Origin of the sequence: Nonlabens spongiae (assembly GCF_002117125.1) — a bacterium.
In the GTDB taxonomy this organism is placed as follows: Bacteria; Bacteroidota; Bacteroidia; order Flavobacteriales; family Flavobacteriaceae; genus Nonlabens; species Nonlabens spongiae.
Genome location: NZ_CP019344.1, coordinates 1,441,784 through 1,672,469 on the forward strand (window position 1 = coordinate 1,441,784; position 230,686 = coordinate 1,672,469).

205 protein-coding genes and 1 CRISPR repeat array (2 of these 206 cut by a window edge) are annotated in these 230,686 nt (G+C 40.2%); of the genes, 85 read left to right on the forward strand and 120 right to left on the reverse strand.

Features of this window, described 5'->3' with window-relative positions; translation table 11 throughout:
• On the forward strand, positions 1-1,381 hold the 3' portion of the coding sequence (locus BST97_RS06620) for an aldehyde dehydrogenase family protein (protein WP_085766499.1). Its footprint begins 143 nt before the window's first position; 1,381 of the gene's 1,524 nt are visible here — the last part of the coding sequence; its start codon lies off the left edge, out of view; its stop codon occupies positions 1,379-1,381.
• Between the two features lie 7 nt (positions 1,382-1,388).
• Complete coding sequence (locus tag BST97_RS06625) at positions 1,389-1,694, forward strand: DUF779 domain-containing protein (RefSeq protein WP_169711540.1); 306 nt, start codon at positions 1,389-1,391, stop codon at positions 1,692-1,694.
• Between the two features lie 37 nt (positions 1,695-1,731).
• On the opposite strand, the gene BST97_RS06630 is transcribed toward BST97_RS06625, so the two are convergent.
• A complete protein-coding gene (locus BST97_RS06630; RefSeq protein ID WP_211277475.1) occupies positions 1,732-2,259 on the reverse strand; it encodes a CIA30 family protein in 528 nt (175 codons plus the stop codon).
• A gap of 191 nt (positions 2,260-2,450) precedes the next feature.
• Positions 2,451-4,025 (reverse strand): T9SS type A sorting domain-containing protein, encoded by a 1,575-nt coding sequence (locus tag BST97_RS06635; protein ID WP_085766501.1) that lies wholly within the window; start codon positions 4,023-4,025, stop codon positions 2,451-2,453.
• Positions 4,026-4,268: 243 nt separating this feature from the next.
• On the opposite strand from BST97_RS06635, the gene BST97_RS06640 reads away from it, so the two are divergent.
• The 4 genes from BST97_RS06640 (at position 4,269) to BST97_RS06655 (ending at position 7,232) form a co-directional block, all read left to right on the forward strand.
• Positions 4,269-4,730, forward strand: coding sequence for an META domain-containing protein (locus BST97_RS06640; protein ID WP_085766502.1), 462 nt, complete (start codon positions 4,269-4,271; stop codon positions 4,728-4,730).
• Between the two features lie 8 nt (positions 4,731-4,738).
• A complete protein-coding gene (locus BST97_RS06645) occupies positions 4,739-5,608 on the forward strand; it encodes a cation diffusion facilitator family transporter (RefSeq protein WP_085766503.1) in 870 nt (289 codons plus the stop codon).
• Positions 5,609-5,988: 380 nt separating this feature from the next.
• Complete coding sequence (locus tag BST97_RS06650) at positions 5,989-6,351, forward strand: DUF3703 domain-containing protein (RefSeq protein ID WP_085766504.1); 363 nt, start codon at positions 5,989-5,991, stop codon at positions 6,349-6,351.
• Positions 6,352-6,353: 2 nt separating this feature from the next.
• On the forward strand, positions 6,354-7,232 hold the full coding sequence (locus BST97_RS06655) for a cation diffusion facilitator family transporter (protein ID WP_085766505.1): 879 nt from the start codon (positions 6,354-6,356) through the stop codon (positions 7,230-7,232).
• Between the two features lie 67 nt (positions 7,233-7,299).
• On the opposite strand, the gene BST97_RS06660 is transcribed toward BST97_RS06655, so the two are convergent.
• From BST97_RS06660 to cas9, 4 genes are all read right to left on the reverse strand, one after another.
• Entirely contained in the window at positions 7,300-7,695 is a 396-nt protein-coding gene (locus BST97_RS06660) for a T9SS type A sorting domain-containing protein (protein WP_169711541.1), read from the reverse strand.
• 70 nt (positions 7,696-7,765) lie between these two features.
• A CRISPR array of direct repeats spans positions 7,766-13,725; the repeat unit is 46 nt; unit sequence GTTGTGAATTGCTTTCAGAATTCCAAAAGATGTGATCTTTGACAAC.
• Between the two features lie 188 nt (positions 13,726-13,913).
• A complete protein-coding gene (cas2, locus tag BST97_RS06680; RefSeq protein ID WP_085766510.1) occupies positions 13,914-14,255 on the reverse strand; it encodes a CRISPR-associated endonuclease Cas2 in 342 nt (113 codons plus the stop codon).
• A gap of 11 nt (positions 14,256-14,266) precedes the next feature.
• Complete coding sequence (cas1, locus tag BST97_RS06685) at positions 14,267-15,178, reverse strand: type II CRISPR-associated endonuclease Cas1 (protein WP_085766511.1); 912 nt, start codon at positions 15,176-15,178, stop codon at positions 14,267-14,269.
• On the reverse strand, positions 15,178-19,791 hold the full coding sequence (cas9, locus tag BST97_RS06690) for a type II CRISPR RNA-guided endonuclease Cas9 (RefSeq protein ID WP_085766512.1): 4,614 nt from the start codon (positions 19,789-19,791) through the stop codon (positions 15,178-15,180). The genes cas1 and cas9 overlap by 1 nt, the downstream gene beginning before the upstream one ends.
• A 435-nt stretch (positions 19,792-20,226) precedes the next feature.
• Here cas9 and BST97_RS15990 point away from each other — a divergent pair, with 435 nt between their 5' ends.
• Together BST97_RS15990 and BST97_RS06695 are read left to right on the forward strand one after the other, a co-directional pair.
• Positions 20,227-20,448 carry a hypothetical protein gene (locus BST97_RS15990; protein WP_211277476.1) on the forward strand — a complete coding sequence of 74 codons (222 nt, stop codon included), beginning with the start codon at positions 20,227-20,229 and terminating at the stop codon, positions 20,446-20,448.
• Complete coding sequence (locus tag BST97_RS06695) at positions 20,421-20,978, forward strand: DUF1835 domain-containing protein (protein WP_211277477.1); 558 nt, start codon at positions 20,421-20,423, stop codon at positions 20,976-20,978. The genes BST97_RS15990 and BST97_RS06695 overlap by 28 nt, the downstream gene beginning before the upstream one ends.
• A 270-nt stretch (positions 20,979-21,248) precedes the next feature.
• Here BST97_RS06695 and BST97_RS06700 read toward each other — a convergent pair whose 3' ends face one another.
• Positions 21,249-21,959 (reverse strand): LytR/AlgR family response regulator transcription factor, encoded by a 711-nt coding sequence (locus tag BST97_RS06700; protein ID WP_245833672.1) that lies wholly within the window; start codon positions 21,957-21,959, stop codon positions 21,249-21,251.
• A 189-nt stretch (positions 21,960-22,148) separates the two neighbouring features.
• Between BST97_RS06700 and BST97_RS06705 the strand changes: the two genes are divergently transcribed.
• Positions 22,149-22,583, forward strand: coding sequence for an outer membrane beta-barrel family protein (locus tag BST97_RS06705; protein ID WP_262497072.1), 435 nt, complete (start codon positions 22,149-22,151; stop codon positions 22,581-22,583).
• Between the two features lie 45 nt (positions 22,584-22,628).
• Positions 22,629-22,859, forward strand: coding sequence for a hypothetical protein (locus tag BST97_RS06710; RefSeq protein WP_085766515.1), 231 nt, complete (start codon positions 22,629-22,631; stop codon positions 22,857-22,859).
• Positions 22,860-22,865: 6 nt separating this feature from the next.
• Here BST97_RS06710 and BST97_RS06715 read toward each other — a convergent pair whose 3' ends face one another.
• The 4 genes from BST97_RS06715 to BST97_RS06730 form a co-directional block, all read right to left on the reverse strand.
• Positions 22,866-24,242 (reverse strand): hypothetical protein, encoded by a 1,377-nt coding sequence (locus BST97_RS06715; RefSeq protein ID WP_085766516.1) that lies wholly within the window; start codon positions 24,240-24,242, stop codon positions 22,866-22,868.
• Positions 24,243-24,303: 61 nt separating this feature from the next.
• On the reverse strand, positions 24,304-24,807 hold the full coding sequence (locus BST97_RS06720) for a hypothetical protein (RefSeq protein WP_157111510.1): 504 nt from the start codon (positions 24,805-24,807) through the stop codon (positions 24,304-24,306).
• A 121-nt stretch (positions 24,808-24,928) separates the two neighbouring features.
• The gene (locus tag BST97_RS06725; RefSeq protein ID WP_085766518.1) at positions 24,929-25,579 is read right to left on the reverse strand and encodes a response regulator; all 651 of its coding nucleotides are present in this window, start codon (positions 25,577-25,579) and stop codon (positions 24,929-24,931) included.
• Complete coding sequence (locus tag BST97_RS06730) at positions 25,569-27,344, reverse strand: tetratricopeptide repeat-containing sensor histidine kinase (RefSeq protein WP_169711543.1); 1,776 nt, start codon at positions 27,342-27,344, stop codon at positions 25,569-25,571. The genes BST97_RS06725 and BST97_RS06730 overlap by 11 nt, the downstream gene beginning before the upstream one ends.
• Here BST97_RS06730 and BST97_RS15945 point away from each other — a divergent pair.
• Positions 27,343-27,495, forward strand: a complete 153-nt coding sequence (locus BST97_RS15945; protein WP_169711544.1) for a hypothetical protein — start codon at positions 27,343-27,345, stop codon at positions 27,493-27,495. The genes BST97_RS06730 and BST97_RS15945 overlap by 2 nt on opposite strands.
• A gap of 163 nt (positions 27,496-27,658) precedes the next feature.
• Here BST97_RS15945 and BST97_RS06735 read toward each other — a convergent pair whose 3' ends face one another.
• The 5 genes from BST97_RS06735 to BST97_RS06755 form a co-directional block, all read right to left on the reverse strand.
• A complete protein-coding gene (locus tag BST97_RS06735) occupies positions 27,659-28,087 on the reverse strand; it encodes a DUF4268 domain-containing protein (protein WP_085766520.1) in 429 nt (142 codons plus the stop codon).
• 197 nt (positions 28,088-28,284) lie between these two features.
• Positions 28,285-29,847 (reverse strand): PH domain-containing protein, encoded by a 1,563-nt coding sequence (locus tag BST97_RS06740; protein ID WP_085766521.1) that lies wholly within the window; start codon positions 29,845-29,847, stop codon positions 28,285-28,287.
• The gene (locus BST97_RS06745) at positions 29,840-30,349 is read right to left on the reverse strand and encodes a PH domain-containing protein (RefSeq protein WP_085766522.1); all 510 of its coding nucleotides are present in this window, start codon (positions 30,347-30,349) and stop codon (positions 29,840-29,842) included. Before BST97_RS06745 ends, BST97_RS06740 begins: the two co-directional genes overlap by 8 nt.
• Before the next feature lie 39 nt (positions 30,350-30,388).
• Positions 30,389-34,036 (reverse strand): metallophosphoesterase, encoded by a 3,648-nt coding sequence (locus BST97_RS06750; RefSeq protein WP_085766523.1) that lies wholly within the window; start codon positions 34,034-34,036, stop codon positions 30,389-30,391.
• Positions 34,037-34,107: 71 nt separating this feature from the next.
• On the reverse strand, positions 34,108-35,508 hold the full coding sequence (locus BST97_RS06755) for an L-serine ammonia-lyase (RefSeq protein WP_085768179.1): 1,401 nt from the start codon (positions 35,506-35,508) through the stop codon (positions 34,108-34,110).
• A gap of 145 nt (positions 35,509-35,653) precedes the next feature.
• On the opposite strand from BST97_RS06755, the gene BST97_RS06760 reads away from it, so the two are divergent.
• Together BST97_RS06760 and BST97_RS06765 are read left to right on the forward strand one after the other, a co-directional pair.
• Positions 35,654-36,049 carry a Rid family detoxifying hydrolase gene (locus BST97_RS06760; protein WP_085766524.1) on the forward strand — a complete coding sequence of 132 codons (396 nt, stop codon included), beginning with the start codon at positions 35,654-35,656 and terminating at the stop codon, positions 36,047-36,049.
• Positions 36,049-36,918, forward strand: coding sequence for a nucleoside phosphorylase (locus BST97_RS06765; protein WP_085766525.1), 870 nt, complete (start codon positions 36,049-36,051; stop codon positions 36,916-36,918). Before BST97_RS06760 ends, BST97_RS06765 begins: the two co-directional genes overlap by 1 nt.
• Before the next feature lie 72 nt (positions 36,919-36,990).
• Here the strand turns inward: BST97_RS06765 and BST97_RS06770 are convergent, their stop codons facing one another.
• From BST97_RS06770 to BST97_RS06790, 5 genes are all read right to left on the reverse strand, one after another.
• Positions 36,991-37,425, reverse strand: coding sequence for an Hsp20/alpha crystallin family protein (locus BST97_RS06770; protein ID WP_085766526.1), 435 nt, complete (start codon positions 37,423-37,425; stop codon positions 36,991-36,993).
• Positions 37,426-37,531: 106 nt separating this feature from the next.
• On the reverse strand, positions 37,532-37,942 hold the full coding sequence (locus tag BST97_RS06775) for a tellurite resistance TerB family protein (protein ID WP_085766527.1): 411 nt from the start codon (positions 37,940-37,942) through the stop codon (positions 37,532-37,534).
• 16 nt (positions 37,943-37,958) lie between these two features.
• Positions 37,959-38,759, reverse strand: coding sequence for a Brp/Blh family beta-carotene 15,15'-dioxygenase (locus tag BST97_RS06780; protein WP_157111512.1), 801 nt, complete (start codon positions 38,757-38,759; stop codon positions 37,959-37,961).
• A gap of 56 nt (positions 38,760-38,815) precedes the next feature.
• Positions 38,816-39,973, reverse strand: coding sequence for a DUF2254 domain-containing protein (locus BST97_RS06785; protein ID WP_085766529.1), 1,158 nt, complete (start codon positions 39,971-39,973; stop codon positions 38,816-38,818).
• Positions 39,973-40,794 carry a bacteriorhodopsin gene (locus BST97_RS06790; protein WP_085766530.1) on the reverse strand — a complete coding sequence of 274 codons (822 nt, stop codon included), beginning with the start codon at positions 40,792-40,794 and terminating at the stop codon, positions 39,973-39,975. Before BST97_RS06790 ends, BST97_RS06785 begins: the two co-directional genes overlap by 1 nt.
• 182 nt (positions 40,795-40,976) lie before the next feature.
• Here BST97_RS06790 and BST97_RS06795 point away from each other — a divergent pair, with 182 nt between their 5' ends.
• Both BST97_RS06795 and BST97_RS06800 read left to right on the forward strand, forming a co-directional pair.
• Positions 40,977-42,266: a DUF2254 domain-containing protein gene (locus BST97_RS06795; protein WP_085766531.1), complete on the forward strand. Its 1,290-nt coding sequence runs from the start codon at positions 40,977-40,979 to the stop codon at positions 42,264-42,266.
• Entirely contained in the window at positions 42,256-43,047 is a 792-nt protein-coding gene (locus tag BST97_RS06800; protein WP_085766532.1) for an alpha/beta hydrolase, read from the forward strand. The genes BST97_RS06795 and BST97_RS06800 overlap by 11 nt, the downstream gene beginning before the upstream one ends.
• Here BST97_RS06800 and BST97_RS06805 read toward each other — a convergent pair.
• Complete coding sequence (locus BST97_RS06805; protein WP_085766533.1) at positions 43,037-43,471, reverse strand: DUF2147 domain-containing protein; 435 nt, start codon at positions 43,469-43,471, stop codon at positions 43,037-43,039. The two genes, BST97_RS06800 and BST97_RS06805, sit on opposite strands and share 11 nt — an antisense overlap.
• Positions 43,472-43,573: 102 nt before the next feature.
• Positions 43,574-45,469, reverse strand: a complete 1,896-nt coding sequence (locus BST97_RS06810; protein ID WP_085766534.1) for a S8 family serine peptidase — start codon at positions 45,467-45,469, stop codon at positions 43,574-43,576.
• A 148-nt stretch (positions 45,470-45,617) separates the two neighbouring features.
• On the opposite strand from BST97_RS06810, the gene dnaN reads away from it, so the two are divergent.
• The gene (gene dnaN / locus BST97_RS06815; RefSeq protein WP_085766535.1) at positions 45,618-46,736 is read left to right on the forward strand and encodes a DNA polymerase III subunit beta; all 1,119 of its coding nucleotides are present in this window, start codon (positions 45,618-45,620) and stop codon (positions 46,734-46,736) included.
• 75 nt (positions 46,737-46,811) lie between these two features.
• Here the strand turns inward: dnaN and BST97_RS06820 are convergent, their stop codons facing one another.
• Together BST97_RS06820 and BST97_RS06825 are read right to left on the reverse strand one after the other, a co-directional pair.
• Positions 46,812-47,504 carry an OmpA family protein gene (locus BST97_RS06820; protein WP_085766536.1) on the reverse strand — a complete coding sequence of 231 codons (693 nt, stop codon included), beginning with the start codon at positions 47,502-47,504 and terminating at the stop codon, positions 46,812-46,814.
• 3 nt (positions 47,505-47,507) lie between these two features.
• The gene (locus BST97_RS06825) at positions 47,508-47,996 is read right to left on the reverse strand and encodes a hypothetical protein (protein WP_157111514.1); all 489 of its coding nucleotides are present in this window, start codon (positions 47,994-47,996) and stop codon (positions 47,508-47,510) included.
• A gap of 78 nt (positions 47,997-48,074) precedes the next feature.
• On the opposite strand from BST97_RS06825, the gene BST97_RS15995 reads away from it, so the two are divergent.
• Positions 48,075-48,260, forward strand: a complete 186-nt coding sequence (locus BST97_RS15995) for a hypothetical protein (RefSeq protein ID WP_157111516.1) — start codon at positions 48,075-48,077, stop codon at positions 48,258-48,260.
• On the opposite strand, the gene BST97_RS06830 is transcribed toward BST97_RS15995, so the two are convergent.
• The gene (locus tag BST97_RS06830) at positions 48,230-49,762 is read right to left on the reverse strand and encodes a DEAD/DEAH box helicase (RefSeq protein ID WP_085768180.1); all 1,533 of its coding nucleotides are present in this window, start codon (positions 49,760-49,762) and stop codon (positions 48,230-48,232) included. The genes BST97_RS15995 and BST97_RS06830 overlap by 31 nt on opposite strands.
• A 153-nt stretch (positions 49,763-49,915) precedes the next feature.
• Between BST97_RS06830 and BST97_RS06835 the strand changes: the two genes are divergently transcribed.
• Positions 49,916-50,539, forward strand: coding sequence for a YqaA family protein (locus tag BST97_RS06835; protein WP_085766538.1), 624 nt, complete (start codon positions 49,916-49,918; stop codon positions 50,537-50,539).
• 525 nt (positions 50,540-51,064) lie between these two features.
• Here the strand turns inward: BST97_RS06835 and BST97_RS06840 are convergent.
• The 3 genes from BST97_RS06840 to BST97_RS06850 form a co-directional block, all read right to left on the reverse strand.
• A complete protein-coding gene (locus BST97_RS06840) occupies positions 51,065-51,949 on the reverse strand; it encodes an OmpA/MotB family protein (protein ID WP_085768181.1) in 885 nt (294 codons plus the stop codon).
• Between the two features lie 71 nt (positions 51,950-52,020).
• Positions 52,021-53,031, reverse strand: a complete 1,011-nt coding sequence (locus tag BST97_RS06845; protein WP_085766539.1) for a glycosyltransferase family 2 protein — start codon at positions 53,029-53,031, stop codon at positions 52,021-52,023.
• On the reverse strand, positions 53,028-53,474 hold the full coding sequence (locus BST97_RS06850; protein ID WP_085766540.1) for a type I restriction enzyme HsdR N-terminal domain-containing protein: 447 nt from the start codon (positions 53,472-53,474) through the stop codon (positions 53,028-53,030). The genes BST97_RS06845 and BST97_RS06850 overlap by 4 nt, the downstream gene beginning before the upstream one ends.
• Before the next feature lie 31 nt (positions 53,475-53,505).
• On the opposite strand from BST97_RS06850, the gene holA reads away from it, so the two are divergent.
• The 3 genes from holA to BST97_RS16085 all read left to right on the forward strand — a co-directional run bounded on the left by holA (position 53,506) and on the right by BST97_RS16085 (position 55,875).
• Entirely contained in the window at positions 53,506-54,513 is a 1,008-nt protein-coding gene (holA, locus tag BST97_RS06855; RefSeq protein WP_085766541.1) for a DNA polymerase III subunit delta, read from the forward strand.
• The gene (gene menA, locus BST97_RS06860) at positions 54,513-55,502 is read left to right on the forward strand and encodes a 1,4-dihydroxy-2-naphthoate octaprenyltransferase (protein ID WP_085766542.1); all 990 of its coding nucleotides are present in this window, start codon (positions 54,513-54,515) and stop codon (positions 55,500-55,502) included. The genes holA and menA overlap by 1 nt, the downstream gene beginning before the upstream one ends.
• A 175-nt stretch (positions 55,503-55,677) precedes the next feature.
• Positions 55,678-55,875, forward strand: coding sequence for a hypothetical protein (locus BST97_RS16085; protein WP_085766543.1), 198 nt, complete (start codon positions 55,678-55,680; stop codon positions 55,873-55,875).
• A gap of 60 nt (positions 55,876-55,935) precedes the next feature.
• Here BST97_RS16085 and BST97_RS06870 read toward each other — a convergent pair whose 3' ends face one another.
• Positions 55,936-56,874: a hydrogen peroxide-inducible genes activator gene (locus BST97_RS06870; RefSeq protein WP_085766544.1), complete on the reverse strand. Its 939-nt coding sequence runs from the start codon at positions 56,872-56,874 to the stop codon at positions 55,936-55,938.
• 112 nt (positions 56,875-56,986) lie between these two features.
• On the opposite strand from BST97_RS06870, the gene BST97_RS06875 reads away from it, so the two are divergent.
• From BST97_RS06875 to BST97_RS06940, 14 genes are all read left to right on the forward strand, one after another.
• Positions 56,987-58,381 (forward strand): PQQ-dependent sugar dehydrogenase, encoded by a 1,395-nt coding sequence (locus BST97_RS06875; protein WP_085766545.1) that lies wholly within the window; start codon positions 56,987-56,989, stop codon positions 58,379-58,381.
• A gap of 125 nt (positions 58,382-58,506) precedes the next feature.
• Positions 58,507-58,956: a c-type cytochrome gene (locus BST97_RS16310; RefSeq protein ID WP_085766546.1), complete on the forward strand. Its 450-nt coding sequence runs from the start codon at positions 58,507-58,509 to the stop codon at positions 58,954-58,956.
• Positions 58,957-59,091: 135 nt separating this feature from the next.
• Positions 59,092-59,592, forward strand: coding sequence for a thiol peroxidase (gene tpx / locus BST97_RS06885; protein ID WP_085766547.1), 501 nt, complete (start codon positions 59,092-59,094; stop codon positions 59,590-59,592).
• Entirely contained in the window at positions 59,593-59,970 is a 378-nt protein-coding gene (locus tag BST97_RS06890) for a diacylglycerol kinase (protein WP_085766548.1), read from the forward strand.
• Between the two features lie 118 nt (positions 59,971-60,088).
• Complete coding sequence (locus tag BST97_RS06895) at positions 60,089-62,554, forward strand: FtsK/SpoIIIE family DNA translocase (protein WP_085766549.1); 2,466 nt, start codon at positions 60,089-60,091, stop codon at positions 62,552-62,554.
• Between the two features lie 9 nt (positions 62,555-62,563).
• Positions 62,564-63,214 carry a LolA family protein gene (locus BST97_RS06900; RefSeq protein WP_085768182.1) on the forward strand — a complete coding sequence of 217 codons (651 nt, stop codon included), beginning with the start codon at positions 62,564-62,566 and terminating at the stop codon, positions 63,212-63,214.
• A 1-nt stretch (position 63,215) separates the two neighbouring features.
• Positions 63,216-64,670, forward strand: a complete 1,455-nt coding sequence (locus BST97_RS06905) for an LptF/LptG family permease (protein WP_085766550.1) — start codon at positions 63,216-63,218, stop codon at positions 64,668-64,670.
• Between the two features lie 29 nt (positions 64,671-64,699).
• Complete coding sequence (gene ribB / locus BST97_RS06910; RefSeq protein WP_085766551.1) at positions 64,700-65,848, forward strand: 3,4-dihydroxy-2-butanone-4-phosphate synthase; 1,149 nt, start codon at positions 64,700-64,702, stop codon at positions 65,846-65,848.
• Positions 65,849-65,907: 59 nt separating this feature from the next.
• Positions 65,908-66,723, forward strand: coding sequence for an N-acetylmuramic acid 6-phosphate etherase (murQ, locus tag BST97_RS06915; protein ID WP_085766552.1), 816 nt, complete (start codon positions 65,908-65,910; stop codon positions 66,721-66,723).
• The gene (locus tag BST97_RS16390; RefSeq protein ID WP_085766553.1) at positions 66,723-66,956 is read left to right on the forward strand and encodes a DUF6095 family protein; all 234 of its coding nucleotides are present in this window, start codon (positions 66,723-66,725) and stop codon (positions 66,954-66,956) included. Before murQ ends, BST97_RS16390 begins: the two co-directional genes overlap by 1 nt.
• 67 nt (positions 66,957-67,023) lie before the next feature.
• The gene (locus BST97_RS06925; RefSeq protein ID WP_085766554.1) at positions 67,024-68,739 is read left to right on the forward strand and encodes an OstA-like protein; all 1,716 of its coding nucleotides are present in this window, start codon (positions 67,024-67,026) and stop codon (positions 68,737-68,739) included.
• A complete protein-coding gene (locus BST97_RS06930) occupies positions 68,736-69,920 on the forward strand; it encodes an aspartate aminotransferase family protein (protein ID WP_085766555.1) in 1,185 nt (394 codons plus the stop codon). The genes BST97_RS06925 and BST97_RS06930 overlap by 4 nt, the downstream gene beginning before the upstream one ends.
• A 102-nt stretch (positions 69,921-70,022) precedes the next feature.
• Entirely contained in the window at positions 70,023-71,402 is a 1,380-nt protein-coding gene (locus BST97_RS06935) for a tetratricopeptide repeat protein (RefSeq protein WP_085766556.1), read from the forward strand.
• A 1-nt stretch (position 71,403) separates the two neighbouring features.
• A complete protein-coding gene (locus tag BST97_RS06940; protein ID WP_085766557.1) occupies positions 71,404-72,147 on the forward strand; it encodes a tyrosine-protein phosphatase in 744 nt (247 codons plus the stop codon).
• 32 nt (positions 72,148-72,179) lie between these two features.
• Here the strand turns inward: BST97_RS06940 and BST97_RS06945 are convergent, their stop codons facing one another.
• The 26 genes from BST97_RS06945 to BST97_RS07070 all read right to left on the reverse strand — a co-directional run bounded on the left by BST97_RS06945 (position 72,180) and on the right by BST97_RS07070 (position 102,665).
• Positions 72,180-74,564 carry a GumC family protein gene (locus BST97_RS06945; protein WP_085766558.1) on the reverse strand — a complete coding sequence of 795 codons (2,385 nt, stop codon included), beginning with the start codon at positions 74,562-74,564 and terminating at the stop codon, positions 72,180-72,182.
• Positions 74,565-74,566: 2 nt separating this feature from the next.
• Positions 74,567-75,331 (reverse strand): polysaccharide biosynthesis/export family protein, encoded by a 765-nt coding sequence (locus BST97_RS06950; protein ID WP_245833675.1) that lies wholly within the window; start codon positions 75,329-75,331, stop codon positions 74,567-74,569.
• A 46-nt stretch (positions 75,332-75,377) separates the two neighbouring features.
• Positions 75,378-77,327, reverse strand: coding sequence for a polysaccharide biosynthesis protein (locus BST97_RS06955; RefSeq protein ID WP_085766559.1), 1,950 nt, complete (start codon positions 77,325-77,327; stop codon positions 75,378-75,380).
• Between the two features lie 90 nt (positions 77,328-77,417).
• Positions 77,418-77,678, reverse strand: coding sequence for a hypothetical protein (locus BST97_RS06960; RefSeq protein WP_085766560.1), 261 nt, complete (start codon positions 77,676-77,678; stop codon positions 77,418-77,420).
• A 90-nt stretch (positions 77,679-77,768) separates the two neighbouring features.
• The gene (locus BST97_RS06965) at positions 77,769-78,911 is read right to left on the reverse strand and encodes a DegT/DnrJ/EryC1/StrS family aminotransferase (protein WP_157111522.1); all 1,143 of its coding nucleotides are present in this window, start codon (positions 78,909-78,911) and stop codon (positions 77,769-77,771) included.
• A 20-nt stretch (positions 78,912-78,931) separates the two neighbouring features.
• On the reverse strand, positions 78,932-79,498 hold the full coding sequence (locus BST97_RS06970; RefSeq protein ID WP_085766561.1) for a sugar transferase: 567 nt from the start codon (positions 79,496-79,498) through the stop codon (positions 78,932-78,934).
• Positions 79,491-80,093, reverse strand: coding sequence for an acetyltransferase (locus BST97_RS06975; protein WP_085766562.1), 603 nt, complete (start codon positions 80,091-80,093; stop codon positions 79,491-79,493). The genes BST97_RS06970 and BST97_RS06975 overlap by 8 nt, the downstream gene beginning before the upstream one ends.
• Complete coding sequence (locus BST97_RS06980) at positions 80,090-80,695, reverse strand: sugar transferase (protein WP_085766563.1); 606 nt, start codon at positions 80,693-80,695, stop codon at positions 80,090-80,092. The genes BST97_RS06975 and BST97_RS06980 overlap by 4 nt, the downstream gene beginning before the upstream one ends.
• Entirely contained in the window at positions 80,685-81,932 is a 1,248-nt protein-coding gene (locus BST97_RS06985; protein WP_085766564.1) for a glycosyltransferase family 4 protein, read from the reverse strand. Before BST97_RS06985 ends, BST97_RS06980 begins: the two co-directional genes overlap by 11 nt.
• Positions 81,929-83,857: an alginate lyase family protein gene (locus tag BST97_RS06990; protein ID WP_085766565.1), complete on the reverse strand. Its 1,929-nt coding sequence runs from the start codon at positions 83,855-83,857 to the stop codon at positions 81,929-81,931. The genes BST97_RS06985 and BST97_RS06990 overlap by 4 nt, the downstream gene beginning before the upstream one ends.
• The gene (locus tag BST97_RS06995; protein WP_085766566.1) at positions 83,850-85,964 is read right to left on the reverse strand and encodes a bi-domain-containing oxidoreductase; all 2,115 of its coding nucleotides are present in this window, start codon (positions 85,962-85,964) and stop codon (positions 83,850-83,852) included. Before BST97_RS06995 ends, BST97_RS06990 begins: the two co-directional genes overlap by 8 nt.
• A complete protein-coding gene (locus tag BST97_RS07000; RefSeq protein ID WP_085766567.1) occupies positions 85,965-87,305 on the reverse strand; it encodes a phenylacetate--CoA ligase family protein in 1,341 nt (446 codons plus the stop codon).
• Between the two features lie 4 nt (positions 87,306-87,309).
• The gene (locus BST97_RS07005; protein WP_085766568.1) at positions 87,310-88,323 is read right to left on the reverse strand and encodes a glycosyltransferase; all 1,014 of its coding nucleotides are present in this window, start codon (positions 88,321-88,323) and stop codon (positions 87,310-87,312) included.
• A 207-nt stretch (positions 88,324-88,530) separates the two neighbouring features.
• Positions 88,531-89,526 (reverse strand): glycosyltransferase family 4 protein, encoded by a 996-nt coding sequence (locus BST97_RS07010; RefSeq protein ID WP_169711546.1) that lies wholly within the window; start codon positions 89,524-89,526, stop codon positions 88,531-88,533.
• Positions 89,527-89,665: 139 nt separating this feature from the next.
• On the reverse strand, positions 89,666-90,772 hold the full coding sequence (locus BST97_RS07015; protein ID WP_085766570.1) for a glycosyltransferase: 1,107 nt from the start codon (positions 90,770-90,772) through the stop codon (positions 89,666-89,668).
• Positions 90,769-91,617, reverse strand: coding sequence for a hypothetical protein (locus tag BST97_RS15780; protein ID WP_157111524.1), 849 nt, complete (start codon positions 91,615-91,617; stop codon positions 90,769-90,771). The genes BST97_RS07015 and BST97_RS15780 overlap by 4 nt, the downstream gene beginning before the upstream one ends.
• Before the next feature lie 341 nt (positions 91,618-91,958).
• The gene (locus BST97_RS07025; RefSeq protein WP_157111526.1) at positions 91,959-92,657 is read right to left on the reverse strand and encodes a hypothetical protein; all 699 of its coding nucleotides are present in this window, start codon (positions 92,655-92,657) and stop codon (positions 91,959-91,961) included.
• 38 nt (positions 92,658-92,695) lie between these two features.
• Positions 92,696-94,063: a lipopolysaccharide biosynthesis protein gene (locus BST97_RS07030; protein ID WP_085766573.1), complete on the reverse strand. Its 1,368-nt coding sequence runs from the start codon at positions 94,061-94,063 to the stop codon at positions 92,696-92,698.
• A 61-nt stretch (positions 94,064-94,124) separates the two neighbouring features.
• A complete protein-coding gene (wecC, locus tag BST97_RS07035; RefSeq protein ID WP_085766574.1) occupies positions 94,125-95,345 on the reverse strand; it encodes a UDP-N-acetyl-D-mannosamine dehydrogenase in 1,221 nt (406 codons plus the stop codon).
• Complete coding sequence (wecB, locus tag BST97_RS07040) at positions 95,346-96,503, reverse strand: non-hydrolyzing UDP-N-acetylglucosamine 2-epimerase (RefSeq protein ID WP_317043465.1); 1,158 nt, start codon at positions 96,501-96,503, stop codon at positions 95,346-95,348.
• A gap of 10 nt (positions 96,504-96,513) precedes the next feature.
• Positions 96,514-97,383 (reverse strand): glucose-1-phosphate thymidylyltransferase RfbA, encoded by an 870-nt coding sequence (gene rfbA, locus BST97_RS07045; protein ID WP_085766575.1) that lies wholly within the window; start codon positions 97,381-97,383, stop codon positions 96,514-96,516.
• Positions 97,380-97,928 (reverse strand): dTDP-4-dehydrorhamnose 3,5-epimerase, encoded by a 549-nt coding sequence (gene rfbC / locus BST97_RS07050; protein ID WP_085766576.1) that lies wholly within the window; start codon positions 97,926-97,928, stop codon positions 97,380-97,382. Before rfbC ends, rfbA begins: the two co-directional genes overlap by 4 nt.
• Positions 97,929-98,978, reverse strand: a complete 1,050-nt coding sequence (rfbB, locus tag BST97_RS07055; protein WP_085766577.1) for a dTDP-glucose 4,6-dehydratase — start codon at positions 98,976-98,978, stop codon at positions 97,929-97,931.
• A complete protein-coding gene (locus BST97_RS07060; RefSeq protein WP_085766578.1) occupies positions 98,975-100,252 on the reverse strand; it encodes a nucleotide sugar dehydrogenase in 1,278 nt (425 codons plus the stop codon). Before BST97_RS07060 ends, rfbB begins: the two co-directional genes overlap by 4 nt.
• A gap of 37 nt (positions 100,253-100,289) precedes the next feature.
• Entirely contained in the window at positions 100,290-101,264 is a 975-nt protein-coding gene (locus tag BST97_RS07065) for an SDR family oxidoreductase (protein ID WP_085768186.1), read from the reverse strand.
• Between the two features lie 6 nt (positions 101,265-101,270).
• Entirely contained in the window at positions 101,271-102,665 is a 1,395-nt protein-coding gene (locus tag BST97_RS07070) for a UDP-glucose 6-dehydrogenase (protein WP_085766579.1), read from the reverse strand.
• A gap of 215 nt (positions 102,666-102,880) precedes the next feature.
• Between BST97_RS07070 and BST97_RS07075 the strand changes: the two genes are divergently transcribed.
• Positions 102,881-104,191: an OmpA family protein gene (locus BST97_RS07075; protein WP_085766580.1), complete on the forward strand. Its 1,311-nt coding sequence runs from the start codon at positions 102,881-102,883 to the stop codon at positions 104,189-104,191.
• Between the two features lie 376 nt (positions 104,192-104,567).
• On the opposite strand, the gene BST97_RS16095 is transcribed toward BST97_RS07075, so the two are convergent.
• The 5 genes from BST97_RS16095 to BST97_RS07095 form a co-directional block, all read right to left on the reverse strand.
• Positions 104,568-104,921 (reverse strand): hypothetical protein, encoded by a 354-nt coding sequence (locus BST97_RS16095; RefSeq protein WP_245833676.1) that lies wholly within the window; start codon positions 104,919-104,921, stop codon positions 104,568-104,570.
• Positions 104,922-105,229: 308 nt separating this feature from the next.
• Positions 105,230-105,439 (reverse strand): hypothetical protein, encoded by a 210-nt coding sequence (locus BST97_RS16100; RefSeq protein WP_245833677.1) that lies wholly within the window; start codon positions 105,437-105,439, stop codon positions 105,230-105,232.
• Between the two features lie 170 nt (positions 105,440-105,609).
• The gene (locus BST97_RS07085; RefSeq protein WP_085766581.1) at positions 105,610-106,866 is read right to left on the reverse strand and encodes an aminotransferase class I/II-fold pyridoxal phosphate-dependent enzyme; all 1,257 of its coding nucleotides are present in this window, start codon (positions 106,864-106,866) and stop codon (positions 105,610-105,612) included.
• 208 nt (positions 106,867-107,074) lie between these two features.
• Positions 107,075-108,115, reverse strand: a complete 1,041-nt coding sequence (locus BST97_RS07090; protein ID WP_085766582.1) for a PLP-dependent cysteine synthase family protein — start codon at positions 108,113-108,115, stop codon at positions 107,075-107,077.
• Positions 108,116-108,176: 61 nt separating this feature from the next.
• Entirely contained in the window at positions 108,177-110,228 is a 2,052-nt protein-coding gene (locus tag BST97_RS07095; RefSeq protein ID WP_085766583.1) for a S9 family peptidase, read from the reverse strand.
• 197 nt (positions 110,229-110,425) lie between these two features.
• Here BST97_RS07095 and BST97_RS07100 point away from each other — a divergent pair, with 197 nt between their 5' ends.
• Complete coding sequence (locus BST97_RS07100; RefSeq protein ID WP_085766584.1) at positions 110,426-110,749, forward strand: YbaB/EbfC family nucleoid-associated protein; 324 nt, start codon at positions 110,426-110,428, stop codon at positions 110,747-110,749.
• An 8-nt stretch (positions 110,750-110,757) separates the two neighbouring features.
• Here the strand turns inward: BST97_RS07100 and BST97_RS07105 are convergent, their stop codons facing one another.
• Entirely contained in the window at positions 110,758-111,768 is a 1,011-nt protein-coding gene (locus BST97_RS07105) for a threonine aldolase family protein (RefSeq protein ID WP_085766585.1), read from the reverse strand.
• 148 nt (positions 111,769-111,916) lie between these two features.
• Between BST97_RS07105 and prfB the strand changes: the two genes are divergently transcribed.
• The 3 genes from prfB (at position 111,917) to BST97_RS07120 (ending at position 116,166) form a co-directional block, all read left to right on the forward strand.
• Positions 111,917-113,023 (forward strand): peptide chain release factor 2, encoded by a 1,107-nt coding sequence (gene prfB, locus BST97_RS07110; protein ID WP_085766586.1) that lies wholly within the window; start codon positions 111,917-111,919, stop codon positions 113,021-113,023.
• A gap of 108 nt (positions 113,024-113,131) precedes the next feature.
• A complete protein-coding gene (locus BST97_RS07115; RefSeq protein ID WP_085766587.1) occupies positions 113,132-115,591 on the forward strand; it encodes a TonB-dependent receptor domain-containing protein in 2,460 nt (819 codons plus the stop codon).
• An 86-nt stretch (positions 115,592-115,677) separates the two neighbouring features.
• The gene (locus BST97_RS07120; protein ID WP_085766588.1) at positions 115,678-116,166 is read left to right on the forward strand and encodes a hypothetical protein; all 489 of its coding nucleotides are present in this window, start codon (positions 115,678-115,680) and stop codon (positions 116,164-116,166) included.
• 53 nt (positions 116,167-116,219) lie between these two features.
• Here BST97_RS07120 and bshA read toward each other — a convergent pair whose 3' ends face one another.
• Positions 116,220-117,365: an N-acetyl-alpha-D-glucosaminyl L-malate synthase BshA gene (bshA, locus tag BST97_RS07125; protein ID WP_085766589.1), complete on the reverse strand. Its 1,146-nt coding sequence runs from the start codon at positions 117,363-117,365 to the stop codon at positions 116,220-116,222.
• 12 nt (positions 117,366-117,377) lie between these two features.
• Complete coding sequence (locus BST97_RS07130) at positions 117,378-120,308, reverse strand: glycoside hydrolase family 3 N-terminal domain-containing protein (protein ID WP_085766590.1); 2,931 nt, start codon at positions 120,306-120,308, stop codon at positions 117,378-117,380.
• Between the two features lie 140 nt (positions 120,309-120,448).
• Between BST97_RS07130 and rlmH the strand changes: the two genes are divergently transcribed.
• Positions 120,449-120,922 carry a 23S rRNA (pseudouridine(1915)-N(3))-methyltransferase RlmH gene (gene rlmH, locus BST97_RS07135; RefSeq protein WP_085766591.1) on the forward strand — a complete coding sequence of 158 codons (474 nt, stop codon included), beginning with the start codon at positions 120,449-120,451 and terminating at the stop codon, positions 120,920-120,922.
• A 5-nt stretch (positions 120,923-120,927) separates the two neighbouring features.
• Here rlmH and BST97_RS07140 read toward each other — a convergent pair whose 3' ends face one another.
• The 7 genes from BST97_RS07140 to BST97_RS07170 form a co-directional block, all read right to left on the reverse strand.
• A complete protein-coding gene (locus tag BST97_RS07140) occupies positions 120,928-121,890 on the reverse strand; it encodes a hypothetical protein (RefSeq protein ID WP_157111530.1) in 963 nt (320 codons plus the stop codon).
• Positions 121,836-122,477, reverse strand: a complete 642-nt coding sequence (locus tag BST97_RS07145) for a hypothetical protein (protein ID WP_085766593.1) — start codon at positions 122,475-122,477, stop codon at positions 121,836-121,838. Before BST97_RS07145 ends, BST97_RS07140 begins: the two co-directional genes overlap by 55 nt.
• Positions 122,478-122,612: 135 nt before the next feature.
• Positions 122,613-123,524: a ribonuclease Z gene (locus tag BST97_RS07150; protein WP_085766594.1), complete on the reverse strand. Its 912-nt coding sequence runs from the start codon at positions 123,522-123,524 to the stop codon at positions 122,613-122,615.
• Positions 123,525-123,874: 350 nt separating this feature from the next.
• The gene (locus BST97_RS07155; protein ID WP_085766595.1) at positions 123,875-124,207 is read right to left on the reverse strand and encodes a ribonuclease Z; all 333 of its coding nucleotides are present in this window, start codon (positions 124,205-124,207) and stop codon (positions 123,875-123,877) included.
• Positions 124,204-125,142 (reverse strand): aspartate carbamoyltransferase catalytic subunit, encoded by a 939-nt coding sequence (locus BST97_RS07160; RefSeq protein WP_085766596.1) that lies wholly within the window; start codon positions 125,140-125,142, stop codon positions 124,204-124,206. Before BST97_RS07160 ends, BST97_RS07155 begins: the two co-directional genes overlap by 4 nt.
• The gene (gene pyrR, locus BST97_RS07165) at positions 125,139-125,687 is read right to left on the reverse strand and encodes a bifunctional pyr operon transcriptional regulator/uracil phosphoribosyltransferase PyrR (protein WP_085766597.1); all 549 of its coding nucleotides are present in this window, start codon (positions 125,685-125,687) and stop codon (positions 125,139-125,141) included. The genes BST97_RS07160 and pyrR overlap by 4 nt, the downstream gene beginning before the upstream one ends.
• 165 nt (positions 125,688-125,852) lie before the next feature.
• On the reverse strand, positions 125,853-126,137 hold the full coding sequence (locus BST97_RS07170; RefSeq protein WP_085766598.1) for a hypothetical protein: 285 nt from the start codon (positions 126,135-126,137) through the stop codon (positions 125,853-125,855).
• Between the two features lie 186 nt (positions 126,138-126,323).
• On the opposite strand from BST97_RS07170, the gene BST97_RS07175 reads away from it, so the two are divergent.
• The 7 genes from BST97_RS07175 (at position 126,324) to BST97_RS07205 (ending at position 130,522) form a co-directional block, all read left to right on the forward strand.
• A complete protein-coding gene (locus BST97_RS07175; RefSeq protein WP_085766599.1) occupies positions 126,324-126,878 on the forward strand; it encodes an REP-associated tyrosine transposase in 555 nt (184 codons plus the stop codon).
• Between the two features lie 35 nt (positions 126,879-126,913).
• Positions 126,914-128,170 (forward strand): Hint domain-containing protein, encoded by a 1,257-nt coding sequence (locus tag BST97_RS07180; RefSeq protein WP_085766600.1) that lies wholly within the window; start codon positions 126,914-126,916, stop codon positions 128,168-128,170.
• Between the two features lie 11 nt (positions 128,171-128,181).
• Positions 128,182-128,664 (forward strand): hypothetical protein, encoded by a 483-nt coding sequence (locus tag BST97_RS07185; protein WP_085766601.1) that lies wholly within the window; start codon positions 128,182-128,184, stop codon positions 128,662-128,664.
• Positions 128,665-128,783: 119 nt separating this feature from the next.
• The gene (locus tag BST97_RS07190) at positions 128,784-129,338 is read left to right on the forward strand and encodes an REP-associated tyrosine transposase (RefSeq protein ID WP_085766602.1); all 555 of its coding nucleotides are present in this window, start codon (positions 128,784-128,786) and stop codon (positions 129,336-129,338) included.
• Between the two features lie 103 nt (positions 129,339-129,441).
• Complete coding sequence (locus BST97_RS07195; protein WP_169711547.1) at positions 129,442-129,789, forward strand: EndoU domain-containing protein; 348 nt, start codon at positions 129,442-129,444, stop codon at positions 129,787-129,789.
• Positions 129,790-129,836: 47 nt separating this feature from the next.
• On the forward strand, positions 129,837-130,145 hold the full coding sequence (locus tag BST97_RS07200) for a hypothetical protein (protein WP_085766604.1): 309 nt from the start codon (positions 129,837-129,839) through the stop codon (positions 130,143-130,145).
• Positions 130,146-130,180: 35 nt separating this feature from the next.
• Complete coding sequence (locus BST97_RS07205; RefSeq protein WP_085766605.1) at positions 130,181-130,522, forward strand: hypothetical protein; 342 nt, start codon at positions 130,181-130,183, stop codon at positions 130,520-130,522.
• A gap of 242 nt (positions 130,523-130,764) precedes the next feature.
• Here BST97_RS07205 and rpsA read toward each other — a convergent pair whose 3' ends face one another.
• The gene (gene rpsA, locus BST97_RS07210; protein WP_085766606.1) at positions 130,765-132,624 is read right to left on the reverse strand and encodes a 30S ribosomal protein S1; all 1,860 of its coding nucleotides are present in this window, start codon (positions 132,622-132,624) and stop codon (positions 130,765-130,767) included.
• Between the two features lie 341 nt (positions 132,625-132,965).
• On the opposite strand from rpsA, the gene BST97_RS07215 reads away from it, so the two are divergent.
• Complete coding sequence (locus tag BST97_RS07215) at positions 132,966-135,149, forward strand: vWA domain-containing protein (protein ID WP_085766607.1); 2,184 nt, start codon at positions 132,966-132,968, stop codon at positions 135,147-135,149.
• 89 nt (positions 135,150-135,238) lie between these two features.
• The gene (locus tag BST97_RS07220) at positions 135,239-135,697 is read left to right on the forward strand and encodes a DUF1801 domain-containing protein (RefSeq protein WP_085766608.1); all 459 of its coding nucleotides are present in this window, start codon (positions 135,239-135,241) and stop codon (positions 135,695-135,697) included.
• A 1-nt stretch (position 135,698) separates the two neighbouring features.
• Here BST97_RS07220 and carB read toward each other — a convergent pair whose 3' ends face one another.
• Together carB and rpmH are read right to left on the reverse strand one after the other, a co-directional pair.
• On the reverse strand, positions 135,699-138,551 hold the full coding sequence (gene carB, locus BST97_RS07225; RefSeq protein WP_085766609.1) for a carbamoyl-phosphate synthase large subunit: 2,853 nt from the start codon (positions 138,549-138,551) through the stop codon (positions 135,699-135,701).
• Positions 138,552-138,660: 109 nt separating this feature from the next.
• Positions 138,661-138,825: a 50S ribosomal protein L34 gene (gene rpmH, locus BST97_RS07230; RefSeq protein ID WP_082438615.1), complete on the reverse strand. Its 165-nt coding sequence runs from the start codon at positions 138,823-138,825 to the stop codon at positions 138,661-138,663.
• A gap of 245 nt (positions 138,826-139,070) precedes the next feature.
• Between rpmH and BST97_RS07235 the strand changes: the two genes are divergently transcribed.
• The 9 genes from BST97_RS07235 to miaA all read left to right on the forward strand — a co-directional run bounded on the left by BST97_RS07235 (position 139,071) and on the right by miaA (position 150,901).
• On the forward strand, positions 139,071-139,586 hold the full coding sequence (locus tag BST97_RS07235; protein WP_085766610.1) for a hypothetical protein: 516 nt from the start codon (positions 139,071-139,073) through the stop codon (positions 139,584-139,586).
• Between the two features lie 315 nt (positions 139,587-139,901).
• Positions 139,902-142,076 (forward strand): endonuclease MutS2, encoded by a 2,175-nt coding sequence (locus BST97_RS07240; RefSeq protein ID WP_085766611.1) that lies wholly within the window; start codon positions 139,902-139,904, stop codon positions 142,074-142,076.
• Positions 142,073-142,471 (forward strand): thiol-disulfide oxidoreductase DCC family protein, encoded by a 399-nt coding sequence (locus tag BST97_RS07245; protein WP_085766612.1) that lies wholly within the window; start codon positions 142,073-142,075, stop codon positions 142,469-142,471. Before BST97_RS07240 ends, BST97_RS07245 begins: the two co-directional genes overlap by 4 nt.
• Positions 142,472-142,551: 80 nt before the next feature.
• Entirely contained in the window at positions 142,552-142,842 is a 291-nt protein-coding gene (locus tag BST97_RS07250; protein ID WP_085766613.1) for a hypothetical protein, read from the forward strand.
• Positions 142,843-143,038: 196 nt separating this feature from the next.
• Positions 143,039-143,728, forward strand: coding sequence for an LOG family protein (locus BST97_RS07255; protein WP_085766614.1), 690 nt, complete (start codon positions 143,039-143,041; stop codon positions 143,726-143,728).
• A gap of 102 nt (positions 143,729-143,830) precedes the next feature.
• Positions 143,831-146,656 (forward strand): gluzincin family metallopeptidase, encoded by a 2,826-nt coding sequence (locus tag BST97_RS07260; RefSeq protein ID WP_085768187.1) that lies wholly within the window; start codon positions 143,831-143,833, stop codon positions 146,654-146,656.
• Between the two features lie 66 nt (positions 146,657-146,722).
• On the forward strand, positions 146,723-149,146 hold the full coding sequence (locus BST97_RS07265; protein ID WP_085766615.1) for an alpha-ketoacid dehydrogenase subunit alpha/beta: 2,424 nt from the start codon (positions 146,723-146,725) through the stop codon (positions 149,144-149,146).
• Positions 149,146-149,997, forward strand: a complete 852-nt coding sequence (locus BST97_RS07270; protein ID WP_085766616.1) for an ion transporter — start codon at positions 149,146-149,148, stop codon at positions 149,995-149,997. The genes BST97_RS07265 and BST97_RS07270 overlap by 1 nt, the downstream gene beginning before the upstream one ends.
• A complete protein-coding gene (miaA, locus tag BST97_RS07275; RefSeq protein ID WP_085766617.1) occupies positions 149,990-150,901 on the forward strand; it encodes a tRNA (adenosine(37)-N6)-dimethylallyltransferase MiaA in 912 nt (303 codons plus the stop codon). The genes BST97_RS07270 and miaA overlap by 8 nt, the downstream gene beginning before the upstream one ends.
• Positions 150,902-150,918: 17 nt before the next feature.
• Here the strand turns inward: miaA and BST97_RS07280 are convergent, their stop codons facing one another.
• The 14 genes from BST97_RS07280 to BST97_RS07345 form a co-directional block, all read right to left on the reverse strand.
• Positions 150,919-151,635 (reverse strand): response regulator transcription factor, encoded by a 717-nt coding sequence (locus BST97_RS07280; protein WP_085766618.1) that lies wholly within the window; start codon positions 151,633-151,635, stop codon positions 150,919-150,921.
• A 21-nt stretch (positions 151,636-151,656) separates the two neighbouring features.
• Entirely contained in the window at positions 151,657-153,228 is a 1,572-nt protein-coding gene (locus BST97_RS07285) for a sensor histidine kinase (RefSeq protein WP_245833678.1), read from the reverse strand.
• Between the two features lie 79 nt (positions 153,229-153,307).
• Positions 153,308-153,901, reverse strand: coding sequence for a dephospho-CoA kinase (gene coaE / locus BST97_RS07290; protein ID WP_085766620.1), 594 nt, complete (start codon positions 153,899-153,901; stop codon positions 153,308-153,310).
• Positions 153,898-154,821: a YbbR-like domain-containing protein gene (locus tag BST97_RS07295; RefSeq protein WP_085766621.1), complete on the reverse strand. Its 924-nt coding sequence runs from the start codon at positions 154,819-154,821 to the stop codon at positions 153,898-153,900. The genes coaE and BST97_RS07295 overlap by 4 nt, the downstream gene beginning before the upstream one ends.
• A 6-nt stretch (positions 154,822-154,827) precedes the next feature.
• Positions 154,828-155,829: a glycosyltransferase gene (locus tag BST97_RS07300; protein ID WP_085766622.1), complete on the reverse strand. Its 1,002-nt coding sequence runs from the start codon at positions 155,827-155,829 to the stop codon at positions 154,828-154,830.
• A 63-nt stretch (positions 155,830-155,892) separates the two neighbouring features.
• Positions 155,893-158,616 carry a T9SS type A sorting domain-containing protein gene (locus BST97_RS07305; RefSeq protein WP_085766623.1) on the reverse strand — a complete coding sequence of 908 codons (2,724 nt, stop codon included), beginning with the start codon at positions 158,614-158,616 and terminating at the stop codon, positions 155,893-155,895.
• 156 nt (positions 158,617-158,772) lie between these two features.
• Entirely contained in the window at positions 158,773-159,579 is an 807-nt protein-coding gene (locus tag BST97_RS07310; RefSeq protein WP_085766624.1) for an enoyl-ACP reductase FabI, read from the reverse strand.
• Between the two features lie 32 nt (positions 159,580-159,611).
• Positions 159,612-161,291 (reverse strand): DNA repair protein RecN, encoded by a 1,680-nt coding sequence (gene recN / locus BST97_RS07315; RefSeq protein WP_085766625.1) that lies wholly within the window; start codon positions 161,289-161,291, stop codon positions 159,612-159,614.
• A gap of 94 nt (positions 161,292-161,385) precedes the next feature.
• On the reverse strand, positions 161,386-162,285 hold the full coding sequence (gene porD, locus BST97_RS07320; protein ID WP_085766626.1) for a type IX secretion system protein PorD: 900 nt from the start codon (positions 162,283-162,285) through the stop codon (positions 161,386-161,388).
• The gene (gene coaBC / locus BST97_RS07325; RefSeq protein WP_085766627.1) at positions 162,260-163,468 is read right to left on the reverse strand and encodes a bifunctional phosphopantothenoylcysteine decarboxylase/phosphopantothenate--cysteine ligase CoaBC; all 1,209 of its coding nucleotides are present in this window, start codon (positions 163,466-163,468) and stop codon (positions 162,260-162,262) included. Before coaBC ends, porD begins: the two co-directional genes overlap by 26 nt.
• Before the next feature lie 6 nt (positions 163,469-163,474).
• Entirely contained in the window at positions 163,475-163,798 is a 324-nt protein-coding gene (locus tag BST97_RS07330; RefSeq protein WP_085766628.1) for a DNA-directed RNA polymerase subunit omega, read from the reverse strand.
• Between the two features lie 5 nt (positions 163,799-163,803).
• The gene (locus BST97_RS07335) at positions 163,804-164,610 is read right to left on the reverse strand and encodes an outer membrane protein assembly factor BamD (RefSeq protein ID WP_085766629.1); all 807 of its coding nucleotides are present in this window, start codon (positions 164,608-164,610) and stop codon (positions 163,804-163,806) included.
• A gap of 55 nt (positions 164,611-164,665) precedes the next feature.
• Positions 164,666-165,553: a 4-hydroxy-tetrahydrodipicolinate synthase gene (gene dapA, locus BST97_RS07340; protein ID WP_085766630.1), complete on the reverse strand. Its 888-nt coding sequence runs from the start codon at positions 165,551-165,553 to the stop codon at positions 164,666-164,668.
• Positions 165,550-166,050, reverse strand: coding sequence for a DUF6913 domain-containing protein (locus BST97_RS07345; protein WP_085766631.1), 501 nt, complete (start codon positions 166,048-166,050; stop codon positions 165,550-165,552). Before BST97_RS07345 ends, dapA begins: the two co-directional genes overlap by 4 nt.
• Before the next feature lie 53 nt (positions 166,051-166,103).
• Here BST97_RS07345 and BST97_RS07350 point away from each other — a divergent pair, with 53 nt between their 5' ends.
• Complete coding sequence (locus BST97_RS07350) at positions 166,104-166,913, forward strand: 5'-nucleotidase C-terminal domain-containing protein (protein WP_085766632.1); 810 nt, start codon at positions 166,104-166,106, stop codon at positions 166,911-166,913.
• Between the two features lie 9 nt (positions 166,914-166,922).
• Positions 166,923-167,852 carry a bifunctional metallophosphatase/5'-nucleotidase gene (locus BST97_RS07355; RefSeq protein WP_085766633.1) on the forward strand — a complete coding sequence of 310 codons (930 nt, stop codon included), beginning with the start codon at positions 166,923-166,925 and terminating at the stop codon, positions 167,850-167,852.
• A 13-nt stretch (positions 167,853-167,865) separates the two neighbouring features.
• Here the strand turns inward: BST97_RS07355 and BST97_RS07360 are convergent, their stop codons facing one another.
• The 7 genes from BST97_RS07360 to BST97_RS07395 all read right to left on the reverse strand — a co-directional run bounded on the left by BST97_RS07360 (position 167,866) and on the right by BST97_RS07395 (position 176,186).
• Complete coding sequence (locus BST97_RS07360; RefSeq protein ID WP_085766634.1) at positions 167,866-168,729, reverse strand: GIY-YIG nuclease family protein; 864 nt, start codon at positions 168,727-168,729, stop codon at positions 167,866-167,868.
• Between the two features lie 841 nt (positions 168,730-169,570).
• Positions 169,571-171,622 carry an NAD-dependent DNA ligase LigA gene (gene ligA / locus BST97_RS07370; protein ID WP_085766636.1) on the reverse strand — a complete coding sequence of 684 codons (2,052 nt, stop codon included), beginning with the start codon at positions 171,620-171,622 and terminating at the stop codon, positions 169,571-169,573.
• A gap of 85 nt (positions 171,623-171,707) precedes the next feature.
• Positions 171,708-172,553: a peptide chain release factor N(5)-glutamine methyltransferase gene (gene prmC, locus BST97_RS07375; RefSeq protein WP_085766637.1), complete on the reverse strand. Its 846-nt coding sequence runs from the start codon at positions 172,551-172,553 to the stop codon at positions 171,708-171,710.
• Entirely contained in the window at positions 172,550-173,026 is a 477-nt protein-coding gene (locus BST97_RS07380; RefSeq protein ID WP_085766638.1) for a GNAT family N-acetyltransferase, read from the reverse strand. Before BST97_RS07380 ends, prmC begins: the two co-directional genes overlap by 4 nt.
• A 68-nt stretch (positions 173,027-173,094) precedes the next feature.
• On the reverse strand, positions 173,095-174,111 hold the full coding sequence (locus BST97_RS07385) for a PLP-dependent cysteine synthase family protein (protein ID WP_085766639.1): 1,017 nt from the start codon (positions 174,109-174,111) through the stop codon (positions 173,095-173,097).
• A 67-nt stretch (positions 174,112-174,178) separates the two neighbouring features.
• Positions 174,179-175,267, reverse strand: coding sequence for an amidohydrolase family protein (locus tag BST97_RS07390; protein WP_085766640.1), 1,089 nt, complete (start codon positions 175,265-175,267; stop codon positions 174,179-174,181).
• A 109-nt stretch (positions 175,268-175,376) separates the two neighbouring features.
• Positions 175,377-176,186: an SDR family oxidoreductase gene (locus tag BST97_RS07395; protein WP_085768188.1), complete on the reverse strand. Its 810-nt coding sequence runs from the start codon at positions 176,184-176,186 to the stop codon at positions 175,377-175,379.
• 96 nt (positions 176,187-176,282) lie between these two features.
• Between BST97_RS07395 and map the strand changes: the two genes are divergently transcribed.
• Both map and BST97_RS07405 read left to right on the forward strand, forming a co-directional pair.
• Complete coding sequence (gene map / locus BST97_RS07400; protein ID WP_085766641.1) at positions 176,283-177,092, forward strand: type I methionyl aminopeptidase; 810 nt, start codon at positions 176,283-176,285, stop codon at positions 177,090-177,092.
• A 43-nt stretch (positions 177,093-177,135) separates the two neighbouring features.
• Positions 177,136-177,909, forward strand: a complete 774-nt coding sequence (locus BST97_RS07405; RefSeq protein WP_085766642.1) for a class I SAM-dependent methyltransferase — start codon at positions 177,136-177,138, stop codon at positions 177,907-177,909.
• On the opposite strand, the gene BST97_RS07410 is transcribed toward BST97_RS07405, so the two are convergent.
• The 9 genes from BST97_RS07410 to BST97_RS07450 form a co-directional block, all read right to left on the reverse strand.
• Positions 177,893-178,951, reverse strand: a complete 1,059-nt coding sequence (locus BST97_RS07410) for an FAD:protein FMN transferase (protein WP_245833679.1) — start codon at positions 178,949-178,951, stop codon at positions 177,893-177,895. The two genes, BST97_RS07405 and BST97_RS07410, sit on opposite strands and share 17 nt — an antisense overlap.
• Before the next feature lie 2 nt (positions 178,952-178,953).
• Positions 178,954-179,313: a Na(+)-translocating NADH-quinone reductase subunit F gene (locus BST97_RS07415; protein WP_085766643.1), complete on the reverse strand. Its 360-nt coding sequence runs from the start codon at positions 179,311-179,313 to the stop codon at positions 178,954-178,956.
• A 58-nt stretch (positions 179,314-179,371) separates the two neighbouring features.
• Entirely contained in the window at positions 179,372-182,005 is a 2,634-nt protein-coding gene (locus tag BST97_RS07420) for a T9SS type A sorting domain-containing protein (protein WP_085766644.1), read from the reverse strand.
• A 292-nt stretch (positions 182,006-182,297) separates the two neighbouring features.
• On the reverse strand, positions 182,298-183,587 hold the full coding sequence (nqrF, locus tag BST97_RS07425) for an NADH:ubiquinone reductase (Na(+)-transporting) subunit F (protein WP_085768190.1): 1,290 nt from the start codon (positions 183,585-183,587) through the stop codon (positions 182,298-182,300).
• A gap of 25 nt (positions 183,588-183,612) precedes the next feature.
• Positions 183,613-184,227 carry an NADH:ubiquinone reductase (Na(+)-transporting) subunit E gene (gene nqrE / locus BST97_RS07430; protein WP_085766645.1) on the reverse strand — a complete coding sequence of 205 codons (615 nt, stop codon included), beginning with the start codon at positions 184,225-184,227 and terminating at the stop codon, positions 183,613-183,615.
• A 17-nt stretch (positions 184,228-184,244) separates the two neighbouring features.
• The gene (locus BST97_RS07435) at positions 184,245-184,973 is read right to left on the reverse strand and encodes an NADH:ubiquinone reductase (Na(+)-transporting) subunit D (protein WP_085766646.1); all 729 of its coding nucleotides are present in this window, start codon (positions 184,971-184,973) and stop codon (positions 184,245-184,247) included.
• A 38-nt stretch (positions 184,974-185,011) separates the two neighbouring features.
• Positions 185,012-185,737 carry a Na(+)-translocating NADH-quinone reductase subunit C gene (locus tag BST97_RS07440; RefSeq protein ID WP_085766647.1) on the reverse strand — a complete coding sequence of 242 codons (726 nt, stop codon included), beginning with the start codon at positions 185,735-185,737 and terminating at the stop codon, positions 185,012-185,014.
• 2 nt (positions 185,738-185,739) lie between these two features.
• Positions 185,740-187,122, reverse strand: a complete 1,383-nt coding sequence (gene nqrB, locus BST97_RS07445; protein ID WP_085766648.1) for an NADH:ubiquinone reductase (Na(+)-transporting) subunit B — start codon at positions 187,120-187,122, stop codon at positions 185,740-185,742.
• Positions 187,123-187,125: 3 nt separating this feature from the next.
• Positions 187,126-188,469: a Na(+)-translocating NADH-quinone reductase subunit A gene (locus BST97_RS07450; RefSeq protein WP_085766649.1), complete on the reverse strand. Its 1,344-nt coding sequence runs from the start codon at positions 188,467-188,469 to the stop codon at positions 187,126-187,128.
• Between the two features lie 346 nt (positions 188,470-188,815).
• Here BST97_RS07450 and BST97_RS07455 point away from each other — a divergent pair, with 346 nt between their 5' ends.
• The gene (locus BST97_RS07455; protein WP_245833680.1) at positions 188,816-190,072 is read left to right on the forward strand and encodes a type IX secretion system plug protein; all 1,257 of its coding nucleotides are present in this window, start codon (positions 188,816-188,818) and stop codon (positions 190,070-190,072) included.
• Between the two features lie 284 nt (positions 190,073-190,356).
• Here BST97_RS07455 and BST97_RS07465 read toward each other — a convergent pair whose 3' ends face one another.
• Both BST97_RS07465 and BST97_RS07470 read right to left on the reverse strand, forming a co-directional pair.
• On the reverse strand, positions 190,357-190,785 hold the full coding sequence (locus BST97_RS07465) for a TlpA family protein disulfide reductase (protein ID WP_211277478.1): 429 nt from the start codon (positions 190,783-190,785) through the stop codon (positions 190,357-190,359).
• Positions 190,786-190,982: 197 nt separating this feature from the next.
• Positions 190,983-191,576, reverse strand: a complete 594-nt coding sequence (locus BST97_RS07470; RefSeq protein ID WP_085766652.1) for a hypothetical protein — start codon at positions 191,574-191,576, stop codon at positions 190,983-190,985.
• Positions 191,577-191,821: 245 nt separating this feature from the next.
• Here BST97_RS07470 and BST97_RS07475 point away from each other — a divergent pair, with 245 nt between their 5' ends.
• The 3 genes from BST97_RS07475 to pruA all read left to right on the forward strand — a co-directional run bounded on the left by BST97_RS07475 (position 191,822) and on the right by pruA (position 195,248).
• Positions 191,822-193,060, forward strand: a complete 1,239-nt coding sequence (locus tag BST97_RS07475) for a DUF3667 domain-containing protein (RefSeq protein ID WP_157111534.1) — start codon at positions 191,822-191,824, stop codon at positions 193,058-193,060.
• Positions 193,061-193,062: 2 nt separating this feature from the next.
• Positions 193,063-193,449, forward strand: coding sequence for a Co2+/Mg2+ efflux protein ApaG (gene apaG, locus BST97_RS07480; protein ID WP_085766654.1), 387 nt, complete (start codon positions 193,063-193,065; stop codon positions 193,447-193,449).
• Positions 193,450-193,619: 170 nt separating this feature from the next.
• Positions 193,620-195,248 carry an L-glutamate gamma-semialdehyde dehydrogenase gene (pruA, locus tag BST97_RS07485; protein WP_085766655.1) on the forward strand — a complete coding sequence of 543 codons (1,629 nt, stop codon included), beginning with the start codon at positions 193,620-193,622 and terminating at the stop codon, positions 195,246-195,248.
• A 61-nt stretch (positions 195,249-195,309) separates the two neighbouring features.
• On the opposite strand, the gene rsmG is transcribed toward pruA, so the two are convergent.
• Entirely contained in the window at positions 195,310-195,951 is a 642-nt protein-coding gene (rsmG, locus tag BST97_RS07490) for a 16S rRNA (guanine(527)-N(7))-methyltransferase RsmG (RefSeq protein ID WP_085766656.1), read from the reverse strand.
• Between the two features lie 86 nt (positions 195,952-196,037).
• On the opposite strand from rsmG, the gene BST97_RS07495 reads away from it, so the two are divergent.
• Positions 196,038-197,231, forward strand: a complete 1,194-nt coding sequence (locus tag BST97_RS07495) for a pyridoxal phosphate-dependent aminotransferase (RefSeq protein WP_085766657.1) — start codon at positions 196,038-196,040, stop codon at positions 197,229-197,231.
• Positions 197,232-197,401: 170 nt separating this feature from the next.
• Here the strand turns inward: BST97_RS07495 and BST97_RS07500 are convergent, their stop codons facing one another.
• Both BST97_RS07500 and trkA read right to left on the reverse strand, forming a co-directional pair.
• Positions 197,402-198,898 carry a TrkH family potassium uptake protein gene (locus BST97_RS07500; RefSeq protein WP_085768192.1) on the reverse strand — a complete coding sequence of 499 codons (1,497 nt, stop codon included), beginning with the start codon at positions 198,896-198,898 and terminating at the stop codon, positions 197,402-197,404.
• Positions 198,898-200,247, reverse strand: a complete 1,350-nt coding sequence (gene trkA, locus BST97_RS07505) for a Trk system potassium transporter TrkA (protein WP_085766658.1) — start codon at positions 200,245-200,247, stop codon at positions 198,898-198,900. Before trkA ends, BST97_RS07500 begins: the two co-directional genes overlap by 1 nt.
• 238 nt (positions 200,248-200,485) lie before the next feature.
• Here trkA and ubiE point away from each other — a divergent pair, with 238 nt between their 5' ends.
• Entirely contained in the window at positions 200,486-201,217 is a 732-nt protein-coding gene (gene ubiE / locus BST97_RS07510; protein ID WP_085766659.1) for a bifunctional demethylmenaquinone methyltransferase/2-methoxy-6-polyprenyl-1,4-benzoquinol methylase UbiE, read from the forward strand.
• A gap of 19 nt (positions 201,218-201,236) precedes the next feature.
• Positions 201,237-201,923: a type IX secretion/gliding motility protein PorT/SprT gene (porT, locus tag BST97_RS07515; RefSeq protein WP_456152432.1), complete on the forward strand. Its 687-nt coding sequence runs from the start codon at positions 201,237-201,239 to the stop codon at positions 201,921-201,923.
• On the opposite strand, the gene BST97_RS07520 is transcribed toward porT, so the two are convergent.
• The gene (locus BST97_RS07520; protein WP_085766661.1) at positions 201,910-202,644 is read right to left on the reverse strand and encodes a TrmH family RNA methyltransferase; all 735 of its coding nucleotides are present in this window, start codon (positions 202,642-202,644) and stop codon (positions 201,910-201,912) included. The two genes, porT and BST97_RS07520, sit on opposite strands and share 14 nt — an antisense overlap.
• 29 nt (positions 202,645-202,673) lie before the next feature.
• On the opposite strand from BST97_RS07520, the gene tamL reads away from it, so the two are divergent.
• The 3 genes from tamL to accD are packed head-to-tail and all read left to right on the forward strand — an operon-like array spanning position 202,674 to position 207,261.
• Positions 202,674-205,223: a translocation and assembly module lipoprotein TamL gene (gene tamL / locus BST97_RS07525; protein WP_085766662.1), complete on the forward strand. Its 2,550-nt coding sequence runs from the start codon at positions 202,674-202,676 to the stop codon at positions 205,221-205,223.
• 56 nt (positions 205,224-205,279) lie between these two features.
• Positions 205,280-206,347 (forward strand): class II fructose-bisphosphate aldolase, encoded by a 1,068-nt coding sequence (gene fbaA / locus BST97_RS07530; protein ID WP_085766663.1) that lies wholly within the window; start codon positions 205,280-205,282, stop codon positions 206,345-206,347.
• Between the two features lie 53 nt (positions 206,348-206,400).
• Positions 206,401-207,261 carry an acetyl-CoA carboxylase, carboxyltransferase subunit beta gene (gene accD, locus BST97_RS07535; protein ID WP_085766664.1) on the forward strand — a complete coding sequence of 287 codons (861 nt, stop codon included), beginning with the start codon at positions 206,401-206,403 and terminating at the stop codon, positions 207,259-207,261.
• Between the two features lie 188 nt (positions 207,262-207,449).
• On the opposite strand, the gene BST97_RS07540 is transcribed toward accD, so the two are convergent.
• From BST97_RS07540 to BST97_RS07555, 4 genes are all read right to left on the reverse strand, one after another.
• A complete protein-coding gene (locus BST97_RS07540) occupies positions 207,450-210,353 on the reverse strand; it encodes a T9SS type A sorting domain-containing protein (protein WP_085766665.1) in 2,904 nt (967 codons plus the stop codon).
• A gap of 63 nt (positions 210,354-210,416) precedes the next feature.
• Positions 210,417-210,962, reverse strand: a complete 546-nt coding sequence (locus BST97_RS07545) for a hypothetical protein (protein WP_085766666.1) — start codon at positions 210,960-210,962, stop codon at positions 210,417-210,419.
• Positions 210,963-211,282: 320 nt separating this feature from the next.
• Positions 211,283-212,920, reverse strand: a complete 1,638-nt coding sequence (locus BST97_RS07550; protein ID WP_085766667.1) for a M1 family metallopeptidase — start codon at positions 212,918-212,920, stop codon at positions 211,283-211,285.
• The gene (locus BST97_RS07555; RefSeq protein ID WP_085768193.1) at positions 212,917-213,945 is read right to left on the reverse strand and encodes a glycoside hydrolase family 113; all 1,029 of its coding nucleotides are present in this window, start codon (positions 213,943-213,945) and stop codon (positions 212,917-212,919) included. The genes BST97_RS07550 and BST97_RS07555 overlap by 4 nt, the downstream gene beginning before the upstream one ends.
• 233 nt (positions 213,946-214,178) lie before the next feature.
• On the opposite strand from BST97_RS07555, the gene BST97_RS07560 reads away from it, so the two are divergent.
• The 3 genes from BST97_RS07560 to BST97_RS07570 all read left to right on the forward strand — a co-directional run bounded on the left by BST97_RS07560 (position 214,179) and on the right by BST97_RS07570 (position 218,975).
• Entirely contained in the window at positions 214,179-215,480 is a 1,302-nt protein-coding gene (locus BST97_RS07560) for an NAD(P)/FAD-dependent oxidoreductase (RefSeq protein ID WP_085766668.1), read from the forward strand.
• A gap of 3 nt (positions 215,481-215,483) precedes the next feature.
• Positions 215,484-217,079, forward strand: a complete 1,596-nt coding sequence (locus BST97_RS07565) for a 4Fe-4S dicluster domain-containing protein (protein WP_085766669.1) — start codon at positions 215,484-215,486, stop codon at positions 217,077-217,079.
• Between the two features lie 192 nt (positions 217,080-217,271).
• Positions 217,272-218,975, forward strand: coding sequence for a hypothetical protein (locus BST97_RS07570; protein WP_085766670.1), 1,704 nt, complete (start codon positions 217,272-217,274; stop codon positions 218,973-218,975).
• Between the two features lie 166 nt (positions 218,976-219,141).
• On the opposite strand, the gene BST97_RS07575 is transcribed toward BST97_RS07570, so the two are convergent.
• Together BST97_RS07575 and BST97_RS07580 are read right to left on the reverse strand one after the other, a co-directional pair.
• A complete protein-coding gene (locus tag BST97_RS07575) occupies positions 219,142-220,113 on the reverse strand; it encodes a YpdA family putative bacillithiol disulfide reductase (RefSeq protein ID WP_085766671.1) in 972 nt (323 codons plus the stop codon).
• Between the two features lie 155 nt (positions 220,114-220,268).
• Positions 220,269-220,622, reverse strand: coding sequence for a DUF4174 domain-containing protein (locus BST97_RS07580; RefSeq protein ID WP_085766672.1), 354 nt, complete (start codon positions 220,620-220,622; stop codon positions 220,269-220,271).
• A gap of 166 nt (positions 220,623-220,788) precedes the next feature.
• On the opposite strand from BST97_RS07580, the gene BST97_RS15950 reads away from it, so the two are divergent.
• The 7 genes from BST97_RS15950 (at position 220,789) to BST97_RS07610 (ending at position 226,055) form a co-directional block, all read left to right on the forward strand.
• Entirely contained in the window at positions 220,789-221,730 is a 942-nt protein-coding gene (locus tag BST97_RS15950) for an NHL repeat-containing protein (RefSeq protein ID WP_169711548.1), read from the forward strand.
• Positions 221,645-222,502 (forward strand): T9SS type A sorting domain-containing protein, encoded by an 858-nt coding sequence (locus BST97_RS07585; RefSeq protein WP_169711549.1) that lies wholly within the window; start codon positions 221,645-221,647, stop codon positions 222,500-222,502. Before BST97_RS15950 ends, BST97_RS07585 begins: the two co-directional genes overlap by 86 nt.
• A gap of 137 nt (positions 222,503-222,639) precedes the next feature.
• Positions 222,640-223,293: a DUF937 domain-containing protein gene (locus tag BST97_RS07590; protein WP_085766675.1), complete on the forward strand. Its 654-nt coding sequence runs from the start codon at positions 222,640-222,642 to the stop codon at positions 223,291-223,293.
• Positions 223,294-223,470: 177 nt separating this feature from the next.
• Positions 223,471-223,884: a DUF6146 family protein gene (locus BST97_RS07595; RefSeq protein WP_085766676.1), complete on the forward strand. Its 414-nt coding sequence runs from the start codon at positions 223,471-223,473 to the stop codon at positions 223,882-223,884.
• 14 nt (positions 223,885-223,898) lie between these two features.
• Complete coding sequence (locus tag BST97_RS07600; RefSeq protein ID WP_085766677.1) at positions 223,899-224,411, forward strand: DUF6787 family protein; 513 nt, start codon at positions 223,899-223,901, stop codon at positions 224,409-224,411.
• 83 nt (positions 224,412-224,494) lie between these two features.
• Positions 224,495-225,208, forward strand: a complete 714-nt coding sequence (locus BST97_RS07605) for a Bax inhibitor-1/YccA family protein (RefSeq protein ID WP_085766678.1) — start codon at positions 224,495-224,497, stop codon at positions 225,206-225,208.
• Positions 225,209-225,377: 169 nt separating this feature from the next.
• A complete protein-coding gene (locus BST97_RS07610; protein ID WP_169711550.1) occupies positions 225,378-226,055 on the forward strand; it encodes a zinc-dependent peptidase in 678 nt (225 codons plus the stop codon).
• Here the strand turns inward: BST97_RS07610 and BST97_RS07615 are convergent.
• The 3 genes from BST97_RS07615 to BST97_RS07625 all read right to left on the reverse strand — a co-directional run bounded on the left by BST97_RS07615 (position 226,052) and on the right by BST97_RS07625 (position 227,591).
• Complete coding sequence (locus tag BST97_RS07615; protein ID WP_085766680.1) at positions 226,052-226,654, reverse strand: acyltransferase; 603 nt, start codon at positions 226,652-226,654, stop codon at positions 226,052-226,054. The genes BST97_RS07610 and BST97_RS07615 overlap by 4 nt on opposite strands.
• A 2-nt stretch (positions 226,655-226,656) precedes the next feature.
• On the reverse strand, positions 226,657-227,358 hold the full coding sequence (gene lipB / locus BST97_RS07620; protein WP_085766681.1) for a lipoyl(octanoyl) transferase LipB: 702 nt from the start codon (positions 227,356-227,358) through the stop codon (positions 226,657-226,659).
• 74 nt (positions 227,359-227,432) lie between these two features.
• A complete protein-coding gene (locus tag BST97_RS07625; RefSeq protein WP_085766682.1) occupies positions 227,433-227,591 on the reverse strand; it encodes a YqaE/Pmp3 family membrane protein in 159 nt (52 codons plus the stop codon).
• A gap of 290 nt (positions 227,592-227,881) precedes the next feature.
• On the opposite strand from BST97_RS07625, the gene lysS reads away from it, so the two are divergent.
• Together lysS and BST97_RS07635 are read left to right on the forward strand one after the other, a co-directional pair.
• A complete protein-coding gene (gene lysS / locus BST97_RS07630; protein WP_085766683.1) occupies positions 227,882-229,573 on the forward strand; it encodes a lysine--tRNA ligase in 1,692 nt (563 codons plus the stop codon).
• A gap of 192 nt (positions 229,574-229,765) precedes the next feature.
• Positions 229,766-230,170 carry a hypothetical protein gene (locus tag BST97_RS07635; protein WP_085766684.1) on the forward strand — a complete coding sequence of 135 codons (405 nt, stop codon included), beginning with the start codon at positions 229,766-229,768 and terminating at the stop codon, positions 230,168-230,170.
• Between the two features lie 71 nt (positions 230,171-230,241).
• Here BST97_RS07635 and BST97_RS07640 read toward each other — a convergent pair whose 3' ends face one another.
• Positions 230,242-230,686, reverse strand: partial view of a hypothetical protein gene (locus BST97_RS07640; RefSeq protein WP_085766685.1) — the 3' portion only. It continues 125 nt past the right edge of the window; the window shows 445 of its 570 coding nt (coding positions 126-570); the start codon falls outside the window, past its right edge; it ends in the stop codon at positions 230,242-230,244.

The window sequence follows — 230,686 nt, forward strand, 5'->3', positions numbered from 1 at the left end:
CTTCACAAAAGTGGCACGATCCACAGCAGAAGATGTAGAACTGGCACTCGATGCGGCATGGAAGGCTGCACCATCATGGAACAAGTCCAGCGCGACAGAACGTAGCAATATGCTGTTAAAAATTGCTGATGTCATGGAACAGAACCTAGAAATGCTGGCAAGGGCAGAAACCTGGGACAATGGAAAAGCATTGCGTGAAACCAGAGCGGCTGACATGCCTCTAGCCGTAGATCATTTTAGATATTTTGCTGGTGTGATTAGAGCAGAAGAAGGTTCTATGAGTGAGCTGGATGCTACGACCATTACCATGAATGTAAAAGAGCCTCTGGGTGTGGTAGGTCAGATCATACCATGGAATTTTCCCATTCTCATGGCTGCCTGGAAACTTGCTCCTGCTCTCGCAGCTGGAAACTGTGTAGTACTCAAACCTGCTGAACAGACTCCGGTAGGAATTATGATTTTAATGGAGTTGATCGAGGGTATTCTTCCTGAAGGTGTTTTAAATGTCATTAATGGATTTGGTGTTGAGGCCGGTAAGCCGCTGGCTTCAAGTCCTCGCATCAACAAAGTAGCTTTTACGGGAGAAACCTCTACGGGACAGCTCATCATGCAGTACGCATCAAAGAACATCATTCCCGTAACTCTGGAATTAGGCGGTAAGTCCCCTAACATTTTCTTTGCAAACATCATGGATGAAGACGATGCCTTCTTTGATAAGTGTCTAGAAGGAGCTGCCATGTTTGCACTTAACCAAGGTGAGGTATGTACCTGTCCATCACGTATTCTCGTTCAGGAGAGTATCTACGAACAATTTGTAGAACGTTTGATTGATCGCGTAAACGCCATTAAAATGGGACACCCATTAGATCCAGATACTATGATGGGAGCACAAGCCAGCGAGGAGCAATACAATAAGATCTTGAACTATATCGAGATAGGAAAAGATGAAGGATGTAAGGTGCTTACTGGTGGAAAAGCTGCCTATAATGAAGGTCTAGAAGGCGGTTATTACATCCAGCCCACTTTGCTGGAAGGAAACAACAAAATGCGTGTTTTCCAAGAAGAAATCTTTGGTCCCGTAGCATGCATCACCACTTTTAAAGATGAGGCTGAAGCCATTGAAATTGCTAACGATACACTTTATGGATTGGGTGCTGGTGTGTGGACGCGTTCTACTCATCAAGCCTATCAAATATCGCGTGCAGTTCAGGCGGGTCGCGTGTGGGTGAATTGTTACCATTTATACCCGGCTCATGCACCATTTGGTGGTTACAAGCAATCAGGTATAGGTCGTGAAAACCATAAAATGATGCTCGACCACTACCGCCAGACTAAGAACATGCTCATCAGTCATGATAAAAATGCCATGGGATTTTTCTAGAATGACCATGCCAAAAGTACAGTTTACCAAAAACGCTTTAGAACTCCTGGACCGACTATCGGTTCAGGGTTCTTTAATTATTCACATCAGTGATGGATGTTGTGATGGCACCGTCCCAAATTGCTATCTCAAAGATGAGTTTTTCAGCGATGATAACGACGTGGTTGTCTATGAGCAACATGAAGTTCAGGTGATGATTCCCTCTAAAACAATCGATCGCTTCAAAGACTCTCTTACAATAGATGTTCATGACCGTGCTCCCTCAAGTTTTTCACTGGAAGTGTCGCTTGATAAGCGGTTTTATATCGTCTGAGAGTTTGTTTTTTTTTTACGCTTTCGCGAAAGCGTGCTTAGTCCACCCAAACCTTATCGATTAATAAAGAAAACTCCTGTTTCTTTTTATTGGCAATCATGAAGCGGATGAACTCTATGCTCTCTTGATCAAAATTGGGCACATCTACATTGCGCCCTCGATAGTTTGCGCTGAAGTCAGCTAAGGGAAGGGAAACGATTTCCCACTTGCCACTGGTCTCAAAAGCTTGCTGATAGGAATGGTAGGTATCCTGATCTGCTTTAATGCGAAATTTGTAAGTTTTCCCGTCACCTTTCACACGTAATTTTACGACCGTTGCATCGCCCAGATCCATTTTATCCATCTTACGCTGAATAGATGAAAAGCCGCCGTTGCTTTCTGTTGTCACATAACCGTGAAAATGCCCATATCCTTCTTCCGTAATTTTAAAGCGGCCTTGAGAGATACCACCCATAACCCGGTCGTCCTCTACTTGCCATGAGTCCTGAGAACTTTCCTCAGTAAAATCAAATAGAGTAATGGGAGTCGAGATCATACAGGCTAAAACTATGAGTACTTTCATCATTCTTTACCTTAAAAATACAATCGCTAAGCTATCGCTCATGTTTGCGATACGTTAATTCAGAAAAAAATTAATGTTTGTACGAGAGTTTCAGTCTCTATGAGAGAATATTGCAAGCAAAAATATTGATAGAAGAATAGCACTCTCAACATGTTATCAATAGCTGGTCTCCGGTACGATTCAAACGCTATAATCTACTCTCTTAAGAACTTAAATGTCTGTAGCAAATGATTCTCCGTATCAAAAACCTGCAAAATATAGGTGCCAGTGGTGAGGTTGTGAACCTGAACCTCATTACTCTGCGTTGCTCGCATTAATCTTCCCTGAAGATCGTACAGTTTTGCGGTGGTAGGAACTTCTGCTTCAATATAGATAACATCGCTGGCAGGATTTGGCGCAATGGAAATTTGAGCACGATTTAAATCATTACTCGATGCTGTCTGATCTGGATTTAATTTTACAATCCATAAATCCCAATCTCTTGCATTTTCTGTGCGATCTCCAGAGGCACTGGACTCTGTATGACCAGCGAGCATATATCCATCAGAAGTAGGGTAGGTTTTGAATAAATGGTCTCCCAAATTACCTCCCAGCGTTTTATCCCATAGCACAGTACCAGAGGCATCTATCTTAACCAGCCAGTAGTCGTACCAGCCGCGATTGCCTTCGGTTTTGTTACCGCTTATTCTTGATTCTGACTGCCCAGAAATCAAATAATCAGCTCCGTCTTTTATGATTCCCCAGGCATCATCGCGTCGTGTTCCTCCTATGGTTTTTTGCCAGACTATAGCGCCGGTTTGATCCAGCTCCATGATCCAGTAATCGTAGTTTCCTATAGCGTTTTCGGTTTTGTCACGGGAGCTGTTTGAGTTGGAGTAACCAGTTAGTAGATAATTTCCAGTATCAGTTATCAAAAGATCGGTAAGTACCTCGGTGCCGTCACCGCCTATGGTATTTTCCCAGACCACATTTCCGGTAGCATCGGTCTTGATGACCCAGTAGTCATTCCAGTTAGAAGCGTCTTCTGATTTATCTCCCGAAGCATCAGAATAGGAAAACGTACCGATGATATAACCGCCGTCTGTAGTTTGTCTTACAACGTTAGGGAAATCGTCGTCGTTCCCTCCTATCCTATTTTGCCAATCGATGACTCCATTGGCATCTAGTTTAATCAACCAAATATCGACTAAACCTTTGCTTGCGTTGGTTTGATCACCCGATATCGTGGATCGCGTGATACCTGCCAGAATATAACCACCATCACTGGTGTTGTCAAAGGCCGTACGAGCAAAGTCTTCACCGTCGCCACCTATGGTATTTTGCCAAACGATGCTGCCGCTTGCGTCAACTTTCACCACCCATAGATCATTAAGTCCATTGCTATCTTCGGTTTTATCACCTGAGATTCCAGAATCCGAACTCATGAAAATGACGTATCCACCATCATTTGATTTAACCGCAGCTCGTGGGAAATCATCTCCACTACCGCCTATACTTTCTTGCCACAGACTGTTGCCTAGCGCATCTATTTTCATGAGCCAGGTGTCATAGCCCCCTTTATTGCTCACCGTTTTATCGCCCGAGATCCCAGAATTAGAAATTGACACTAAAAGAAATGTACCATCATCATTTGCTATCATGGTTGCAAGGTTGTCGCGGCCGCTTCCACCGAGGGTATTTTGCCAATCCATGCTAGGCGCCTGAGCCATCGCTGATTGAGCGGTAAGCAAAAAGGAAATGAAGAAAAAGGTTTTGGTAATAAATGACATAGCAAGATTTAATGCAGTAAAAATAAGAAAACTAGAGAGGTCAAAATTGTAGAAATCTTTTCACATTAAACATAACAACTCATTTATAGTTAACCACGTATGAGTCGTGTTAATACACTTACAGCATGGTCAAAAAGGTGTGCAACTGAACGACATGAGTTATCTTAGCTCTTCATACCCGAGTTGAATTTAACTACGGGAATTTTCATAAAAAAATTAATAAGACCTTAAAAAATTTAAATTATGAAAAGTAGTAACCGCAATTTTTTCTTTTTGGCTTGCATCCTATGTTTTTTGAGCTTGAACTCTTGTGATAGCGATGATGACAATAACAACACAGACAACACGGCCGTAGTCCAGAGAAATGTTCAAGATGGAACCTGGCGCATCACAGAATTTATTGATTCTGGAACAGTCGAAACCAATGATTTTGCGGGTTACACCTTTACATTCAACAGCTCAGGTGTACTTAATGCAAATAATGGCACAAATGACTATAACGGTACATGGAGTGTCACTCGCAGCAATAGCAACGACGACAGTCAAGACGACCTTGACTTCAACATCAACTTCAATTTGACAAATGATTTTGAAGATCTCAACGATGACTGGGACATCGTCTCCCAATCTGCTACAAAAATCGAGCTTATTGATGTAAGTGGCGGTAACGATGGGATTGACAATCTTACCTTTGAGAAAAATTAGAACCCTGCGTGACCCACGAACAAACCGCTATAAGAACCACTTATTTCAGTATTGCCGCTAATACGGCCTTGGCGCTCATCAAGGGACTGGCAGGTATTTTTGGCAATTCCTATGCGCTTATTGCTGATGCCATAGAATCCACTACAGATATCTTGTCCTCAGTACTGGTTTTATTTGGACTGAAATACGCAAAAAGACCGGCCGATGAAAACCATCCCTACGGCCACGGCAAGATAGAACCCTTAGTTACTTTTCTAGTAGTGGCTTTTCTGGTCACCTCAGCAACAATAATCGCCTACGAGAGCATCCAAAATATACAAACACCTCATCAGGTTCCTAAATCCTGGACGCTTTGGGTACTGGGCGGAATCATTCTATGGAAAGAAATATCCTATAGAATCGTTATCAAAAAAAGTAAAATTACCAACAGCTCCTCCCTACGGGCAGATGCCTGGCACCACAGGAGCGATGCCATAACTTCAATAATGGCGTTTATAGGAATTTCCATTGCCTTATGGCTTGGTAAAGGATTTGAAACCGCAGATGACTGGGCCGCACTACTCGCTTCCTTATTAATACTTTACAATAGCTATTTGATTTTTAGGCCCGCCCTAGGGGAGATTATGGACGAGCATCGCTACGACGACCTGCTAGAAGAGATCAGACAGAAATCGATAAAGGTAGATGGGGTCATAGCTACAGAGAAATGCTACATTCGCAAGACGGGTATGAAGTACCACATTGATCTGCACGCGATAGTTGACGGTGAGCTTACGGTTAGAGAAGGTCATGAAATCGCACACGAATTAAAAGATTACCTGCAGGAGACCATCCCTAATCTTGGCAATATTTTGATCCATGTTGAACCTGATTCTTAGGTAAGTTAATGATCAACTTTTAGTAAGATCTTCGTTTCCATTGGGATCGAACCTCATTTTTTCTAATATCGAGAGCTTGTTCAATTATTGATCGAGCTTGTTTTTGAGTTCGCTTCCCCTCGGTCGCCATACAGCCTTCGTAACCACTTCGGCGCAGTTGGCAAGGCTTGCCGACCGCGCAGCGCGAAAGCGTAACAACCTACTAAATATATGGCAAATGATTAATAGGAATGGTGGGTATAAGGGAGTCCCGAACTTGAAACGCTCGAAACTTGGATTTTATACTCCCCATAAGTTTAATTTTAAAAACTGATAAACTAGTACCTCCCATGGATAATAGCTACTTTTATTCTATTATTTATTCTATAAAATGAGCGATTATGAAACTGAACCTGAAAATACCAGAACATCTAAAAATTGCTTATCATGAAGAGCTGCAGTCTTATCGCCATCATCTACGACATGGCCATTATACAAATGCTTGGCATCATTTAGAAAGAACCCACATCATAGGCCAGTCCTACCCCATAGAACATACCTACGCGCACTGGCTGATGCTCAAATTTGGGCTGATGCAGAAAAACGTTAAAGAAATACTGGGTCAGATCCTGAGATTACTGGTGGGTGGATGGAAATCATTCATCAACCACGTTCCTACGGGAAATACTGGTGGGTCTAATGTGCCGCCCATGAAAAAAATGCCTATCCCGAGGGATATTGAAGAGCTTTTTAATAAAAAATAGCAATGCCCCACAACCACGACCACCATCACTCGTCCAGTAATTTGAAAATTGCCTTCTTTTTAAACTTAGGCTTTACCATTTTTGAATTCATCGGTGGTATGTATGTAAATAGTATTGCTATTGTTTCAGATGCCGTTCACGATTTAGGAGATAGCTTTTCTTTGGGAGCATCTTGGTATCTAGACCACAAGTCTAAACAAGATGCTGACGATAGTTTTTCTTATGGCTACAAACGCTTCTCGCTGCTGGGTGCATTGATCAATAGCATCATACTTTTGGCAGGTTCTAGCTACGTGATCTACGAGGCGACACAAAGAATTCTTCACCCTGAACACTCAGATGCACAGGGCATGATCATTTTTGCGATCATTGGGGTTGCTGTAAATAGTTATGGAGCCTGGAAAGTAAGCAAGGGAAAATCTATGAATGAACGCGTGGTCTCCTTGCACTTATTAGAAGATGTTCTGGGTTGGGTAGCAGTGCTCGTCGTTGCCATCGTGTTATACTTTTATGACAACCACTATCTCGACCCAGCCTTATCACTACTGATCACCCTTTATATACTTTACAATGTTTTCAAGCGACTGAAAGAAACACTTTTTATTTTTCTTCAAGGTATTCCCAAAGATGTAGACCTCAAGACTATAAAAATTAAAATATTAGCTTTGAAGAATGTTGCGTCCTTACACCACACGCACCTATGGTCGCAAGAGGGCGAAAACCACGTTTTCACCACCCATGTCAAATTGAAAAACATCAGTGATTTTGACCAAATACTTACGGTCAAAAAAGAGGTGAAAGAGATTTTAGAAAATTATGAATTCCATCACTACACCATTGAAACAGAACTTGACAACGAGACCTGCCTGCTAAACCAGTAAAGTTAATTACTTAAAATTACATCGTTCATAACCCTTTAAAATAGCTTGTTTAGTGAATTTCATTTATTTATTCAACTATCAACTTTTGAACGGTCTGTGAGCTTTCAGTGCTTATTTCAACCAGATAGGTTCCATTAATCAAACCTAGATTTTCTAGCTCATAAGTTCCGGTTTTATCTGTTTCATAACTTATTATGGACTGACCCAATAAATTGTAGATGTTAATTTTCTTCTGTCCAGTAATACCGTTGAAACTGATAAAAAGATCATTCCCATCAGAGGGATTGGGATATAATTTTACCGCTTTCGCGAAAGCGGAATCTTCAACACTCAATGTAACATCTTCAAACTCTATCCTAAATCTACTACTGACATCAATCGCATCGCCAGAAGAAACCTGAAAGGTATAATTTGTTGGAGCGCTGGTAGCGATCACTGTTCTTGCTCCGGTCAAATTATCCACGATATAAGATCAGAATTCCAAAAGATGTGATCTTTGACAACCCTAAGAGTTTTAAGACAGGTACTCTGCTGTTGTGAATTGCTTTCAGAATTCCAAAAGATGTGATCTTTGACAACACCTGTTCCAGTTCCAAACTGATTTTTTGGGTTGTGAATTGCTTTCAGAATTCCAAAAGATGTGATCTTTGACAACATCAGTCTTGGCCAGCTCGATGCTGGACTTGTTGTGAATTGCTTTCAGAATTCCAAAAGATGTGATCTTTGACAACTTTCAGATCGAGTACCGTCTCTATAAAGTAGTTGTGAATTGCTTTCAGAATTCCAAAAGATGTGATCTTTGACAACAGCACTTACCGCACCCATAACGATTATCAAGTTGTGAATTGCTTTCAGAATTCCAAAAGATGTGATCTTTGACAACTCCACGATGGCGCAAGTATTATGGACCTACGTTGTGAATTGCTTTCAGAATTCCAAAAGATGTGATCTTTGACAACTTAAGGGATAAATTAAACAGGGCTATTGATGTTGTGAATTGCTTTCAGAATTCCAAAAGATGTGATCTTTGACAACCTGGTGGAACAGTATGCCTGCGAGCTGCAGTTGTGAATTGCTTTCAGAATTCCAAAAGATGTGATCTTTGACAACCGGTATTTGAGCCATTGGTACGTCCATCAAGTTGTGAATTGCTTTCAGAATTCCAAAAGATGTGATCTTTGACAACAAAACATCTTGAAACTCTAGTTGAGATGCGGTTGTGAATTGCTTTCAGAATTCCAAAAGATGTGATCTTTGACAACATGGTGGAAACAAGATTTTGCTTGCCTCCGGTTGTGAATTGCTTTCAGAATTCCAAAAGATGTGATCTTTGACAACGAATTTTTAAATATGTAGCATGGGACAGTGTTGTGAATTGCTTTCAGAATTCCAAAAGATGTGATCTTTGACAACGATTCAGGTAGGATCACCAAATCTAGTGCCGTTGTGAATTGCTTTCAGAATTCCAAAAGATGTGATCTTTGACAACTACATATTCCGTGTTGGTCTTGGCAATTAAGTTGTGAATTGCTTTCAGAATTCCAAAAGATGTGATCTTTGACAACAGCAATAACGGACGCAAGCTAATACCACACGTTGTGAATTGCTTTCAGAATTCCAAAAGATGTGATCTTTGACAACTATGATAAGAAACGGAACACCAACAAAGCCGTTGTGAATTGCTTTCAGAATTCCAAAAGATGTGATCTTTGACAACAAGGGCACAAATACAAACGATGACGCGCCGTTGTGAATTGCTTTCAGAATTCCAAAAGATGTGATCTTTGACAACTGCTCAAGCAGTTGACTGGCGTGTATCATGGTTGTGAATTGCTTTCAGAATTCCAAAAGATGTGATCTTTGACAACCGGTAGCGTTTACAATAATGCAAGGGGCTAGTTGTGAATTGCTTTCAGAATTCCAAAAGATGTGATCTTTGACAACGCTGGTAAAAAAACAAGGCGTTAGAACGGTGTTGTGAATTGCTTTCAGAATTCCAAAAGATGTGATCTTTGACAACAAGCATAAAGGTTTTTATGAGGTTGACAACGTTGTGAATTGCTTTCAGAATTCCAAAAGATGTGATCTTTGACAACAAAGGAAATGGGAATGAGCGCAAGGACTTTGTTGTGAATTGCTTTCAGAATTCCAAAAGATGTGATCTTTGACAACTACTGGATCTACTTGCACCTGTTGCACCGTGTTGTGAATTGCTTTCAGAATTCCAAAAGATGTGATCTTTGACAACACCTTGGGCGGTAGGATATCCAACCTTCAGTTGTGAATTGCTTTCAGAATTCCAAAAGATGTGATCTTTGACAACAATTTTGCTCGGTGCTTAATCATCGCATCTGTTGTGAATTGCTTTCAGAATTCCAAAAGATGTGATCTTTGACAACAGAACCATCCAAGGAAGAGGGAGCTGAACCGTTGTGAATTGCTTTCAGAATTCCAAAAGATGTGATCTTTGACAACCCATCGTCTCCGGTGGTACCCGTATGACTAGTTGTGAATTGCTTTCAGAATTCCAAAAGATGTGATCTTTGACAACTCGATGGATTCCACGGTGTTATAATCTGTCGTTGTGAATTGCTTTCAGAATTCCAAAAGATGTGATCTTTGACAACTTTCAACGGTTGCGGTCTTGCTACTATCCTGTTGTGAATTGCTTTCAGAATTCCAAAAGATGTGATCTTTGACAACTTTTCCCATTATGGGAAAATCCAATCCTAGTTGTGAATTGCTTTCAGAATTCCAAAAGATGTGATCTTTGACAACACCAGAGGACAATTTTTGCCCAGGCATAAAGTTGTGAATTGCTTTCAGAATTCCAAAAGATGTGATCTTTGACAACTATAGGCGCGCACATAGTATTTATTAAAACGTTGTGAATTGCTTTCAGAATTCCAAAAGATGTGATCTTTGACAACTTATCCAGATGCCGACTGGCATGCGGTGATGTTGTGAATTGCTTTCAGAATTCCAAAAGATGTGATCTTTGACAACCGTACCGGTAAATTCTTCATTTACCTATAGGTTGTGAATTGCTTTCAGAATTCCAAAAGATGTGATCTTTGACAACGAGCTCGCCCTGCAGTGTGCATTGGTAATGTTGTGAATTGCTTTCAGAATTCCAAAAGATGTGATCTTTGACAACACGAGGATATCGATATCCCGCAAAATTTAGTTGTGAATTGCTTTCAGAATTCCAAAAGATGTGATCTTTGACAACCTTTAAGCGCTTCAAATTCTCGATCGCGATGTTGTGAATTGCTTTCAGAATTCCAAAAGATGTGATCTTTGACAACGAAGGCTTGTGATATTATCATAGACCACAGGTTGTGAATTGCTTTCAGAATTCCAAAAGATGTGATCTTTGACAACGTTTCAATTAAAGGGAATACGGGTTTTTGCGTTGTGAATTGCTTTCAGAATTCCAAAAGATGTGATCTTTGACAACATATGGGATTTACTGACGCATCCATAGATAGTTGTGAATTGCTTTCAGAATTCCAAAAGATGTGATCTTTGACAACTTTGACAATCTTAACAAGTCCCTCGGTAAAGTTGTGAATTGCTTTCAGAATTCCAAAAGATGTGATCTTTGACAACTTCAAGCGTAGTTTCACGATCGCTTTTCTTGTTGTGAATTGCTTTCAGAATTCCAAAAGATGTGATCTTTGACAACTGAATCGGTTTCAGTTCCAAGATCTGTCTGGTTGTGAATTGCTTTCAGAATTCCAAAAGATGTGATCTTTGACAACACCATCGTTCTAAGGGAAACGGAATTCTGAGTTGTGAATTGCTTTCAGAATTCCAAAAGATGTGATCTTTGACAACCTGAGCGACTGGGCATGCCACATGTATCCAGTTGTGAATTGCTTTCAGAATTCCAAAAGATGTGATCTTTGACAACTTTCAGATCAAAAAATGAATGAGTCTTTAAGTTGTGAATTGCTTTCAGAATTCCAAAAGATGTGATCTTTGACAACGGATCGTGGTTTTATCAATCAGCGGCAGTAGTTGTGAATTGCTTTCAGAATTCCAAAAGATGTGATCTTTGACAACATCAATTCTTAAGTGATGTGGTATGAAAGAGTTGTGAATTGCTTTCAGAATTCCAAAAGATGTGATCTTTGACAACGTGCGCAAATCCATGCGAGACAACCTTCTGTTGTGAATTGCTTTCAGAATTCCAAAAGATGTGATCTTTGACAACTGTGTTTATGGCATACTAAAGATTGCCGTGTTGTGAATTGCTTTCAGAATTCCAAAAGATGTGATCTTTGACAACAACAACTACCTGCTTATGCTCTGGATTGCTGTTGTGAATTGCTTTCAGAATTCCAAAAGATGTGATCTTTGACAACTACAAGCAATAAAGATAGACCTAATGTAAAGTTGTGAATTGCTTTCAGAATTCCAAAAGATGTGATCTTTGACAACACCGGTTCACAGACCAAAAATGAGAGGGTGTTGTGAATTGCTTTCAGAATTCCAAAAGATGTGATCTTTGACAACGACTCCTGCCCGATCCACTAAACCTCAACTGTTGTGAATTGCTTTCAGAATTCCAAAAGATGTGATCTTTGACAACATCAGCATCCTGCTCCACACGTACCCTGAGTTGTGAATTGCTTTCAGAATTCCAAAAGATGTGATCTTTGACAACGAATGGAAGCGCTGCATGCAGCGCACAGCGTTGTGAATTGCTTTCAGAATTCCAAAAGATGTGATCTTTGACAACTCGCCACAAAATAGATCCATAAAACTCAAAGTTGTGAATTGCTTTCAGAATTCCAAAAGATGTGATCTTTGACAACGATGGCTGGGACGTGGAGCTGCTCTATCAAGTTGTGAATTGCTTTCAGAATTCCAAAAGATGTGATCTTTGACAACTGGCAGGAGTCCCATCGTAGGCATTACCTGGTTGTGAATTGCTTTCAGAATTCCAAAAGATGTGATCTTTGACAACGCAACCCATAGGCAGCACTATCGTTAGTAGTTGTGAATTGCTTTCAGAATTCCAAAAGATGTGATCTTTGACAACCTTTTTCAACCCTACCGTGTTGAACATCGAGTTGTGAATTGCTTTCAGAATTCCAAAAGATGTGATCTTTGACAACAACGAGGGAATGTCCTGGATGAGGACATTAGTTGTGAATTGCTTTCAGAATTCCAAAAGATGTGATCTTTGACAACTGACGATTCAGGTATCATGGCGTTTTTTGAGTTGTGAATTGCTTTCAGAATTCCAAAAGATGTGATCTTTGACAACTTTATTACTGACCAAGGACGGTGAGAACGCGTTGTGAATTGCTTTCAGAATTCCAAAAGATGTGATCTTTGACAACTGTTCCTAACAACACCACTTCAGAATTAGGGTTGTGAATTGCTTTCAGAATTCCAAAAGATGTGATCTTTGACAACTTCTACCTGAGGTAGTGTGTTGTCTGTCCTGTTGTGAATTGCTTTCAGAATTCCAAAAGATGTGATCTTTGACAACAACGAGGGAATGTCCTCGATGAGGACATTTGTTGTGAATTGCTTTCAGAATTCCAAAAGATGTGATCTTTGACAACCTGTCGTAGAGCCATTCGTGCGCCCGTCAAGTTGTGAATTGCTTTCAGAATTCCAAAAGATGTGATCTTTGACAACACCTTTGAACTAAACGTAAGGTTCACCACGGTTGTGAATTGCTTTCAGAATTCCAAAAGATGTGATCTTTGACAACTGAATGCAAACCGTCGTATCTACAGGTCTAGTTGTGAATTGCTTTCAGAATTCCAAAAGATGTGATCTTTGACAACATAGAGTCGGAACTTATCCTATCGGTATGAGTTGTGAATTGCTTTCAGAATTCCAAAAGATGTGATCTTTGACAACTAAACTACTAACTAATAAAACGTTACCAATGTTGTGAATTGCTTTCAGAATTCCAAAAGATGTGATCTTTGACAACGGTACTGAAAATCAAGACATCGCGGTAGAGTTGTGAATTGCTTTCAGAATTCCAAAAGATGTGATCTTTGACAACAGTAGTACAGCTATTCGGTAGGTGGGTCTGGTTGTGAATTGCTTTCAGAATTCCAAAAGATGTGATCTTTGACAACCCATCGGTAAGAAATCATAAGTTCAGAAGTGTTGTGAATTGCTTTCAGAATTCCAAAAGATGTGATCTTTGACAACGATCTGCATGTAATTAATAACATCTTAAATGTTGTGAATTGCTTTCAGAATTCCAAAAGATGTGATCTTTGACAACTAAGTAATTCTTGATCCACTTTCTGAATCAGTTGTGAATTGCTTTCAGAATTCCAAAAGATGTGATCTTTGACAACCGGCAAAATCTACATCAATCTGACCACGTGGTTGTGAATTGCTTTCAGAATTCCAAAAGATGTGATCTTTGACAACTCTTATCATAGAGCGCAAATTAGCTCAAATGTTGTGAATTGCTTTCAGAATTCCAAAAGATGTGATCTTTGACAACATACCCAGCACAAAATGCTGGGTATGTTTGTTTTATGCCTTTTAGTAGAATCATGATTTTAGGGGTCAAATCGTTCTCGACTGCGCTCGAACTGACATTTTAGTGATTGTAAGGAGATGCCTACAGTAGCTCTTCGACATTTTTCGACGCCGCTCAGGGAACAAGCTCAGCATGATATTGGATAGATTCTAAAAAAGTTCCAATTGTTGGGGTGGTGGCTCAGTATCAGTTTCCTTTTGACCGTGGAAGAGCTCAATCATGCCAAATTGTTTATCGGTAATCTGCATGATGCAGACCTTTCCCTTTTTCGGCAAATTGGTTTTTGTACGCTTAATATGAACACCAGCATTCTCACGGCTTGGACAAAAACGTAGATAGATACTGAACTGAAACATGTTGAAACCATCATCCAGCAATTGCTTTCTAAATTTTGTGGCGGCTCGACGCTCCTTAATCGAGTCTGTAGGTAAATCAAACAACACCATTACCCACATACTTCGGTATTGATTAAGTCGATCGAAATTCCCCATTTATTAATCATTTACATAACAGTTTTCTGAAATTTAGGATATAGAATCTTACGACTACTTCCCTCGTAACATTCCCAAAGCGAATTGGTCGTACGGCTCATCGCATTCATCAGTGGACTGTTTTTACCATCCATAACAACATCCATCGCTGGAATCATTAGAAGTTGACTTTTGAGATCTTTTGTCAATTCTTCTATTTCAACTCCTGATATGACGATATCATAAACTACCATATCCACAAAAGGTCGATAGGGTTCCATCACATCATCTGCCAAAGTGAAGGCATTATACTTATTGTGATGAAAAATACCCAGACTAGGCAAAAGCCCACTTGAAACAAGAGCTCTTGCGGCAACGGCTCTTAAAATGGCGTAACCGTAGTTGAGTAAATTATTGGGCGGTATGCCTTTCTGATTACGGCTAAAATTCTCTAAGTCATCAAACAGGCGTTGGAAATAATAAGCTGCCGCGAGAGCCTCTTCGTTGTCATGAATGGAGTTGCCCACTTCCCCTACATATCGTTTTAACCGTAAAGCGTTTTTGCCTCTTCTCAATAGATGATTGGCTTGGTTATCAATTTTGGCAATAACAGTCTGCTTCCACAGGTTTTTCTTGAGCGGCACACTAGCATCTAGCTGATGTCTATAACGCACCGTTTGTTCACTGTGCCCCTGTAAAGGTTGTAATAAGCCCGTAGGCAAATGCTGACTGTTGCAGGTGATTACGGCAGTTTTATTATCGATCAACTTACGTAATAAACTCGTGGTTATGGTGATTTGTGGATCTTCCAATACGATATAGCCTAGATCTTCAATGGGCGTCGTGCGTTCATCTTTATCATCATCTGGATAATTGACAACCAATTGTTCATTTTTAGTACTGAGGTAGGCTGGGTTGCCGAAGAACAGGGTGCGTTTGATCATTATCTTTCAATTTTGATAACCTCACCTAAGCGACTAACTATCAATTTCCAGCAAACAGATTTGACTTGAATCCCGTCAACGGTGTTTTGACTTTTTAATTGAGGACTGCCAAGACCATATTCATTCTTTATTAAGTCCACATAATTTAATCCGTACTCCTTTGCAAAATTCTTTCGTTTTGAATTGTCTTTTAGATTGTATATAGTATCGGAAGAATACATGGGAATGAAATTAGCCGTTGTACCACTTCCATCTTTAAATTGATATAGGTTATGCAGTTGCCTCATTGACAAATTTGAAAAATTAACATCCTCATTTTCTTCTATTGGCACATAGACTAAATCATTAGGTTGTAAATAGAATTTGAGTTTGAAATCAGGGAAATCGGGATGACGTTCTGGTACATTTTTTTTCTCTGATAGTCGTAAATTTTGTTCTAGCTTCTGGGTTTCTATAATTTCTTCAAAACGTGGGACATAATATTTTCTTTCCCCATCTTTCTCGTAAATGCAGAAGTAAAGATTAGTGCCAGATGCTGATTTGACAAATTTTGTTTCGCGGATAAGATTATCTTCTTCATCAGTCCATTTTCGTATAGAGAATTGTTTTCCCTTATTGAATTTTAAGCGGACCTTTTTAATGGGATGATGAAATGTTCCATTATTCAACTCCAAAATATTGTCGTTCATATCTGCAATACCTGCCTGCGAAAAAGCAACTTCTTCTGGCTTTAACGCCTTGCCATTTTCGTCTTTTTGATTCAAGAATTTTTCTTGTTTCAAATGTTTAAGAAGAATCTGTTTCGTAACTGGGTCAACCACATCTTTTATTTTCTTTTCATTGAATGACGTATTAAGTGGCTCTCGTTTGACCAAATGTTCTTTATGCTCACCATTTTCAATGAGTCCAAAATAAGTGTCCTCGTGCAAAGGCTTCCTTATTGCCCAATTTCTTTTACCATTGGTTTGTTCTATCCATTGTTTTTTCTTCTTCCCATTTTTGCCATAGAGGTACTCTCCTTTTTCGTTCTTGTATTGCCAGTTGTAATTGCTGGCTTTGTTAATGGCACGTAGATTTTGCTTAAAGCTAATTACGATAACTTGTAAGCTCGCTTTCGCGGAAGCGGTAAAATTATCCCACGGTTTTTTGTAGTCTGCTAAAACTGTATGTTTTGTTTTCTCGCCAGTAAGAACATCGGTTTTTTCAATTTCTTTTGTTTCTCTAAGCTTTCTACCTAGATCATATCGTTTTGCATTTTCTTTTGCGTGCTGATTGTTGATGTAATTGACGTGAGATCTAGTAGCACAAGCTATAACGATAGCATCCAAGGCGTGATGGCGATGATCTATTCTTTTAAGTTGAAAGTTAGGTTTGAGTTCAAGAGGAACTTCAGGCTTGAAGAATCCTCCATCTTTCTTAATACTACCAAATAAACCATTCTCTTCATTCTCCTCACCACAAATCAATCGGTTGAGTCTTTTAAAGCGATCTTCAACGAGCTCACTCCAAACTGCATTAAGACCCCAACTTGCCCTCAACTTTGCGGTTACCCCACCAGCAACAGGTAATACATTTTTAACAGTAGATTCTTGCTCACCGTCTTCCCTGACAATATTGCTGAATATCTTAAGCGCTACTTTGCTGATATATCTCATATCCGTTTTTTCGCGCTCACTCAATTTTTGAGGTATTTCCTCTAAGAGCAAATTTGATAGCTTCTTACTGTCATAATTATCTTTTACAAACTTCTCATAGCTAGATTGGCTTGGAATAAAAACACTCTTACCTTCACCTAATGGCACCTCGGTTTCCTGAAACTCTTGGATAAAGACATAAGCTGTTCTGTTATCTTTCAGTTTATTAACGTTGGTTTCACATATTACTTTGTTGTTGAATGAGTTGTCTAAAAACTTGCCTTGAGGAATGATATGCTCAATCTCATATTTTGAGGTAAACAGGTCACTAAGCGGTATTATTTTTTGAGTATAAGGTGAAACGTACTTTTGCTCCAACCACAGCTTATATTTTAGTACTTCGGTAGATGTTGGTACATCCTTTTTTATGAACTTGTCTACGGTAAGTTTTCCTTCTAAGGTCTCTTTGGCCAGTTCCTTGTCTGTAAAAAGTGACAGGACAGTCTGTTCGTAAATTTTGAGCTTTTCAAAGTGTGTTCTGGATTTTGGTCGTACTTCTTTAACATCCTCATAGTTCTTCAACTCATAAAGTAAGTTTCTTACTCGCTGATTCGTATTCTTGTTTTTATTAATTGAGTCAGAAATTCTTTCTCTTACCTTTTTAGGGTTTTTTAAGTCTCTGCCTATCTCGATGTGGATTTCATCGAATAATCGTTCATAGTTTTTATATTCCTTTTTAGTCTTTTCATCCTTGTAGGTTTCAAATGGTATGTTGAATTTCTCAGCATAAACTTGCCAAATATCCAAGGTAACCCTCAGGGATTCAAGCAATACTTGTTCTACAATAGGATTGCGCAGACTGTGTTGTTTAAAACCTTTAATATAATCACGTAGGTCTTTTGAATTTTTCCATTGGGTCACGTCCACTTCTGCGTGTCTGCCATAAACAACATAAGAGGCAAGCCATAACGGCAGGCCTTGAAAATCACTTATCTCGGTAAGATGAATAGCCTTTTCACGGACTCTGTTCTTCAAGGACTCATCAAATTCTCCAGTAATTAGTTTATCGATCCTATCTAAGGTTTTTTTATCAATCTTATCCTCTTTCCAGTTTTGGCCAGTGCGCATTAAAGCCAGTAGTTTTTTGATAGCCTTTTCGGAATAGGACGCGTATTCTTTTTTGAGCATTGGGCTACGTTCTAATCTCTTGAACGTTTCCTCTTCAAATTGGTGCTTTTTTGAAAGCTTCTCTATGGCAGTATAGTATTCTTTCTTGTCTGTTACCGAGTATATGATATGCCACAATTTTAACTCTAACTCTGCTGTTAATTTAGGTTTGTCTGCCTTACTGAGCTTAGAGAGTAATTTCGGTCTTGTTTGATTGCAATCCAATTTCAGCTTGTCATCATCGGAATAATTCCATCGATAACTCGCCTGATCTTTTTTGCTCTTGATAAAGTAGGCGACCAACTGTTTTTGAGTGATTGTTTCTTTATTATAGAGAAATTCAAAAAAAGCAACAAAGTCTTTTCTGGCTTTAAGAAATTGATTTGTGACATCAACATTGAGCAATATCTTGCCATTTGATTCTGTTTCTCTCATTTGAATCTTGAGATTATGCGTTAATTGCCAAATCCTAAATTCTTGAAACAATGGGTGTAACTTAGGCATGCCATTAATGGCTACCGTTTGCTTCTCCCCAGTTTCTGAATCCTTATAAAACCGTTTTTCAAAATTACACTTTGATATAAGCGACTTCTTGCTTTTTAACGGGCGATGATAAAAAAGAATATCACGAAGAAAAAGATGAATGAATTTATCCTTTTGCTTTAAAAGGTTTTCTGCGTGTTCTTGATTGTTTGGATATAATTCATCTACTGCTTTCTTGTAAATCTCATCATCTAGCCATTCATTCGTTCTATACTTTAATTGAGTTCTAAGTATTGCTTCTAATTCATCAAAATAGAATTCTCGATCAATAGTTCTGATTAATTCCCCTCTAACTTTTTGAGTAGGTTTTCTTAGAATGGCTTCATATATGTACTTTCCTACAAACTGGTCACTTAAATCTTGTTCAGTTTTTCTCTTTATGGCTTCCCAGTCTTGCTCAGTTTTTACTTCTCTATAGGTACGAGATAACGAACCATCTTTTTTTAAGGTGCTGGTTACTATAAATTCTGTTTCTTTATTTTTCCATAGTTCAGGTTTAGTGGTTTTCTTTTTTGAATCATCATATACCAATCCTTCTTCATCTTTAAAAATGATATTATATAAAACTTTGTTATCCACTTTTTCTTCGGTCTCTTTAAAATCAGACGCCACCAAAACCTTGTATTCAACAGTCTTATTTTCATCTATGGATATCTCTTGTTCGTTTCGAGCCTGATAGTAACCGCGCTTCTGATTGAAATTGAGTAAAATCCAAGCTAGTTCTGCGTTAGTTAATTCTTGGGTTAATCCTTTCTTCCTCAAATAGTACAATGTCCAGTCATAGGGTAACCTGAATGGTTTACCTTTCTTATTCAGTTTTGGTAAAGAAGGATGTACTTTCCTGAACTCGTTCTCCATCTCAAGATATGAATCCATAAAAAGGAAAATATGTTTTCCGTTTTCATCTCGTTCATTTGAATAGGCAATCAAAGGTTCTTCTTGTTTCTTAAACTGACCTTTTTTGCTTTCAAAATCGACAAGGTTGGAATAATGGTTTGGAAAATAGTCTAATATATTTAGGACTCTGTGTAATCTCTCCCGTCTGACATTGCTTCGCTCGTAAAGGCGACGTGTGCCTCTGTCATCCGTTCTCTCAGCGGTTTGCGATTTTGTAACTCCTTTTTCGAAATCGCTAAGAACCCTCTTGGACATCGGGATAATTCTCGATCCAGAATCGATTATATAGCTATTGTTATTTTGAAACTCATAGTTGAGTAATGCCCACCCAATCGAGTTCGTCCCTAAGTCCAGTCCTAAAATTCGTTTCATATTATGTGTAGTTAGTTAGTTTTTATATCTTTACAATCTGAAAGCAATTCACAATAAGGATTATTCCGTTGTGAAAACATTTAAGTTAGCCTCTCGACTTCAACTGGGAGGCATTTTTTTTGCTTAAATGTTTCATGAGCTCAAATCGTTAATAGCAAATTGCGAACTAAAACATTTAAAGCGGCCTTTACGGGTCGCTTTCTTTTTTGACCCATCGCTAAACAAAAACCCCTTCAAAACTAAGCTTACCACATTCACGAATGCAGTTCAGCCATTTTTTAAAGGGGGATTTCGTTAATGGTCGCATAAATGTAAAGCTTTTCTTAATAAAATCAAATTGTTAGTATTTATGCTCTCCTCATTCATTTTAAAGGTTGGTTATTGAAAAAACAGTTTGCACTATCTTTAATTATCAAAATTTTACCTAGAAAGTAAATGAACACCCACTACCACATCCTCAACGGCGATGCTTTAAAAGAGCAATTTCCCAAAACGATTCCAGGGAAGATCATCGTTGGTCGGGAATGTCTGGTAGATGGGCCTGTGCAGGGTGACAGCCTGAGCGCATTTTTAAGCAGCGGGCGGCATTCATTAGCAAGAATTATGCAGATTTTACTGAGCAGGATTATTTGGAAAACACTGTTCCAGAATTCGTAAAAATCCAAAACATTCCAGAGCCGGCGGCGGTGTATTTGTGGTTTGAAGATGATTTGTTTTGCCAAGTGAATTTTTGGTTTGTGATCCATATTTTAAGGCAATCGCATCGCGATAGGCAACTCTACTTGATCCGCCCTGCGGCGCATACGCCTTATGGATTTGGAGGCTTGACCACAGCAGAATTGGTGGAAGTTTTTGAGCGTAAAACAGGACTGACTGCACTGGATGACCTGGCGGGAATTTGGGAGTTCTACCAAAAGAATGATCTGGATAACCTGGCCAAAACCGAGCACCGCTTAAAAAACAGTCATCCATTTATACCCGCTGCGGTGGAGGCGCATATCGCCCGCATTCCTACTGCTGGAAATCAAGGAAGACCCACTCAGTCGCTCCTCCAGATCATGGACGATCTCAACACTACTGATTTTGGAACTATCTTCAGAGAATTCTGCAAACGCGAGCCTATCTACGGTTATGGCGATGTACAGGTGAAAAAGTTGCTGGATGGGATTTTGGATCAACGTGGGTAACACGCTGATTTCAAAAATATTAGTTGGCTAAAAGTGTAACATTTTCCTCATAATGACACGTATGCTATAAAAGACGCAGTTATGGACAATACATTTCTTATTTTCATCATGGGGTTCTATGCGGGACTCTTTATTTTCTACAGAATCTTTAACAAGAAGAAGAAACCTTGAGTCAGCTTGCATTGAATTTCTGACGCAATTTGAATGTGATCAAAAGCTTGATGGCTTTAAGAGTTCATACACAAATTATGGAGCAAACCCTATTCAATCTTACACCATCAAATCCTTAATCTTTTGCGCATAGCTGCGGCTTACCCGTACTTTTTTACCGCTGCTGGTGGTGATCACAAAGCCCTTCCCTATTTTACTAATCTCTTGAGCATGTTCCAGCCTGAGAATGGTGCTGCGGTGTACGCGCATAAATTCTTTGGGATCGAGTTTATCCTCCAATGCTCCGAGTCCATTATTACTGAGTAGCTGATCCTCTGCGGTGAAGATTTTGGCGTAGTCGCCATAAGCTTCTATGTACTCGATATCAGATGTTGAGATCGTAATATATTTACTTCCTTTTTGCACGATGACACGATCGGGATAGTCTTTTTTAGCGGCGAGTTGTTCCTCAGCCAGAGGAAGTACGGTTACGGTGTCGCTTTTATTGACTTTTGCCAGAGCCGTATCAAATCGCTCTCGTGTGTATGGTTTGAGCAAATAGTCCAATGCATGAACCTCAAAAGCCTGCAACGCATACTGATCATAAGCCGTGCTGAAAATGATATTGGGCAATTCATCCAGGTACCCCAAAACCTCAAAGCCAGTCATGCCCGGCATTTGCACGTCCATAAAGACTAGATCTGGTGAGAATTTATTGATGATCTTGACCGCATCTACACCGTTATTCGCCTCACCCACCACGATCATCTCAGGATGATGCGCGAGGTATTGGGAGATCAGCTTGCGACCCGCGTCTTCGTCGTCTACCATGATCACTTTTTTCAATATTTCTTTTTCTTATGAGCTCTTCTAAAAACATAAACGGAATCCAGCGAACACCCCCAATTTGCATTCCTCTCGTTCCTCGCCGGATGCAGGGAGGGGGCTTTCAAACTAAATAGAACCGAAATCAAAACCTCAAAACATATAGCACTATTCATCTTACCTTGGGGCGTTGCGCTGAGCAGTCGTAGGGGAAATCCGTTTTTGCAACCTCAATATACGGACAAATTGAAGCTCTCGCATACTTTTAAGTACAAACTCACAACCAGCTTGAGCTACAGTTATATTACCGATTCCTTTGCCCGGATTACAGAGCCGATACCTGATGGCAGGAACTTTTTGATCAGTCAAGACGTAGCCGATCAAGAAATCTATAACCTGAGCGTGGGATCACCCTTTAAAATTACCGAGCAACTCAATGGATATGCCAGTGCTTATTTTACGCACGATGAGTACAACTCTACTGACTCAAGCTTCATCAGCATCGACCAGACTACCTATGGTGGTTATGCTCAATTGAATTACGCTTTCCCTTCGACTTCGCTCAGGGCAGGCGCGACAAGCGGGTGGACCGCAGAAATCTCTGGATGGTATAGCGGCCCTACCGTATAGGGAGGAACCTACCAGACCGATCCGCTGGGATCCCTGACCCTAGGATTGCAGAAAAAATGGGAAAACTGGACCGCAAAACTGAGCCTTAACGATGCGCTTTATACATCTTACTGGAACGCCACCACTGAATTCCCAGGTTTGCAAATCATTGGCGCCGGAGGCGGCGATTCCAGACAGGCGCGCTTTTACTTGAGTTGTAGTTTTGGGATGAGTGACGTCAAAGACCTGAGAAATCGCGATGGTGGTAGTGAGGGTGAGCGAGATAGGGTGAATTGAGAAAATCTATTTTTTGATTACCCAATATACATTCTTAGCATCCTCTCCTTTGATTTCAATACCATAGCTCTTGCTGGAATCAGGTGGTAGACAAAGTTTAAAAAGTCTTCTACCACTTTTACCTAAATCATTTGGATTACCTGCCGGTATCGTAATGGTCTGCCATTTTTTTAATGAGAATTCATCGCACATATTTGTAAACAACAGTCTGATTTTGAATTTCTGGGGTTGCTCTGTCAGGTTGACCATCATAATTTTATTATTACCTGTAGAGTGGACATCTACATAGTTGCCTTCAGGAACTTTACAATATTTTATTTTACTCCAGCCTTCCTTGCGGCAAAGCATCTTCATTACTGTCATCACTTTCTCACGGTAAGAAATTTTTTCCGGACCTTTACCAGGTTTTGAAGAGGCGACAGGATTGCCATGATTCCATTGCTCGTCAGGCAAGCGCTTACCATCTACCGTCGCAAATCCCTTGCCGTGAGGCCGCCACTCTTCATCTACCTCTCCAAAATATATGGTTTTATCATCTCTAATAATTACGTTGAAGCGCTGCATCTCTCCTCCTACCATTTTTGACTCTACAATCTCACCGCTGGGTCGCGTCCACTTGAACTTTCCATCTGCAGGTTTGAGATCTGGCTTAAAATCAGATTCATAGATATTTCCTTGACCATCAGCAAGTTTTCCAAAAAATGAAGTAACCTTACCATCATCATCCTGTCTCAGGGTTAAATCCATATATGTACTCTGCAGTTTATTTTTGAAATTGTTTTCTGCAAATTCCAGCTGATTGTTTATAGCACCGGTATAGAGGGCGTCAAAATCATTGTGATACCAGTTGCTTGCCGTTCTGAGCGCGCCGCTATCTGCCGTGAGTTGGGCAAGTTGAAGTTTTGTTCCAATAAAGATCACGGCTTGTAGAAAACCCCTCCTGAAAGTTCCTTTTAGAAAACCGTTATCGACGAAATAAAGAACGCCCTCGCCGTGTGCTTTTTTATCTGCAAATTGTCCCAAATAGTAAATGTTTTTGCGGTCTATTTCAAGGATACCATCACCATCCCGGCAGCCGCCCTTGACACAACGGTAACCCGTGAGCGAGCTCTCTGGAATGATAAATTGATCCCAACCCGTGCTCTGAGCAAGACTTTTGGAATGAGGTTCCATCTTACTGGAAAGTGTTTTAATGTATTCAAAATCGTCTTTGTAGGACTGCAGATCGCGATCCAGGTTTTTAATGTTAGGGATTTTATTTTCATCCAGTATCTGATTGATAGCTTGGATCAAATTGTTCTGATCAGTAGATATTGATTGACTTACAACGAGCGTTGGAAACAAGATCAGTATAGCTAAAAGCAATGTATGAAAAGGTTTCATGATTTTTTTTCAAATGTATTTGTGAATTGTTTCGCTTTCGCGAAAGCGTAAAAACTATACACTACATCTTTTTCTCAAAGACCATAACCTCTGCATATCCAGCATCAGAACTGTTGAATATTTCAAAAGTGAAGGTACCCTTCACATTACTTCCAAATTCTGCCTTGAGCATTTTAACTTTTTTAGGAACTAAGGGATGGTTATTCATTGTGTAAGGAGAAAAGAAATCGTTGAGGGTAGTAGTTTGAGACTTGTCTTCGTTAGAAACATCAATTAACGGAGTTACTGGTCTGTCAGCGTGATAGGCAAGTACAAATACATACTGACGGTTCTTTTTTTGTTTGAACACCACCTCACCCGTACTTTGTTTAGGACTCAGCTGTCCTTTTTCAGTAGCAACTAGTTTAAATTTTTCATTTTTGAATAGTTCTACGAGAATTTCCGAAAAACCATGAACGAGTTCAGCCTGAGCTGGATCTGCAGCGTCTTGAGCTTGCATTACAGGCATTGCAGTGAGGCAAAGCGCTAGAAAAATGTAGGATTTGAATTTGAATAAAGTTTTCATGATGTGTGTTTTAGTGTTGATACACCAAAACTAGAACCATCATCATACCCTTGAAATAGGGGAATTACCTGAATCGTCTCAGGGAATTACCTGAAATGGGTTTTTCAAACCAGATTATGTTCTAACATAAATCGTTTTCAAGTGCAAAACGTACGAGAGATACGACGTTATTGAGGTTGAGTTTGCGCATGATATTGGTACGGTGGCTGTCCACTGTCTTGAAACTTACAAAAATCTTTTCTGCAATTTCCTTAGTACTCATGCCCTGACAAACCAACTTGATGATTTCCAACTCTCTTTCAGTCAGTTCAGAAATGAGTCCTTTCTGTTCATCAAATCGGGTTTCGGCTTTGCCTTTTTTGCCATCTAGCAGTTTCTCGGTTATGGCCGCATCAAAATGTCTACCTCCACGTGTGATTGTATCTAGCGCATGCAATAATTCTGCAGGTGGAATGGTTTTAAGCATATACCCTTTAATACCCGATTCATGGACTTTTTTTATCGTGTAGATGTCCTGATGTAAGGAGAGGATCGCGATTTTTTGCTCGGGATGATCTCGCAAAACTTTACGTGCGCACTCAATACCGTTCATCACCGGCATTTCTATGTCCAGTAAAATGATGTCCACCTGATTGTTCTCTAGATAGTCCAAAACCAACTGACCATTTTCAACCACTTGCACAACCTCATAACGATCGCTCTGGTCGATCGTTTTCTGAACGCCTTCTGCAATAAGCGGATGATCATCTGCAATGAGGACTTTAGTTTTCATCAAGCGGAATTTTTATCGTAGCTAAGGTTCCTGGTTCCAAGATATTAAATTTTACATCGCCTTTGATCAGATCTACTCGAGTCTTGATATTTTTCATTCCTATGCCCTGACTAGAAGACTTTTTCAAGCCTACACCATTATCCTCCATCATGAATATCACGTTGCTGACCATGATAAACAGTTGAATCTGGATGGATGTGGCCTGACTGTGTTTGATGATATTATTCACCAGTTCTTGCGCGATGCGATACAGGGTTATCTCCACATTATCGGGCAACTTATTCTCGACGTCACGATGCTCAAAATCGTAGCTGATTTGTAGTGGTGAAAAGGTACTTGCAAATAATTCCTCTAATGCCGTTACCAGTCCTGACTCCAGTGCTCTAGGCATCATTTGATGGGATAGATCACGTACTTCCCTTCCCGTGTTTTCTATATCTGTGATAATCGACTGGGCTTGCGCATTTTGCTCCGCTCCTATCTTGACGAGTGTGTTTTGAGCTTTGATTACCGTCGCTCCCAATTGCTGAACAATCCCGTCATGGAGCTCGCGGGCGATACGCTGACGTTCCTTTTCCTCTGCATAAATGATAGCCTTAAAGTTCTTGTCCTTTTCTGCGGCAAGGGCCTTTTCATGCTTGCGACGGTTGAATTGGTACAAAAAGAAAATTAATAAACTCACAATCACTAGTATTCCCGCTATGGCATACCAAAGTACTTTATTCTTATAAGCCTCTTGTTCCTTTTTAAGTTTCTCGAGCTCTATTTTCCTTTTGTAGTCATCTACTCGATAAGAAACCTCAGATTCAGCAATAACATCATTAAGATCATTATTGTAAACCAATGTGTATTGTTCTTTCCATTTTTCCGTAAACTCAATGGCAAGTTCACTATTGCCTTTTTGGATGTGATTGAGCGCTAAGATGTAATACACTTCGCTCAACGTATATTTTAAATCCAGCTCTCTGCTTAGTTTTAATGAAAGTTCAGCATTTTCAATGGACTCATCGTATCTATCACATTCATAGAGGGCGTAGGCAATAGAATTATAGTTTTCCGCTTCAATTGCCTGATTTTCATTCACGGTAGAATATTCCAGAGCCTTTTTATAAGCTTCGATTCCCTTCTCACAGTCGCCCTCAATACGATAGCTGCATGCTATGTGAACGTAGGAATTGGGGATGTGTCGCGTATCATTTATTTGATGTGATATATCGATAGCTTTCTCGGCTGCGGTCCTCGCTTCCTCTGGTTTGTTGAGTAAAATATAGATGGATGCGATATTGCTCAGGGAGTTTGCGATGTCCACACTATCCTTTATTTGTTTCCTGACTTCAAGACCGAGTCTCGCAAATTTGAGTGCTTTATCATAATCATTAATATCTCGGTAAGCTAAACTCAGATTATTATTAATCATGGCGCGATCATAGAGATCTGGATAAACGTCATAAACCCGCTTAGCCTCATAGAAATTCTCGATAGCCTTGTCATAGACACTTCTCGAGAGAAGATGGTTGCCTATATTATTTTTAAAATGAGCGTACTGTAGTTCCTCATTACTCTTAAGGGCGAGCTCTGCTCCTCTATTATAATGAAGCATCATGGAATCTGTATTTCCTATTTCAAAATAAGCAACACCCTTAATGCGATGCGCTCTAATAATGTTAATGCTATCTCGATATTTTTTGGAGATTTTTAAAGCGCGATCCGCCAGATATAAAGCAGAATCGTTATTGATCCCAGCGTAATAAAATGATAGGCGCATGAGATCCAAAGGTTTTTTATTCTCTGGTAAACTCTTTATTACTGCGCGCAGCGAGTCAGGTTTTGTGGTTACCTGTCCTACCAAGCTGGTTGTTATTAATAAAAAGATCAACAATAAAAATGTTGAGGAGCCAATTCTACGCATTCCCTAAACCTTAAAACATAGTTAAATATAGAAATTATACCTATATCTTAATGAAAAACATTGGGCTTGCAGCCTTAATTTAAGTGATAAATTAGATGACTGGAACTTATAAGATAAATTACAATATTTACAAAAAAATCCTTTAAGCCAAAACTCTTAAAAGACTAGACTTATTCCTTTATGAAATCCCTGTACTCCAGATAAAAACGTTCAAATGCCATCATATTTTCATAAAAGAACTCATAAACCTGTGGCCAGTCGGTTTTGCGCATGATTTTTACGCCGTCCATGAAAAGATAGATTCTAGAAATTTCCTTACCTGAATCTAGCTGGTAATGCTCATCAAATATTAGATCTTCAGAAATCTCATCAAACATAATCGATTTGAAGGAGGTGAATTTTTCAAAATAATAGGCTCTGAAGATCTCATCAGCATGCTCGATGTCTATTGAGACCATCGCTCTACCCTTTTCAAATGAGAATTTGAAATTCACATCTTTGATTCCGGTATTGTACAACATCCACTTGTGCTGGTACCGTTTACCAAACATGATCCAGAAATCCTGCCTTATTTGTTTTGCTTCCTCTTTTGAGAACATTTTTTGGGTAGATTAGGTGTATAGATTAGAGCTTAGATACGAGTTTGAATTTCGTAAAATGATTTGGCATTGAGCGCGTGGCTATTAATTCTAAATATTCTCACGTTTCTGATGGGTATTCTAAAGTTGTTATGCACTTATATTCTCTATAATTTTTCCGCTTTCGCGAAAGCGGTACAGCGACAAGCCACTCAACCTTACATCCAGGGCCTATTTTCCACAAGCACCTGATTATTCACTTGGTTGATAAACTGGGATACTTGATTGTCCTTAAGATATTTCAAACCGCGAGAACCTGCTGCCGTATGGATATTAATGTGGCACTCCCGACGACGCTTTAAAAATATACTGCGCCATTTCTCAACAGCTTGAGTCTTATAGATGGGCGAAATGATAATACTGTTGAAGAGCCAACCCTTATAGAAAACGATGTACTCATCATCGCGATTTACCCGGCTATATTTCCCGTACTGATAAGCCATGAACAAAGTATAGGGTAAGAAAATACCAGCTGCTACGATCAACCATAACAGATCAAAATAATATCCACAGATCATAGCCACAATACTGATAACTCCAGTAATATAAAATTGCAACCGTAGATGGGACCATGGATTAGAATGCAGCTGCACGGGCGCATTTTCCATAACAAGTTTTCCAAATATCAGAGACTGAAGCCTTAAGATCTGTTCTCGCTTACAAGCAGGAACCTGAATGCTGGTTGTGCGATTGTTCTCGCTCTGAGCCTGAAAAATTTTACCGGTGTGAAAACCCAAAAGCTTACGTAGCGGATTTGAATGAAATTCTAACAATTGGATTTTATTGAGCGGTACTTTAGTTTCTGTGCGATTAAACAGCCCCATACTCACTTCAAGATAATCATATTGCTTAACCATTTTGAATCCCCAGAATTTATTGATCACCGTGACCAGACTCACTAAAACAGATATAATCAGAAACGCGACGAGTGTCACAATCAACAATTGCAGGGTGGCAGCCCGCACCGCACTCTCGATACTTACCTGATCTGTGTATTCCTTAAAGTAATCTTCTGCAAGATCTTTGATTTGAAACCAGAATCCCGATACAACACCCAGCGCCACAAAGCCGCTACGCAGGTGATTCTGAGTGAAACCTACTTTTAGCAAATCTAAAAAGTCGAGTTGCATCAAAATCTCGAGACTTTCTGTCTTCTTCTCCATACTAGACTGGTGATTACTGACGTGTGATTCAGTAGCATCAGGGTTTATATCTCCTTCTGGTTTCTCAGACGATTGAGAGTCTTCCGTTTTTATTTCTAATTCATCTACTACGATCTGCTTTTTCTCATTGAGATAATTTTTCAACTCGCGTGCAAAGCTGCGCTGTAATCCTGGTATCTCAAGCTCTTTAGCCTTTGACCCTGCTGTTTCTACTTCCAGGGCGGCAATGCCTAAAATGCGCTGGATCAGGTTCTGATTGATATTGATGGACTGGATGCGCTCAAGAGGAACGGCTTTTTTCTCCTTATTGAGCCAACCTTTGTTAATGATGAATTCATCGTTCTCGATATGAAACTTGAAGAACCAATAATTGATAAATGGTCCCACCAGCGCCATTACCGCAATAAAAATCGTAAAGTAGAGAAAGTAGATTCCCCCCATAGACTGGCTTCCTAAATAACCAAAAACTACATATGTGATTATTCCTTTTAAGCCCTTGAAAAGATAGAGTAGGATACTGAGTTTGCTCTGTCGTCTTGGTGTACTGAGGTTAAGCATATTTTGCTGTTTTCTCTGCAATGTATTCTTTAAGACGTTCTGCTTCCTGTGGGTCAAGCCCAGAGATACTCAAGTCACTGCTTGATCCTCCAGCAGTATAGATCTCGAGCTGTTTGAGTTTAAACATACGGTCTATGGGACCGTGGCTGACCTCTGTATGCTGAATGCGATTAAAAGGAACGGTTATCTGATGATGAAAAACCCATCCCTTGCGATAGGTAATATCTAGTTCTCGCAAAATATACCCCCTGACAAAATATCCTTTAAAGGAGATAAAAACACTTAGGAGCAGCAAAAACAACCACGCTCCCAGAGCGGTAATGGTGACCCAAGTTTCTATTTCGTCAATAGTGAGTCCCAATACTAATATAGCGATCAAGAAAGGGATAAAGAAAAGTGTACTCGCGATCAATTTCTTATTTAGAAAACGCCTCGGGTGTTTCTTGAAGTCAAACTCTTCAATATATGGCAACTCTTCTGCAAGGACTTGGTCGTTAGTCATCGTTACGGGATTGAAATTATCAGAGCGTCGTAGCTTGAATTATTTTGAGAATCTCAAACCAAATTGCAGTCTACCGCCTTCATCACCGTAAAAATAGGAAATACTTCCTTTGAACAGTCCCGACATAAGAAATTCAAGTCCACCACCGTAACTTGTATGGATATTACCTGTAGTATCTCCACGCCACCATGCCTTACCAGCGTCAAATCCTAGATAACCCATGATATGCAAGGGAAGTATCCGGGTCTTGAGCGGGACAAAGTCATAGAGAACATCTGCGCTCCCATATAGTGTAGCGTCTCCCAAGAATCGGTTCATACGGTAACTGCGCAATCCGTTCTCTGCTCCCAGTTGCGCCGCCTGATAGAACTCTGGCTGGTCGCCTAGTCTCGTCTGAGCTCCAATAGTTGTTTTAAGAACAAAGTCTCTACTATTATCTATTGCATTCCATAATGTCAAACTGGGATCAACATTGAAAAAATCGCTATCTTCTGTAAGATCGTCAGTAAAGCGCGCATCTAGAGTGAAATGCATTCCATTTGTGGCAAATCGCTCATTGTCTACCGCGCGATAGGTATAAATCCCTCCTAAATTCAAATACTGATCGTCATCCTCATTTTCCAAAGCTATGTTTTGATAGCCTACATCAAACTGGAAACGGCTTCCATAATCACCTTGCCGATCTAAAAATAGCTTTGCCTCTCTTCTTTGCAATAGAACGCGATTATCATCAAAATCAGCATCTCGATCAAAATCTGTATCATTACCAAATCCAAAGAAATTTTCTGTGTAGTTGTTTGTGGTCAGCAGTCCCTCAAACTCTAGATTATAATGCCCTACCACATTTGATAATCCAGCAGAAGGTTTAAAAACCGCTGCCTGAGTCAAGCTATGATAATTGACTTCAATTCCATACTTACGGCTGTAGGGATTTGCCTCATAACCTATAATTTCTTTGGAATATCCTAGAGTAGGTATATAACCCAGATCAGGATTATACTCATTATTCAACTTGATTTTTGCAGTTCTAATGGGCTTGCGCTCATAATCATAATGATTGATATCATAATCATCTCGCAATACGATAAAGCCTCCATTATTTTCAACTTCATTATCCTCGCTTTCATAATCGTAGACCTTGATTTTCTTACCTTCTTTGATTTCATAAGTATCATCATCCTTCCCGCCAGAAATAGCAATGGCAACAGTTTGCCCACTTGTCTCACCTTCTACTACAAAAATGTCATCATCATCCAGACCAAAGAGCCATAGATCCTGAGTGGTCGCAACGTCAAATGTGCGATCAAACAGCTGGGCTCCTAGTTCACCATCTTCCCATCTATGTGCCACAACCCGTGTAATACCGTTACGCTTACGCGAAATAAGAAAATGATCAGGCTCATCAGTCCCTTTAAGGGTTTGGAATTCTAGAAATTGATCATAGAATCGCTGCACTATAGAAACCAAGTTGTCCTTGCGAGCCAATAGATCACGCTGTGTCTGTGCCCAAGATTCCGTCTTAACCTCCTCTGGCATTTGCTCAAAAGCTTCTCGCACGATCTGTTCATTCAAATTTTGCTGGATAAATCGAGCTTCTTCTTCCCAGTCTTTGAGCGAAGTTTTTTGGAGCAAAGCTCGATCTAATTTTTCAGCGCTTTTGCTGAATTCTTTGATGTGTTCAATATCTGGCCCGTATACACCAAATTGTCTTATCGCGCTCATGTACTTTCTCAAGAAATCAAAAAGACTACCATCAAATCTAGAAAAGACCTGATCGCGATCTCTGGGTATCGCCATGAAGGTATGTGCATCCTCATCACTGGGATCTTGAACCTGCGCCCAGCGCCATTGATCCTGATGGCGATCCCAGTCCCCTAGCAACATATCAAAAATGCGTGCCCTTATGTAGACCCGTTCATCTATATTGTTCTTCTCGTCTTTTCTTATTTTTTCAAAAAGGTCTGTAGTGCTCTCAATGTCTTCATTCTTACCGAACATCTCTGGCGCTTTAAAGGAATCATCTGGCTTCTCAACGATCATATACAAACGGTTGCCGTGAGTAGTATTGAAATCCCCCAAGGCTTTTTGTTTAGGAACATAAAATAATTTAGGCTCTGTATGTCCTACATCTATCGCTTTTGCCATAATCGGTATCGCAAAAGCACCATAGGGATGGGCCGCGGTATAAAAGTCGCGCACCAGTTCTTCTGGAAAGGTTTCTTGAAAATATTGCTCTGCATCGAGCTGATCGTAACCCGCACTTTGTAAAAATCGCAGCGCATCTTTTTCTAGCGCCCGCATATTAAACTCACGATCCAGGCTATCTACTAATCGCAATCCTTGCGTCTGATTACCACCGCCAGGTCGTTCTATGCGCAACCCACCGTATAACGTATCGATCAACACCACTGGAGCTTTTACTTCTGTGCCATACAGGTCACGGTAGTGTTTTCCATAGAAGTTCTCGTGATCTTCATCGACATCGGTTTCTTCTTTGGTATAGATGGATGCTGTTTTGAATTTTTCAGTTACTTGCGGTAAGGAGTCTATGTTGAATTGTTCCGCTTTCGCGAAAGCGGTATTCCCATAAACTTCTCGCACCTTTCCATCTTTAATCTCGTAAAAATGAACGGTAGAAGATCTGTCTGGGTAGACCCGTAACTCTGCAAATCCATTGCTACCGGAAGAGAACAGACCATTCTTCCCCAGGGACGCTGCTTGCTGCTCATATATGCTCCCAGAAATCACCTGTCGCAAACTGCCCTGATCGATGTACTGTAGACTGCGCTCATGTCCACTCACCACAAACAATCGATCCAAACCCAGCGAGATGGTCTTGATCTCCTCCATGAGTTCATTCATTTTGGGGTTGAATCGATCCTGACGGGATACGCCTCCTTGAGCTCTTATAAAACTCCACACCGATCCCAAAAACGGGATGTATACATTCTCTCTCGTGGGTTTATACAAGTTATAGTCTGCTATGCGCCCGCCGTAGAGCCCGTTTGTATAAACAGGGTGGTGCATGGCTAGAATTACGGTCTTGTGGCGCTGTTTGCGCATCTCATCTCCCAGAACGGCGAGAAATTGCTTACGGGTAGTGATCTCGCACTTATCATTGAATTCAGGGTTCTCATTCCAGTCGCGTATATACCATTCAGAATCTACGATAAAAAGGTGCATGGATTCTGAAACATTGATTTCTTCAAATGGGCAGGCCTTCTCAGGCTGAAAGGCATCATTGTTATCCCAGCGCTCCTCGACCAGTTTCTCAATTTTCTTGAGACCTTCAAGCCCTTCATCGTTCCAGTCATGATCTCCTGGAATAGCATATTTGCTGCCTTTGATATCATTAAATAGGTCAAGTTGCCTGCTTAAGGATTTTAGATCTGCGCTATCTTGATCACGAGCAAAAACTTTCTTTGCCTCAATATTATCACCTAATAACAAAGTATAGTCTAGGTCCTGCGCATTTTTCTTGATGTACTCTACTGCCGTAATCAGATTTTGGTCACGGTCACCCACATCTGAAGATAAATTCCCAATCAGGTAAAAGCTTCTATGCTCTTGATCTTGAGTCGAAACGTTTGGAACTCCTTTTATCTGAGTATTTAAGGTAGAGCAGGCTACGACCCAAAGAAGAATGAAGAAGATTGGGATGCGATTGAAAAGAGTATTTCTGGTCATATACAATTGTAATCAATCAAAAGTACATGCTTGAAATGTGTGGCAATATTAGGGTTATGCTAAAAAAAGCATCAACAATCTGACAAGGCGACATTAACCGCAAGGCCACCTTCACTTGTTTCCTTATACTTGGAATTCATGTCTTGAGCCGTTTGCCACATGGTAGCGATCACTTTGTCCAGAGGAACCTTAATATTTTTCACGTCGCCATCCAGCGCCATCTCGCAGGCATTTATAGCCTTTATCGCACCCATTGCGTTGCGCTCGATACAAGGAACTTGAACCAATCCCTGAATGGGGTCGCAGGTTAATCCCAAATGATGTTCCATGGCAATCTCACTTGCCATCATCACCTGACCAGGAGAACCGCCCATGAGCTCTGTCAATGCACCGGCTGCCATGGCGCTGCTCACTCCTATCTCTGCCTGACAGCCACCCATAGCGGCACTAATGGTAGCTCCTTTTTTAAATAAGGTACCTATAGCTCCAGCGACTAGCAAATAGCGCTTTATATCTTCAAAATCTGCATCATGGTTCTCGATAACCATATAGTACATCATCACTGCTGGAATCACACCAGCGCTTCCATTTGTAGGCGCAGTGACGACTCTACCTAAAGATGCGTTTACCTCATTTACAGCAAGGGCAAAGCAGGTTACCCACTTGAGAATCTCACGAAATTTGACCTCTGTTTTCCTGATGGCCTCAATCCACTCGTACTTATCAGAGTAGCTCTTCCCCTTTTGAAGTTTTGCGTGGGAATCATAAGCTCGACGGCGCACGTTAAGACCGCCTGGAAGAATTCCCTCTGTATGACAACCAGTATACATACTGTCCAGCATGACATCCCATATTTGCCTGAGCCCTTTGTCAATTTCCTTCTCCTCATTGAGATAGAGCTCGTTCTCCAAAACGATCTGAGATACTGGTTTATTTTCTTGACGGCAGTGCATCAATAAATCCTCAGCGGTTTCAATGGGCCTCGGGAAACATTCAAACACCATACGCTTACGAGCAGCGCGTTTGCGCTCACGTTGCACAAAAAAACCACCACCTATACTAAAATAGGTTTCTGAGATTTTCTTACCGTCTTCCAGTGTTGCTTTAAAAGTCATCCCATTAGGATGAAACGGCAAGAATTTACGGTTGAACTTTATTTGGGTGGCTGGGTCAAAAGCAATTTTTACTGCTTTACCGAGAAAGAGACTTTTGGTCGAGTTGATCAGTTCTACGTGATCAGGAATGGCGGCAATGTCACAGCTTTGTGGATCTTCATCCAGCAGTCCCATCATTACTGCAATGTCAGTAGCATGTCCTTTACCAGTAAGTGACAAGGACCCGTACAGCTCCACCTTTACCTCCATGACTTGGGAAAGCACCCTTCTTTTTTGCAGTTTGTCAATAAAGTTGCGACCGCCACGCCATGGTCCCAGAGTATGGGAACTGGATGGCCCTACTCCTATTTTCAACATATCAAATACACTGATCGATTCAATTTTCTTAGGCGCTGCTACGGGTGCTATCACTTAATCAAAGACTTTAAAATTGAGACAAAGATATACACAACTCCTGAACAAATCGATTCTTTGAATCCTAAGCATTACGTACCTTTAGCTCATGAAGCAAATCATTTACACGGAGCTTGCTCCCAAACCTATAGGCCCATATAATCAGGCCGTTTTATATCAAACACCTCAAGGCAAAACATTATACACTAGCGGTCAAATCGCTATCGATCCTGCTAGTGGAGATCTTAAAATTGACGATTTAAAAGAAGAAACCCATCTTGTGATGAATCATTTAAAAAGTCTCCTCAATCAGGTAAACATGGATTTTGAGGATGTAGTGAAATGTTCAATATTTTTGAGCGACATGGGTAACTTCTCCACTGTGAACGAGATCTATGGAAGTTACTTTAATGAAGAAACGGCACCTGCACGCGAAACCGTAGAGGTTGCAAATCTCCCCAAATATGTTAATGTAGAAATCTCACTCATCGCAATACAAAGCTAATGCCTCTATCACCCTCAGAACTGATTATTAATTCAGATGGCAGTATCTACCACTTGAATCTCCGCCCAGAACAGATTGCTGACACCATTATAACGGTAGGCGATCCAGAACGAGTTACGGAAGTCTCCAAGCACTTTAATTTCATAGAGCATAAAGTAGGCCGCCGTGAATTTCATACCCACACGGGCACCTACCGCGGCAAAAGAATCAGCGTGATTTCCACAGGGATAGGAACTGATAATATTGACATTGTTTTCAACGAGCTGGATGCCCTCGTAAATATCGACTTTGACAGTCGAGAATTGAAGGATCAGCACACCAGCCTCAATATCATCCGCGTGGGGACTTCAGGATCAGTGCAGCCCTCGATAGGCGTGGACAGCTTTCTTTTAAGCCAGCGTGGGATCGGGTTTGACAGCTTGTTCCACTGGTACGAGAATGACGGTGGGGATTCCGCTTTCGCGAAAGCGGTACAAGAACAGCTCAATACCCAACGATTGAACATCGTTCCCTACGTTGTACACTGCTCAGAAACGCTTGCAAAACGTTTCCAAACCATAGATATGAATAACGGAAATACTATTACTAATGTAGGTTTTTATGGTCCACAAGGGAGAAAATTGCGTTTGAATCCCGCAGCAGAAGGATTGAATGATCGCATTGCCAACTTTGAATTTGATGGCCACCAAATCACCAACCTGGAGATGGAAACCTCTGGTATCTATGCGCTCAGCAAACTTCTAGGGCATGAAGCCGTATCGCTAAACGCCATTCTTGCCAATAGAGCCACTGGCGCCTTTTCTGAGCAACCTCAAGAAACCGTCGAGCGATTGATCAAATTTACGCTGGATAGGATTGTGGAGGTTTAGATCTAAATAGTATAGATATAAAAAAGCCCGATCGCAAATGATCGGGCTTTGACTAATTCTAAATCTCGCTGATTACTTCAAAGCAATCATTCTCTTAGGCTGTGGCAATGCTTCTTCTTTTTTAGGAAGAGCAATAGTCAGGATTCCATTTTCATAAGATGCATCAATGCTATCTTGATTCACAGTTTCAGGAATATTGAAAGCTCTCTTGAAGGAACGCTTAGAAAACTCACGGCGTGTAAATTGCTCCGTAGTTTCTTCTTCTTTATTCTCCACCTCAGAAGAGATAGTCAGCAGGTCATTATCTACTTCAATTTGTACCTCTTCTTTTTTGAAGCCTGGAATAGACATCTCAAGTTGGAATTTGTTTTCCATTTCTGAAACATTCACAGCTGGAATAAATCTCTTGTTCATCGTTGCAGTTCCACCCATAAAATCGTTGTTGAACATTTCATCGATCAAAGATGGTAACCAGTTGTTATTGCTTGTTCTATGTGTTAAAGTCATGATATTGAATTTTATTGATTTTGATTACCAATAGGCAACTTCAATACCAATTCAAAAACAAGACTATATGTCAGCTAAATACAACTTTAAACATGACGAAGTGTCGCTAGTTGTTTTGAGAACTATGAATCGTAAGCAGTTCAGAGGGTGGGATTTCACCGTGAGGGTAGTTCTTCATAGCATTTAGCAAACTGTCCACCACTGACTTACGAAAACCATACTTCAAAGCTACCTCATGAAGAAGCTGAAGCTCGCCATCATTAACTTTACCATCTATATGCATCATCAATAGTAATTTGTGGAAATGAATAATACGTTTTGTATGGCTTTGCGGTGTTGAAACGGTCAATTCATCGCGGTACCGGATCATACTCATGAGTTCTGACTCCTCTATATCCATGCGTTGCGCTATCTTTTTAAGAAACTCCAGTTCTTCTGGTGACAATTTATTATCTGCGAGAGCCATAAGAATCAACTGAGACAACAAATCTATTTTTTCTTGGGTAGTATAAGTCATAAGGGGTTGCTATAAATCAAGTGGCTTGTTTATCGCCATACAGTTTGTGAATGATGATTATATGAGGAACAGTTACAATTATAGCGATAAGCAGCGCAAAATGATAGAAATAAGTTTGATTATAAGTTAACACGTACCCAATTGCAATCCCTAAAAGAGATATCATGTAAATAGGTGCTGCATCTTTCACATATTTCAGCCAGGTTTTGTTTTCCTTATATAGACGCTTCATTTGACTGCTAAGGCTAGGCAAACTGTGCCAGAAAACAAAAAACACGGTAAACGAGGTAAACAAATTAAGCCCATAGAAAAGCAATGCCATAAATGCTAAGTTGATTATCTGGCTCACGGCGACTTTAACTGACACCTGTTTTTTCAACAGTGTAGCACCTAAATAAATAAGATACAAAAGGCCCGAGGCAATAGTTAACGAAATAAGCAAGATTGAAGAGTTTTCTGTACCCGTGAGATCGAATAGTACGATATCAAATTCTGCCGCGTTTAAAACAAACATCATCAGGAAAATGAGAAGCCCCAGTGACAACTTGTGAATCCAGGAAAATGATAAACCGTCAGACTCATAAAGTTCTTCACCAAAATGATAAGCACTGACCAAGACAAACAAGAGCACGCATATAAAAGGAGAAATGAAATATGCAGCAAAAAATAATAACCCAACCAAAACATAATTGATGATCAAGTATTTCCATTTTACTCCGGTAACCTTTTTATATATAACAAGGTCGTTAGACCCATGTAAAATACCGATGCTCAAGATCAAAAAAAGATTCAGGAAAATCACTAGTTGATAATTCATGAATTTCAACTCAGAGAATTGATAGATTACAAAAACCAGTATTGAGGCAATGAACTTCAAATGTTGACTGGGATTCTAATAAACGAGAGTTCAGGAAAAAGGGTTCGTAAGTGGCTAACGTGTGATTTTAAAACCTGATTTAAGACGGGATCGTCTTTCATGTAATAATACATCTCGTGGTAAACGGTTTCAAAAAGGTTTTTCCTTTCGATGGTATTAAAAACAATTATCTGATTTTCAATCCCCTCGCTATATACATTATAATCTTCAAATTTAAACCTATTAATCATCAATTGTTGAAGAAAATCAACAGCATTTAGAGCTGTCCCAGGATCATTAATAGCTGGAGAACAGGCTTTAACCCCTACCTCAACTAAGTGTTTAACATTGGTTTCAAACACATCTGAACACACCGTATGGTCTATAACAAAATGATCCTTGATTTTCTCAATCTCTTCCTCGCTGAGCTCTCTACTTGATTTAAGAAAAACCTCATTTTCTAAGATAAACGCTCCCTTGAACTTGACGATCTGGATGGACACATCCATTTTTTTTGCATCCTTGTATAATTCGCTAACATTGAAGTCATGTAGATATCCACAACTCCCAGAATTGACTATTTCATGATATAAATCTTCACCTTCATAGTTAGAAAAGAACTCCTCTTTTGATTTAAACTTCTCTAAGTCTTTATTTGCTTTTTCATATACTTCATCGATAATATAATTGATGTGAATACTTTGAGAAACACTGTGTATGAAATAAATAAAAAGGAGAACACAAGCCATGGCAAAAATAATCCCTAGTCCAGACGCCACAGTTGGAAAATAACCACCATTGTCATTTGTCAAACTCAAACTCATCACCATGGAATACAAGATCGTACCACTCGTAAATCCTAAAATCAACTGATGGTGCCTCTCCGAAAGTATTAGAGGAATTAAGCGTGGCGAATAGTTGTTAATATTTCTATTCAAAACATTCATGACCATGGTATAACTAAAAATGGTCAGGGTAAATATCCCACCTATTATGAATGAGAAAATATACTGCGAGTCCTTTTTATCACTGACCGCGAGCGCATCAGTTAAGCTGTATTCTGCATAATCTATTTCTATGAGATTCATGAGAATAGCAAGTACGACAAAGCACAGCGCTATTATCGAAGGTAATAGCGCTATGCTCTTATATAATCTTTTAAGATATACCAGCATTATTTAGTCTGCACGGAATCCTGACCTATCAGGTTCAACATTTGTTGCGCAGGAATATATCCAGAGGCAGCAGATTGTTTAATGGCGATGTAAGTTATCATAAGGCCATAAACTGCTTTTGAACTGATGTCTGCGATGGTAAATAATAGTTGTCTCCATACGACTCCTTCAGCACTATTAGCGATCCATGGAATTAAGTATGCTATAGGATAAAGAGTCCAAGCAAACATCATTAACCAAAATACTTTAGTGATTGTTGACCCAGCTCCACCCAGCATGGTTTTACGGCTGGTGAAAATCTTAGTTCCGACAATCCAATTCATTGCCACAAAAAATGCCGTACTTATTGCACCCCAGACCAACAATTGATCAATGCTTTCCACTTCATAGAGCTGACCCACATATCCCGTAATGATCATACCCCATGCAAAAAATATGAGCGCTGCGGCTGTTTTAAACAATGCCGCTCCTCTTATATTCAATACAATTAGTAATTGAGTCAAAAGACATGGAATGGTCACCATCCAGTTCACGTAACGGTATCCATTGCTGAAAGTAAGATCTGTAGGTTCATAGACACGGCCATTAAAGGCAAAAGCATCAGTCCACATCGTAGCCTGACTGAACAGAATCAACCCTGCACTTACCATAACGATACATGACAAAGCAGTCGCAACCCGATATTTGGGAGCTACGAATCTAGAAACGAGAATAAAAAAAACGAGTGCGGCGAGATGCGCTCCCACACCCATGGTCAGCAAATGATCGATAGCTTCAAATTGCCCCACGGTATATTCAAAAAGAGATTCAATATTTTTCATAATTTTTTATTAATCTACAAAATACCATCTTAACTTTTTACATATGGGTTAAGAAATTGTGAATTCACTTAATATTTCGTTACCTCAAGAGTTCGTAATTAGACTTAAAATATTAAAATGGACTTAATTGTAGCCACATTGTTTTTACATAATACTTAACTTGTCCTAAGAAGATAACTTTGATGAAAATCCTAACGAGAATCAAGTCCTTTTATAATGCGACCACCAGCAGCATTGCCTTTTATCCAGTTCTTATAGCCATAGCTGCCATATTACTAGCATCAGGAGCAAAAATTGCTGAGGGAGCTGGAGTTAGTGAATTAATAAGTGAGCATGCACCTTTACTGATCCTTCATGATGCTGACACTGCAAGAAATCTACTCACAACCTTCATCGCTGGAGGTATAAGTATACTAGTGTTCTCCTTCTCCATGGTGATGCTTCTTCTCAATCAGGCTGCAACAAATTACAGTCCGCGTATTTTACCCAACCTTATTTCAGAAAAAAAACATCAATTTGTATTAGGGATCTTTTTTGGAACCATTCTCTACAGTATTATGATCGTACTAGATGTGGATCCATCGGGAAATGACTACCAGCTACCCAGCTTCTCAATTATAATTTCTATTGCTATAGCTCTCACGGCACTTACCGCATTTATTTACTTTATCCACAGCATTTCTTCCAGTATACAAATCAATCATATAATGCGCGAGATATTTACGCTTTCGCGAAAGCATCTACAAATAATCATCGACGGTCAAAACGATCATCCAGGATTTGACAATCTCGAGTCATGGTACGAATACAAAACACCACAAGCGGGAACATTTCAAAACTTAAGCACCACCGCACTAAAGGAATTTATGCAAACTTCTAAGAACAAAATGCACGTTTTATCTTTAAAAGGCTCATATCTAAGAGATGAAGACATCATCTTCAAAACCAAAAATAAAGTGTCAGACGAGGATCTGGAGCAGCTTTATAAAAATTTCAATTTCAGCAATACAGAACTGGTGAGTGACAATTATATCTTAGGTGTCAAGCAAATTGCCGAAATAGGAATCAAAGCTATGTCACCAGGGGTAAACGACCCTGGTACAGCGGTGGACACTCTAAATTATCTAACGGAACTTCTAGCATTACGAATGTTAAAGAACGATACAAATGTCATCTGCAATGATGAAGAGGAACCTATTTTGAGCCTAAACGATCTTGAATTTTCAGACATGATCTACCACGTGTTAGCTCCTTATAGGCAGTACTGCAAACATGATTTTACAGTTATGTATAAAATTTTTGACATGCTCTTATATTTGATGACGGTAAAAGCTGTAAATCATAAATTTTACGAGATCATAAGGTATCAAACTAAATTATGCCTTATGGATGTCGAGTCTAATATGGAGAACAAAGAAGATCTCAAAAAACTTCAGCGAATAGCAGAAAAAATATCTGGTCATGAAAATTAAGAGATTGGTTTTACTTTTTTGCTTTCTGATATGCCTTTCAAATTTAAGTCCAGCTCAGGAAGTGGTGGTGGATTCTTTAAATTACAATGGCACTCCAAGGAAAATAAGAATATATCTACCATCACAGAACATAGATTTTTCAAAATCTAAGATTATCTATATGCTTGATGCTCAAAATCTCTTTGACGATGAAACAAGCTACGCAGGAGAATGGGAGGTAGACGAAGCTATTGACAACAATATAAATGTGAATCAAAAACCAGTTGTCGTAGGAATTGATCATGGTAATGCTGAGCGTATCAATGAACTCACTCCTTACGCACATAAAAAGTATGGTGGAGGAAAAGCAGAAGAATTCCTAGTTTTTCTCATCAATGAAGTAATGCCCCACATAGAACGCAAATTTCAATTTCAACACTCAAGAATAAATACCGTAATTGCAGGGAGTTCCCTGGGTGGATTATTTGCACATTACGCACTATTTTCTGAACCTAAAGTATTTAGTGCTGCTGGTGTATTCTCTCCTTCTTATTGGTTCTCAGATAAGATATATCGGCTCTCCAAGGATACAATAATCACCCTACCCACTTTTATATACCTAAGTGGTGGAGATTCAGAGAGTGAAAAGCTTGTCCAAGAAATGAGGTCCATGCAGTCTCTTTTAGATACAAAAGAGAATATGACTACCAAAATAACGATAATTCCAGGTGGAGAACATAATGAAAAACAATGGAGAGAGTCATTTCCCTCTTTTCTAGAAACCTTGGAGATTAAGAATTGAGCCGTTCCCAGATCTGTGTTCTGTATAAAAAAAGAACGTAACCTCTTACATTAAGTTTGTTGGGATCATTTTCATCTAACCAAATTTTACATTTATAGGTTTTCCCTTTTTCAGGGTCTAAAATGGTTCCATTTTCATATTCATCTCCATCTTTTTCTAAACCCCACATAATTTCTAAACCGATAATAGGTTGATCTTTGAATTTACCTTCGCAATTTTGACAGATAGGATTCTGAGGAGCCTCTGAATCAATAACCTTCAGAACTTTACCGTAATATTTATCGCCTTTTTTATAGATCTCCATATGAGATTTGACCTTGCCAGTTTTATCATCAATGGTTTTCCAAACTCCTACTACAGAATTCTGAGCATGGACATATATAGAGCTAAAGATCAGAAAGAATAGAACAAAGTGTCTTTTCATTTTTTCTTCTAAAGGTAAATGAAGAAAGCTAAAATATGCTTAAACAAATAAAAAACCACAGCAAGCTGTGGTTTTTACTCAATAATTGAACGTGAAAGAGTACTACTTCACGATAAGCTTTTTAGTAGTGCTTGCACTACCATCAGAAACATTCATAAGATAAACACCACTTTTTAATGTGCTGATATCAATTCTTTGTTGGAAAACAGAGCTGTTGTCAAAACTTCTATTGAGGACTTGTTTAGCCAAAATATCATGAATCGTGATATTTATCTTAGATCCGCTCAACTGTCCATTCATTGCTACGTTCACAAAATTATTTGCTGGGTTCGGATAGATTTTCACCGTTTCCAAAGTATCAGTTGAAGTCGAAAGAGTTCCTGGGTCAGCACCTTGAATGATTAAACTGAATTCTTGTGATCCAAAACGTAAACTACTACCTTTATGATCAACTGTTATCGAATAAGAACCAGCTGGAGCATCAATCTCTACAATCTCAATATTGTCAACATCGTTAACACCTTTTGTAGCAGCTGCAGTAAAATTATTAACATTAAGTTTCCATGGGAAAAAATCTACACCATTACTATCAGTGAGTTTAATATCTAAATCGTTTACCAAGGCAGGTGTTGGATCATCTTCAGGAGCGGAATTTGTATTACCAAAAGGGTCAGTCCAAGAAAGCGCAACTTTTAACTTTGATTGGTTTGAAACAACATTTCTAGTAAAAGTTGCACCAGATGTCAACTCCTCCTCTTGAATCAATGTAGAGCTACCTTCGTTAAGAAGAACTTGAGCAGCAGCTTCCACATCCATAAGCCCCCACCCGAAACGATAATCTGGACCAGCAGCGTTACCAGCTTCCTTAGTTGAGCTTAAAACTAATCCTTTCATACTAGCTGATCTCAGGACTTGAGAAGGATTAAGATCATCATATAAATCGTGTAAAAGAGCAATTCCACCAGAGACCATAGGAGTAGCCATTGATGTACCATTCAGAGTCCCGTAGGCAGTATCTGATGTAGCGATTGGACTTGTCACGTTAACTCCAACTGCAACAATATCAGGTTTTATACGACCGTCATCTGCAGGACCCCATGAGCTAAAAGTTGACATAGTCACATCGCTCGGATTAGTATAATTCAATTCTTGTTCTACTGCTCCCACCGTGATAACATTTTTGGCAATAGCCTTATCTGTTATCAAATCATAACCTGAATCACTAGTATTGAAACCATCTCCTCTATCATTTCCAGCAGCAACAACCGGTAAGAAAAACGGATTAAAATAAGTTATGATATCAAACCCTCTAGCATCAGAGTCGTATTTACCAGTCAGATATACCAAATTATTTTGAAGCACTAATCCGTAGCTATGATTACTTAGAATCATTCCGGCTTCAGCTTCAGGTCTAATCTCACCTGTATCGTCTTGTAAATCATAACTTCTAAGCGTCCCCTCATAAGCTACGCCTCTCCGAGATGATGTGGTTGTTCCATCTCCTATAATAGTTCCACCAACATGTGTTGCGTGATTGTCAAGAATTCTTGAAAATTCCAATAAAGTTACTCTCGATAATAAATCAGTATGAGTAGACCTCACATCTCCACCATCCCAAATCCCTACAACAATACCATTGCCAGTAGCATTTACGCCTAGTGATCCCCCAGGATAGAGTTTCTGTGCTTCAATAGTTCTGACTCCAGGTAGATTATAAATAGAGACATATTTAGGATCGCCACTTTGAGTCACATCTTCTAGAACCACAAGATTCCCCTTCTCATCTCTATATTTAACAGGTACATTATTTACCTGGAGATATGCATCTATACGTGCTAAGCGTTCCTCATTATATCTATTAAGCTCCTGTCTTGCCAGATCTTGAAATTTAGAATTTGTGTTGTTAGAAATATATTTTCTTTGAGCCTCGCTTTGCCCTAAGACTGATGCAGTTGATGCAGTTAAAAGGAGACCTGCTATTAAGTATTTCAATTTCATACGGAGAAGTTTATTAGGTGAAGGGTAATTAAGCGACTCAATACCCTATATTTGTTTTATTATTACTTGGTCGCAATTTAATTGATAATTTACAATTTTTCACATGACCAATCAAGTTTAGTTATCGTTTAAAAGATTTAGCATTTTTATGAAATTCATAGTTTCAAGTTCCTATTTGCAACGCAATCTTCAAGCATTAGGAGGAGTTATAAATAACAACAATACTTTACCAATTCTTGACAATTTCCTTTTTGAACTCACTGGTAATTCTTTGAAAGTCTCAGCTAGTGATATGGAAACAACAATCACCACAATTTTGGAGGTTGAGAGTCAAGATGATGGCAACATTGCATTGCCCGCTAAATTATTACTTGATACACTCAAGACTTTTCCAGAACAACCACTCACATTTCATGCCGAAAATGCAACAACAATCATCAGTCATGATCGTGGGAAGTCTGAAATAGCCTGTGCTTCTGCTGATGAATTCCCAAAGACGGTGTCTCTTAATGAACCTAAGAGCACAACCTTAATGGGGGATGTTCTAGCCACTGCAATCAATAAAACCATTTTCGCGACTGGAAATGATGACTTGAGACCTGTGATGAGCGGTGTATTTTTCCAGTTAGCAAGCGATGGACTCACATTTGTAGCAACTGACGCTCACAAATTGGTCAAATATAAGCGCGAGGATTCAAGTGCTACTGACACTGCTGAATTCATCATGCCTAAGAAGCCTCTAAACCTTCTAAAATCTATGCTTCAAGGCAATGAATCTGAAGTGTTAATAGAGTATAATGAAAGTAATGCGAGATTCTCTTTTGATGATACTGCGGTAGTTTGCCGACTTATAGATGGGAAATACCCTAACTATGAGGCGGTAATCCCTAAGGAAAACCCTAACAAATTGGTCATATCCAGAACCCAGTTTCTAAACTCAGTAAGAAGGGTAAGTATTTTCTCAAATAAAACAACTCATCAAATACGTCTAAGAATGGCGGGCGCAGAACTGAACATAAGCGCAGAGGATCTGGATTATAGCAATAAAGCAGATGAAAGGCTAACCTGTGACTATCAAGGTGATGATATGCAAATAGGCTTCAATAGTCGCTTCCTTATTGAAATGCTGAATAACTTAAACTGCGATGAAGTGTCTTTGGAGATGTCACTACCTAATCGTGCTGGAATACTTACGCCCATAGATGGATTAGATGAAGGAGAAAGAGTAACCATGCTAGTAATGCCTGTAATGCTCAGCCAGTCATAGTTTTAAGACCCAGAAACACAAAACCCCCAAACCTTAATCAGTTTGGGGGTTTTTATTTATAATATGAATTGAAGCTTATTGTTTCTCAGCTTCCTTTCTCGCATCCTCTCGCATTTCTTCTCCTGCAACTATTCCTATTTCCACTCTTCTATTTTCAGCTCGACCTTCTGGAGTTTCATTAGTTGATCGAGGATCAGCCTCACCACTATAAGTCATTGTAATCCGATCCCTTGAAATATTGTGCGTTGCCAGATAATCAACTACACTCTGAGCTCGTCTTTTGGATAAATCCATGTTATATTCAGCAGCACCTTGATCGTCAGTATGACCAGCTACCAAAACTTCTGTTCCTGGATATTTAGTCATAATGTTAGTAAGCTTATCTAACGTAGCTTTTGAGCTCGTATTCAAAGTTGCCTGATTAGTAGCAAAACGTACACCACTACCCTCATCAAAAGTCACCACAATACCTTCACCCACACGTTCTACCTCAGCTCCCGGTAATTCCTGAGATATTTCTTGAGCCTGTTTATCCATTCTCCGACCTATAATATTACCAGCAACTCCTCCTACTACAGCTCCTATAACTGCACCTTCTGTCTGGTTGTCACCGTCACCTACATTGTTTCCTATGATTAAGCCCAGTATAGTTCCTCCAGCAGCACCTATTGCGGTACCTCGCTGTTGATTATTGCTGTTTTTAACAGCTCCACAAGACGCAATGAATATGGCTAACAGAGCTATGGTTATATATTTTAAATTTCTCATTTCTTATTGATTTAAAGTTGTTCTTATTAATTTCAATTCCATGTTTACGGGACCACCATCTATAGTCAAACGCTGTCCCAAAATAATCTGATTCTCACTAACTGATTTTATATTCAATGTGTAGCCTAAATCATCTACTGAGTTATAATCTTCATCAGTAGGCTTAAGTTTGAAAGTTCTACTGGCTGAGTCGAGTACCCATATAAAATACCGTTTTCCCGTCTCACATGAATTACTTGTTATCTCGTAACTCCCCTTGTTATTATTTGAAACAAAGTTCCAATCACTAACTAGAAAACAATCTGTATCCGTATCGTTGAATAGGGTAACGTTATATTTTCTGTAGCCATCAAAATCCACAGATGCAAGTGTCCAGTTGCCTTTAAACTCTTTTTTATCAATTTCACGGCCCGCAATGCTTACCGTGCTTTGTTTAGACCCACACGATATCAACAGCATGGACATGATAATAAATCCTAAAACTCGATTCATAAAAATTTTTGAGGAAATGTATAATTAATCGACAGTAGCGATAAACAAATTAACCATAATTAACGCAGTTTAGTTAATATGATGAAAAATCCCTTCATCATTAACGACGACCTTGTACTTCTAGCAGTATCTACGATTTTAAAACAAAAAAACCATAGCTCTCAAGCCATGGTTCTTTCTGTATCGTTTGTATCTGTCTCGCTTTCGCGAAAGCGAGATAATTCACATCACCATCAGGAATCTACACCCGCAAATTCTTGTTGAATCGCGAGACGCAACCTGCGATAGTAGTCTTCTTCTAACCACTCTCTGTAGTTGTTTGTATTATTGATAATACAGTAAGAATATCTCCTCACTCTATCTGAAATATCCTCTTTAAGCATTTTTGCTAGTATGCGAGCATCAAACACATCCTCGCTGTTCTCAACACACCACTGAACGTGTTGAGCGATGGATTCATCAAGAACTAATTTTGACTTTTTGCCCTCTTTAGTGATGCGATCATAAGCTCCCTTGATGTCAAACGTAAAATCCTTAGTATTTGGAAATTCTGCTCTGATCTTTTCTGGCATTTTGTAAACAAAGTTGCGCTCGATCTCCTCATCAGAAACTATGTTCTCCACATAAAAATCTGGAGATCTGAAAACTTGTTGCCAGTCCACAGGTTCATTCCATAAACCGAAGCGAGCCACATTATTTCCTAAATCAATGATCTGGAACTTCTTTTTAGTATCTAAGATACGCGACCCTCTACCGATCATCTGGTAGTATAGTGTCAAAGACTTAGTCGCTCTATTCAAGATGATATTTTCAACTGATGGTTCATCAAAACCAGTGGTAAGAATACTTACAGAAGTCAATACGGCATCATCCTTTTTACGGAACCACCTTAAAATCTCCTTACGCTCTTCTTTAGTATTTGTATTGTCTAGATGTCTGATCTCGATCCCAGCTCTTCGGAAAGTATCTTCTACTTCCAGACTTGTACGTATACCATTATTAAAAATCAATGTCTTTTTACCCTTGCACACCTCATTGTAAGCTTGAAGGAGGCGGTTTTGCATGGTGATGTCTGTGTAGACCTTTTCACTGGATTTAACCGTGTAATCTCCATTCATACCTATAGTCAGGCCGCTCAATCCTACATCATAAGTATGGGTAACAGCCTGAGCTAAAAATCCTTTCTCAACAAGACTAGAGATACTATCTCCCACGATCAGCTCCCTATAATTGTCCTTCATAGGCAGTTTGAAGTTAGAACTCAGTGGTGTTGCCGTTACTCCTAGCATAAAGCAGTGCTCAAAATATTTGAACAATTTTCTGAAACTGTTGTAATGCGCCTCATCCACAATGACAAGACCTATGTCTTCCAGGTCTAATTTATCATCCTGAATCCTATTATTAAGTGTCTCTACCATGGCGACAAAACACTCAAATTCATTCTGGTCATCAAGCTCCTTTACCTTAGAATTGATCACCTTGTTCTTTACATTAAATTGAGCAAGCATTTTTGAAGTTTGCTTGCACAACTCGATACGGTGAGTAAGGATTACAACCTTTTTATTTTTCTCCTTAAGATAACGTCTTACGATCTCACTAAAAATGACAGTTTTGCCTCCTCCAGTAGGTAACTGGTACAGCAAATTGTAGTCATCTGATTTATTGTTGATACGGTCAAAGATTTCCTTGAGATCTCGCTCTTGATAGTCATACAAGGTTTTGAACTCAGTGGGTTTTTCAGCAACTTTTTCAGGCAAAATTTTAATTTTTGGGATTTGCAAAAGTACGTCCTTAAAAAGGTTCTAAAAAGAAATGAGCCGCTAAACATTTGAAAACGGCATTCCAATTATTATTATTCAGTTTTTAACAGTAGAACACTGATGAAATATTAATTTTGCAAATCCGAGAAAAAAACAAATTTGAGCGATCCTATCAAACATAGAAAAAAACCATGGTTCCAGCCGGAACGCGCCCATAAATACTATAAAATCACTGGGTTTTACAATTTTGTAGTGGACAGCATTAAAAAATCCATGCCGCCCGTCATAATTGTAGTTGCGCTACTTGTTTTGTTTCATTTTTTTGTAATGCCTATAAATGAGGCTTTACAACTAGCTGTTGATGAACTACCAGATGCTGGAGTCTTGGCATTCTTTTACCTTTCTGAAACTGCCCTAGGACTCATACCACCAGAACTTTTTATCGCATGGGCTGGAGAAACAGCTACACCCATTCTCAATTTGAGTTTGATTGCTTTGTTCTCTTACTTAGGTGGATTTACTGCCTACTGGATAGGTCGTAGGGCGTTAAAAATCCCGAGCCTTCATAACTATCTTGAGGTAAAAATGGCTAAGCAACTCGTCATGGCTCGTAAATGGGGAGGTATTCTCATCGCTGTGGGAGCCATGCTACCCTTACCTTTTGCCATGGCCAGCCTCGTCGCTGGTATGCTCAAATATCCAGTTAAGAGCTGGGCAGTCGTAGGCCTTTTACGCTTCGTACGTTTTGCGATCTACGGCGCAGCTATTTTCTCAGTGGTGTGATAGTTTCCGCTTTCGCGAAAGCGAGACAGTTTTCACGAAATATATCTAAAAAACTTTTCTTCTTATACACTAAGGATTCTAGACTGAATTAAGCTCTAGGATAGTTTTAGCGTCGTTTAAATCTTACGGAATGGGGATAACTAAACTACACATTTAGAATATGTATCGTACTCAGAGAAAAACTCCTCAGTTATCGTATTACCACCTTCATAGTTGTGGAGCTTAAATTCATACTTCTAAAGACTCCTCTCGAGAAGTTTCAATTCTCGCATTTGAATAAAGAATAATATAAATAATATGGGATCATGAAGTGCAATCAAGCTATCATCATCACTCTCGTTATGTAAATTTATTATCTCTGACTGTGAGGAACAATTAGACCTGTCTTCAACCAGCAAACTCTATTAGAAATCACTTGAGTTAAAACTTCCACTGAATAAGCAAATCTATGGTTCTTAGTTTTCATCAACATAAATGCCCGCTAAAAGCGGGCATTTCATTAATTGTCTCTATAACTGGAAGAACTTAGTTCTTCATTTGAGTTTCTTTCTTGGCATTCTCTTTAGCCTGCTCCATTCCTTTTTCCACCATATCAAAGAATTGGTCAAGTTTAGGTAACACGATAATTCTTGTACGTCTGTTCTTAGCGCGACCTTCTGCTGTATCGTTGCTCGCAACAGGCATGTAATAAGATCTACCAGCTGCAGTCATTCTCGTAGGATCTACTTTGAACTCTTCTTGAAGGACTCTTGCAACAGCCGTTGCACGAGCTGTACTGAGCGCCCAGTTATCAGGAAATTTTGAAGACGAAATAGGCTGATTGTCAGTGTGACCCTCAATCAAAATATCAATCTCTGGCTTGTCATTAACTACTTTAGCCACTTTACCTAATACCGACTTAGCCTCTTGTTGTACATTATCACTTCCACTGCGGAATAACAACTTGTCGCTGATTGAGATGTAAACCACACCTTTCTCCACGTTTACACTTATGTCCTCGTCATTGAGATTACCCAAAGAACTTTTTAGGCTTGTTACAAGAGCTAGTGTAACACTATCCTTCTTGGTTATAGCGTCGTTCAAACTCTTGATTTGCATGTCTTTCTCACGCAGACTTTCTAAGGAACGCTCTAGGTTTTTACCTCCTTGTTTAGTCAATGTTATAAAGTCCTCTTGAGACTCATATAAGGCATCCTTTTCTTTCTTGAGGTCATTAACTCTTTCTTCAAGCACATTTACACGTGCTTTTGCCACCTCAAGATCCTTCTCAGCTGCATTTAGCTTAACCGTTGCTGTATCCAGCATTTCTTGGGTTTGTTTTTGTTTTTCTTGAGCTGCTTCCAGCTCCTTTTTAGAGGCACAGGAAACCATAATTCCAGCTGCCATCAATCCTACAAATAACTTCTTCATTGTGATGTTAGTTTTCATAAATTCAAAAATAAGAAACGGTAGTAGTCCACCCCATATTGTTAACATGCTTTTTAACTAGTGCCACTGGTTTTATGAAAAGTTCGTCGATTTAAGACAAAGTATTGATATATAATCGAAAAAACCCTCTGGTTATTTTGATAAATTATTTTAGAACGTGAATTTCTTTTAGGCCAGATAATACTCAGATTTGAGTAGAAGCTTATATGCGCTTTAATTACGGCTATGAAATGTGAACCATTACCCTCGATTAAAAACTTTAGCGCCGCAACGCCATCCAGCACCATCCTCAAAAGTAGTATTGCCAGCATCAGGTTACTTTCATCGTTCTTGACTATATTATAAAGACTATTTCTAAAGTTATAGAAGGTTTTTTTAGGGTTATGATTTTTGAGTGTGCCTCCTCCTAGATGCAATATTGAAGATTTGGGCTCGTATCCTACCCTATACCCTATTTTTCTGACCCTCCAACAAAGGTCTATTTCTTCCTGATGAGCAAAATAATCTACATCAAAACCCCTTAACTCATCAAAGACTGTCTTCCTTATAAAAAAACAGGCCCCACTGGCCCAGTCTAAATCTATAGCATCATCGTACTGCCCTTGATCCTTCTCTAGCGTAGTAAAAATGCGCCCCCTACAATAGGGATAAGCAAGTCTATCCAAGAAACCACCCGCAGCGCCAGCATATTCAAAATACTCTGGTCTTTTGAGATCCAATAATTTAGGCTGCAATACAGCTAGTTTCAGTTCACCCTGAAATCTTTTAACGATGGGAGTAAGCCACTCTGGTGTTACCTCAACATCTGAATTCAATAAACAAACTACCTCATTTTTAACGTGCTTTAAAGCTTCATTATAACCGCCGGCATAACCTCGATTCTTATTCATGGCAATTATCTGTACTGTTGGATAATGATCTTGAATCCACTTTCTGGAAGAGTCTGTAGAAGCATTATCTGCAACATATATGTCATGACCAGAGCTACACTCGACCACGCTGGGTAAAAATCGGTTGAGCAAATCCACACCATTCCAGTTGAGTATAACTATACCTATTTTCATAATTGATAATCTGGCAGTTCCTCTATGAAATTGTAGGATTTATGTTCATAATCCATAATACAATAGTAATGAGATAAACCATTAGTGACCATAAGGTAATCTGCATCGAGAGCTAAATTATATCGAGCAATCTGATCAAATACGTTTTGATCAATTTTCACTTTGGGCGCTTTGCATTCCACCGCTAGAAAAATAGAACCATCTTTATTATATACGAGAATGTCATAGCGCTTTTTTGTTCCGGCAACGTTGAGCTCCTTTTCAATGTTCATAAGATTTTGAGGGGTACGCTTTCGCGAAAGCAACATAAAAACAACGTGCTGCCTCACCCATTCTTCGGGTGTCAAATGGACAAACTTTTTACGGATGGGGTCAAAGATCGACTGTCCTTTTTCCGTATTTTTGATCCTAAATGTGGCTGGTGGCAGTCGCAATGGTATCATAGTACAATAATACAAAACCGCACTGCACTGCATGGGCGATTATCGACAGATTCTCACAGATCTCAAAAACAAAAAATATGCTCCGGTTTACTTTCTCTGTGGACAGGAGCCTTACTTCATCGATAAGATTTGTGACCACATAGAAAAAAACGCTCTCAATGAAGCCGAACAAGGCTTTAACCAGATGATTCTCTATGGTAAGGATACCACCATTGAAGAAATTTTAGAAAATGCTAAGCGTTTTCCCATGATGGCTGAGCACCAAGTAATAATTGTCAAAGAGGCACAGCATCTAGTAAAACAGTTACCAAAGCTGGAAAATTACCTCGAGCAGCCCCAAAACACTACAGTTCTAGTATTTGCCTATAAATATAAAGTGCCAGACGGACGGAGCAAGGTCACTAAATTGCTAAAGAAAAAAGCAGTCTATTTTGAATCAAAACCACTTTATGAAAATAAGGTAGGGCCTTTTATAGGTGAGACGCTCAAGGAAAAAGGATTTCAAATAAGTCCAGAGGCTAACAGATTACTTGTGGATTATTTAGGTACTGATTTAGGTAAAATAAATAATGAGTTGTCTAAATTAACCCTTGTTCATGATTCTGCTCTTCCTATAACTCCTCAAGTAATAGAGGAAAACATAGGTATTTCCAAAGATTTCAACGTCTTTGAACTGCGCAAGGCTATAGGGATGCGTGACAATCTCAAAGTCCACCGTATAGCTAATTATTTTGCCGAAAACCCAAAGGAAAACCCGATTGTTTTAACTACAGCTCAATTATTTTCATTTTTTACCCAATTGCTTAAAGTACATGGGTTAAGAGACAGATCGCCCCAAGCGGTAGCAAGAGCAGCTGGAGTTAACCCTTATTTTGTTCAAGAGATACTTACAGCGGTAAAAAATTACCCTATGAAATATTGCAGTCGTGCCATTAAACTCATCAGAGAAACAGATGTGCAGTCTAAGGGTGTAGGGACCGTACAAGCTGATCAGGGCTACTTATTAAAAGAACTACTTGTAAATATTATGTCCAGATAATGGGAGCACCGTTAAAAGCTTGGATCTCTGCTGCACGATTGCGTACACTTCCATTAAGTATTAGTGGAATTTTAATGGGCATATCCTGTGCCTATTTCATGGGAAACATCCCCAAAATACAAAGTGGCTTGAATCCAGCTTACTTTGATCCCTATTTTGAAATTAGATTATGGAAAATAGCCGCATTAGGGTTGATTACCACATTACTTTTTCAAATTCTATCAAATTTTGCAAACGATTATGGTGATGGTACTAAAGGTACTGATAACGATAAACGCATCGGACCCATACGAGCCATTCAGAGCGGCCTGATCAGACCTTCTCAAATGAAGAGAGCTGTTATTATTACTTCCATCTTATCATTCATCAGCGCTGTTGCTTTAATATCAGTAAGCTTAGGTTTCAAGCAATTACTTATCGCGCTGTTTTTTTTAGTTCTAGGAGTTGCAGCTATTTGGGCAGCGATAAAATATACAGTTGGTGATGATGCTTATGGCTATTCTGGTTTGGGCGATCTTTTCGTTTTCATATTTTTTGGACCGGTAAGTGTAATGGGGATTTACTATCTGGTACTTCAACAATTCAATATCTTCTTGATTTTACCTTCTCTTACCATAGGATTATTAAGTGTTGCGGTTCTGAATCTTAATAATATGCGAGACATTGAAAACGATCAAGTCTCTGGAAAAAATACAGTGGTTGTCAAAATAGGCCTCGCTAAGGCAAAAGTTTTCCATTTGAGTCTTATAGCAGTAGCATTTGTATCCTTGATATATTATCTACTCCATTTGAAATCACTTTATTCAGAGTCTACAATATTGATTTTCTTCCCATTGGTAGCTTTCACTCCTTTAATTGCACACTGTATCAAAGTCCTTAAAAACGATGTGCCAGCTCTTTTTGATCCGGAGCTCAAAAAAGTAGCCTTGTCGACCTTTCTATTGAGTTTGATTACTCTAATTGTATTGATCTCAATTACAATCAACTAACAGTAGTTTTACTATTAGTTTTTTACTAAATTGATCAATTAATAACAGAAAATTACACATACTGGCATATATTTTTAACAAATGCTAGTCAATGCATAACATTATTTTTTATATATTTAACTGTTCAAAAAGGCTGTTTATTGACTGAAAACTACTCTAACTAAAATTATTATTCATGGCACGAGCAATGTTTGAATACACTAAAACTATCCTTGAGAAGGTAAGTTTTGACGCCCTGCTTTTTTGTAAAGAATTGGAAAAAGCAGTCAAATGTCTCCTCCCCTATGAGATTAAAGAATTGCAGATTTGGGTAAGACAGTTAATCACAAGAAATCCAGAATTAGCCTCCTGCATCAATTTACTACCCAAGTAATTAATTTTAAGTGATTATTCTAAGAGGTGTCCCTAAGGTTATAAAATCTTAGGGACATTTTTATTTCTGAGAAACCGGACTGATGATATTTACATTATGAAATGCTATAGCGCCCTTAACAACACCAGTTATGATTTGATGTAGGGCTTCTATAATTTGCATTTTCAACTCACTTCTATGATAGATTAAACTCACCTCTCTTGCAGGAGTGGGCTCCTTGAAATATCTTAGATTGGCTTTTTTACGATCATGTAACTCCTCAGTATTCAGGTAGGGTAACAGGGTCATACCCAGACCTTCATCTGCTAATTTGATAAGCGTTTCAAAGCTACCACTCATTAAAGAGAACCGTTCTTCTTGTGTATCACGTGAATTGCGACACAAATTTAAGACGCTATCCTTGAAGCAGTGACCATCTTCAAGGAGTAATAATTTATCTGGATCAATATCTTCTACATCAACCTTCTCTGAAGATGGTTTACCACTAGAAGGATTATAGATCACAAATGGCTCGTAGTACAAAACCTTCTTCTTGATAAGTGTATCCTCTAACGGTGTAGCTGCGATGGCCGCATCCAGACTTCCGTCGTTGAGGCGTTCAAGAATGTTTTCTGTAGTAAGTTCCTCTAATCGCAACTTTACTTTAGAATATCGGTTAATGAAGTTGTTCAGAAACATAGGTAACAGTGTGGGCATCACGGTAGGAATTATGCCCAGTCTGAACTCGCCACCTATAAAACCTTTTTCCTGGTCTACTATATCTTGTATGCGGTCACTCTCATTGACAATGTTGCGAGCCTGAGTAACAATCTTTTTACCCGTTTCAGTTAGCTCTATAGGTTTTTTAGAGCGATCAAAAATCTGTACATCAAGTTCATCTTCTAGCTTTTGTATTTGCATACTCAATGTAGGTTGAGTCACAAAGACCTTCTCTGCAGCTTTGGTAAAATTCTGGAATTGCGCTACAGCGAGAACGTATTTCAGCTGTGTTATAGTCATAACTGATATTTGAATACAAAAATAATCAATTAAAACTATGATTGTTTATGATCTATGTTAGAATACTCCTAACACCAGCGCTTATCTTTATGTCATTGAAAATGAATTTGCTATGAAGAAATTATTTTACTTTGTGATAGCTCTATTAGTATCGATGGCTTCACATCAAAAGCTAAGCGCCCAATCCATAGACTTAGCTCCCATAGCCAGTGGTTTAAACGCTCCCGTTGATATTAAAAGTGCAGGAGATGAGCGATTGTTTATTGTAGAGCAAGTTGGCTTAATTAAGATTATTGACCTCACTACAAACTCTATTTCACCTAATGCGTTTCTCGACATCAGCTCATTGATTTCCACCGGTGGAGAACGAGGATTACTGAGTATGGCTTTCCCTGCCGACTACAATATCTCTGGCAAATTTTATATTTATTATACCGACACCACGGGTTCAAGTGTCATTTCTCAGTACAGTGTTTCAAATCAGGATCCTAATCAAGCTGATCCAAATGGATCTGTAATCCTAACCTACACGCAACCCTTTGCAAACCATAATGCTGGATGCATGCAATTCGGTCCAGATGGATTTCTTTATATCGCCTCTGGGGATGGGGGTAGCGGTGGGGATCCCGGTAATAGAGCTCAAGACAATAATACCTTGTTAGGCAAAATGCTACGCTTAGATGTTACGGGCAGCAGTAACGGCAACCCCTACTCCATTCCAGCTTCAAACCCTTTTGCATCAAGTGCAGGAGCCGATGAAATTTTCTCTACTGGACTTCGTAATCCCTGGAAATTTTCCTTTGACTCAAACAATATATGGATCGCAGATGTGGGACAGAATGCCACAGAAGAAATCAATAGACAATCTGTCTCAAACAACATAGCAAATTACGGCTGGCGTTGTTATGAGGGCAGCAATAATTTTAATGTTCAAGCGAGCTGTCCACCGGTCGCAGATCTTGTCTTCCCCCTTGCTGAGTACAACCACACCGGTAGTGGACTCAATAAGTGCAGTATCACGGGTGGCTATGTATATCGCGGTAATGATTTCCCCAACCTTCAGGGCACCTATTTTTTTGCAGATTTTTGCAGTAACGAGATAGGAATGCTAGACGCTTCGCAGAGTAATCCTGTCATCCGTTACACATCGCCTTATACGGGAGCAGGATTTTCGTCGTTTGGAGTAGATCAAAATAATGAGTTGTACGTAGCACATCGCAACACAGGAACCATTTCCAGAATTGTCGATACAACAGCAAGTTTTGAAACACCGTCTTTTCTAGCTCTTAAGCTATATCCTAATCCTGCAGACAGCTCAATCACTATTCAAACAGACGATAATTCTGTTAAAACTTATAAGATTTTTGATGCCAGAGGAAAAGTGGTTTCAAAAGGTACTTTATCAGCTACTAAGACTATTGACATTTCAATAGTCAAATCAGGTATTTATTTCGTGAATTGTAAAGGAATGAGCACACAATACTCGAAGAGATTTATAGTAAGGTAAATGACTCAAAAACTACTAAATAACAGCAATTCAACCTATAGAGTTTGCTAGTGGTTTATCGCTTTCGCGAAAGCGAGATCATCACGCACACTTAGACGAGTTCAATCATTTCAAATCGTTAAAAAATGTTTCAGCCACTTGCAAAAATTACAGGCTATCTTTTTGGGTTTCTGATCGCCACTGTACTAGTAGTTTTTACCACAGCCTATCTTATTATCAACACACAGCCTATCAATTTGGCTCAGGCACAAGCAACTATAGAACCTCCTGCTCCACCGGTAGAACTTACTGAGGTACAAAAAGAGGGCAAAAGCTTGTTTAATACAAACTGTGCGTCCTGCCACAAACTCTATAAAAAGGCGGTAGGACCCGCACTGGCTGGTGTGGCAGACAAATATGAGCGTGAATGGCTCTATAAATGGATTAAAAACAGTGCAGCCCTTATCGCATCAGGTAACGCTCAAGCTGTAGCGGTTTATAACGAGTACGGCCAGGCAAACATGAATGCGTTCCCACAGCTCAGTAATGAGGATATTGATAAAATTTTGGAGTACACTTCGGTACCGAAATCTTAAAGATTGATACGCTTTCGCGAAAGCGAGATTCAATCAGACACCCTATTTATAGTGAATCTTATAATCGCCAAGATTAACATAGCATTTACCCTTTGAGGAAATGGGTGGTTTAATTTTACGCTAAAACAAAATAAAATGGCAACAATAACTTTAGGAGGAAACGAGATTCAAACGGTAGGAGAACTACCTGAAGTAGGTACAAAAGCTCCCAATTTTTCATTAAAAAAAGGCGATCTAAGTGAAGCCTCTCTTGATGATTTTAAAGGGAAGAAAGTGGTGATGAATATTTTTCCAAGTATTGATACAGATGTTTGTTCTACTTCAGTAAAAAACTTCAACGAGCGTGCGACCGAGCTGGATAACACCGTGGTTCTTTGCATCTCTAGAGATACCCCTTTTGCAATGAAACGTTTTGCAGACGACGAGGGAACAGATAATGTGACCAACCTTAGTGATGTGATCGACGGAAAATTTGGCGATGATTACGGTCTAACAATGAAAACTGGCGGCATGGCTGGCTTTCATTCTAGGGTGGTTATCGTTCTTGATGAAGAAGGAAAAGTAATTTATAATCAACAAGTACCGGAAATAGGAGAAGAACCTAATTATCTTGCGGCGCTTAAAGCTGTATTATAATTGGCCTTCAGAAAATTTTTATACGGTAGATGGATCGGTGCAGGATACGCTATAAAAGGCGCCTGGATCCTCCTCAAAACCGAACCCAGTATTCAAGTCCAAGCGGTCATAGGAGTTATTATGACCGCTGCTGGCATTTTGTTTGATATTACGCAAACGGAATGGTTGTTTCAAATTGTAGCCATAGGCATGATTATGAGCCTTGAAGGTCTCAATACAGCAATTGAAGCCATAGCCGATTTTGTACATCCTGATTTTCACGTTAAAATAGGCCTTATTAAAGACGTTGCAGCGGGAGCTGTTTTTATTACAGCTGTGACCGCTATCATTATAGGGCTTATTATCTACGTTCCCTATATAATGGATTTACTGGACTGAGCCTAACTTGAGCCTGCTCCCATTGCTCAAAACCTCGTGAATAAATAGTAGTATATATATCTACTCGATTCAAGAATAGGTGTGTGATATTGTTATTTTTGCTAGTTGTATCTAACTGATGGCAAAGAAAAAAACGACAGCAAAAAAAACTCGCAAAAAATTTAAGATTCCTTCCTTCAAATTAACCCGTCTTCAAGAGGTTATTCTAGGGAGTGCCTTAATGGTATTTGGAATACTTCTTTTCTTTTCCTTTTTGTCATTCATATTTACCTGGAGAGCTGATCAAAGTGCTATAAGTGAACTGGGGTCCAGAGAAGTTGTTACCCAAAACTGGGTCAGTCAGGTAGGTGCTGGGCTGGGACATTTCTTTGTTTATGAAGGTTTTGGGCTAGCTGCATTTTCAATATCTGTACTAACATTCATTACAGGGATTTTTCTATTTGCTGCAAGCCGTAATCTTTTCAGGTTGTCTAACAGCAAGTTGTTTACATTATGGGCGTGGGGATTAATGTTGATGCTTTGGTTGTCTGTGAGCTTGGGATTCTTTCACGAGCAAAACTCCATGCTAGGCGGTAAAGTAGGTTTTGAACTCAACGATTACTTACAGGACTATTTGGGGTTACTGGGAGCTATTTTAGTAATGGCATTTTTTGCTGTGGTATACCTAGTTCTAAGGTTGAAAATCACCCCAGAAAAGGTGAGCTCTTACTTCTCAAGACAAGCAAAAGAGGTGCAAGAAAGTTTTGATGCAGAAGTTAATGAGCATCAAACTTCTGAAAACTTGGTCAAAGAATCTGCTCCTCTAACTTCTAACCTAGAGTCTGAAGTTACACAACTTGAAGAAGAAAAATCCGAGGGAAACAAAATAGACCTCTCAAGCAAACCTATTAATTCCGACACTTCCAATGAGCTTGACAGTAATGCAAAATCAACCGAGGTCAAAGAAACCGCGCCCATAAAAAGAACTGTTGCCCCTAAAGATGACAATGACATAGGCATGGATATCGAGCAGGCTCCAGAGGAAGAAGAGGTGATCGATACTAAAGCCACAAAATTGGTGGAAGACTTCGGTGAGTTTGATCCTACCTTAGAGCTAAGCAATTTCCAGTTCCCTCCTATTGAACTACTCAAGGATTATTCTCAAGGGAAAACGCTCACAATTAATGAAGAAGAGCTTCAAGCCAACAAGGATAGGATTGTCGAGACCCTAAACAATTATAAAATCGGGATTGCCAAAATCTCAGCGACTATAGGTCCTACGGTAACACTTTACGAGATTGTTCCTGAGGCGGGCGTGCGTATCTCAAAAATCAAGAATCTGGAAGATGATATTGCTCTATCGCTTTCGGCTCTTGGAATTAGAATTATTGCACCTATTCCAGGAAAGGGAACTATAGGTATAGAGGTGCCTAACCAGAATCCTTCTGTGGTAAGCATGCGATCAGTTATCGCATCGCCAAAATTCCAGCAAGCTGAAAAGGAACTGCCTATAGCTTTCGGAAAAACGATCAGCAATGAAACCTTTGTGGTAGACCTTGCCAAAATGCCTCACATGCTTATGGCAGGTGCTACGGGTCAAGGTAAATCGGTAGGATTGAATGCGGTCCTGACATCTTTATTATACTCCAAACATCCCGCCGAGGTAAAATTTGTACTCGTTGACCCCAAGAAAGTAGAACTTACTTTATTCAATAAGATTGAGCGCCATTATCTCGCAAAACTGCCCGATAGTGAAGATGCAATTATCACAGATAACTCTAAGGTAATCAACACCTTGAATAGCCTTTGTATCGAGATGGATGAGCGTTACGAGATCCTCAAAGAAGCGATGTGTCGTAACATTAAGGAGTACAACGCAAAATTCAAAGCACGCAAACTGAATCCAGCAAATGGCCATCGTTTCCTTCCCTACATCGTTTTGGTTGTGGATGAGTTTGCAGACCTCATCATGACCGCAGGGAAAGAAGTAGAGACTCCTATCGCGCGTCTTGCTCAGCTTGCACGTGCCATAGGAATTCACTTGATCATTGCTACCCAGCGACCGTCGGTAAATGTGATTACCGGTATGATCAAAGCCAACTTCCCGGCGAGGGTTTCCTTCCGTGTTCAGCAAAAGGTTGATTCACGCACCATTTTGGATAGCGGTGGTGCTGACCAGCTCATAGGTCGTGGAGATATGCTTTATACTGCCGGTAACGAGATTATCAGGATTCAATGTGCCTTTGTAGACACTCCAGAAGTTGAAAAAATCACCGAGTTCATCGGTAGTCAAAAGGCTTATCCTGATGCCTATATCTTGCCTGAATACGTAGGTGAAGAGGGTGGCACAGCTCTTGATGACAACATAGATGAGAGGGATGCAAAATTTCGCGAGGCCGCAGAAATCATAGTGGTAGCCCAGCAAGGAAGCGCATCATTGTTGCAACGCAAACTCAAACTGGGTTACAATCGCGCCGGTAGGATCATTGATCAGCTGGAAGCTGCGGGAATCGTAGGTGGTTTTGAAGGCAGTAAGGCACGTCAAGTATTGATTCCAGATCTTGCCAGCCTCGAAGTGTTTTTTAATGAAGAAGAAAATAAATAGATGAGAAATATGAAATATCTACTATTGAGCATTGTTTTTGTTCTCGCTTTCGCGAAAGCGGGATCAGCACAAAGTAATTCTGACCAAAAGGCAGAAGAACTGCTCAAGAAAGTGGCTCAAAAATTCAAGAGCTACGACAACTTGTACTTCACCTACAAAGGAAACTTTAAAAATGTTAAGAACAGTATCAACACGGACATTCAAGGAGATGCTACCTTAAGCGGTCAGAAATATAATGTGAATTATATGGGAACCACGTTTCTCTTTGATGGTAATAGACAGTATGTAATCAACCGTGAAGATGAGCAGGTTACAATTTCTAAACCCGCAAGTGAGGATGATGGTATCACTCCGTCAAACATCTTGTCATTTTACGAGAAGGGTTATACTAAGAAATGGGACATCCTTCAAGATGTAAAAGGTCGTAAAATTCAATACGTGAAATTGATTCCCATAAAATCTGATACAGATTATAAGAACGTGCTGCTGGGTATAGACAAGCAATCTAACCATATTTATAACGTAATCATAACTGAAAAGTCTGGTACCGTGGTCACGTTTACACTCAAATCTCTCAAAGTGAACGAGCCGCTGGCAAAAAACACTTTCAGGTTTGACGAGTCTGACTATCCTGATTTTGATATAGAGCAGCTGGACTAGCGTGAAGATTCTCGATCGTTACATACTGGTCCAGTACGTAAAAACCTTTTTGAGCGTTTTTACAGTACTCATGTTTATTCTTGTATTGCAGGCCATATGGCTGTATATCAAAGAACTGGCAGGGAAGGATCTGGATGTAGTCACGATCGTAAAATTTCTTTATTACAGCATGCCCGTTGCCGTGCCTATTGCATTGCCGTTAAGCGTTTTGCTAGCGGCAATTTTGGTATTTGGTAATATGGCTGAGAACTATGAGTTTGCCGCAATGAAATCAAACGGTATTTCATTGCAGCGCGCCATGAGATCTCTGACCATCGTTATCTTGGGAATAGGTTTCACCTCATTCTTTTTTGCTAATTCTGTGATTCCATGGGGATACCTCAAACAGCGTAACCTACGTCAAAATATTGCCAAGGTGAAACCGGCAATGGTTATTACTGAGGGAGTTTTCAATCAAGTAGGCGACATCAACATTAGGGTAGAAGAAAAATCTGGTGATCGTGGTCAGTTTCTGGAAGACGTGATCATTCATAAACGAAACCCAAAAAAAACAGGCAATTTTACAGTAATAAAGAGTGAGCGAGGTGAGCTAAAAAGTTCGCTCAACTCAAATGTGATTCAACTGGTTCTGTACAACGGTAATTATTACGATGACTTACAACTCAAAGATCCTGTCAAGCAGAGAAACCTGCCTTTTGTTAGAAGTTATTTTGAAGAATACACCATCAATGTAGATGTCTCCAGCCTCAACGACGTTGACATGGATGAAGAAGCGATTACAGATAATCACCGCATGCTCAAGATGAATGAGCTTATGATAAGATTAGATTCCTTTGACCGTGATTTGAAAACGGGCATGAAGACGTATCGTGAAAACCAGCACGCAAAATGGAAGCCTGAGTATTTCAATCGTGCCGTCGCTTCTGATCTTGACACCATTACCACTTTTTCAAATACAAAAAACTTTTTTGCTGATTTAAATAATACCGATCAAAGCCGGGCCATTAATGCAGCTGTCAACAAAATACGCAATCAAAAAGCAACAGTCAAAAATCGACTGGAACAAATGAAGCGCGAAGAAAAAAGGCTGGCTACTCACAAGATTGAAATCCACAAGAAGTTTGTACTAGGTTCAGCGTGTGTAATCTTATTCTTTATAGGCGCACCACTGGGCGCGATCATAAGAAAGGGAGGAATGGGACTTCCACTTGTAGTAGCAACTATCTTTTTCTTAGCCTATCACTTCATAAACATTTTTGCAGAAAAATCTGCTCAGCAAGGTGCAATGCCAGCATGGCTAGGAGCTTGGATGGGAACGCTTATTATCTTCCCACTAGGAATCATCTTGACATACCGGGCAACTACAGATCAAGGATTTTTTGATCTGTCTGGTACGATTAAGGGCTGGTTTGTAGCTAAAAAAGCCTCAAAAGCAAAGACTGCCCCATCTCAATAGTTATCTTTGTTGAAATCGAGAATTCATTCATGATTACGACAGAAAAAGCTCCCCAAACCATCAAATTGGACCGCATTGAAGATGCCATTGAAGATGTAAAAAATGGAAAAGTCATCATCGTTGTAGATGATGAAAATCGTGAAAACGAGGGTGATTTTCTCGCCAGTGCCGAAGCAGTCACTCCAGAGATGATCAACTTTATGGCGACTCATGGTCGTGGCTTGATATGTTGTCCCATCACTGCCTCAAGGGTCAAAGAGCTCGATCTATCCATGATGGTAAATAATAATTCTGATCCCATGGAAACTGCGTTTACCGTTTCCGTAGATCTACGTGGACATGGTGTAACTACGGGCATCAGTGCTTCTGATCGTGCGAAAACAATCAAAGCTATCATTGATCCCGATACGCAGTCACATGATTTGAGCAAGCCAGGTCATATATTTCCGCTCAAGGCAAAAGACGGTGGCGTATTGCGCCGCACGGGTCATACTGAGGCTGCAGTAGATTTTGCAAGACTTGCAGGTCACAAACCTGCCGGTGTGATCGTAGAAATCATGAATGAAGACGGAACCATGGCGAGATTGCCCCAACTGGTTGAAGTGGCAAAGAAACATGACCTCAAACTGGTAAGTATTGAAGATCTGGTGGCTTACCGCATGAAACATGACAGCTTGATCGTGAAGAAGGAAGATTTCAACCTGACCACACGTTTTGGTGAATACAGGTTGAGAGCCTATCAACAAACTACAAACGATCAAATTCACATCGCGCTGACTTTGGGAAGTTGGGAAGATGGCGAGACCGTGCTAACCAGAATGAACAGTACCCAAGTCAATAACGACCTCTTCTCTACCCTCACCAGCGATGCAGATCGCAAGATCGACGCGATGTTTGATCAATTAAATGAAGAAGGCCGCGGTGCGATTGTCTTCATCAATCAGCAGTTTGAGCCAGAAAATATGCTCGGCCGACTGGAGCAGCTGAAGAAATTGCAAAAGAACGGTGAGCATAAAGCTCCTCGACGCAATCTTGATAATAAGGACTACGGTATCGGCGCTCAGATTTTACACGACCTGCACATCAGCAAGATCAAATTGATGACTAACTCAGAACAGAGCAAACGCATCGGTATGATAGGTTATGGCCTTGAGATCGTTGAGACTGTAAGTTATTAGGAGATGTAATGTTATCTCGCTTTCGCGAAAGCGAAAACCCATAGAATTCACTAATTATCATGGAATTTTTAAAAACCACAGAGCAAGAAAGTCTTCATAAAGATCTCGAGCAGAAAAATACACTTGAGCTGCTTGAAGCTATTAATGCGGAAGATCAAAAGGTGGCTATAGCGGTTCAAAAATGTATTCCAGCTATACAGTCGTTGATTGATGACATCGTTCCAAAAATGAAAGATGGCGGCAGACTTTTTTATATAGGTGCGGGTACGAGTGGTCGTCTGGGAATTTTAGATGCGAGTGAGTGTCCTCCTACCTTTGGTGTTGCTCCTGACAGAATCTTGGGTCTTATTGCTGGTGGCGATGCTGCTATAAGGAATGCGGTAGAAAATGCCGAGGATGATACAGATCAGGCTTTCAAGGACCTTGCAGAATACCATATTAATGAAAACGACGTTGTGATAGGAATTGCAGCAAGTGGTACAACGCCTTATATATTAGGAGGTTTGAGAGATTGCCAGAAAAATGGAATCTTAACAGGCGGCATCACTTGCAATGTGGATAGCCCGCTGGATCGACTTGCAGATCATTCAATCGTTCCCGTGGTAGGACCTGAATTTATTACGGGCAGCAGCCGTATGAAAGCAGGTACCGCACAGAAGATGGTATTGAACATGATCAGTACTGCAGTGATGGTACAACTGGGGCACGTGAAAGGAAACAAAATGGTTGATATGCAATTAAGTAATGACAAGTTAGTAGATCGTGGTACGCGAATGATAATGGAATCTACCGGTTTAGATTATGATAAGGCACGCCTGCTACTTAAAACTCATGGTAGTGTAAGAACCGCATTACAAAAAACAGATGTTTGTTAATGGAACAGCCTTCTACAGACAGACAAGTATTGACTAAAGGAATCCAGAGGATGGCTTTGAGTTTGTTCTTTATCTTTTCCGGACCTATTTTAGTTTATATAGGTGCTGGAAGTGATCACCCCATTATTTTCTTAATGCCGGGTATTGCAATTTGTATTCTGGCAGTAGTCTTTATGTTTCAAGGTATCAAACTGATATTAGACTCGATGTTTAAAACTGATAAGACTCGGTAAATTATGCATGCTTTTTATGTTAGATTTTGGCTTGTTATTTGATTTCATGAACCGATGATACAGTAGTATGAAGAATATCTCTAATTTTCTTTTTTTCGCTATTATCCTAGTAACAGTTGTTGCCACGGCTCAAGAAAGACCTGCTGACTCTTTGATAAAAGTTAAGGGTAGTAGTTCGTTTATTGACGAAATCAATATTCCTGACGCCGTAGTTTACTCTAAAACCAATAATAAACAAGTCTATATCGAGCACCGAGGCATCAAGATGTGGTGTGATCAAGCGCTCTTCTATACAAAAGATAATTTTGTTCGAGCCATAGGAAATGTGCGCATGAATCAGGGAGATAGCTTAAAAATGCAATCCCGATTTGCTCAATATGATGGAAATTCAAAATTAGCCTTTGCAAACGGCAATGTGGTCATGACTAATCCTGACACGACACTTAAAACGGACTCTCTTTTCTTTGATCGAGTAAAACAAGAAGCTTATTACCGTAGTGGCGGGACAGTAAGAGACACCGCAAGCACTTTAACTAGCCGGATAGGTCGTTTCTTTGTAAAAGAAAGTAGGTATCAGTTCCTGGATGATGTGGTGGTCAAGAACAAGGAATACACGATCAATAGTCCTCACCTGAATTATTATACGGAGACGGGTCATGCATTTCTATATGGACCTTCTACGATTACCAGTTCCACGAGCAAAGTCTACTGCGAGCGCGGTTTTTATGATACTCGAGCAGATACTGGATACTTTGTAAAAAACTCAAAAATCGATTACAACAATCGCACGATCTGGGGCGATAGTTTGTACTTTGATCGGAATCGGGCATTTGCTAGTGCGACAAACAACATTATTGTTCTCGACACTATTAACAACTCGATCATTAACGGTCACTACGCCGAGGTCTTCAGGGAAAAAGACAGTGTTTTTATTACCAAACGTGCTGTTGCCATAAGCACTGAAAATCAAGACAGTATTTACATTCACGCCGATACGCTTATGGTAACTGGCCCAGAAAATGATCGCGTGATAAGAGGTTTCCATGATGCTCGTTTGTTCAAAAGCGATTTAAGCGGTAAATCTGACAGTATCATAAGTATACAAAAGGAGGGCATTACCAAAATGCTTACTCGACCAATACTATGGAACAATAACAGCCAGATAACTGGTGATAGCATTTTCATTTATGGGAATACAGAAACAGAAAAGCTAGATTCACTGCTAGTGACTGAAAACGCTTTTATGATCGATCAAGATTCCAGTGGTGGGTTCAGTCAAGTGAAAGGAAAGCAATTAGTAGGTTATTTCAATGATAACAATGAAATGCGAGAAGTCCACATTAATAAAAATGTGGAAAATTTGATTTACACGAGAGATGAATTTGGCAAGCTGATCGGGATCAATAAAGGAACTAGCGGAAGAATGATTGTTGAATTTGAGGAAAAGGCAATCGTAATGATCACCACCCTTGATAATCCAGATGATAAGACTTACCCTCCTGATCAACTTGAAGAAAATGCACGTAAGATGCGTGGTTTCAAGTGGCGCGGAGATGAACAGTTGCTTACAAGAAATGATTTATTTAAGGGTAAGCTCGCTCCTGTGCTACCCATTATAAGAGGTATACCACCGCCAGCGGTTGAAGAAGATTTTTTCAAGAGTCTTGAAGACATCAAGCTTAATGAAAATTCTAGGGTTAAGAAAAAAGACCTCAAGACGCGTAAGAAAGATCAGATCGCAGTCCCCTTAAGTCAAAGCGCAGTAAAAACGTCTGAAAATTGAGCAAAAACGATTTTTTCAAATATCAGGCGCCCACTACTCCATTTGCTCCTGGAATTGAGATAGAAAAAGCTGAAGGCTGCACCATAATAGATAAGGATGGTAATGAATATCTAGATCTAGTTGCCGGTGTCAGTGCCTTACCTCTAGGCCATAGGCATCCTGAAGTAGTGAAGGCCATGAAAGATCAGATAGATAAGTATCTGCATGTAATGGTTTACGGTGAGTTTTCTCAGGATCCGGCTGTTCAACTCTGTAAAAAACTCGCTGACTTATTGCCAGAGCCACTCGACATGACCTATTTAGTCAATAGTGGAACTGAGGCGATTGAAGCCTCTATTAAACTGGCACGACGGGCTACGGGTCGCTCAGAAATCGTAGCCATGAAAAATTGCTATCATGGCAACACACTTGGCTCACTGAGTTTGAGTGATTATGAAGAGCGCAAGGCTCCTTTCAGACCTCTCTTGCCTGATGTAAAAAACATCAAGTTTAATTGCTTTGCAGACATAAATCTAATCACACATCATACAGCTGGTGTTATTTTAGAAAGTATACAGGGTGGTGCTGGTTTCATTATACCGGACTCAAGATGGTGGAAAGCGTTGTTTGACCGTTGTCGTAAGGTGGGAGCGCTCATCATTTTGGATGAAATCCAGCCAGGTATGGGTCGTACTGGTGCATTATTTTATTTTCAGAAATTGGGACTTGTCCCTGACATCGTGGTTTCAGGCAAAGGTCTGGGAGGCGGTATGCCTATCAGTTCTTTGACCGCCTCGAGTGAGCACCTTAAACTTTTTGCATCAAATCCCATGTTAGGCCACATTACAACTTTTGGTGGAAATCCAGTGATTGCCGCAGCTGCCCTAGCGACACTTTCGGTTATAGATCGAGATTTAAAAAGCTTTGATGTTGAGGGTAAAGAATTACGCTTTCGCGAAAGCTTAAACAATCAACACATCGTTGAAATAAGAGGTACCGGTCTGATGCTTGCTGTCATTTTAAAAGACGATCAACATACCGCAGCCATAGTGGATCGATGCAGGGAAAACGGCGTGCTCTTCTTCTTGCTGCTATTTGAAAAGCGCGCGGTTCGCATCACGCCGCCACTCACGATAAGCCCGAACGAGATTGATCACGCCTGTGGGGTCCTTCTGGAAGCTATCGATCACTTCTATAAATAATTTACATGTTTATAACCTTGTTGACAATGGAAACGGCCAGACAACCGTTGTATGGATATAAATCAGAACTTAGTAAGGTCGTAATGAAAAAAACATTCCTTTATGAGATTTGAGCTAAATGACGACGGACATCCCAGTATTGTAAAATTTGAATCCATGATGGATTCCAACCAAGTAGGTTTCTTTGATAGCGAGGAATTTGAAGAAATAATCGACTACTACATGGAAATGGGTAAAGTGGAAAAAGCACGTAAAGCTATTTCACTAGCTATTTCCCAGCACCCTAGTTCGGTCAATTTGCGACTTTTCAAAGCGGAGCTTTTGATTTTTGACAACAAATTTGAACTCGCACACACACTCCTTAACGAGTTGCACTTACTGGAACCCAATAATGCAGAGATATATATTCAAAAAGCAAATATCTACTCAAAGACTGAAAATCATAATAAAGCTATACGCTTACTAGAACTGGCCGCCGAAGTTACTGAAGATCAATCAGACGTGTTTAATCTTATAGGAATGGAACAGCTATTCTTAGAGAACTACTCAGACGCTAAGGAAAATTTCATCAAATGCCTTGAACTGGATCGAGAGGACTATTCTGCTCTATACAATATCATGTATTGTTTTGATTTCTTGCATGAGGATCAAGAGGCTATCTCTTTTCTAGAGGATTATCTGGATAAAAAACCGTATTGCGAGGTTGCCTGGCATCAATTAGGAAAGCAGTATTTTAACCTGAAAGATTATGAAAAAGCTTTAACCGCTTATGATTTTGCCATTATTTCAAACGATCGTTTTATAGGCGCCTACCTTGAGAAGGGAAAAGTGCTGGAAAAATTGAAAAGATATAATGAGGCAATAGAACAATATCAAATGACCTTGGGCTTAGATGACCCTACCAGCTTTGCTTATCTACGATTAGGAAAATGTTTCCTTAAACTTAAAAAGGCAGACCAAGCGATCTATAATTTCAACAAATGTGTTGAAGAAGACCCTTTACTTGATAAAGGATGGCTTGCCATCGTAGATTTTTACTGTGAGCGATTAGAGTTTCAAAAAGCACTAGGCTTCATGAATAAGGCGATAGATATAGATCCAGAAAACGCGATGTACTGGACTAAATTTGCTAGGATCAACCTGAAGCTGAATTTTTATGAGGAAGCTGAATATGGGTATCGACGTGCCATGGAGCTGGGTAATTATGAATTTGATCTGTGGATAGACCGTGCAGATATCTTGATAGAGCTAGGTGAATATAGAGCGCTTATTGTAAATGTAGAGCATGGATTAGAGTTCTATCCAAACAATCCAGATCTACTTTTAAGGATGGGGGTGATTATGCTTAAGATCGGTAAAGAAACGGAGGGTATTTATCATCTTCAAACTGCACTTAAGGCTGATCCATCTCTTATCAAAACGATTTTTGACCAATTTTCAGACATTGTTTCTTCCCGACAACTGGCTTACCTGATAGATTGATATGTTTTTTTTTAGTAAGAAAGAATTTTTAATCGATCAATTCACAGATGGATTAATAGATATTCACAACCACTTATTACCTGGTCTGGATGATGGTTCTACGAGCATGGATACTACCGTAGAAATGATCGAGCTCATGAAAGCCTGTAACATAACAAATGCTTATGTCACGCCCCACATCATGGAGGATTTTTATGAACTCAACACTCAGCTTATAGGAGATAGGTTTGCTCAAGTTCAAATAGATATTGAAAATAATTATAGTCAACACAAGGGGTTTATGATCGATCATGCGAGTGAATACATGATCGACAGTCAATTTGAAACCCTCCTGGAGCATCGTGACATCAAGTGCTTATTTAACAATTATTTACTCTGTGAGCTGTCATATTTCCAGAAGCCTATCAACCTAGAAGATATTCTATTCAAAATGATCAGTTATGGTTACCAACCCATACTCGCTCATCCAGAACGTTATCGGTATTTGAAGGAAGAAGAGTTTATTGAATTACACAAGAAAGGCTTTAAATTTCAACTGAATCTCCTCTCTTTATCTGGATTTTATGGCAGCGATGCTAGGCAAAAGGCTCTCTATTTATTAGAAAATCAACGGTATTCCTTTGTAGGGACAGATGCTCATAAAGCAAAACATTTAATGTCTCTAAAAGATATCCAACTTGTCAAAAAATCAATTAAATTTTTTGAGCCAGTTTTGGAAGAGCATTTATCAACATTCACGGTTTAGATTCCTCGCTAACCAGTGAACAAAAGCTAAACCTATTTGGACTTGTTGAAATAAGCCTTGAAATATCCTAGCAAGCCTTTTTTACTATTCGAATATTCGTAGGTGTATTTGCGTCCGTAACCGAAGTTAGAAACCTTCACGTCGTTCACGACTATCGAAACATTCTCTAACTTTTTATCATCTATAGTTTCTTGAAGATAATTTAGAAGCACCTTATCCGTATAATTAGCTCGAGTCACATACATGGTGACATCAGCATATTTATTTATCAGAAAGGTATCAGTCACTAAGATTGTAGGTGCTGAATCAATAATTATGTAATCATACGAATTTCTAGCATCTTCAATCATATTCTTCACACGATCACTCAAAAGAAGTTCAGCTGGATTAGGCGGTATTTTTCCAGAATGTACTAAGTCTAGATTAGTATTTTCTGAATGCGTTGTCAGTAGCTCAGATAAGGTCAATTGATCATTTATCAAAAAATCTGTCAATCCATTGGATGCCAGATTGGTTTTGCCTACATACCTATGTATCTGAGGATTCCTAATATCTGCACCTATTAAAAGTACTTTCTTTCCAGTATAGGCTAAAGTCAAAGCTGTATTATAACTTACAAAAGTTTTTCCCTCACCTTTTACTGTGGATGTAACGAGAACTACCGGACTCTGATCCTGCTTTTTCAAGCTGGCAATGATATATTGTAAATTGGTCCGAACTATTCTGAACGATTCTGCTAATATGGATCTATCGTTCAAGGTAATGTAATCGTTCTCATCCTTATCAATTCTTGGAATCTCCCCCAAAATAGTTGCATCTGACAAATGCTCTTCAACTTCCCTCCTGTTTTCGATCTTATTATATAATAGTTGGCGTAAATAGATTATACCCACAGGGAGCAGTAGACCTACAATTAGAGCTGCTAAATAGATGATATTCTTTCTAGGGTATACCGGAGTAGTGGATGCTATAGCAAAGTCTACTACTTTTGCTTTGGGAGTTGCAATTGCTAGTGAGATCGCCGTCGTTTCTCTCTTTTCACTGAGAAGAAGAAAAATGGTTTCAACTACTTTACGAGCCCTCTCAATATCACGATTTAAACGTTCGTTTTCTGGCACACTTACCACCTGTTGAAAAGCATTTCCTCGCTCATTGAGCAAGCTGGCCTTCTGCAATTGTAAGCTATCTAGGTTACTGCTCAAGCTAAGCAATAAAACATCTTTTACACCATCAATTTGTTGCTTGAGCGCGATCACTGAAGGGTTAGCAGCAGTTGCTGACTCCGTCAAATTCAAATATTGACCTAATAATTCATTATAATTTATGGCTTGTTGACTTATTACTTCAGAATTATTAATTGATAGGTTTGCCGGTAAAAATTCATAGTTAGTTGACCTCAATTGTTTTTCTACAGATTGAGCAACTTGAATATTCGTATTTAAAATAGCAAGTTCTCTATTAATTTGAGCAGATGCTTCGAGACCCATTAAGGATTCTGTAGGAAGATCCACTAAACCTTTACTATTCTTAAACTTTTGGATTTTCCTCTCAATACTATCTAGATCGGCTTGAACTTCAATAAGTCTTTCGTCAATAAATTGAGCAGTATTTTTTGCCGCCGTGTTTTTGTCTTTTATGGCATCTTCGTTATAAACTTCAACTAGCTTATTCAGAATATCTTTCGCCTTAATGTAATTATCATCAATTATCGCAAGATCTAATACCGAGCTTCTTTTGTCGGTTTTTACAGCGCTAAGTCTAGAGCTAAGATTACGTGCTACATACTCTACCGGATAAATATTAACCCGAATTATATCATTTGAATCTATTCCAACCCGATCATTTATTTCTGGATCAAATGATAACACTAAGGATTGGTTCATGTATTCGAAGCTCTTGCCATATGAAAAAGAATTCCAGGCTTGAGAATCGTTTGTCCTCAATTGAAACGTTGAGGAGTTTATGTGATTTAAATCAAAGGCAAGTGATAATGTATCCTTCTGAGATTGATTTAAATCCAAAACATTGAGTAAAAAAGGGGAATTTCTGTATAAATCAGCTGATTTAATTCTACCTTCAATACTATAGGTCGTCTCTAGTCTTAAATCCCTAATCACCATTTCCATCAATCTAATGGAAAGCAGTACTTCAATTTCGTTCTCTACCGTATTGAAAGTATTACCTAATACATCCAAGTCACTCAGCGCCCAGGTTTCAGAGATTCCTCCACTCGAGGTATCTTTGATCATAACTTTGGACCTTGCTTGATACCTATTAGTACTATATCTGAGGAATGTATAGGCCACACCTAAGGTGATCAAAACTGATAAAATAAACCAAGGCCATCGCTTGAGATACGCGTTTAGTATTTCGTTGAGATCGGTAGAATCTTTAGTGGTTGTCTTTTTTTCTACCATAATTAACTACGTTCAAGAATCACGATTATAGAGAGCAATAGGGAGGCGATTGATACAAAAAGAGGAGCATTCCTATTAAATCCTGCAGATTGTACTTGTGCATTATTAGGATGAACGATGATCACATCATTTTGCTGAAGGAAGTAAAACTCACTATTCATAAAATCATCTGATGTGAGATCAATAGAAACTGATTTCTTTTCATTTTTAAACTCTCGAATCACGGTTATATCTTTACGATTTCCATAAATGGTTAAGTCTCCAGCTATTCCTAGAGCTTGAAGTAATGTGTTCCTATTGCTCTCCATTGTAAACGTTCCAGGCCTGTTAACCTCGCCTAATACTGTAACCTTGAAATTCAAAATTCGTACATCCACGGAAACTTCATCTCTAACGTAAGTAGATTGAATCTTATCTTTAATTAATTCTGAGATCTCAGATACCGTTTTATTATTTAAATCCAGCATGCCAAGTTCTGGAAAATCAATATAACCATTTTCATCGACTAAGTACCCAAACAACTGTTGCTGCCCCATGACCCGAGTTTGATTTTCAAGTGTGGGGGAAACCATTCTATTAAAAGACGATACTGCATTCATATTTTTGGCAGTAACTAAAATCCTCAACAAATCATCTGGTTTAACTTCAGGTTTATATACAGAAATATCTGCGTTTAACCGACCTGTTTTATCCAAATCTTGCAGATAAAGGATTTTCTTTTTCGAAACACAACCAACAACCAAGAAGGTTATTAATATAAAATACAAATACCGCATGTACTACTGAAATTGGATGTCAAATATAAAAACAAGCTTATCTAACCTGCCTATCTAATGACTCAAATATGCTGTTGTTGCTTTTAAATTCAGGAATTAACTTCTTAAGACAGGAAACAACCATTTCATTATCATCGTTAGCACCAGCTATGATGACATTGTTTAAATGATCAAGTACATAGTTATAAGTATATCCTTTTTGCTTGGCAATGAGAATTTTCTCGTTATGAGTAGGTAAGGTTTCACTATCGTTAGAAAGCAATTCTTCATACAATTTCTCTCCTGGTCTCAAACCTGTAAACTCTATCTCAATATCTTTATATGGTTCTAGACCAGATAGTCTGATCATTTTTTCTGCCAGATTTAAAATTTTAACAGGTTTGCCCATATCAAATACAAAGATCTCGCCACCATTACCCATTGTGCCGGCTTGCAACACTAACTGGCACGCTTCAGTAATAGTCATAAAATACCTGATAATATCTTTGTGAGTGACTGTTACCGGACCGCCTTTTTCAATCAGTTTTTTGAAATGAGGTATTACAGATCCATTTGAGCCTAACACATTTCCAAATCTCGTCGTAATAAAATCCGTACGATTACTATGAATCTCTTTTAAGGATTGTACATACAACTCTGCTGCACGTTTTGTAGCACCCATCACATTAGTAGGATTGACAGCTTTATCTGTACTGATCATTACAAATCGGTCCACTCCATGCTCAACACAAAGGTCTGCTATATTAATCGTGCCCATAATATTGACATCAACAGCCTCTTTGGGATTGTTCTCTATCAAGGGGACATGTTTGTACGCAGCTGCGTGATAAACTATCGAGATGCGATTACTTTCAAAGATTTCTGCAACTCGCTTAGAATTTCTAATATCCCCCAGTACAAACTGGAAGTCCACCTTAGGATAGCTTTCTATTAATTCTAATGAAATTTCATTTAGAGGAGACTCTGCCTGATCAAACACAATCAATTTATTGGGCTTAAAGGCGGCAATCTGTCTTACAATTTCACTTCCTATTGATCCAGCTCCACCAGTTACAAGAATGTTCTTGCCAGAAAGTGACTTTCTAATCAAAGTATCATCGAGGATTATTTGATGACGATCGAGCAAGTCCTCAATTTGAATTTGCCTAATATTACTAACAAGATCAATACTTGTGTCTTCCCACGCCTCAATTTTTGGTGAACTCAGAATTTTTATTGTGTTTTCTAAACAAAAATCGATCAGTTTTTCTTGAATCGCCTTATTTCCCACTTGGGCAGGTAAGATTACCGCATCTACTTTTAATGGATTGATCCGCGCATAGAATTGATCATCAAATCGAAAAATTGGTTTACCAAGAATTTTAACTCTAGTATGTTTTTTCTTAGAAGAAATAAATCCCACTAAATCAAAGACATCTTCATTAGATCCATTTATGGCTTCAGCTAGAGCAATAGTTTCATCACTGACCTCAAAGATGAGGACGTTCTTACGCTTTCGATTCACTTTTGAAAAGGACTGGTAAGCCATCTTCACGGTCAACCGAAAAAATAGCATACTTATGAAAGTTATACTAACATTAATGATTAAAAAGGGAACTAAGAAAATCTTTTGCCCAGTTGAGAAGTAACTCAGGTAACTTATTCCAGCTAGGACAACTGTACTTATCAAACAGGCAATTGCAATTTTTGCCACATCGACAAACGTACTATGTCTTACGACTCCAGAATAAGTACTCAGCAGTAAAAAACTAAGGGAATAGACAAATACTGTAAGAACAATCTGCCATTCTATACTCAACAATTCGTAGAATTGGTGTGTTAGCAAATTGATAATGTTATAAGTAATAATTGATGAAACAGATACTAAGAATACATCAAAAACGAGAACAATCCATCGTGGTAGATACCTGAGATTTCTAAATCTTAATTTAGAATCCCCATTCCATAAAATGAAAATCAGTCTTCTTTTAAAATACTCCCAAGTCATCGGTAGGCAGTTACAAATTGGTTGATATATTTCTAAACAAAAATAGGGACAATGTCACCAAAGTCCCTTGTAGATATGATTAAGAAAAGATTATTTTTTCTTGAAAGTTTTATATGCTCCTATACCTAGGGCAATTAATGCAGCAGCAGCTAACCCTGGAATCGGAGCAGTTGCATCATCTACGTCTGGATCAAATGGAGGTGGGCCTTGTGCGTTTGCAATAACGGAAAATAACAAAGCGAAGGTTAGCAGAAAGTAAGTTTTGAATTTCATATACGTAATTATTTTTCCTCTTATATTATCGAAAGATACTTTATTTTTTGTAATCACTGCATTCAAAGGTTCTTCCAAGACGATTTTGGAGAGTTTTTGTAGGATTTTTAACTATAAATACGATTTTAGACTGGAAATTTTAAGAAACTTACCTTTCATTAGTTTTTGTTACCTGAAGTTAGTTAACACAGATTTAATCCTTTCCCTATTAGAAAAATTAAGATTGGAACCAGATGGCAGACAAAGACCTTTTTCAAACAATTTCTCTGCCACCATATCACCATAGAAAGGGCTAGATGTGTAAAGCGGCTGCAAGTGCATGGGCTTCCAGAGTGGCCTGGATTCTATATTTTGATCATTTAGACCAGCCCTTAAATCCTCTCGAGTAAACCCTGCTTTTTCAGGATCAATTAAAACAGCGGTCAACCAGAAATTACTAAAAACCTCATTGTCGAATTCGCTTTGAATAGTCACTCCCGGCATTTCATCGAAAATTTCAGCGTAAAACTCGTTCATCTCCCTTCTTTTTCCAATATGAAGGTCTAAAACCTGCATTTGACCTCTACCTATACCAGCAGAAACATTACTCAACCTATAATTGTACCCTAAAGCACTATGTTGATAATGGGGCGCTTCATCCCGCGCTTGAGTCGCTAAAAAAACAGCTTTTTGCTTATCTAAGGTATTATTACACACGAGTGCTCCTCCACCACTAGTAGTTATAATTTTATTTCCGTTAAAACTCAAGATTCCGAAGTCTCCAAAAGTTCCACATTTCTGGCTTTTGTATGTACTGCCCAGAGACTCTGCACTGTCTTCAATGACTTTTATGTCATACGCTTTCGCGAAAGCGTGAATCTCATCCACCTTATACGGCATGCCATAAAGATGTACAGCAATAATAGCTTTGGGTTTCTTTCCTTTCTTAATACGATCCTTGATTGCCTCTTCCAAAGCATTAGGACATATATTCCAAGAATCTGGCTCGCTATCCACAAAAACTGGTGTAGCTCCTAGATAAAGGATGGGATTTGCACTCCCACAAAAGGTAAAACTTTGGCAAATCACTTCATCGCCAGCCTCCACACCTGCCATAATAAGTGCTAGATGGATAGCTGCCGTACCGCTGCTCAAACAGGCTACAGCATGTTGATTCCCCAGATAGCTTTCTAAATCTTTCTCAAAACCATTAACGTTAGGCCCTAACGGTGCAATCCAATTGGTTTCAAAAGCCTCATTAACAAATTGCTGTTCTGCACCTCCCATATGTGGTGATGAGAGCCAAATCTTTTCTGGTTGTTCTTGTTTCATAATTGCTTAAATTCTAAAACTTATTGATTTATAGCCGTTCCGTAAGCATCTCGGTTAAAAAGTGTGTTCCAAATTACTATGAGATCATATGTGAAACTACGCTGCTCTAGATATTCTAGGTTCATAGCCACCTTATCTGGAAAAATGACCTCATCATTGAATTTTTTAGGATTAGGCTGTTTGTTTAATAATTGCTCCTCATTGCGATATTTCAACGCCGCGGGACTGGTAAGGCCTGGTCGTAATTGAAGGAGCTTGCGAGCCTCGTCGGTCAACTTATCGTAGTAACCCGGTACATCAGGTCGTGGTCCTACAAAAGACATATCACCATTAACGATATTGATGAGTTGTGGCAGTTCATCAATTTTCCAGCGCCGTAGCCATTTTCCTGAGGTCGTGACGATACCTTCTTTCATTGTCCTTAGTTTCCATATTTTAAAAGGTTTGCCATACCTGCCGATTCTTTCCTGCAGAAACAAGCCACTGGACTGAGTAGAAACTGCACAAACAACAAAAGCCACTACGAGAATGGGAAGCAACAGCAGTTTTGCTATTAAGGCAAGGGGAAGTTCAATAACTCTAGGCATCTGTTGTTCCCACTATTTTTCCGGGCACGCCTATGACTTTGCTGTGGTCTGGAATATTTCTCGTCACTACCGCACCAGCGGCGATAATACACCATTTACCAATTTTGAGATTGGGCAAGACCACCGCACCAGCACCTATTTGGGTTCCTTCACCTACCTCAACGGTTCCACACAACGTAGCATTAGGAGAAATGTGGACAAAATTTTCAATATCACAATCGTGCTCAACAGTTGCCTTGGTATTTATTATCACATGTTTTCCAATCTTTACATCTGGATTGATTACACTACCCGCAAAGACTACTGTTCCCTCACCTATTTCAACATCTACACCCAGTACACTTGATGGATGTATGATAGCTTTCTCAAAATCAAGCGTGACTTGAGAAACTAATTTCTGCCTGATCCTATTATCCCCTACCGCTACGACCACACTGCCATCTTTAGGTAGTTCATGAGTGATTCTTTGATTAAGAATACTTTTTTTCTTCACGTCATCATCGTAGAAGATGACATCATGTTTGTCAGATTTCAGTGCGGCATCATAAACAACCTTACCGTGACCGCTGGCGCCGTAGATAATAAGATCATTCATAATTCACCAGTGAATTTAGTAGTCGTGACGTTTGTGCCATCGGTTATTCCTTCAGATTTGAAAACCTTAAATATGGTTTTCCAAATGATCTTCAAATCTAACCAAAACGACTGATTTTCTACATAGAAGACATCGTGCTCAAACTTATCTCTCCAGCTTAATGCGTTTCTACCGTTGACTTGTGCCCATCCCGTGATGCCTGGTTTTACCTCATGGCGCCGCGCATGTCTTTTAGAATATAACGGTAAGTATTCAGGCAACAGGGGTCTGGGACCTACAAAACTCATGTCACCTTTGAGTACATTGAGCAATTGAGGTAATTCATCTAAGGAAGTCTTGCGTATAAAGCTTCCTAAACGGGTTAAACGCTGGACATCCGGTAATAATTCTCCATTCTCATCTTTAGTATCCAGCATGGTTTTAAACTTGACAACTTTGAATAGCTTCCCGTTAAGCCCAGGTCTAGTTTGTGTAAAAAAAGCTCCGTTCTCCATTTTAAATCTAAGCAGTAATCCAACCAATATGAACAAAGGTGATGCTAAAACCAATAAAATTAGAGCCAGCAAATAATCAGCGAGAGGTTTGAAGAATTTACGATACACTAGTTATAATTTTCTTGAGCTCTAGGGTGTAGTTATCTGCCAGTTTGTTTCTATCGAAGTGCTTTCTAGCATATTCATAACCTCTGAGCCCCATTTGATCCAGCTCATTTTGATGATCCCTCATTTTTCTAGCAGCCGCAACAATTTGATCAATATTCTCTGGTTCAGCATATATACCACAGCCCGCAGTCTCTACCAATTCCCTACTTACTCCGTCGATCAGCAGAAAAACAGGTTTTTTACATGACATGTAGTCAAATGTCTTGTTTGAATAAATAGTCTTAAAAGTATCCACCTTTTTCAAGACTGATGCCCCCATATCTGATGCTAGGATATACTTGAAAACCTCGGTTTTAGGAACTGGATCTCTAAAAACTACATTTTTCAAATTGTGTTTTTCAGCATAATCGACTAGCATCTCTTTTTGCATTCCAGTTCCAATCAATTGAAAAATGACGTTGGTATCCTTCAATCTTTCCGCAGCTTGTAGCAATTGGATCAAATGGTTTGCGACACCATGAGCGCCTACATAAGTGATAATAAACTTATTGGTAAAACCTAGTTGCTTTCTAAATTCATCAGTATTGAAAGAGGTTTGAAGTTCTTCAGCGAGTGTAAAGTCAGCAGCGTTTGGAATAAAAGTTATTTTATCCGCCGGCACCCCTTTTTCAACAAGTTTTGTTTTGAAAGCCGGAGTCAGCACATTGATTACAGCTGCCTTTCTATACATGAATGCTTCAAACTTGTAGGCTAATTTGATGATCATTTTGTTTTTCAAAACCCCTGTATCGACAGCACTCTCAGGCCATAGGTCTCGTACTTCAAAAACAAAGGGAATCCGGTACCATTTACTCAAAAGGTAAGCCGTAATACCAACAAACAAAGGTGGCGAGGTCACAAGTATAACATCATGTTTCTTCCGCAATTTGAAGATTCCCGCATAAAGACTGCTAAAAACAAATGAGAAATAACCCCAGAGCCTACCTAAAAAATTGGTGTTATAACTCTCTGAAACATGGCTGCGCACCACATCTACTTTAGGGTAAAAATCCAGATCCATATAAAAGTAACGTCCTTTGTATCTATCGATTTTTTTTCCGGTATTGTAATGCACCATTCCAGCAAGCACGCTCATTTCATGACCCTGCTGCGACCACCTGCGTGTCATCTCGTTAAAGCGAGAACCACCACCGTCATTTTTCTCCAGAAAATATTGATGGATCAGTAAAATGTTCATGATAGGATTTTGATCTGGGTCGTAATATGATCCGTATTGGAGGCAAAAGTAAGTTTTATGGATTTTTCCTTCGTACCATAATAACCGCTATACCACTTTTCGCCCTTTTCAGCGATCAGTTCTTTTCCGTTTGCGTCTGTTGCTTTGATGTTTAACGCTTTCCCTTCGACTCCGCTCAGGGACCGCGCGAAAGCCTGCCTGTCGTGCCTTGGCAGGCAGGCGGGATTCAACTGAAAATGTTGCTGAAGATCCAGTCCTCTACGATCATGTACTTTATCAATTACTGTCCAGATATCTTCATTTTTGAATTTGATAGCCTTACGCTGCATCTTGATACCGCCTAAATTACGATAAGCCACCTGACTAAGATCCCATTCAACACGATCATCAAACTCTTGAATCTTCCCTCGAGCTTCTTTAATCCAATAAAACCAAACAAAACGACGGCCTCTTACCATGTGGTCACGACCTGCTACCGTGGCCGTATTGTGGCCGGCGCTTCCTTGAAAATGATCGTGATATACCTTTTCAGTATTGTATTTATAAGTCCCACAATCCCAGAGGTAATTCACGCCATCTTTCCAAATATCCAGATGAAAATTATCAGCTTGGAAGGGTCTGTGTTTGTAGGCTCCACATTTTAAAAATGTTTTTGTGTCGCCCGAATTATGAACAAAATAGCCTCCCTCTTCAAAAGCATGAATCCCTGAAATATCGATATCTACTTCTTCCACCTGATCAAGTCCATACCAGTTAAGCTCCTCTGACTTTTTAGTGACGGTGCGGGTAAGTGTAGCTCGTAGAGCATCAAGCTGACTCGTATAGTCACGATAATCGGCATCTGAAAATTTGAAAAAGAGAGCACCGTCATTGTTTCCGTAGTTAGGCAAAAAACCTGTTTTGGAATCCCGACAAACGTCCAAGAACCTAAGAGACTTTTTAGCTTTTTGATAGACCACATCAGAAAAACGATCATCGTGCAATTCACTCAAATTGACCGCCCATGTCAATAGTTGAATTACAACACGATGGTAGTTCATGCTGTGCTGCAAGAACGTGCCATCATCATAAATCTGATAGGCGATTTCTTCTTCAAACCACTTTTTTCCTTGCGCTGACCACCTTTTACTTTCAGGAAAGAATGGAAACAGCAAACCACTCAAATAGAGCATCAAAGTTTCCGTTATCGCATGATTGTTACGCACTGCAATACGAGAAAAATCTATATGTTCCCAAACATGTTGCAACTGGTAATAAATGGCGCTCATGATTTTCTCAAAACGCTGATCAGTCAGTTGCTCGCTATTTTTATAATAGTACAGCGCATAAGTCCAGTTCAAAATGCGCAAACTTATTTCTTGGCTGCATTTGTACTGTGGTCCAAGATTGATAGGATTGCGATCGATAAAATCCTCGATTTCTACCAGCACGGTTTCATCTTGCGCTTGCTGACTGTGGTAGTCATAACGTAAGTAATCGTAAACGTGGCTGAATCGCGCCCGTTCCCACACATATTTTATATCACCAGCCTCAGCAGACAGGTCTTGGATTTCTGACCAGTGCTTATTCATATCGTAGCGATATCCCGTACTGGGGTTGACCGACCATTTATCTTCATCTTTAACCTCTAACTTGAGATTATTGAAGAAGGTGTATGTTTTGTTCTCGCTTTCGCGAAAGCGGGAAATCAAATCATCACTTAGAGATCTAGGAAAATCCAGCGATTCTCTAGACTCGATAAAAAAGGGAATCCCTGCGGCACGCCATTCTTTGAGAGAAATGAAACTGCGTTGTGGCATTCCCGTAGGAAAGCGTTTCTTGTACCATCCTAATTTGCTTCTAATCGCGTGCTTCAGACGGTAGGAAACGTAGCGGCTCCCCATGTTTAAAGACAGGTCGCGTATTTGCTTGAATTTCTCAAACATGCTCCCAGCCTCCGTTCTTGAGACTCTCCAGCGCGGCAAATGACGCTAGCGTCGTATTGATTAATGAATCCATTTCGATCAATGGTGCTCCACCGCTTTTAATTTGATCAGCAAGCTTTTGAAATTGAGCGCTATGCCCTTTATCCATTTTGTTTTTACTGCCATTGAATCCCTTGAAACCGTATGCCTTGAGCTTACGCCAGTTGTCTAGAATAAATGTGCGCTCCTTGCTATATACCTCGACACGTTCCTTTGAGTACGATTTGCTACCGTTTGAGAAATAGTTTATCACCGCATTTGACCCATCAGCGTACTTGAGCAGAATGGTGGCATTATCAGTATTTTGCTCTGGGTGTTTGCCCAATGCATTCATACAAACTTCAGTAACCTTACTGCCCGTTAGGTACGAAATCAAGTCTATAAAGTGACAAGCCTCACCTACGATACGGCCACCACCTATCTTGAGATCGTGTACCCAAACATCTGCTGGGATATGACCTGCATTCATGGTTGCTGTGATGTTTATGGGCCCACTGCCTAAATGCTTTTTCATTTGTACGGCTTGAGGCGCAAATCGACGATTGAAACCTACTGTCAGGCTCGCATCAGTTGATTGGTACACCTCGAGTATTTGATCGAGCTCCTCACGGTTGAGTGCTAATGGTTTCTCTACAAAAACATTTTTACCAGCTTTAAGCGCAGCGATGACCATACTGGCGTGCAGATTATGACGCGTGGTAATGGCTACGGTATTCACCGCTGGATCGTTGAGAGCAATCTGCATATCAGTTACACTCTTCTCGATCGAAAACTTTTTTGCCAAAGTCGTTCCTGACAATCCACCAGAGCTTACAATATATTTAAGAGGCAAATCAGTTTTCTTGAGTGCTGGCAGCATGGTCATTTTAGTAAAGTTTCCAGCACCTATGATGGCTAGACCTCCACTTTTTTGAGCAACACCTTGATTAGTTGAAACGACTACTTCATTAGTATAGGGCTCAGATTGAGAGTAATCTAAAATGGATGCTATACTTTTTGAACTGCCTATATTACCGTAGATTTTTTGATAATCAGCGAGGTCGATGACTTCAGTGATTAACGGCTCTACGTCGATATAATTTTTTGAGATAGAGTTGAGGATCGTCTCAAAATTGCGTTTCTCCGTCCAGCGCACAAATGGTAAAGGGTAATCTTGACCCTTGTTTTCATAGTCATCATCGTAACGTCCTGGCCCGTAAGAACAAGAAACCTGAAAAGTCAATTCCTTTTGGTAGAATTCAGCACGGCTGAGCTCCAAACCTATCACACCCACTAAAATAATGCGCCCGCGCTGGCGGCTCATTTGAGCAGCTTGCGAGATAACCTCGTTTGATTTTGTGGATGCGGTGATGATAACGCCGTCTGCTCCTACTCCATCAGTCATTTGCATGATGGTCTTAACGGGATCCTGACCAGCACTCGGGTTGATCGTTTGTACTCCCCATTCTTGAGCCAATTTCAGTTTAGTCTCATCAAAATCGATCCCGAGCACGTTGCAGCCATTAGCTTTCAACAACTGCGCGGTGATCAATCCTATGAGGCCTAGACCTGTCACAACGATGGTTTCTCCCAGTGTAGGTTCTAAAAGCCTGACTCCCTGAAGGCCGATACTGCCTATAACTGTAAATGCTGCTTGCTCGTCAGAAACATTATCTGGAATGGCTGCCACAAGATTTTTAGGAACGCAAACATATTCTGCATGGCTACCATTAGAAGCTACGCGATCCCCTTTTTTAAATTCAGAAACTCCCTGTCCTACCTCGATGACCTCACCTACATTACAATAACCCAAGGGAAGTGGCTCGCCCAGTTTATTAAAAACTGTTTCAAGAGTAGGCAACAGCCCATCAGTCTTGATCTTGTCGAGTACCATCTTCACCTTATCAGGCTGCTGTCTGGCTTTTGAAATAAGATTAGACTTCCCAAACTCCACCAGCATACGCTCGGTTCCCAAAGAAACCAATGATTTTGTGGTCTTGATAAGCACATGACCAGATTTCACTTTGGGAGCTGGTAGCTCCTCAAGAATGGTTTCTCCGGTTTTGAATGATTGGATGATTTGTTTCATTTACTTAACTAACAAATTAATTTTGCCCGATGTCGTTCTAATAGGCTCTTCGACCCTTGTAAAACTGAATGACATGTTAATGTTTGAGGTGTCAAACAGATTTCTAGCGTCTTGTTCCAATACCTTTTTTGAGGTGTAGATTATTGTAAGTTGACCAGGAACTGATTGTTTTACCTGAATGAATTCAGAATGATCAAATATTTGATGATGCCGCCCGAAGATAAGGGCAGTAAGATTAACTTTATTACCGTCACCGTCAATTACAAACTGACCTGATCTACCTTGAGTGATTTTAAAAGAATCTAAAATCCCAGATTCTACAATAGGTTCTTCAATCAAATCTTCTGTATCATAACGTATTAATGGAGTAGCATAATTATAATAGCTTGTGGCGACAAGAGATGTTTTTTGTTTAAACGTTGCGATAGCCTCAGCAAAACCGTAAGTGAGGAAAGGTTTGTAGGTAAAAGGATTCCCAACTTCTTCATGCGCTAGAACAGCTCGTTCTGTATGTCCGTACCAAGAAATTGTAGGTATTTCAAACACTTCTTCAATAGCTTTACGATATCTGCTATGAGGATATTCAGAACCGAGAAAAGCACCTTTCAAATTTTTACGAAGCTCATCTACCAGCTTTGGGTCATTATTTTTACAGTAACGAGCAAACTCATAAATGGATGAAGGATAACCATGTAAGTACTCAATGGGATGTTTTTTGACTATACCGTACAGTTTGTGAGCTACACTGGCCCAACCAGCATAAATATCTACATTGAAACTATTACGCACTACATCATAGTCAACAAAGTCTTTTACATCACTCCTACCCCCAAAACACAGTTTAAAGCTAGCAGGATTATAATTAAGTCTAGACCAGATGTTATGCATATGAGCCCATTCATGCCCCATGGAATCGGGTTCGATGTAGAGACTTAATGGCTTGCCACTAGATCCGCCAGTGTTAACTATGTATCTATTTTTTCTCTCTGAGCTTCTATATTCGATGGAATGCTGCTGTAGAATTGATTTATTGATAATAGGAATTCTTTCTATATCTTCAAATCGATTCAAATTAGACAGGGAGAAATGCTGATCTTTATAGAAGCTTCTATAAAATGGTACATGAGCAATTGCATAAGAAACTAATTCAAAAATTCTTTCATAAACAAATTGCTGTTTTTGCTTAATAGTCAGTGCACTTAGCCTATCAATTTCAAGAATTCTTTTTTTATAAACTTTGGAAAGTCCTGGTCTGTAGGAGAAAGGAACCTTGTTAATCAGTTTTCCTATGCCAGGAGGTATTCCAGCTAAATTCTCCTTTAAAACAACTGCAGGATTCATAAAGTTACGGCTTGACTGGTAAGATTTCTTCAACCAGCAAATCTAAGGAATTATGAACTTGCAAATGGGATTTAGGGAGATCTGAATAAGTAGCTCGTAATAAAGAATCTCTAATACTTTCCACGTTCAAAGGATCAAAACTGTCACTAGGTTCAACAACTTGGTATAGATAAGGTAAGTCTGAGCCTAAAACTTTGCAATTACAATGCGTAGCTTCAATAAGAGGAAGGCCAAAACTTTCTTTTAAGGAAGGGTATATGAGGTATTCAGCCGAATGATACAAATCCCAAATTTTTTCAATTTCTAAATGACCATGATTGACAATATTTAATCCTTTGGATATGAGATTGTTAATCTTATTTGACAAATTCTGAAATTCAGGGCCAACAGTCAAATGCAAAGTGTAGCTGGAATTTTCACGTTCAAACTCCTGCCATGCATCGAGCAGTCTATGATGATTTTTATGAGGTGCTCCTGAACTCACATAAACAAACATTTTTCCTTGCTTATTACTTGAAATCACTCGCGGAATACGATAGAAGGGTCTGACCTTGATTTTTCCTTCATTGATACTGGATCGATTGATAAGCAAATCTTTTACAACATCTGTTTGAACCATCCATACATCAGAATTTTCTGATTGCATTTTGAACAGTCTTTTTCTTAGCCAAACCTTCGTCTTCAGAACAATATTCGAGTACTTCCCAAGATCTAAAATCAAAACATTATGAAAGTACGTAGTTACGTGAGCATCTAATTTTATAGGTGGTGCAAAATTCCCCAAACAAAATACAGAAGTGATTTTATCTTTGAGTTTACGATAAACCGCTAGCCGAGCAAAATAACTACCTCGCACTCGTATGACACCGTATGGAGTATTTTTATATTCAGAAGATTCACATCTTTGGTCCAGCAGTAGTGTAAAATCTGTTGATTTAGACACCAGCCCTTCGATTAAGGTGTCTAGTAGAACTTTACCTCCTCCAGAATTGATAAAGGTGCCGTCTATGAGAAGCATAATTTCTTATTGAGAGGCAAAGGTAAGAGCAGGTGGTCAAGTTTTCACGTTCAGGAACTATTTTTATGAGTAGTACTTAAGTTGTGTACGCTTTCGCGAAAGCGAAATAATCAAAAATTAACTTGTTTATTTGAAACCCCTGCAATTAATGCTATCATTACTACCTAAGATCAAATTCTTCCATAGTACCTCAAAATTAGTCATGTTTTATTGGCTCAAGGCTTCAATAGCGGAATTAAGAACAATATTGGGATCATAGCTCTCAATGGCAAGATCCCTGCTTGATCTTCCCATTTTCAAAAGCTCTGCTGAAGACTTTGATCTAATCTCGTTTAAAAAATGATTGATTTGCTTGCTATTCGTTGGGTCAAAAGTATAACCGTTTACACCATGCCGTATAAGCTCAGGGTGATTCCCGCATCTTTCAGAGACCAGTAGTGGCAAACCAGCAATTGCTGCCTCTACCACGCTCAAAGGACTTTGATCATGGTAGGATGGAAGAATAAATAAATGTGATGCTGTTAATTGCTCAATAAGCTCTGGAACATCTAATTCACCAAGAAAAATAACTTTATCCTCTAAACCTTTTTCAGCTACAAAATCCTGATATCTTTTTGTGTCATCACCTACTCCAGCCAGTTTTATTCTTATTTCATCAAAACTATCAATGCGCGACAAAAAATTCAAAATACCTTTGGAGCTTTCCATGTGTCGTGCTACGATAATCATTTCGAGGTCTGGCTGTTTGCGGAAAAGATTTTTACTCTGATCAATATTGTAAAATTCTTCTGATACTAGATTTGGAAACTTTATGACTGGTCGCATTTCAATTCCCCATTTTTCAAATAGCGTAATTCTGCTTGTTTCACCTGGTATAAAAAAATAACCATCACAAGTATTGAGCACCCATCTTCTAAGCGCCTTTTTTATGGATGAATCTGGTTTTGATGTTTTATAAATCGAGTTGTAGTTTGCTTCTGTCCAGAAACTTACTGTATTCTTTATTAGTTTCAGCCTTTTTAAAACACAAACGCTTAAAATATTAAAATCATTCCAGCTACTACCCAAAATCAGGTGAGCGCCTTTATATCTGTAAATCGTTCTATACAAGCGTGGATTAAACCTTATATGAAAATTCTTAAAATTGAAATAGAATCCATCATCATCTATTATATGGGAAAAGGAAAGATCATCTTCTTTCAAATACCAGCTCCTGCCTTTCTCGTTTCGATTAAAAACAAAAACCCTGAACGTGAAATTATCGCGCTTGACAGCAATACTTTCAAGCTTGTTGAACAGATTAATTCGATATGGCGGTAAAATATTCTTTATGAAAAGATGCTCAGTCATTGACCTGTATTTTTTGAATTAGAGCTTTTACCTTGATTCTCCAGCTGTTTAATTTTTTATACTTATAAACTTTATCAACTTGTTCTTTATAAAAACCTGAATTTTGAAGGTTTGAAATGTGTAACTTTAACGATTCAGCATCAGTGTATTCTAACAGAACCGCTCGTATGGATGGTGATAAGCCTGCAGAAAATGTGGAGATAACAGGTTTCTTTAAAGCAATATAGGTCAATAGTTTCGATGGAAAGTTGTATTTAGTATTTTCCAAACTTGTATTTCTTGGGTTGATCAAGACATCTGCTCCCCTCATTGCTGTCATCAATACCGAATCAGACACGAAGCCTTTGTAAACTACATTTTTGATAGATTTTGATTCAATTAGACTCAACATCCTATCCTCTTCGCCTTTTCCGTAAATTTCAAGATTGACGCATGGTGCATCAATCTTATTGAAGTCTTCCACGAGCTGAAATATACCCGTCCAATCATTAATCGCTCCCGAATAAACCACCTTGAAATTATTAGATTTTCTATCAATAGGTTGCATACAATCTATATCCAACTGCTCAATTCCTCCATCTAGAAAAAGTTTAGAACGAAAATCCGAATCTCTAAAATAACCATGGGATAAGTATAAGTCTATATCTGGATTTCCTTTACGTTGATCATCTGCAACTACGCTTATCCATTTCAACTTGAAGAATAATTTAATCATCTTTGCAAAATAAAGATGTCGTTTTAAAGGATTGTATGTAAAAAATATTGTTGAACTAGAACGTAAGTCGGCCGAAATTACGGTTTTGAAAAATAAGGATGCTGAAATCCAATATTCCCTTATAAATGGAACGTTCAAATAGCCTGTACTAAGCTGTTTAAATCCTTCACCAAAAACAACTTTCTTATGGCTGTGTATCCATAATGCCCCTCTAGGCCATAATGGACACGGTTGATATGAAAGATTTATTACTTCTATTTTATTATCTAAAAGTCCATGAATGAAACTTGATTGCCACTTGTTTGCCGCTGGGCTTACCGCTTTTTGAGTAAATAAATGACTGTTTACAACGGGACCCAGCCAGATTACCTTTCGTACTTTCATCTACCGTTTTTTAGTTGAGGTTGTAAATACATGGAGAGTATCATGAAAGTTAAAATGCTGAATCTAAAATTGATGATTAAGGTAGCTCCAATTGATATTAAGAAAATAAAATAAATATATCTATTTTGTTTGGGCGTTTTTCTAAATATGGAAATGATGAATAAAAAAATAGATGTTAGTCCTAAAAAACCAAACATTTGTAAAATATATCCTAGATCAAAATCAAATTGATCAACGATGACACCACTACCAAAGATAAATAGTAAGGTGTTTTCTAGTGACCCATTTAGTATTTCAGCCAACCATTCAATAAAAATTTCTAATTTCACAGTACCTGAACTCAATTTTTCTCCATAAAGATTTCCAAGATTGAACGATCTAAAATTTTGAAACAAATTTGTAATGTCTTCAAAATAAAACATCAACGCAAATAAAATGAATACAAAAATAAAGGCAATTGAACGTCTATTTAAATACTTTTTAAAATGAAAGAAGGAGATGATTAGAAACGCTACTATTGCAGTCCTACTTCCTGAAAGTAAAATAGAGATAACAAATGGTAAAGCCCAAAGTAGTCTACTTAACAAACTTAAATTAGAAATGTATCGTAGTACTATAACAAATAAAAGTACCATGGACTGTCCCATAATATTTGGATTATAATAAATCCCTCCAAAACGACTGTCCCGGAGTCCAGACAACTCTGTCACATCTGAGTATTGCCAAACATTATCTTCTATAGGGTAAAAACTATCTCTAAAAACGGTCAGGAAGTTAAGGCTTAATAAAGGAGCCAATTGAATTACAAAAAGGTAAGCAACCACAATAAATAAGAGATATCGCATATACTTAACCGAATATAGTTGCAACGGGAAGCATAGAAATAGGATTGCTAACTGTAGAATTCTTGAATATTCGGCTGAATTTTGAAAGTACATTCCACCAACCAAAATTGAAAATACTAAAGCAAGGCAGACTAAATACTTTACAGTAATGAAACGTTTCAGGTTATGTCTATTAAAATAGAAGTTGAAGGACAGCAGCAATAAAATGATCACATTGGAAATAAATGTAGAGTTCAAAACAAACAAAGCTGCTATCAAACAGGCGTTTGTAATCATCCCTATCCTAAAGAAGTATTCTGTTTGATAAGTATTCATTACGAAAAGACTCTTCTCTTGACATTTTAAATACCTAGAATAAAAAAATCTTCGGCTTGATCAGTCAAATCGATAAGTTTGGCATAGGTTGCTTTGATATTAGACCTCAAATTTAAATCTTTCTGCTCTTTTGAGTTCCGTTCACGATAGGCAGGTAGTTTCAAATCAATCCCTAAAAAATCGGATATTTCCTTCTGCTTGCTCCACATAGTCTCATACCTGATAAAGGCGGTTGGTATTTTATTTTGTTCTAACCAAGATTTGAAATGATTCTCCAATCCTAAAATATCCTCATTAATAATGTCTAAAAAATCAAAATAAGCTTCAGCCTTCAAATTGCTGAAATGTTTGCTCATCCATATATCACCTCTTGATTCGTATAATCTGATGAGTGAAATAATTACTTCAACTGGATCACCAAAAGTATATAACATCCTAGTAGATCGATTTCGCAATTCTGCATAACTTGAATGCCTCTGTGGTGGTAAATCGTGTGTTTTGTAAAGTAAACCTTTCTTTAAATTTGAACTTGTGATGTCCCAGGCATTGTGCAGAGCACTCCACAAGGCTAACCTTTTGATGTAATCATTATCCAGTATTACAGAACTAGATACAATGCTATTTGCCAGAACTGTAGAACCACTCCTACCATAACTATTAACAAGTAGAGGGTATTTAAATTTTGTTAGACTCTGACCAACTAACATGCGAACTGAATCATTCATAAATATCAGTAGTTTTCTTTTATTTATTAAAGGTAGATTTATTTAGCCCAGACACCCGTCGCGGTATTAGATATAATTTTTCGGTATTGAATACTTCTAAAGAAGATATATATTAAAATGCAACAGTTGGTAGCCATAATTACACCCGCGGTTCCTAAACCAAAATATTTTGCAAAAAGAATTGAAAGAGGTATGTTGATAAAGATCGTGATTATACCCGTAAGCATTTGAATCCTTAGAATTCCTACGCCATTCAAGAACAAGGTATAAATGTTGTTTAAACTCTGTAAAATCACAAATAAGGCAAATTGTGCAGAAAGGAGTAGTGAAACTTGTACTTCACCACTTGTCCAAATTTTTAGTACTGGATCAAATAGGGCTAACATTATCAATACTAAAAAGAAGAGTATCCCCCATACGATATGCAACTTCCTAATGGTTTTTTTTATCCAATCATATTCTTTTTTGTGGTAAGCATCTGTAGTAGCACTCCAAAAAGGTGAAATAATAATTGTAAATATGACAAGACAAATTGCAAAATACTTGTTTGTCACTTGATAGGGAACTACCTCGGCAGGATTAAAAAGTTGCACAATTATGAAATTATCTGACAGAAAAAGTACAGCTGCACCTAATTGTATCACGAAGAAGGTTATTCCAAGTCCCATAATGTCTGAAGTCACACCTTTATCTATTAATCTTATTGCAGGTGCATAAGACTTATATCTAGTATTATAAAAAAAGAAAGTGAGTAGCAAGAGAATTAGAATAGGACTTAAACTATAAATTAGGGCAAATGATATTAATTCATCGCTCTCAGCATCAATAAATATTATTGCCGATATTAAGATTAAGATCAAAAACTTTGACAAAGAATTTGACAATGTTACAAGAAAGGGCTGTTGGACAGCAAGAAAGATTGCAGTTATAATCTTAAGGGTTAGAATAATACCAAAACTAGTTGAAATGATGAACAATACCGTCTTCAACTGCTGGTCGCTTTTTAATTCAGTATTAAACAACGAATTCCAATCTACAAAAGGGATTAGAATACTTCCTAACAAGATAATTCCCAAACTTATTAGAAATATCATGAGATAACCTGTACTTATGTATTTACGAACAAGATCAATATCCCCATCTGCGATTGCCTTAGCGACTTTATTTCGGACTCCATGGGATATGCCCACATCGAAATAATTTAACCAGGAAACAAGAGAAATGATTGTGAGCCACAATCCATAAATAGGCTGAGACAGAAATGCAAGGCTCAAAGGAACCAAAGCAAAATCGACCAAAGAATCTAGAATCTTTAAGGTGAAAGAACCGAGAATGTTTTTTTTAGCCTTTATAGACCTGCCATCACCTCTCAAGACTAGCGACCTGAAGTAATTAACGAAATTCATATTTCTCGATTTCAACTATGATTAGAAAGCCAGTGAAATGATGACTAGTAATCGACCTAGTTTACCGGTTCTCAAATACCCCACAAAAATCCAGTACCACTTTGTCAGTCACTTTTGGCAATGATTTAAACTCATTATGCGCAACAAGATAGACTACTATGTCTGCTTTCGCGAAAGCGGTTTTATAATCCGTCAATTTAAACACATTGTGGGATTCAATATTAGGCTCTACTATAAAGTATTCTTCATCTTGTGAATCTTGCAATACTTTCTGCGCGATGTATTTTGCTGGGGATTCTCTCAAATCATCGATATTCGGTTTAAAGGCGAGTCCCATGATCGCAATGCTGGGCTGGCGACCGTGCTTGAGCCTAAATTCCAGTTTGGCACTTTTTACTTTCTCCGCACACCAAAATGATTTGTAATTATTGATCTCTCGAGCTTTCCCGATGATCTGGGATTCCATGGGAAAATCTGCCGTGATGAAGTAAGGATCTACCGCTATGCAATGACCTCCCACTCCACACCCGGGCTGTAGAATATTCACGCGTGGATGCTTATTTGCCAAATGGATCAATTCCCAGACATTGATGCCGGCCTTATCACAGATAAGCGATAGCTCATTGGCAAATGCGATTTGAACGTCTCGAGATGAGTTCTCGACCAGCTTACACATCTCAGCGGTGCGTGCATTAGTAGGGTGCAACTCACCTTTTACGTACTTTGCGTAAAAACCAAGGGCTTTTTGAGTGCTTTTCTCGTCTACTCCACCTATCACGCGGTCGTTGTGCACCAATTCATGCATGACATTCCCAGGTAAAACCCTTTCTGGACAGTAAGCAATATGCAATTTGTCTTTAAGCTCTGCACGCTCAGAATAGATCAGTTCCATCATTTTTTCAGTAGTTCCTACCGGGCTGGTTGATTCAATGATGTAAAGATCTCCCTCTTTGAGAAGTGGTAATATTCCTTTTGTGGCTGCTTCTACAAAAGAAATGTCCGGTTCGTTCTTATCCTTGAACGGCGTGGGAACCACCACTAAATAGGTGTTTGCCTCGACTGCTTTTGTCGCAGCTTTCAAGAAACCATTCTCAACGGCTTTAGCCACAGCGTCTCCTAAGTCTGGCTCAACGATGTGGATCTTTCCTTGATTGATTGTATCTACAACGCTTTGATTGATGTCCACTCCATGAACATGAACATTTTGAGAGGCTATTAGTGCTGCAGTAGGTAGGCCTATGTAGCCCAATCCTATCATTACTACTTCTGGTTGACGTTCCATTTATTTTATTGCTTCGACGATTCTGGCACAAGCTTTTCCATCTCCATAAGGGTTATGGAGCTCACTCATGCGGTTGAACCTTTCTTTGTTTGTTAATAGATCAATGGTTTCACTAACGATTTTATCGACATCAGTCCCTACTAAGATTACGGTACCCGCGTCTACAGCTTCTGGGCGTTCAGTCGTGTCCCGCATTACCAATACTGGCTTGCCTAAACTGGGTGCTTCTTCCTGCACTCCTCCGCTATCTGTGATAATCAACTTTGAACGATTCATCATCCAGATAAAATCTTGATACGCAAGAGGATCGATCAAAATAATATTTTTTTGATCTGATAAGATACGGTTTACCGGTTCTTGAACTTTAGGATTCAAATGTACAGGATATACTATAATGCATTCAGGGTGGTCCACTGCAATGGTTTTCAGAGCTTGGCATATGTTCTCAAAACCCTGACCGTGGTTTTCTCGACGGTGACCGGTGACTAAAATCATTTCGGCTTTACCCAAGCGCTCTTTCATTTCTTGGACAAAAGTAGAAGGATTCACATCAACCTTTTCAACACTATCGAGCAAGGCATCGATCACCGTGTTACCGGTAACCACAATCTGGTCGGCAGGTACATTTTCTGCCAGCAAATTATCTCTGGAGGTAGTGGTAGGCGCAAAATGAAAGTCTGCAATTCTTCCCGCCACTTGTCTGTTGATCTCTTCGGGAAAGGGTGACCATTTATTGTGTGTACGCAATCCTGCCTCCACATGACACACCTTGCTTTGGTTATAAAATGCCGCAATACTCGACGCCATGGTGGTCGTAGTGTCTCCATGAACGAAAACATAATCTGGATCAAAAGCTTCCATCACAGGTTTCATTTCTGTGATGATTCGGGCAGTGAGTGTGTACAAGTTCTGACCCGGTTGCATAAGGTCGAGATCATAATCTGGTTTGATCTCAAAGAACTCAAGCACTTGATCCAGCATCTCGCGGTGCTGCGCGGTAACGCAAACTCGTGTCTCAAATAGATCGTCATTTTTCTGAAACTCTTTGACCAGTGGCGCCATCTTTATAGCTTCAGGACGAGTTCCAAAAACGATTAGAATTTTCTTTTTAGCTGGCATAGTTTTTTTTGATTCCGCTTTCGCGAAAGCGAGATTCATATCAATCTCTCTACTTTAAATTCATTAAGTATTCTCCATAACCACTCTTAATAAGAGGTGTGGCGAGTTTTTCTAATTGTTTGCGATCGATGTACCCCATGCGGTAAGCGATTTCCTCTATACAAGAGATTTTGAGAGAAGTACGTTTTTCAATGACTTTCACAAACTCTGTAGCTTCAGTCAATGCCTCATGGGTACCAGTGTCGAGCCAGGCATAACCACGACTCATCACTTGCAGTTTGAGTTGCTTTTTATTCAGATACTCCTCATTTACCGAGGTAATCTCTAATTCTCCACGAGCAGAGGGCTTGATACCTTTAGCAATTTTAACCACACTATTCGGATAATAATAGAGGCCTACCACTGCATAATTGCTTCTAGGATTTGTAGGTTTTTCCTCGATGCTAGTAACATTATCATCGTTGTCAAAGTCGGCCACACCGTAGCGTTCTGGATCGTCTACGTAATAACCAAAAACGACAGCTTTCTCTTCATCTTTGACCGTTTGAACACTATTCTGAAGCATTTTAGGCAAGCCGGCGCCGTAAAAGATATTGTCACCCAGCACCAGACAAACATCTTCATCTCCAATGAATTCTTCACCTAGTATAAAAGCTTGTGCCAATCCATCAGGTGAAGGCTGCACCTTATAGTTGATCGATAATCCTAAGTGCTCACCATCACCAAATAAGCGTTCAAAATTAGGCAAGTCATGAGGAGTAGATATTATCAAAATCTCTGTAATCCCAGAAAGCATCAAAACTGATAAAGGATAGTAGATCATGGGTTTATCGTATACGGGTAAAAGCTGCTTAGATACCACTTGAGTAAGTGGATGCAGTCGTGTACCTGACCCTCCGGCTAGTATTATACCTTTCATTTAGTGATTATTTGATTAAATAATGGTAAGTTTTTATCCTTATCTGACAAAATGCGTTTTTCTACTGGGATTAACCAGTCTATATCAAATTCTGGGTCATCATGAGCTATACCATAATCAGCATCACGATCGTAGAACTCATCACACTTATAGAAAAAAGTAACGTCCTTACTAAGTACCGCAAAACCGTGAAAACAGCCTTTAGGGACAAAAAGCTGCTGTTTATTTACACCATCTAACTTTCTTGCAACCACTTTTTTGAATGTAGGAGAGTCTTTTCTAGCGTCTACCACCACATCCAGCACCTCTCCCTTAATCACACTGACTAATTTTGCCTGGGCGCTCTTTCCGCGCTGTGCGTGCAATCCCCTGATCACTCCGTAAGAAGATTGGGAAATATTATCCTGAACAAAAGAAATATGTAAACCGGTCCCCTTTTCAAATTTTTTCTGACTGTAAGATTCCATAAAGAAGCCACGATCATCTTTGAAAACTTGTGGTTCGATCAAGTAGCAATCTTCTATTTCAGTACTATGTATTTGCATCTAAGAGTACATTTTTTTGTAATAGTCTTGATAGGCGCCACTGGTCACTGCGCTCAACCAGTCATTATTCTCCAGATACCAGTCGATTGTTTGAGAGAGTCCCTCTTCAAAAGTGACGCTGGGTTCCCACCCTAATTCTTTATTGATTTTACTGGCATCAATAGCATATCTCAAATCGTGACCTGGCCTATCTTTCACGTAAGTGATCAACTTTTCAGAGGTTCCCTTCACACGATTCAGTTTCTCGTCCATCAGTTTACAAAGTACTTTAACCAGATCAATATTTTTCCATTCATTAAACCCACCTATATTGTAAGTCTCAGCATTATCTCCTTGATGAAATGCAAGATCTATAGCTCTAGCATGATCAACAACATATAACCAGTCTCGGGTATAATTTCCGTCACCATAAACCGGTAAAGGTTTATTATTGATGATATTATTGATAAAAAGAGGAATCAGTTTTTCTGGAAAATGGTTGGGGCCATAATTATTAGAGCAATTAGAAATAACATAAGGTAAACCGTATGTCTCTCCATAGGCTCTGACAAAATGGTCAGAACTCGCTTTTGAGGCAGAATAAGGTGAATTAGGATCATATGAAGTAGTCTCCGTAAACAACCCAGTCTCACCTAAAGTTCCATACACTTCATCTGTACTTACATGATAAAACCGCTTGCCGTCATAATTGTTTGACCAAAGTGTTTTAAATGCATTCAGAAGGTTGACAGTCCCTATGATGTTTGTTGTGACAAAGCTTAAAGGGTCTTCAATACTTCTATCCACATGGGATTCTGCGGCTAAGTGAATGACACCATCAAATTGATGTTTCTGGAATAAGTCATTTACAAAATCAGCCTCATTAATGTTTCCTTTTATAAAGGTATAATTATCAGCACCTTGAACATCTTTCAAGTTTTCAAGATTCCCTGCATATGTAAGCGCGTCCAGATTGACAATTTTGTAGTCAGAATAGTTGTTGACAAAGCGCCTGACAACGTGAGACCCTATAAATCCAGCTCCTCCAGTGATTAATATTGTTTTACTCATAATTTCTTATCTGCTTTGTCGCCTAAGAAGCCTTTGACATCATAAATCGCAACTGTATCCTTAGAGATTGATGCTAAATCTAGATCAGCAAACTCCTGATGGGATACTGTCAAAATGATGGCATCGTACTTCTTTTTCGGAACCGTCATCGTTGAAGACAAGCCGTACTCATGCATCACCTCATCGGGTTTTGCCAGTGGATCATGAATATCTACCTTGATACCGTAGTCCTCAAGGTTTCTTACCACATCCACAACCTTAGTATTGCGCACATCCGGACAGTTTTCCTTAAAGGTTATACCTAAAACAAGAATCTCACTATTCTTTACGGCTATATCTTTGGATAGCATGAGCTTTACGATCTCGCTAGCTACATAAGTCCCCATGCCGTCATTCATACGTCTACCTGCTAGGATAATTTCTGGATGATACCCTACCTCTTGAGCTTTTTGTGCCAGATAATATGGATCTACTCCTATACAATGTCCACCTACAAGTCCAGGTTTGAAGGGAAGAAAATTCCATTTAGTACCAGCTGCTTCAAGTACAGCAGCAGTATCAATACCCAACTTATTGAAAATCTTTGCGAGCTCGTTGACAAACGCAATATTGATATCGCGTTGTGAATTTTCAATCACTTTTGCCGCTTCGGCCACTTTAATGCTAGGTGCCAAATGCGTTCCCGCTTCAATAACGCTTTTATAGAGATCATCAACAATTTTTCCAGTTTGTGGTGTACTTCCTGAAGTGACTTTCAAGATCTTCTCCACAGTATGCTTCTTGTCACCCGGATTAATGCGCTCAGGGGAATACCCTACATAAAAATCTCTATTGAAAATCAGACCACTGTATTTTTCGAGCACTGGCACACAATCATCTTCCGTAGCCCCTGGATATACCGTTGATTCATATACTACAATATCATCTTTTTTCAAGACGCTCCCTACCGCTTCACTTGATTTATACAGCGGAGTGAGGATAGGCCTGTTGTTTTTATCTACAGGCGTGGGTACTGTAATGATGAAAATAGTAGCATCTATTGCATCATTGATGTCAGTAGTACAGTACAGTCCTTTCTGAGAATTGTTTTCGGTTTTCAAGACCGCTTTGAGGACATGATCCTCAACCTCCAGGGTACTATCCGTTCCGGACCTAAGCTCTTCAACTCGATTTTGATTGATATCAACTCCCACAACATCATACTTGGTTGCAAACAACCTCGCTAATGGAAGTCCTACGTATCCGAGTCCTATGATTGCTATTTTTTGGTTCATTAGTTTAAAGTTATCACGCTTTCGCGAAAGCGTAATGTCACAAATTATTTCTATACCAGAGAGTTGCCTCATCCAGTCCAGCGTTTATATCATATTCAGGATCGTACCCCAACAATTTTCTCGCTTTATCGATTGAAGCTAGAGAATGTGGTATATCACCTGCTCTATTAGGACCAAAGATAGGTTCAACTTGAGCTATATCTTGATCAAATCGCGCTAAAGCATTTTTTAATTTATCTACCAGCTGAATCAAGGTTGTGCGTTCTCCTCTAGCGACATTGAATATTTGATTACTCGCTTCAGGATTTTGAGCTAACATGGCTTTTTCGTTTGCCTCAATCACATTATCAATGTAGGTGAAATCTCGAGAAAATGACCCGTCGCCATTAATTACCGGTGATTCTTTCTTCATCAAGGTTTTAGTAAATAATGGGATGACCGCTGCGTAAGCTCCATTAGGATCTTGTCTTCTCCCAAATACATTAAAGTATCTAAGACCTATGGTGTCTAGTCCATAAGTTTTATAAAACACGTCTGCATAGAGTTCATTCACATATTTAGTAATTGCATACGGTGACAAGGGTTTCCCAATGACTTCTTCAACTTTAGGCATTTTTTCTGAATCGCCATAAGTCGAAGAACTTGCGGCATAAACCATTCTTTTTACGCCTTCGTCTTTACAGGCTACCAGCATGTTAAGAAAGCCACTCACATTGACCTCATTAGAAGTGATAGGATCTTTTATAGAGCGCGGCACGCTCCCCAGTGCCGCCTGATGCAGCACATAAGCGCAACCTCTTACCGCCTCTTTACAAGTATCTAGATCTCTAATATCACCCTCTATGAATTTAAAGTTGGTATGATCTTGAAAAGATTCTATGTTTCTAAGGTGTCCTGTAGAAAGATTGTCTAATGCCACTACGTGATAACCTTTTGCAAGGAAGTGCTCACAGAGATTACTTCCTATAAAGCCAGCGGCTCCTGTTATGAGGATATGTGCTTTTGAGCTCATGAGCATTTAACCTTTTCCGAGGGTATACATTTGAAAACCTATACCCGTCATCTCATCATGATTCAAAAGCATGCGGCCATCAAAAAGAAATGCAGGTTTAAACATCTCATCGTAGACATGCTTCCAATCAAGCTCTTTAAACTCATCCCATTCCGTCATTATAGCTACTGCATGAGCCTGATTTGCACAACTCAAAGCGTCTTCATATGTAAAGACTCGTTCCTCTAACTCTTCTTTTGAAAAGTTTCCTAAAACAAGTAGATCACTGATGATCTGATCACGTTTAACTTTAGGATCATAAACATGAACCTCTGCGTGTTCATTCAAAAGGTAATCTGACACATAAATCGCTGCTGACTCTCTGGTATCGTTAGTATCCTTTTTAAAAGCCCAGCCTAGGAGACATATCTTCTTGCCACTTACTGTATTGAAAAGTCTGGTTACGATTTTTTTTGCAAAACGACGTTTTTGATGATCATTCATGATGATGACCTGCTCCCAGTAATCAGCGACCTCATGCAAACCATAAGATTTTGCTATATAAACTAGGTTCAGAATATCCTTTTGGAAACAAGACCCTCCAAATCCTACAGAGGCATTCAAGAATTTAGGACCGATACGTGAATCTGTCCCGATCGCACGTGCTACCTCTTTCACATCTGCCTCAGTTACTTCGCAAAGTTCACTCAAAGCATTAATGGAACTCACTCTTTGTGCTAGAAAGGCATTTGCAGTTAGCTTAGACAATTCTGAAGACCATACATTAGTAGTCAGAATACGATCTTCTGGCACCCAATGGGCATACACCTCAACCAGAGCTTTTTGCGCTGCCAGGCCACGTTCACTACTCTCACCTCCTATAAGAACTCTATCGGGAGTAAGCAAATCATCTACCGCAGTTCCCTCGGCAAGAAATTCTGGATTAGATAGAATATCAAACTTTACTCCATTTCCCGTATTATCTAAGATTGCTTTCAAAGATTCTGCTGTACGTACTGGCAAGGTCGATTTTTCTACAATGATCTTGTCGTTTGTAGCAACTGATGCAATTTGACGGGCACAGAGTTCGATATATTTTAGATCAGCTGCCATACCCTTACCAACACCATAGGTTTTAGTAGGTGTGTTTACAGATATGAAAATCATGTCAGCATCTGAGATGGCCTGCTCAACATTTGTGGAGAAAAATAGGTTTTTATCACGACACTCTTTAACTATATCAGATAATCCCGGTTCATAAATCGGGATGTTATCCACATTCTCGTCGTTCCATTTTTTTATCCTATCCTCATTTAAGTCAACCACATTGACTCTAATTTCAGGACATTTAGATGCTATGACAGACATCGTGGGACCTCCTACATAGCCTGCCCCAATACAGCATATATTTTTAATCATCAGAGTTTCCTAATTCTTAGTTCCAGATTGGCAAATATATGATCTTATAATGACCTACACCTACAATATAAAACGGTCTATTGATTATCCAAGCAGCTATAGTTCATATTAAATGTTTATTAAATTGAAGCTGTTTCATGTAGTATTATCATACTCTTGTACTGATGAATAATTAAACTTTATATATTTGCCTATTAATTAGGACTAATCATCAAACTATGAAAAATATCTTTACCCTAAGCCTTTTATGCATTTCAGGCTTATTATTTGCTCAAGAAGAAATGACTATGGAAATGGATTCTTCAGCTTCTATTCCAGTCACCCAGAAATACAACCATTGGTCAATTGACTTAGGTGCTGGGGTTCAAAAACCTACAAGACCCTTTACCGAAGGAGCCTTCATGAACACTCCATCACTCACTCAAGCAGATCTTGGCATTAGATATATGATCAACAATAAGTTCGGTCTTAATTTGGATTTGGGATTCAATTATATGGAGTCTGATGATGATAGTGATTTAGAATTTCAGAGTAATTATTATCGTGCAACCATTGAGGGTGTTGCCAATCTCGGTGAAGTCTTCGGGTTTAGAGAATGGACAAATGGTGTAAATTTATTATTTCACACAGGTTTTGGATTTTCTGGACTTAGAACTCAAGAGCCGATCGATGGAGAGGACACTGACTGGATGATGAATTTTCAAGCTGGTTTGACTCCTCAAGTTCGATTAAGCGATAAGTGGGCTGTATTTGGAGACCTTTCCGCAATTGGACACGTGAGACAAACCATTACCTGGGACGGCCTTTCTTTGGCCAATGAGAATAGAGGATTCAATTCTCTTTTAGTTAATGCCTCAGTAGGTGTGACTTATTATTTTGGGAATAAGCAACAGCATGCTGACTGGTATTCTGAAAATGTGATGCAAAAACTATCAGACCTTGAAATGGAAATGGATAAAATGATCTCCGATTTAGGTGATGACGATCAAGATGGAGTTCCAAACTATTTAGACCGTGACAACACAACCGAAAGTGGTGTAAGAGTAGACAGCAAAGGTCGCGCAATCGACCAAAATCAGAACGGTATTCCAGATGATATGGAAAGTGCTCTGAAAGCTCAATATGCGAGCAAGACTGATGTTGATAATGCCATGAATGATAATTCAAGTACTGCAGGTACTACTATGAAAAAGTTGATCAACAGTGGTTATATCAATGTTTATTTCGAGTTTAATAGTGCTAAACCTACAACCTACTCACTTGGTGCTATCAATACAATCATCACATACATGCAGGAAAATTCTAGCGCTAATGCGACTCTTACTGGATATGCTGATGAGTTAGGAAATGAGCAGTACAATACAGAGCTTTCTGAGCGTAGAGCTAAGATGGTTAGAGATGTAATGGTTGCAGCTGGAATCGATGAATCAAGATTGACTCTTGAAGCAGGTGGAGAAGATACTTCAGTTGATAAATCAAGTGGTAATGCAAGACAACTTGTACGACGTGTGACATTTAGCGTAGACTAATTAAATTCACTCAAATAATAATCTTAAGCGGCTTCCATACGAAGCCGCTTTTTTTTATTTCAATATAAAGGCACAAATGCATGACCTATAGTTGATGGATTGTAATGATCACAGATTTCGGTTTTTGTTTGCTTGGTTAAGATTTTAATACATCGTTACTTCATAAATAATGATAAAGCAGTTTCAAGCACCCTTATCTTCTAAAGACAATTGAGGAATAAATTTGACTTTAAATAATCTTTTAAACTCAATATTCCTACTGCTCAAACATCGAACAACTCAGGCTCCTATCAAATTAAGAAGGAGTACTAAGGAATTAAAAAAAAGCCACTTCATAAAGTTTGAAACGACTTTAAAAGAATTCTAGACACTAATTCTATAGTCCTAAACGATAAAAGATATCAAATCCAAAGAAAAACGCACTATCAAATTCACTATTCAATCGCGTTCTATCATCACCGCTCAATTGAAAGGTTAATATTTGCGCCCCTACTACATCACCTTGTTCATATAATCCGTAATCTGTTGTATCAAAACCTACCTTTGCTCTAAGTTGCAAGGTTTCGTTCAGTATTGCATATGAAAGATATAATCCTGCTCTGATCGACTCTTCCTGAACATACAAATCATCTACAGACTGTTGATATCGGCCAAGATTATAACTTTTAACAGAAGTTCTCAAATCGGCACCCAAACTAAATTGATTAGTTAAAGAGTAGTTCGCATCCATCCTTAACGGTAGTGCAGCGTCTATATAGAACTAACTGTTTTTTGATACAATAATACTCTCCAACTAAAGGAGTTATTATTGTACCGAAATTCTCAGAAGATGAATAAAGACCAAATTTCCCTCATTTTCGATTTCGGAACCGGTATTCCATTAGCGCAATGGCACCAAACCGAAAATTGTCTCCACCTTCAGCGTCAAAGCTTGAAACTACTTTAGGCAATAGAAGATAAGTCCCTGTCCATTTTTTATTATGAGACCATTTTACCCCTACAGATAATCGAGCCATTATGAGGTTTTTGGTATTTCATCTAGTTTCTTAACTCTAATCTTGTGTTTTCTGCGGTAAAGCCAGTAATTAGGACAATATCATTACTGAGCGCGATGGGATATAGAACTTCCAGATTAAGATTTGTATCATTTCTATTAAAGGTTTGATCTAAATCTTCCATGTTGGTTTGAGAAATGTTCAAACTAGCAATATCGAGGTAGTCTTGCGCGAACGTAAGTCCACTTACCATCGGAAATAAGAATAGTAAAGTTTTCTTCGTCTGATGAAAATTTTAAGTCAATTATCGTTTTGTTAAATCTAGTACGTTTTATAATGAGCTTCATAAAAAAATCAACCTCTTGATAATACAAAAAAGTCCCCATGAAGGGGACTTTTGAATATTATAAATTGTGTAATTTACTAAGCCATAGCTGCTTCTACACCTGCACTTAGTCTCTTATAGACACCACTTTGAAGTCGCTCTCTGATACCTTCAAAAGCTTCAAGTGTTTCATTAATATCGTCCATCGTATGGGTTGCTGTAGGTATTAATCTTAGTAAGATCAACCCTTTAGGGATTACTGGATAAACAACGATGGAACAAAATACTCCAAAATTCTCACGAAGATCTTTAACCAAAGCCATAGCCTCAGGAATACTTCCCTTTAAATAAACAGGAGTTACGCAACTTTGGGTTGTACCTATATCAAAACCTCGCTGTTTCAAACCGTTTTGAAGTGCGTTTACATTCTCCCAAAGCTTTTCTTTCAATTCTGGCATGTTTCTCAACATATCCAGTCTCTTCAAAGCACCCTTTACCAGTTGCATTTGAAGCGATTTCGCAAACATTTGTGAACGCAGATTGTATTTTAGATAATCAATGATCTCTTGATCTGCAGCGATGAACGCCCCTGTACTGGCAAGAGACTTCGCAAAAGTGGCAAAATACACGTCTATTTGATCTTGTACTCCTTGCTCCTCACCAGCTCCGGCTCCTGTTGCGCCCAGTGTTCCAAAACCGTGTGCGTCATCAACAAATAATCTAAAGTTATATTTTTCCTTGAGAGCAACAATCTCTTTAAGCCTTCCCTGCTCTCCTCTCATCCCAAAAACACCTTCTGAAATCACTAAAATTCCACCGCCGGTTTGCTCAGCTATTTTAGTGGCTCTTTGAAGATTTTTTTCGATACTTTCAATATCGTTATGCTTATAAGTAAAGCGTTTACCATGATGCAATCTAACTCCATCAATAATACAGGCATGAGCATCGACATCATACACGATGACATCATCTTTAGAAACAAGAGCGTCTACCGTTGATACCATTCCCTGATACCCAAAATTCAAAAGATAAGCTGCTTCCTTTTGCACAAATTCTGCTAGCTCAGTTTGAAGTTGTTCATGCATGTCAGTATGACCACTCATCATACGTGCTCCCATTGGGTAAGCACTGCCATATTCAGCAGCAGCCTCTGCATCTACTTTTCTAACTTCTGGATGATTTGCTAGGCCTAAGTAGTCATTTACACTCCAGGTAATAACTTCCTTGCCTTGAAATTTCATTCTGTTGGCAATAGGTCCCTCGAGTTTGGGAAAAACAAAATATCCTTCTGCTACACTTGCCCATTTACCGAGCGGCCCCTTGTCTTTATATATCTTGTCAAATAAATCTTTCATGATCTAATTTAAGTCGACAAAGATACAACATACCTACATCTTAATCTAAGATAGATAACCTAAGACCAGTGTTTTAACATGGTTAAATTATTGATAAATAAGACCTTATAAAAACTATATCGTTTGCGGTAAAATGGAGAGGTATTACGCTTTCGCGAAAGCGTAAATTCATAATTACTAATATAGTTCTAGAAACAAGTAACGTTTATTACTTGATGTACTCAATATGTTGCGTCTCTGAAAGTGATTTAGCATCATTAAAACCTTGCTCATCCATCCACTTCTCGTTGTAGATCTTGCTCATGTATCGTGAACCATGATCTGGAAAAATCACAACAACTTTAGAGTTTTCATCAAATGCACCTTTAGCAGCGAGTTGCTTAGTAGCTTGTAAAGCAGCACCACTTGTATAGCCTACAAAAAGTCCTTCAGTTCTAGAAATGAAACGAGCCATATGGGCAGCATCTTCATCTTTTACTTTGGTAAACGAATCGATGGCTTCAAAATCAGTAGCCGTAGGAATAAGATTTTTTCCCAATCCCTCAATGCGATAGGGATAAATCTCATTTTTATCAAACTCTTGAGTCTCGTGGTATTTTTGCAACACGCTACCATAAGCGTCCACTCCTAGAATCTTTATAGCAGGATTTTGCTCTTTTAAGAAACGTGCCGTACCAGAAATCGTACCTCCCGTACCGCTACAGGCAACGAGGTGAGTAATCTGACCAGCGGTCTGTCTCCATATTTCAGGACCCGTAGTCAGATAATGAGCTTCTATGTTAAGTTCATTAAAATACTGATTGATATAGATGCTGTTCTTGATCTCCTCATGCATGCGCTTAGCCACTTGATAGTAACTGCGTGGGTCATCTGCACTCACGTGAGCCGGACATACATAGACCTTAGCTCCCATGGATTTGAGCATATCTATTTTATCAGCACTGGATTTAGAGCTCACAGCAAGAATGCACTCATAACCTTTGATACGGCTCACCATTGCGATACTGAAACCCGTGTTTCCAGACGTTGTTTCGATGATCGTATCTCCAGGCTTTAAAATACCTTTACGTTCAGCTTCCTCAATGATATGAAGAGCAATTCTGTCTTTAGAAGAGTGTCCTGGATTGAAAGCTTCTACTTTTGCGTAAAAATCACCTGGAAAACCGGCAACCGTTTCTGAAAGTTTAATAAGTGGAGTTTCACCTATGAGCTCTAGAACACTATTGTACGCTTTGATTTCACCGTTCATAAAAGGGATTTAAGTCTCACGTTACTTTTCCGCAAAACGTGGCAAATTTACACAAAAATTACTAATCGAATTTTTTCTCTAGTGACAGCAGGAAGGCAAAATCAAGCGCTACTTCTTTAATAGCATCATATCTACCTGATGCACCACTATGACCGCTATCCATATCAGTTTTGAATAATATCATACCCTCTCCCGTGTTAGACTCTCTCAACTTAGCCACCCATTTTGCGGGTTCCCAATATTGAACTTGACTGTCATGATAACCCGTGGTCACAAAAACGTTAGGATAAGCTTGCTTTTTAACCTGATCATAGGGAGAGTAGCTCAACATATAATCATAACTTTCCTTCAAGTTAGGATTCCCCCACTCGTCATACTCACCTGTGGTAAGCGGTATGGAATCATCTAGCATGGTAGTAACTACGTCCACAAAAGGCACAGCACTCAAAATACCATTATATAATTGCGGAGCCATATTCATAATAGCACCCATGAGCAAACCTCCAGCTGAACCACCTGATGCGTATAGCTGCTTTGCACTGGTATACCGCTGCTCAATCAAATATTTACTGCATGCGATAAAATCTGTAAACGTATTGCGCTTAGAAAACATTTTACCGTTTTCATACCATTCCCTCCCCAAATATTCTCCACCTCTCACATGAGCGATGGCAAAAACAAAACCTCGATCCAGCAAACTCAATCTAGAAAGTGAGAAATATGGATCTATGGTTGAGCCATAACTTCCATAACCGTAGATGAGCACGGGATTCTCCCCATTTTTTTCCATTCCTTTTTTGTAGACGAGACTGATCGGAATTTTTTCTCCATCATCAGCGGTTGCCCAGATGCGTTCAGATTCATAATTCTCTGGGGAGAAATCTGGGTCTTCAATGGGCTGCATCTTGAGGATCACCTCTTCACGAGTCTCCATGTCAAATTCTACAATTGAAGGAGGAGTTGTGAGAGAATTATAGGTATACCTCAACTTTGTGGTGTCGTAATTAAAATTGGCATTTGTGTATGCCGTATACGTTTCACTTGAAAAAGGCAGGAAATAATCTACCGTTCCATCCCAAGCCCTGATTCTAATGCGGTTCAACCCATTAAAACGGTCTGAAATCACTAGAAATTTTCTAAAAATGTCAATATCTTCAAGCAAAACCTTAGGATCATGTGGAATCAAATCCTCCCAATTTTCCATGCCAGGCATGGTTACGGGTGTGGTCATTACCTTAAAATTGTAAGCTCCATCCTTGTTCGTCATTATGTAGAACTTATCCTCATAATGCGATATGCTGTATTCCATTTCTGGCTGTCGCACTTGGATAATCTGGAAGTCTTCTTGAGGCTGATCGGCATTGATAAATCTAACTTCGTCAGATAGTGTAGATGAAGACTTGATCATGATATACCGTTGCGACATGGTTTTGTACACGTAACAATTAAAAGTCTCCTCAGCCTCTTCAAATATCAATTCAGCAGTTTTAGGATCATCTCCCAGTCTGTATTTAAAGATTTGATTAGCACGAAGTGTCTGTGGATCTTTGCGCGTAAAGAACAAAGTTTTATTATCATTTGCCCATACTGCTGATCCTGTGGTTAGAGCTATTTCATTCTGAGAAATCTCGTCAGTCTCAAGATTTTTGACGTGAATGGTGTACTCCCTTCTACCCACGGTATCCACTCCGTAAGTAACAAGCCTATTGTCTGGCGAGACATTGAGCGAGGTGAGCTTGTAGTAATCGTGGCCTTTCGCCATTTTATTAACGTTGAACAAGAGTTCCACATCATCTGTCCCGTCCTTTCTTCTGTAGAAATAGGGATAGCTCTCTCCTATTTTCATCTTGCTGAAATACCAGTATCCATTTAGTAAATAAGGTACCGACTCATCATCTTCTTTGATACGCCCTTTGATTTCTTCAAACAGCATTTCTTTGAGATCGTTTGTATCAGCAGTCATTTGCTCGTAATAAGCATTCTCCTGATTCAAGTAGTCAATAACCTCTGGCGCATCCCGTTCAGCCATCCATTGATAGTTATCCACACGCTGGTGCCCGTGTTTATCGTGAATAAAGGGTATCTTTTTGGCTACTGGAGGTTTAATGGACATGAATTATTCCTTTAAAAAAATTTAAGCGCTGCAAGATATTAAAGTAAGTGAGAATTCAAACTCTAGGTAATTTGATGTCGAAAGGGTTTGTTTTTGGTACGCTTTCGCGAAAGCGAGACCATCAAAACCGCATTTCACCTTATTATAACTGAACATTCATATTGCCTGCTGTAAATTTGTCAAAAAAGAACACGACTATGTTTGGAGATATGATGGGAATGATGGGTAAACTCAAGGAAACCCAAGAGAAAGTTGAAGCTACAAAAGCTCGCATGGATACGGTAATGGTCGCTGAAGAGTCTAGCGATTCCTTGTTAAAAACCACGGTGACCGCCAGCAGAAAAATCAAAACCATCGAGATCGCAGATGAGCTTCTAGAAGACAAGGAACAACTGGAAGATTACCTGATCTTAACGCTCAACAAAGCTCTAAAAAAAGCTGGTGAGGTTTACGATCATGAGGTCGCAGCCGCGGCAAAGGATGGTATGCCTAACATTCCAGGGCTTGAAATGTTTAAATAGTATAGTGCTCAGCTAAAATTCTTGAACAACTGCAAAGCTTGCTCATGCAACTCTTGAGTATAATCGAGATGCGTTACCAAACGCAATTTCCCCTGCCCCATGTTACTTATGATTAGATCATTTTTATCGCAGTAATTCATGACCGCCTGCTCATCGTTAACTTTAAAGATGACGATATTGGTTTCTACCGGCTCTACCTTTTTCACGTAAGAAAGTTGAGAAAGATAATTGCCCAGTTCTATAGCACGTTTATGATCCTCAGCAAGGCGATCGATGTGGTGATCGAGTGCATAAATTCCTGCTGCTGCGATAAAACCTACTTGTCGCATACCGCCTCCCAAGACTTTGCGCACTCGCATGGCTTTTTTCATGAGTTCAGACTTACCCGTGAGAACTGTACCCAGCGGTATCCCCAGACCTTTTGAAAAACAAATTGAAATGGTGTCAAATAAGGTACCATATTCTTTGGGATCCTGATTTTTTGCAACAATAGCATTAAAAAGTCGCGCGCCATCCAGATGATAGCCCAAATCGTGTTTCTCACAAACTTCTTTAATCTCGTGAAAAGTAGACATCTCATAACAAGCGCCACCGCCTTTATTTGTTGTGTTCTCCACACAAACTAGAGTTGTTAATGGGCTGTGATAAAAATCAGGCGGGTTGATCGCCTCCTCTACCTGAGCCGCGGTAATCATACCACGATCACCGTCTAGTAATTTACAAGAGACACCACTATTAAAAGAAACACCACCACCTTCGTAATTGTATACATGTGCATATTTATCACAAATGAGTTGCTCACCCGGTTGCGTGTGCATCTTGATCGCTGCCTGATTTGCCATACTCCCAGTAGGAAAAAACAAAGCTTCATCTGTCCCAAAAAGTTCTGCAACCCGCCGTTCCAGCTCATTTACTGTGGGGTCTTCCTTGTATACGTCATCACCCACCTCGGCATTCATCATCGCGTGAAGCATTTCTGGAGTCGGCTTGGTTACCGTATCGCTTCTTAAATCTATCATTCTTCTATTTGATTTGAGGGCTGTATAAGTTTCAAGTGAAGTTTTGATTATCTCGCTTTCGCGAAAGCGTAAACTTAATAAGTATTATACTAATAAGTACTCATACCTAATCCATTACATGGCATGATAAATAGTATTTTTGTAGGCTATGATTACAGCAGAACAAATTAAGGATCTGGAAACGCGAGTGAGCAAGCTCAAGAATTATTTGCAGATTGATGCAAAGAAAATTGAAATTACTAACCTGGAGGAAAAAACCTTCTCACCTAATTTTTGGAACAATCCCAAAGATGCAGAGGCGATTATGAAGCAACTGCGTAATAAAAAACAGTGGACTACTGATTATAATAATGCTGTGACACTGGTTGAAGACCTGGAAGTGCTGTATGAATTTTATAAGGAAAATGAGGCCACTGAAGAAGATGTATCCAGCAAATTTGAAGCTGCGCAAGACCTGATCGAGCGTCTAGAATTCAAAAACATGCTCTCTAACGAGGGTGATGACATGAGTGCCGTACTGCAAATTACCGCAGGAGCAGGTGGGACAGAGTCCTGCGACTGGGCTGAGATTTTAATGCGCATGTACATGATGTGGGCAGAAAAGAGCGGTTATAAGGTAAAGGAGCTGAATTTTCAGCCGGGTGATGTTGCAGGTATCAAAACCGTGACGCTGGAGATTGAAGGAGACTATAGTTTTGGCTGGTTAAAAGGTGAAAATGGCGTGCACAGACTGGTGCGTATTTCGCCTTTTGATTCAAATGCAAAAAGGCATACATCATTTGCATCAGTTTACGTGTATCCACTTGCTGATGATAGTATAGAAATAGACATCAATCCGGCAGACATTTCTTGGGACTTTGCACGATCCAGTGGCGCGGGTGGCCAGAACGTAAACAAGGTGGAAACCAAAGCAATTCTTACCCACCACCCTACGGGAATCGTAATTCACAATTCTGAAACACGCTCACAGTTAGAGAATCGTGAGAAAGCTATGCAAATGCTTAAATCGCAACTTTTTGAAATAGAGCTTCAAAAACGCAACGCGGCTCGTGATGAAATCGAGGCTGGTAAAATGAAAATCGAGTGGGGATCGCAAATACGTAATTACGTTCTACACCCTTACAAATTGATCAAAGATGTGAGAACAAATCACGAGACTGGAAATACAGATGCTGTTCTCAATGGTGATCTCGACGCGTTTTTGAAAGCTTACTTAATGGAAGATAGTAAGGACGAAGTCTCTAACGAATTGTAGAGGCTATCCTCGCATAAGTTTTTACTATAACCGCTTTAACTTAAACTTAGCATATACAGCTTAAACCTGCGGGTGTTTCTCTAGTCCAACTTTGTAAAACAAAGACTCTTGAAAACACTATCCAGTTTAGCACTATTACTCTTTTCAGTATTCACGGTAGCTCAACAGCAGTACACAGTTAAAGGAAAATTAATCGATAAAGCCTCTGGCGATCCTTTAGAATTTGCAACGGTATCATTTATAAGTGAAGATCCCAATCAATCACCTCAGGGAGGAGTAACTGATCTAGAGGGTAATTACACTTTTCAAATAAAGGAAGGTACCTATCAAGTACGCTGGGAATACATTACCTTCAAAAGTGTTACTCGCGAAAATGTAGTCATCGATAGCGATACTAATTTTGGTTTGATGCAGCTGGAACAAGACGTGGCTGAGCTAGAAGCAGCTGTTGTAATTGCAGAGAAAACTACCGTTGACATAAGACTGGATAAAAAAATCTACAACATCGGTAAAGATCTAACCGTACGTGGTGGGTCAGCCAGTGATGTTCTCGATAACGTACCCAGTGTTTCCGTAGACGTAGAAGGTAATGTGGCCTTGCGTGGGAACGATAACGTAACCATCTTGATAGACGGTCGCCCCAGCGCTCTTGTAGGAATGAATGGTGCCGAAGCGTTAAGACAAATCCCAGCAGATGCCATCGAGCGTGTAGAGGTGATCACATCACCTAGTGCTCGATACGATGCAGAGGGAACTGGTGGTATCTTAAACATTATCTTGAGAAAGGAATCTCTGCTAGGTTTTAATGGTAATGTCCAAGTTGAAACAGGAATCCCTGAGCGATACGGATTGAGCTTTAATGGAAATATTAGAAAAGGAGACTGGAATGTATTCACAAATACAGGTATGCGTTACCGTACAACCCCTGGGAACGCCTCTAGTGATACGGAATACTTCTCTCCCACTGCTCAAAATAGATTTGTGGAGGAGCGCCGTGATTTTGATCGCTTGGGACGCAACTTTTTTACCAGCTTAGGCGTTCAGTATGACATTACCGACAATAGCAATATTATAGGAAACGTGGTTTATAGATACGGCAACGATGATGATGTGACGACCAACACCATCGATCGATTTGACATCAATCGCAACCTTAATGAGGCCACACGAAGGATAGAACGTGAAGGGGAAAATGAAGACGATATCCAGTTTACCATAGATTATAAGAATGATATCGACGAGGACGGTCAGAAACTCGTAGCCTCCCTGCAATATGGGATGGAGATTGAGGAGGAGATTGCAGATATTACAGAACGTGATGTGATACTTAATGAGTTGAATGACGATGAATTTCAAGTTCAGGATAGCGAGGAAAAAAATGCCTTACTTCAAGTTGATTATGAATTGCCCATAGGTGAGAACATCAATTTTGAAGCTGGGTATCGAGGGAATTATAGGGATATTACCAATTCGTTTTTCTTGAAAGAACGAGACTTTCTCATTCCTGGTAATCCCTTTATAGAAGATGTAGGGTTGAACAACACCTTCAATTATGAAGAATTAGTTAATGCTCTCTACGTACAATATGGTCAGAAGATCGATAAGTTCAGTTTTCTTGCAGGTCTTAGATTTGAAAACACAAACGTGGATATCTTCCAAGAAACCACTCAAATCACTGACGAAAAAGATTACAGCAACCTATTCCCTACTCTTAATTTGAATTATGAGATCAAAGGAGGGGAAAGTTTTAGCCTGGGTTACAATAGACGTATAAGAAGACCTAGAGGAAGATTTCTCAATCCATTCCCTAGTAGAAGCAGCGAGAGCAATATTTTTCAAGGTAATGTTGACCTAGACCCTACATTTACTGATAACGTCGAGTTATCTTATATAAAAAGGTGGGGCGATGTCACCATTAGTAGTGCGGTATATTACAACCACAGTGAGGATAACTGGGAGCGTATTCAAGAAGATACAGGCGAGGTAACTGACAATGGTGACCCTATCATTAGACGTATTCCTGTGAATTTATCTACAAACGAGCGCATAGGACTAGAAGTTACCTTATATTATAGACCGTTTAAATGGTGGACTATCAACAGTGACTTTAACCTGTTCAATGAGCAAACTGATGGAGCATTTCAAAACCAAGACTTCAGCTTCAACAACACCACCTACTTCGCTCGACTCAATCAGAAGTTTGTTTTGCCTGGAAAAATCGACCTACAAAGCCGCATGAACTACCGCGGTGCTAGCCAGAATGCACAAGGTGATTCAAACGCTATATTGACTGTAAATCTTGCCGCGAGTAAGGATATTTGGGGAGATAAGGCTTCCATTACCGCAAGCGTGAGTGACCTATTTAATAGTCGTAGAAGGGAGAGTACCACAAGAGGTCAGGATATTATGGTAGATGGAACTGCAGTGCCCAGTTTTGTACAAAATAGTGAATTTCAGTGGCGTCAGCGTCAATTCATAATGACATTTGTCTACCGCTTCAATCAGAAAAAAGACAGAAGAGAGCAACGAGGTGATGATAATGGTGGTGATCTTGAATTTGAGGGCTAGACATTAAGAATGCGATAACAAGTATTAACATTTCTGCAATTAAAGTAGTCTATTTACTAATCGACATTTGTTCAAAATTCTTAAACATGAAAAAGACAGTTTTTCTATTTATTGCTGCTCTAGCCGCAACATTTACTGCTAATGCTCAAGAAATTTCTAATAACGCAATCGGTCTTAGAGCTGGTGGTGGTGATGGCTTCGGGACTGAAGTTACTTACCAGAGATTATTGAGTGCAAACAATAGACTTGAAATTGATCTAGGTCTTGAAACTGATGATGCTTATGATGCATTTCAACTAGCTGGTATCTATCAGTGGGTCTGGAACATCGATGGTGGATTCAACTGGTATGCTGGTCCGGGTGCTGGTATCTCGTTCATTGATTATGACGATGATGTCTTCGGAGATGATGACAGTAGTGAAACGGCACTTTTCCTCGCAGGTCAGGTAGGTATTGAATATAACTTTGATATCCCGTTACTATTGTCACTCGATACACGTCCAGCTATTTACTTTGGCGACAACCGTGACGATTTAGATTTCAACATCGCACTCGGTATCAAGTACCAATTTTAATTACACACCGATTTTAAATTGAAAAAGGAATCCCGTGCGGATTCCTTTTTTTTTTATGCTACAGTTTCTGATTCGGATTTTTGCATAGCGTTTTCGTATAGTCGCTCGTATTGTGGGATGACAAGATTGATGTCAAATTGTTCCGCTTTCGCGAAAGCGGACTTTTTAAAAGCAACTAATCGATCATCTTCTTCTAGAATGTGAACGGCCTTTTGAGCCATCTCATCTATATTGCCCACATCGCTGGTAAATCCAGAGATTCCGTTCTCATTTACCTCTGGCAACCCACCAGTATTTGAAGAAATTACCGGAGTGCGGTTAGCCATCGCTTCTAAGGCAGCCAGACCAAAACTTTCCTTCTCACTAGGCAGCAAAAACAGGTCTGAAAAACAAAGAATCCGGTCGATCTCTGTACTGTTACCTACCCATTTTACTTTGTGTGACAACCCATTCCTTCGGGTGTATTTTTCGGCTTCGGTACGTTCTGGCCCATCTCCTACCATAATTAAAATGGAAGGAATTTGCTCTGAAACCTTTTCAAAAATACGTACTACATCCATGATGCGCTTCACTGGTCGCATGTTACTGATGTGCGTGATGATGCGCTCCTCAGGAAATGCCATCAAGCTACGGTCACAATCGGTAAACTCCGTTTTATAGCTGCTCATGTCTATAAAGTTGGGAACCACGTCTATTTCCCTTTTTATATCAAAAATATCAATGGTGTCGTCCTTCAAACTCTGCGACACAGAGGTCACCACATCACTCTTGTTAATACTGAACGTAACTGATGGTTTATAAATAGGATTACTTCCTACCAGTGTGATATCAGTTCCATGAAGTGTAGTTACCATGGGCAAAGTGATATCGTGTTCTTTAAGCATTTGTTGCGCCATATAACCCGCATAAGCATGCGGGATCGCATAATGTACATGAAGCAATTCTATGTCATGCTTTTGAACCACGTTTACCAACTTACTAGAAAGCGCCAGGTCATAAGGCTGATAATGAAACAGCGGGTATTCCTCTACGTCAACCTCATGGAAGTAAATATTCTTAGTCAGCAACTCCAGTCTGACCGGTTGTTTGTAAGTCACAAAATGTACTTCATGACCTCTTTGCGCCAGCGAAGTTCCTAGCATCGTTGCGACTACGCCACTCCCCCAAAAAGTCGGGTAACAAACTATTGCGATTTTCATGATAAGAGCGGTTTAATCGATGATAGAGTCATAAATGATCTGCTGAATGTTTGTCCTGATGTTTTCGGTGATTAGAAATCTGTTACCGGCATCTGGGTGCACGCGATTAGACAAAAATACATAAACGATCTCCTCATCAGGATCTGCCCAAACATAAGCACCTGTAAAACCACTATGACCAAAACTCTTTTTGCTCAAGCAACCGCAAGTAGGACCAACTTCTTCAAGCTGAGGCTTGTCAAAACCTACTCCTCTGCGCACGTCTTCCTCACAGTAGTAGCACGTGTTGAATTCATCAATGGTGCTTTCTTTGAAGTACCTGCGACCGCCGTAAAAGCCACCTTGCAAGAACATTTGCATCATGATCGCAAGGTCATTCTTGTTAGAGAACAACCCGGCATGCCCGCCTATCCCACCTTGCATCGCAGCACCCTGATCGTGCACATACCCTTGTAATAGTTGGTTTCTGAAAGTCTTATCATCTTCTGTAGGTACAATGCGATCGATGGAGAACTTTTCCAACGGTCGGTACCCTGTATTCACCATTCCCATCGATTGATAAAAGTGTGATTGTGTTAACTCGTCCAGCGACCTTCCAGAAGTACGCTCGAGGTAATCCTTTAAAATATAATATGGTAAATCGCTGTATTTGTACTCTTTTTTCTTAAGGAGGTCGCTTTCTTTAAGACGCGTGTTTATCGTATCTAATATGACCGCTTTCGCGAAAATATCCCTAGCCACCGGCAAATTGTACTCATTAGATTCCGTGGAAGCATAGAAATGATCCAAGCGTTTTTGGGTGAGACTGTCCAGTGTGTAAGCATAGAATGGTATCCAAGGCTTCAACTGTGCGTAGTGTGAAAGCATTTTGCGCAAAGTGATATCCTTTTTATTGGAGCTCGCAAAAGCTGTATCAAGCTTGGTAATGGGGTCATCAAGGTCTAGCCTTCCCTGCTCCACTAGCTCCATGACGAGTGGAAGAGTTGCAATAATCTTTGTAACAGAAGCTACATCATAAATCTCATCATCTTCTACTTTGTTTTTCTTTGAATACGTGTGATAACCATAGTTCTTATCAAGAACGACTTTTCCTTTGCGAGCCACTAAAATCTGAATCCCAGGAGCTCCTTTTCTATTTATCGTATGGTTTGCAATACTGTCGATTTTTGCAACCATATCAGCATTGAATCCAGCAGAACTGGGACTTGAACTATAAGAAAGACGACCGATGGATTGCGTATCCATTCCAGATCCAACCTTAAATTCACCAGAAGTTACCGGCAAGCGACCTTTGAAAGCACGTGCACCAAAAATCATCTGAGCCGTCAATTTTTGAGTGATCTCACTGTTTTGATAAGACTGAACAATCGTCTCAAAATTGGTAGTCGTACGCAATTGAGCAAGCATGTATGGATTGACAAAACTGCTAAAAATAACATCATGCTTACGAGCAATTTCATAGAGCCAGTTCAACTCTTTGCCATCAATTTTATAGCTTTTCCAAGGATTGTCATTGCTACGATGAAAACCTACAATCACGGTGTTAAATGGTTCCAGCTTTGTCATCAAATCGCTCAGTTGATCTGCAACTATTTTCTCCACTCGAGTGTACTTGTTCAGTTCTCGGTAAAACTCTAGTCCAGAATCGTCACCTAGCGAAACGTAAGCAATACGTTTGGTTTCTAGATTTTTAATAGGTACAAGTTTCTTCTCGTTTTTCAGCAGCGTGATACTTCTTTCCATCGCTTTTTCATAGGCGACATCGTCTATTTCCCGGTTGAGATCGGCATGAAGATTTTCTGTATTGATGGGCTGGTAATTATTCAAACCCACGAGGTATTTTGACATCAAGATTTTTTTGACGGAATGTTCCAAACGCTCTGCGGTAATCTCGCTGTTTGCCAGTGCCATTTCAAAAACGGTAATAGCTTTAGGTATATCTTTTGAAATCAGCATCACATCATTTCCAGCTTTGAAAGCTTGCAGGTCGATCTGACCTGGCTCACTAAAGTTGCTTGCTCCCTTCATGTTTAAAGCATCGGTAAAGATCAAGCCTTGAAAACCCAACTTTTCCTTAAGCATTCCCGTTACTACTTTCTCGCTGATACTGGTCGGGTAACCATTGCGACTTTCTAAACTCGGAATATTCAAGTGCGCGACCATCGCGCTGGCAAGTCCCTCACTTATTAACCTGCGGTAAGGGTAAAGTTCTACGCTATCGATACGTTCTGCGGTAAAATCTACCGTAGGTAATATTTTATGGCTATCTTGATCTGTATCGCCATGACCTGGAAAATGCTTTGCACACGCGAGCGTTCCCGTACTTTGCATACCGCGCATAAACGCGCTGGCCTTTTCGGTGACGTTGATTTTATCTTCACCAAAACTTCTATTACCAATAATAGGATTCAGCGGATTTGTATTGATATCCACATCTGGAGCAAAATTGATGTGCACGCCCAGTCGCTTGCTGTGCTCTCCTATGCGTTTTCCCACTTCATAACTCAATTCATGCTTCCTGTCTGCGCCTAGCGTCATGTTCCACGGGAAAGCATACGTACTGTCCAGCCTCATGGCCAGCCCCCACTCAGCGTCCATCGCGATCAACAACGGGACATCAGCTGTATCTTGAATCTCATTGGTAAACTTAGCTTGACGGCCCGGTCCGCCTTTTGAAAATATCACGCCCCCAATTTTATGGAACCTCACGAGGTCGCGCACTTTGTCCAGATCGGCTTTACCGCGATTTGTAAATGCATCAACCATAAATAGTTGAGCGATCCGTTCGCGCGTGCTTAGTTGATTGTAAACACTGTCCACCCATTCCTTTTGGGCGATGTAATCCTTAGCAACGAGAGGTGATATATTGGGGTTTTGGGCTTGTGGTAGTTCCGCTTTCGCGAAAGCGAGAACACATAAAACGCCTAGAAAAAATCGATTCATAAATTCAAGATATGGGACGGTAGTTCAACAATTGTTCCCAAGTCTAAATTAACCAAATCCCAAGAGCCTAAAAACGAAGAAAGCCTTAAAAATAGACGTATTGTAAACCGATTTATCAACGGTAGCGGTATTTTTGAACCATGAAAATCACGCTTCTTGCCGTAGGAAAAACGGACGATCCCAGAATCGCTGAACTAACAGACATGTATGCAGACCGCTTGCAGCATTATGTAAATTTTGAGCTGCAACTACTTCCCGATCTCAAGAATACCAAAAACATGAACGAGGAACGACAGAAAAACGAAGAAGGCAAAAACATTCTCGCCCAGCTTGAAAAAAGCGACTTTGTAACGTTGCTGGACCAGCGCGGTAAGCGATTGAGCAGTCCACAGTTTGCTGAGTTGATCAATAAACGCAGCGTTTCTGGACTCAAGAGACTGGTTTTTATTATAGGCGGACCTTACGGATTCTCACAAGATGTCTACGATCGAGCCAATTCAAAATTATCCCTTAGCGACATGACTTTTTCCCACCAAATGGTACGCCTATTTGCCACGGAGCAGATCTACAGAGCGTTTACAATTCTCAAAAATGAGCCTTATCATCATTTTTGAATGTACTATTTCCTACCTTTGCTCAAACATAGTTCTATTGGTATGAGATAAAGTTCTTGATCTTGGCTACTCTTTTGTTTCTCTGATAACAATAGAAATTCTTGTTTCACAATCACCCCTCGATTGTAACTCGAGTTATCTCTTAAACTTCCCCAAGCAAAATGTTCTTGATTATTTACAGTGTGACAAGAGAGTGCAGTATTAGATGATAATGAAACGAATTCAATACCCAACCAAGCAGTATCTGGAATAAATAAATTTTTGAATTTGATCTCATACCATTCAGAATTCTTGGCACCATCTCTAATCAAAATATTCGTTTCATGTATTACATTTTCAAGACCATAGACGCTGTCTTTTATTGCGTGAAATCGTATTTTGAATTTTTGAGTTGTATAATTTAGCTTGTTTCCATTAGCGTCTCTTTTGTTACGTTGAATATAAATTTTTATCTTTTCTATTTTGTAGTCTTGATATCCTCTAGTATCAAGAGTATTAAACATTGAACCCACATTAGGATATAATTTACACTTATTATCACCTGATGTCTTTATGCTTAAGGAATGATATTCATTTGAAATAATTACTTCATCTAAAGAATCTCTAACATCAATTTTAATAGTTGAACTTGAAATTTTATTAATTACATATTTCTTATCAAAAACATAAAAAATCAGTGAATCGACTTCCTCGATGTACTTATTCATTTTTATCGTACCAACCGAATCAGTTTTGGTAAACTCTCTTTTATCTTTAGAAAAAACTAAAACCGAATCAGATAAAATTGGTTTATTTGAAAATTTATCAATTATTCTAATATTATTTTGTGCAAAACAAAAACTGAGTAAAAATAGAGCAACAACAAAAGTCCAAAACTTGAGATTTTGGACTTTATGATAACTGAAACTTTCTTTTATGACTCTGTCAAGAGGGCATAATTTCCACAAGGTTGTAAAGTGTTTTTCCAAGTTTCCTTAAGTCTTCCATTTCTATATCTCCTGACGGTAATGGTTTCATAAAAACCAACAGATTCACCATCGACAAATTCTTCATGACATTCACTCTTTAACTCATAAGTAAATCCAGTATAATCTTCATCAGTACTTGTTGCCGGACCAGATTCGACAGGGTTATTCCCAACAAAACCAATTAAAGAAACAGATTGAAATACGTTGAAGTTCTCGAACACGGCATCAATTTCAGGTTGAACTTTAATATCCTCTTCAATTCGAATATTGTTTGAATAGTAAGCGATCAAATCATCGATTGCACTTTTCTGATTCAAATTTAAAACGTTATCACTTTTGAATTTTTGATATTTGTAAACAAAAACATTTGTTTTTTGTTGATCGCTGAGCTCGTCGTAAACCTTTATTCCATCTACATTAGTGGTATCATTTATTACTTCATCAAAGATAGCTTTTGGATCAAAACCCGAATTTTTTGCTAAAAATTCAATTTGTTGTTCTTCGGTCAACTCTACCTCATTTGTATCACAAGATGTGATTAAGGAAATGGACAAAACAAGTCCAAATATTAAAGATATTTTTTTCATAAGATTTAGTTTATTCCCATTTTGGGATGTTAACGAATAAGATCATGCTGCAGCTAAATCTTTTTTCCAGGATAAATGTATTTGGTTTTTTTTAATAATACTAGCAATAAATACCTGTTTTTGTAAAACAGGTATTTATTTGTTAAATTCAAAAACCTTCCCGTCAGCAGCGAGTTCTACGTTTTCAAAAACGGTTTGCGCTTCTTCTTTGAATAGGTCGTAGTTGTTGTAACGTGACGAAAAATGACCGAGGATCAGCGTTCCGACATCGGCTTTTTTGGCGATTTGGGCGGCTTGTTCAGCGGTGCTGTGTTTTGTTTTTTCGCAAAGCTCTTCGCGATCTTTTAAAAACGTACTTTCATGATAGAGCGCCGTCACCCCATTGATCTGGGGAATGATATCTTCTTTATAAATAGTATCACTACAAAAGGCGTAACTGCGCTGCGACTGTCCCTCAAACGTCAGTTCCTCATTAGGAATCACGCTCCCATCTTCCAAAACCATGTCGTGTCCCTTTTTGATTTTCTTATAATAAGAAACATCGATTCCACGCTCCTGACAAGCCACCACATCGAGTTTGCGATCGTGCGGCTTCTCCTGAAACAAAAAACCATGAGTAAAAATGCGATGTTCCAGCGGAATGGTGGTCACGCTCAATAATTCATCCTCAAAGAGTAAAGTAGGTTGGTTGTCTACGCTTTCGCGAAAGCGTAACGGAAAAGTAGTATAAGCACCCGATAACTTCAACTGAAATAGCACCAGCTCCTTCACACCTTTAGGACCGTAAACCGTTAACGGAGTTTCACGACCCAGCAGGCAGAAAGTAGAAATCAAACCAACCAATCCATAAACGTGGTCACCGTGCAAATGCGAGATGAAAATATGTTTGATGCGAGAAAACTTGACCTTTGCTTTGCGCATCGCCATCTGGGTTCCCTCACCGCAATCAATTAAAAATAGGTGCCCGCGCATTTCCAAAACTTGGGAAGTGGGACGAGCATTTTCTTTTGGGGTGGCGCTATGACAACCGAGAATCGTGAGTTTCAAAAACAGATTTTTATCAATTGCTAAAGTAGGCAGCGGTGCGCAGCAATAGACTTAAGGTTATATGAAATTTTGGGTTTTGCGCTTTACGCAGTGAGTTGTGAGCTGTGAGTTGTGGGTTTGAATGAAAATATGAGGGATTAGACGATTAGGAGATTAGGAGATTAGGAGATTAGGAGATTAGGGATTTAAAATTAAGCTTTTGAGAATTGAAGTTTGTTGCTGCGAACACCCCCCACCCCCTCGAGGGGGCTAAGTAAGGCCCACTTTTAGAAAGATCTCTAAACTAATTAACCTATGGGTTAGAAATTTGGAGCTTGGAGCTTGCAGATCGGAGCTTGGAGATTGGAATTTTAGAAACCCAAATCCCTCTCGATTTCTTCCATCTGCACCACATCTTCAGCTTCTTGAAGGGTGGGAACGACCATCAGTTCTTCTGGGATTTCTTCGCTGGACATACTGCTGTTTACTATCACAAAAGAATTTTTGTCAGATCTGTGTTTATTACTCAACTCGAGAAAGCATAAAAAATCTTGCAGCGTAGCCGATTTGTATTTCTGCAGGTCTACGATCACGTTTTTGTTTTCAAACTGCTCAAAGATATTGGCCAAAAACTGTGCAAAACCACACATATCATCCTTTTCATCTGTGACAAGCACATGGTTTTCTTTTATCTCACTTTTCATGATTTCTGATGTTTGATTTTTGAGGCGACTAGATAGAGCACCGCCATACGCACGGCCACTCCATTTTCCACCTGATCGAGAATAATCGCTTGGTCACTATCGGCCACGTCGCTGGTGATTTCTACACCGCGATTGATGGGACCTGGATGCATGATGACAATTTCCTTGTTCAGTCCATCGAGCAACTCACGATTTACTCCATACTGTTGCACGTACTCACGCACGCTTGGGAAATAAGATATATCCATGCGCTCATTCTGTACGCGCAGCATGTTTGCCACATCGCACCATTCCAGCGCCTTTCTTAGATTCAGCTCTACTTCTACTCCCAGTGACTCGATATATTTGGGCATTAAAGTAGCAGGCCCGCAGACCTTAACCTCAGCACCCAATTTCTTCAGGCAATAAATGTTTGAAAGTGCCACACGACTGTGCAGGATATCACCAACAATAACAATTTTCTTTCCCTCGATGCTGCCTAATTTTTCCCTGATAGAATAGGCATCGAGCAAAGCTTGTGTGGGATGTTCATGCGCTCCATCTCCGGCATTGACGATACGAGCGTTTACATGTTTGCTCAAGAAAATTCCTGCTCCTGGATTAGGGTGGCGCATCACCACGATATCCACTTTCATCGCGAGAATATTATTCACCGTATCGATGAGTGTTTCCCCTTTCTTGACGCTACTCTGTCCAGCGCTGAAGTTGATCACATCTGCACTCAGACGTTTTTCAGCAAGTTCAAAGGAGAGTTTAGTACGGGTACTGTTTTCAAAAAAGAGATTGGCTATCGTGATGTCACGTAATGATGGTACTTTTTTGATCGGCCTGTTGATGACCTCCTTGAATTGGTCAGCGGTGGTATGAATGAGCTCGATGTCCTCTTTTGTGAGGTATTTGATGCCTAACACATTATCTACACTCAAACTACTCATGCTTCTGTTTTAATTAGATAAACGGCGTCTTCTCCAAAGTTTTCTTTCCAGTGCACCTTTACTTTCTGCCCGTCAATGGCATCTACTTGTCTCCCATTATAGTCGGGTTGTATTGGGAGATGTCTGGAAAATCTGCGGTCGATCAAAGTCAACAGCTCTACTGATGAGGGCCGGCCAAAAGATTGTAATGCGGTAAGTGCTGCTCTGATACTCCGGCCGGTGTACAGCACATCGTCTACGATCACGACTTTTTTATCCTCGATCAAAAAATCGATCTGAGTGGAATTTGCCTTCAGCGGACTGTCTCCACGTCTAAAATCATCTCTATAAAAAGTAATATCGAGTAATCCCGTATCTAAGTTGCTAACGTGATAATCGTTTTGGAGGATTTCGCGCAAGCGAGACAACAAAAAGCTCCCACGAGGTTGAAGTCCTATTAAAGCGACATTTGAAAAATCACCGTGGTTCTCAATCAACTGACAGGCTAGACGATGCAGGATAAAGTGCAGCGAGCGGGCGTCAAGGAGTAACTTTTGGTCTTTCAATCTGGAGATGGTGTTGTGATTTTACATATTAAATGAGAAAGACATCCTTCTTACTCAATATCTAGGCAAATATAAAAGATATGGAGTTTAGAGTTAACGAATACCAGTCCTTTTACTCCATATTCTCATCGTCACTATAAATAAAAATCTTAATCGCCATTTAAATTACCAATACTCCTCACCCTCAAGATACACCCTGATATAGTGTATCCTATCACCTGCCACCTTGAGCTTGTATCTATAGTTCAGACTGTCCCGCTCGTTTAGAGGATAGGCGATATAATGGAACGCGCTCATCATTGTGGTTGTATCTCCTGAGGCCTTGTCGCTCTGCATGATAAATGGCCCAGAGGTACGGTCTACGTAGGAGAACTGCTGTACGCCTACGGCTCTCCTGCGAGCGTTGAGCCCTGCCAGCTTGTCGTTTGCATGAATAGGGGCGCCGTTCATATAAACGGTATCGGGTATGTGACGGTAGGGTAATTATACTTACGAAAGTCTCTATTTTTCTTTTTAACCTTCCAAACATTATTAATCCGATTGATCACGATTTTTCTTTTCCCCTCGCTGGCGCGGAGTTGCACTCCGTGACCACGCTACCATTATAAGTGTTGACCATTGCTCTATATTTAAACCATGAGTCGCAAATACAAATTCCAGAATCCCGAAGGTGCCTATTTTGTATCCTTTGCCACGATCAACTGGATCGACGTGTTCACTCGTGAAAAATATATGAACGTTATTACTGATAGTATAATCTACTGTCGCCTTGAAAAGTGCATGGACTGTTTTGCCTATTGCATCATGCCCAGCCACGTGCACATGATGTTCAGAGATCAGAATTCAAACCCGCAATCCTTATTGAAGGATTTCAAAAGGCATACCGCTCGTAGTGTTATCGAGGCAATCAAAAACAATGTTCAAGAAAGCAGAAAGGAATGGATGCTCTGGATGATGCAGCGAGCAGCAAAAAAGAACGGAAATATGGCTGAACACCAGTTCTGGCAGCACCATAACAAACCCATTGAACTCTGGAGCCCCAAGGTCATCAAACAGAAATTGGATTACATTCACGATAATCCCGTGGAATCAGGCTTTGTAACTCGACCCGTGGACTGGAAGTACAGCAGTGCTCGAAACTATGCGGAAATGCCTGCAGAGATTGAGATCGATCTGGTGGGATTTATGTAATAAGAGTTTTTTGTTTACTCAGGTGGGGTCACGGAGTGCAACTCCGCGCCAGCGAGGGGGCAGACCTTATTGCAAATGGAAACCTTAACCTTTCCATATTTGATCCCGTAACCGCTGCAATCATCTCTGCTTTGAAAGGCTTAAGGTCAAGAGCCATGAATAGACTTTTGGAAAAAGGATTTAGGTTTTCGCAAGTCGATGAGGGCTTCCAAATTTTATTGGATGGAATAGTTATAGGGAGGTATTCAAATAAGAAAGATTATTCTCAGGCAATAAAAAATCTACTCGACAAACCACAAAAAAGAATAGATGATTATATTGATGCTGTAAAAAAATATGGAGATGATGCAGATAACAGACTCTCCTCAGCTTTTGAAAAAATGAGAAAAACAAATAGCGCTAAATATTGGGACGACTTCCACTTCTCAGATTTTTTCCCACCTCCCAATCCACCTAAAAAACCCTGCTTCCTGGCCGGCACGCCCGTTCACACCACGACAGGCATAAAGCCTATCGAGGAAATCAAGACAGGCGATACCGTTCTGTGCTATGATACTGAGGTGGGCACGCTTTCGCGAAAGCCGGTAACCCGGACCTACCGCAACCATGCCCACAAATACAGGGTCATTACCACAGAAAATGGAGATGTCCTAAAGGCAACGGGACAACACCTGTTCTACGTGAAGACCAGCGATACCTGGATCAAGGCACACCAGCTCAAGGTAGGTATGCATCTTTATGATCCACAGAGAGACCTATTAATCAAAATAACGGACTTAAAAACTATAGAAAAGGAAGTACCTACCTATAACTTTGAAGTAAAAGACCTGCACAATTACCTTGTGGGAAAAACTGGGCTGTTGTCGCACAACAGCAACAAGAGACCAGGGTATAAAACCACCAGTGAACGTGGGTATTCTTTTTATGGTTTAGGAAAGTTTGGGGAACTTAATATTCAATATGTTGGAAAAACTACGAGGGATGATCTAGCGCTTCGGTTGTACGAACATAAACAAGATGGACGTCGGGCCCTCGCAGGAAAAAAGACCTATTACAAGTGGAAGGCTGATGTCGATGCTATCCCTAACCTGAATAAGGGAGCTAACGACTTTGTGGAGATGACGGAGTTTGAGAGTGCGGTATGGGAACGTGCTTATATAGAACAATATAAGGCCAAAGGTATCAACCTAAGGAACCGCAGCATGCCGCTGGGCAGAAGTATGGGCTCTTTCAAGAAATACCAGCGTTATTTCAAGAATAATAAGAACATTAACCCTTGCAACTACTTTTAAAAACACAAAACATGGATTTACCAAAGGAATTATTACAAAACGTCTACTGGGCGTTCTACCAGAAATTTGAAACACAAGAAGAGTTTGAGGCTGCTCTTATTAAGTACAACGACATCCCCTCAAAAAGACTACCGCCACTCGATAGGATCATGCTTCCCGTACAGAAAGTGGTCATCCAGTACCCATGGGTTTCTCTGGATGAAGAAGAGGATGAGGATGATGATATCGACTGGGACAGCCTTGCAGATGATGACCCGCGTTGGGAAATTGACGAAGAAGATAAACAGTTTGTCATCGATACCATAAATCCTGCGGGATTTACACTAGGAGAGCTCATGTACAAGATCAATCAGGGCGCATGTACTCCTATGAACGGAAGCAGCTATGACCTTTCAGATCAGGACCATCATTTTTTTGAGGGACTGGAGTTCCTGACCGATGACGATCCGGACTTTCCAGGAGTACCGGTCTATTATATGATATTGGGGAGTTAGATGACAGACAAATCTGGCCTAAAGACAAATTTTTGATATCAACACCTCGCTGGCGCGGAGTTGCACTCCGTGACCACGTTGCTAATGGGCCTGAATAGATTTATTTGTTATATTTAATCGTGAGCCGTAAGTATAAGTTCAAAAATCCTGAGGGTGCTTATTTTGTCTCTTTTGCGACCATTAACTGGATCGATGTATTCACCCGTGAAAAGTACATGGACATAGTTACTAACAACATCGCGTATTGTCGCAGGGAAAAAGGTATGGATTGTTTTGCCTATTGCATCATGCCCACTCATGTGCATATGATTTTCAGGGATCAGAATTCAAACCCGCAATCCTTATTGAAGGATTTCAAAAGGCATACCGCTCGTAGTGTTATCGAGGCAATCAAAAACAATGTTCAAGAAAGCAGAAAGGAATGGATGCTCTGGATGATGCAGCGATCAGCAAAAAAGAACGGAAATAAGGCTGAACACCAGTTCTGGCAGCACCATAACAAACCCATTGAACTTTGGAGCCCCAAGGTCATCAAACAGAAATTGGATTACATTCACGATAATCCTGTGGAATCAGGCTTTGTAACTCGACCCGTGGACTGGAAGTACAGCAGTGCTCGAAACTATGCGGAAATGCCTGCAGAGATTGAGATCGATCTGGTGGGATTTATGTAATAAGAGTTTTTTGTTTACTCAGGTGGGGTCACGGAGTGCAACTCCGCGCCAGCGAGGGGCTCTGCAGTCTGCAGGCGGTCATTTTATTTCTGAAAACATTAGGGTGACTAGAATCGATATTCCTCCTACTGCAAGAGTGAATGAACTAGGAGAAATTGTAAATTTACCAAATGACCTCCCGTTTAAAGGAAAAGTCAAAATAAGATATCGAGATGGATGGTTACCTAAACAAGACAATTCATCTCTATTCCCTCAGAACTGGACACAGGAAAGAATTTTGGGTGAGGTAGCAATGGCATATGAGCGTAACGTTTTGGACAAATCTGGTCTGCTACCACCCAAACCTAATCAGCTATTTGATAAATATGAAGTAGATAGTTCATTCGAGTCATGGTCTATGATCCTTGAAGTCAAGGATGACATAATATTCAACGCATATCCAAAATTATGATCAATACTAAATTTTTTATACACAAGACTAAATTATCTAAATGGTACATGATAGAAATATCAGAACAAGAATATTCAGTTCTACAGGGTTTTTCTGATACCGGTTGGAATGTTCAGAAAATCCAAAATATTATTCACAAGATTCAAGAAAGTAAAAATGATAAATGGCAGGACCGTTTCACTTGGGGAAATGAAGATGTTATTCTTTACAGTTTTGAGGAAGGTGTCGCATTTTATGATCTTCTAAAAGCCAGAGCACAAAATATGGAAGGTAAAGAACAAGACCTCATATTGAGTCACGATGAATTCATCGAGTTTCTTGAAGATTTCAAACAGTTTGTTGCAGAGAATCAATGATAGATTGACACATAGATTGAAATAATATTAAAAGAATGGAATACGAGTTCTCTAAGAAACCTTACGGACAAGATGGTTTGTTTGGAGTGAAGTACGATAGTTTGGAGGCTTCTTTTATGGCTCTTTTTGAGATCAACTCTCATTTATGGACAGCTGAGAAGATACAACTGTTAATTGATAAGTCATTGTCTTTAAAAAATGATGAAGAGTATGAATATAAAGGTGATGGCAGTAATCTTTTTATGATCATAGATAAAAATGAAGTGTTTTTCTATAGCTCATATAGTGACAAGGAAGAAGAAGATTTTATCTGGCCGTTTGACAAATTCATACAATTCCTAGAAGATTTTAAACAGTTTGTTACAGAGAATCAATAACTAAAATTTATAAAACCATGACCATACTACTCGACAACGGCCACGGCGGCCTGATCAACGGCATTTACAGCACGCCCGGCAAGCGTAAGGACTGGGGCGATAATTCCTAAAATATGTAATAGTCTATTTAATGTCCTCGCTTTCGCGAAAGCGAAACTATTTACACAACATAAAAGAACACCCACAAAAAAAGCCGATCAACTTGCGTCGATCGGCTTTCTGTTTTGAGAGAAAATCAGGAATTACTCTGACTTACCTTCCATTCTATCTTTAAGAGCCTGGAGCTTAGAGTTTGCATCACCTAGTGTAGGCTTGCTTTCTTCTTGTGCTCTTTCTGCAGCTTGCTTCACGTTCTTAGCTTCTTCTTCTTTGTGAAGAACCATGTGAGAACCTACAACTCTCTTGAATTCTTTATTGAACTCGATGATCTGGATTTCTGCCTTCTCACCTTTCTTCAATTTAGTTCCGTCTTCTTTTTCAAGGTGACGTGATGGGATGAATACTGAAATATCCTCGTTAAAGTTTACTACAGCTCCTTTGTCTACCATCTCCTCGATCTCAACCTCATGCTTAGTACCCACACCGAACTCGTCCTGGTACTTATCCCAAGGATTAGGCATAGTTTGCTTGTGACCTAGAGAAAGTTTGCGACCGTTTACATCTAGTTCAAGAACGACTACTTCAAGTGTATCACCTACTGAGCAGAACTCACTTGGGTGCTTCACTTTCTTAGTCCATGAAAGGTCTGAGATGTAGATCAATCCGTCAACTCCTTCTTCAAGTTCTACAAACACTCCAAAGTTGGTAAAGTTTCTTACCGTTCCTTTGTGACGTGAACCTACTGGGTACTTAGTTGTGATATCAGTCCATGGATCTTTAACCAGTTGCTTCATACCTAGAGACATCTTGCGATCTTCTCTGTCTATGGTAAGAACCTCTGCCTCGATCTCATCACCTACCTTCACAAAGTCACCAGCACTTCTCAAGTGCGTGGACCATGACATTTCAGATACGTGTACCAGACCTTCAACTCCTTCTTCTACCTCTACAAACGCACCGTAGTCTGCAATTACAACTACTTTACCTTTTACCTTGTCACCTGGCTTGATCTTGTCGCTAAGAGCTTCCCATGGGTGTGGCTCAAGTTGCTTAAGACCTAACTGGATTCTAGACTTGTCTTCATCAAAGTCAAGGATTACTACGTTAAGCGTCTGATCTAGTTCTACAACCTCGTTAGGGTGGTTGATACGTGACCATGAAAGGTCAGTAATGTGAACCAGTCCATCTACCCCACCTAGATCAACAAACACACCGTAAGAAGTGATGTTTTTCACAACACCTTCTAGTACTTGTCCTTTTTCTAGACGAGAGATGATTTCTTTCTTCTGCTCTTCGATATCTGCCTCGATAAGGGCTTTGTGTGACACTACTACGTTTTTGAACTCGTGGTTGATTTTTACCACCTTGAATTCCATAGTCTTGTCTACGTACTGGTCGTAATCGCGTATAGGCTTCACATCAATCTGTGATCCTGGCAAGAATGCCTCGATACCAAATACGTCTACGATCATACCACCTTTAGTACGACATTTTACATAACCATTTACGATCTCACCGGTATCGTGTGCGTTGTTTACACGCTCCCATGCTTTGATCAATCTCGCCTTGCGGTGAGAAAGAACAAGCTGTCCAGTTGCGTCCTCACGTACATCTACAAGTACCTCAACCTTATCACCTTCTTTCAAGTGCGGGTTGTAACGGAACTCATTAAGTGAGATAACACCTTCAGACTTTGCATTGATGTCGATGATCGCATCACGATCTGTCATCTTGATTACCGTACCCTCGATCACATCGCTATCGATAGTGTCTACGAAGTTGTCGGCAACTAATTTTTCAAATGCTTTAAGTTGCTCCTCGTCTACTTTCTCAATTCCTTCACTGTAACGTTCCCAGTCAAAAGTGTCAAGAAATGCTTGAGGATCTTCCTGTTGTGGAGAAGTGATTACCGGAGTATTTTCTTCTACACGATCTTGAACTTGTTCTTGCGTTACACCATCCTGTGCCGCTTCAAGTTCTTGTTTTGTTGTTTCTTCAGCCATGTATTTTGTGCTGATTAAGCTTTGTATTCTAGAGCGATGCGGAAACTGACAGAACTACTCTAGAAGGATTTTTCTAAGTTTTTGATTCCCAAACGGTTTCCCTATTCTCGTTTTGGGTTTGCAAAAGTACATCCTTTTTATATGATTTACAACTATTTAATTGATTGTAAGAGTGTTTGTTTTAATTCCGCTTTCGCGAAAGCAAAATTATTTCAGAATATCATGGAAACCACAAACTTCGTCACATAGAACGCTCACTCAACCAAAGCCTTGATTCCCTCAATGTCCGTTTTTAGATCACTGAAGCTCAAGTAATTTCAAAGCATCTAAACACAAATACCATGAAGAAAATACTGCTTTTGGGGCTGATGTGCCTCTCGACCTTTTTGAGTTTTGCTCAAAATATTATTGGAAAAGTAACTGATGTGAACGGCGATCCTATTTTAGGTGCGACGATAAAAGTAAAAGGGACTCAAACGTTTACCACTTCTGATTTTGATGGAAAATACACTATCAAAGCCAAGAAAACCGACTACCTCATCTTTTCCTACACTGGTTATGATTCTGAAGTCGTTAAAGTAGGGGACAAAAAAGTGATTAATGTAAAGTTACAAAGCTCACTCGAGGAAGTGGTGGTGCAAGCTTACCGTAATACAACGATCAAAAGATCTGTGGTTGCATCAAGTATAGTGACATCAAGGCAATTTGAATCCAAACCCAATTCCAGTATAGTTCAGACTTTGCAAGGCCAGGTTGCCGGGCAGTCCATTCAGACAACGAATGGCTATACTGTTAATACTTCCTCAGGACAACCAGGAGCACATTCAAATATTAACATAAGGGGCGTCTCCTCAATAAATGGAAATACAGAGCCTCTGATCGTTTTAGATGGCGTGCCTGTAAATGAAGATGTTTTTAGAACCATCAATCCAGACAGCATAAAAAGTACTAAAGTTTTAAAGGATGCAAGCGCTACAGCCATGTACGGTAATCGAGGAGTCAACGGAGTGATCGTCATTTCTACTACTGGTGAGAAACAGCTTGAAGATCCTCAACTTGTAATTAGAGAAGTGCAGACCTTATTTGAGCAATACAGAAATAATGAGAGTTATAAAGAAATCGAAGAAAATCCTTTTGAGCAAACTACTGCAAAACCGCTTTCAACTTTCTCCATTGATGTGGACAAAGCCAGTTATGCAAACGTACGTCGCATGATCAACAACGGTGAGTTTGTGAATCCTCATGCGGTGAAGATCGAGGAGATGATCAACTATTTCAATTATGAGTATGCACAACCTACAGGAAAACATCCCTTTAATGTAGAAACAGATGTGATTCAAACGCCCTGGAACAAGGATACCCAACTTGTAAAAATAGGGTTGAAAGGAAAGGAAATCGACCAGAAAGATCTCCCAGCCAGCAATTTGACTTTTTTGATCGACGTCTCTGGCTCCATGGGCAGCACCAATAAATTGCCATTACTTAAAAGAGCCTTCCAATTATTAGTGAATCAAATGCGCCCTCAAGACAAAGTTGCCATCGTAGTATATGCCGGTGCTGCCGGAATGGTGTTAGAACCCACCACCGGGTCAGAGAAGGAGAAAATCTATGAGGCTCTTGAAAACTTGAATGCAGGAGGATCAACCGCTGGAGGTGCAGGAATTGAATTGGCATATAAAATTGCTCAAGAAAACTTCATCAAGAACGGCAACAACAGAGTAATTCTTGCTACAGACGGTGACTTTAATGTAGGCGCCAGCAGCGATCAGGCTATGGAAGATTTGGTTGTTCAAAAGAGAGAAAGTGGTGTATTTTTATCGGTTTTAGGTTTTGGAATGGGTAATTACAAAGATTCAAAACTGGAAACACTCGCGGATAAGGGAAATGGAAATCACGCCTATATCGACACGATACAGGAAGCGCGACGCATTTTTGTAAAGGAATTTAGCGGCAGTATGTACGCTATTGCGAAAGATGTCAAAATCCAGGTGGAGTTCAACCCTAACAATGTAAGCGCCTACCGCTTGATAGGTTATGAAAACCGCATGCTCGCCACCCAAGACTTTGTCGATGACAAAAAGGATGCCGGTGAGCTAGGCATGGGACACACCGTGACTGCATTGTTCGAAGTAGTGCCGAAAGGCGTGGATAGCGGTTATCTCAAAGAAATGACTCAGCTTAAATATACTGACACTTCTTATCGTAATTCTTTAAAGGATGAACTTTTTACTGTGAAATTACGCTACAAAAAACCAGACGGTAATAAAAGTATCCCGATGGAGTTTGTGCAGAAAAATAAGGTTTCAGCTATTAATGAAGATGTTCAGTTTGCAGCAGCGGTAGCTCTTTTTGGCATGAAACTAAGAAAATCTGATTACTCTAACCAAGCAACTCTGGACGATGTGATCAGTTTGGCTCAGAAGGGACGTGGCAAAGATGCAGATGGTTACAGAGCTGAATTCATCAGGTTGGTAAAATCGTATCGCGACGGCGTCAACAATCAAAACGCATTAAGTGAACGCTAATGGATTTGTGAGCTGCATTTATAATGGGAACTGGATTTTATCGAGTTCCCATTTTTTGATTTCGTAATATTGAATAATGCTATAGCTATATGACCTCAAAAACCGAAACAATAGATCAGTACCTGAACGAGATTCCAGAAGAACGCAAAAAACCAATTTCAGCCATACTTAAGGTGCTGAGAAACAACTTGCCCAAAGGCTTTGAGGAAGGAATACTTTATGGAATGATCGGGTTCTACGTACCAAAAGAATTGTATCCACCTGGATACCACGCTTCAAAAGAATGGTCTCCCCTCCCATTTATCAATCTGGCATCTCAGAAAAATTTTATAGCGCTTTACCATTCTGGAATTTATGCCATCCCAGAACTACACGACTGGTGGGTTCAAGAGTACCCGAAGCATTCAAAATACAAATTGGATATGGGAAAAAGCTGTGTACGCTTTAAGAAGATTGATCACATTCCTCTAGAGTTAATCGCTGAACTTGCTCAGAAAATTACTCCAGAAGAATGGATCAAGGTGTATGAGGATAACCTAAAGAGGTAGCTTACCTACTCAAATACATTCTTCTTCTAGAATAAAGTTCGTAGAACTCATCATCCTTAAGGCTGTCTACAAATAAAATACTCTCTCCCGTTGACTTCATCTCTGGACCGAGACGCTTATCGACATTAGGGAATTTATTGAATGAGAACACAGGCTGCTTGATCGCATATCCATCCAGTTTTGGATTATAATGGAAATCAGTTACCTTGTTCTCTCCCAGCATCACTTTTGTAGCCCAGTTCACGTAAGGTTGTTGATACGCCTTAGCTATAAATGGAACGGTTCTAGACGCTCGCGGATTGGCTTCAATGATGTAAACCACATCATCTTTGATTGCAAACTGAATATTAATAAGACCTACTGTTTCGAGAGCCAAAGCAATTTTCTTTGTGTGATCCTTAATCTGTTGCATTACGAGATCTCCTAAATTAAAAGGAGGCAAAGTCGCGTTTGAATCTCCAGAGTGGATCCCGCAAGGCTCGATGTGTTCCATGATCCCGATGATCTGGACATTTTCTCCATCACAAATAGCATCAGCCTCAGCTTCTATGGCTCCATCGAGGTAATGGTCTAAAAGCAGAACGTTATTTGGAATCTTCCGTAGAATATCTACCACATGTTGCTCAAGTTCTTCTTTATTGATCACAATCTTCATCCCTTGACCTCCTAGAACATAACTAGGTCTTACTAAAATCGGGAAGTCAAGCTCATCAGCTACTTTCAAGGCTTCGTCAGGAGTGGTTGCTGTATCAAATTTTGGATAGGGTATGTTATTATCCTTGAGTAATCTGGAGAACTCACCACGATCTTCGGCAAGATCCAGTGCCTTGTAGCTGGTTCCCATAATTTTGATACCATATCGATCTAGCTTTTCAGCGAGTTTCAGGGCTGTTTGACCTCCTAGCTGAACAATGACCCCTTCTGGTTTTTCATGACGTATGATGTCATAAATGTGCTCCCAGAAAACTGGCTCAAAATAAAGTTTATCTGCTGTGTCAAAATCTGTTGAGACCGTTTCTGGATTACAGTTGATCATGATGGTCTCATAGCCACATTCCTGAGCCGCATAAACACCGTGCACGCAACAGTAGTCAAATTCTATTCCCTGACCTATTCTATTGGGGCCAGATCCTAAAACGATAATTTTTTTCTTATCGGTTACGACACTCTCGTTTTGCGCAAAACGGTCACCGTTAGGCAATTGCATGTCTGCCTCAAAAGTGGAATAGTAATAAGGAGTTTCTGCTTTGAACTCTGCCGCACAGGTATCTACTAATTTGAAGACTCTGTTGATATTCATCTCGTCACGCTTATTGTAAACATCAGACTCCAGACAACCCAGCATGTGTGCTATCTGACGATCTGCAAAGCCTTTCTGTTTTGCTTCTAGGAGTAGCTTTCGCGAAAGCGTGCTTATATCAAACTTCCCTATCTCCTTCTCAAGATGGTACAGTTCTTCAAACTGCTTCAAGTACCACATGTCGATTCTCGTAATCTCGTGGATGCGAGACAGGGAAATACCCATCGCGATCGCATCGTAGAGTGCAAATACACGATCCCAGCTGGCGTGGGTGAGTTTATCGATGACCTTATTGTAGTCTGTGTATCCTTTACCATCAGCACCCAGGCCGTTTCTTTTTATCTCTAGCGACTGTGTGGCTTTGTGAAGTGCTTCTTGAAAAGAACGCCCTATTCCCATCACTTCACCCACCGACTTCATTTGAAGCCCGAGCGTACGGTCAGAACCTTCAAACTTGTCAAAATTCCAGCGAGGTATTTTCACGATTACATAGTCCAGCGTAGGCTCAAAAAGCGCACTGGTTGTTTTTGTAATCTGGTTGTCCAGCTCGTCAAGTGAGTAACCTATCGCCAGTTTTGAAGCGATTTTTGCAATGGGATAACCCGTAGCCTTAGAAGCAAGTGCGCTGGATCTACTCACTCGCGGGTTGATCTCAATCGCAATAATTTCTTCCTTCTCATCGGGACTTACCGCAAACTGTACATTACAACCACCCGCAAACTCGCCTATGCTGCGCATCATGTGAATCGCTAGGTCCCGCATTTTTTGATAAGTTCTATCAGAAAGCGTCATCGCTGGAGCTACGGTAATGGAGTCACCCGTGTGGATACCCATAGGATCCATATTTTCAATCGTACAGATAATAACCACATTATCATTATCATCTCTGAGCAGTTCTAGCTCGTACTCTTTCCAACCCAGAAGCGCTTTATCGATCAACACCTCATGAATAGGCGATGCTTCTAGACCACGGGTGAGCAATTCCTCAAATTCCTTTTCAGTATGCACAAAGCTTGCTCCATATCCTCCCAGCGTAAACGATGGACGTATCACGAGAGGAAAACCAAATTCTTGCGCAATCTTCTTACCTTGCAAGAAAGATTTTGCAGTGGCTGCCGGAGCAACTGGCACGCCTATTTCGCCCATCAATGCCTTAAACTGATCCCGATCTTCAGTAATGTTGATGGCATCAATGTCAACACCGATGATCTCAACATTGTGCTCTTCCCAGATCCCTTTTTGATCTGCCTCGATACAAAGATTGAGCGCAGTTTGTCCTCCCATGGTAGGTAAGACGGCATCAATCTGAGGGTGATCGTCAAGAATCTTCTTAATCGACTTAGTATTGAGTGGTAACAGGTATACATGATCAGCCATGGAAGGATCAGTCATGATCGTAGCTGGATTTGAATTGATCAAGATCGTTTCAATACCTTCCTCACGCAAAGATCTAAGCGCCTGAGAGCCTGAGTAGTCAAATTCACATGCCTGTCCTATGATTATAGGACCACTACCTATTAATAAAATCGATTTGAGTTCTTTTCTTTTGGGCATCGGGTTGTTCTTTTCTAAGACGGTTAAATATCGGGAAAATCTAAGTTTGGGGTATAAAAAAAGCGTCAATTAATGAATTGACGCTTTCAAATTTATGAGAATGAGATCATTATCTCTTGTGTCTTCTTTCAGTAGAAACAGATAACTTCTTACGGCCTTTAGCTCTACGACGAGCCAGAACCTTACGACCATTAGCAGAGGCCATACGCTCTCTAAAGCCATGCTTGTTTCTTCTTTTTCTCTTGCTGGGTTGATATGTTCTCTTCTGTGCCATAGCTTATTATCTATAATAACAAAAACGCATACGCGTCCTTCAAAATCGGCTGCAAAGATAACAAGTCTTTTTGTTCACACAACCGTAAGCGCAACTTTTTACAAAAAAAAACAAAACCAGTGTTCTTTTAGAGCTACTTGAAGTTAAAAACTACTTATGACTGTATAACTCGATAACCAAGGATTATCTTAAGTACGCAAACCTCAACAGAGTATCCTATCTTTGCACGCTTAAAATTTGACATCATGTTCAACAAAAATATCAAACTTGTTCTAGCAGCACTGGTTATCGCTTTTGCAGTCTACCAATTTACGCGCAATGAGATCATGACCGGTATTTTTCTGATACTATTTTCGGGAATTTTTATCTTTCTATATTTTAAAAACGAGATCATCCTACTGGCATTCATGAGATTGCGTAAGCAAGATTTTGAAGGAGCAGGTAAATGGCTCGATAAAATCAAAAATCCAGAGGCCGCTTTAGTTACTAAACAACAAGGTTATTATAACTACCTAAGAGGACTAATGATTTCACAAACCAGCCTTACAAAAGCAGAGCGCTATTTCAAAAAAGCAATTTCTCTAGGTTTAAATATGGATCAAGATCTTGCTGTTGCAAAATTGAACCTTGCCGGAATTGCCATGACCAAAAGACGTAAACGTGAAGCCACTACCCTACTTACAGAAGCTAAAAAACTAGACAAACACAACATGCTCGCCGACCAGATCAAAGCCATGAAACAGCAGATGAGGAAAATTTAGTGTTCAGTCGGCACTAGCAGTAAGCAGTTGACCATTGCTTTCCTAACAAGTTGTCATTCTGGACAAGCGCAGCGCGATCCAGAATCTCTTAGACAGGAACGGTAAGACTCTGAACCTCTCCTACCGTCGCGTTCAGAGTGACAAATTTTTAATAGGTTAAGGTATCGAGATTGCACAGACTCATGGCTCAACATTTAATCACCAGGATTCAAGCGCTTTGCGTAAAACTCACAGCTCACGGCGCTAAGCAACTCTAAGTTTAAGCTATCCTTAAAACCTTCGACTTTCTCCTAGTGTATTTTTGCAGGAGCATTCATGAGAAAAATATCTAAAAAAACCCTTCAAGACCTAGAATTTGACAGCGTGCTGGATCAGGCTGCTGCCTATTGCGTGACCAGCGATGGTAAGGAGGTGATGCGCAAGCAACGGCCCTACCCATCGCACCACTTGATCAAGAAAGCGCTGGACTGCACAAATGAATATCTATGGTCTTTTACTAGCGAGTACCGCATTCCCAATCATGGATTTGACATCATAGATCGTGAGCTGCAACTGCTAGGAATAGAAAACAGCACACTTGAGCTGGAAGGCATCAGAAAGCTGGCTTCTTTACCCAAAACGGTAAACGAGCATCTTATTTTCTTCAAAAAACTTCAAGAGCATTTCCCAAAACTTCATCAACGTACCACTTTCATTGATCTAAATACAGCCGTTCCTGATTACGTGGATAGAATCATCGACCGGTTTGGGGAGATCAAAGACGACGCTTCACCGCTGTTACTCAATCTACGCATGGAAATGAACGCTACGCGCGGTCAGCTCAACGGGAGTTTTGGTCAAGCTTTGAGTCATTACTCACAGCTGGGCTACCTGGACGACATACGTGAGAGCGTGGTTGAGAACAGGCGAGTACTCGCTGTGCGCTCCATGTACCGCCGCAAGGTAAAGGGAAAAATCATGGGCAGTTCCAAAACGGGATCCATAAGTTATATAGAACCTGAGAGGGTATTGACGCTTTCGCGAAAGCTTGCAGAACAAGAAGTTGAAGAACGAGAAGAAATACGTCGTATTCTCAAAGAAACAACCAATTTTCTGAGACCTTTCATGACTGATTTTTATCAGTACAAAGCATACCTGACCGAAACCGATATTATCGCTGCGAGGGCGCGCTATGCACAAAAGATTGATGCTTTGCTTCCCATGATCGTAGAACACAAGGAACTGGAACTGGTTGATGCGTATCACCCTTTACTCTTGATTAGCAACAGGGAGCGTAATGAGAAAACCTACCCGCAAACAGTAAGACTAGCAGAGGACCAGCGTATCATCGTAATTTCAGGACCTAATGCTGGTGGTAAATCTATTACCCTCAAAACCATTGGTTTGCTACAGCTCATGATTCAGAGTGGATTCTTGCTTCCCGTTCACGAGAAAAGCAGGATCTGTTTTTTCCAAAACATCCTTACTGACATAGGAGACAACCAGAGCATCGATAACCACTTGAGCACCTACAGCTACCGCTTGAAAAACATGAGGGGATTTTTAAAGGTGGCAAATGACGATACTTTGTTCTTGATTGATGAATTTGGTACTGGTAGTGATCCAGAACTGGGAGGAGCTCTAGCAGAAAGCATGCTGGAAGAACTCGATCGCCGCAAGTGTTACGGAATTATAACAACCCATTACACAAATCTTAAAATGCTGGCAAATGAGCTGCCTGAAATGGTCAATGCAAACATGTTATTTGACAGCCGCTCGCTGGAGCCCACGTATCAATTACAACTAGGAGAAGCCGGTAGCTCATTCACTTTTGAGGTGGCTCAAAAGAACGGCATCCCCTACTCTTTGATCAACAAAGCCAAAAAGAAAGTAGAACGTGGCAAAATACGTTTTGACAAATCGATTGCTGCGCTTCAGAAGGAGCGATCAGACCTGCGCCGTAACAATGAGAGTCTGCGTGATAAGGAAGTAAAGGCTACAAAAAGAGCTTTGAAACTGGAAGACACTCAAGAACGCGTACAGCAAAAACTGGAAGATTTTCAAGAGATGTATGACAGTTACCAGCGTTATATTCAGTTGGGTAAAAAGTTTGATAGCCTGGCAGCTGCCTTTGAGAAGAATAAAAAGAAAAAGCCACTTCAAGAGGAGCTGATGAAGCTGGTCATCACAGAAAACGTCAAACGCAGACCACCTAAAAAATCAAAACCTACCCAAAGTGCAAAGCAAGCACGCGGTAAGCAGAAGCAAATCGAGAATGAAGTCATTCAGAAGGTGGAAAAAATCAGGTCTGAAAAGAAAAAGGCAAACAAACCACTGATTACTCCAGAGCCTGAGAAACCCAAAGTCATCCTTAAAGTAAACGATCGTGTACGCATTCAGGACTCAAAATCTGTGGGAACTATCGATGTAATCGAGAAAGACAGAGCGACGGTCAACTATGGAATCTTTACCACCTCTGTAAAATTAGACCAGCTGGAAAAAGTAGGATGATGGAAAAGGATATCATACTTTTTGACGGTGTATGCAATCTCTGCAATGGAGCGATCAACTTCATCATCAAGCGCGATCCTAAGGATCATTACAGGTTTGCGGCCTTGCAAAGTGACATAGGTGAAGAGTTGCTGGCAAAACATGATATTGATCCAGAGAAGACAGATAGCATCGTGTTGATTAGAAATGGTTCCGCTTTCGCGAAAGCGGGAGCAGCACTACGCATCGCAAAAAAAATGTCAGGAGCATGGCCACTGCTCTATGGCCTAACCATTATCCCGAAGTTCATATCAAATGCAGTATATGATTATATCGCATATCATCGCTATAAATGGTTTGGCAAAAAAGAAAGCTGCATGATTCCCACTCCAGAATTGAAAAAAAAGTTTCTGTAACTATCTAGCCGACTGACAAAAGTCATCGTTTCAGGCTAGGTGCACCCAGTAATTTTGGATCATAATTAAAAACAGAAATTATGAGCACCTTATACGCAAAAATAAACAGAGACTGGAATGAAAACTTTACTGGATATTCTGCTATCGCGATAATCGCATCTACTTGTTTGGGCGGCTTTGCAATATTCTCAACTATGTCTTACGGTTACGGAATCCTTCAATACATAAGTGTGTTCATGGTAGTGGCAGCTTGTAGTATTCATAATGCTTCAATACTGACCGTACAAAAACCTAAAATGGTTCTCAATCTATTTATCACTAGTGTTATCGTAAGTACAGTGGTCATGCTAGTTCACTTCTTTCTAGTGTAGAAAAGAAATCAAGTTTCATATTAAAGTCGAAGTCTGGGCGGTTCTTAGAATTCAACCGTCCAGACTTTTTTAATTTTCATCATTTTTAATGGCTGATTCAACTTACTGGTAGATTCCTTCTTTTTTTTAAGAATTTCATAAGTGTAACCTCCTTATGTTTGTAGGTTCAAGTTTAAACCGAAAATCACACGTATAGATGAGGAAAGAAGTGCGCGAAAAAGGCTGGAATGACATGAAGACTAACGACAGTTGGGCCACCTTTAAGATACTGTCTGAATTTGTAATGGGTTATGAACGCATGAGTCGCATTGGGCCATGTGTATCGATTTTTGGAAGCGCACGATTAAAACCTGAAAATAAATATTACGAGCTAGCCTGTGAGATCGCCAGCAAGATTGTTGAAAATGGCTATGGTGTGATTACCGGCGGTGGACCTGGGATTATGGAAGCTGGTAATAAAGGTGCGCACCTTGCCGGTGGTACCTCAGTGGGCCTCAACATCGCCCTACCTTTTGAACAGCACGACAACCCTTACATCGATAGCGATAAGAGTCTCGATTTTGACTACTTTTTTGCGCGTAAAGTTATGTTTGTAAAGTACTCTCAGGGCTTTATCGTAATGCCTGGAGGTTTTGGCACCCTTGACGAATTATTTGAGGCGATTACACTAATCCAGACTAAAAAAATAGCAAAATTCCCTATCATATTAGTTGGTACTGAATTCTGGAGTGGCTTGATGGACTGGATCAAATCTACACTTGACAAAAAGTTTTTTACCATAAGTCCAGAAGATATTGACTTACTGCATTTAGTAGATACCAGTGATGAAGCAGTTGAGATCATTAATGACTTCTACGCAAAGTATAGCTTAAGCCCCAACTTCTAAACCTATTATCCATTTTAATAATACAGCGACTATTTAATCGTTGGATAGAGATTGATTGATTCTAACGCTAACCGTACCAAAGAAAAAATCACAATTCTCCCTATGAACAGGATTAGTACGATTATTTTTCTTTTGGTCACTATTTGTGCCCACGCTCAGCATAGCACAAAACTCAATGTAGTTCTTAACGACTCCCTTGATCAACTGCAGATCGAGCAAGAGTTGAAATATCACAATACATCGGCTGATGAGTTGAGCGAAATCTATCTACTGGATTGGGCAAATGCCTTTTCTTCCACAGAGACTCCTCTCGCGGTAAGGTTTGCAGAGGATTTTAAAAACAGGTTTCAGTTCTCTAGCGATGATCGCAAAGGAGAAACAGACATTGCCCTAGGCAGTTATTTTGATGATCTTTATACTTTGAGCCGTCCAGAAGGTCATCCTGATGTTATCAAAGTAACATTCAAAGAAACCATCAAAGCAGGTGAAATAAGATTTTTCAAGTTCAATTATGCGGTCACTATTCCAGATGATGACTTTACGGGATACGGAAAAAACAGTGCCGGAGAGTATTCCCTAAAGTACTGGTACCTTCATCCAGCAGTGTATTCAGATAGTGAGTGGAATATCTATAGCCATAAAGCGCTCAATGATTTCCTAGGAAGCCCTACTGATTTTAAGATCAGTTTGAAAACGCCTACTGGTTTTGACGCTATAAGTGCAGTCAAAAAACTATCTGGTGAGGCAAAGGAAGATGGGAATTATTTTGAGTTTGAAGAGAACCATCTTAAAGAAGCCCCACTTTATATTTTAAAAAACACAGAGCGCTACAAAACTTACAAAGTCACTGGCGCTGATGTCATTACTGATCTTGACGATGATAAGCTCGCCTTTGAAATCAAAATGATCTTCATCAATCGGGTGGCAGCATTTTTACAGGAAAAACTAGGTGAACGACGCAATAGAGGCGTTTTGATTTCTGATCGGTTTTATCGCGAGAATCCCGTTTATGGATTGAGTTCGCTTCCAGATTTCATCAATCCGTATCCAGATGGATTTACCTATGAAATCAAAATATTAAAAGCACTTACCCGCAAGTGGATTGAAGACGGTATCTACGTCAACCCACGTGAGGATTTCTGGATGCAGCAATCGCTCATGGTCTACCTAATGATGCAATATCAGGAACAATACTATCCTGACCTAAAAATCTCGGGAAAACTAGAGAATATATGGGGACTGAGAGGGTTCAACGCCTCCCAGATGATGTTCAATGATCAATACCCGCTGCTTTATCTCAATACGGCAAGGATCAATCTGGATCAAGCGCTCGACACACCGTCTGATGAATTGATTAAATATAATGAGCAACTCGCTGCTCCTTACAAAGGAGCGCTAGGTTTACGATATTTGAATGAATATCTGGGCGATCGTAGTCTGAGCGCGACACTTAAAAAGCTTTACGACCCGTCGCGATCAAAACTCATTGACGCGTCTTATTTTAGGAACGAGCTACAAAGCTACACCACTAATGAGGTAGACTGGTTTTTTGATGAATATATCACTTCCCATGAGCGCATGGATTGGAAAATCAAGCGTATGAAGAAAACCAAGGATTCTGTAACCGTAACGATAAAAAACAAATCAGATGTAGTCATTCCGGTCTCGCTCTACACCTTGCAAAATGACAGTATCGTAGAACGCAGGTTTATAAATGGGATAGAGCAGGATACGACAGTTACGCTTTCGCGAAAGCGTGCCAACAGAATCGCCATCAATTATGAAAAACTCATACCTGAATTCAATCAACGGGACAACTACAGAACGCTCAAAGGATTCCCTTCCCTCAACCGCCCTATAGAATTCAGGCTGATCAAAGATGTGGAAGATCCAGAGCGGTCCCAAGTTTTTTTGATTCCAGACCTGCAATACAATCTTTATGACGGGATCACCATAGGAAGTCGTTTTTATAATGGAAACCTTCTTTCCAAACCCTTTAGATACAGTCTAAAGCCTGCTTATGGATTGGGAAGCAATAAATTGGTTGGGTCCATAGGTTTTCAGTATACCCACCCGCTGCAAGATAGAAATGAACGTCTGTATCAGGTGCAATATGGTTTGAGTGGTAACACATACTCGTATGATAATGATTTGATGTATCGCAGAGCAACGGGCTGGCTGGTGCTGAGCTATAGACCAGAGGATTTACGCAGTAATAAGCGCCAGTCACTTAGGTTTAGAAACGTTTTTGTGGATCGCGATCGTAGTCCATTATCTGAGGTGGATGAACCAGACTATAATGTTTTTAACCTGAGTTTTACCCATTCAGATCCAAACTTTAGAAGGTTTTTCAAATATGATGTGGGAGCGCAAGTCTCTAGTGAATTTTCTAAAGCAACCTTTGAGCTTGAGTGGCGCAAACTGTTTAAAGATAGCAGGCAGCTGAACTTTAGGTTTTACGCAGGAACATTTTTACATAATAACACCACACGCAACGGGAACTTTTTCTCCTTTGCCCTAGACCGACCTACAGACTATTTATTTGACTTTAATTACTACGGTAGATCAGAAGATAGCGGGCTGTTCTCACAACAGCTCATCATCGCAGAGGGTGGTTTCAAGTCGCAATTAAAACCAGCTTTTGCCAATCAATGGATCACGACCGCAAACACCTCTTACAGCATCTGGCAGTGGATCTTTGCTTATGGAGATGCTGGTTTTGTAAAAAATAGAAACGACGGAGCCCAATTTGTCTATGACAGTGGTATAAGGCTCAATCTTCTTCAAGACTACTTTGAGCTCTACTTTCCCGTTTATAGCACAAATGGTTGGGAAATAGGTCAGCAAAACTATGATCAAAAGATCAGGTTTATCGTTTCCCTTGACATAGACACTTTTGTAGGCTTGTTCACAAGACGCTGGTACTGATTTTATCATTTATATAAAATCTTGCATATTGCAAAGGGTACGCTTAAAGAGTATCTTTGCGGTATTATGAAAGATACCGCTGTTGCTATAGAAAATTCGCAATCAAAATTAGATAGAGAAGACTTCAAAAAGGAGTTAATCAATGATTATAAAGTAGCCGTTACCAGTAGAGAGTGCAGCCTTTTGGGAAGACGTGAAGTATTAACTGGCAAGGCTAAGTTTGGAATATTTGGCGACGGGAAAGAAGTGCCTCAACTTGCATGGGCACGAGCTTTTAAAAACGGAGATTTTAGAAGTGGTTATTATCGTGATCAAACTTTTATGATGGCGATAGGAGAACTCACGATTGAACAGTTTTTTGCTGGTTTATACGCAAACACTGACTTAAAAGAAGAGCCCATGAGTGCAGGCCGCCAGATGGGCGGTCACTTTGCTACGCATTCTCTCAATGAAGATGGCACGTGGAGAAATCTTAAAGATCAGAAAAACTCCAGTGCTGATATCTCGCCTACCGCCGGTCAAATGCCGAGACTTTTGGGACTAGCTCAAGCCAGCAAGGTATATCGCCATAATGACCTTATCGATGAGAATAATCCATTTTCTCACAATGGAAATGAAGTCGCTTGGGGAACTATAGGAAATGCCAGTACAAGTGAAGGACACTTCTGGGAAACCTTCAACGCAGCAGGCGTTTTGCAGGTTCCTATGGTAATAAGTGTGTGGGATGATGAATACGGAATTTCAGTTCACGCAAGACACCAAACCACAAAACAAGACATCAGCAAAATCCAGGCTGGTTTCCAACGTGACGAGAATGATCAAGGATTTGAGATTTTTAAGGTCAACGGCTGGGACTATGCTGCACTGGTAGAAACATATGAGAAAGCAGGTGAAATCGCTCGTCAAGAACACGTACCTGTCTTAATTCATGTAAATGAGTTGACCCAACCACAAGGTCATAGTACCAGTGGTTCTCATGAACGTTATAAAGATGAGAACCGTTTAAAATGGGAGAGGGAGCATGATTGTAACCTCAAGTTCAGAGAGTGGCTCATCTCAAACGAGTTTGCGACTGATGAAGAATTAACTGGTCTGGAAAAGGACATTAAAAAACAAGTTAGAGAAGGTAAAAAAGCTGCTTGGAACAATTTCATCAAGCCTATTCAAAATGAGAAAGCAGAAATCCTTCCTCTGCTGAAAAATCTCGCTGCTCAATCTGAGCAAGGTGTATTCATGCAGAAAGAGATTGATGCACTGGAACAAGATCGCGAACCTAATCGCAAAAGCATCCTGCAAACGGCAAAACGTGTCCTGAGGTACGTTTTGAAAGAAAATACCGAGCAAAAAGTCGCCGTGCAAAAGTGGATCAAGAACTATGAAACGATTCAAAGAGCCGCCTACGGAGATAACCTATACAGTCATTCAGAAAAATCGGCTTTAAATGTGGAAGCCGTAGCACCTACTTACAATGAAAATAGCGAGGAAGTAGATGCACGTATCATCATGCGCGACAATTTTGATGCACTTCTAGGAAAACATCCTGAGGTAATGGTTTTTGGTGAAGACGCGGGAGAAATAGGCGATGTCAACCAAGGTCTTGAAGGCATGCAAGAAAAGTATGGCGAGTTGCGCGTCTCAGATACCGGTATACGTGAAGCCACGATCATGGGTCAAGGAATAGGACTTGCCTTAAGAGGATTGAGGCCCATTGCTGAAATCCAGTATCTGGACTATTTACTTTATTGTCTACAGATCATGAGTGATGATCTGGCCACGCTTTCTTACAGAACAGCGGGAAAACAAAAAGCTCCTGTAATCATAAGAACAAGAGGTCATAGGCTGGAAGGGATTTGGCACAGTGGTTCTCAAATGGGAGGAATCATCAATTTAGTGAGAGGTATTCATGTACTCGTTCCGCGCAACATGACACAAGCTGCTGGATTTTATAATACCATGCTTGCTAGTGACGAGCCCGCTCTCATTGTAGAATGCCTGAACGGTTACAGACTCAAAGAAAAACTACCATCAAATTTAGGTGAATACCGCGTTCCTCTAGGAATTCCGGAAGTTTTGAAAGGTGGTGGAGACATCACGGTAGTTTCTTACGGCTCTACGTTGAGACTGGTTCAAGAGGCTGCTGAGGAGTTGGAGAAAGTTGACATCCATATTGAAATTATAGATGTTCAGACGTTATTGCCGTTTGACATCAATCACAGCATTGTAGAACAAGTTAAAAATACAAATCGATTGCTTGTTGTGGATGAAGACGTTCCAGGCGGCGCCAGTGCGTTTATCATGCAAAAAATCGTAGATGAACAGGAAGCTTATCGTTATCTAGACAGCAAGCCACAATGCCTCTCTGCAAGAGAGCATAGACCTGCTTATGGAACAGACGGCGACTATTTCTCTAAACCCAGCGCAGATGATATTTTTGATAAGTGTTATGCAATGATGCACGAGGCAAATCCTAAAAACTATCCATTGGATTAATGGCATCTAAACCAGAAATAAACAACATCAGAAAAAAAATTCACGAGGTGATCTATGAGGCAGATACGCCCATGGGAAAACTCTTTGATGTGGTGCTACTGATCCTTATTTTACTAAGTATTATTCTGGTATGTCTTGAAAGTGTTGAGAGCCTCAGGAAGTTATATTCTGATGAATTTCTTATCGCTGAGTGGGTCATTACAGGCTTCTTTACGATAGAATATATTTTACGTATTTACTCGATCAATAAACCCGCTAAGTACATTTTTAGTTTTTTCGGCATCGTCGATTTGTTATCTACTATTCCGTTGTATCTCACGTTTTTCTTTGGAGGGATTAACGCTTTACTCACTTTCAGATCGTTGCGCTTGTTGCGTGTTTTCAGAATCTTGAAAGTAACGAGATATATAGGAGAAGCAAATAAATTGAAAAGAGCAATCAGAAACAGTGCGCCTAAAATTGCGGTATTTTTATTTGCAGTTCTAGTACTTTCCGTAATCTTCGGCACGTTGATGTATCTTGTAGAAGGGCCTGAACATGGCTTTGTAAGCATACCGGTGAGTATCTACTGGTGTATCGTAACCCTGACGACGGTGGGTTTTGGCGACATTGCGCCAGAAACTCCCTTGGGTCAGTTCATCGCTACACTCATCATGATCATGGGTTATGGAATTATTGCTGTACCTACCGGTATCGTAAGTGCAGAATATTCCCAAGGTGAGAACACTGAGGACGTTAATGACCCAAATTACCGTCATGTAAACACCCAGGTCTGTCAGAACTGCCTAGCAAAGAAGCATCAGGACGATGCAAAGTTTTGCCATAAATGCGGTTGTTCACTTGATGTCTAAAAAAACGCTCATAGCGGTAATAGGACCTACTGCTGTGGGTAAGACTGCTTTAGGTATCGCTTTCGCGAAAGCGTACAAAACATCCATAATCTCCTGCGACTCAAGACAATTTTACAAGGAAATGACTGTGGGGACCGCCGTGCCTAACCCAGACGAACTGGCGGAAGCAGAGCATTACTTCATACAAGATAGAAGCATCGATAATCCTCTTACTGCAGGTAGTTTTGAGAAAGAGGTAATGGAACTTTTAGATAACCTATTTGTCAAAAATGATGTAGTAGTTATGGTAGGTGGGAGCGCCTTATATGAAAAAGCCGTTACTGAAGGCCTAAACCATTTTCCAGATATTCCTGAGGAGATAAGAGGTGAAATCTCGCAAAAATTTGAGTCTAAAGGTCTGGAATGGTTACAGAATGAAGTCAAACAGAAAGATCCAGAATTCTATGAAAATGCAGACCAAGAGAACCCTAGGCGGCTTATCAGAGCTCTGGAAATTTTTAAAACATCAAGTAGAAAACTGAGCGATTTTCAAACTGGAAACGCAGATAAGCGACCTTTTAAAGTTATAAAAGTAGGTCTAGAGGCTGACCGTGAAGAGCTTTACGATCGCATCAATAAACGAGTAGATCTCATGTTTACTCAAGGACTTTTTAAAGAGGCTGAAGTATTAAAAAATTCATCGAGCTCCATTCCCAAGAGTACGGTAGGATATCAAGAGATATTCCCTGTATTTGATGGTCAGTATGATATAGATGAGGCCATAAGGCTCATCAAGCGCAACTCACGCCGGTTTGCCAAAAGACAGATGACCTGGTATCGCAAGGACGATTCTGTGCATTGGTTTAATTATAAAACCCGTCATAACGAAATCGTACAACGGGTTTCACAACTTATGGGGAAATAGTTATTTACGCAGTACTACTAGTAGTCTACTTGATCTTTGACTAGAAGTCTAAATCCTTCACCGTGTATGTTTACGATTTCAACATTATCATCTTGTTTGAGGTACTTACGCAACTTTGCGATATACACATCCATGGAACGAGAAGTAAAGTAATTATCATCTCTCCAGATCTTTGTAAGTGCCAGTTCACGAGGCATCAAGTCATTAAGGTGTAGCGCTAGAAGTCTGAGCAACTCATTTTCTTTAGGACTCAATTTAATAGGCTCTTGCTCATTATAGCTCAAGAAACGTAACTTAGAATTCAAGTGGAAGTTACCGATCTGAAATTCAAATTCTTTAGAGTCTGCAATACTGTCCTGACCTTTGCGCTGTATGATAGCTTTAATTTTCATAAGAAGAACCTCGCTATCAAACGGCTTGTTCAAATAATCATCTGCTCCTACTTTATAACCACGTAGAACGTCTTCTTTCATGGCCTTTGCGGTAAGGAAAATGATAGGCACATCTTCATTTTTCTCTCTGATCTCTTTAGCTAGTGTAAAACCATCCTTGTAAGGCATCATTACATCTAGGATACAAAGATCATAATTGTCTTTTTTGAACTTTTCAAATCCTTCCATACCATTTTTAGCATGCACGACATCAAAGTCATTCATCAGAAGGTAGTCTTTCAAGACGGTTCCAAAATTAGGATCATCTTCAACAAGCAGGATTTTTTTGTTTTCAGTTTCCATAAGTAAAGTATTTAAAGTTAATTAAGTTATTAAAGGAATTGTTATGATAAAGGTGCTCCCCTTACCTTTTTCACTCTCTAGATATATTTCTGAGTGGTGTTCTTCTAGAACTCTTTTCGCGTAAGCGAGACCTAAACCATGACCTTTCACATTGTGAATATCACCGGTGTGCTCCCTAAAAAATTTCTGGAAGACTTTACGGCTCGCAGCTTTGCTCATTCCTATACCTTGATCGCGTATTTTTATTACAATTTTGTTTTTTACATTTTCTGTATAAACGTCAATGATGGGAGCATCATCGCTATATTTTATCGCATTTTCTAGGATGTTCACAAACACGTTTGTCATATGGCTCTCATTTGCCAAAATATCTGTGCGCAAGGCTCCTAAATGAGTTTGAAGTACTCCTTCTCTTTGATCGAGAATAAGCTTTATATGGGAAATAGCCTCGTGGATCAACAAGTTTGCATCCATGCGCTCTTTTTGCATGTTGAGCTCACTTTTCTCAAGTTTAGATATTTGTAAGACATTTTCAACCTGACCGTGCATGCGCTTATTCTCTTCTCTGATCATGCGTAGATAGTTCTTAACCTTTTCTGGGTCAGACGCAATGCGAGGATGGTTTAAAGAATCAAGGGCCAAGTTAATTGTAGCAATAGGCGTCTTAAATTCATGAGTCATGTTGTTGATGAAGTCTGTCTTGATCTGGGAAATTTGTCTTTGCTTAAAAATCTGATTAATGGCATTTGAATAAGCAATAACAATAACCGCGGTAAATACTAGGGAAAGCAAAGCCATTCCCGTTACCGAGGATAGTATGAAACGCTCTCTACCGGGTAGGTTAATCAAAAGCTTGTAAGCATCTCCATCAGAGTCACGATAGTCAAAAACCGGTGTTGCCCATGTAGCATTTTCTTTGAACTCAAAATTTTCTGACAACAAACGAGTTGCATAACCACCTTGATATATGGCATATTCAAAGTCCGTTTCAATATTGTGATAATCCAGTTCCTCACGGATTAACTCAGCAATTACATCCTTTGAAGTCCTAGATGTGACCGGTAGTACATTATTAAATTCTAGAATTGCATCAGCTAATTCTGCATTATAGACCTGCTCAAATTTGTTTAGGCGCTCAAAACGATCTTGGCGTGATTCGATCCCGTCTATTTGAGAATCTGTAGTAGTCGTTTTTGAAGTTTGATTGTATAATTTTTTCAAGATGACGCTATCGAGATCCAACTCGAGCAGTTGAGGATCTAACTTATAAGTTTCAGTAAGCAGGCTATTTTTATAAGTCGCTGTTTCTTCTAACTTGTCATTACGCTGAATCAGTAAGTACTCCCTGACCTCACGCCCGTCAGGCTTGACCCCTAAGCTATCCCTAAGCCTCTCTAATGTGTTGAGATATTTATTGATCTCATTATTTTCGAGTCTATTTGCGACATTAATAAGCGATTGATTGACTGCAAAAGAAAATTGTTCTTCTTTCTCCTCAATACTATCAACGATCCAATAAATCTGAACGGCTATAATTCCTGCGAGCGAGATGCTCATAAGCCCGATAAGTACGTATAAAAGCTTTTTCTGCACAGGGCAAATTTAACATTTCACAGTGCTGTTAAAAACCCTTTAACCTTATCTTAACTTGGCAAAAAAAATTACTATATAATCAGTATTTTAACATAAAATCATTAATAAATCTCACCTCTCTTGTTGATTCTGTAAGTTTAATATTACAAATAACAAGATCTGATAGTAAGAGTTTATCAAACTCTGAGGATTGTTTAGACATACGCTGTAATACCTCTTGTCTATTCACTTGATCGCGAGCCATAACACGTTCTATTCTCATTTCGAGGGGCGCGGTTACTAATAATATTTGGTCGCAAATTTTTCTACCTTCAGTTTCTAACAATATAGCTGCCTCATAAGCAACATATGAAGATTGTTGTACACCTTTCCAAGTTTGAAATTCCTGCCTTACAGCTGGGTGCATTATAGAATTCAGTTCTGAAAGCAATTGTTTATCAGTAAAAACTTTTGAGGCAATATATTTTCTATTTGGAATTTCTGTTCCCTCGGTTGCGATATAAGCTTGTTCTCCTAAAAGAGATTTGACTTTTTCTCTTATCTCTTCGTTGCCACTCAAAAGTTTTTTTGACTCCTCATCTGCAACAAAAACTGGTATACCGAATCTAACCAGCTCTTTAGCGATCGTGGACTTCCCACTTCCTATACCACCTGTGATGCCTAAAACTTTCATTTAACAATTAATACTTGAACTGCCTCTTCTTTCAATCTTGCGTGGTAGATGAGATCTGAATCATAAATGATTTCGGGAACCATAACTTTACTCGACTCCTGAACTTTCTCTATGTCTAATCGTACGGTTAAATCATCTTCAGTGATTGATTCAAAATTGTCAATCGCTGCTTGATATATGACTGTAACGGTCTCAGGAATCACTTTGACGAAAGAATTAGCAGGTTTTGAAAGTATTTCTACCGGAACTATAAAACTACCCTCTGTGACTTCCATTGCTCTAAAAGTTACCTGAACATGATCTACATTAGCCTTTATATCATCTGTAGGCAGTGTTAATTTTAATTTGCGCTCAACAAGTGTATCATTTATTAAAATCGGCTCAGATGTGAGAATCAAACTATCCACCTCACTTAATAATTTATTCTTTCCAAATAAGATAATGCTATCGCGTTCTAATTTAAATGGCACTTTAGCCTTAAAATTATTAGCATATTTGATTTTAAAATTAGTGGAGATAGGAACTTTTTTTCTTTCAAAACGAGTTGCAGGTATATAGATATCCTGATTTTTGACATCCTGAATAGAAAGTTCTCGATCAACTTTGCTTAGCTCCTCCTTCTCTAAGAAAGGATTGAAAAAGATACTATCGTTTCTGCTAAAGGTGAATTTCTCAAAGTTTAGTTTTACTGTGGGTTTGAATATTTTATTTGCCATCAGTTTAAAACCTCGTTGTCTCAATCGTGGATTAAAGACGATAGTCTCACTATCCTCTTGAATTTTTATATCTTCTGGAATCTGATTCCACTGCACCTCAACCTGTACCTCTTCTTCATAAACATTCTTGTATTTAGAAATGAACCACAAGATGGTAACACCCATCAGTATTACTAAAAAGCCAGAGATTTTTTTCCGCTTCATAACAGTTTATTTGAAGAACAAGGTGGGGAATGCCACACGTTCATCCTCTTTTTTTACAACTATAGAAAAATAAGATTCTATAAAGCCACAAGCATACCCATAAAACTGGATAATCGCTGCCCCTATTGAGTAAAACCCCACAGTTACACCATTCTTGATACTGCTATCAATGAACAGAGTAAATAAATATAGCGCATAACAAATGATCGGTATGCTGATTCCAAATAACAGCATCAAAAAGCTCAAAATAAAACCGATCGTAAAAACTACTGGAAACCAATAGGTGATCTTGCGTGTATCGGGATGCCATTTGTTGAGAATCACTCTCACCATACCAAACTTTTTGACCTGTTTATAGAATAATGAGTACGATATTCTTCTTTTGTGATAAACATATGCATCTGGAAAGAGTCGCGTTTGATAACCTAGGTTCCAAAGTCTGATGGTGAGGTCCGGATCCTCTCCCGGGTGTATTTTCCCAAAGCCTCCGCTTTTTTCAAACGCTTCTTTACTCAGCCCCATATTGAAGCTGCGTGGTTGAAATTTCCCTAACTTTTCACTTCCGCCCCTGATTCCACCAGTGGTCAGAAATGAAGTCATGGTGTAGTTAATAGCTTTCTGCACATTGCTGAAATCTTCCTCAGCAGCATCTGGCCCACCGTAGCAATGTACAAAATCTCTCCCAAGCTCTGTAAATATGATCTCTAAATAACCTGGCGGTACGATACAGTCGCTATCCAATATGACAAAATAATCACCATTGGCGACTCGCATTCCATAATTCCTAGAGTCACCAGGGCCAGAATTGTTTTTATAATGATATTGAATGGTTACGCTTTCGCGAAAGCGAGAACATATATCTTCACATCTTTCATTAGATCCATCCTCAACGACCACCACCTCAAAACGATGGTCGCCACGGAGCAGTACCAAGCTTTCCAAAAGCTCTTCAATCTCTTCTGGCCTATTATATACTGGGATTATGAAAGAAACTAGATTTACATTCATAACTCAAAAATAGACAATAAAAAAGCCGCTGTTACCAGCGGCTTATATTAATTGAAAGCAAGTTTAGTTTTTAACTACTCTCACGGTCTGCTCAGCGTTTTGGGTCTCAACTTTAACTAAGTATATACCGGAATTAAGTGAATTCATATCAATCGACTTCAGTAATTCAGTCTGTTTATTGACCTGAAGGACTTTTTGCCCCATCAAGTTGAAAACAGATATCTTCTGAATTTCCTCAACCGAATTTAAATTAAGAACTCCATCAGTAGGATTAGGATAAACTGCTACCTCTAAATCTTCATTACTAGAGATACTAGCAGTCGTGGCGATTCTAAATTCATCTACAAAGAACTCAATATCAGCTGTCGTATTTCCATCCGGCCCTAAACTACCTACAAATGCAAATTTCACCTCACCGCTATAGCTAGAAAGATCGATTACCTCATTGCTTGCAGATGGTTGTAGGTTAGAACTAGCATCATAGGTTCTAAGTATAGTCCAGTTAAAACCGTTGTCATCGCTTATAAACAACTTAACGTTATCATCAGCTCCAAAGTTTGAAGGGCCCTGACCAAACGCTTCAGTAAGCGCCACTCTATAGTTCAATAACATATTGTGTCCAGCAGCCCCTAAATCGAAAGTAGGACTCATCAACCAGTCATTGTCCATAGGACCGTTCGAGAAAATTGGGAACAACGCAGAATTACCATTTGGTGAAGAACTATCATTTGCAAAATCAAAGTTATCCCATGCGCCGTTTGATGCTACTGGAATACCAGTGATAGGTGTATTATTTACCTCATCCCAGCAGTTTCCAGGAAAATTGTCAAAGTTATTACCCGCTCCTACTCCACCAGCACCTGTGTATGGCGCGCTTACAGCATCACAAGCTGTAGTTGTGAATGACCTAGGTCCAGCCCAGATTGATTGATCACCAGAAATACAATTTTCCCTTACATAGACATCATAGGGTGTTGATGGCATAAGGCCTCTAATCACCTCACGTGAATCTGTTACAGTAGAAGTATAGACGGCTCCAGCGGTCCCTTGAGCAGTCCCAGCTGGTTGAACCTCTACCTCCCACTCAACATCATCAGCATTAGAGTTCCAGGTAAAGTTGGCTCCGCCTCCATATACCTGGGAGATTGCGAGCTGATCGGGCTCTGAACAGGCTGGTGGGGCTGTACATGTCACCGTTGCTAAAAAGCCAGCGCCTGTGTTAGTTGGGTTACTTGTAAAAACTAGTGTGATACAACCTGACGTAGAAGTTGCCTGAATATTTGCTAGAGTCAAATCTCCCGTACCTATTCCAGTAGCTCTATTGAAACACCAGCTCGTTGCAGAACCAGCAGGAGAGATTAATGGAGCAGTAGTTGAATCACCATCGTAAATTGATAAATTATCAAAGCAACTAGTATTTGAAGAACTCTCCACATCAAACTCGGTAAAGTCAAGAGTTACAATATCCCCAGGATTGTCTGGACAGATAGTATAGGTTATATTCTCATTATTTGAATAGTTGTCAGCTATACCTCCTGAGTCTACTAAAGGATCAGCACCACAATAATCTGAAGGAGTGCTAAAGGTCCCACAAACCGGGTCAGCACTATCCAATGGACCACAAATAGCAGTGATACAATATTCATAATCAGTAGCTGATAACAATCCTGTTAGGACTTCAGTAGTTGATGCCACAGTAGTATTAAAAGTTGCTCCTGAACCTAGCGGTGCTACGCCATACTCAATCTGCCATTCCGTTTCCGTTCCGCCAGCCGTCCAAGAAAGTTCTGCGGTAGTGAAAGTCAAGTTACTGACCATATTTGCAGTGATATCTTCACAATTTTTTGGAGTTGTAAAAGTATAGGGCTGATCTGAATACTGACTTAAGTCCCCATTACCACAATCGAATCTTACATAAACATCATAAGTAGTATTTGATCTTAGACCTGTAATATTTAGGGCAGGTAGCGTATTCACGGCAACAGCTGCCGAAGTTCCCAAAGTATATGGAGCCTCTCCGATTTGATAAAAACCAGTATTAGAGAAATTCCCTGAAGCTTGAGCTAGAAAAGTAGCTGAGTTAGGATTTGTTCCTAACTCGGTAAAAGTGTCAGGTCTAGGACATGAGGGTAAGGTAGTGAACGATATGGGACCTCTAGCCGACCCACGATCCGTAGCTGAACATCGCGACCTTACATATACATCATAAGTTGTTTCTGGAGTAAGACCATCCAGAACATACGGATTGTTTGAAGTAGCAATACGTTCTGTTCCCGTACCTAAAGTCAATGGGCTGATTCCAAATTCAACAATCCATTCTGTTTCAGCACCACCTGCCGTCCAAGAAATATCTGCTTCACGCGCCTCAACATTGTTAACACTTATGTCATCCTGAATAGCTGGACAAGTAGGACAAGAAATCGTACCAGTAAAGACGGGATTGCTCGATGGAACTGAACCCGCCGGTGAATCATACACTAAAATCCCCTCTGAATCCGTTAGGGTGAAGCTCGCATCTCCAGGGATGAAAGGAGGTGTATAATTGATCTCAATAGGATCATTATTTGTTACAGAAATAGTAAAGGTTTGTGTACTTGGAGAGCCTGTACCAGGGTTTATAGTATACTGTGTGGCAACACCACCTATTACTAATTCAACCTGACCATTAACGCCAAAGCCCTGCCAGCCATCACCAAACTCATCACGCAGCTCAAGGGTGTAATCACATTGGGCGAAAGCCACCGTGCTTGAAATCAACGCAATAATCAAGAGTAATTTATTCCTCATGTTTTTTTTGATTTTATTAAGGTTCCGAATATAGTATTTCTACATTAAAAAAACTTGAACAAAACAAGGTTTTTCCAAAAAACCAAAAACCAAGTAATTTCTCACAATAAAAAAAGCAGCTAAAAAGCTGCTTTCACTATAAAATATCAAATGAAATTAAAAATTCTCCATCACCTCTTGACTCACTCCTGTATTGGAAAATCCGCCATCGTGAAACAGATTTTGCATCGTGACTTTTTTCGTATAATCAGAGAATAATGTAATCGTGTATTCAGCGCATTCCTGAGCAGTAGCATTACCTAATGGACTCATTTTATCAGCATAGTTGAAGAAACCATCAAATCCTTTAACACCGCTACCCGCTGTGGTAGGAGTAGGCGATTGAGAAATCGTATTTACACGAACTTTGTTTTCTTTTCCAAAGAAGTAGCCAAAGCTTCGAGCAATAGATTCCAGATAGGCTTTATTATCAGCCATATCATTATAATCTGGAAAAGATCTTTGCGCCGCCATGTAAGTAAGCGCTACCACACTCCCCCATTCATTCATCGCCTCTTGTTTATGAAGTGTTTGTAACACTTTGTGAAAAGATAGAGCACTGACATCCCATCCTTTTTCTGTCCAAGAATAGTTTTGATTAGTATAATGACGCCCTTTTCTAACGTTTACGCTCATACCAATACTATGCAGGACAAAGTCTAGCTTTCCTCCCAAGATCTCCACCGCCTTATTCACTAGGTTTTCTAAATCATCAAGATTGGTAGCATCTGCTGGAATAATCTCACTGCCTGTTTTTTCTGCGAGTTCATTGATCTGCCCCATACGCATGGCAACGGGTGCATTTGTAAGCACAAAAGTTGCGCCCTCTTCATGAGCCAGTTGAGCCGTCTTCCATGCAATGGAATTCTCATCTAGAGCTCCAAAAATAATCCCTCTTTTTCCTTTCAATAAATTAAAAGCCATAGTCTGTTAGTTATGCGACAAATATATAGTTTCTAGTTTAGTAATGTTTTTGCGTTTTCGCGTGCTGCATTAGTCACCACTCCACCACTTAACATTTGTGCAATTTCTTCAATTCGTTCTTGCTCATTGAGTCGATTGATGGTCGAGACTGTTCGATCATCTTGATTTTTCTTTGAAACTACAAGGTGATCGGTACCAGAGGCTGCAATTTGAGGTAAATGCGTAATGGTAATTACTTGAAGCTTTTCGGACATATTCTTCATAACGAGGGCCATCTTATCTGCAATACGGCCACTTACACCCGTGTCAATCTCATCAAAAATTATGGTAGGTAATTTTTTGACGTTTCCTAATATCGATTTGATAGCCAGCATTAATCGCGATAGCTCTCCTCCAGAAGCTGCTTTATTCAATTCCAATGGCACAGATCCTTTGTTTGCCGAAAACAAAAAGCTGATCTCATCCTTTCCGTAATCATTGAAAGTAACTGTTTCTGCAATTTTAATAGAGAAAACCGCATCTGGCATTCCCAGCAATCCTGCAATTTCTAAAACTTGTTCTTCTAGAGCCGTTTTCTCCACATTCCGTAATCCCATAAGATCGGAAGCTTTTTCATGAAGCTCATTTTCCTGAACCGAAATTATTCCATTCAATTTTTTGATTTTGGAATCCATACTTTGAGAATCCAAAATTTTATCAGCAAGTTTGTTTCTGATATCAATCAGGGATCTGACATCATCTACCTGATGTTTCTTGTATAGAGAATTAAGCTGATTCAACTGGTTCGATAAAATATCTAATCGTTCAGGATCTGCAGTTACTTGATCAGCCAAGTGATCAGTTTCACTTAAAACATCTTCTAATTCAATGATCACTGAATCCAGACGTTCTTTAAGACTCGCATATTTATCAGAAAATCCACCTATCTCAGAAATGGAACTTTTCAAAACTCTCAAACGGTCTAAAATCCCATTTTCATCATCTCCCAAACCGTCCATGAGTGATTGAAGTGCCACTTCTATGGACTCCACATTGGAAAGCTGATTCAACTCTTCATTGATATCGTCTTCATTGAGCTTGTCAAGTGGAATTTGTTCTAACTCATCCAGTAAAAAGGCGTTATAATCTTGTTCTTTAAGCAGTTCGGCCTTTTTCTTGTCTAATTCGTCTAGCTGTCTTTTGTTTGATCTAAACTCCTTTAAAAGAGATTGATACGCTTCAAGAATGGACTGAAAACTCAGTTTATTTTTTTGAGTGGCATTTTTTATAAAAGCATCGAGCACCTCTCTTTGGAACAGGTCACTGGAAATATTTAGAGTTTGATGCTGGGAGTGGATATCAATCAAGCGTCCTCCTATTTGCTTCATCACATCAAGCGTAACGGGAGTATCGTTTATGAATGCTCGACTTTTTCCAGAAGGCATGATCTCACGTCGTAAAAGTGAATGATCCTCATAATCCAGGTCTAAATCCTCAAAAACAGATTTGATTCCCAAGGATTTTACTGAAAATTCTGCCTCGACAATACACTTAACCGTTTTGTCTCTCACCACGCTCAGGTCCGCACGATTTCCTTGCAATAGACCTAAAGCCCCAAGAATAATAGATTTACCAGCTCCGGTTTCACCTGTGAGAATAGTCAGACCGTCCTTCAGGTCGAGCTGAAGCTGATCAATGAGTGCAAAATTTTGAATATGAATGCTTTTAAGCAACGCTAGCCATTTAATTAGGTTGACTCAAAAATACTAGAATACCTATAGCTATACTAAAGGATTAGCTAATAAATACTAACGAGATCAGCTTTAATCAAACTTTGATTTTACGCCAGTTTGAAGACTGGTTAGGCGACAGGTTTTGCAACGTCTCCACCAGTTCTTTGATGTCCACAGGAGGTCCACCAGAGAAGATACTCGCAATCTCATCAGCTTTTGCGTCAAAGAATACGCGTTGTACTAAACTATTGGGTCGGCGGGCTTGTAGTGTTTTAAGTTTGAGAATGTGGTTTTTGATGACAGTTTTGGCCAGTTTTTGATCACCCGAAAAAGTGTCCATACCCTTTCTGTGATATAAATACATCACCTCTCTGTATTCTTTGTAAGTATCAGATAAAATGTCGTCATTCAATCTAAAACGAGAAATCAAACCATCACTGGGTCTCCAGCCGCTTGCTCCTGATCCACCCTGAGCAAGATTCACTATGTTTTGTGCTTCTGCATGAAATTTTTGCCCTCCTTTAAGCGCGTATGAATCTGCATCTAGAGCGATGATCGTGTAAGCGTAAAAGGACAACAATGAAATTAAATTACTGTCAAAACGGTTGTCATTATAAAACAATGGAGCATTTTGCACGTACTGGAAGTCAATGTCATTATCCTTATAGTTAAATAGAGGAGTTACATAGGCCGAATTGAAAACCGGTCGCGACGCGCTGATTTGAAAATTACCCTTAAAACGATCGCCTTCAAATTCAGTGACTACAAAAACTAGAGAGCAGTCGATGCGCTCTTCTTCTCTAAATTCTTGATCCGTCCACTTAGTCGTGTTGAGAAACTCTTGCATTGAAGTTTCTAGCGTAGCAAAAACAGTCTGATCACGTTGAGCAAGATTGAGTGTGTTTACCTGCACCGTCGCATTGAGCTCTTGGGCATTTACCTGACAGCAGAACAAAACAACTAACAAACTACATAATATCCTTAAGTATCTCATCTACAATATCTTTTGCCACCTCAACTTTGGATTTTGCCGGGAACTCCCTTGAGGATTTATCCCTGCGTATCAAGGTAATTTTATTGGTGTCTTTATTAAACCCAGCCTCTTCATCTCTCATGGAGTTCAATACGAGCAGGTCTGTGTTTTTCTTTTCCGCTTTCGCGAAAGCGTGCTCCATTTCATTATTAGTCTCCAACGCAAACCCTACCAAGTAAGGAGGTTTCTGCATGGCTCCTACGCCGGCTAAAATATCGGGATTTTTCACCAATTCTATGGATAACGTATCCGTGGCCTTTTTTATTTTATGATCGCTCACCGTTGCTGGCCTATAATCTGCCACCGCAGCTGAAAAAACCGCAATATCCACCGAAGTGATGTATTCATCTACGGCATTCTTCATATCCATGGCACTGACTACATCGATGCGCTCAATCAAATCATGCGGTTGATTCAACGCACTAGGTCCCATGATCAAAAAAACCTCAGCGCCTCGATCTGCAAGATCCAGGGCAATCGCCATGCCCATCTTACCACTGCTGTGATTACCAATAAAACGTACTGGATCAATCGCTTCATGAGTTGGCCCAGCAGTGACTAAGCATTTTTTACCACGCAATGGCATTTTTGCAGCAAGATCTTCCTCGATAAATTTTAAGATGTTCTCTGGTTCTGCCATGCGCCCCTGACCAGAAAGACCGCTTGCAAGCTCACCATCCTCAGCAGGAATCATTGTATTCCCGTAAGAAGCTAGCTTTTCAAAATTGGCTTGAGTAGATGGATGCTTGAACATGTCCAGATCCATGGCCGGAGCAAAATAGACGGGACATTTTGCACTGCAATACACTCCCAAAAGCAGATTGTCAATAGTGCCAGACACCATCTTGCTCAAGGTATTTGCAGTAGCAGGCGCGATGATCATCAAATCTGCCCAAAGTCCTAGCTCTACATGATTGTTCCAGGTATCGTTCTCATCATCAGGATCTGTAAAGTGAGAAAGAACAGGATTTTTAGAAAGGGTGGATAAGGTCAAGGGTGTCACAAACTCCCTCGCAGCAGGAGTCATTATGACCTTAACAGATGCGCCTGCTTTGATAAGCAGGCGCACAAGAAAAGTTGTTTTGTATGCAGCAATACCCCCAGTAACTCCCAGTAAGATATTCTTGCCGCCCAGTACACTCATTGTAAATTATACTGCCGTACCGGTATCTCTGTGGTAGATTTTGCTCTCTTTCCACTCCTCTACTGCAATGGCGTGAGGCTTAGGTAATCTTTCATAAAACTTAGAAACCTCGATCTGCTCCTTGTTTTCAAAGACCTCTTCTAGAGATTCATTATAAGTTGCAAATTCTTCAAGCTTCTCAGTAAGTTCTTCTTTGATCTCTGTATTGATTTGCTCAGAACGCTTTGCAATGATTGAGATCGCCTCATAAATATTACCGGTAGGTTCTGTAATCGCATCACGATCATAAGTTACCGTTGTATTGGGTGCTTTAAGATTTTTAGTGTCCATAGCTTTTATAATTCTGTTTCAGGCTTGTAGGCCTCGATTTTTTCTAAAATTTCATTGGCGTCTTCCATGTATTCACTGTTAGGAAAACGACGTGCAAAGGTATTATAATAATTTTTGGCAAGTTCCAGTCTTTCAGGAACAAGTGTTGCGACACTGTTTATCCCGTATTCAAACTGAGAATCTAAAATATAAAAGTGAGCATCATCTTGATAAGTTGAACCTGGGTGATCAAGAATAAAATTCTCAAAACTTTCTATAGCTGCAATATAGCGTTCACGGTGATGGTAGTTGCGAGCTATTTCAAATGCCTTCTTATCAAGCTTCGTTCTCAGCTCATCTACAAGTACATTTGCTTCTTTTACATATTCCCCATCAGGATATACGTTTATGTAATCTTGCAATTTGGCTAGAGCAATTTTAGTATCTCTTTGATCCTTAGAATACACTTCTGACATCTGGTAATGGCTTTTAGCCGCCATAAACAAAGCCATGTCTCGTTTGGGGTGTCTCGGGTGCGATGTAGTAAAACGCTCGTATTGATTGGCACTCAGTATATAGGTACGGTCTTTATAAAGTGCTTCAGCATATTTCAGTGCCATATCTGGGGCACTATCCGTACCTCGATACTTGTTCTTTACCTGATCAAAGAGCGCAATCGCTTTTCCGTACTTCTCTTTTTTCATGAGCGTATCGATCATTCTCACCTTAAGCATGGTATCTTCAGACTTGAGGGCCTTTTGATATGGACTACAGGCAAAAGTCAACGCTGCAATGATTGAAAATAGAAGGTATTTATTGGTCAATCTTTTCATGGGCGGCAAAAGTACTATTTTCTTGATAATCAATAATAGAAATAATAACGCTTATCTAGGACTTTAAGTACGTGCGGTTCAAGAAAGATTTAATACGATCACTCAAATCCTCATCCACGGGAACTAATGGCAACCTCAAATGTTGCTGACAAATGTCCATGTGCTCATACATGTTCTTGATCCCAGCCGGGTTCCCCTGTTCAAAAATTAGATCTATGCTGTCAGCGACTTTATAGTGCAAATTATAGGATGCTTTTACTTCACCAGCTAAAGCCAGTCTTATCATTTCAGAGAAATCCTTTGCAAGTGTTTGTCCTATTACAGAGATCACACCAGCACCGCCTGCAAGGGTCATGGCATTGGCAATCATGTCATCTCCTGAAATCACAAGAAAATCATCAGGTGTGCGCTGAATCATCTTCATCGCCGCTGGCAAGTCGCCCGCAGCTTCTTTAATCCCAACAATATTGTCAAAATCGTTTGCCAATCTTACCACCGTGTCCACGCTCATATTTGAAGCCGTGCGTCCTGGCACATTGTACAACACGATAGGCTTTTCCGTACTGGTCACGATAGCTTTAAAATGCTGGTAGATTCCTTCTTGAGTAGGTTTGCTATAAGCCGGTGAAACCGATAAGATTGCGGTGAATGGATCTAAACCTGTAGAGGCGATTTCTTCTAGTATCACTCGAGTATTATTGCCGCCTATCCCAATCACGAGCGGGAGTTTACCTACATTAGTTTCAACTATAGTGCTAATCACTTCTTTTTTCTCCGCTGCAGAAAGTGTAGCGCTCTCTGCCGTAGTTCCTAAAACGACCAGATAATCCGTACCGTTATCCAGCTGGTGCTGCACCACTCTTTTCAGAGCTTCATGATCCACATTACCCTGGGCATCAAAAGGCGTAATCAATGCAACGCCCATTCCTTTTAATTCGTTCATTTTATAACCTTCAGTAATTTTTTTAATTCTTTCGTAAAATGTACGATTTGATCCATTCCAGCATTGATATAAATATCGTCACATTCTTTTTGTGAGTGGGCAAAACCTACTTTAAAACGTGCTGACAATGCATTTGAGAGCAACTTTAAAACCAATGATTCCTTATCAAAATAATTGATCAGAATCTCGTGATTCTTTTTTAGTAAAGATGCAATCGGTTCATCAGCAATTTTTCCAAAGGTCTTGATCAGTTTTTTATCCACTTGATAAAAACCATCTAGATTTTCAAAAGCCATATCGTAAAAAACGATCACCTCCACATCGTCTCGTCCCAGTTCTTTGGAAACTTGTTTCTTGATCGCTCTTGGATCCACCTCATCAGCTCGGCATAAAATCAGAATTCCTGCTGGATTTTTAGATGTACCACGCTGCCGATTATTTATCGATTTCTTAATCTCGCGGCGCACCCATTGCTTCTGAATTGGTTTAAAAATCATGTACTTTTACCTCTTCACAAAAATAGATCAATCCCGCATTTACCTCTCCTAGTATGAGCAAATATTCTGAACGTAGGTTTTTGAGAGTTTCCGCTTTCGCGAAAGCGTCATCACTTCTCGCTATTCTACTCTTTTTACATTCCTGTAAAACTGAAAAAACGACTGAGAACTACAGCCTCACCAAAGCCACGGCTAGCCAGACCACGATTGACGAAAGCCTGGGAAGTGTGGACAGCATCGAGCAGTTTATCGCGCCGTACAAAAAAAACCTTTCCGCTCAAATGGACAGCGTGCTGAGCTACAACCCAAAACTCATGCACAAAAACGACTACGAGCTCAACACGCCCATAGGAAACTTTTTTGCCGAAACCGTGAGAGTTCAAGCCGACCCGGTTTTCAAATCGAGAACGGGAAAGAGTTTTGACATGGCGCTGCTTAACCACGGCGGGATCAGAGCTGCTTTGCCACAAGGCCAGATCACCATGCGCAACGCCTATGAAATCATGCCTTTTGAAAATCAAATCGTGGTTGCAGAACTCGATGGGTCGCAAATGAACCGACTGGTAAATTATCTGGTAGAACGAGAGCGCGCACACCCGTTTGAAGGACTCAAAATTGCTTTGGATAAAAACGGTAAACTCAAATCTGCCCTAATCAAAGGCGAGCCGATAAACAGCCAGCATACTTATTACGTCGCAACAACTGATTACCTGTTCAATGGTGGCGACAACATGAGCTTTTTTGAAGGTGCTAAAATGACGGATCTGGATTACAAACTGCGTAACGCGATCATAGATTACTTGCGCAAAACAGACACCTTGAATTTTGAACACGACGATCGTTTTACCAAATCAACCCTTTAATTTACTGCCATGAAAAGAAGTACGTTTATCAAAAGAAGTAGCGTAGGCGCTCTAACGGGAGCGGTGATGTTTTCTAATCACTCACTTGCAGGCAGTTTGCTGAATACGGCTCCTACGATAGCCGATGGATCTAAAAAAATAACCATTCTGCATACCAATGATACGCACTCACACATCGAGCCCATTTCTGGCGGTCGCAACGATGGTCGTGGCGGTGTTGCAAGACGTGCAGCGCTCATCAAAAAGGTGCGCCAGGAAAATCCGAATACGCTTTTGTTGGATTGTGGCGACATTTTTCAGGGCACGCCTTATTTTAATTTTTACGGTGGCGAGCTGGAAATCAAACTCATGAGCATGATGGGTTATGACGTGGCAACGATAGGGAATCATGATTTTGATAACGGTATTGAAGGTTTGTACAAGCAACTTCCACACGCCAACTTTGACTTTGTGATTTCCAACTACGATTTCTCAAACACCATCATGGCCGGGAAAACCCTCAAGAACCGTGTTTTTGAAAAGGACGGAATCAAAATTGGGATTTTTGGTTTAGGAATCGAGCTGGAAGGACTGGTCAATAAAAAAATGTACAAAGAAACCCAATACCTCGACCCTGTTGAAGTGGCAAAAGACCAAGTCAACATTTTGCGCAATGAGAAAAATTGCGATTTAGTGATTTGTGTATCCCATTTGGGTTACAAGTACAGCGGTAGTAAAGTTTCAGATGTTTCCCTTGCTGGCGCTACCAGCGGTATCGACCTCATCGTAGGCGGTCACACCCACACATTTCTCGACGCACCCGTTTTAGTAGATAACGCTCAAGGCGAAAAAGTAATGATCAACCAGGTAGGCTGCTACGGCATCAATTTGGGACGCATCGACTTTACTTTTGCTCCCAGCGGTGAGGTTGAGGGAAGTAATGTGGTTTATGAGATTTGATCGCGACGTTTATTCAGCTTTCGGATTCAACTGCTTTTAGAATCCTTCCATCTGACAATTTCCATTCAGTCAAACCGTTAGCACTTCTTCCCATCACTACGGCAGCCGCCGCAGAAGGGCTTGAGAATAAATAATCTTGGCTAAAAATGAAACGTTGGTTTCGATTAATGACGAAGCCATCTTCGATCAATTGCATTCTTAGATTATGCATTGCTTTCGGAAAAGAATTCGTTGTTGAAACTGCAATTTGTGAATCTTTCAAAACTAAAAACCCTTCATTAGTCATTTGACCCATAGCATCTGCTCCACGCGGTGCTTGAATATGAAAGGTATTATTTTTTAACTCTTCGGAAGTTTGAGCTTTTCTCAAATCGTCAAAAATCTTATAACCCAAACTATTTACGAGTAATTTGACATTATCTATGAACTCTTCCATTTCAGCGCTGTCAGATTCCGAAATTATAGATCGCGTAGGTAAATTACCATTGAGAATTTCGTATCGATCAACATTTGTAGCTATTTCATGTAATCGACTTTCCAGGTATTTGATGTGTGCTTTATTTAGATTTTCATCTTTGCTAACCACAACCAAGGCTTCGTTCCAAAAGTCTTTAGAAGACAAATGTTGATTCAATCTATTAAACAGTCCCTCGGCTTCTCCAATATATGCAGCAGATCTAGTTTGTGATTTGTCAGATTTACCAAATAAAATATAAATTCCAGTTCCATCTAACTCTCTTCTATCGCGGGACTCTTTAACTCTGTTCCTAGGAATTTTAATCGCTTTGCCAGTCCAATTCGAGAGTTCGCAGGTCATACGACCATTAGGCTCTCCATCTACCAGAAATATCTTTATCGTTTTACCAAATTTTCTCATCCGACTATAAAATTAAACCATCCCCACAAACTTCTTTTCACTAATTATAGTAATATTCAGTTTCTCTGTCTTTTCCAATTTTGAAAGGTCTATATTTTCCCTATCTGACGCGGAGTTGAACTCCGTGACCGCAGCACTAAACTAAACTTATCACCATTCTTCTAAAATACATGAACGTTAAGTACAACTCGGCGCTAGTACATAGGTTACTTAAGAATTAGGTAAAAACCAAGCAACCATAAAACCCTCTGGTCGCTTAGCAGACTTTGTCCGCTTCGTCGCCGACCTGTCTCCCTTCAACGATGGGAGAAGCTTTTTTCACTTTCGAGATCAGGTATTTTCTTACGGTAAATGAAATGAGAGTATCAGCGCTCAAGTAAAAGCCTTTCCCTTCAGACGAAGGGAAAAATGCTTGGCGACTTGTTGCTAAGCGAAAAGGGTTTGAACGCTCGGGATGCTGGAAATTATACCATCCCCCTCGCTGGCGCGGAGTTGCACTCCGTGACCGCAGTATTAAATTAACCCTCTCACCCATTTTCCACTCAAACGTAAACCCAAAGTACAACTCAGCGCTAGTAGATAGGTTGCTTAAGAATCAGGTAAAAACCAAGCAACCGTAAAACCCTCTGGTCGCTCAGCAGACTTTGTCCGCTTCGTCGTCGACCGGTCTCCCTTCAACGAAGGGAGAAGCTTTTTCACTCTTTAGATGAAGTGTTTTCTTACGATTTATAAAATGAGAGTATCAGCGCTCAAGTAAAAGCCTTTCCCTTCAGACGAAGGGAAAAATGCTTGGGAACTTGTTGCTAGGCGAAAAGGGTTTGAACGCTCGGGATCCAGAAAATCAAACCATCCCCAAAAACTCCTCTTCACTAATCATAGGAATACCCAGTTTTCCAGCTTTTTCCAATTTTGAAGGGCCCATGTTTTTACCTCTTATGAGATAATCGGTCTTTCCCGAGATGGAACTGGAAAGCTTGCCGCCGTTATCTTCAACCATTTTTTTGAGTTCGTTGCGGGATCGTTCAAATACACCAGAGATCACAAAAGACTTACCGGCGAGAACATCGGTTTTTCCTTCCAGTTGCTCTGCGGCAATTTCCATTTGCAAACCATACTCTTTTAATCGTTGCACTGTACCTCTATGCAATGGATCTTGTATAAAATCACAAACCGATTGCGCGATAACGCGACCTATTTCTGGAATGGCATTAAGTTCCTCTACTTTTTCCGTGGCAGCATCCGTTGCTTGAGAGAACAAGTCGGTAGAATTGTGTTCTCGCTCTGGCATCTTCATGAGAGCGTCCATCGACTTGTAATGATACGCCAGCTTTTTAGCGACCGTCTCACCCACGTAGCGTATTCCCAAAGCGAATAGTACCCGCTCAAAAGGCACTTTCTTACTCGCCTCAATACCGTTTACCATGTTTTCGGCACTTTTTTGAGCCATGCGCTCCAACGGTAAAACTTTATCAACGGTCAATTCATATAAATCAGCGTAAGTAGCGATGAGTCCAGCTTCAACTAGTTGATCGACCGTTTCTGCTCCAATGCCATCAATATCCATGGCTTTGCGCGAGATAAAATGCTGGATACGTCCTTTGATTTGAGGTGGACAACCCATTTCATTGGGGCAAAAGTGTTGCGCCTCGCCCTCCTTTCTGATCAGCTCTGTATCGCATTCTGGGCAATGGATTGCGTAAACTGTGGGTTGTGAGTCGTCTGGACGTTTGGAAAGATCAACTGCAACGATTTTAGGAATGATCTCTCCGCCCTTTTCCACATAAACCTCATCTCCTTCCCTGATGTCCAATTTCTCGATTTGATCTGCATTGTGTAAGCTGGCACGTCTTACCGTCGTTCCCGATATTTCAACAGGCGAGAGGTTTGCCACTGGCGTGACCGCACCGGTCCTACCAACTTGATAGGTGATTTTTTCTAATCGGGTGGAGACTTGCTCAGTGCTGAACTTGTAGGCCATCGCCCATTTAGGAGCTTTTGCGGTAAAACCCAGTTCCTCTTGCTGGCGTAAACTATTTACTTTGATCACTACGCCATCAGTTTCGTAAGGTAGATTTTTGCGCTCTACATCCCATTTCTCGATGTAGCGCATTACCTCATCAAGATCTTTAGCCAAAACCGATTCTTGAGGTACCTTAAAACCCCAGCTGCGCGCTCTTTCTAGACCTTCATATTGAGTTACAATGGGCAAGTCGTCGCCGGCAAGTTGATAGAGCAGACACTCGAGCGGCCGCTTAGCCACTTCAGCACTATCTTGTAGTTTTAGACTACCACTAGCCGTATTACGCGGATTTCTATATAGATCAAGCCCTTCTTTTTCTCGTGCGGCGTTCATCGCATTGAACCCTTCCCAAGGCAAGACAATCTCACCTCTTATTTCAAATTCCTTCGGGATATCATCTCCCTTCAGTTTCAACGGTACTGAGTTGATAGTACGCACATTAGTCGTCACTTCATCACCTTGTGAACCGTCTCCTCGGGTTACCGCTTTCGCGAAAGCGCCATTCTCGTACCGCAAACTTATACTCGCTCCGTCGTATTTGAGTTCGCAGACATATTCCACGGGACCGTCCACGATTTTCTTGATACGCTTTTCCCAATCCTTTAAGTCTTGCAGGGAATAGGAATTATCCAGCGAGTACATGCGGTATTTATGCACCACAGTCTCGAAGTTTTTAGTCACTTCTCCTCCCACGCGCACAGATGGACTGCTGGGATCAAAATATTCAGGATGGGCGGCTTCCAGCTGTTTGAGCTGTTCCAGCTTTTTATCAAATTCAAAATCTGAGATCTCAGAGTTGTCATTGACATAATACTCGTGGTTGTAATGCCTTAGCTCTTCCCTGAGGGATGTGATCTGTTCTTTGGGTGTCATTTTATTAATACTTCATACCAGAGTGCGGTCGCTGAGCGGAGTCGAAGCGAAAGCATATCGGTTAATTTAAAAAATCTGACAAGATCTACAGCCAGCACTTCATCATGCGCCAGTTGCCATTGAGATCTTTCTTCAACTCAAAGGTAAGTCCTAGATCGCTGGCGAGCGACTTCATCTCGTCACTCAAGTATTGATTAATTTCAAAATAGAGCAAACCGCCATTTTGAAGACTGGGAAGCGCGAGTTGCATGATTTTACGATAGAAAATCAACGGATCGTCATCACTCACAAAAAGCGCAAGGTGTGGCTCATAGTCGAGTACATTTTTTTGAATCTCGACTTTTTCCATGTCTCGCACATAGGGTGGGTTACTGACAATGATGTCAGCTTCTGGGATGGATTCAGCTCTGAGAATATCTATTTGCACAAGCTTGATTCTCTCTACCAGATGCAAATTTGCGGCATTTTTTTTTGTAATCTCCAGCGTCATTTTTGAGACATCGGCAAGTGATATTTGCGCTTTCGCGAAAGCGAGACCTAAACTCAAACCTATACAACCCGTTCCCGTACCGATGTCCATGATTGTTTTGGGTGATAATTTTTGATGATCTTTAATGATCCAGTCCACGAGCTCCTCAGTCTCTTGCCTAGGAACCAGCGTGTCTTGAGAAACCTTGAACTGTTCCCCAAAAAAATGTGCGATGCCCGTGATGTGCTGCACGGGTTCATGTTGCATGAGCTTCTCTAGAGACTTGTCAAGAATCTCACGCTGTAAGTGTGTAAGCGCTTCCTTATTTTTAAATAGAAAGTCCGTGCGCGACCAGTTCAACAAATCCTCGCACAAAATCTGTAGAATGCTTAAAGCTTCTTGCTCGGGATAAATATGAGCCAGCTGATTCTTGAACGCAATTTTATATTCATTAAGCGTCATAGATTTTTGATCATCTGAACCGGGCAGGAATAGTGACCCGTTGAACCTAGAGGAGCCTCGAGTAATTTGAAACCGGTTTTTCTGTATAAAGCTTGTGCTTCAACCATGCTTTGCATGGTTTCAATATAGATCTTGTGGTAGGCAAATCTTTCAGCGGTCGAGATACAAAGTTCCATCATCTTACGACCGAAGCCCTTGCCGCGGGCTTGAGGTAGAAAATACATTTTTTGCAACTCACAAATATTACCGGCGATTCCATCCAGAGGACCTACACCTGCACAGCCCAAAATTTCTTCACCGTCTGCGATAACAAAATACTTCCTACGTGGCTGTTGATAGTGCTCGTACATCGCCTGGGTGGATGCATCGCTGTATGCTGTACCTTCCTTGGGCGCGTCGTACTCCATGATCACACCTTGAATGACGTCCCGCACCTGATCGTTATCCTGAGGTAGAATTTCTCTGATGTGCATGATATGGAAACGGTCGTTAGATGGATGATCGATTGATTTTTAATCTAACCAATTACTTAATTGAAAGATTATTTCTCATCTGGATAATAACTTCCGTCTTCTTTGAGATAGCCTTTTTCTTTCATCCAGTTGTCGTTATAAAATTTACCTACATATCGACTACCGTGATCGTGGTATAAAATCACCACGACATCGTCTTTGGTAAATCCATGCTCTTCATGAATCTGGCGTAAACCTTTAATAGCGGCTCCAGCACTGTTTCCTAGGAACATTCCTTCTTCTTTGGCTAATCTACGTGTGTAGACGGCGGCATCACGGTCAGTAACTTTGGTAAAACCATCAATCACTTCAAAACGCACATTTTGAGGCAGAATATCTTCTCCAATACCTTCTGTTACGTATGAATAAATCTCGTTTTCATCAAAGATTCCAGTTTCATGGTACTTCTTAAAAACCGAGCCGTATGTGTCTATCCCCCAAACTTTAATATTGGGATTCTGCTGTTTTAGGTAGGTTCCTACGCCTGATATGGTCCCACCAGTCCCTACGCCCACGACAAAGTGCGTGATTTTTCCCTCAGTCTGATCCCAAATTTCCGGACCTGTACTCTCATAATGTGCTTTACAGTTAGAGGGATTATCATACTGATTTACGTACCAACTGTTAGGAATCTCTGTACTTAAACGCTTACTTGTAGAATAATAAGAACGAGGATCGTCTGGAGCGACATCAGTTGGACAAACATGAACTTCTGCGCCTACGGCTTTGAGAATATCCATTTTTTCCTGAGACTGTTTGTCACTCAAAACACAGATCAGCTTATAACCTTTGACAATAGCTGCCAGTGCCAGTCCCATTCCTGTATTTCCGCTGGTTCCTTCTATAATGGTTCCTCCAGGTTTGAGGCGGCCATCAGCCTCAGCATCTTCTATCATTTTAAGCCCCATGCGGTCTTTAACCGAATTGCCGGGATTGAACGTTTCATATTTGGCAAGTACTAAGCATGGTAAATCCTCTACAAGTTTATTCATCTTTACCAGAGGAGTGTCACCTATTGTACCTAAAATATTTTCAGCGTATTTCATTATCGTTAATTACGGGCGTGCAAAAATAGGGATTTGTTTAAGCAACTAAAGAATCTTTACCTATTCTCTAATGGGTGGATGTTACACGATTATAAAACTCTTGTTTCTCTTGATCATTGTCTCCAAACAACCATTGCGCCACATGTCCATCCCACATCGCGTCATATTCTTCCTGATTGATGATGTTCTCGTTAATTGCTAGGTCAAGTAACTTCCCTGGATAACTGCTTTGTTTCTCACTGTCCATTTCACCTAATGGATATGGATCATCCAGTCCTACTAATACCTGTTTCACGCCTTGATTCTTCACTAAAAGCTTTAGCGAACCCGTATCGTGGACGAGGGTGTCAAAGAAAATATTAGGATGACCTACAGACTTGCGCGGGTGCACTTTACCCTCAAAAAGATCGGGTCGTCCATCAAATCCTTGAATTCTACGACCAAGATTGATCTGCGCCAGCTGCCCACCATGCGCAAAGCAAATGCGCATGTTAGGATACTTAAAAGCATAGCCGTTGAGCGTTAGGAAATGGTATGCATCAGCACATTGAGCAAGCATCCAGATCAAATGGAATCTCCAGGCTGTATTTTGAAGTTTTATGAATTTTTCACCATCATAAGGATGAATTTCTACAGCCAGATTGAGTTCGCTTGCCAATTCAAATATCGGTTCGTTTTCCTCGTCAAAAATACAGCGCCATTGACCTATCGTATCCATGTAGTGTGTAGGCAGGCAGAGTAATTTCATTCCTAAAACCTTAACGCAACGCTCAATTTCCCACAATGCACCACGTACAAAACCAGGATGCACCACAAAACCAGTCGTGAATTTAGAGGGATGATCGTGCTGGAGTTTAGCATTGAAATCATTCTGAAAACGAAGTGCCTGCTTCATTTCTTCCAAGCGTAAACCATTGCCGTACAACTGACTCAAGTTAAGAATCACCGCATGATCAATTTTATATTTGTCCATCCACTCGAGCTTCTCATTCAAGAAAAAGCTAGAGTCGGTCACGGGTCTGGACCAGCCTTTTTGCAGCATATTCTTGCGCTCTGGGTCTACCCAAAAGATACCTTTCTCCCGCATGAAATCGGGAATATCTTCAGGATAGGGAAGTAAGTGTGAGTGGCCGTTGATGCGGAGTTTCTTGGACATGGTGTGGGGAGTTTATGAATTTTTGAGTTGTTGAGTTGTGAGTTGAAAAGGTTTTTTGAATTTGGTCCCGATAGCTATCGGGATTGGAGCTTGAAGCCTGATTATTTATCTACAAGCTCTTAGTCCTCCCCCCATCTACCGGCAAATTGATCCCATTGATATAGGCTGCTTTATCACTTGCCAAAAAAATAATGGCATTTGCTACTTCCTCAGGCTCTGCAAATCTTCTCGCCGGTACGTGGCTCTTCATGATTTCGGCAGCTTGTTCCTCGCTGTGTCCTGCGCGATTTGCTTTTCCTGTAACAATTTTATCTAATCGCTCTGTAGCCGTGAATCCAGGCAGCACATTATTGACAGTGATGCCATGTGGCCCCAGTTCAGTAGCAAGAGTTTTTGCCCAATTTGCTACAGCTCCCCTAATCGTGTTTGAAACGCCCAAGAACTCTATGGGAGCCTTGACACTGGTTGAAATCACATTAATGACGCGACCGTAGCCAGCAGCTTTCATGCCTTCTAAGCAGCTTTTCACCAAAACATGGTTGCACTTCACGTGTTGCGTGAAACCATTTTCTAGTGCTTCCACATCAGCATCAATAAGATGCCCTGGAGGAGGACCACCTGTGTTGTTGACAAGAATGTGTATGGGATTTGCAATCGTACTTCGACTCCGCTCAGCATAAACGAAAGCGGAAACCACACGTTCTACTTCTTTATACTTTGAAAAATCGGCAACCAGGTATGTGTGATCGCCTCTGTGCGAGGTATCCAAAGTCTGGAGTACCTGCTCCAATTTATTTGGATTGCGAGCAAGAAGAATGACTCGAGCTCCTGCTGCTGCAAGTTGCTGTGCGGTAGCCATACCTATACCGGTGCTACTACCACAAACTAATGCTGTTTTATCTGTAAAATCTATTTTCATGAGCATAAAGGTAGCCTTATTTCTACTTTTGAGCAGAATTAGGGAACCTTCTATCCTTGCACTTTTTAGATTGCTTATTTTTGCCATTTATTTGCTATGATCGTTACTAAAACTGCCGAAGAACTGGAAATCATGCGTCGTGCCGCCCTTATGGTGAGCAAGACACTAGGCATGGTTGCTAGTGAGATAAAACCTGGGGTCACCACTTTGAAACTAGATGAACTCGCCGAGACTTTTATTAGAGACCACGGTGCCGTACCTGGTTTTAAAGGTCTTTATGATTGTCCCAGCACACTGCTGATCTCACCCAATGAAGAGGTGGTCCACGGAATCCCAAAGGACGTCCCTATCGAGGAAGGCGATATCTTGTCTGTAGACTGTGGCGCCATAGTAGATGGTTTTTACGGCGATCACGCGTACACTTTTGCAGTAGGTGATATTCCTCAGGAAACTCAAGACTTGCTCGATCGCACAAAAAAATCTTTGTATCTAGGAATCGAGCAATTCAAATTAGGGAATCGTGTAGGTGATGTGGGTTATGCGATCCAGAACTATTGCGAGGGGTTTGGTTACGGTGTGGTGCGTGAACTTGTAGGTCACGGATTAGGTAGAACAATGCATGAAGATCCTCAAATGCCTAATTATGGAAGACGTGGTCGCGGTAAGAAATTTGTAGAGGGCATGACCGTTGCCATTGAGCCCATGATCAACATGGGAACCAAAAGCGTAAAGCATCACCGCGACGGCTGGACCATAACTACAAAGGATAAAAAGCCCAGCGCACATTTTGAGCACGATGTAGCTCTAGTGAACGGTGAGCCTAGATTGCTAAGTACATTTGATTATATCCATGAAGTACTGGGCATCACCTCAAATGAAGAAGATCCATTCAGATGGATCGATTGATAGCTATCGCAAACACAACACTGTTCTTCTTAAACTCATTTGATTGAAGAAAGTCTTTAAATTTTTTCTCAACCTATTCCCGCGACAGTTTCTCATAAAAGCGAGTTACGCTGTAAGACCAGTTATTGCTGCATTTTACAAGGGCGACCGCTATGAAGATCCCATAGACGGCAAGACTTTTAGGAGCTTCCTGCCTTATGGATATGTGAACATTAGAGAGAATGTGCTTTCACCCTCCACGCTTTCACTGGAACGTCACAGGCTGTTATGGCTTTACCTGAATAGAGAAACAGACTTGTTTGAGAGACCACAACATTTATTGCATTTTGCACCTGAGCAGTGTTTTCATTCCCGCTTTCGCGAAAGCGAGAACCTCACCTACACCACCACAGATCTCGATTCTCCACTGGCCGATGTCAATGCGGATATCAGGTCGCTGCCTTTTAAGGACAGTTCGTTTGACTTCATACTATGTAACCACGTCCTCGAGCATGTTGAGGACGACCTGAAAGCCATGACTGAATTATATAGGGTTTTGAAACCTGGTGGGAAAGCTGTAATTCAGGTTCCGCTTGAAAACGACCTAGCAAACACTTTTGAGGACAATAGTATTACAGATCGAAAAAAGCGTACTGAGATTTTCGGTCAGTACGATCATGTGCGGGTGTATGGAATGGATTATTTTGAACGACTAAGTTCCGTAGGTTTCAAGGCTAGTGCAGTGGATTATACTTCAACTTTCTCAAATGAGGAAATAGACCGCTATCGCCTTGAGAGAGGTGAGCTGATACCGGTAGTTATCAAACCGGTTGCTTAAGGCTCTGTTTAAAGCCTTCAGTCATTTCAAATCGCAGCAAGCCGTTGTTGTCCATATACATCAGCAGGACATCGATTTCAGAAATTGTGTGAATCAGATCCTTTGAGATTTCTAAAGGCATGGCCATAAAGGCTGTGGCATACCCGTCTGCTAGTGTACAATTTTTTGCTATCACGTTTACTCCTAAAACTTGACTGGGTCGTGCTTCACCCGTGATTGGATTAACGGTATGCACATAGGTAAAGCCGGTTTCTGGATCGACTTTGTTCTTTCGGTAATTCCCGCTTCCAGCCATAGCGCGATCTTTGAGATTAACCACGGTTAGGTAAGTTCTTTCACCTGGCTTTTGCTTGGGATCATCAATTCCAATCGCCCAAGGCTGATTTTTTTCGATATTCTGACCTCTGCCCACAACCTCTCCACCTACTTCGACCAGATAGTTTTCAATGCCTTTTTGATCCAGCAATCTCCCCAGATAATCGACTAAAGTTCCTTTCCCAATTGCATTGAATTCTAAATAAACACCCTTCACCTCACTGGTCAGATAAAAACTATCCTTTTTTTCACTTGCTAGCAGGCGTAGTTTTTTGAAGCCTACAAATTGCTTCAAGCTATCTAAGTAGGACTCTGTAGGAATTTCCTCCTTACTTCCATCTGCGCCAAACCCGTATGAGTTCACCAAATTCCCTACGGTAGGATCAAAATATCCCTTAGTGTCTTCATAAACAGTTCCCGCTTGGTTAAACACTTCTCTAAATGGCTTACCTACTAAAACGCTATCCTGACCATCGTTGAATTTATTAATTAGAGAATTAGTAACCCAAGTGCTCATCGATTGATTGAACATTTCAATAATACTATCTATTTCTTCCTGTATTTGAATTTCATTTTGATCAAATACAATAATGGAATATGTAGTCCCTATTGCATTTCCCTGAAATCTCTGAGCTTCTATCCCAGTGGTAGCCTGCTTATCGTTTTTACATGAAGACGCGAGAGCAACTATCATTAACAATGTGAAAATTGAATACTTGATTTTCATAACTATTTGATTTCTATAAGTCCGGCAAAGTTGACCACATAATCCTCATTATGATTAACGGGAATACTGTAATCCCTAGAATTTGCTAGCCCAACACCGGCATAATACGTTCTCGCTTTGTATTTGACTCCATGGTCTTTGACTTTTTGAAGCAACCGCTCATCATAATGAACAGGGTTTGCAGGATACTTCACTGCTCTTACCACTACAAAATGCAAATACCCATTTTTGAGCGCCACAAATTGGGGATCTTTTTTAGGTTTAGAATTAATGGAGAGGAATTCAAAACCCATTTCTTCCATTTCATCGCCCACAATATTCATGGCTAGCTGATGTAATTCTTGTTCTGTAAGTGGTGACATAAGTACAAAAAAAAGTCGGGCATTTCTGCCCGACCAAAATTAGTAAAGAATCTACTTCTTATTTCATGATCAACTTCTTGGAAATTTCTTGGTCTCCATTAGTGATCTTGACTATATACAGACCATTTTTGAGAGAATTACCATCAATATTTATTTGACTATCAGATGAAGTTCTTTTGATCATTTCCTGACCCAATGCATTGTAAACTCTTACTGTAGTTTCAGTAGTAAATGGTACTTCAATGGTAAATGCACCTTGCGCAGGATTAGGATACAATGCCACTCGATCAAGGTCAAACTGGTCATTGCTCAATGTTCCATCTACAAATTGGATTTCAAAGCGATCTTGATTTATCGATGCTGGATCATTTGGGTTTACTGAGAAATTGTAATTTGTAATCCCATCAGGTATAGCTACTGTGGTATTAGTGAACGAATCAAACAACTGTACGTCGAGATTTGAGGCTAAATTCAGATTTGCTCTATTAATATTAAGCACATAATCTGAAAAACGGTAGTCAACGATGGATACTGGAATTACTTCTTCTGCCACGGGAGCTTTTCTCAACTCTACCATGAGCTTTTTGCCATTTATTGTGGTGTATAAATTCTCGGCATCGTTATAAAAAAGGCCAGCGTCATATCTATCTACTTCATTATTGAAAGATGGATCAAACCTAATTCCGAAAGCATTGTTTTGAGAAAGTCCTTGAGCGAAACGATCTGCAGAGAAAAGTCGTACATCTATTTTAGCTTCGTTTTGGTTTCTATTTACTAAAGTGAAGGGCTCTTCAACAGCTTTATCAACCTCTTCAAACAAAACACTAGCTGCTGACGAAGCTATAGTTTCTACAAAAAAGGCTTGACCTGGAATTAAAAATTGTGTAGCATCAGAACTAGTAGGACCTGAAGTACCTGAGCTCGTATTAATCGAGACATAAAGACCGTTTAGACCTTCATTAGGATCCCAAACATATATTTGTGATCCGTTAGTATTTGTATATGTTAAAGCACCTGCGTCCACGATTGCCTGGTAGGGATTACCAATTAAACTAAAATATCCCGCTTCCTCAGATAAATTATCCATTAACACTGGACCATTCGTCAATTCTCCGGCAGACACCAGCCTTGTATCATTATTGGGTGCGTTTGCAGGGCTACTGGTTAAATCATAATTGCGGTCTCCTCTTACAAACAATCTGTAAGGAACCCCAGCTTCTAAAATTCCGCTAGTATTTGCTAGAGGGTTCCATGCATCGATCTGTGGATTGACTCCTGCTGTAGGTGATGAATTTACATAAGTATTATCAAATGTAAAAGCAGATGGATTATTTGAAATAGTGGTATCAAAACCATTTGCTGCGCCGCCATTTCCTGTGATATGAGTTCCAACTCCAGAGGTTGTCACTGCGGGATTTCCATCCTGATCATCTTGCCAGTTTGCAGATAAAGGATTTGTAGTAGTGACAGTAGATGAAATAAATCTGAAGGCTCTGGTGTTCTCAGTAGCCGCAGGAACGTAAATTTCCACACTTGACTCTCCATTGACAACTAATGTACCGTTAACTTGATCGATTTGTCCGGATTGTGGCGTACCAGTAACTATGTCAGATAAAAATAGAAGATCATTATTAAAGGTGGCAACACCGGTTTGGACATCAAGTATTCCTGTAGCTCCTATAGTAATATTCCCGTTGAAAGTGCTTCCTACGGTAGTTAATGTTCCATCTACCTTAAAATCGAATCCATTAGTTTCAACGGTCCCAGTGCTTATAAGAGTTGATCCACTATTGACTGTGAGGCTAGGTACGTTTGCATAAGATTGAATAATTTCTAGGTTGGCAATAGTGGTATTTTGGTCTACATCAATAACATCATTAATTACGATCCAATCTTCTAAGAAGGGAACATTACCATTACTCCACGTAGCATCGGCAGAATAATTACCATCTTGAGCTGTTGCAGCTACTCCACCTACTTTAGCTACCGTACCTCCCGGTGTATATCTAAAATACTGAGTAATATTTAAAGTTTGACTTCCATAATTATTGTTCGTATCAGCAGTACCTTCGTCAAATCCGCCGCCATAGCCTTCATTTGACAAGTAACCGTTACTTCCGTTTACATAGGTTGCGACAAAATCTAAATTATCTGTTGAAGCCCCTGTTAAGCCTATGTCAGACCAATTAAAAGTCATAGAAAATGAGGCAACTGAATTATTTGCAGGGTTACCTACGGTGGTCACAAAAGGAAGCTGATTATTTACAATGGGTGTTGCCTGTGGAGCAGGTATCTCCCACAATCCTCCGAATCCTGTATTGACTGAGATAGCATATCTAGCTTCAAACCCTGGTGGAAAGTTGATTACTGAAGCATCAGTTCCTGCAGAAGATATCGCTCTTCTATTATCGTCATTTTGATCATTGACATCACTATCAATAACATTTCTTCCGTCAGCACCAGTATCAAAATATATGACCAGAAAATCATTAAACTGACCTGAACCTGTATTTACTGTGATCGTGGCTGTAGTACCATTATCTTGAATCTCGATGGATCCAGTTCCTATAGCATCGCCAAATCCCGTATTTCCATTACCCTGAAACGTTGTCTGAGCTTTTAGGTTTGACGCTAGAAAGAGAATGCTGAGAACAAAACTTATTTTAAAACTCTTGTGTAAAAAATTTCCCATGGTTATTTGTTTTACTCAAATGTATACTGAAAACGTTTTAGGAGTTACAAATTCCTATAAAATGGCTAAACTTTAACTAGAACAACCTGGATAATATTGAATAAATGCTAACATATAGATAATTGACGATCATACCGTTATAAGCTTTATTATTAAAGAAAAAGATCAAAAATGGTTAAAGCATTTAATGATATGCTATTATAAATAATAGAATGGAGAACAAAAAAACCTGCTCTTAAACGAACAGGTTTTGTTTGAAGATACGCTTTCCCGAAAGCGAAATCATTATTAATTATCCTCCAAAATCATCAAATCTGATGTTTTCTGGCGGTACACCGAAGTCCTCTGCCATTTTACCTACGGCATTATTCATGAGCGGTGGTCCACAGAAATACACTTCGATATCTTCTGGAGCCTCATGTTTAGTCAAATACTGATCGATTACCACCTGGTGGATGAACCCAACAAATCCGTCACCTTCCTCATCATGTATATCTTCTTTCACTTTCCAGTTGTCTTCTTCAAGCGGCTCAGAAAGTGCTAAATAAAATTTAAAATTAGGGAATTCGCGCTCAAGCGATCGGAAGTGCTCGATGTAGAACAATTCTCTTTTTGAACGACCACCATACCAGTAAGTAACCTTACGATCCGTTTTAAGCGTTTTGAAAAGCTCATAAAGGTGCGATCTCATAGGAGCCATCCCGGCACCACCACCTACATAAAGCATCTCAGCGTCTGAATGGTTGATAAAAAATTCTCCATAAGGTCCAGAAATTACGGCCTTATCACCTTCTTTCAATCCAAAAATGTAAGAACTGGCAACACCAGGATTCACATCCATCCATCCGTTCTTAGCTCTGTCCCATGGTGGAGTAGCAATACGTACATTGAGCATGATATCACGACCTTCGGCAGGGAAAGATGCCATAGAGTAGGCTCTTTCTACCGTTTCTGGGTTTTTCATTACTAAAGGCCACAAGTTGAACTTGTCCCATTCTTCTTTAAACTTGTCTGGAGTATCGTGCTCTTCAGGGTGTGCTGTTATATCAATGTCTTCATATTTTACCTCACACTTGGGCACTTCAATCTGGATGTAACCACCAGCCTCATAGTGCATATCTTCTGGAAGACGCACTACGAACTCCTTGATAAAAGATGCCACATTGTAATTTCTTACAACGGTAGCTTCCCATTTTTTAATACCGAAAACCTCTTCAGGAATCTCGATCTTCATGTCTTGCTTCACCTTCACCTGGCAGCCCAGTCTCCAGCCTTCAGCAATTTCCTTTCTTGTAAAGTGAGGCACTTCAGTAGGGAGTATAGTACCTCCACCTTCTTGTACAATACATTTACATTGCACACAAGTTCCTCCACCACCACAAGCTGATGGTAGGAATAATTTATTATCTCCCAATGTCCCAAGAAGCGTTCCACCTGAGCCGGTAGTGATATCCTTTTCACCATTCACATTGATGGTAACCGGTCCTGAAGGCAATAATTTTGACTTGGCTCCAAGAAGCAGAGAAACAAGTAGCAATACCAAGGTCAAGAAGATGACCACACTTGCCAATATCGTTATCATATTAGAATCCATAGAATGCTATTTCTTAAATTTCAATTCCCATAAAACTCATGAAGCCTAGCGCCATAAGTCCAGTTATAATAAAAGTGATACCTAAACCTCTCAATGGAGCAGGTACATTTGAATAAGCAATTTTTTCACGTATTGCTGAAATGGCAAGAATGGCAAGGAAGAAACCAAAACCAGAACCTATTCCATAAACAACACTTTCTGATATACCGCCAAAGTCTTTCTGTTGCATAAATAATGACCCACCTAGTATCGCACAGTTTACAGCGATCAATGGTAAGAAGATACCTAGTGCACCGTACAATGCAGGAGCAAAACGCTCTACGACCATCTCAACTAATTGCACCATACTCGCTATAACCGCGATGAACATAATAAAGCTCAAAAAACTCAGGTCTACAGTTTCATAAGAAGGGTCTAGCCACATCAAAGCGCCTGGCTTTAATAAGTATGAATCAAGAAGCCAGTTGATAGGAACCGTAATACCGAGTACGAATACAACGGCAGCACCTAAACCTACGGCAGTCTTCACAGACTTTGATACCGCGAGATAAGAACACATACCTAAGAAATAGGCAAATACCATGTTCTCAATAAATACGCTACGAACGAAAAGATTAATTAAATCCATGATTGTTTTCTAGCTTATTAGTTTTGTTCAATTAAAGATCTGTTGCGACTACGTTGCACCCAGATGATGATACCCACGGTAATCAATGCCATGGGTGATAATAACATCAGTCCATTATCAGAATATCCTAGTGCATACAATCCTGTAGAATCTGCGAGAGTGGTTCCTTTGTGACCTAAAACTTCATAGCCAAGAAGTTTTCCTGCACCCAACAATTCTCTAAAAAATGCTACCAAAATTAATATGAAAGCATAACCTGCAGCATTTCCTATACCGTCTAGAAATGATTTCCATACACCGTTACCTAAGGCAAATGCCTCAAGACGACCCATCACAATACAGTTAGTAATGATCAGCCCAACGAATACGGACAGTTCCTTAGAAACGTCATAGGCGAAAGCTCTGAGAACCTGATCAACCAAGATCACAAGCGCAGCAACTACAACAAGTTGAACAATAATACGGATACGAGATGGGATCAAGTTTCTCAACAAGGAAACTATCATGTTAGAGAAAGCCATCACCGTCATTACCGCAATACTCATTACGATCGCCGGCTTTAATTGTACGGTAATCGCGAGAGCGCTACAAATTCCCAGTACCTGAACGGTAATTGGGTTGTTATCCGTTAGAGGGTCAGAAAGTAATTTTCTATTCTTCTTACCAAGTAGACCTTCTCTTTCATCAGTATCAGAAAGAAAAAGGATCAATTCTTCTTTTTTGGTCAATTCTTTATTGTCAGCCATAATGCTTGATTTATTTCGCTTTCGCGAAAGCGGGACTTTTAATTAGACGCCATTTTTACGTTAGTCTGTGACTTGAAATAGGGCAAGTAGTTTTTTAGGCGCTCAGAAATCATATCAGTAACCCCATCGCCAGTAATGGTTGCTCCAGAAATGGCATCAACGGCATTGTCATCTTTATTATCACCACCTTGATAACCTTTTGCAACAGAAACGCCTATGAAATTTCCTGCCTCATCCATGATCTTCTCATCCTCAAAGCGTTTCTTGAACCAGCCTTGAGTGATTTCAGCACCTAGACCGGGAGTTTCTCCTTTATGATCAAAAACAACACCTTTAATAGTATTGATATCATCTTTTAGAGCAACATAGCCCCAGATCGCATCCCAAAGTCCTTTACCGCGTAGGGGAACCACGTAATATTTAGTACCCTCTACATCTGCTACATAAAGTGGAAAAGCTTGTTCTTCAACAGGTCGTTTCAATTCTTTTTTAAGATCGACGGTAAAGGCATTAACACCATCTTTTTCCTGACCGTTATTATCTAAGGCAACTTGCTCAACGATGTATTTGTTGAACAACATTTCAGCACTATCACGTGAGGTCTCAACACCTACAGTACTTAAGATGTTTTGCATCTTTTCTTGCTTTACATTTTCTGCTTGAGCAGGCTGCAGACTAGTTGCTGCAAAAGCCAGAGCACTTGCTACAACCGCAACCATAATTACGGCAAACAAAAATGTATATGCGTTTGAATTTCTATCCATTGCTATGCAGTTTGTAGATTAACTTGAGCTTTCTTAGCTCTTTTCTTACGTTTGTTAACATTTGCCTGAATCACATAGTGATCAATCGTAGGTGCAAACACATTCATTAATAAAATGGCTAGCATGATCCCTTCTGGATAAGCTGGATTGAAAATACGTATCATAATCCCGAAGAATCCTATCAAGATACCGTAGATCCACTTTCCTTTGAATGTCTGCGCGGCACTTACAGGATCTGTTGCCATGAAGACCACACCAAATAAAATACTACCTACAAGAAGGTGTTGCCAGAAAGGGAAATTGATTAATTGATTTGTTCCCAATTCCATCAACGTAGCATCCCACCCTGAAAGATTCAGTTCTGCTACCGCTGCCGCGTCGTTGTAGACTTGGTCCATGGTGATTTTTCCGCTATCTACGAGACCAGTGATGAATTCGCTACCCATATTTCCGAAGAAATTAAAGATCGCCCCCATCGCAAGACCACCCAGAATTCCACCAAGAATAATTCTCCAGCTACCTACTTTTGTTGCGATCAAGATTATCGCACCTATCAAAATCATCAGTGCAGAAGTTTCTGCAACAGAGCCTGGAATGTAACCCATAAACATATCCATGGAATCAATTCCTGAAAGCACGCTGGATTCAGCTGGAGCGGGACCAGAAAAAGCAACCGAGTTTGCAGCAGCCCCATCAACAGTACCATCAAACTGACCGCTTGCCAAAGATCCTAAGATCGTCTCTCCAGAAACCGCATCAGTATCACCCTGGTGTACCCACACTGCATTACCAGACATATAGAGTGGATATGCAAAGAATGCAAAAGCTCTAGCAGTAAGTGCTGGATTTAAAATATTCATTCCCGTTCCACCAAATGCCTCTTTACCGATCAAAACCGCAAAAGCAACTGACAATGCCAGCATCCACAATGGGATGTCCACTGGGAAAATCATAGGAATCAAAAGACCCGTAACAAGATATCCCTCATTAACCTCGTGACCGCGGTAGATTGCAAAGATGAATTCAATCGTCAATCCCACAACATAACTCACGATAATTAGTGGCAATGTAAGTATAGCACCTTCAATAAATGCGTCCATAAATGGTACATCTAAAACACTTGCAAGCCCCATTTCCTGATACAAGTATTGGGCACCCGTATTCCACATACCAAACAACAATGCTGGAACCAATGCAAGAACCACGGTAATCATGGTACGCTTGAGATCCACCACATCTCTAATGTGGGCTCCTTTTTTAGTTACGTGATTTGGGGTAAACAAAAAGGTATCAAATGCATTGATAGCGGGCGCATATTTTTCAAACTTGGCGCCTGGTTCAAAAGGCTTTCTTGCCTGATCCAGTTTACTTCTTAACCATTTCATATATTAACCTACTTCAGTTATCATTAGATCTAAACCGTTGCGTATAATCTCTTGCGCTTCAAGTTTAGACGTATTTGTAAAATCTATAAGAGCGAAGTCTTCTGGCGCTACCTCATAAATACCGAGGTTTTCCATCTTCTCAATGTCACCAGCCATACATGCTTTGATCAACTGCATGGGGTAAACATCCATGGGCATTACCTCTTCCATCTCACCCGTCACTACCAGCGCACGCTCTTCACCATTCAGGTTAGTGTCCACTTTTTTCTTTCCACCAAACAACTTTGCAAAAGAAGTTCCTGCATTAGAAGGTACATTGTTGCGTGTAAATGGCAACCATCCTAGTAAAGCATAATCGTTTCCTTCTGGAATCAAAGTCAATGTGTTGTGGAAATAGTTGATGAATTGGTCGTTAGAAAGCTTATCTCCTGTCAAAACATCTCCAGAAATAATTCTAGTTTTATCAAGATCAACCGTACCTATGATACTATTTACCTGAGCACCTATGGTAGTCTTATAATATTTACGCTTACTTTCCTCAGCATCTGTTCCTGTAAGGGCCACTGTTCTTTCAGCCTGGAATGTACCATTCAGGAAGAAGTTTCCAATCGTAGCAACATCTTCTGCATTCACAGTCCATACACGCTCGCCCATATTTATAGGATCCAACTTGTGAATTTGAACACCTACATTTCCTGCAGGGTGAGGCCCTTTTACTTTATGAATGACCGCATCATTTAGCGAATTGATCGATGAATTTTTACCAACCCCAACGTGAACCTTACCCGGAGTAAGCTTGCTCAAAGCAGTAATACCAGCTTGAAAAGCCTCCATCTTTTGCGATACTATAAAATCAGCATCTCCAGACAGAGGTGCCGTAGTGTAGACAGATACAAAAATGGATTTAGGCGTATCCTCAGAACTTGCCATAATACTGTAAGGACGTTGCACGATGAATGGCCAGCAACCACTTTCAAGCAATAACGCCTTAACCTCTTCTCCTTTTAAGGAATTTAGAGAACCTACATCATGTTTAAGGGCGTCTGAAGTGCCGTTAGGAGTGATACGCACTTCCATAATGCGTCTTTTTGCTCCACGTACAATTTCAGTAAGTGTTCCTGAAACAGGAGATACAAACTTAACTTTCTCGTCGTATTTTGAATAGAAAATAGGTTCCCCAGCTTTTACCACCGCTCCTTCTTTAAGGATCATTTTGGGAACCATTGCGTGAAAATCAGGCGGCTTGATTGCAAATACTTTAGGCGCTGGCGCTTCAACAAGCTGTTTCTCAGCCTCACCCTTCAATTTGAGATCAAGTCCTTTTCTTACTCTGATGTCCTTTGACATAGGATATAAATTTAGGCCTTTTTAAGGCTTGCAAATTTAGCCATAAAAGCAATCAATAGTAAGAGGGTTTATTATTTAGAATTAGTAAAAATAAATAGGTTGTTTGTATTTTTTTCCAATGATTTTCAAAGGTTTAATGAAATAATTCAACACTTTAAACTTTATTCAACAAAACTCCCAATCACGTTTTAAAAGCGGTACGTCATTTGCTGACTGATCAGCATGTAGGAAATAAATTTTGAGTTCCGCTTTCGCGAAAGCGAGATTACTCTAACACAAAGTCAAATATTGAATGCTGTAATTCTAATTGATACAAGCACTATATTTATCACCATACTAGAACACTATGAAGGTTTTTTTGATCGCCAGTATATTTTCATTAATGACCCTACTTTCTGGGGCTCAGACCATGGATGAGCTTGTCAACGATCCTGACTATATCAAGACGGTTACATTTAATCTGGATCCTGAAGAGTTGCTACCGGTATTTGAATTAGGCGACCCCATCACCTTAAGTTTTGACGACGTGATAGGTGATGAGGCTGACTACTATTATCAATTTGAGCACTACGATTATGACTGGACGCCTAGCCAGTTGTTCAAAAACGAATGGCTTATAGGAATAGACGACGCGCGTATATTTAACTACCGCAACTCTTTTACCACACTCCAGCCCTACTCGCATTACATGATGCGTGTTCCTAACCAGTTTACAAAAGGCTTTCGCGTAAGCGGAAACTACATGGTTCACATTTACAACAGCGACAGGGAGCTGGTTTTCTCACGTAAATTTATGATCAAGGAACCGGGAGCCATAATTGGCGTGGACACAAGACGCGCGCGTGACCTCAACTACATCCAAACGCAGCAACGCGTTCAGTTTTTTATAGATAGTCAAGAGATTACTTTTATCAATCCAGAGCAGCAGCTTAAAGTCGCCATCGTTAAAAATGCTGAGATTAACAGCCCGCTCATGAACGTAAAACCTCAATTTAACGTGGGGAACCGCCAGGAATATAAATATGACGCGCTGACCTCTTTCTGGGCAGGAAATGAGTATCTGTTTTTTGAAAACAAAGATTTCAGATCTCCTAATGTAAATATAGACTATGTGTCGCTTAATGATCTTTATGAAGCTCATTTATATGTAGATGGACCGCGACTCAATCAAGAGTATACCTACTTTCCAGACATCAATGGGAATTTCCTCGTCACCACTCTTGAGAATGAAGATATTACCGTGCAAGCAGAGTATGTGGATGTACACTTTACTCTAGACCTACAAGAAGTCAAACTGCCTGAGGGCTCCAGAATTTTTGTGACGGGTAATTACAATGCTTATCAGCTTCAAGACGAGGCAGAGATGCAATTGAATGAAAACACCGGTCGTTATGAAACCACAATTCTTTTAAAACAAGGTTTCTACAACTACCGCTACAGCGTGATGTTGCCAGACGGAACCATGGATCACGGACTGATTAGCGGAAACAAATGGCAAACGGAAAATGTGTATTCAATTCTAGCGTATTATCGTGAACTGGGCGGTCGCTATGATAAACTGATAGGTATAGGACAAGGTAATAGTGAGAATATTACGAATTGAAAAAGCTACTGCTCTTTCTTTTTTGAAAGCTCTTAATTCTAGACAATGTCATAATTAATCCGAACAGTCCTGAAACAACTATAAAGACGTAAAGAGTCCACTTTTGTGGGTAATATGTAATTCTGCTCAATAGGAAAATTGCAATAATTGTTGAAATGAGATAAACCATCAATAATAGTCCACCTATAAAAGTTTCTGTAATTGAATCCATCAAACTCAAAATCAATATTATTATATAACTTATCACAGATATGATTACTAATTTATTGAAAATTCCAACATTTTTATTTGACGATTTTTCCATCATAAATTTTTAGATGATAAGGGTAAAAAGGAATTTTCTTAGGCTCAAAAGGTAGCTCTATAGAATCTAAACGATAAGTGTCTACATTTATGTTAGGATGCTTTCTCATAAAACCTTTAATGGTTTCCAATGATTCGAGAGAGATATAATATTTACTTTTACTCGTTTGATCATCCACTAACATTTCTTCAATACAAGGCTTGCACCATGTAGCCCAAAAATTTAATAGTAAGGTATCCCTCTTATGAAGATTAACACTAACCTCCTCACCATCTAAACGGGTAAGACTAAAAGTTTCTGCAGTCAAGATTATTTTATCTTTTGCCTCAATTTCAGCTCGCAACTCTTCAAATTTGTTAATATTAAAAAAAAACATTTCCAAAAGCCGCCACCATAGCTGCTGCTGCAATTACGATTAAAACTATAACAATCGTACGATTGAAAAATTTCATATTAAATTATTTAAGGGCAGCAACATGCTGCCCTAGAAAATGGATCACAATAATTAATATAAAATTGAAATTGCCACACAGGACACTCCCATTGACCCCCAGCTAGAGAGATGCGGTTGTGCAGAACCCCAGGCAATACTGTCCACCATCGTCATCATGTCTCTACAATCATTATCAGCATTACAAGCACCTCGTAAACATCCCATACATTCCCCCAACTGACGTTTCCATTGTCACCTCCACGACAATCATCTTCCCAATTATTAGTTGTGGTACTCACTTCTGAATTATCTATTCCTCCTAAAATTGGAAAAGTATTAACTGAGACGATCTGTCCTTCTACATAATTTCGTTCAGAAAATTTTTTGTTATAATTCAAATCGTAAGAAGTGATTTTACCGTCTTGAAGATTAAACGGTGATTCAAAATTTTCTAATACATCTAATGTCATAGCATAATCTCTACTATTTGTAGGAAATGAACTTGACATTGTTGAAAGAATTTTAAAACCTGAAATTAAACCTACGTCATTTTTACTTGAATCTTGTAAAATAGCCTTATAGACTCTAATAGTACCTAATTCAGTAGCTTCATCATATGCTATTATACTATCACCTACCATCTCTACATCTGTTGAAAAGTAATTGGTTAAGACAGAATTATTGGAAACATAGTTTTTGAAATTCACAAAATCCTCATCATTAGATGCTAATTTAAAAAACACGTTAGTGGGTTCTGCTGACTTCAACTGAAATTCTTCATTTGAAGATTTACTGTTACGCCTTCTTCTTTAGAACAAGACACCAAAGCAAGTATAGATGTAACTATACCAAAAATTAATTTTTTCATAAATCATTTAGTTTAAAGTTACTAAAGATATCTCTGCAAAGATTAAACGAATATGACAATACTTTATTTGCTATTTAAATGGGTTAGTATTTGTTTAACTTTTTTAACATCAGTAAGTTTGATGCAGTAAATCATCTAACTTATATGCCGCCTAAAACCCGCTCACTAGCTCAATATAGAGGTGACCAATGCCTCAACTGTGGAACGCCGCTCGATAAAATAGACAAGTACTGTCATCAATGCGGGCAACTCAACTCCACTAAACAACTTGCGCTGAAGGATTTTTTCAGCGAGTTTGTATCCAATTTCTTCTCTTACGATAGTCGCGGCTGGCGCACCATCAAACATATTTTATTTAAACCGGGATTTGTAAGTAAAGAATTCATTAGAGGTAAAAGGATGAGCTATGCAAATCCGTTCCGGTTCTTCTTGAGTGTATGCATCATATTTTTCCTTTTTCTTCAGCTAGAAAACGCATATCAAAAATATTACGGAAACCGTTCCATTCAAGATGGATTGATCAATACAGGCTATGATGATCCTGAAGATGCAACTAAAATTAATGACAGCCTTGTCGATCAGGATCGTGAAATCACACTAGCACTCGGCGATGAGGGTATCCAGATAAATGAAATAAACAATGAGCTTGAAGCAATTACTGACGAAGAACTCGCACAGATAGAAAGCAAACCGGGTGGGAAATTTATTGCCAATAAAATAAGAGAAGAACGTGATGCCGAGCTTGCAAGACAACGCAAGGATACGACTCAATCTGAACAGAAAGAATACACCTATGTTACCCAAAAAGAACTGGATGAGATGGGCTGGTTCAAACAAATTTCTGAGCAAATAGGAGACTATACCAATTATTACGATCGGGAGCAGATCGTTGATCCTAAAGTTGCACTTAAAAACCTAGAGCACCGCGTAGATACGTATAATATTGCAGTGTACGAGCGTGCGCAGCTTTTAGAACGCATCGAGGGCGACCCGAGTATTTTGATCAGTGTCATCCTTCCTAAACTGCCTATATTTTTATTTCTGTTTACTCCGTTTGTGACACTATTCCTCTGGCTGTTATACTTAAGGAGAAGCTTCACTTTTATGGAGCATTTAATTTTTTCATTTAACGTTCTGACCTTCGCTTTCTTGAGTGGGTTTATCTTGATTCTACTCAATCTAGCAACCTTTGGCTGGCTGGATTTGTCGTTCATATTCTTTTTCTTGATAGGCCCCTTTTACCTCTACAAATCCATGAGGAATTTTTACGGCCAGAGCAGAATGAAAACCATCATCAAATTTTTATTGATTAATTTTGTTTACTCATTTGCGTTCTCAATAGGCTTTGTCCTGTTGCTTTTAATAGGCATCGCAATAAGTTGATTATGATACAACAAGTCACCAGGGGAATTAAAATTTCGGTTGCAACGAGTTTTGAGGGTACATTTTATAAAGATTATAAAATGCACTTTGCCTTTGGTTACACTATAACGATCGAGAACCGCAGTAAGGACAGTGTGCAACTTACTTCAAGACACTGGAAGATCAAGAATGCTTTAAGCCGCACAGAGCATGTGGACGGCGAGGGCGTCATCGGTAAGAAGCCTGTGCTCAAGCCGGGCCAGTCCCATACTTATCGCAGCGGTTGCCTGCTTACTTCTCCCATAGGCAGTATGAGTGGTTATTACAACATGATCAACTTTACAAACACACGTCAGTTTAGGGTGACGATCCCTGTTTTTAGGCTCAATGCTCCCTTTGCGTTGAATTAGAAGTTGGGATAAATTCCTTTTTATAGAACAGATTTTTGTTGTGATCTCGCTTTCGCGAAAGCGTACAAATTCACAAACACCTCCATTCACAATAACGTTTTACTAATCGGCTGGCTGCTCCGTTAGATTCTTCGTAAATTCACGCGAATTTTTAAAATACATCAATACCAATGGGAAAAGGTTTTTTTAATGTACCCGTAGCGGTAAATGAGCCTATCAAATCATATGCACCCGGGACTGACGAGCGCGAGGAAGTCCTGGAAGCCTACAAAGAATTGTGGAATGCAGAGACTGAAGTCCCGCTCTACATCAATGGGGAAGCGGTAAAGACTGGAGACACTGCCAGAATCAGACCACCGCACGATCATAATCATAACGCAGGAACCTACCATCGTGCTGGCAAAAAAGAAGTAAACGATGCTATAAACACAGCATTAGAAGCTCGCAAAGCCTGGGCTGACATGCCATGGGAACAGCGTGCCGGCATTTTCCTCAAAGCCGCTGAACTTGTTGCTGGCCCTTATCGTGCCAGAATCAATGCCGCGACCATGATCAATCAGTCCAAAACTATTTTCCAAGCTGAGATCGACAGTGCTTGTGAACTTGTGGACTTTTTGAGATTCAACGTAGAATTCATGACAGAGATCTACGCCGAGCAGCCTGAGTCTACTTCAGGTGCGTGGAACAGATTAGAGTACCGCCCGCTTGAAGGATTTGTGTACTGTGTATCTCCATTCAATTTTACAGCTATTGCCGGTAATTTGCCAGCGAGCGCAGCTCTTATGGGTAATGTTTGTGTATGGAAGCCTAGCGACCACCAGATGCTCAGTGCTCAAGTTATTGCCGAAGTTTTTGAAGAAGCTGGAGTTCCAGCCGGAGTCATCAACATGGTAAATGCTGAGCCCGTTATGATGACAGACATCGTCATGTCCCATGCAGATTTTGCTGGAGTTCACTTTACAGGTTCAACTACTGTATTCAAAGGTCTCTGGAGTAAAATAGGCGAGAATATCAATACTTATAAAACCTACCCTAGAATCGTGGGAGAAACCGGCGGTAAGGATTTTATCATGGCTCACAAATCAGCGGTTCCTGCTCAGGTAGCAACGGCTATCGTGCGTGGTGCTTTTGAATTCCAAGGTCAAAAATGTAGCGCAGCATCTCGTGCCTACATCCCTAAAAGTATTTGGGGAGAAGTTGAAAAACTCATACGTCGCGATGTGGAATCCTTCAAAATGGGCTCTCCTGAAGACATGAGCAATTTTATTACCGCAGTTATTCATGAAGGAAGTTTTGATAAGCTTGCCAAATATATCGATGCGGCTAAGGAAAGTGACGAGGCTGAAGTTATCATAGGAGGAAACTACGACAAGTCCAAAGGCTGGTTTGTAGACCCGACCGTCATCGTAACAGATAATCCCAAGTACGAGACTATGGAAACAGAGCTCTTCGGTCCAGTGATTACCATTTATATTTATGAAGATGACCAGTTTGAAGAAACGCTCAAGCTTGTAGATGAAACAAGTGAATACGCTCTTACCGGTTCTATTATGGCTCAAGATCGTTATGCAATCAGTACGGCGACACATGCGCTTCAAAACTGTGCTGGAAACTTCTATATCAACGATAAATGTACCGGCGCTGTTGTAGGCCAGCAGCCCTTTGGTGGAGCAAGAGCTTCAGGAACTAATGATAAAGCAGGATCTAAGCTCAACTTGCTACGATGGGTAAGCCCTCGTATGATCAAGGAAACTTTTGTAACCCCTACGGATTATAGGTATCCATTTTTGGGCGAGTAAATTTGAACTGAGATGTTTTATACTAAGCCTCGATTTTTGATAAAGTCGAGGCTTTTATAATTTATAATGGCAAGTGCACCACTTTTTTGGTTTCAAAAAACTCTTCTTCAAACACATCAGAGAGTTCGTAGATATACGCATTCGGGAACGGCTTGAGCTCTTCCCTTAGATCACCACCTTTGAGGTAGAGAATTCCATTCTCGACGGTGTGGTAGCTGTCCTTTCTGACTTTATTGCGGGTCCACTTAACGAAATCGTCCATGTTAGTCACTGCTCTACTCACGATAAAATCAAATCGACCTTTTACTTTCTCAGCTCGACCGTGTGCGGTGGTCACATTTTTGAGATCCAGAGCTTCTACAACGGCATCCACGACTTTAATCTTTTTAGCGATAGCATCGACTAGATGAAATTGCGTTTTTGGAAATAGGATAGCGAGGGGAATTCCAGGAAAACCTCCTCCCGTTCCCACATCTAGAACCCTTGTACCGCCTTTGGTATTGGGTAAGCTTTCGCGAAAGCGTACCACAGAAACGATCCCCAGCGAGTGCAGTACATGACGCTCATAAAGTTGATCGATATCTTTACGGGATATCACGTTAATCTGAGCATTCCACTCCTTATAAAGTTCCTCCAGCTGGGCAAACTGACGTTCTTGCTCTGCTGTAATGTGCGGAAAATAGTGTTTGATAATTTGGGACACGCAGTAAATTTTTGACAAAAATACGAGTTTAGAAATCGATGTTTAAATATGTTTGTGAACCGCTACCTTTGTTTAAAACCTGAAATATGAACCCAAGACTTTCTGACCGCATCAACAACTTACCTACAAGTGCAACGCTCGCTATGGCTGCCAAGGCTCGTGAGCTTAAGGAGCAAGGAAAGGACATCATAGGTCTGAGTCTGGGCGAGCCTGATTTCAACACACCTGATTTTGTTAAGGAAGCAGCGATTCAAGCCATCAACGATAATTATAACAGCTACACTCCCGTAGACGGCTATGCAGAACTCAAGGATGCCATCATTCATAAATTTAAACGCGATAACAATCTAACTTACAATCGCGATCAGATCGTAGTCTCGACTGGTGCCAAGCAAAGCATTGCAAACGTCGCGATGGTGCTTTTAAACAAAGGCGATGAGTGCATCCTACCAGCGCCGTACTGGGTAAGTTATTCCGCTATCGTAGAGCTTGCAGAAGGCGTTCCCGTTGAAGTACGTGCTGGGGTTGAACAAAATTTTAAGATGACGGCCCAGCAGTTGAAGGATGCCATCACGCCCAAAACAAAAATGATTCTCTTCTCCTCGCCTAACAATCCCAGTGGAAGTGTTTTCAGTCAGGAGGAACTTCAATCCTTTGCCGATGTGCTGGCGGATCACCCAGACATTATCGTGGTAAGTGACGAGATTTATGAGCACATCAACTATACCGGTCAGCACGCAAGCATGGCCAGCATACCAGAGATGTACGACCGCACGGTTACGATAAATGGCGTGAGCAAGGCATTTGCCATGACGGGCTGGCGCGTGGGTTACATAGGAGCACCCAGCTGGATCGCTCGCGCTTGTAACAAGATGCAGGGTCAAATCACCAGCGGAACCAACTGTATCGCGCAGCGAGCGGTGATCACGGCCCTGGAAGCTCCCGTTTCTAAGATTCAGTATATGGTGGACGCTTTCGCGAAAAGGAGAGACCTTATACTCAAAGAACTTAAAGAAATCACCGGATTCAAAACCGACAGTCCCGAAGGTGCCTTTTATGTATTTCCAGATATCTCAGATTGGTTTGGCAAGGAAGTCAACGGGCACAAGATCTATAACGCGACCGATTTCTCACTGATGATTCTTGAAGAATGTCATGTCGCCACGGTGTCGGGAGATGCCTTCGGTGCGCCTAACTGTATACGCATTTCTTATGCAGCAAGTGAGGAGCAAATCCTTGAGGCGATGAGGAGAATGAAAGAGGTTTTTGGGAAGTCTTAATCGTTTAGAGTTAACAACTTTTAAAATTCGTAGTTTTTAAAATTCCTGAACACCCCCACCCACCTCAATGGGGGCTTTTTACTTTGAAAAGAGTAAACATACCGTTATTTAAGAGATACAACTAGACTAGTGATATTTCTAGCTCAAGTTCGATTTCACATTCCTCTACCTTACCTATTTCTCCAGAAAAACGGAGTTAAAAGAATAAGGACTGTAAAGAGCTCTAACCTGCCTATAAGCATCAAAAATGCACACCACCATTTACCTAGCTCTGGTAGACCTGCAAAATTATTGACGGGTGAAAGATCACCAAAAGCTGGCCCCACGTTACCCAGGCTACTCAATGCACCCCCAATAGCCGTATCAAAATCGAGACCGAGTGCTGCGAGCCCTATGGAACCTACGATAAATGCGAGCATGTAGAGAATAAAGAAACCTAGCACATTGAACACAACATTGCTGGTCAGCGCTCTTCTATTGTAGCGCACAGGAAGTATCGCATTTGGGTGTAATGTTCTTTTGAATTCTAGCACACCATTTCTGATAAGAATAATGTGACGCATGACCTTTATTCCTCCTGAGGTTGAGCCTGCACTCCCCCCCAAAAAGAACAAACCAAAAAACATGATCGTTAAAAACGGCGTCCACATCGTGAAATCTGCTGAGACAAATCCTGTCGTAGTAATGACCGCCAATACTTGAAAAAAGCTATGTCGGGCTGCACTCTCAAATTCGCCCAAAACCATAGGGTGATCAATCGTGGAAACAGAAGGATCTGCTTGAAAATAAATAAGAAACGTGCCTATTATAGAAAAACCTAGGACAAAACTCGTGTACCACTTGAACTCGGTATCCTTTCCTATTTTTGAAAACTTCCCTTTAAACCCAAAATAACTTAAAACGAAGTTCATCCCAGCAATAAACATGAATACCGTGATGATCCACTGAATCGCAGGATTATCATTCCAGTAGGCAATACTGGCATTTTTGGTCGAAAATCCTCCTGTGGAAAGTGTACTCAAAGCATGGTTCACCGCATCAAACCAGCCCATTCCCGCAAGCTTAAGCAAAACAGTCTCTATACCCGTATAACCCACATAGATCAACCACAGTCTTTTTGCGGTATCAGTGATTCTAGGGTGCAATTTATCGGCACTGGGACCCGGCGACTCTGCTGCAAATAGCTGCATACCTCCTATCCCGAGCAGCGGTAAGATCGCCACCGCCAGCACGATAATTCCCATCCCGCCGATCCAGTGGGTAAGACTACGCCAGAAGAGAATCCCTTTGGGCATGATCTCGATATCATTCATGATGCTTGCTCCAGTAGTGGTGAAACCACTCATGGTTTCAAAAAAAGCATCAGTATAGTTGTCGATTGCGCCACTAAACATATAGGGCATCGTTCCAGCAAAGGCCATAATAAGCCAGCCCAAGGTTACGATAAGATAGCCTTCTTTTTTCTGGAGTTGTTTGACGTGATCTCTGGTAAAATACATTACAGCAGCTCCTAGGACTACAGCCACGCCACTCGCCATTAAAATATTCCACCCTTCAGGTTCATTATAATAGGCACTGACTAAAGCACTGATCATCATAAAGCCACCATTAAAGACCAGTAATAGTCCCATGATGTACGATATGATCTTATAATTGAGACGCGTCATTACAAGAAGAGCTTTTCTACCTTTGAAATAGATCTTGGCAAACAACAAACCACAACGCGATCTCCCGGCTGAATCGTAAAGTTACCCAAGGCAATCTGGCCTACACCATCACGTATCACACCACCTATGATCGCACTTCTAGGAATACCACAGCTCACAATGTTTTTACCTGCAACCTCGCTACTAGGCTTTACAATAAATTCCAGCAGCTCGGCATTCATGTTATTGAGCTTGGTCATGGCGACCACCTCACCTTTGCGCACGTATCTGAATATGTTGTTTGCGGCGAGTAGTTTTTTATTAATCAGCGTGTCGATTCCTATACTGTGCGACAGCTGGAAGTAATCCATATTCTCTACCAGAGATATAGTTTTTCCCACACTTTTACTTTTTGCCATAAGGCAAGAAATAATGTTAGTCTCACTATTCCCGGTAACTGCGATAAAAGCATCCATCTCGTGGATACTTTCTTCTTGAAGCAACTCTACGTTACGTCCATCACCATGAATAACGAGAGCATCTGGCAATTGATCTGCAATTTCAAATGCGCGCTCTCCGTTCTTTTCGATCAGCTTTACGTAAACACCGCGTTCAACTAGCTTCTTAGCACTTTGAATCCCGATGTTACTCCCGCCCAAGATCATCACGTTGCGCATGACCTTTTTAGTCTTACCGGTAAGCTTGTAAAGCTCTTCCACGCCACCGGCATTGGTAATAAAATACACTTGATCGCCTTCTTTGAATTGGGTATCCCCACGCGGGATCAACGTGTACTGCGTTCCAAAACGCTGTATCGCAATCGGCATAAAGTGTACCTCTGGAAAAATCTCTCCTGCTTGCTGCACCGTTTTGCCTACAAACTGGGCCGTACGTTGCAGGTTGACTCCTACCATAGTCAGCGCACCGTCCTCAAACTCATAGCTGTCGTTAAAGGCGCTTTGGTTGAGTAACAATTCTATTTCCTTACTCGCGAGGGATTCTGGTGAGATCAGTTCATCGATCCCAAACCCTCTGAAACCTATATCTTCTTGATGCTCTAAAAATTCGGTATTGGAAATACGGGCTATGGTACGTTTAGCACCCATCTGTTTTGCCAAAACACAAATCGTAATATTAGTCGTTTCAGAGCTGGTTACAGAGATCACCAGATCCGCCTGATCGATCTTCGCATCCTGCAAAACCTTGATGGAGGTACTGTCCCCCTTCAGCGTAATGATATCCAGATGTGTATCGGCATAAAATAAGTTTTCCTTCACGGGATCGATCAGGGTAATATCCTGAGATTCAAAGGAAAGCAGCTTTGCCAGATGAAAACCTACTTCTCCAGCACCAGCGATAATGATTTTCATAAAATGCTTATGTAATTCAAAGATACTGGAACTGAGAAAATCTTGCGAGTGCTGTCATAAATAATCTTTTTACATATTTCATACTTAATCATTTAAGGTGAGGATATTATGATTACGCTTTCGCGAAAGCGAGACCATCACACGCCCCTACATCCCAAAGCGTTAGACCTTTATTAAAGTAATGTGGCGAGAGCAAGAGCTCAGGTCTAGAGTGTATCTTTGCTGCTTTGAACGACAAATGGCGAAAGAGGTAAAACCATACGACAATCAAGATAGCGGGAAAAAGGAACAGGTGACGCACATGTTTGACACGATAAGTGGAGAGTATGATGGCTTGAACCGTATGATTTCTTTGGGTCTGGATCAGAAATGGCGTGACAATGTGGTTAAAATGGTCGCAGATCATCAACCTGAAGTGGTCATGGACATCGCGACCGGTACAGGTGACCTGGTCATTAAAATGGCTCAACAAACGAGTGCCAAAAAACTGATAGGACTGGATATCTCCAGCGGTATGCTCGAGGTAGGAAAAATCAAGGTTAAAAAAGAAGACCTATCCAATCGCGTGGAGATGGTGGTAGGCGATTCTGAAAACCTCCACTATGAGAACGAAAGCATCGATGCGGTGACCGTATCTTATGGCGTGCGCAATTTTGAAGATCTTGAAAAAGGACTTTCTGAAATTTTACGCGTTTTAAAGCCCGGCGGCATACTCGTGATCCTAGAAACAAGTGTTCCCACCAAGTTCCCGTTCAAGCAAGGTTACTACCTCTACTCCAGCCTCATCGTTCCTACGCTAGGTAAGGTTTTTTCAAAAGACAAAACCGCTTACGGATACCTCTCAAAAAGTGCCGCAAATTTCCCTTATGGTGAACGGTTCAACAATATTTTGAAGAAAGTAGGGTTTAAGGATATAGAGAATCATTTGCAGTTTCACGGTGCCTCTACCATTTACAAAGCAGTAAAATAAGCTAATGAATTTAAGATTGATGGTCATTCTGCTTTTGACAGGATGTTTTTCTTATAGTCAGGGTCCGATCAAGGAACGGATACGAAATCTGGAAAATTTTGACAAGAAAAGGTGGTCTTGGGGGTATTATCTCGGGATGAACAGCTACGACTACAAATTTGATTACGAAGAAGTTCAAGAGGTAGATATTCAAACAGAAACCTCGCTGGGATTCAATGTGGGCTTAGTGGGTGATCTGCGTATCAATGATTATATCAACTTGCGCTTAGAGCCGGGTATCAGCTTTGTGACGCGCAATCTTACGTTCCCTGACCCTACCCTGATCGAGGAATCAGATCGACTGCGAGAGGTAACATCTACCTACATCAATGTGCCATTACTGGTTAAATTCAGCACAAAACGCCTGAATAATGTAAAACCTTTTGTGGTGGGTGGAGTTTCTTGGTCACGAAACCTTTCCAGTAATGAGGATAGCCCAGATGATAATCTTGCAGGTCAATTCAGACAAAAGAGCGATGTCTTCAATTATGAACTAGGGATAGGAATAGACCTTTATTTATTCTTCTTCAAATTTACACCTTCCATAAGAGGAGTTTTTGCCATGACTGATGAATTGGTACGCGATGCAGATCCCGACAGTCCTTACACGGGCAACATAAGCTCGATGCAATCGAGGGGTGTTTTTTTGAACTTTACGTTCCAATAAAATTAGGCCGCATCCATTCGGCTACGATGATGGACGTTGCTATGGCGACGTTGAGGCTTTCAGTTATTGATGATTGGGAATGCGGCGGGATGCAAACAGCTGGTGCTAGATCAAGCAATTCTTTTTTTACGCCGTGCGACTCGCTTCCCATGATGAGAATTCCGTTTTGATCTAATTCAGTTTGATAAATACTGGTTCCCTCCATTGCGGTCGGATATAAAGGTAGATCTGTTTTACTTAGAAACTTTTCTAAATCGATATAATGAATCTGGACACGAGCTATGGAGGCCATGCTGGCTTGAACGGTTTTGGGATTGTAGGCATCAACGGTTTCAGCAGAACAAAGTATGTGTTTGATACCATACCAGTCTGCGAGCCTGATGATGGTTCCCAAGTTTCCGGGATCTTGGATATCGTCCAGAGCGATGATGGGACCTGAATCAGGTAAAGGTTGTTTTTCTGGAATTTTAAAGATAGCAAGATAACCCGGTGGAGTGGTCACATTTGATAAGCTCTTCATATCTTTTACTGAAATAATCGACGGATTCAAAGCGTTCAATTTATCAGCTCCTTCAGAAACTAGGATTTCTTCATGGTCAAGACCTGCTTCCACAAGCTCCAAAATCGATTTATAGCCCTCTACCACAAAGAGACTAAATTCTGCTCTGTTCTTTTTTCTGGCGAGGGATTTGATAAGCTTCAGTCTTGCTTTTGTAACCATTATATAATTGTATTTTTGAGCGTTGTACTATGATGAAAGACACCTGCGGCGTAAAAATAGTTTTTATAATTTTTGCCACTCTTATTCTGAGCGCCTGCAACGCTATTAAACGTGTACCTGACGGTCAAAAACTGTTAGTAGAAAACATCATTAGGGTAGACAGTCTTAAGCCGAAAGACTCAAGAGTCGGTACGCTCCCGGTACAACAACCCAATCAAAAAATCCCGTTGATCAATTACCCGCTACGGTTGCACATTTACAACCTTGCCCGGCCCAACCGCGATTCCATTTATCTCAAATGGATGCAAGAGAATCCGGAAGCGCTCAAGAGGCGCAACGCCATACTTTCTGAAAAGCAGACCATGCGATTGGGAGAAAGTCTGGTAGGGTTCAATAATTGGCTCAAACGTACTGGTGAAGCTCCTGTTCTAATTGAGAAAGATTTGATTGAAAAATCAAAAGATCGCTTGCGCAAATGGTACTGGAATCAAGGTTACTTTAATGCTGAAGTTGATCACAAAGTTCTTGATCTCAAAGCAAAAAAGCGCAGTAAAATTGCTTACTACATTAACCGCCACGAGCCTTACTTTATAGACAGTCTCAAAACAGATATCAAAAGTCCTGCTTTAGATTCCCTGTATGAGCTTACCAAAGATAAAAGTCTGATCATTTCTGGAGAACAATATTTCTCACCACTTTATAGTCAAGAACGTGATCGTTTGTTCAGCTACATGCGTAATCGCGGTGCTTATTATCTTGAGAAAGAAAACATCAGGTTTGAGGCAGATACCGTAAATACGGGCAAAAAGGTCAACTCGATTTTAAAAATAAGCCAGCGCGAGATCAGAGAAGAAGATTCTTCTCGATATGTCAATCATCAACTTTATCGCATCAAGGACGTGATTATCGCTCCAGATGTTTTACCCAACGAGGTTCAGGATACCGTTGTTTATAATGGCTATAAAATCCTCGTAGGCAAAGAGTCAAAATACCGACCAAAATCACTGACCGATGCCGTTTTCACGCAACAAGGAGATATTTACAGAGATCTCGACCGCAGTAGAACCTACAAAAGAATCACGGAGCTACGCAGTTTTTTTGCTCCATCCATAAGTTATTATCCAGACCCTAATGATTCTACAAGCAATGAACTCATTGCACGAATTGATTTGCAATCCAAAAAGAAATTTGAACTCAACTTTGTTCCAGAAGCTACGCACAGTAATATTCAGGCATTTGGTATAGGTTTGAATACATCTCTTTTAATGAGGAATATTTTCAGGGGAAGTGAAACCTTGGATATTAGTTTCAGAGGTAATGTTGGTGCCAGTGCAAATGCTTCAAACGGTGATACTCGGTTTTTTGATTTACAGGAACTGGGTGCCGATGCAAAACTGACTTTTCCCAGAATGTTCATCCCGATCCGTACCGATAGTTTGATTCCAAAATACATGTCACCCTCGACTGATTTCTCTTTGGGTTTCTTCAGTCAAACTAACATAGGTCTGGATAAACAGAGTGTCAACGGCGGTCTCTCCTACAACTGGGAACAAACACCCATCAAAAGTACGCGAGTGGATCTGGTTAATGCCCAATATGTGCGCAATCTTGATCCAGATGATTTCTTTTCAGTCTACCAGAGCAGCTACGGATCGCTCAATGATATCGCAGACCAACTGAATATCGTAGATCCTACCTATGTGAACGAAAATCAGAACCTCTCCATACCTGATGGAACCAGAGCCTTCACTAGAGACGTTTTGAATGGAACCATACCTACAAACAACGATCAGCTGAGCAGCGTAAGGAATATTGAAGAGCGTCGAGACCGCCTCTCTCAAGACAACCTCATCATATCGTCCAGCTACAACTGGGTGAGAAACAACCGTCAAGGTATCTACGATAATGATTTTTCCCGATTAAGTTTAAGATTAGAGGTTGCAGGTAATGTTCTCAGTGCCATTTCTGATGTGGCGGGTATAGAAGAATCAGCTGACGGCAAACGGGAAGTTTTTGGAGTAGAATACAGTCAGTATGTGAAACCTGAAATTGATTATATCAAACACTGGCAGTATGTGAACGGTCATGTTTTTGCGATTAGAACTTTTGGGGGAATTGCTATTCCCTATGGCAATTCAGACAACATTCCTTTCATCAGATCTTTTTTTGCGGGTGGACCCAATGATAATAGAGCCTGGCAAGCTTATGAGTTGGGACCTGGAAGCACTGGAGGAATCAACGATTTTAACGAGGCCAACATGAAAATTGCCCTCAACGCAGAATATCGCTTCCCAATTGCAGGAGCATTTCAAGGTGCCGTCTTTGCAGATGCTGGTAACATCTGGAATGTTCTGGATAGTGAAGATAATCCAGATGCCATTTTCAGATCATGGAAGGACCTTTCTGAAATTGCGCTGGGAACCGGTTTTGGGATCCGGTATGACTTTGGTTTTTTTGTATTGAGGTTTGATACCGGCTTTAAAACCTACGATCCAGGAAAAGAAGAAGGAGACCGCTGGCTCAATCAAGTCAAGCTCTCTGATGCAGTTCTCAACGTAGGTATCAACTACCCTTTCTAAGTTGCACAGAGCAAGCTAGAATTCCCTACTTTTGTATGATAACCAATAAAGTGATTATGGCTCATAATATCAAACCGGGCGTTGCTACCGGAGACGAAGTTCAAGAAATATTTAATCATGCAAAGGCAAATGGCTACGCACTTCCCGCGGTAAATGTTGTGGGGTCCAACTCGGTAAATGCCGTCATGGAAACAGCTGCTGAGCTCAACTCGCCCGTGATTATTCAGTATTCAAACGGTGGTGCAGTTTTTAACGCTGGTAAAGGACTTAGTAATGAAGGTCAGAGAGCCGCGATTTTAGGTGCGATTGCCGGTGCAGAGCATGTTCACAGAATGGCTGAGGCTTATGGAGCGACGGTCATTTTGCATACGGATCACTGTGCAAAAAAGCTTTTACCCTGGATTGATGGTTTACTTGACGCGAGTGAGGCACGCTTTCGCGAAAGCGGAAAAAGTTTATTCTCCTCACACATGATCGACTTGAGTGAAGAGCCGCTAGAGGAGAATATAGAAATTTGTAAAAAATATCTTGAGCGCATGTCTAAGATGAACATGACGCTTGAGATTGAGCTGGGAATTACTGGCGGTGAGGAAGATGGCGTAGATAACAGCGATGTAGATGAGTCCAAACTCTACACGCAACCTGAGGAAGTAGCTTACGCTTATGAGGAGCTTAAAAAGATAAGTGATCGTTTTACGGTTGCCGCAGCCTTTGGTAACGTTCATGGCGTTTACAAGCCTGGTAACGTTAAACTGACTCCCAAAATCTTGAAGAATTCTCAAGAGTACGTTTCTAAGAAATATAACGTCGAGCACAACCATATCGATTTTGTTTTTCACGGTGGTTCAGGTTCTACCCTTGAAGAAATTAGAGAAGCGATAGGTTACGGTGTTATCAAAATGAACATCGATACCGATTTACAGTGGGCTTTTGCACATGGAATCAAGTCGTACATGGATGAAAACAACGATTTCTTACTTACTCAAATAGGAAACCCTACCGGCGCCGATTCACCCAACAAAAAATACTACGACCCGAGAAAATGGTTGCGCATAGGCGAAGAAAGCTTCAAAGAGCGTCTGAAAAAAGCTTTTGAGGATTTGAACAACATAAACACCTTATAAATTATGAAATTGAATTCTGAATTCAGAATTCTTTCATTCTAGATTAACAGTAAATGGCTTGGTTTAAAAGAGAAAAGAAGGGAATCACCACACCTACAGAGGCCAAAAAAGACACTCCAATAGGTCTATGGTATAAATCCCCTACAGGAAAAATAGTTGACACAGATCAACTGAAAAATAATTATTATGTGAGTCCAGAAGATGGATATCACGTGCGTATAGGAAGTAAGGAGTATTTTGAGATTTTGTTTGACAACAATGAGTTCAAGGAGCTGAACCCAAATATGACTTCTAAGGATCCACTCAATTTTTCAGACACAAAGAAATATACGGATCGCATTGAGGCGGCTCAGAAGAAAACGGGATTGAAAGATGCCGTACGTACTGCGGTAGGTAAATCAAACGGTAACGACCTTGTGGTAGCCTGTATGGATTTTGGCTTCATAGGTGGTTCCATGGGGAGCGTGGTAGGAGAGAAAATTGCTCGTGCTGCAGATCATAGTTTGAAGAACAACATACCCTTCATGATTATCTCAAAATCTGGAGGTGCTCGTATGATGGAGGCAGCATTATCTTTGATGCAGCTGGCAAAGACAAGTTCTAAGTTGGCTCAACTGAGTGAAGCTGGTATACCATATATTTCGCTTTGTACAGATCCTACTACGGGAGGAACTACCGCGTCTTTTGCTATGCTGGGAGACATAAATATAGGCGAGCCGGGAGCGCTTATTGCCTTTGCAGGACCTCGAGTAGTACGTGATACTACCGGTAAAGAGCTACCTGAAGGCTTTCAGACTGCCGAGTTCTTATTAGAAAAAGGCTTCCTAGACTTTATCTGCCCTCGTACAGAGTTGAAAGAAAAAGTCAACCTCTATCTAGACCTAATTTTGAATAGAAAAATAGAAGTCGCTTAGACTTTTTAATTATCTGTAAAAGCTGTTTTAATTTTGTAGTGGACTGACCCGTATGTTCATCTCTACTGAATTTAAGCAGCTTTTTTAGTTGGTATTATTAAATCAAAAAGACAGTTACACGAATTGCATAACTGCCTTTCATCAATCAACACATCAAGAAAAACTTGAAGTTTTGTACATTGACTAGATTAGTTTTTCATCAACTTTTTAGTGATAACTTGATTATTGATTTCAAATCTCAATAGATAGATGCCACTTTTAAGGTCATAGATATTTAAAGTTCCCTTGTTTACAGATTCATTGATTTCAAATTGATCAACCATTTGCCCCAGAAGATCAAATACCTCAACCTTTAAATTTGAGGAAAATGGGATTTCATAAGTCACAGTATCAGCAGCGGGATTAGGATATAGAACTATGTCATTATTTAGGGTTTCTAGTTCGCCTCCTGAAGACAGCGTTGAAAGTTCTAGTTTGTAAAGCTCATGACCCATAGTTCCATTATTTGCGGTAAAATACATGGTATCCTGGATCGTGTGAAAGTTCATAGGGCGGCTTGAAGTTTGAAATTGTGAAGTCGATGGATTGATATCTTGAAACTGAACTGTTCCAGCATCTGTCCCGTCTGAAATCCATAGCTCTTTATTACTATCTCCATTTTCTGCACCGAAGAACGCAAAACCTCCCAATGATCCAATGTCAACAAGGTTTGTACCTCCAGATCCCGGATTGATGTCTTTGACAAGAGCAGCACTGGAGCGACCTGTTACAGTCCAAATTTCCTGACCGGCTGTAGGCTCATAAGCTGAAAAATATAGTATTCCATCTACATCAGTTAGTTTTGAAGGATTACTACCGGCTGCATTTTGTGGATTGACATTAAAAACTTCTCTTACCGAACCGTCAAGATCGATCGTCCATAATTCAAAACCATTATTAAAATTTGAGGTAGATTTTCCCATGAAATATAAATCTGAGTCATAAATTGTTGTTCTAGACCCATCTCTGGAAAGGTCAGTTCCAGAGACCATAAAATTCCTCGGGTCTGATGCTAAATCTGGAAAAGTGTTAGTTCCATCTGTTCTCCATAAACGTATATCACTCCCATCAGTAGCCGAGTAATACAGCCTGGGTAGTTGTGGGTGAACATTTAGGTATCTCACATTACCATCACCATTGGGATTAGCATCTTGAACCAGGCTTGTGCCACCAGCCGTTCCATCGCTTTTCCATAATTCATGTCCAGTAGTACCATCATCAGCAACAAAATACACGTGATCGTCGAAAACAACTATCTCTTGACTTTTAATACTGTCATCTACTGAACCGTTGAGATCAATGATTTGTTGATTCCCGGAACTGGTGCCGTCACTTTGCCAAAGCTCCATTCCTGCACTACCGTCTGAACCTATGAAGTATAACATATTGTTCATACTTACTACAGGTGCATCCATGAACCCATCTTCGTTCCCTGCATTATGGTCAGATAACAGTTGGGTTCCTAACGTTGTTCCATCAGTAAACCATAACTCGCGACCTTCCTGTGCAGTAGTGGCAACAAAATACACAGAGCCATTATATTCAATGAAATGGTCTGGATCGCTATTTAAATTTCCTGGATTGATATCTTTCAACAAACTCGCCTGACCATTATCAATTTTCCAAAGTTCCCTTCCGTGCTCTCCATCATCTGCAGTGAAAAGAACAATATTACCAAATTCAAAGTAGGTTTGTGGAAATGATGATCTATTGCCTTCTTCATTGATATCCTTGAGTAAATATGTTCCAGCTTCTGTTCCGTCCGAAATGTAGAGCTCTGATCCTAGCCAGTTTCCATCACTACAAGTAAATAATGCACTCCCGTTTAGGTCAACAATATCTTCTATATTATTATCGTCTTCCTGAGAATTGATATCTCTTACCAGAACAGTACCCGACTGCGTACCATTTGTTTTCCAAAGCTCGTAACCTTCTCGAGTGGTAGAACCTTGAAAATACAGCTCACCGCCTACAATGGCTATCGCACCATTATGAGAAAACTCTTTATAGCCTGTAGCAAAGCTTGTTGTACCTGCAAAAGTTCCATCAGAAGTGTAGATCAGTTCGTTATCGCTTGAGGAATCATTTGCAGGGAATAACAACATGGTACCATTGAGTTCGACTCCTTTACGAATGTTTCCCAAATTATTGAAAACCTCTATCGTCCCGGCTTCGGTACCGTCTGATTTCCACAAATTATTGGATACCATGAAAAATAATTCATTGTTATGTTCTAAGAATACTGAGCTTGAGGAGCTGAATGAATTCCCAGAACCTGCCGTGATGTCTTTTACCATATTTGTGCCAGCATCTGTACCATCTGTAGTCCAAAGCTCAGTACCACTTGTATTGCTGGTTGCCGTAAAAAACACTTGACCGTTTACTATTTTAAAATGATTGGGATAGGAATTCCCTCTTGACGCGGTATTTATATTCTTCACTAGAATTGTTCCAGCGCTCGTTCCATCAGTTTTGTATAATTCATTTCCCAAGTTTGCTGGCACATTAGAAGAAAAGTATATTTCGTTGTTATGAGCAATGAATCGATCACCAAATAATGTCTTATTACTGAATTGAGATGTCCCACTTGAGGTTCCATCAGTTTTGACAAGACCGGTTTGTGTACTTAAAATGAGCTGTCCGCTTATTTCATCCATAAACTTGGGTTCTACACCATTAAAACCAGCTATTCTCAATGTTCCAGCGACGGTTCCATCAGACACATAAAGTGCGTGATTGTTCACATCATCTTTTGCGATAAAGAATAGTTGACCTAATGCAACTTTTGCATTCAACCGGTAATTGATGCCGTCATCAATACCAGCAACAAATTCCATGAATAGTTGGGTTCCAGCTGTAGAGCCATCAGTTACCCAAAGTTCATTACCGTGTATTCCATCGTCGGCTGAAAAGAATACTTGCTGACCAAATACAATTTTACCATTGGGATTGCTGTCATTATTTCCTTGGTTGATATCTTCCATAAGCTGTGCTTGCCCACAGCACAGCACCGTCCACACAAGGCATATAGACGATAAAATTAAATTTCTCATAATTGTGATGATTTGAATTAAATCAGGTGTGAACCTGATACTAAATGATTGTCTGTAAATGGCTTATTTAATCTCGCCATTTTCCTCTGCCGCATCTAGTAAAATGGCAATTTTCCCTCCTTTGCCTTTGGCAATAGCATGAACCACCTGCTCTCCAGTTTCATCATCTGTATAGATCTTAAAAGACTTGATTTTATATTCCCTGTCAGCGTAAGAATCATCCATGATATTTTCTGCTCTGTACTTTTCAGACACCACCTTATTTTGTAATCCCATGCTTACAGAGGTTGTCAAAAGTTCATCATTTGCAATGTTCTTAGTGGTTTTGATGGCATTGCTTACACCTTGAAGATTACTCGTATTCATATTCTTGACGTCTTTGAGGTTTTTTGCCGTTTTCATGATATTCCCAAAAGACATGCTCGATTTGAACTTGTACACATAAACGTATCCGTCCTCACTCGATGGTTGATCTAAAATGATGACTCCGTTTTTTTCGTAGATGCGACCCGATTTAGAAGTGACTGGATCCTTGCTGCTTTTTCCTTTTATCTGTGCACTAGCAAGTGCAGTTGTAAAAACAAAAATGAATAGTAATAGATTTTTCATGACTAAGTGTTTAGAGTTAGATTGTTTTAAATTGTAAACAGCTGATTTACAATCCAAAATTAGCTTCACTAAACAGCTCTTGAAATAGGGGAATTACCTGATACGCATAGGGTTATTACCCTATTTTAAGGTTATCGGTTAGAATTTAAAGTGGAAAAACAAAAAGTAAAACTATCGATACAGCGTTTTAAGCTCGTATAATTCCATAGGATTTTGTGTAAGCTGGTTGAAATTTACGCTTTCGCGAAAGCGTACATTCCATAAACACCTACAAACTTGACAGTAAAAGTTCCTTTAAAAGAAATGCACTCACCACGCCACTACTGGACGCCTACATAAAAATTAGGGTTTACCTCAACTTTTTCAATGAGTTGATCCAAGGAAAAAACCTGCTCTTCTTCTTGAGGTTGTAACATGTGTAGCGTCCCATTTATGGCAACCTGCAGAGGCATGGAAAATCCTGTCACGACATTATCATAGTGATAGTAGAGTTTACCATCCTTGATTTCATACTTGAATAGAGGAATATCAGTAGTGCGTAAGTATTGATCAAAAATCGGTTTCAGATCTAGATCGATATTTTTATTTAAATAATCTTCGATTTCTTGGGTTGTGACCGTCCTATGGTAAAAAGTCTCATTCATGCCTCGCAAAATGGATCGCCATTTCTCATCATTACTAACTATCTGACGCAGGGTGTGTAAAAGGTTTGCTCCTTTATAATACATATCACCACTTCCCTCATTATTGACTCCGTACACACCTATCAGCGGTCGATCGTTTTGGATGGACCTGCGTGTTCCGATAACATAAGCATTTGCGGCGTCAGTACCGTAATGGTAATCGAGAAAGAGACTCTCTGAATAAGCAGTAAAACCCTCGTGGATCCACATATCTGCGATGTCCTTATTAGTTATATTATTTGCAAACCACTCGTGACCCGCCTCGTGAATGATAATAAAGTCAAATTTTAATCCCCAGCCCGTTCGTGACAAGTCTTGTCCTAAATATCCTTTGACGTATTTATTTCCGTAAGTCACGCTGCTCTGGTGCTCCATACCTAAATAAGGTACTTCAACCAGCTTGAAACTGTCTTCATAAAAAGGATAAGGCCCGAACCAATGCTCAAAAGCTTTCATCATTTTAGGAGCGTCCTTAAAATGCTCTTTTGCCTTTTCCAGATTATCTTTCAAAACCCAGTAATCCATGTCCAAATCTCCCTTCTCACCATCATAAACTTCACTGAAATTAACGTAGTCACCTATGTTTAAGTTGACACCATAATTATTTATGGGGTTTTTCACTTGCCAGGTGTAAGCAGTTTTGCCTCCTTTATTCTTTTCTTTTATCAATCGGCCGTTTGACACGCAAATCAGATCTTCAGGAACCGTTGCCGTAATGGTCATTCCCTCAGGTTCTTGATACATATGGTCTTTACAAGGCCACCACACGCTCGCACCCAATCCCTGGTTTGAAGTTGCGATGAAGTGTTTACCGTTTTTATCTTTTTTCCATGAGAAACCTCCGTCCCAGGGCGCGTTGCGTGCCTCACGCGGCTCGCCTTCAAAATGAACGACTACCTCGTACTCCTTCCCTGTTTTTTGGTTATTGATCAATTTGATAAAATGAGTATTTCCCTCATCAGTTACCAGTAAGTTTTTACCGTTTTGCGTCACCTTAGTGATTTTCATAGGCGCTTGAAGATCCACTTGCATGAGCTGGTAGGGCTCATTTACCGTGTATGTTATGGTATTTTGCCCCTTAATAAATTTGCGGTCTGGAAAAACCTCAACTTCAAGATCGTAATATTTGAGATCCCACCAGGCCCGCTCTTGAGTAATGGAGCCGCGCAACGTGTCTTGTCTTGTAAATTGATTTTTATCTTGTAATAGCTGAGCGCTTACCTGTTGTATCCCCATCAACAAAATTATTGCTACTATGATCTTAATATTTTTCATTTCTTCTGGTACTGATTTTTTACGGTTTGTGCCGCCTCCTTATTCTGCACGTTAAATAACTTTTCAAAGCCTCGATCGCCTTCTAGGAACTCTCCCGGAAAGTGCTTCCACAAAAATCCACCGGCCAGCCAGTCTTCTTCCCACAAGTTGCGATACAATCCTTCTAACAACATTTTTTGTGCCCTTTCATTGACCTGCAAAGAATCGGTAGCACTTTTCCAGGGTTCACGACCGGCATAATCTGCACTGGTGTAACCATATTCTGTGAGTAGGATGGGTTTGTTACGCTTTCGCGAAAGCGTACCCATTTCAAGCTTCCACTTTTTCCAACCCGTGTCGATCGATTCTACGGTAGGTGTTTTTTCATATGATACTGGGAAATAAGCGTCTACACCTATATAATCTAAGGCATCCAAAAACGGAACCTGATCGTAAGTATCCCAGTTGCCCGCATAAGTCAATTTGCCTTTGTAAACGGATCGTACCTCCTGAATCAAGGATCGCCAGTAATGGGGCCGCTCTTGAACAAAGGCGTCTAGTTCTGTCCCTATGCAGTAAATTTCGATATTTTTTTCTTGCGCAATCTGTGCATAGTACAATACATATTCTCGATGGCTTTGTTCCAGCTTTTGCCAGTCTTCTTCACTTTGCATTTTCATATGACCAGTATATTCACCTCGCCAGATCCAGATATGAGGCTTAAGCATGACCTCAATGGAACCGTCATGCATCAAATCGATGGTCTCCTTTACACCTTCTTCTCGCTCGCCCCACCACTGCCGCTCGACATTATACCGTATTTGAGGGTCGTTGAGGTTGCGTATAAATCCATAAGGTATCACGGCCACATAATTAGGATGGAATTGTTTTAAATCCTGAACATCCATCGTGTCAATCGGGTTCCTTGATCCTACGAGGGAAATCCCATTAATTTTTTCAGTTTTCTGAGCACATGAAAGAAGGAATATCGGCAACAATAAAAGTGTCAAGTGTCTCTTAAGTTGAAGCCCAGCCGTAAATTTCAAGAAATGGTACTTGAAACCCTTTAGATAAATTATTGAATTAAGTCTAGTGTTTATGGCTTTTGAGTTTTGCTTGTGTTTCAAAAATAAGAATTACTAGGCCAGAACAATTATCCCAGCAAATACTTCTGATCGTCCTCTAATCGATATAAAGGGTGTTTATACAAGGTTAAAGGAATAACACCGCATAAATTGCTAGCTAATTTTTACTTAATTTGACCACATAACTTTTCTCCATGAAGCATCTCGTGATTATAGGCAACGGTATTGCTGGTGTAACGCTCGCCAGACATGTACGCAAGATGTCAGACCGTAAAATCACCATTGTTTCTAGTGAAACGGAATTCTTCTTCTCTCGTACCGCTCTTATGTACGTCTATATGGGACATATGAAATTTGAACACACGCAGCCTTATGAAAATTGGTTCTGGGCAAAAAATAAAATCGAGCTTGTTCAAGATTATGTGCACACCGTGTTACCTGAGGAAAATAAAATACAGCTCAGTTCCGGTCGAGAAATAAGGTATGACGACCTTGTACTTGCTACCGGGAGCGTTCCTAATAAATTTGGTTGGAAAGGGCAAGATCTTGAAGGTGTGCAGGGACTCGTGAGCAAACAAGATCTGGAACAACTTGAAATAACAGCGCCTAATAATAAAGTTTGCAAAAGAGCGGTCATCATAGGTGGGGGACTTATAGGCGTAGAACTTGCTGAAATGCTGCATTCACGCCACATACCCGTAACTTTTCTGGTGCGTGAAAAAGGCTTCTGGAGCGGCGTCTTACCTCAACAGGATGCACAAATGATTTCTAATCATATTATAGAACATGGAATTGATCTCAAGCATGAAGAAGAGCTCGACGAAATCATAGATGATGGATACGGAAAAGTCAAAGGTATAAAGACTAAAAAAGGTGAAGTGATTGAATGCGACATGGTCGGTTTATGTGCGGGTGTACGACCGAGAATAGAATTTCTTCAAAATTCAGGCATAAATCTCAACAGAGGTATTTTAGTAGATCGACATTTGAAAACCAACTTTAAAAATGTTTACGCCATAGGCGATTGCGCCGAGCAACTCGAGCCTGTGGGCGAGCGCAAGGCCACCGAAGCAGTCTGGTACACTGGTCGAATGATGGGGGAAACTCTTGCACAAACACTCTGTGGCAAACCCACAAAGTGGAATCCAGGACACTGGTTCAATAGTGCAAAATTTATGGACATAGAATACCAGACTTACGGTTGGGTCTGGAACAAGCCTAAAGAAGATCATGCACATTACCACTGGCAAGATGTAGATCAAAAATGCGGCATCACGGTAGAGTACCGTATAAGTGATCGTGAATTTATCGGTATCAATGCTTTTGGCATAAGGATGCAACATGAGGTATTCAACCAGTGGCTGGACGAGAATAAAACAGTTGATCACGTGATCGAGCATCTCAATAAGGCCTGTTTCAATCCCGAATTCTACAAACGTCCATTTCAGGAGATCAAAAACGATTTCAAAAAGAATCAAAAATCCCTAAGTATTTAGATCATGAGCACCTATCAAAGAAACATGTCCCTTACCGGTGAGCCGCCCAAAGCACTGTCCCGCATTGAAAAAATCGCAAGTGCAGTAGGTTTATCCGGACTTCTTATCATGGTATTGGCGCTTTTCAATGTTGACTTGGGCTGGCGTGAGTTTTGGCTCACGCTGTCCATTGCGATGATTTTTGTGGGTGTTCTCGCTTTCGCGAAAGCGCAATACGGAAACAAAACCGCTGGTATCAAAAATGACGGCGTCTGGTTCAAGAGTATTTCCAGTCGCGGTTTATGGGGATGGTCACTCGCTATTCTCCTCATGGGATTCTACGTGGTACTTTACTTCTTTGCGGATTTACTGGGACAAGGGAACGACGGTGCCTCTAATACGGGTCTAGTTGCTTTATTTGATCCGCTTTCTTATACTTTAAAAGGAAAAGCTGCTAGTCAGTGGTTTGTATATGGCGTACTGTACACGATCGCTATTCTAGCATTTGGAGCCAAGTTCATTTGGAAATACAGACATAATAGATATGAGGTAATCCGTACGATTAGTGTGATGTTTTTCCAGACTGCCTTTGCCTTTTTGATTCCAGAAATCATGGCGGGACTCAATGGCGACCTGCCCTACTACGATCTAAAAAACATTTGGCCACTTAATTATTACTTTTTTGATCAATACAATGTCGACGGTTTATTAGCAAACGGTAATCTGGGACTTACCATGTTGCTCTGGGGGATTGCTTCCATATTGGTAATAACTCCCATTTTGACCTTCAAGTATGGTAAGCGCTGGTATTGCAGCTGGGTGTGCGGCTGTGGAGGACTCGCCGAGACTGCCGGAGATTCCTTCCGTCACCTTTCTGACAAATCTCAAAAAGCGTGGATAATAGAGCGGTGGCTAGTGCATAGTGTTCTTGTATTTGCTGTGATCATGACCACAGGAGTGATCCACTCCTATCTAGGTGATGGCTCTGAATATTGGCTCAATCGGGATACTTTCTTAATGGGAGTAGCAGGTTTGTTGACGGTAATTTTTGCATTAATCTGGATCTTCAGAAGGGATCAACTTAAAGAAGATGCGCGATATGGTGCCATTGGATTTTTTGTGTTGATTATAGCCTTTATCGCGATACATTATATGGGACAATCCCAAAACCTGTTTTTCTTCAAACATGGAGCTGTACGATCTGCGTATGGTTTTTTGATAGGCTCCATTTTCTCAGGTGTGATAGGCACAGGTTTTTACCCGATTATGGGAAGTCGTGTGTGGTGTAGGTTCGGTTGTCCTATGGCAGCCATATTAGGTTTACAACAACGACTGTTCTCAAAATTCAGAATCACAACCAACGGTGGTCAATGTATCTCATGTGGAAATTGTTCAACGTACTGTGAAATGGGAATCGATGTGCGAGCCTATGCCCAAAAAGGTGAGAATATCGTTCGTGCAAGTTGTGTGGGCTGTGGAATTTGTAGTGCGGTATGTCCGCGTGGTGTCCTCAAATTAGAAAATGGATCCTTGGAGGGTAGAATTAATAGTCAGTCCGTACTCTTAGGTCAAGATCCAGATTTGATGGAGTTGCTGAATAATCAAAACCAGTACTCCTGAAGATATTAGTTACATATACCACAATAGAAATCACTCGCAGTCAATTGTCTTACTTCATGAGGTTCTAGGACAAGAAATTCGTTGTTATACACATTTAAACGGATTAAACACATCTAGCTTTCAGGATATTAAGTAAATACCAACTATAAAGCTAGGATAAAGGTTTAACTTTGCGTGTTAAACTTTTGACCAATGAAAAAATTAGTACTAGCAGTATTTTTACTTGTAGCCGTATTTTCTCAAGCTCAAGTAGGTATAAACACAGAGGATCCAAGAGCATTACTTGATATAAAAGCGGCCAATGAAGTGGTGGCTACGAATACCCCAGGGGTTATGGTGGTAGGAGATGGACTTCTGGTATCTCGTGTAAGTACACTGCTAGTTGACGGTGATTTCCCGATTGAAGGTGTTGTGGTTTACTTGACCAGTAGTTTTGAAGATACCTCTCAAGCCCCTAGTGTTACTTATGAACCTGGATTTTATGTTTCTTATAGTGGGAGGTGGGAAACATTTGGCACTGGAGGAGATTCTGGCGAATTAAAAGAGTTTACAGAGGGGATCACTAAAGGTTATCGCTTGGCCGACTCAGATCCTGCAAATCATGGAGATGTGGGATTATTTGCAACCGACTTGAGTTTTCAACAATCAGCCTCTACTTCTCGCGGCGCAACAGGAGATGCTTCATTCGTAGCCAATGTTGACAATACTGCAAGTGGCACAGCTTCTTCCTCTTTTGGTATTGAAAACGATATCTCTGGAACAGCATCTTCTGGTTTTGGTCAACTCAATACAGTTTCTGGAAATTTATCTTTTGCTGCAGGAAGTGAAAATAATATCACTACTGATGGGTCTATTGCCTTTGGAGCATCAAATGCAGTGAGTGGCGTTGCTGCTGCCGCTCTAGGAGCTGATAATGAAGCGCGTGGCGCAGCCTCTATCGCTGCTGGAGAAGGAAATATAGCAAACGCAAGCGGTGAGATCGCGGTAGGTCAATTCAATACCGATTATTCTCCAGCAGGTGACAGTACAGATCGAGTTTTTACGGTAGGTAATGGTTCCTCTGACGCATCCCGTTCAGATGCTTTAATTATTTTGAAAAATGGGGTAATTACAGCTCCTTCATTTTCAAATACTGAACTAGGCAATGCAGATAGCCAAGCTTTAATCACAAAGGGTTATTTTGACCTAAACAATTCAAACGGTCAATTGGTTGAGCAAACGAATGGAAGCAATTTAGGCTATAGAATTGCAGGTAACAATCCCAGTAATTTTTTGGGAATAGGACGTTTTGCCATAAATCTTGGGTTTAGGGTTGCGGTATGGAGAAGTAATATAGATAACCAGTACGGTGCTTCTGGACGGTATGCATTTTCAGTAGGAGGAAATAATTTGGCAAGTGGGGTTTCTTCTGTAACTTTAGGTGCCACCAGCGTAGCAAGTGGAAGTGCGTCTGTAGCATTAGGGGGTGGTTTAGTCGCGAGGGCGTACGGTGAAACTGCGACTGGAAGTTGGAATACTGACTACTCTCCTGTCGCTGGAGCATCAGGTAGAGCTTTAAGTGACCGCGTGTTTGTCGTAGGTAATGGTGTAAATGAGACTGATCGATCAGATGCTCTAATAGTAAGAAGAGATGGATTGATTACAGTTCCAGACTTGTCAATTTCTCTGATTGAGAATGGAGGCAGCAAAGTCTTAACCACCAAAGAATATAACGAGGAAAATTTTATAGGTCGCTTGGAAAGCGGTGACACCGCTAGCAGACCTACTGGTGCCAGCGCTCCTGCCTATGGCACTATGCGTTACAATACGGAGACCGGTCGTCCCGAGGTTTACGTCGAGAATTCTACTAACCTACCCACAGGTTCAAGCTATGTGCCTGGCTGGATCTCTTTATAATTAAATTTTAATCAATTGATAGCCATCTTGAAAAAGATACTTTTTGTTTATCAGCCTTAGATCGTATTCACAGTCACTTTTTAAATGAGGAGCTGCCAATAAATCGATCAACTTGAGATTGATGCATGTCGTCGCTTTCGCGAAAGCGGAAAAGTTCTAACTCAACTTATTTATTAGCAATATGTTCAGCAATGAGAGCTGCATGCGCACGACTGTTTTCGATAAACCATTTATGGGTTTCTAAACCACCGCAAACAACCCCAGCAAGATAAATGCCAGGCACGTTCGTCTCCATAGTCTGAGAATCATACACTGGTTTTTTCATTTTGCCCTCGAGTTTAACACCGAGTGACTTAAGCATTTTGAAATTAGGCCTGTAACCTGTTAATGCTAAGACAAAATCGTTTTCTAGTGTGATCTCCTGCCCCTTTTGATCTATTTTAATTATATCTTGCTCGATTTTAACGATTTGCGCATTAAATAAAGCTTTGATACTCCCCTCCTTGATGCGGTTTTCAACATCTGGTTTGACCCAGTACTTCACCCGGTCACCTATCTCATTGCCTCGCACAATCATTGTTACGTCTCCTCCCTTACGATAAATTTCCAGCGCGGCATCCACGGCACTGTTACTCGCTCCTACCACTGCCACCTTTTGAAATGCATATAAATGCGGATCATCATAGTAGTGGAAAACTTTGTGAAGTTCTTCGCCTGGCACATTCATAAGATTGGGCAGATCATAGAATCCTGTTGCTAATATTATATTACGTGCAGAGTGGTTTGATTTTGTCGTTGTTACCTGAAAAACGTCACAAGCATTTTCTACTGCTTCCACTTTTTCAAAAAGCTTCATGTTCAATCGTCGAGATGTAGCAATACGGCGGTAGTATTCCAGCGCTTCTTGCTTACTAGGCTTTGCTTCTTTTGAGATGAAAGGTATCTCGTCCAGCTCCAGCTTCTCACTGGTAGAGAAGAATTGCATATTTGTGGGATAGTTATAAAGCGAGTTAACTACCGTACCCTTTTCTAAAATCAGATAAGAGAGCGCCTTCTTTTCAGCTTCTAGAGCACATGCGATGCCTATAGGACCACCACCCACGATGATCAGATCGTAAAGTTTATCGTTTTTCGCCATGATACAAAAATACTTCACCGACACATGCTCTGCTCTTAAGCAGTCGTTAAGTATGATAAGTAATTCTATTTGCCTCTCAGCTCATTGCGCCTCATAGGCATGGTGTCTATTTCTGCAAAGAATACAGAAGGATCTGTAATTCGGGTTCTTTTCATTTACACTCCACCATCCAGACCGATCAATAAAATTTGAAACGGCTTTGAATCTAAACCAAATTCTTCATATAAATTCTTATTAATAGTATTCTGAACGGGATTTAAACTTGGGTTGTAGAGCGTACTGCCCTTAGGATCAATCTTAAGGATCAAAAGTTTGCGGTCTAACAATGCATCTCGTTGATTCTGGAAAAGCTTTAATTGTTCTAAAATCTCATCGCCCTCAGGATTTCCCGAGACAATTAATATTAATCTGTTTTCCCAGCGGTATGCATCAAGAGAAAAGTTTTGAGCTTGGGTATTTTGTAACGCCATAGTAAAGAATGTTAATATAAGACAAGTAATATTTTTCATTCCTTTAAAGTTACTTGAATCATCTAAGCCATCGTGATAATGAAATTATAATTGCGCTTTCGCGAAAGCGAGACCTTCTTTCTCTATACCATCCAATCAAAAACCAGGTAATTCCCCTATGGTGTGGCTCTCATAGTTTGTTCAATTTTGGACAAATTCAACAATCATGAAAACAAATTACTTCAACACCGTTCTTATTCTCATCTTGTTCATCTTTCATTCTGGAGAGGCTCAGACTCTAGAATGGGCACATGCTCTAGGAGGAACAACCTTTGACGAGGGTTATGCCGTAGCCGTCGATGGTAGCGGAAATGTTTATCTCACAGGTTCCATGCAGGGAACTGGAGATTTTGATCCAGGAAGCGCCACGCTTAACCTCACCTCAAACGGGAGTCGCGACATATTTATCACAAAGCTCAATGCTCAAGGCATTCTCGAGTGGTCCCACAGTATAGGCGGTGCCTTTGCTGATGAAGGTTTTGCCATTGAGGCTGATGCTTCTGGAAACGTATATGTTTTTGGGGAGTTTAATTTTGATGTGGACTTCGATCCGGGAGCAGGAGTTTTCAATTTGAACCAAGGAACTGGCGGAAAGGTATTTCTACTCAAGCTCAATGCGCAAGGAGATTTTGTATGGGCAAAAGCGATAGGTGGCCCCTTTGCAAATGGAGGCGTCGAGGCTGGAAATTCATTAAAACTTGACAGCAGTGGTAACATCTATGTTAACGGGAGCTTTGACGGCACACCAGATTTTGACCCTGGAACTGGAGTGGTTTCCATAACCTCTAATGGCTCTGAAGACATCTATGTTGCTAAGTACGATAATAATGGAGGTCTTATTTGGGTTAAGGGTTTTGGCGGAGCAGAAAGAGATGAGGCATTCTTTTTAGATATAGATGCTGCAGGCAATGTCTATTCTACTGGACGTTTTAGAGATGTGGTCGATTTTGATCCTGGAAGTGGAACAAGTACGCTCACATCAACTGGTGTATATGATGTTTTTGTACATAAGATGGATACTAATGGCAACTATCAATGGTCGAAATCCTTTGGGGCGATCATCTTCTACGGAAGAAGGTTTAGGTATAGCTGTAGACCCATCAGGTAATGTTTACACTACAGGTACATTTTCAGGAGTTATGGATATTGATCCTTCTGCTGGAACAGATAATGTGACGTCACGTGGAGCGGCAGATATTTTTGTTCAAAAATTGGATCCTAACGGTGACTACCTATGGGGCAGATCTTTTGGCAGCTCTTCTACTGAAGAGGTGTTTTCCATAGATTGTGATGCTGCTGGTAATGTTTATACCACGGGATTTTTTCAAGGTAGAGCCGACTTCGATCCAGGCGCGGCAGACTTTTTTATCACCGAACAGGGTATTCAAGATACCTTCATCCACAAGATACTCTCAAATGGGGATTTTGGCTGGGTCACCACTCTTGGATCTAATCTCAGTAATCACGGTCTAGGCATAGTAACAGACGCCTTAAATAATGTGTATACGACTGGTTATATGACGGGTTCAGTCGATTTTGACCCAGAGGCAAACAGCACTCAAACACTTACTAGCGCTGGTCAAACTGATATTTTCATTCAAAAGCTCAATCAGAATACTGCTAGTCTTGATGATCAACTAGGTCTTGAAAATCTAGTGGTTTACCCTAATCCAACACAAGGTGAGGTCAATTTTGAGATTCCTGTTTCTGCTGAGTCTGTCAATATATCCATTTACAATTCTGCCGGTCAGCTGCTTAAGGAAGAGCGTTTAGAAACTGTCGGTTTTCATACCATGATGTTGTCTGCTCCCAGTGGCATCTACTTGATGCAGGTTCAGTCAGGTGCTGCGTCAAAAACATTTAAATTGATCAAACAATAGGTGTTTAGAAGTTTGTAGGTTGTTTCGCTTTCGCGAAAGCGAGAACACTTAAGAATGCTATTACAAGCCAGCTATATTGACGCTTTTTTATTTTGAAAAACGCAGTGATGCTGTATCTTTAGGCTAAAGATTAAACTATGAACGATATACTGGAATTACTCAATTCACCTACAGGAAAGCAATTAATCAGCGGTGCTGCATCGCAAACCGGCGCCAGCGAGAGCCAGACCCAAAGCGTGCTCGCACAAGCCCTACCCCTTATTATGGGTGGGATGCAAAAGAATGCACAAACTCCAGAGGGAGCTGCAGCCTTGAGCAACGCCCTAGACAACCCAAAACACCGTGGTGGCGGTATGATGGATATGGTAGGGCAAATATTTGGTTCAGGAGCCGGTAGTCCAGACGCTTTGCTAAGTGAAGGAAGCGGGATTTTAGGTCATGTTTTTGGCTCGAACAAGTCCAATGTGGAAAACGCCCTAGCCGACAAAAATGGGCTGGATAGTTCTACGATCAGTAAAATAATAGCTTTTGCAGCGCCTATAGTTATGGGCTATTTAAGTAAGAAGAAACACAATGACAATCCGCAGACTAACGATGTTCAAGGGCTTTTAGGATCTGTTTTGGGTGGGCTGAGCAACGATACACCTGGTGATAGTGCCATGGGCATGCTCAACTCTGTTCTTGATAGCGATGGCGATGGAAGTGCGCTCAATGATCTAGCAGGCAAATTTCTAGGTGGTGATAAAGACAAAAAAGGCGGTGGAGGCCTCCTAGGCGGACTTTTAGGATAATATTCTTACCACAATCACAAACCGTTGTTTAATTTATAGGTGTTCTACCTAAATTGAGCAACGGTTCTTTTATGCGTCAAACAGTCAATCTTAGCCAAAAGCTGGATTCACTCATCCATGCAACGCGTTCAATAGATCGAACTATGGAACGGTACGCTGTAAGGCTATTTTTATCCTATGAAAAATGTATTCTACACCCTCGGCCTATTGTTTATCGTGATCGCATGCTCCAGTCAGCGCGATTCAAGCAATCAAAAAAAGAAAACCGCTTATCAGGTACAAAATGACACCATACGTATTGCTAACGACAGTCTGGAATACGAGATCATTATTATTGAGCCTGGATTTTATTCTTGGCTCGCAACTCAGCCACCTCGCGGATTTTATTCTCAATCGACTTTAGAAATCCGCAATCAATTTAGAGTCAGGGAATATAATCTTAGAGTTCGTAATCCCATTTCTTACGATCCTGATCTCTACATTTTTAGTATAGACTATGAGAATGGTATCGATTACGGCTACGAGGTTAACTATTTGCTTTATAATTGGTTCCTTTTCTTTGAGCAGCGTTATAATCAGAAATTGTTGTAGCCTATTTTTGCAGCATGCAAAGACTTAAGGAGAACTGGGACATCACTAGAAACTGGCAACTTATTTATATATTTCTGGGCATAGTAGCTCTACTGGCATCAGGATATTTTATTGCCATAAAACTTATTCCAACAGTTTTTGAAGACGCTACTTATGAATATTTGTTTGTTGCGGTAGTCACCCTGATCCTAGCTTATTTTATCTACAGGCTCTGCATCTGGATATTTCAAAAACTCTATAAAAAGTGGAATGTAGAGCGACGTTACCGCATGATCGCCATCTTCTTGGTATTTGCTATTACGGGATCTGCATCGGCAAGACTTTCAGGGCCTTTTCTAGAGTTGTTTGAAATAGATCTGGACCATCTCTCGCCATGGGTTTTCTGGCCTATCAGATTGCTGGTCATTTTTCCAGTCTATCAAATTCTACTTGTCGTTATAGGCTGGTTGTTTGGTCAGTTTGATTTTTTCTGGTGGTTTGAAAAGAAAATGCTGAGGCGTTTTGGGATCAAATTTGATTCTGAGTGATGCGTTCAAGGCTAGAGCGACTGATCCTATTTTTATTATAACATCTTACCTATATTTACTTTTTAAAATTAAAGACCAATCTCATGGATAACAACCCACAGTTTGACCCAGAATTTGAATCACTCATTAGTGTTAATGAAGTTGAGCGCGCTGCATTTTATCGTAAGACTTATGCTCATGTAGCCCTCGCAACCTTGCTGTTTATAGTTATTGAGACTATTTTTCTAAACATTCCAGTACTTGTTGAGTTCATGCTGGGAATGCTGCAAGGCTGGAAATGGTTTATTGTTCTAGGGTTATTCATCTTTGCAACAAACTATGCCGAAAAGATTGCTCATACCAGTCACGATAAAGGCATTCAATACTTAGGCCTTCTTCTTTTTGTGGTAGCTGAGGCTCTTATTTTCATCCCATTGATTTATATCGCCATCGTTATGGGAGAAATGAATGGATCAGACACATTAAATCAAGCGGCAATAACGACACTAGCCCTTTTTACAGGTTTAAGCGCAGTAGTCCTGGTAACTAAAAAAGACTTCTCATTCTTGCGTAGTATTATCATGGTGGGGTCGTTTGTTGCCCTAGGGATTATCATCGCAGGTGTGATATTTGGTTTTAATCTTGGCTTGGTGTTTTCTGGCGGAATGGTATTGCTGGCATCGGCATCAATTCTTTACCAGACTTCTAACTTGATCCACAAGTATAGTACAGATCAATATGTAGGAGCTTCTTTAGGTCTCTTTGCATCACTCATGTTACTGTTCTGGTATGTTTTAAGCATTTTCTCAAGAGATTAAGGCAGTACATTTTATACAGGTTTCCAGTTTCCAATATGACTGGCTTGCACCTTATGCTTTAGGAGCGTTTGGGATTTTTGCAACCACCTACCTTACTCATATCGCACTCAAATTTTCTCAACACAGGAAAGATTATTTGTGGTACCGGCAATTCTGGTCCTACAAAAAATTGAAGCCTCATCAAAAAGTGATTCTTGAATCTTATGCATTTTTTGCTGGCTTGAATGTTAAGAATAAGAAAGAATTTGAGCACCGCGTAGCAAATTTTATCGCCGATAAAGATTTCAAGCACAGATACGGTACTCCCGTTACTGATGAGCAAAAGGCACTTATTTCTGCCGTGGCGTGTCGGTTGAGTTTTGGAAGGCGGTCTTATCTATTTCCCACACTGGATACCATATTGATCTTTGATCAAGCTTTTACTTCACCCATCAATTCTAACCTTCACAAAGGAGAATTCAACCCAGCGGCAAAGGTTGTCGCGCTGTCCTGGGCAGATTTCAAAGAGGGCATGGATATTACAAATGATAATTTGCATTTAGGCATTCATGAATTTACCCACGTCATGCATTTTGAAAGCGAGCAAATGGATGATATTGACGCCATGCGTTATCATAAATACCATCAGGTAATTTTGAAGTTCCTCATGCAACCCGGCACGCGTGAAAAACTGGATCAAACCCGATTTTTTAGAGATTATGCTTTTACTAACCAATATGAATTTATGGCGGTTCTTACCGAGTACTTTTTTGAATCTACAGAGGAATTTGAACAAACCTTTCCTGATTTATTCAACGCCATCCAAAAAGCCTTACTCTACAAAAAGGAATGGCTTTTTAAAATCTAGCCTTTTCTCTTAAGCTCTGCGAGAGTTTTATAAAAATCTTCCTGAACTGGTCGATGCTCAGGAATCTCCCGTAGAGGATCAACCTCTTGCATGGTTTCATGACAGTCAGTAGGCAGTTGCTGGTAAAGTTTTGTCCCAGCTGTTTTCCAGTCCAGCATGGCATCGGTAACATGCTTGATTTTTTTAGCAGGATTGCCTACGATCAGTGATCGCGGCTCAAAAACAGCTTCTGCTTTTACAAAAGACAGCGCTCCTACTATACAGCCCTCTCCTATTTCGGCTCCGTCCATAATCACACTGTTCATACCAATCAGACAATTGGCTCCCAGATTAGCTCCATGTATGATCGCGCCGTGTCCTATGTGTGCGCTTTCGCGAAAGCGTATACTTTTTCCAGGAAACATGTGAACCACACAATTCTCCTGAACATTCACGCCATCTTCTAGGATAATCTCACCCCAGTCACCTCGTATCACAGCACCTGGACCCACATAACAATTTTTACCAATGACCACATTGCCGATCACAGTCGCTTGGGGATGAATAAAACTGCTGCGGTCTACTACGGGAATATGACCTTTAAAGGAATAGCACGGCATGTTTAAGGAATAACCAGATTAGCATCAAACAACTCAACAAAATAGCGTTTGATCTTTTCTTTGATCTCGCTTTCATCCACAACTCTTCCTAACTCTGTACCTAGAGAAGTGACGGACTTGTCCTCAATGCCACAAGGAACGATGTGATCAAAATAACCCAAATCTGTATTTACATTAAATGCAAAACCGTGCATGGTGACCCAGCGGCTTGCTCGCACGCCCAGCGCACAAATCTTGCGCGCAATTGGCGTTCCCACATCTAGCCAAACGCCTGTTTCTCCCTCACTACGCTCTCCCTTTAGTCCATAATCTGCGAGAATTTTGATAAAGATTTCCTCTAGATAACGCAGGTATTTATGAATATCAGTAAAGAAATTCTCTAAATCAAGAATGGGGTAACCAGTTATCTGACCTGGCCCGTGGTACGTTATGTCGCCTCCACGATTGATCTTATAAAAGGATGCTCCTATCCTATCCAGTTTTACCTGGTTTGCCAGCAGGTTTTTTTCATCGCCACTCTTCCCGAGCGTGTAAACATGATCATGTTCTACAAACAAAAGATGATTAGGCGTTTCAAGTCCCGCATCTTCACGCCTGTTTTTAATTTTGATATCGAGAATCTCCTTAAAAAGCTTCTCCTGATAGTCCCAAGCCTCTTTATAATCGAGCCTTTTTAGATCTTTGAAGTAAACAGATTTGTTCATGAAACAAAGGTAGGTTTTGTTTAAGGAGTCTGGTTGGTTTTAAGAATACCTTGAACTTTGAGGAGTAACCGCGATCAACGCTCTGGATTATTCAAAATGATCAAAGCAGCGATCACTCCGGGAATCCAGCCTAATAAAGTGAGGATAAAAACGATCACCACAGAACCACAACCTTTACCGATTACCGCAAGTGGTGGAAAAATGATGGCAAGAATTACTCTCCAGATGGACATAGGGATGATTTTATTGAAAGGTTAAAAATTCAGCTTTGAGTTAAGTATTTCAACACATTTTCTTTCTCTCAGTCAGTTCGCAGTTGCGGTATGCAGTTGACAGAAAATATCCTTTCATTAAAAAGGGCTTCTAGCCTATTACCACTAGCAGCTTGCTCATTCAACAAATACCCAAATCACCTGCTCACGGCTCACGGCTCACAGCTAACAGCTAAAATAAGACCTTGTTAAAAGCACTTTGTTACAGCTCGCAGCAAAGTTATCTTTGCAAATTCAAAAAATTGTAGATCATGCCACTGTCTGAACAAGAACAAGTACGTCGCCAGAAACTTCAAAAAATTCGCGAGATGGGCATCGAGCCTTTTCCTGCTGCCCTATATCCCGTAGACCATACTTCTAAAACTATTAAAAGTGATTTTGAAGAGGGGAAAAAGGTCGTTATTGCAGGCCGTTTGATGTCTCGACGCATTCAGGGCAAGGCAAGTTTTGCAGAGCTTCAAGACAGCCAGGGACGTATCCAGGTGTATTTCAATCGCGATGAGATCTGCGAGGGAGAAGACAAGACATTGTACAATGATGTTTATAAAAAACTGCTCGATATAGGAGATATCATCGGTATTGAGGGCGAACTGTTTAAAACCCAAGTGGGTGAGAAAACAGTGATGGTTAAAAGTTTCACGCTACTCACAAAAGCCTTGAAGCCATTGCCGCTCCCTAAAGTAGATGCAGATGGCAACGTGTATGACAAATTCAATGACCCAGAGCAGCGCTACCGCCAGCGCTACGCAGACCTAGCTGTGAATCCGCAGGTGAAGGAGGTTTTTGTGAAAAGAACCAAGCTTTTTAATGCGATGCGTTCGTTCTTCAACGAGCGTGAGTACTTTGAAGTGGAGACGCCTATTTTACAGCCTATTCCAGGTGGTGCTGCGGCTCGACCTTTTGTGACGCACCACAATTCTCTGGACATACCGCTCTATATGCGTATCGCAAACGAGCTTTATCTCAAGCGTTTGATCGTGGGTGGATTTGACGGCGTTTACGAGTTCAGTAAGAATTTCCGTAACGAGGGAATGGATCGCACGCATAACCCAGAGTTCACCGCCATGGAAATCTATGTGGCATATAAGGACTACAACTGGATGATGGACTTTACAGAGCAGTTACTTGAACATTGTGCAATTGCGGTAAATGGAACGACAAAGAGTACTTTTGGCGACCACGAGATTGAGTGGAAGGCGCCCTATCCGCGTGTGACCATGAGGCAAAGTATTTTGGATTTTACCGGTTTTGATATTGCCGGCAAGAGTGAGAAGGAGTTGTACGCTTTCGCGAAAGCGGAAAATATAGAAGTAGATGAAACCATGGGTAAGGGAAAGCTTATCGATGAAATATTTGGTGAGAAATGTGAAGGAAACTACATCCAGCCCACGTTCATCACAGATTACCCGAAGGAAATGTCACCGCTTTGTAAGCAGCACCGCGACAATCCAGAACTTACTGAGCGTTTTGAACTGATGGTTTGTGGTAAGGAAATCGCCAATGCCTACAGTGAGTTGAACGATCCTATCGATCAGCGTGAGCGTTTTGAAGCTCAAGCGGCACTGGCAGATCGTGGGGACGATGAGGCAATGTTTATAGATCAAGATTTCTTGAGAGCGCTGGAATACGGCATGCCTCCTACCTCGGGACTGGGAATAGGAATGGACCGATTGATCATGTTCTTGACCAACAATCCATCGATTCAAGAAGTGCTGTTCTTCCCTCAAATGAAACCTGAGAACAAGGCAAAAGCCGATTTGAACGAGGAGGAGAAAATGGTTTTTGAACTTCTCATCAAAGCTCAGAAAATGGAGCTCGCTGACTTGAAAGAGCAAGCTGGTTTGAGTAATAAAAAATGGGATAAGTCTATAAAAGGATTGACCGGTAAAAAACTTGCCAAGGTTAGTAAGACTGATGATGGGCTGTTTATTGAGTCTATGTGAGAATCTTACCTTAAAAACTCAAGAGGTCCAGGTATAACTATCTGGACCTTTTTTTATTTAACAACGAAATTTCCAGTCAATAAATCACGTTTTATGAATAAAAAAGAGCTTGGAGTTTTGCGCAAGAACCCTTTTGGTTAAACCTTTTCAGCAATTGTTAGTCATAATATTATAATCCTTAAATCCATTATCATGAAAAAACTAGCAATCATCGGTTTATTTCTTTTGCCGCTCGGAATCATTGCCCAGCCTGGAGAAAAAATGCGCAAAATACCTAGTCCAGAAGTTCAAGCAAAACAAATGACGCTTGCTTTAGATCTCACAGACAAACAAGAGAAGCAAATTATTGCGGTCCTTGAAAACCAGAGTAAAGCGCGAGAAGAAAATAAACTTACCCGAGAGGAAAGACGTGAGCTGAGTCAAGAAAAGAAAGAGGAACTTCGTGTAGCAATGCTGGATCAGCGCATCGCGATGAAACGCGAGATGAAATCTATTTTGAATGACGAGCAGTACAAGCGCTGGGAAAAAATGATGGTTCGAAAAGGTAAAAACAAAATGAAACGCATGAAAAAGATGCGTGACCGCAGAGACAGATAATTTCTAAAACTCAATAGCCTTGAGATGCGATCTCAAGGCTTTCTATTTATCAGGTCTGTTATGTGACAAAATTAAAATCTGTATCCAATACGAAGATGCAGATTTACCACCGCATCATTTTGATCTCTCAACCGTTCTTCAAAATACCTAATATAACCTATCCCAAATCCTACTTCATAATTGAAATGTTGACCTATGTTACGCCGTAGTCCATAAGTAGGTATCAATTGAAAATCTGGTATGATTCGGATATTGTCATTGGAACCGATCTCAAATAAATCAGGTCTTAGAGATGTTTTTAAGGCTATGAAATTTCCAGCGTTATTATCGATCCGTTTTGACTTTCTCAGCCTTCTTTCAAGATTATAATACCATCTAGGTTCGAGAGTAAGCACTGGAACCATTTTAAAATAATCTCCCAGAAATGAGTTGTAGCCGAAAGTAGCATCCAGACCTACTTCTGATCTGAGGGCTATTGAATTAGACAGTCTGGATTCATTATGTACCCAAGCTCCT

Excerpts from the sequence above, each read along its gene's own strand:
- BST97_RS07160 (WP_085766596.1), bottom strand. The coding sequence starts at position 125,142 with ATGAGTAGTTTGAGTGTAGATAATGTGTTAGGCATCAAATACCTCACA.
- BST97_RS06805 (WP_085766533.1), bottom strand. The coding sequence starts at position 43,471 with ATGAAAAGACACTTTGTTCTATTCTTTCTGATCTTTAGCTCTATATAT.
- wecB (WP_317043465.1), bottom strand. The coding sequence starts at position 96,503 with ATGAATCTCGCTTTCGCGAAAGCGGAATCAAAAAAAACTATGCCAGCT.
- BST97_RS07355 (WP_085766633.1), top strand. The coding sequence starts at position 166,923 with ATGAAAAGAAGTACGTTTATCAAAAGAAGTAGCGTAGGCGCTCTAACG.
- BST97_RS07565 (WP_085766669.1), top strand. The coding sequence starts at position 215,484 with ATGAGCACCTATCAAAGAAACATGTCCCTTACCGGTGAGCCGCCCAAA.
- BST97_RS07245 (WP_085766612.1), top strand. The coding sequence starts at position 142,073 with ATGATGGAAAAGGATATCATACTTTTTGACGGTGTATGCAATCTCTGC.
- BST97_RS16310 (WP_085766546.1), top strand. The coding sequence starts at position 58,507 with ATGTTTCAGCCACTTGCAAAAATTACAGGCTATCTTTTTGGGTTTCTG.
- BST97_RS06995 (WP_085766566.1), bottom strand. The coding sequence starts at position 85,964 with ATGAAACAAATCATCCAATCATTCAAAACCGGAGAAACCATTCTTGAG.
- prmC (WP_085766637.1), bottom strand. The coding sequence starts at position 172,553 with ATGACGCTTAATGAATATAAAATTGCGTTCAAGAATCAGCTGGCTCAT.
- BST97_RS07360 (WP_085766634.1), bottom strand. The coding sequence starts at position 168,729 with ATGAGAAAATTTGGTAAAACGATAAAGATATTTCTGGTAGATGGAGAG.
- BST97_RS07385 (WP_085766639.1), bottom strand. The coding sequence starts at position 174,111 with ATGAAATACGCTGAAAATATTTTAGGTACAATAGGTGACACTCCTCTG.
- BST97_RS06630 (WP_211277475.1), bottom strand. The coding sequence starts at position 2,259 with ATGATGAAAGTACTCATAGTTTTAGCCTGTATGATCTCGACTCCCATT.
- BST97_RS07170 (WP_085766598.1), bottom strand. The coding sequence starts at position 126,137 with ATGAACGGCGCCCCTATTCATGCAAACGACAAGCTGGCAGGGCTCAAC.
- BST97_RS07590 (WP_085766675.1), top strand. The coding sequence starts at position 222,640 with ATGAACGATATACTGGAATTACTCAATTCACCTACAGGAAAGCAATTA.
- cas1 (WP_085766511.1), bottom strand. The coding sequence starts at position 15,178 with ATGATCAAACGCACCCTGTTCTTCGGCAACCCAGCCTACCTCAGTACT.
- pruA (WP_085766655.1), top strand. The coding sequence starts at position 193,620 with ATGGGAAAAGGTTTTTTTAATGTACCCGTAGCGGTAAATGAGCCTATC.
- BST97_RS07345 (WP_085766631.1), bottom strand. The coding sequence starts at position 166,050 with ATGATTTTTAAACCAATTCAGAAGCAATGGGTGCGCCGCGAGATTAAG.
- ubiE (WP_085766659.1), top strand. The coding sequence starts at position 200,486 with ATGGCGAAAGAGGTAAAACCATACGACAATCAAGATAGCGGGAAAAAG.
- BST97_RS06755 (WP_085768179.1), bottom strand. The coding sequence starts at position 35,508 with ATGTTGAAAATAGGAGTAGGGCCATCCAGTTCCCATACTCTGGGACCA.
- BST97_RS06900 (WP_085768182.1), top strand. The coding sequence starts at position 62,564 with ATGAAATATCTACTATTGAGCATTGTTTTTGTTCTCGCTTTCGCGAAA.
- holA (WP_085766541.1), top strand. The coding sequence starts at position 53,506 with ATGGGCGATTATCGACAGATTCTCACAGATCTCAAAAACAAAAAATAT.
- BST97_RS06740 (WP_085766521.1), bottom strand. The coding sequence starts at position 29,847 with ATGCTTAACCTCAGTACACCAAGACGACAGAGCAAACTCAGTATCCTA.
- BST97_RS07540 (WP_085766665.1), bottom strand. The coding sequence starts at position 210,353 with ATGAGAAATTTAATTTTATCGTCTATATGCCTTGTGTGGACGGTGCTG.
- lipB (WP_085766681.1), bottom strand. The coding sequence starts at position 227,358 with ATGAACAAATCTGTTTACTTCAAAGATCTAAAAAGGCTCGATTATAAA.
- BST97_RS06840 (WP_085768181.1), bottom strand. The coding sequence starts at position 51,949 with ATGAAGAAGTTATTTGTAGGATTGATGGCAGCTGGAATTATGGTTTCC.
- BST97_RS07220 (WP_085766608.1), top strand. The coding sequence starts at position 135,239 with ATGACCTCAAAAACCGAAACAATAGATCAGTACCTGAACGAGATTCCA.
- map (WP_085766641.1), top strand. The coding sequence starts at position 176,283 with ATGATCGTTACTAAAACTGCCGAAGAACTGGAAATCATGCGTCGTGCC.
- tamL (WP_085766662.1), top strand. The coding sequence starts at position 202,674 with ATGATGAAAGACACCTGCGGCGTAAAAATAGTTTTTATAATTTTTGCC.
- BST97_RS07015 (WP_085766570.1), bottom strand. The coding sequence starts at position 90,772 with ATGAAAGTACGAAAGGTAATCTGGCTGGGTCCCGTTGTAAACAGTCAT.
- BST97_RS07260 (WP_085768187.1), top strand. The coding sequence starts at position 143,831 with ATGAACAGGATTAGTACGATTATTTTTCTTTTGGTCACTATTTGTGCC.
- BST97_RS07435 (WP_085766646.1), bottom strand. The coding sequence starts at position 184,973 with ATGGCTGACAATAAAGAATTGACCAAAAAAGAAGAATTGATCCTTTTT.
- BST97_RS07205 (WP_085766605.1), top strand. The coding sequence starts at position 130,181 with ATGGAATACGAGTTCTCTAAGAAACCTTACGGACAAGATGGTTTGTTT.
- prfB (WP_085766586.1), top strand. The coding sequence starts at position 111,917 with ATGATTACAGCAGAACAAATTAAGGATCTGGAAACGCGAGTGAGCAAG.
- BST97_RS06875 (WP_085766545.1), top strand. The coding sequence starts at position 56,987 with ATGAAGAAATTATTTTACTTTGTGATAGCTCTATTAGTATCGATGGCT.
- BST97_RS06640 (WP_085766502.1), top strand. The coding sequence starts at position 4,269 with ATGAAAAGTAGTAACCGCAATTTTTTCTTTTTGGCTTGCATCCTATGT.
- porD (WP_085766626.1), bottom strand. The coding sequence starts at position 162,285 with ATGAGATACTTAAGGATATTATGTAGTTTGTTAGTTGTTTTGTTCTGC.
- cas2 (WP_085766510.1), bottom strand. The coding sequence starts at position 14,255 with ATGGGGAATTTCGATCGACTTAATCAATACCGAAGTATGTGGGTAATG.
- BST97_RS07000 (WP_085766567.1), bottom strand. The coding sequence starts at position 87,305 with ATGAATCCTGCAGTTGTTTTAAAGGAGAATTTAGCTGGAATACCTCCT.
- BST97_RS07250 (WP_085766613.1), top strand. The coding sequence starts at position 142,552 with ATGAGCACCTTATACGCAAAAATAAACAGAGACTGGAATGAAAACTTT.
- BST97_RS06955 (WP_085766559.1), bottom strand. The coding sequence starts at position 77,327 with ATGACTTGGGAGTATTTTAAAAGAAGACTGATTTTCATTTTATGGAAT.
- BST97_RS07030 (WP_085766573.1), bottom strand. The coding sequence starts at position 94,063 with ATGAATTTCGTTAATTACTTCAGGTCGCTAGTCTTGAGAGGTGATGGC.
- BST97_RS07335 (WP_085766629.1), bottom strand. The coding sequence starts at position 164,610 with ATGAAAAGATTGACCAATAAATACCTTCTATTTTCAATCATTGCAGCG.
- tpx (WP_085766547.1), top strand. The coding sequence starts at position 59,092 with ATGGCAACAATAACTTTAGGAGGAAACGAGATTCAAACGGTAGGAGAA.
- BST97_RS06935 (WP_085766556.1), top strand. The coding sequence starts at position 70,023 with ATGAGATTTGAGCTAAATGACGACGGACATCCCAGTATTGTAAAATTT.
- ligA (WP_085766636.1), bottom strand. The coding sequence starts at position 171,622 with ATGACACCCAAAGAACAGATCACATCCCTCAGGGAAGAGCTAAGGCAT.
- BST97_RS07390 (WP_085766640.1), bottom strand. The coding sequence starts at position 175,267 with ATGTCCAAGAAACTCCGCATCAACGGCCACTCACACTTACTTCCCTAT.
- BST97_RS07580 (WP_085766672.1), bottom strand. The coding sequence starts at position 220,622 with ATGAAAAATATTACTTGTCTTATATTAACATTCTTTACTATGGCGTTA.
- BST97_RS07185 (WP_085766601.1), top strand. The coding sequence starts at position 128,182 with ATGGATTTACCAAAGGAATTATTACAAAACGTCTACTGGGCGTTCTAC.
- BST97_RS06800 (WP_085766532.1), top strand. The coding sequence starts at position 42,256 with ATGAAAATTAAGAGATTGGTTTTACTTTTTTGCTTTCTGATATGCCTT.
- BST97_RS07600 (WP_085766677.1), top strand. The coding sequence starts at position 223,899 with ATGCAAAGACTTAAGGAGAACTGGGACATCACTAGAAACTGGCAACTT.
- cas9 (WP_085766512.1), bottom strand. The coding sequence starts at position 19,791 with ATGAAACGAATTTTAGGACTGGACTTAGGGACGAACTCGATTGGGTGG.
- BST97_RS06780 (WP_157111512.1), bottom strand. The coding sequence starts at position 38,759 with ATGAATTATCAACTAGTGATTTTCCTGAATCTTTTTTTGATCTTGAGC.
- BST97_RS07100 (WP_085766584.1), top strand. The coding sequence starts at position 110,426 with ATGTTTGGAGATATGATGGGAATGATGGGTAAACTCAAGGAAACCCAA.
- BST97_RS07455 (WP_245833680.1), top strand. The coding sequence starts at position 188,816 with ATGAAGGTTTTTTTGATCGCCAGTATATTTTCATTAATGACCCTACTT.
- BST97_RS07380 (WP_085766638.1), bottom strand. The coding sequence starts at position 173,026 with ATGCACATCAGAGAAATTCTACCTCAGGATAACGATCAGGTGCGGGAC.
- BST97_RS07410 (WP_245833679.1), bottom strand. The coding sequence starts at position 178,951 with ATGAAAATCAAGTATTCAATTTTCACATTGTTAATGATAGTTGCTCTC.
- BST97_RS07095 (WP_085766583.1), bottom strand. The coding sequence starts at position 110,228 with ATGTCCATTAAACCTCCAGTAGCCAAAAAGATACCCTTTATTCACGAT.
- nqrF (WP_085768190.1), bottom strand. The coding sequence starts at position 183,587 with ATGATAACGATATTGGCAAGTGTGGTCATCTTCTTGACCTTGGTATTG.
- BST97_RS06750 (WP_085766523.1), bottom strand. The coding sequence starts at position 34,036 with ATGACCAGAAATACTCTTTTCAATCGCATCCCAATCTTCTTCATTCTT.
- BST97_RS06775 (WP_085766527.1), bottom strand. The coding sequence starts at position 37,942 with ATGACTTATACTACCCAAGAAAAAATAGATTTGTTGTCTCAGTTGATT.
- BST97_RS07575 (WP_085766671.1), bottom strand. The coding sequence starts at position 220,113 with ATGGCGAAAAACGATAAACTTTACGATCTGATCATCGTGGGTGGTGGT.
- coaBC (WP_085766627.1), bottom strand. The coding sequence starts at position 163,468 with ATGAGTGTACTGGGCGGCAAGAATATCTTACTGGGAGTTACTGGGGGT.
- BST97_RS07420 (WP_085766644.1), bottom strand. The coding sequence starts at position 182,005 with ATGGGAAATTTTTTACACAAGAGTTTTAAAATAAGTTTTGTTCTCAGC.
- rpsA (WP_085766606.1), bottom strand. The coding sequence starts at position 132,624 with ATGGCTGAAGAAACAACAAAACAAGAACTTGAAGCGGCACAGGATGGT.
- fbaA (WP_085766663.1), top strand. The coding sequence starts at position 205,280 with ATGGCTCATAATATCAAACCGGGCGTTGCTACCGGAGACGAAGTTCAA.
- BST97_RS07395 (WP_085768188.1), bottom strand. The coding sequence starts at position 176,186 with ATGAAAATAGATTTTACAGATAAAACAGCATTAGTTTGTGGTAGTAGC.
- BST97_RS06760 (WP_085766524.1), top strand. The coding sequence starts at position 35,654 with ATGAAGCAAATCATTTACACGGAGCTTGCTCCCAAACCTATAGGCCCA.
- BST97_RS06970 (WP_085766561.1), bottom strand. The coding sequence starts at position 79,498 with ATGCCTAGAGTTATTGAACTTCCCCTTGCCTTAATAGCAAAACTGCTG.
- ribB (WP_085766551.1), top strand. The coding sequence starts at position 64,700 with ATGATTACGACAGAAAAAGCTCCCCAAACCATCAAATTGGACCGCATT.
- coaE (WP_085766620.1), bottom strand. The coding sequence starts at position 153,901 with ATGAAAGTTTTAGGCATCACAGGTGGTATAGGAAGTGGGAAGTCCACG.
- BST97_RS07310 (WP_085766624.1), bottom strand. The coding sequence starts at position 159,579 with ATGGCTTTTAATTTATTGAAAGGAAAAAGAGGGATTATTTTTGGAGCT.
- BST97_RS07215 (WP_085766607.1), top strand. The coding sequence starts at position 132,966 with ATGAAGAAAATACTGCTTTTGGGGCTGATGTGCCTCTCGACCTTTTTG.
- BST97_RS07475 (WP_157111534.1), top strand. The coding sequence starts at position 191,822 with ATGCCGCCTAAAACCCGCTCACTAGCTCAATATAGAGGTGACCAATGC.
- rfbB (WP_085766577.1), bottom strand. The coding sequence starts at position 98,978 with ATGAGTAAAACAATATTAATCACTGGAGGAGCTGGATTTATAGGGTCT.
- BST97_RS15945 (WP_169711544.1), top strand. The coding sequence starts at position 27,343 with ATGAGATCCAAAGGTTTTTTATTCTCTGGTAAACTCTTTATTACTGCG.
- BST97_RS07175 (WP_085766599.1), top strand. The coding sequence starts at position 126,324 with ATGAGTCGCAAATACAAATTCCAGAATCCCGAAGGTGCCTATTTTGTA.
- BST97_RS06965 (WP_157111522.1), bottom strand. The coding sequence starts at position 78,911 with ATGAAACAAGAACAACCAGAAAAGATTTGGCTCTCATCACCACATATG.
- BST97_RS07005 (WP_085766568.1), bottom strand. The coding sequence starts at position 88,323 with ATGCTTCTCATAGACGGCACCTTTATCAATTCTGGAGGAGGTAAAGTT.
- BST97_RS07075 (WP_085766580.1), top strand. The coding sequence starts at position 102,881 with ATGAAAAATATCTTTACCCTAAGCCTTTTATGCATTTCAGGCTTATTA.
- BST97_RS07155 (WP_085766595.1), bottom strand. The coding sequence starts at position 124,207 with ATGAAAAGTGAGATAAAAGAAAACCATGTGCTTGTCACAGATGAAAAG.
- BST97_RS07415 (WP_085766643.1), bottom strand. The coding sequence starts at position 179,313 with ATGTCACCACTTACAGAACAAGAATTACATCAGCTAGCCATGAATATT.
- BST97_RS06650 (WP_085766504.1), top strand. The coding sequence starts at position 5,989 with ATGAAACTGAACCTGAAAATACCAGAACATCTAAAAATTGCTTATCAT.
- BST97_RS06870 (WP_085766544.1), bottom strand. The coding sequence starts at position 56,874 with ATGACTATAACACAGCTGAAATACGTTCTCGCTGTAGCGCAATTCCAG.
- BST97_RS07145 (WP_085766593.1), bottom strand. The coding sequence starts at position 122,477 with ATGAAAAAAATATCTTTAATATTTGGACTTGTTTTGTCCATTTCCTTA.
- BST97_RS07305 (WP_085766623.1), bottom strand. The coding sequence starts at position 158,616 with ATGAGGAATAAATTACTCTTGATTATTGCGTTGATTTCAAGCACGGTG.
- BST97_RS06850 (WP_085766540.1), bottom strand. The coding sequence starts at position 53,474 with ATGATACCATTGCGACTGCCACCAGCCACATTTAGGATCAAAAATACG.
- BST97_RS06940 (WP_085766557.1), top strand. The coding sequence starts at position 71,404 with ATGTTTTTTTTTAGTAAGAAAGAATTTTTAATCGATCAATTCACAGAT.
- BST97_RS07265 (WP_085766615.1), top strand. The coding sequence starts at position 146,723 with ATGAAAGATACCGCTGTTGCTATAGAAAATTCGCAATCAAAATTAGAT.
- BST97_RS07090 (WP_085766582.1), bottom strand. The coding sequence starts at position 108,115 with ATGAACGGTGAAATCAAAGCGTACAATAGTGTTCTAGAGCTCATAGGT.
- BST97_RS15995 (WP_157111516.1), top strand. The coding sequence starts at position 48,075 with ATGATGAAAAATCCCTTCATCATTAACGACGACCTTGTACTTCTAGCA.
- BST97_RS06770 (WP_085766526.1), bottom strand. The coding sequence starts at position 37,425 with ATGACTTTAACACATAGAACAAGCAATAACAACTGGTTACCATCTTTG.
- rlmH (WP_085766591.1), top strand. The coding sequence starts at position 120,449 with ATGAAAATCACGCTTCTTGCCGTAGGAAAAACGGACGATCCCAGAATC.
- BST97_RS06725 (WP_085766518.1), bottom strand. The coding sequence starts at position 25,579 with ATGAAAACTAAAGTCCTCATTGCAGATGATCATCCGCTTATTGCAGAA.
- rfbA (WP_085766575.1), bottom strand. The coding sequence starts at position 97,383 with ATGAAAGGTATAATACTAGCCGGAGGGTCAGGTACACGACTGCATCCA.
- accD (WP_085766664.1), top strand. The coding sequence starts at position 206,401 with ATGGCTTGGTTTAAAAGAGAAAAGAAGGGAATCACCACACCTACAGAG.
- BST97_RS15780 (WP_157111524.1), bottom strand. The coding sequence starts at position 91,617 with ATGCGATATCTCTTATTTATTGTGGTTGCTTACCTTTTTGTAATTCAA.
- BST97_RS06990 (WP_085766565.1), bottom strand. The coding sequence starts at position 83,857 with ATGTTTGAGAAATTCAAGCAAATACGCGACCTGTCTTTAAACATGGGG.
- dnaN (WP_085766535.1), top strand. The coding sequence starts at position 45,618 with ATGAAATTCATAGTTTCAAGTTCCTATTTGCAACGCAATCTTCAAGCA.
- trkA (WP_085766658.1), bottom strand. The coding sequence starts at position 200,247 with ATGAAAATCATTATCGCTGGTGCTGGAGAAGTAGGTTTTCATCTGGCA.
- BST97_RS06625 (WP_169711540.1), top strand. The coding sequence starts at position 1,389 with ATGCCAAAAGTACAGTTTACCAAAAACGCTTTAGAACTCCTGGACCGA.
- BST97_RS07625 (WP_085766682.1), bottom strand. The coding sequence starts at position 227,591 with ATGTCCATCTGGAGAGTAATTCTTGCCATCATTTTTCCACCACTTGCG.
- BST97_RS16095 (WP_245833676.1), bottom strand. The coding sequence starts at position 104,921 with ATGGATGCGAACTACTCTTTAACTAATCAATTTAGTTTGGGTGCCGAT.
- bshA (WP_085766589.1), bottom strand. The coding sequence starts at position 117,365 with ATGAAAATCGCAATAGTTTGTTACCCGACTTTTTGGGGGAGTGGCGTA.
- BST97_RS06820 (WP_085766536.1), bottom strand. The coding sequence starts at position 47,504 with ATGAGAAATTTAAAATATATAACCATAGCTCTGTTAGCCATATTCATT.
- BST97_RS06790 (WP_085766530.1), bottom strand. The coding sequence starts at position 40,794 with ATGAAAAATATTGAATCTCTTTTTGAATATACCGTGGGGCAATTTGAA.
- BST97_RS07085 (WP_085766581.1), bottom strand. The coding sequence starts at position 106,866 with ATGAAAGATTTATTTGACAAGATATATAAAGACAAGGGGCCGCTCGGT.
- nqrE (WP_085766645.1), bottom strand. The coding sequence starts at position 184,227 with ATGGATTTAATTAATCTTTTCGTTCGTAGCGTATTTATTGAGAACATG.
- rfbC (WP_085766576.1), bottom strand. The coding sequence starts at position 97,928 with ATGCAAATACATAGTACTGAAATAGAAGATTGCTACTTGATCGAACCA.
- BST97_RS07520 (WP_085766661.1), bottom strand. The coding sequence starts at position 202,644 with ATGGTTACAAAAGCAAGACTGAAGCTTATCAAATCCCTCGCCAGAAAA.
- BST97_RS07240 (WP_085766611.1), top strand. The coding sequence starts at position 139,902 with ATGAGAAAAATATCTAAAAAAACCCTTCAAGACCTAGAATTTGACAGC.
- BST97_RS07500 (WP_085768192.1), bottom strand. The coding sequence starts at position 198,898 with ATGACGCGTCTCAATTATAAGATCATATCGTACATCATGGGACTATTA.
- BST97_RS07615 (WP_085766680.1), bottom strand. The coding sequence starts at position 226,654 with ATGCCGTGCTATTCCTTTAAAGGTCATATTCCCGTAGTAGACCGCAGC.
- BST97_RS07105 (WP_085766585.1), bottom strand. The coding sequence starts at position 111,768 with ATGATAGATTTAAGAAGCGATACGGTAACCAAGCCGACTCCAGAAATG.
- BST97_RS07585 (WP_169711549.1), top strand. The coding sequence starts at position 221,645 with ATGGCAACTATCAATGGTCGAAATCCTTTGGGGCGATCATCTTCTACG.
- BST97_RS06925 (WP_085766554.1), top strand. The coding sequence starts at position 67,024 with ATGAAGAATATCTCTAATTTTCTTTTTTTCGCTATTATCCTAGTAACA.
- BST97_RS07560 (WP_085766668.1), top strand. The coding sequence starts at position 214,179 with ATGAAGCATCTCGTGATTATAGGCAACGGTATTGCTGGTGTAACGCTC.
- BST97_RS07440 (WP_085766647.1), bottom strand. The coding sequence starts at position 185,737 with ATGGATAGAAATTCAAACGCATATACATTTTTGTTTGCCGTAATTATG.
- BST97_RS06975 (WP_085766562.1), bottom strand. The coding sequence starts at position 80,093 with ATGAATGATCTTATTATCTACGGCGCCAGCGGTCACGGTAAGGTTGTT.
- BST97_RS07270 (WP_085766616.1), top strand. The coding sequence starts at position 149,146 with ATGGCATCTAAACCAGAAATAAACAACATCAGAAAAAAAATTCACGAG.
- BST97_RS07280 (WP_085766618.1), bottom strand. The coding sequence starts at position 151,635 with ATGGAAACTGAAAACAAAAAAATCCTGCTTGTTGAAGATGATCCTAAT.
- BST97_RS07495 (WP_085766657.1), top strand. The coding sequence starts at position 196,038 with ATGAACCCAAGACTTTCTGACCGCATCAACAACTTACCTACAAGTGCA.
- BST97_RS15950 (WP_169711548.1), top strand. The coding sequence starts at position 220,789 with ATGAAAACAAATTACTTCAACACCGTTCTTATTCTCATCTTGTTCATC.
- BST97_RS07550 (WP_085766667.1), bottom strand. The coding sequence starts at position 212,920 with ATGAAAAATATTAAGATCATAGTAGCAATAATTTTGTTGATGGGGATA.
- BST97_RS07450 (WP_085766649.1), bottom strand. The coding sequence starts at position 188,469 with ATGTCAAAGGACATCAGAGTAAGAAAAGGACTTGATCTCAAATTGAAG.
- BST97_RS15990 (WP_211277476.1), top strand. The coding sequence starts at position 20,227 with ATGAACACCCACTACCACATCCTCAACGGCGATGCTTTAAAAGAGCAA.
- BST97_RS06985 (WP_085766564.1), bottom strand. The coding sequence starts at position 81,932 with ATGAACATTTTACTGATCCATCAATATTTTCTGGAGAAAAATGACGGT.
- BST97_RS06845 (WP_085766539.1), bottom strand. The coding sequence starts at position 53,031 with ATGAAAATAGGTATAGTTATACTCAACTGGAATGGTGTGGATTTGCTC.
- BST97_RS06655 (WP_085766505.1), top strand. The coding sequence starts at position 6,354 with ATGCCCCACAACCACGACCACCATCACTCGTCCAGTAATTTGAAAATT.
- BST97_RS07295 (WP_085766621.1), bottom strand. The coding sequence starts at position 154,821 with ATGAAGCGGAAAAAAATCTCTGGCTTTTTAGTAATACTGATGGGTGTT.
- BST97_RS07635 (WP_085766684.1), top strand. The coding sequence starts at position 229,766 with ATGAAAAAACTAGCAATCATCGGTTTATTTCTTTTGCCGCTCGGAATC.
- BST97_RS07060 (WP_085766578.1), bottom strand. The coding sequence starts at position 100,252 with ATGAACCAAAAAATAGCAATCATAGGACTCGGATACGTAGGACTTCCA.
- BST97_RS07130 (WP_085766590.1), bottom strand. The coding sequence starts at position 120,308 with ATGAATCGATTTTTTCTAGGCGTTTTATGTGTTCTCGCTTTCGCGAAA.
- BST97_RS07595 (WP_085766676.1), top strand. The coding sequence starts at position 223,471 with ATGAAAAATGTATTCTACACCCTCGGCCTATTGTTTATCGTGATCGCA.
- BST97_RS07065 (WP_085768186.1), bottom strand. The coding sequence starts at position 101,264 with ATGAGCTCAAAAGCACATATCCTCATAACAGGAGCCGCTGGCTTTATA.
- BST97_RS06765 (WP_085766525.1), top strand. The coding sequence starts at position 36,049 with ATGCCTCTATCACCCTCAGAACTGATTATTAATTCAGATGGCAGTATC.
- BST97_RS06735 (WP_085766520.1), bottom strand. The coding sequence starts at position 28,087 with ATGTTCTCAAAAGAGGAAGCAAAACAAATAAGGCAGGATTTCTGGATC.
- BST97_RS16390 (WP_085766553.1), top strand. The coding sequence starts at position 66,723 with ATGGAACAGCCTTCTACAGACAGACAAGTATTGACTAAAGGAATCCAG.
- BST97_RS07200 (WP_085766604.1), top strand. The coding sequence starts at position 129,837 with ATGATAGAAATATCAGAACAAGAATATTCAGTTCTACAGGGTTTTTCT.
- apaG (WP_085766654.1), top strand. The coding sequence starts at position 193,063 with ATGATACAACAAGTCACCAGGGGAATTAAAATTTCGGTTGCAACGAGT.
- BST97_RS07605 (WP_085766678.1), top strand. The coding sequence starts at position 224,495 with ATGGATAACAACCCACAGTTTGACCCAGAATTTGAATCACTCATTAGT.
- BST97_RS06945 (WP_085766558.1), bottom strand. The coding sequence starts at position 74,564 with ATGGTAGAAAAAAAGACAACCACTAAAGATTCTACCGATCTCAACGAA.
- BST97_RS07330 (WP_085766628.1), bottom strand. The coding sequence starts at position 163,798 with ATGGACACTAAAAATCTTAAAGCACCCAATACAACGGTAACTTATGAT.
- rpmH (WP_082438615.1), bottom strand. The coding sequence starts at position 138,825 with ATGGCACAGAAGAGAACATATCAACCCAGCAAGAGAAAAAGAAGAAAC.
- porT (WP_456152432.1), top strand. The coding sequence starts at position 201,237 with ATGGTCATTCTGCTTTTGACAGGATGTTTTTCTTATAGTCAGGGTCCG.
- BST97_RS07570 (WP_085766670.1), top strand. The coding sequence starts at position 217,272 with ATGAAAAAATTAGTACTAGCAGTATTTTTACTTGTAGCCGTATTTTCT.
- BST97_RS07350 (WP_085766632.1), top strand. The coding sequence starts at position 166,104 with ATGAGCAAATATTCTGAACGTAGGTTTTTGAGAGTTTCCGCTTTCGCG.
- BST97_RS06810 (WP_085766534.1), bottom strand. The coding sequence starts at position 45,469 with ATGAAATTGAAATACTTAATAGCAGGTCTCCTTTTAACTGCATCAACT.
- BST97_RS07300 (WP_085766622.1), bottom strand. The coding sequence starts at position 155,829 with ATGAATGTAAATCTAGTTTCTTTCATAATCCCAGTATATAATAGGCCA.
- menA (WP_085766542.1), top strand. The coding sequence starts at position 54,513 with ATGGGAGCACCGTTAAAAGCTTGGATCTCTGCTGCACGATTGCGTACA.
- nqrB (WP_085766648.1), bottom strand. The coding sequence starts at position 187,122 with ATGAAATGGTTAAGAAGTAAACTGGATCAGGCAAGAAAGCCTTTTGAA.
- lysS (WP_085766683.1), top strand. The coding sequence starts at position 227,882 with ATGCCACTGTCTGAACAAGAACAAGTACGTCGCCAGAAACTTCAAAAA.
- BST97_RS06785 (WP_085766529.1), bottom strand. The coding sequence starts at position 39,973 with ATGCTGGTATATCTTAAAAGATTATATAAGAGCATAGCGCTATTACCT.
- BST97_RS07235 (WP_085766610.1), top strand. The coding sequence starts at position 139,071 with ATGTTCAACAAAAATATCAAACTTGTTCTAGCAGCACTGGTTATCGCT.
- BST97_RS16085 (WP_085766543.1), top strand. The coding sequence starts at position 55,678 with ATGGCACGAGCAATGTTTGAATACACTAAAACTATCCTTGAGAAGGTA.
- BST97_RS06700 (WP_245833672.1), bottom strand. The coding sequence starts at position 21,959 with ATGGTAGACGACGAAGACGCGGGTCGCAAGCTGATCTCCCAATACCTC.
- BST97_RS06730 (WP_169711543.1), bottom strand. The coding sequence starts at position 27,344 with ATGCGCCTATCATTTTATTACGCTGGGATCAATAACGATTCTGCTTTA.
- BST97_RS07255 (WP_085766614.1), top strand. The coding sequence starts at position 143,039 with ATGAGGAAAGAAGTGCGCGAAAAAGGCTGGAATGACATGAAGACTAAC.
- BST97_RS07545 (WP_085766666.1), bottom strand. The coding sequence starts at position 210,962 with ATGAAAAATCTATTACTATTCATTTTTGTTTTTACAACTGCACTTGCT.
- miaA (WP_085766617.1), top strand. The coding sequence starts at position 149,990 with ATGTCTAAAAAAACGCTCATAGCGGTAATAGGACCTACTGCTGTGGGT.
- BST97_RS06745 (WP_085766522.1), bottom strand. The coding sequence starts at position 30,349 with ATGACTAACGACCAAGTCCTTGCAGAAGAGTTGCCATATATTGAAGAG.
- BST97_RS06895 (WP_085766549.1), top strand. The coding sequence starts at position 60,089 with ATGGCAAAGAAAAAAACGACAGCAAAAAAAACTCGCAAAAAATTTAAG.
- murQ (WP_085766552.1), top strand. The coding sequence starts at position 65,908 with ATGGAATTTTTAAAAACCACAGAGCAAGAAAGTCTTCATAAAGATCTC.
- BST97_RS07025 (WP_157111526.1), bottom strand. The coding sequence starts at position 92,657 with ATGAATGATTCAGTTCGCATGTTAGTTGGTCAGAGTCTAACAAAATTT.
- BST97_RS07120 (WP_085766588.1), top strand. The coding sequence starts at position 115,678 with ATGAAAAAGACAGTTTTTCTATTTATTGCTGCTCTAGCCGCAACATTT.
- BST97_RS16100 (WP_245833677.1), bottom strand. The coding sequence starts at position 105,439 with ATGGTAAGTGGACTTACGTTCGCGCAAGACTACCTCGATATTGCTAGT.
- wecC (WP_085766574.1), bottom strand. The coding sequence starts at position 95,345 with ATGGAACGTCAACCAGAAGTAGTAATGATAGGATTGGGCTACATAGGC.
- BST97_RS06825 (WP_157111514.1), bottom strand. The coding sequence starts at position 47,996 with ATGAATCGAGTTTTAGGATTTATTATCATGTCCATGCTGTTGATATCG.
- BST97_RS06715 (WP_085766516.1), bottom strand. The coding sequence starts at position 24,242 with ATGAAACCTTTTCATACATTGCTTTTAGCTATACTGATCTTGTTTCCA.
- dapA (WP_085766630.1), bottom strand. The coding sequence starts at position 165,553 with ATGAACGAATTAAAAGGAATGGGCGTTGCATTGATTACGCCTTTTGAT.
- BST97_RS06635 (WP_085766501.1), bottom strand. The coding sequence starts at position 4,025 with ATGTCATTTATTACCAAAACCTTTTTCTTCATTTCCTTTTTGCTTACC.
- carB (WP_085766609.1), bottom strand. The coding sequence starts at position 138,551 with ATGCCCAAAAGAAAAGAACTCAAATCGATTTTATTAATAGGTAGTGGT.
- BST97_RS06720 (WP_157111510.1), bottom strand. The coding sequence starts at position 24,807 with ATGAAAACTTTATTCAAATTCAAATCCTACATTTTTCTAGCGCTTTGC.
- BST97_RS06795 (WP_085766531.1), top strand. The coding sequence starts at position 40,977 with ATGAAAATCCTAACGAGAATCAAGTCCTTTTATAATGCGACCACCAGC.